233 protein-coding genes (2 of these 233 cut by a window edge) are annotated in these 230,686 nt (G+C 40.4%); 170 read left to right on the forward strand and 63 right to left on the reverse strand.

The annotated features are described in order from the left end of the window. From MHH31_RS07995 to MHH31_RS08155, 33 genes are all read left to right on the forward strand, one after another. Positions 1-854, forward strand: partial view of a chemotaxis protein CheA gene (locus tag MHH31_RS07995; protein ID WP_024720362.1) — the final stretch only. It extends 1,174 nt beyond the left edge of the window; the window shows 854 of its 2,028 coding nt (coding positions 1,175-2,028); its start codon lies beyond the left edge, outside the window; its stop codon occupies positions 852-854. A gap of 24 nt (positions 855-878) precedes the next feature. Further along, the gene (locus tag MHH31_RS08000; RefSeq protein ID WP_045034266.1) at positions 879-1,340 is read left to right on the forward strand and encodes a chemotaxis protein CheW; all 462 of its coding nucleotides are present in this window, start codon (positions 879-881) and stop codon (positions 1,338-1,340) included. Positions 1,341-1,352: 12 nt separating this feature from the next. Then, a complete protein-coding gene (locus tag MHH31_RS08005) occupies positions 1,353-1,979 on the forward strand; it encodes a chemotaxis protein CheC (protein ID WP_007499567.1) in 627 nt (208 codons plus the stop codon). Beyond that, positions 1,979-2,479: a chemotaxis protein CheD gene (locus MHH31_RS08010; protein WP_007499566.1), complete on the forward strand. Its 501-nt coding sequence runs from the start codon at positions 1,979-1,981 to the stop codon at positions 2,477-2,479. Before MHH31_RS08005 ends, MHH31_RS08010 begins: the two co-directional genes overlap by 1 nt. A gap of 24 nt (positions 2,480-2,503) precedes the next feature. Continuing rightward, positions 2,504-3,271, forward strand: a complete 768-nt coding sequence (locus MHH31_RS08015) for a FliA/WhiG family RNA polymerase sigma factor (protein ID WP_007499565.1) — start codon at positions 2,504-2,506, stop codon at positions 3,269-3,271. Positions 3,272-3,292: 21 nt separating this feature from the next. Further along, a complete protein-coding gene (locus tag MHH31_RS08020) occupies positions 3,293-3,832 on the forward strand; it encodes a hypothetical protein (RefSeq protein WP_045034267.1) in 540 nt (179 codons plus the stop codon). Positions 3,833-3,987: 155 nt separating this feature from the next. Continuing rightward, entirely contained in the window at positions 3,988-4,722 is a 735-nt protein-coding gene (gene rpsB / locus MHH31_RS08025) for a 30S ribosomal protein S2 (RefSeq protein WP_007499561.1), read from the forward strand. Between the two features lie 91 nt (positions 4,723-4,813). Then, on the forward strand, positions 4,814-5,695 hold the full coding sequence (gene tsf, locus MHH31_RS08030; RefSeq protein WP_007499558.1) for a translation elongation factor Ts: 882 nt from the start codon (positions 4,814-4,816) through the stop codon (positions 5,693-5,695). Between the two features lie 134 nt (positions 5,696-5,829). Next, positions 5,830-6,552 (forward strand): UMP kinase, encoded by a 723-nt coding sequence (gene pyrH, locus MHH31_RS08035; protein ID WP_008344767.1) that lies wholly within the window; start codon positions 5,830-5,832, stop codon positions 6,550-6,552. Between the two features lies 1 nt (position 6,553). Beyond that, positions 6,554-7,111: a ribosome recycling factor gene (frr, locus tag MHH31_RS08040; protein ID WP_008344764.1), complete on the forward strand. Its 558-nt coding sequence runs from the start codon at positions 6,554-6,556 to the stop codon at positions 7,109-7,111. Positions 7,112-7,240: 129 nt separating this feature from the next. Continuing rightward, entirely contained in the window at positions 7,241-8,023 is a 783-nt protein-coding gene (locus tag MHH31_RS08045) for an isoprenyl transferase (RefSeq protein ID WP_110487244.1), read from the forward strand. Positions 8,024-8,035: 12 nt separating this feature from the next. Then, positions 8,036-8,830: a phosphatidate cytidylyltransferase gene (locus MHH31_RS08050; protein WP_007499550.1), complete on the forward strand. Its 795-nt coding sequence runs from the start codon at positions 8,036-8,038 to the stop codon at positions 8,828-8,830. Between the two features lie 39 nt (positions 8,831-8,869). Beyond that, entirely contained in the window at positions 8,870-10,021 is a 1,152-nt protein-coding gene (gene dxr / locus MHH31_RS08055; protein WP_017359078.1) for a 1-deoxy-D-xylulose-5-phosphate reductoisomerase, read from the forward strand. A gap of 6 nt (positions 10,022-10,027) precedes the next feature. Beyond that, on the forward strand, positions 10,028-11,293 hold the full coding sequence (rseP, locus tag MHH31_RS08060) for an RIP metalloprotease RseP (RefSeq protein ID WP_007499546.1): 1,266 nt from the start codon (positions 10,028-10,030) through the stop codon (positions 11,291-11,293). An 80-nt stretch (positions 11,294-11,373) separates the two neighbouring features. Further along, a complete protein-coding gene (locus MHH31_RS08065; RefSeq protein ID WP_024720366.1) occupies positions 11,374-13,071 on the forward strand; it encodes a proline--tRNA ligase in 1,698 nt (565 codons plus the stop codon). Between the two features lie 135 nt (positions 13,072-13,206). Then, positions 13,207-17,460, forward strand: coding sequence for a PolC-type DNA polymerase III (locus tag MHH31_RS08070; RefSeq protein ID WP_234784194.1), 4,254 nt, complete (start codon positions 13,207-13,209; stop codon positions 17,458-17,460). A 419-nt stretch (positions 17,461-17,879) separates the two neighbouring features. Beyond that, positions 17,880-19,730 (forward strand): glycoside hydrolase family 9 protein, encoded by a 1,851-nt coding sequence (locus tag MHH31_RS08075; protein ID WP_342495429.1) that lies wholly within the window; start codon positions 17,880-17,882, stop codon positions 19,728-19,730. A gap of 17 nt (positions 19,731-19,747) precedes the next feature. Further along, a complete protein-coding gene (locus MHH31_RS08080) occupies positions 19,748-21,856 on the forward strand; it encodes a glycoside hydrolase family 48 protein (protein ID WP_342495430.1) in 2,109 nt (702 codons plus the stop codon). Positions 21,857-21,935: 79 nt separating this feature from the next. Further along, complete coding sequence (locus tag MHH31_RS08085; protein WP_342495431.1) at positions 21,936-23,162, forward strand: endo-1,4-beta-xylanase; 1,227 nt, start codon at positions 21,936-21,938, stop codon at positions 23,160-23,162. A 23-nt stretch (positions 23,163-23,185) separates the two neighbouring features. Continuing rightward, a complete protein-coding gene (locus MHH31_RS08090; RefSeq protein ID WP_168948683.1) occupies positions 23,186-24,316 on the forward strand; it encodes a cellulase family glycosylhydrolase in 1,131 nt (376 codons plus the stop codon). A 241-nt stretch (positions 24,317-24,557) separates the two neighbouring features. Beyond that, positions 24,558-25,031, forward strand: coding sequence for a ribosome maturation factor RimP (gene rimP, locus MHH31_RS08095; RefSeq protein ID WP_008344744.1), 474 nt, complete (start codon positions 24,558-24,560; stop codon positions 25,029-25,031). Positions 25,032-25,063: 32 nt separating this feature from the next. Then, positions 25,064-26,179, forward strand: a complete 1,116-nt coding sequence (gene nusA / locus MHH31_RS08100) for a transcription termination factor NusA (RefSeq protein ID WP_007499530.1) — start codon at positions 25,064-25,066, stop codon at positions 26,177-26,179. Positions 26,180-26,194: 15 nt separating this feature from the next. Next, positions 26,195-26,479 carry a YlxR family protein gene (locus MHH31_RS08105; RefSeq protein WP_008344742.1) on the forward strand — a complete coding sequence of 95 codons (285 nt, stop codon included), beginning with the start codon at positions 26,195-26,197 and terminating at the stop codon, positions 26,477-26,479. Then, on the forward strand, positions 26,472-26,774 hold the full coding sequence (locus tag MHH31_RS08110; protein WP_007499528.1) for a YlxQ family RNA-binding protein: 303 nt from the start codon (positions 26,472-26,474) through the stop codon (positions 26,772-26,774). The genes MHH31_RS08105 and MHH31_RS08110 overlap by 8 nt, the downstream gene beginning before the upstream one ends. Positions 26,775-26,793: 19 nt before the next feature. Further along, positions 26,794-28,914, forward strand: coding sequence for a translation initiation factor IF-2 (gene infB, locus MHH31_RS08115; RefSeq protein WP_007499526.1), 2,121 nt, complete (start codon positions 26,794-26,796; stop codon positions 28,912-28,914). Next, positions 28,911-29,189: a DUF503 domain-containing protein gene (locus MHH31_RS08120; RefSeq protein ID WP_017359071.1), complete on the forward strand. Its 279-nt coding sequence runs from the start codon at positions 28,911-28,913 to the stop codon at positions 29,187-29,189. Before infB ends, MHH31_RS08120 begins: the two co-directional genes overlap by 4 nt. A 17-nt stretch (positions 29,190-29,206) precedes the next feature. Continuing rightward, positions 29,207-29,557 carry a 30S ribosome-binding factor RbfA gene (gene rbfA / locus MHH31_RS08125; RefSeq protein WP_007499525.1) on the forward strand — a complete coding sequence of 117 codons (351 nt, stop codon included), beginning with the start codon at positions 29,207-29,209 and terminating at the stop codon, positions 29,555-29,557. A 68-nt stretch (positions 29,558-29,625) separates the two neighbouring features. Next, on the forward strand, positions 29,626-30,555 hold the full coding sequence (gene truB, locus MHH31_RS08130) for a tRNA pseudouridine(55) synthase TruB (protein WP_342495432.1): 930 nt from the start codon (positions 29,626-29,628) through the stop codon (positions 30,553-30,555). A gap of 18 nt (positions 30,556-30,573) precedes the next feature. Further along, positions 30,574-31,524 (forward strand): bifunctional riboflavin kinase/FAD synthetase, encoded by a 951-nt coding sequence (ribF, locus tag MHH31_RS08135; RefSeq protein ID WP_017359069.1) that lies wholly within the window; start codon positions 30,574-30,576, stop codon positions 31,522-31,524. A gap of 155 nt (positions 31,525-31,679) precedes the next feature. After that, positions 31,680-31,949, forward strand: coding sequence for a 30S ribosomal protein S15 (gene rpsO / locus MHH31_RS08140; RefSeq protein WP_008354438.1), 270 nt, complete (start codon positions 31,680-31,682; stop codon positions 31,947-31,949). A 183-nt stretch (positions 31,950-32,132) separates the two neighbouring features. Further along, complete coding sequence (pnp, locus tag MHH31_RS08145) at positions 32,133-34,250, forward strand: polyribonucleotide nucleotidyltransferase (RefSeq protein WP_007499522.1); 2,118 nt, start codon at positions 32,133-32,135, stop codon at positions 34,248-34,250. Between the two features lie 185 nt (positions 34,251-34,435). After that, positions 34,436-35,329, forward strand: a complete 894-nt coding sequence (locus tag MHH31_RS08150) for a polysaccharide deacetylase family protein (protein ID WP_223255630.1) — start codon at positions 34,436-34,438, stop codon at positions 35,327-35,329. 33 nt (positions 35,330-35,362) lie between these two features. Next, positions 35,363-36,595, forward strand: coding sequence for a pitrilysin family protein (locus MHH31_RS08155; protein ID WP_041090488.1), 1,233 nt, complete (start codon positions 35,363-35,365; stop codon positions 36,593-36,595). 52 nt (positions 36,596-36,647) lie between these two features. Here the strand turns inward: MHH31_RS08155 and MHH31_RS08160 are convergent, their stop codons facing one another. After that, complete coding sequence (locus MHH31_RS08160; protein WP_052463354.1) at positions 36,648-36,911, reverse strand: acyl carrier protein; 264 nt, start codon at positions 36,909-36,911, stop codon at positions 36,648-36,650. A gap of 170 nt (positions 36,912-37,081) precedes the next feature. Between MHH31_RS08160 and MHH31_RS08165 the strand changes: the two genes are divergently transcribed. From MHH31_RS08165 to MHH31_RS08175, 3 genes are all read left to right on the forward strand, one after another. Next, positions 37,082-38,002: an aminoglycoside phosphotransferase family protein gene (locus MHH31_RS08165; protein ID WP_342495433.1), complete on the forward strand. Its 921-nt coding sequence runs from the start codon at positions 37,082-37,084 to the stop codon at positions 38,000-38,002. Positions 38,003-38,175: 173 nt separating this feature from the next. Further along, complete coding sequence (locus MHH31_RS08170) at positions 38,176-39,945, forward strand: ABC transporter ATP-binding protein (protein WP_342495434.1); 1,770 nt, start codon at positions 38,176-38,178, stop codon at positions 39,943-39,945. Next, positions 39,942-41,657 carry an ABC transporter ATP-binding protein gene (locus MHH31_RS08175; protein WP_342495435.1) on the forward strand — a complete coding sequence of 572 codons (1,716 nt, stop codon included), beginning with the start codon at positions 39,942-39,944 and terminating at the stop codon, positions 41,655-41,657. The genes MHH31_RS08170 and MHH31_RS08175 overlap by 4 nt, the downstream gene beginning before the upstream one ends. Here MHH31_RS08175 and MHH31_RS08180 read toward each other — a convergent pair. Further along, positions 41,644-41,904 carry a phosphopantetheine-binding protein gene (locus MHH31_RS08180; protein WP_041507289.1) on the reverse strand — a complete coding sequence of 87 codons (261 nt, stop codon included), beginning with the start codon at positions 41,902-41,904 and terminating at the stop codon, positions 41,644-41,646. The two genes, MHH31_RS08175 and MHH31_RS08180, sit on opposite strands and share 14 nt — an antisense overlap. A 101-nt stretch (positions 41,905-42,005) precedes the next feature. Here MHH31_RS08180 and MHH31_RS08185 point away from each other — a divergent pair, with 101 nt between their 5' ends. Genes MHH31_RS08185 through MHH31_RS08200 form a run of 4 tightly spaced genes read left to right on the forward strand, consistent with a single transcriptional unit; the run spans position 42,006 to position 45,961 of the window. Then, positions 42,006-43,019, forward strand: coding sequence for a hypothetical protein (locus MHH31_RS08185; RefSeq protein WP_342495436.1), 1,014 nt, complete (start codon positions 42,006-42,008; stop codon positions 43,017-43,019). A 19-nt stretch (positions 43,020-43,038) separates the two neighbouring features. Then, complete coding sequence (locus MHH31_RS08190) at positions 43,039-43,617, forward strand: CYTH domain-containing protein (RefSeq protein WP_096881410.1); 579 nt, start codon at positions 43,039-43,041, stop codon at positions 43,615-43,617. A 5-nt stretch (positions 43,618-43,622) separates the two neighbouring features. Further along, positions 43,623-44,768, forward strand: a complete 1,146-nt coding sequence (locus MHH31_RS08195) for a nucleotidyltransferase family protein (protein ID WP_259254251.1) — start codon at positions 43,623-43,625, stop codon at positions 44,766-44,768. Between the two features lie 23 nt (positions 44,769-44,791). Next, a complete protein-coding gene (locus tag MHH31_RS08200; RefSeq protein WP_178930148.1) occupies positions 44,792-45,961 on the forward strand; it encodes a hypothetical protein in 1,170 nt (389 codons plus the stop codon). Here the strand turns inward: MHH31_RS08200 and MHH31_RS08205 are convergent. Beyond that, positions 45,958-47,040: a serine hydrolase domain-containing protein gene (locus MHH31_RS08205; protein WP_161565246.1), complete on the reverse strand. Its 1,083-nt coding sequence runs from the start codon at positions 47,038-47,040 to the stop codon at positions 45,958-45,960. The genes MHH31_RS08200 and MHH31_RS08205 overlap by 4 nt on opposite strands. Before the next feature lie 109 nt (positions 47,041-47,149). Between MHH31_RS08205 and MHH31_RS08210 the strand changes: the two genes are divergently transcribed. The 54 genes from MHH31_RS08210 to MHH31_RS08475 all read left to right on the forward strand — a co-directional run bounded on the left by MHH31_RS08210 (position 47,150) and on the right by MHH31_RS08475 (position 111,627). Next, positions 47,150-48,379 (forward strand): methionine adenosyltransferase, encoded by a 1,230-nt coding sequence (locus MHH31_RS08210; protein WP_045034279.1) that lies wholly within the window; start codon positions 47,150-47,152, stop codon positions 48,377-48,379. Positions 48,380-48,384: 5 nt separating this feature from the next. Then, the gene (locus MHH31_RS08215; protein ID WP_335350595.1) at positions 48,385-49,419 is read left to right on the forward strand and encodes a hypothetical protein; all 1,035 of its coding nucleotides are present in this window, start codon (positions 48,385-48,387) and stop codon (positions 49,417-49,419) included. 14 nt (positions 49,420-49,433) lie between these two features. Next, positions 49,434-49,985 (forward strand): AAA family ATPase, encoded by a 552-nt coding sequence (locus MHH31_RS08220; RefSeq protein WP_337902783.1) that lies wholly within the window; start codon positions 49,434-49,436, stop codon positions 49,983-49,985. A 4-nt stretch (positions 49,986-49,989) separates the two neighbouring features. After that, the gene (locus tag MHH31_RS08225) at positions 49,990-50,979 is read left to right on the forward strand and encodes a phosphotransferase (protein ID WP_212360354.1); all 990 of its coding nucleotides are present in this window, start codon (positions 49,990-49,992) and stop codon (positions 50,977-50,979) included. Then, the gene (locus MHH31_RS08230) at positions 50,976-51,704 is read left to right on the forward strand and encodes an SDR family NAD(P)-dependent oxidoreductase (protein ID WP_274660281.1); all 729 of its coding nucleotides are present in this window, start codon (positions 50,976-50,978) and stop codon (positions 51,702-51,704) included. Before MHH31_RS08225 ends, MHH31_RS08230 begins: the two co-directional genes overlap by 4 nt. Positions 51,705-51,718: 14 nt before the next feature. Continuing rightward, complete coding sequence (locus tag MHH31_RS08235; RefSeq protein ID WP_058337328.1) at positions 51,719-52,492, forward strand: SDR family oxidoreductase; 774 nt, start codon at positions 51,719-51,721, stop codon at positions 52,490-52,492. 16 nt (positions 52,493-52,508) lie between these two features. Then, the gene (locus MHH31_RS08240) at positions 52,509-53,315 is read left to right on the forward strand and encodes a histidinol-phosphatase (protein WP_041090464.1); all 807 of its coding nucleotides are present in this window, start codon (positions 52,509-52,511) and stop codon (positions 53,313-53,315) included. Positions 53,316-53,339: 24 nt separating this feature from the next. After that, positions 53,340-54,422: a myo-inositol-1-phosphate synthase gene (locus MHH31_RS08245; protein WP_342495437.1), complete on the forward strand. Its 1,083-nt coding sequence runs from the start codon at positions 53,340-53,342 to the stop codon at positions 54,420-54,422. A gap of 3 nt (positions 54,423-54,425) precedes the next feature. Further along, entirely contained in the window at positions 54,426-55,277 is an 852-nt protein-coding gene (locus MHH31_RS08250) for an HAD hydrolase family protein (RefSeq protein WP_342495438.1), read from the forward strand. Then, positions 55,278-56,414, forward strand: coding sequence for an aminoacyl--tRNA ligase-related protein (locus MHH31_RS08255; RefSeq protein ID WP_342495439.1), 1,137 nt, complete (start codon positions 55,278-55,280; stop codon positions 56,412-56,414). Continuing rightward, positions 56,401-57,531, forward strand: a complete 1,131-nt coding sequence (locus tag MHH31_RS08260; RefSeq protein ID WP_342495440.1) for a nucleotidyltransferase family protein — start codon at positions 56,401-56,403, stop codon at positions 57,529-57,531. The genes MHH31_RS08255 and MHH31_RS08260 overlap by 14 nt, the downstream gene beginning before the upstream one ends. Before the next feature lie 4 nt (positions 57,532-57,535). Beyond that, positions 57,536-58,792, forward strand: a complete 1,257-nt coding sequence (locus MHH31_RS08265; RefSeq protein WP_342495441.1) for an ATP-grasp domain-containing protein — start codon at positions 57,536-57,538, stop codon at positions 58,790-58,792. After that, positions 58,779-60,089 (forward strand): type III PLP-dependent enzyme, encoded by a 1,311-nt coding sequence (locus MHH31_RS08270; protein WP_282833631.1) that lies wholly within the window; start codon positions 58,779-58,781, stop codon positions 60,087-60,089. The genes MHH31_RS08265 and MHH31_RS08270 overlap by 14 nt, the downstream gene beginning before the upstream one ends. Next, positions 60,055-61,248, forward strand: coding sequence for an acyl-CoA dehydrogenase family protein (locus MHH31_RS08275; protein ID WP_282833632.1), 1,194 nt, complete (start codon positions 60,055-60,057; stop codon positions 61,246-61,248). The genes MHH31_RS08270 and MHH31_RS08275 overlap by 35 nt, the downstream gene beginning before the upstream one ends. Positions 61,249-61,273: 25 nt before the next feature. Further along, positions 61,274-62,269 (forward strand): hypothetical protein, encoded by a 996-nt coding sequence (locus tag MHH31_RS08280; RefSeq protein ID WP_342495442.1) that lies wholly within the window; start codon positions 61,274-61,276, stop codon positions 62,267-62,269. Then, positions 62,238-62,792 carry a hypothetical protein gene (locus MHH31_RS08285; RefSeq protein WP_041507274.1) on the forward strand — a complete coding sequence of 185 codons (555 nt, stop codon included), beginning with the start codon at positions 62,238-62,240 and terminating at the stop codon, positions 62,790-62,792. The genes MHH31_RS08280 and MHH31_RS08285 overlap by 32 nt, the downstream gene beginning before the upstream one ends. 12 nt (positions 62,793-62,804) lie before the next feature. Beyond that, positions 62,805-64,772: an asparagine synthase (glutamine-hydrolyzing) gene (asnB, locus tag MHH31_RS08290; RefSeq protein ID WP_342495443.1), complete on the forward strand. Its 1,968-nt coding sequence runs from the start codon at positions 62,805-62,807 to the stop codon at positions 64,770-64,772. A gap of 61 nt (positions 64,773-64,833) precedes the next feature. Then, positions 64,834-65,106 (forward strand): YlmC/YmxH family sporulation protein, encoded by a 273-nt coding sequence (locus MHH31_RS08295; RefSeq protein ID WP_342495444.1) that lies wholly within the window; start codon positions 64,834-64,836, stop codon positions 65,104-65,106. Between the two features lie 123 nt (positions 65,107-65,229). After that, on the forward strand, positions 65,230-66,132 hold the full coding sequence (gene dpaA, locus MHH31_RS08300) for a dipicolinic acid synthetase subunit A (RefSeq protein ID WP_017359065.1): 903 nt from the start codon (positions 65,230-65,232) through the stop codon (positions 66,130-66,132). Next, entirely contained in the window at positions 66,129-66,722 is a 594-nt protein-coding gene (gene dpaB, locus MHH31_RS08305) for a dipicolinate synthase subunit B (protein ID WP_017367267.1), read from the forward strand. Before dpaA ends, dpaB begins: the two co-directional genes overlap by 4 nt. Before the next feature lie 139 nt (positions 66,723-66,861). Next, positions 66,862-67,881: an aspartate-semialdehyde dehydrogenase gene (gene asd / locus MHH31_RS08310; protein WP_017359063.1), complete on the forward strand. Its 1,020-nt coding sequence runs from the start codon at positions 66,862-66,864 to the stop codon at positions 67,879-67,881. Between the two features lie 92 nt (positions 67,882-67,973). Continuing rightward, positions 67,974-69,188, forward strand: coding sequence for an aspartate kinase (gene dapG / locus MHH31_RS08315; RefSeq protein ID WP_025207348.1), 1,215 nt, complete (start codon positions 67,974-67,976; stop codon positions 69,186-69,188). Between the two features lie 30 nt (positions 69,189-69,218). Further along, positions 69,219-70,085: a 4-hydroxy-tetrahydrodipicolinate synthase gene (gene dapA, locus MHH31_RS08320; RefSeq protein ID WP_008344717.1), complete on the forward strand. Its 867-nt coding sequence runs from the start codon at positions 69,219-69,221 to the stop codon at positions 70,083-70,085. A 171-nt stretch (positions 70,086-70,256) separates the two neighbouring features. After that, the gene (gene rnjB, locus MHH31_RS08325; protein ID WP_008344715.1) at positions 70,257-71,924 is read left to right on the forward strand and encodes a ribonuclease J2; all 1,668 of its coding nucleotides are present in this window, start codon (positions 70,257-70,259) and stop codon (positions 71,922-71,924) included. Between the two features lie 121 nt (positions 71,925-72,045). Next, positions 72,046-72,774 (forward strand): ClpP family protease, encoded by a 729-nt coding sequence (locus tag MHH31_RS08330; RefSeq protein ID WP_008344713.1) that lies wholly within the window; start codon positions 72,046-72,048, stop codon positions 72,772-72,774. Further along, positions 72,771-73,007: a YlzJ-like family protein gene (locus MHH31_RS08335; RefSeq protein ID WP_008344712.1), complete on the forward strand. Its 237-nt coding sequence runs from the start codon at positions 72,771-72,773 to the stop codon at positions 73,005-73,007. Before MHH31_RS08330 ends, MHH31_RS08335 begins: the two co-directional genes overlap by 4 nt. Positions 73,008-73,117: 110 nt before the next feature. After that, positions 73,118-75,493 carry a DNA translocase FtsK gene (locus MHH31_RS08340; RefSeq protein WP_342495445.1) on the forward strand — a complete coding sequence of 792 codons (2,376 nt, stop codon included), beginning with the start codon at positions 73,118-73,120 and terminating at the stop codon, positions 75,491-75,493. A 164-nt stretch (positions 75,494-75,657) separates the two neighbouring features. Further along, positions 75,658-76,383, forward strand: coding sequence for a GntR family transcriptional regulator (locus MHH31_RS08345; protein ID WP_008344706.1), 726 nt, complete (start codon positions 75,658-75,660; stop codon positions 76,381-76,383). Positions 76,384-76,483: 100 nt separating this feature from the next. Continuing rightward, on the forward strand, positions 76,484-77,716 hold the full coding sequence (locus MHH31_RS08350) for an MFS transporter (RefSeq protein ID WP_193804284.1): 1,233 nt from the start codon (positions 76,484-76,486) through the stop codon (positions 77,714-77,716). 319 nt (positions 77,717-78,035) lie between these two features. Further along, positions 78,036-81,152, forward strand: a complete 3,117-nt coding sequence (locus MHH31_RS08355; protein WP_342495446.1) for an MMPL family transporter — start codon at positions 78,036-78,038, stop codon at positions 81,150-81,152. Positions 81,153-81,297: 145 nt separating this feature from the next. After that, on the forward strand, positions 81,298-82,578 hold the full coding sequence (locus MHH31_RS08360) for a pitrilysin family protein (protein WP_056704743.1): 1,281 nt from the start codon (positions 81,298-81,300) through the stop codon (positions 82,576-82,578). After that, the gene (locus MHH31_RS08365; RefSeq protein ID WP_041507268.1) at positions 82,575-83,867 is read left to right on the forward strand and encodes a pitrilysin family protein; all 1,293 of its coding nucleotides are present in this window, start codon (positions 82,575-82,577) and stop codon (positions 83,865-83,867) included. Before MHH31_RS08360 ends, MHH31_RS08365 begins: the two co-directional genes overlap by 4 nt. A 151-nt stretch (positions 83,868-84,018) precedes the next feature. Continuing rightward, complete coding sequence (locus MHH31_RS08370; RefSeq protein ID WP_024720380.1) at positions 84,019-84,495, forward strand: MarR family transcriptional regulator; 477 nt, start codon at positions 84,019-84,021, stop codon at positions 84,493-84,495. After that, positions 84,473-87,592, forward strand: a complete 3,120-nt coding sequence (locus tag MHH31_RS08375) for an MMPL family transporter (protein ID WP_342495447.1) — start codon at positions 84,473-84,475, stop codon at positions 87,590-87,592. Before MHH31_RS08370 ends, MHH31_RS08375 begins: the two co-directional genes overlap by 23 nt. Positions 87,593-87,621: 29 nt before the next feature. After that, positions 87,622-88,350: an SDR family oxidoreductase gene (locus MHH31_RS08380; protein WP_024720382.1), complete on the forward strand. Its 729-nt coding sequence runs from the start codon at positions 87,622-87,624 to the stop codon at positions 88,348-88,350. 72 nt (positions 88,351-88,422) lie between these two features. After that, positions 88,423-88,680 (forward strand): DUF3243 domain-containing protein, encoded by a 258-nt coding sequence (locus MHH31_RS08385; RefSeq protein WP_003211590.1) that lies wholly within the window; start codon positions 88,423-88,425, stop codon positions 88,678-88,680. Positions 88,681-88,811: 131 nt separating this feature from the next. Further along, the gene (locus MHH31_RS08390; protein WP_039166619.1) at positions 88,812-89,603 is read left to right on the forward strand and encodes a DUF3388 domain-containing protein; all 792 of its coding nucleotides are present in this window, start codon (positions 88,812-88,814) and stop codon (positions 89,601-89,603) included. A gap of 23 nt (positions 89,604-89,626) precedes the next feature. Continuing rightward, the gene (locus MHH31_RS08395) at positions 89,627-90,538 is read left to right on the forward strand and encodes a helix-turn-helix domain-containing protein (RefSeq protein WP_342495448.1); all 912 of its coding nucleotides are present in this window, start codon (positions 89,627-89,629) and stop codon (positions 90,536-90,538) included. A gap of 75 nt (positions 90,539-90,613) precedes the next feature. Continuing rightward, complete coding sequence (pgsA, locus tag MHH31_RS08400) at positions 90,614-91,195, forward strand: CDP-diacylglycerol--glycerol-3-phosphate 3-phosphatidyltransferase (RefSeq protein WP_008344688.1); 582 nt, start codon at positions 90,614-90,616, stop codon at positions 91,193-91,195. Between the two features lie 16 nt (positions 91,196-91,211). After that, positions 91,212-92,462, forward strand: a complete 1,251-nt coding sequence (locus MHH31_RS08405) for a competence/damage-inducible protein A (protein ID WP_039166613.1) — start codon at positions 91,212-91,214, stop codon at positions 92,460-92,462. Between the two features lie 177 nt (positions 92,463-92,639). Then, positions 92,640-93,683: a recombinase RecA gene (gene recA, locus MHH31_RS08410; RefSeq protein WP_007499478.1), complete on the forward strand. Its 1,044-nt coding sequence runs from the start codon at positions 92,640-92,642 to the stop codon at positions 93,681-93,683. 300 nt (positions 93,684-93,983) lie between these two features. Beyond that, complete coding sequence (gene rny, locus MHH31_RS08415; protein ID WP_003211958.1) at positions 93,984-95,546, forward strand: ribonuclease Y; 1,563 nt, start codon at positions 93,984-93,986, stop codon at positions 95,544-95,546. An 89-nt stretch (positions 95,547-95,635) separates the two neighbouring features. Beyond that, positions 95,636-96,430 (forward strand): TIGR00282 family metallophosphoesterase, encoded by a 795-nt coding sequence (locus tag MHH31_RS08420; RefSeq protein ID WP_019744184.1) that lies wholly within the window; start codon positions 95,636-95,638, stop codon positions 96,428-96,430. A gap of 202 nt (positions 96,431-96,632) precedes the next feature. Continuing rightward, complete coding sequence (gene spoVS / locus MHH31_RS08425; RefSeq protein WP_003211281.1) at positions 96,633-96,893, forward strand: stage V sporulation protein SpoVS; 261 nt, start codon at positions 96,633-96,635, stop codon at positions 96,891-96,893. Between the two features lie 203 nt (positions 96,894-97,096). Further along, positions 97,097-100,141 carry an efflux RND transporter permease subunit gene (locus MHH31_RS08430; RefSeq protein ID WP_342495449.1) on the forward strand — a complete coding sequence of 1,015 codons (3,045 nt, stop codon included), beginning with the start codon at positions 97,097-97,099 and terminating at the stop codon, positions 100,139-100,141. 177 nt (positions 100,142-100,318) lie between these two features. Beyond that, positions 100,319-101,383 (forward strand): L-threonine 3-dehydrogenase, encoded by a 1,065-nt coding sequence (gene tdh, locus MHH31_RS08435; RefSeq protein ID WP_058337312.1) that lies wholly within the window; start codon positions 100,319-100,321, stop codon positions 101,381-101,383. Beyond that, complete coding sequence (locus tag MHH31_RS08440; RefSeq protein ID WP_007499472.1) at positions 101,380-102,561, forward strand: glycine C-acetyltransferase; 1,182 nt, start codon at positions 101,380-101,382, stop codon at positions 102,559-102,561. Before tdh ends, MHH31_RS08440 begins: the two co-directional genes overlap by 4 nt. 112 nt (positions 102,562-102,673) lie before the next feature. Then, complete coding sequence (locus MHH31_RS08445; protein ID WP_342495450.1) at positions 102,674-103,780, forward strand: DUF3578 domain-containing protein; 1,107 nt, start codon at positions 102,674-102,676, stop codon at positions 103,778-103,780. Positions 103,781-103,870: 90 nt separating this feature from the next. Next, complete coding sequence (miaB, locus tag MHH31_RS08450) at positions 103,871-105,397, forward strand: tRNA (N6-isopentenyl adenosine(37)-C2)-methylthiotransferase MiaB (RefSeq protein WP_007499471.1); 1,527 nt, start codon at positions 103,871-103,873, stop codon at positions 105,395-105,397. A 1-nt stretch (position 105,398) separates the two neighbouring features. Further along, positions 105,399-105,833, forward strand: a complete 435-nt coding sequence (locus MHH31_RS08455) for a RicAFT regulatory complex protein RicA family protein (protein ID WP_008344661.1) — start codon at positions 105,399-105,401, stop codon at positions 105,831-105,833. A gap of 248 nt (positions 105,834-106,081) precedes the next feature. Further along, complete coding sequence (cotE, locus tag MHH31_RS08460) at positions 106,082-106,627, forward strand: outer spore coat protein CotE (protein ID WP_007499466.1); 546 nt, start codon at positions 106,082-106,084, stop codon at positions 106,625-106,627. 124 nt (positions 106,628-106,751) lie between these two features. After that, a complete protein-coding gene (gene mutS, locus MHH31_RS08465; RefSeq protein ID WP_259254304.1) occupies positions 106,752-109,328 on the forward strand; it encodes a DNA mismatch repair protein MutS in 2,577 nt (858 codons plus the stop codon). Positions 109,329-109,350: 22 nt separating this feature from the next. Beyond that, positions 109,351-111,252, forward strand: a complete 1,902-nt coding sequence (mutL, locus tag MHH31_RS08470; RefSeq protein ID WP_342495451.1) for a DNA mismatch repair endonuclease MutL — start codon at positions 109,351-109,353, stop codon at positions 111,250-111,252. Positions 111,253-111,453: 201 nt separating this feature from the next. Beyond that, positions 111,454-111,627 (forward strand): hypothetical protein, encoded by a 174-nt coding sequence (locus tag MHH31_RS08475; RefSeq protein WP_155720697.1) that lies wholly within the window; start codon positions 111,454-111,456, stop codon positions 111,625-111,627. 145 nt (positions 111,628-111,772) lie between these two features. Here the strand turns inward: MHH31_RS08475 and bslA are convergent, their stop codons facing one another. Both bslA and MHH31_RS08485 read right to left on the reverse strand, forming a co-directional pair. Further along, a complete protein-coding gene (bslA, locus tag MHH31_RS08480) occupies positions 111,773-112,309 on the reverse strand; it encodes a biofilm surface layer hydrophobin BslA (RefSeq protein ID WP_024720390.1) in 537 nt (178 codons plus the stop codon). A gap of 125 nt (positions 112,310-112,434) precedes the next feature. After that, on the reverse strand, positions 112,435-112,836 hold the full coding sequence (locus tag MHH31_RS08485; RefSeq protein WP_178896752.1) for a hypothetical protein: 402 nt from the start codon (positions 112,834-112,836) through the stop codon (positions 112,435-112,437). A 590-nt stretch (positions 112,837-113,426) separates the two neighbouring features. Here MHH31_RS08485 and MHH31_RS08490 point away from each other — a divergent pair. The 3 genes from MHH31_RS08490 (at position 113,427) to MHH31_RS08500 (ending at position 116,278) form a co-directional block, all read left to right on the forward strand. Continuing rightward, positions 113,427-113,900, forward strand: coding sequence for a CarD family transcriptional regulator (locus MHH31_RS08490; protein WP_007499456.1), 474 nt, complete (start codon positions 113,427-113,429; stop codon positions 113,898-113,900). Positions 113,901-114,214: 314 nt separating this feature from the next. After that, positions 114,215-114,964: a poly-gamma-glutamate hydrolase family protein gene (locus tag MHH31_RS08495; RefSeq protein WP_008344021.1), complete on the forward strand. Its 750-nt coding sequence runs from the start codon at positions 114,215-114,217 to the stop codon at positions 114,962-114,964. A 165-nt stretch (positions 114,965-115,129) separates the two neighbouring features. Then, positions 115,130-116,278 carry a Rap family tetratricopeptide repeat protein gene (locus MHH31_RS08500; RefSeq protein WP_056704766.1) on the forward strand — a complete coding sequence of 383 codons (1,149 nt, stop codon included), beginning with the start codon at positions 115,130-115,132 and terminating at the stop codon, positions 116,276-116,278. Positions 116,279-116,367: 89 nt separating this feature from the next. Here the strand turns inward: MHH31_RS08500 and MHH31_RS08505 are convergent, their stop codons facing one another. Next, entirely contained in the window at positions 116,368-117,693 is a 1,326-nt protein-coding gene (locus MHH31_RS08505) for a S8 family peptidase (RefSeq protein ID WP_342495452.1), read from the reverse strand. A 584-nt stretch (positions 117,694-118,277) separates the two neighbouring features. Between MHH31_RS08505 and MHH31_RS08510 the strand changes: the two genes are divergently transcribed. Further along, the gene (locus tag MHH31_RS08510; RefSeq protein ID WP_039166578.1) at positions 118,278-119,012 is read left to right on the forward strand and encodes a poly-gamma-glutamate hydrolase family protein; all 735 of its coding nucleotides are present in this window, start codon (positions 118,278-118,280) and stop codon (positions 119,010-119,012) included. Positions 119,013-119,089: 77 nt separating this feature from the next. After that, positions 119,090-119,539 carry an OsmC family protein gene (locus MHH31_RS08515; RefSeq protein WP_017367284.1) on the forward strand — a complete coding sequence of 150 codons (450 nt, stop codon included), beginning with the start codon at positions 119,090-119,092 and terminating at the stop codon, positions 119,537-119,539. Between the two features lie 45 nt (positions 119,540-119,584). Here MHH31_RS08515 and MHH31_RS08520 read toward each other — a convergent pair whose 3' ends face one another. The 4 genes from MHH31_RS08520 to MHH31_RS08535 all read right to left on the reverse strand — a co-directional run bounded on the left by MHH31_RS08520 (position 119,585) and on the right by MHH31_RS08535 (position 121,208). Then, entirely contained in the window at positions 119,585-119,953 is a 369-nt protein-coding gene (locus MHH31_RS08520) for a multidrug efflux SMR transporter (RefSeq protein ID WP_024720399.1), read from the reverse strand. A gap of 15 nt (positions 119,954-119,968) precedes the next feature. Further along, a complete protein-coding gene (locus MHH31_RS08525) occupies positions 119,969-120,286 on the reverse strand; it encodes a multidrug efflux SMR transporter (RefSeq protein ID WP_268363049.1) in 318 nt (105 codons plus the stop codon). A gap of 2 nt (positions 120,287-120,288) precedes the next feature. Then, positions 120,289-120,831 carry a TetR/AcrR family transcriptional regulator gene (locus tag MHH31_RS08530; RefSeq protein ID WP_041507251.1) on the reverse strand — a complete coding sequence of 181 codons (543 nt, stop codon included), beginning with the start codon at positions 120,829-120,831 and terminating at the stop codon, positions 120,289-120,291. A gap of 113 nt (positions 120,832-120,944) precedes the next feature. Beyond that, positions 120,945-121,208 carry a hypothetical protein gene (locus MHH31_RS08535; protein ID WP_017359036.1) on the reverse strand — a complete coding sequence of 88 codons (264 nt, stop codon included), beginning with the start codon at positions 121,206-121,208 and terminating at the stop codon, positions 120,945-120,947. Between the two features lie 104 nt (positions 121,209-121,312). Between MHH31_RS08535 and MHH31_RS08540 the strand changes: the two genes are divergently transcribed. The 9 genes from MHH31_RS08540 to MHH31_RS08580 all read left to right on the forward strand — a co-directional run bounded on the left by MHH31_RS08540 (position 121,313) and on the right by MHH31_RS08580 (position 128,185). Continuing rightward, positions 121,313-121,714 (forward strand): YmaF family protein, encoded by a 402-nt coding sequence (locus MHH31_RS08540; RefSeq protein ID WP_007499437.1) that lies wholly within the window; start codon positions 121,313-121,315, stop codon positions 121,712-121,714. Between the two features lie 68 nt (positions 121,715-121,782). After that, entirely contained in the window at positions 121,783-122,733 is a 951-nt protein-coding gene (gene miaA / locus MHH31_RS08545; protein ID WP_342495453.1) for a tRNA (adenosine(37)-N6)-dimethylallyltransferase MiaA, read from the forward strand. Positions 122,734-122,758: 25 nt separating this feature from the next. Then, positions 122,759-122,980 carry an RNA chaperone Hfq gene (gene hfq, locus MHH31_RS08550; protein WP_003211269.1) on the forward strand — a complete coding sequence of 74 codons (222 nt, stop codon included), beginning with the start codon at positions 122,759-122,761 and terminating at the stop codon, positions 122,978-122,980. A gap of 161 nt (positions 122,981-123,141) precedes the next feature. Next, a complete protein-coding gene (locus MHH31_RS08555; RefSeq protein WP_035391989.1) occupies positions 123,142-123,474 on the forward strand; it encodes a YmzC family protein in 333 nt (110 codons plus the stop codon). 79 nt (positions 123,475-123,553) lie between these two features. Further along, a complete protein-coding gene (locus tag MHH31_RS08560) occupies positions 123,554-123,766 on the forward strand; it encodes a hypothetical protein (RefSeq protein ID WP_045035119.1) in 213 nt (70 codons plus the stop codon). Positions 123,767-124,031: 265 nt separating this feature from the next. After that, positions 124,032-124,424, forward strand: coding sequence for a class Ib ribonucleoside-diphosphate reductase assembly flavoprotein NrdI (nrdI, locus tag MHH31_RS08565; RefSeq protein ID WP_017359034.1), 393 nt, complete (start codon positions 124,032-124,034; stop codon positions 124,422-124,424). Next, positions 124,384-126,486, forward strand: coding sequence for a class 1b ribonucleoside-diphosphate reductase subunit alpha (gene nrdE / locus MHH31_RS08570; protein ID WP_017359033.1), 2,103 nt, complete (start codon positions 124,384-124,386; stop codon positions 126,484-126,486). The genes nrdI and nrdE overlap by 41 nt, the downstream gene beginning before the upstream one ends. 17 nt (positions 126,487-126,503) lie before the next feature. After that, positions 126,504-127,484, forward strand: coding sequence for a class 1b ribonucleoside-diphosphate reductase subunit beta (nrdF, locus tag MHH31_RS08575; RefSeq protein WP_024720404.1), 981 nt, complete (start codon positions 126,504-126,506; stop codon positions 127,482-127,484). Between the two features lie 83 nt (positions 127,485-127,567). Then, the gene (locus tag MHH31_RS08580; RefSeq protein WP_007499431.1) at positions 127,568-128,185 is read left to right on the forward strand and encodes a hypothetical protein; all 618 of its coding nucleotides are present in this window, start codon (positions 127,568-127,570) and stop codon (positions 128,183-128,185) included. A gap of 55 nt (positions 128,186-128,240) precedes the next feature. Here MHH31_RS08580 and MHH31_RS08585 read toward each other — a convergent pair whose 3' ends face one another. Next, a complete protein-coding gene (locus MHH31_RS08585; protein WP_138278542.1) occupies positions 128,241-128,999 on the reverse strand; it encodes an N-acetylmuramoyl-L-alanine amidase in 759 nt (252 codons plus the stop codon). A gap of 320 nt (positions 129,000-129,319) precedes the next feature. Here MHH31_RS08585 and spoVK point away from each other — a divergent pair, with 320 nt between their 5' ends. The 5 genes from spoVK to glnA all read left to right on the forward strand — a co-directional run bounded on the left by spoVK (position 129,320) and on the right by glnA (position 134,858). Continuing rightward, complete coding sequence (gene spoVK, locus MHH31_RS08590; RefSeq protein ID WP_008344008.1) at positions 129,320-130,279, forward strand: stage V sporulation protein K; 960 nt, start codon at positions 129,320-129,322, stop codon at positions 130,277-130,279. A 120-nt stretch (positions 130,280-130,399) separates the two neighbouring features. Then, positions 130,400-131,662: a GTPase HflX gene (gene hflX / locus MHH31_RS08595; RefSeq protein ID WP_193804292.1), complete on the forward strand. Its 1,263-nt coding sequence runs from the start codon at positions 130,400-130,402 to the stop codon at positions 131,660-131,662. A gap of 18 nt (positions 131,663-131,680) precedes the next feature. Beyond that, on the forward strand, positions 131,681-132,961 hold the full coding sequence (locus tag MHH31_RS08600) for an aminotransferase class I/II-fold pyridoxal phosphate-dependent enzyme (RefSeq protein ID WP_342495454.1): 1,281 nt from the start codon (positions 131,681-131,683) through the stop codon (positions 132,959-132,961). Between the two features lie 91 nt (positions 132,962-133,052). Further along, on the forward strand, positions 133,053-133,463 hold the full coding sequence (locus MHH31_RS08605; protein ID WP_007499423.1) for a MerR family transcriptional regulator: 411 nt from the start codon (positions 133,053-133,055) through the stop codon (positions 133,461-133,463). A 60-nt stretch (positions 133,464-133,523) separates the two neighbouring features. Then, positions 133,524-134,858, forward strand: coding sequence for a type I glutamate--ammonia ligase (gene glnA, locus MHH31_RS08610; protein ID WP_007499421.1), 1,335 nt, complete (start codon positions 133,524-133,526; stop codon positions 134,856-134,858). A 102-nt stretch (positions 134,859-134,960) separates the two neighbouring features. On the opposite strand, the gene MHH31_RS08615 is transcribed toward glnA, so the two are convergent. Together MHH31_RS08615 and MHH31_RS08620 are read right to left on the reverse strand one after the other, a co-directional pair. Then, positions 134,961-135,221 carry a YesK family protein gene (locus MHH31_RS08615; RefSeq protein WP_217967133.1) on the reverse strand — a complete coding sequence of 87 codons (261 nt, stop codon included), beginning with the start codon at positions 135,219-135,221 and terminating at the stop codon, positions 134,961-134,963. Between the two features lie 34 nt (positions 135,222-135,255). Further along, positions 135,256-135,675 (reverse strand): hypothetical protein, encoded by a 420-nt coding sequence (locus tag MHH31_RS08620; RefSeq protein WP_024720408.1) that lies wholly within the window; start codon positions 135,673-135,675, stop codon positions 135,256-135,258. Between the two features lie 190 nt (positions 135,676-135,865). Between MHH31_RS08620 and MHH31_RS08625 the strand changes: the two genes are divergently transcribed. The 5 genes from MHH31_RS08625 (at position 135,866) to MHH31_RS08645 (ending at position 140,863) form a co-directional block, all read left to right on the forward strand. Further along, positions 135,866-136,711, forward strand: coding sequence for an SMI1/KNR4 family protein (locus MHH31_RS08625; protein WP_342495455.1), 846 nt, complete (start codon positions 135,866-135,868; stop codon positions 136,709-136,711). Positions 136,712-137,109: 398 nt separating this feature from the next. Continuing rightward, positions 137,110-138,219, forward strand: coding sequence for a RapH N-terminal domain-containing protein (locus tag MHH31_RS08630; protein WP_039166523.1), 1,110 nt, complete (start codon positions 137,110-137,112; stop codon positions 138,217-138,219). Then, a complete protein-coding gene (locus tag MHH31_RS08635) occupies positions 138,220-138,354 on the forward strand; it encodes a hypothetical protein (RefSeq protein WP_259254329.1) in 135 nt (44 codons plus the stop codon). An 89-nt stretch (positions 138,355-138,443) separates the two neighbouring features. Beyond that, positions 138,444-140,369, forward strand: coding sequence for a T7SS effector LXG polymorphic toxin (locus MHH31_RS08640; RefSeq protein WP_144665462.1), 1,926 nt, complete (start codon positions 138,444-138,446; stop codon positions 140,367-140,369). A 5-nt stretch (positions 140,370-140,374) separates the two neighbouring features. After that, the gene (locus MHH31_RS08645) at positions 140,375-140,863 is read left to right on the forward strand and encodes an immunity protein YezG family protein (protein WP_144665464.1); all 489 of its coding nucleotides are present in this window, start codon (positions 140,375-140,377) and stop codon (positions 140,861-140,863) included. A gap of 69 nt (positions 140,864-140,932) precedes the next feature. On the opposite strand, the gene MHH31_RS08650 is transcribed toward MHH31_RS08645, so the two are convergent. Next, positions 140,933-141,394 (reverse strand): macro domain-containing protein, encoded by a 462-nt coding sequence (locus MHH31_RS08650; protein ID WP_058337300.1) that lies wholly within the window; start codon positions 141,392-141,394, stop codon positions 140,933-140,935. 186 nt (positions 141,395-141,580) lie between these two features. On the opposite strand from MHH31_RS08650, the gene MHH31_RS08655 reads away from it, so the two are divergent. Together MHH31_RS08655 and MHH31_RS08660 are read left to right on the forward strand one after the other, a co-directional pair. Then, positions 141,581-142,123 carry a GNAT family N-acetyltransferase gene (locus tag MHH31_RS08655; protein WP_058337299.1) on the forward strand — a complete coding sequence of 181 codons (543 nt, stop codon included), beginning with the start codon at positions 141,581-141,583 and terminating at the stop codon, positions 142,121-142,123. Between the two features lie 140 nt (positions 142,124-142,263). Beyond that, positions 142,264-142,845, forward strand: a complete 582-nt coding sequence (locus MHH31_RS08660) for an undecaprenyl-diphosphatase (RefSeq protein WP_058337298.1) — start codon at positions 142,264-142,266, stop codon at positions 142,843-142,845. 58 nt (positions 142,846-142,903) lie between these two features. Here the strand turns inward: MHH31_RS08660 and MHH31_RS08665 are convergent, their stop codons facing one another. After that, positions 142,904-143,275 (reverse strand): iron chaperone, encoded by a 372-nt coding sequence (locus MHH31_RS08665; protein WP_017357912.1) that lies wholly within the window; start codon positions 143,273-143,275, stop codon positions 142,904-142,906. A gap of 384 nt (positions 143,276-143,659) precedes the next feature. Here MHH31_RS08665 and MHH31_RS08670 point away from each other — a divergent pair, with 384 nt between their 5' ends. The 5 genes from MHH31_RS08670 (at position 143,660) to MHH31_RS08690 (ending at position 147,819) form a co-directional block, all read left to right on the forward strand. Further along, a complete protein-coding gene (locus MHH31_RS08670) occupies positions 143,660-144,313 on the forward strand; it encodes a CotZ-related putative spore coat protein (RefSeq protein WP_024720419.1) in 654 nt (217 codons plus the stop codon). Positions 144,314-144,387: 74 nt separating this feature from the next. Next, positions 144,388-144,732 carry an S-Ena type endospore appendage gene (locus tag MHH31_RS08675; protein WP_342495456.1) on the forward strand — a complete coding sequence of 115 codons (345 nt, stop codon included), beginning with the start codon at positions 144,388-144,390 and terminating at the stop codon, positions 144,730-144,732. Positions 144,733-144,776: 44 nt separating this feature from the next. Then, positions 144,777-145,778, forward strand: coding sequence for a collagen-like protein (locus MHH31_RS08680; RefSeq protein ID WP_342495457.1), 1,002 nt, complete (start codon positions 144,777-144,779; stop codon positions 145,776-145,778). 244 nt (positions 145,779-146,022) lie between these two features. Then, positions 146,023-147,135 carry a tetratricopeptide repeat protein gene (locus tag MHH31_RS08685; protein WP_056703282.1) on the forward strand — a complete coding sequence of 371 codons (1,113 nt, stop codon included), beginning with the start codon at positions 146,023-146,025 and terminating at the stop codon, positions 147,133-147,135. 462 nt (positions 147,136-147,597) lie between these two features. Beyond that, a complete protein-coding gene (locus MHH31_RS08690; protein WP_024719106.1) occupies positions 147,598-147,819 on the forward strand; it encodes a hypothetical protein in 222 nt (73 codons plus the stop codon). A 39-nt stretch (positions 147,820-147,858) separates the two neighbouring features. On the opposite strand, the gene MHH31_RS08695 is transcribed toward MHH31_RS08690, so the two are convergent. Both MHH31_RS08695 and MHH31_RS08700 read right to left on the reverse strand, forming a co-directional pair. Continuing rightward, positions 147,859-148,554, reverse strand: a complete 696-nt coding sequence (locus MHH31_RS08695; RefSeq protein WP_008343947.1) for a YoaK family protein — start codon at positions 148,552-148,554, stop codon at positions 147,859-147,861. 34 nt (positions 148,555-148,588) lie between these two features. After that, positions 148,589-150,454 carry a DNA ligase D gene (locus tag MHH31_RS08700; protein ID WP_058337590.1) on the reverse strand — a complete coding sequence of 622 codons (1,866 nt, stop codon included), beginning with the start codon at positions 150,452-150,454 and terminating at the stop codon, positions 148,589-148,591. A gap of 115 nt (positions 150,455-150,569) precedes the next feature. Here MHH31_RS08700 and MHH31_RS08705 point away from each other — a divergent pair, with 115 nt between their 5' ends. Beyond that, a complete protein-coding gene (locus MHH31_RS08705) occupies positions 150,570-151,418 on the forward strand; it encodes a Ku protein (protein WP_007499384.1) in 849 nt (282 codons plus the stop codon). A gap of 28 nt (positions 151,419-151,446) precedes the next feature. On the opposite strand, the gene MHH31_RS08710 is transcribed toward MHH31_RS08705, so the two are convergent. Then, positions 151,447-151,890, reverse strand: a complete 444-nt coding sequence (locus MHH31_RS08710; RefSeq protein WP_007499382.1) for a DUF2188 domain-containing protein — start codon at positions 151,888-151,890, stop codon at positions 151,447-151,449. 159 nt (positions 151,891-152,049) lie between these two features. On the opposite strand from MHH31_RS08710, the gene MHH31_RS08715 reads away from it, so the two are divergent. From MHH31_RS08715 to MHH31_RS08745, 7 genes are all read left to right on the forward strand, one after another. Next, positions 152,050-152,523 (forward strand): VOC family protein, encoded by a 474-nt coding sequence (locus MHH31_RS08715; protein ID WP_051404169.1) that lies wholly within the window; start codon positions 152,050-152,052, stop codon positions 152,521-152,523. A gap of 48 nt (positions 152,524-152,571) precedes the next feature. Then, positions 152,572-152,985 (forward strand): Rrf2 family transcriptional regulator, encoded by a 414-nt coding sequence (locus MHH31_RS08720; protein ID WP_041507230.1) that lies wholly within the window; start codon positions 152,572-152,574, stop codon positions 152,983-152,985. Between the two features lie 134 nt (positions 152,986-153,119). After that, complete coding sequence (locus tag MHH31_RS08725) at positions 153,120-153,971, forward strand: SDR family oxidoreductase (RefSeq protein WP_058337589.1); 852 nt, start codon at positions 153,120-153,122, stop codon at positions 153,969-153,971. A gap of 188 nt (positions 153,972-154,159) precedes the next feature. After that, positions 154,160-154,876, forward strand: coding sequence for a (Fe-S)-binding protein (locus tag MHH31_RS08730; protein WP_041092692.1), 717 nt, complete (start codon positions 154,160-154,162; stop codon positions 154,874-154,876). 21 nt (positions 154,877-154,897) lie between these two features. After that, positions 154,898-156,322 carry a LutB/LldF family L-lactate oxidation iron-sulfur protein gene (locus MHH31_RS08735; protein WP_058337588.1) on the forward strand — a complete coding sequence of 475 codons (1,425 nt, stop codon included), beginning with the start codon at positions 154,898-154,900 and terminating at the stop codon, positions 156,320-156,322. After that, the gene (locus MHH31_RS08740) at positions 156,319-157,041 is read left to right on the forward strand and encodes a lactate utilization protein C (protein WP_058337587.1); all 723 of its coding nucleotides are present in this window, start codon (positions 156,319-156,321) and stop codon (positions 157,039-157,041) included. Before MHH31_RS08735 ends, MHH31_RS08740 begins: the two co-directional genes overlap by 4 nt. Positions 157,042-157,173: 132 nt before the next feature. After that, complete coding sequence (locus tag MHH31_RS08745) at positions 157,174-158,082, forward strand: DMT family transporter (RefSeq protein ID WP_039167701.1); 909 nt, start codon at positions 157,174-157,176, stop codon at positions 158,080-158,082. An 11-nt stretch (positions 158,083-158,093) separates the two neighbouring features. Here the strand turns inward: MHH31_RS08745 and MHH31_RS08750 are convergent, their stop codons facing one another. Beyond that, positions 158,094-158,285 (reverse strand): hypothetical protein, encoded by a 192-nt coding sequence (locus MHH31_RS08750; RefSeq protein WP_024719097.1) that lies wholly within the window; start codon positions 158,283-158,285, stop codon positions 158,094-158,096. Between the two features lie 107 nt (positions 158,286-158,392). Here MHH31_RS08750 and MHH31_RS08755 point away from each other — a divergent pair, with 107 nt between their 5' ends. The 8 genes from MHH31_RS08755 to MHH31_RS08790 all read left to right on the forward strand — a co-directional run bounded on the left by MHH31_RS08755 (position 158,393) and on the right by MHH31_RS08790 (position 170,196). Continuing rightward, a complete protein-coding gene (locus tag MHH31_RS08755; protein ID WP_058337586.1) occupies positions 158,393-160,609 on the forward strand; it encodes an RNA ligase in 2,217 nt (738 codons plus the stop codon). Positions 160,610-160,673: 64 nt separating this feature from the next. Beyond that, the gene (locus MHH31_RS08760) at positions 160,674-161,384 is read left to right on the forward strand and encodes a DUF421 domain-containing protein (protein ID WP_058337585.1); all 711 of its coding nucleotides are present in this window, start codon (positions 160,674-160,676) and stop codon (positions 161,382-161,384) included. Between the two features lie 228 nt (positions 161,385-161,612). After that, on the forward strand, positions 161,613-162,194 hold the full coding sequence (locus MHH31_RS08765; RefSeq protein ID WP_058213736.1) for a TetR/AcrR family transcriptional regulator: 582 nt from the start codon (positions 161,613-161,615) through the stop codon (positions 162,192-162,194). Positions 162,195-162,215: 21 nt separating this feature from the next. Beyond that, complete coding sequence (locus MHH31_RS08770; RefSeq protein WP_058337584.1) at positions 162,216-165,359, forward strand: bifunctional cytochrome P450/NADPH--P450 reductase; 3,144 nt, start codon at positions 162,216-162,218, stop codon at positions 165,357-165,359. Positions 165,360-165,546: 187 nt separating this feature from the next. After that, entirely contained in the window at positions 165,547-166,455 is a 909-nt protein-coding gene (locus tag MHH31_RS08775; RefSeq protein ID WP_058337583.1) for a trypsin-like serine protease, read from the forward strand. Positions 166,456-166,601: 146 nt separating this feature from the next. Further along, complete coding sequence (locus MHH31_RS08780) at positions 166,602-168,596, forward strand: glycosyltransferase family 39 protein (RefSeq protein WP_058337582.1); 1,995 nt, start codon at positions 166,602-166,604, stop codon at positions 168,594-168,596. A 227-nt stretch (positions 168,597-168,823) separates the two neighbouring features. After that, positions 168,824-169,204, forward strand: a complete 381-nt coding sequence (locus MHH31_RS08785) for a NucA/NucB deoxyribonuclease domain-containing protein (RefSeq protein WP_224559893.1) — start codon at positions 168,824-168,826, stop codon at positions 169,202-169,204. A gap of 143 nt (positions 169,205-169,347) precedes the next feature. Further along, entirely contained in the window at positions 169,348-170,196 is an 849-nt protein-coding gene (locus MHH31_RS08790) for an STAS domain-containing protein (protein ID WP_017359585.1), read from the forward strand. Between the two features lie 32 nt (positions 170,197-170,228). Here MHH31_RS08790 and MHH31_RS08795 read toward each other — a convergent pair whose 3' ends face one another. Further along, on the reverse strand, positions 170,229-170,771 hold the full coding sequence (locus MHH31_RS08795) for an IseA DL-endopeptidase inhibitor family protein (protein WP_017359584.1): 543 nt from the start codon (positions 170,769-170,771) through the stop codon (positions 170,229-170,231). A gap of 296 nt (positions 170,772-171,067) precedes the next feature. Here MHH31_RS08795 and MHH31_RS08800 point away from each other — a divergent pair, with 296 nt between their 5' ends. Further along, on the forward strand, positions 171,068-171,505 hold the full coding sequence (locus MHH31_RS08800; protein WP_057079489.1) for a hypothetical protein: 438 nt from the start codon (positions 171,068-171,070) through the stop codon (positions 171,503-171,505). 47 nt (positions 171,506-171,552) lie between these two features. Here the strand turns inward: MHH31_RS08800 and lexA are convergent, their stop codons facing one another. Beyond that, positions 171,553-172,173 (reverse strand): transcriptional repressor LexA, encoded by a 621-nt coding sequence (lexA, locus tag MHH31_RS08805; RefSeq protein ID WP_007499350.1) that lies wholly within the window; start codon positions 172,171-172,173, stop codon positions 171,553-171,555. Between the two features lie 159 nt (positions 172,174-172,332). Here lexA and yneA point away from each other — a divergent pair, with 159 nt between their 5' ends. The 6 genes from yneA to MHH31_RS08835 all read left to right on the forward strand — a co-directional run bounded on the left by yneA (position 172,333) and on the right by MHH31_RS08835 (position 176,748). Continuing rightward, on the forward strand, positions 172,333-172,644 hold the full coding sequence (gene yneA, locus MHH31_RS08810; protein ID WP_007499348.1) for a cell division suppressor protein YneA: 312 nt from the start codon (positions 172,333-172,335) through the stop codon (positions 172,642-172,644). A 17-nt stretch (positions 172,645-172,661) separates the two neighbouring features. Next, positions 172,662-173,309, forward strand: coding sequence for a recombinase family protein (locus MHH31_RS08815; RefSeq protein ID WP_017359583.1), 648 nt, complete (start codon positions 172,662-172,664; stop codon positions 173,307-173,309). A 69-nt stretch (positions 173,310-173,378) separates the two neighbouring features. Continuing rightward, on the forward strand, positions 173,379-173,609 hold the full coding sequence (locus tag MHH31_RS08820) for a DUF896 domain-containing protein (RefSeq protein ID WP_008343816.1): 231 nt from the start codon (positions 173,379-173,381) through the stop codon (positions 173,607-173,609). A gap of 188 nt (positions 173,610-173,797) precedes the next feature. Beyond that, entirely contained in the window at positions 173,798-175,801 is a 2,004-nt protein-coding gene (tkt, locus tag MHH31_RS08825; RefSeq protein ID WP_058337581.1) for a transketolase, read from the forward strand. Positions 175,802-175,998: 197 nt separating this feature from the next. Next, the gene (gene sirA / locus MHH31_RS08830) at positions 175,999-176,445 is read left to right on the forward strand and encodes a sporulation inhibitor of replication protein SirA (RefSeq protein WP_041507216.1); all 447 of its coding nucleotides are present in this window, start codon (positions 175,999-176,001) and stop codon (positions 176,443-176,445) included. Between the two features lie 84 nt (positions 176,446-176,529). Then, a complete protein-coding gene (locus tag MHH31_RS08835; protein ID WP_003212379.1) occupies positions 176,530-176,748 on the forward strand; it encodes a YneF family protein in 219 nt (72 codons plus the stop codon). A 268-nt stretch (positions 176,749-177,016) separates the two neighbouring features. Here MHH31_RS08835 and MHH31_RS08840 read toward each other — a convergent pair whose 3' ends face one another. Then, positions 177,017-177,184 carry an aspartyl-phosphate phosphatase Spo0E family protein gene (locus MHH31_RS08840; RefSeq protein WP_008343814.1) on the reverse strand — a complete coding sequence of 56 codons (168 nt, stop codon included), beginning with the start codon at positions 177,182-177,184 and terminating at the stop codon, positions 177,017-177,019. Between the two features lie 214 nt (positions 177,185-177,398). On the opposite strand from MHH31_RS08840, the gene MHH31_RS08845 reads away from it, so the two are divergent. Both MHH31_RS08845 and MHH31_RS08850 read left to right on the forward strand, forming a co-directional pair. Then, entirely contained in the window at positions 177,399-178,106 is a 708-nt protein-coding gene (locus MHH31_RS08845; RefSeq protein ID WP_008343813.1) for a cytochrome c biogenesis protein CcdA, read from the forward strand. 94 nt (positions 178,107-178,200) lie between these two features. After that, positions 178,201-178,683: a cytochrome c biogenesis protein CcdC gene (locus tag MHH31_RS08850; protein ID WP_039167726.1), complete on the forward strand. Its 483-nt coding sequence runs from the start codon at positions 178,201-178,203 to the stop codon at positions 178,681-178,683. 21 nt (positions 178,684-178,704) lie between these two features. On the opposite strand, the gene MHH31_RS08855 is transcribed toward MHH31_RS08850, so the two are convergent. The 4 genes from MHH31_RS08855 to sspO form a co-directional block, all read right to left on the reverse strand. Further along, the gene (locus MHH31_RS08855; RefSeq protein ID WP_007499335.1) at positions 178,705-179,133 is read right to left on the reverse strand and encodes a DUF2621 domain-containing protein; all 429 of its coding nucleotides are present in this window, start codon (positions 179,131-179,133) and stop codon (positions 178,705-178,707) included. 257 nt (positions 179,134-179,390) lie between these two features. Beyond that, positions 179,391-179,780, reverse strand: coding sequence for an Hsp20/alpha crystallin family protein (locus tag MHH31_RS08860; RefSeq protein ID WP_058337580.1), 390 nt, complete (start codon positions 179,778-179,780; stop codon positions 179,391-179,393). Between the two features lie 96 nt (positions 179,781-179,876). Continuing rightward, the gene (locus tag MHH31_RS08865) at positions 179,877-180,023 is read right to left on the reverse strand and encodes a small acid-soluble spore protein P (protein ID WP_058337579.1); all 147 of its coding nucleotides are present in this window, start codon (positions 180,021-180,023) and stop codon (positions 179,877-179,879) included. Between the two features lie 17 nt (positions 180,024-180,040). Further along, the gene (gene sspO / locus MHH31_RS08870; protein ID WP_017359581.1) at positions 180,041-180,187 is read right to left on the reverse strand and encodes a small acid-soluble spore protein O; all 147 of its coding nucleotides are present in this window, start codon (positions 180,185-180,187) and stop codon (positions 180,041-180,043) included. Between the two features lie 220 nt (positions 180,188-180,407). Between sspO and acnA the strand changes: the two genes are divergently transcribed. From acnA to MHH31_RS08905, 7 genes are all read left to right on the forward strand, one after another. Next, positions 180,408-183,137: an aconitate hydratase AcnA gene (acnA, locus tag MHH31_RS08875; RefSeq protein WP_058337578.1), complete on the forward strand. Its 2,730-nt coding sequence runs from the start codon at positions 180,408-180,410 to the stop codon at positions 183,135-183,137. Between the two features lie 66 nt (positions 183,138-183,203). Then, positions 183,204-183,707 carry a TlpA disulfide reductase family protein gene (locus MHH31_RS08880; RefSeq protein WP_008343807.1) on the forward strand — a complete coding sequence of 168 codons (504 nt, stop codon included), beginning with the start codon at positions 183,204-183,206 and terminating at the stop codon, positions 183,705-183,707. Between the two features lie 76 nt (positions 183,708-183,783). Then, on the forward strand, positions 183,784-183,909 hold the full coding sequence (locus MHH31_RS08885) for an FbpB family small basic protein (RefSeq protein WP_003211002.1): 126 nt from the start codon (positions 183,784-183,786) through the stop codon (positions 183,907-183,909). Between the two features lie 51 nt (positions 183,910-183,960). Continuing rightward, entirely contained in the window at positions 183,961-184,104 is a 144-nt protein-coding gene (locus MHH31_RS08890; RefSeq protein ID WP_008357830.1) for an acid-soluble spore protein N, read from the forward strand. A gap of 15 nt (positions 184,105-184,119) precedes the next feature. Next, entirely contained in the window at positions 184,120-184,362 is a 243-nt protein-coding gene (gene tlp / locus MHH31_RS08895; protein ID WP_017359579.1) for a small acid-soluble spore protein Tlp, read from the forward strand. A 103-nt stretch (positions 184,363-184,465) separates the two neighbouring features. Continuing rightward, positions 184,466-184,888 carry a thioesterase family protein gene (locus MHH31_RS08900; RefSeq protein WP_058337577.1) on the forward strand — a complete coding sequence of 141 codons (423 nt, stop codon included), beginning with the start codon at positions 184,466-184,468 and terminating at the stop codon, positions 184,886-184,888. A 3-nt stretch (positions 184,889-184,891) separates the two neighbouring features. Continuing rightward, on the forward strand, positions 184,892-185,200 hold the full coding sequence (locus MHH31_RS08905) for a hypothetical protein (protein ID WP_007499327.1): 309 nt from the start codon (positions 184,892-184,894) through the stop codon (positions 185,198-185,200). A gap of 41 nt (positions 185,201-185,241) precedes the next feature. Here MHH31_RS08905 and MHH31_RS08910 read toward each other — a convergent pair whose 3' ends face one another. Beyond that, the gene (locus MHH31_RS08910) at positions 185,242-185,529 is read right to left on the reverse strand and encodes a HesB/YadR/YfhF family protein (protein WP_008343795.1); all 288 of its coding nucleotides are present in this window, start codon (positions 185,527-185,529) and stop codon (positions 185,242-185,244) included. A 96-nt stretch (positions 185,530-185,625) separates the two neighbouring features. Next, complete coding sequence (gene plsY, locus MHH31_RS08915; protein ID WP_008343794.1) at positions 185,626-186,207, reverse strand: glycerol-3-phosphate 1-O-acyltransferase PlsY; 582 nt, start codon at positions 186,205-186,207, stop codon at positions 185,626-185,628. 154 nt (positions 186,208-186,361) lie between these two features. On the opposite strand from plsY, the gene MHH31_RS08920 reads away from it, so the two are divergent. The 3 genes from MHH31_RS08920 (at position 186,362) to parC (ending at position 191,602) form a co-directional block, all read left to right on the forward strand. After that, on the forward strand, positions 186,362-186,775 hold the full coding sequence (locus MHH31_RS08920) for a CoA-binding protein (RefSeq protein ID WP_007499324.1): 414 nt from the start codon (positions 186,362-186,364) through the stop codon (positions 186,773-186,775). A gap of 415 nt (positions 186,776-187,190) precedes the next feature. Next, on the forward strand, positions 187,191-189,158 hold the full coding sequence (gene parE, locus MHH31_RS08925; RefSeq protein WP_007499323.1) for a DNA topoisomerase IV subunit B: 1,968 nt from the start codon (positions 187,191-187,193) through the stop codon (positions 189,156-189,158). A gap of 2 nt (positions 189,159-189,160) precedes the next feature. Continuing rightward, positions 189,161-191,602, forward strand: a complete 2,442-nt coding sequence (parC, locus tag MHH31_RS08930) for a DNA topoisomerase IV subunit A (RefSeq protein WP_025207403.1) — start codon at positions 189,161-189,163, stop codon at positions 191,600-191,602. Positions 191,603-191,655: 53 nt separating this feature from the next. Here parC and MHH31_RS08935 read toward each other — a convergent pair whose 3' ends face one another. The 3 genes from MHH31_RS08935 to MHH31_RS08945 all read right to left on the reverse strand — a co-directional run bounded on the left by MHH31_RS08935 (position 191,656) and on the right by MHH31_RS08945 (position 193,526). Then, a complete protein-coding gene (locus MHH31_RS08935) occupies positions 191,656-191,781 on the reverse strand; it encodes a hypothetical protein (protein ID WP_008343787.1) in 126 nt (41 codons plus the stop codon). Positions 191,782-191,810: 29 nt separating this feature from the next. Beyond that, positions 191,811-192,158 (reverse strand): hypothetical protein, encoded by a 348-nt coding sequence (locus MHH31_RS08940; protein ID WP_058337576.1) that lies wholly within the window; start codon positions 192,156-192,158, stop codon positions 191,811-191,813. Positions 192,159-192,353: 195 nt separating this feature from the next. Continuing rightward, positions 192,354-193,526, reverse strand: a complete 1,173-nt coding sequence (locus MHH31_RS08945; protein WP_058337575.1) for an MFS transporter — start codon at positions 193,524-193,526, stop codon at positions 192,354-192,356. A gap of 77 nt (positions 193,527-193,603) precedes the next feature. On the opposite strand from MHH31_RS08945, the gene MHH31_RS08950 reads away from it, so the two are divergent. Together MHH31_RS08950 and MHH31_RS08955 are read left to right on the forward strand one after the other, a co-directional pair. Beyond that, positions 193,604-194,767 carry an isocitrate/isopropylmalate dehydrogenase family protein gene (locus MHH31_RS08950; RefSeq protein ID WP_058337574.1) on the forward strand — a complete coding sequence of 388 codons (1,164 nt, stop codon included), beginning with the start codon at positions 193,604-193,606 and terminating at the stop codon, positions 194,765-194,767. Positions 194,768-194,769: 2 nt separating this feature from the next. Continuing rightward, entirely contained in the window at positions 194,770-195,324 is a 555-nt protein-coding gene (locus tag MHH31_RS08955) for a sugar O-acetyltransferase (protein WP_058337573.1), read from the forward strand. Positions 195,325-195,527: 203 nt separating this feature from the next. Here the strand turns inward: MHH31_RS08955 and arsC are convergent, their stop codons facing one another. From arsC to MHH31_RS08990, 7 genes are all read right to left on the reverse strand, one after another. Further along, positions 195,528-195,947, reverse strand: a complete 420-nt coding sequence (gene arsC, locus MHH31_RS08960; RefSeq protein ID WP_058337572.1) for an arsenate reductase (thioredoxin) — start codon at positions 195,945-195,947, stop codon at positions 195,528-195,530. Between the two features lie 14 nt (positions 195,948-195,961). Then, positions 195,962-197,260 (reverse strand): arsenical efflux pump membrane protein ArsB, encoded by a 1,299-nt coding sequence (locus MHH31_RS08965; RefSeq protein WP_058337571.1) that lies wholly within the window; start codon positions 197,258-197,260, stop codon positions 195,962-195,964. 12 nt (positions 197,261-197,272) lie between these two features. Beyond that, positions 197,273-197,608, reverse strand: a complete 336-nt coding sequence (locus MHH31_RS08970; protein WP_058337591.1) for a metalloregulator ArsR/SmtB family transcription factor — start codon at positions 197,606-197,608, stop codon at positions 197,273-197,275. A gap of 706 nt (positions 197,609-198,314) precedes the next feature. Beyond that, entirely contained in the window at positions 198,315-198,767 is a 453-nt protein-coding gene (locus MHH31_RS08975) for a glyoxalase/bleomycin resistance/extradiol dioxygenase family protein (protein ID WP_058337569.1), read from the reverse strand. A gap of 201 nt (positions 198,768-198,968) precedes the next feature. After that, positions 198,969-199,682: a DsbA family oxidoreductase gene (locus tag MHH31_RS08980; RefSeq protein WP_058337568.1), complete on the reverse strand. Its 714-nt coding sequence runs from the start codon at positions 199,680-199,682 to the stop codon at positions 198,969-198,971. Between the two features lie 125 nt (positions 199,683-199,807). Next, positions 199,808-200,428: an NAD(P)H-dependent oxidoreductase gene (locus MHH31_RS08985; RefSeq protein WP_058337567.1), complete on the reverse strand. Its 621-nt coding sequence runs from the start codon at positions 200,426-200,428 to the stop codon at positions 199,808-199,810. A 127-nt stretch (positions 200,429-200,555) separates the two neighbouring features. Then, positions 200,556-201,200, reverse strand: coding sequence for an NAD(P)H-binding protein (locus MHH31_RS08990; protein WP_058337566.1), 645 nt, complete (start codon positions 201,198-201,200; stop codon positions 200,556-200,558). 226 nt (positions 201,201-201,426) lie between these two features. Here MHH31_RS08990 and MHH31_RS08995 point away from each other — a divergent pair, with 226 nt between their 5' ends. Further along, positions 201,427-202,014, forward strand: coding sequence for a TetR/AcrR family transcriptional regulator (locus tag MHH31_RS08995; RefSeq protein WP_243173138.1), 588 nt, complete (start codon positions 201,427-201,429; stop codon positions 202,012-202,014). A gap of 379 nt (positions 202,015-202,393) precedes the next feature. On the opposite strand, the gene MHH31_RS09000 is transcribed toward MHH31_RS08995, so the two are convergent. Further along, entirely contained in the window at positions 202,394-202,975 is a 582-nt protein-coding gene (locus MHH31_RS09000) for an NAD(P)H-dependent oxidoreductase (RefSeq protein ID WP_058337226.1), read from the reverse strand. Positions 202,976-203,098: 123 nt separating this feature from the next. Here MHH31_RS09000 and MHH31_RS09005 point away from each other — a divergent pair, with 123 nt between their 5' ends. Continuing rightward, complete coding sequence (locus MHH31_RS09005) at positions 203,099-203,443, forward strand: helix-turn-helix domain-containing protein (protein WP_017359567.1); 345 nt, start codon at positions 203,099-203,101, stop codon at positions 203,441-203,443. Between the two features lie 226 nt (positions 203,444-203,669). Here the strand turns inward: MHH31_RS09005 and MHH31_RS09010 are convergent, their stop codons facing one another. The 5 genes from MHH31_RS09010 to MHH31_RS09030 all read right to left on the reverse strand — a co-directional run bounded on the left by MHH31_RS09010 (position 203,670) and on the right by MHH31_RS09030 (position 207,937). Next, positions 203,670-204,773, reverse strand: coding sequence for a threonine synthase (locus tag MHH31_RS09010; RefSeq protein ID WP_058337225.1), 1,104 nt, complete (start codon positions 204,771-204,773; stop codon positions 203,670-203,672). 72 nt (positions 204,774-204,845) lie between these two features. Continuing rightward, positions 204,846-205,220: a RidA family protein gene (locus MHH31_RS09015; protein ID WP_019744141.1), complete on the reverse strand. Its 375-nt coding sequence runs from the start codon at positions 205,218-205,220 to the stop codon at positions 204,846-204,848. Between the two features lie 11 nt (positions 205,221-205,231). Continuing rightward, positions 205,232-205,882, reverse strand: coding sequence for a PAS domain-containing protein (locus MHH31_RS09020; protein ID WP_017359563.1), 651 nt, complete (start codon positions 205,880-205,882; stop codon positions 205,232-205,234). 162 nt (positions 205,883-206,044) lie between these two features. Beyond that, a complete protein-coding gene (locus MHH31_RS09025) occupies positions 206,045-206,725 on the reverse strand; it encodes a TetR/AcrR family transcriptional regulator (RefSeq protein ID WP_058337224.1) in 681 nt (226 codons plus the stop codon). A 42-nt stretch (positions 206,726-206,767) separates the two neighbouring features. Further along, the gene (locus MHH31_RS09030) at positions 206,768-207,937 is read right to left on the reverse strand and encodes an NAD(P)/FAD-dependent oxidoreductase (RefSeq protein ID WP_058337223.1); all 1,170 of its coding nucleotides are present in this window, start codon (positions 207,935-207,937) and stop codon (positions 206,768-206,770) included. Positions 207,938-208,195: 258 nt separating this feature from the next. Between MHH31_RS09030 and MHH31_RS09035 the strand changes: the two genes are divergently transcribed. After that, positions 208,196-208,384: a hypothetical protein gene (locus tag MHH31_RS09035; RefSeq protein WP_057079479.1), complete on the forward strand. Its 189-nt coding sequence runs from the start codon at positions 208,196-208,198 to the stop codon at positions 208,382-208,384. Between the two features lie 72 nt (positions 208,385-208,456). On the opposite strand, the gene MHH31_RS09040 is transcribed toward MHH31_RS09035, so the two are convergent. From MHH31_RS09040 to MHH31_RS09050, 3 genes are all read right to left on the reverse strand, one after another. Continuing rightward, complete coding sequence (locus tag MHH31_RS09040; RefSeq protein ID WP_058337222.1) at positions 208,457-208,804, reverse strand: DoxX family protein; 348 nt, start codon at positions 208,802-208,804, stop codon at positions 208,457-208,459. A gap of 156 nt (positions 208,805-208,960) precedes the next feature. Beyond that, the gene (locus tag MHH31_RS09045; RefSeq protein ID WP_058337221.1) at positions 208,961-209,386 is read right to left on the reverse strand and encodes a MarR family winged helix-turn-helix transcriptional regulator; all 426 of its coding nucleotides are present in this window, start codon (positions 209,384-209,386) and stop codon (positions 208,961-208,963) included. A 72-nt stretch (positions 209,387-209,458) separates the two neighbouring features. Next, positions 209,459-210,028 carry a TetR/AcrR family transcriptional regulator gene (locus MHH31_RS09050; protein ID WP_058337220.1) on the reverse strand — a complete coding sequence of 190 codons (570 nt, stop codon included), beginning with the start codon at positions 210,026-210,028 and terminating at the stop codon, positions 209,459-209,461. A 181-nt stretch (positions 210,029-210,209) separates the two neighbouring features. On the opposite strand from MHH31_RS09050, the gene MHH31_RS09055 reads away from it, so the two are divergent. Continuing rightward, entirely contained in the window at positions 210,210-211,133 is a 924-nt protein-coding gene (locus tag MHH31_RS09055) for a DsbA family protein (protein ID WP_058337219.1), read from the forward strand. A gap of 11 nt (positions 211,134-211,144) precedes the next feature. Next, positions 211,145-211,456, forward strand: a complete 312-nt coding sequence (locus MHH31_RS09060) for a monooxygenase (protein WP_058337218.1) — start codon at positions 211,145-211,147, stop codon at positions 211,454-211,456. A gap of 115 nt (positions 211,457-211,571) precedes the next feature. Here MHH31_RS09060 and MHH31_RS09065 read toward each other — a convergent pair whose 3' ends face one another. Further along, entirely contained in the window at positions 211,572-212,717 is a 1,146-nt protein-coding gene (locus tag MHH31_RS09065; protein ID WP_058337217.1) for a choline esterase, read from the reverse strand. A 165-nt stretch (positions 212,718-212,882) separates the two neighbouring features. Here MHH31_RS09065 and MHH31_RS09070 point away from each other — a divergent pair, with 165 nt between their 5' ends. Further along, complete coding sequence (locus tag MHH31_RS09070; RefSeq protein WP_281215200.1) at positions 212,883-213,050, forward strand: hypothetical protein; 168 nt, start codon at positions 212,883-212,885, stop codon at positions 213,048-213,050. 134 nt (positions 213,051-213,184) lie between these two features. After that, the gene (locus tag MHH31_RS09075) at positions 213,185-213,649 is read left to right on the forward strand and encodes a pentapeptide repeat-containing protein (protein WP_253718751.1); all 465 of its coding nucleotides are present in this window, start codon (positions 213,185-213,187) and stop codon (positions 213,647-213,649) included. A 43-nt stretch (positions 213,650-213,692) separates the two neighbouring features. Here the strand turns inward: MHH31_RS09075 and MHH31_RS09080 are convergent, their stop codons facing one another. The 3 genes from MHH31_RS09080 to MHH31_RS09090 all read right to left on the reverse strand — a co-directional run bounded on the left by MHH31_RS09080 (position 213,693) and on the right by MHH31_RS09090 (position 215,693). Continuing rightward, positions 213,693-214,115: a cytidine deaminase gene (locus tag MHH31_RS09080; RefSeq protein WP_058337214.1), complete on the reverse strand. Its 423-nt coding sequence runs from the start codon at positions 214,113-214,115 to the stop codon at positions 213,693-213,695. Between the two features lie 224 nt (positions 214,116-214,339). Further along, positions 214,340-215,266: an alpha/beta hydrolase gene (locus MHH31_RS09085; protein WP_058337213.1), complete on the reverse strand. Its 927-nt coding sequence runs from the start codon at positions 215,264-215,266 to the stop codon at positions 214,340-214,342. Between the two features lie 25 nt (positions 215,267-215,291). Continuing rightward, positions 215,292-215,693: a MerR family transcriptional regulator gene (locus tag MHH31_RS09090; RefSeq protein WP_017367349.1), complete on the reverse strand. Its 402-nt coding sequence runs from the start codon at positions 215,691-215,693 to the stop codon at positions 215,292-215,294. A 384-nt stretch (positions 215,694-216,077) separates the two neighbouring features. On the opposite strand from MHH31_RS09090, the gene MHH31_RS09095 reads away from it, so the two are divergent. Then, the gene (locus tag MHH31_RS09095) at positions 216,078-216,386 is read left to right on the forward strand and encodes a DUF4870 domain-containing protein (RefSeq protein WP_007499277.1); all 309 of its coding nucleotides are present in this window, start codon (positions 216,078-216,080) and stop codon (positions 216,384-216,386) included. Between the two features lie 54 nt (positions 216,387-216,440). Here MHH31_RS09095 and MHH31_RS09100 read toward each other — a convergent pair whose 3' ends face one another. The 12 genes from MHH31_RS09100 to MHH31_RS09155 form a co-directional block, all read right to left on the reverse strand. Next, positions 216,441-217,844, reverse strand: a complete 1,404-nt coding sequence (locus tag MHH31_RS09100) for a HAMP domain-containing sensor histidine kinase (RefSeq protein WP_058337212.1) — start codon at positions 217,842-217,844, stop codon at positions 216,441-216,443. A 2-nt stretch (positions 217,845-217,846) separates the two neighbouring features. After that, positions 217,847-218,554, reverse strand: a complete 708-nt coding sequence (locus MHH31_RS09105; RefSeq protein ID WP_058337211.1) for a response regulator transcription factor — start codon at positions 218,552-218,554, stop codon at positions 217,847-217,849. A 131-nt stretch (positions 218,555-218,685) separates the two neighbouring features. Next, positions 218,686-219,954 (reverse strand): glycoside hydrolase family 30 beta sandwich domain-containing protein, encoded by a 1,269-nt coding sequence (locus MHH31_RS09110; RefSeq protein ID WP_082627046.1) that lies wholly within the window; start codon positions 219,952-219,954, stop codon positions 218,686-218,688. Between the two features lie 41 nt (positions 219,955-219,995). Continuing rightward, positions 219,996-221,540, reverse strand: a complete 1,545-nt coding sequence (locus MHH31_RS09115; RefSeq protein WP_342495458.1) for a glycoside hydrolase family 43 protein — start codon at positions 221,538-221,540, stop codon at positions 219,996-219,998. Positions 221,541-221,763: 223 nt separating this feature from the next. Continuing rightward, entirely contained in the window at positions 221,764-223,224 is a 1,461-nt protein-coding gene (locus MHH31_RS09120) for a CoA-acylating methylmalonate-semialdehyde dehydrogenase (RefSeq protein WP_165378884.1), read from the reverse strand. 373 nt (positions 223,225-223,597) lie between these two features. Continuing rightward, positions 223,598-224,929, reverse strand: coding sequence for an alpha-glucosidase/alpha-galactosidase (locus tag MHH31_RS09125; RefSeq protein WP_282747275.1), 1,332 nt, complete (start codon positions 224,927-224,929; stop codon positions 223,598-223,600). Positions 224,930-224,960: 31 nt separating this feature from the next. Then, positions 224,961-225,791, reverse strand: coding sequence for a carbohydrate ABC transporter permease (locus MHH31_RS09130; RefSeq protein WP_007499267.1), 831 nt, complete (start codon positions 225,789-225,791; stop codon positions 224,961-224,963). Then, positions 225,791-226,723, reverse strand: coding sequence for a sugar ABC transporter permease (locus MHH31_RS09135; protein ID WP_191219243.1), 933 nt, complete (start codon positions 226,721-226,723; stop codon positions 225,791-225,793). Before MHH31_RS09135 ends, MHH31_RS09130 begins: the two co-directional genes overlap by 1 nt. Positions 226,724-226,753: 30 nt before the next feature. Further along, positions 226,754-228,010 (reverse strand): ABC transporter substrate-binding protein, encoded by a 1,257-nt coding sequence (locus MHH31_RS09140; RefSeq protein WP_342495459.1) that lies wholly within the window; start codon positions 228,008-228,010, stop codon positions 226,754-226,756. 217 nt (positions 228,011-228,227) lie between these two features. Next, the gene (locus tag MHH31_RS09145) at positions 228,228-229,268 is read right to left on the reverse strand and encodes a LacI family DNA-binding transcriptional regulator (protein ID WP_342495460.1); all 1,041 of its coding nucleotides are present in this window, start codon (positions 229,266-229,268) and stop codon (positions 228,228-228,230) included. A gap of 183 nt (positions 229,269-229,451) precedes the next feature. Next, on the reverse strand, positions 229,452-230,144 hold the full coding sequence (gene alsE, locus MHH31_RS09150) for a D-allulose 6-phosphate 3-epimerase (protein ID WP_008343724.1): 693 nt from the start codon (positions 230,142-230,144) through the stop codon (positions 229,452-229,454). Positions 230,145-230,161: 17 nt separating this feature from the next. After that, a protein-coding gene (locus MHH31_RS09155; protein WP_135227035.1) for a PTS ascorbate transporter subunit IIC crosses the window boundary here: on the reverse strand, positions 230,162-230,686 show its final stretch. 738 nt of this gene lie beyond the right edge of the window; 525 of the gene's 1,263 nt are visible here — the last part of the coding sequence; the start codon falls outside the window, past its right edge; it ends in the stop codon at positions 230,162-230,164.

A 230,686-nucleotide genomic window follows, 5' to 3' on the forward strand; every position in this document is an offset into this window, starting at 1 on the left:
AGCTTGATCGAACAGTGATCGATGAAATTGGCGATCCGCTCTTACACTTACTTAGAAACAGTCTCGATCACGGGATTGAATCACCAGAAGAACGTGTGAAAAAAGGCAAGCCAGAAAAAGGAACTGTTCTTTTAAAAGCATATCATAGCGGAAACCATGTCTTCATTGAAGTAGAAGATGATGGCGGCGGGATTAACCGTAAAAAGGTCCTTGAAAAAGCATTAGAGCGCGGAGTTATTACAGAAAGAGAAGCGGAAACGCTTGAAGATCACCAAATTGATTCATTGATCTTTGCAGCAGGGTTCTCTACAGCGGATACGATTTCTGATATCTCGGGCCGAGGTGTAGGTCTTGACGTTGTGAAAAACAAGCTGGAATCATTAGGTGGTTCTGTGAGTATTAACTCAACAGAAGGTCAAGGCTCACTGTTCTCAATTCAGCTTCCACTTACATTATCGATCATTTCCGTACTTCTTGTGAAACTAGAGGAAGAAACATTTGCTATTCCGATTTCTTCTATTATAGAAACGGCTGTCATTAAGAAGAGTGACATCCTTCAAACGCATGATCGTGAAGTCATTGATTTCCGTGGATTTATCGTACCGGTTGTGTACTTGAAGAAACAGTTCAACGTACCAAATGCGAATGATTTAGAAGAAGAACTGCACATTATTGTTGTCCGTAAAGGAGACAAGCTAACAGCATTTGTGGTCGATTCGTTTATCGGTCAGCAAGAGGTTGTATTGAAATCACTTGGAGATTACCTACCAAACGTATTTGCGATATCAGGCGCAACAATCTTAGGTGACGGTCAGGTTGCACTCATCGTTGACTGTAATGCACTGATTAAGTAAAAAACAATAGAGGAGCGGTCTGAAATGAGTACAGATATCAAAACTGGCGAAAAGATGATTGTGTTTATCGTAAACAAAAAAGAATACGCCATTTCAGTATCAGAAGTAAAGTCCATTGAAAAATGGCAGCAGCCGACAAGAGTTCCTGGCGTTGCCCCTTATATATGCGGTGTCATTAATCTACGTGGTGTCGTGACACCTGTCATTGACCTTAGAGTGAGACTTGGATCAACTGACAACGAGATTACAGACGAAACAAGAATGATTATTGTACAAGTTGGTGACATTGAAGTCGGCTGGATTGTTGATGAAGCAAATGATGTCATTACTGTTCATCAGGAAGAGGTAGAAACTTCTACTGATTCAGCTGAAAAAGAAGGACTGTCATGGGTGACAGGAATTATTAAGCATGATCAGCGTCTATTCAATATCATTCATGCTGGTGCGGTCCTCGACAAGAGCGTGCAAGATGCACCTGTTCATTAAGGGGGATGTGAAATGAGCATTTTCAATGAAATTAAAGATGAACAGCTAGATATTTTAAGTGAGGTTGGGAATATCGGAGCAGGCCATGCAGCGTCTGCTCTTGCCAGCCTATTGAACCGCAAAATTGATATGGCTGTTCCTTTTGTCAAAGTTCTCTCGTTTGAAGATTTAATGGATTTCTTTGGTGGAGCAGACCTTCCAGTTGCCAGTATCTTTTTGCGAATGGAGGGTGATCTTACCGGTTCAATCTTTTTCATTATGCCGTTTGAACAAGCGGAACAATTTGTAAGAGAGCTTGTTCAGGACCCAGCATTTGATATTGATACGATTCATGAACACATGCTAGGAACATCAGCGCTTCATGAGCTAGGAAATATTTTAGCGGGCTCTTATTTATCAGCACTTGCCGATTTAACAAAACTGCAGCTTCACCCAAGTGTTCCAGATGTCACGCTCGACATGTTCGGGGCTGTCATTAGTGAAGGATTAATGCAGTTTAGCCCGCTCGGCGATCAGGCGATTGTGATTGATACATCGATTTTTGATGATCAAAATCAGCAAGAGCTGAAAGGAAATATGTTTCTATTACCAGACTTTGAATCGTTTGAAAAACTGTTCAAAGCATTAGGTAACCTATAATGAACGTGCAGATTCCGGCAGTTGTAAAGGTTGGTATAGCGGATGTTCAGCTTGTGAAAACACCGGACCGTATTCGGACATCCGGTCTCGGTTCTTGCGTAGGACTTGTCCTTTTTGACCAAGAAAAAAAACTGGCAGGACTTGTCCATGTCATGCTTCCAGACTCCTCTCTTTCAAAAGGAGCGGTAGAGAACCTGGCTAAGTATGCAGATACAGGTGTTAAGCATACAATTGATCTGCTCTTAAAAGAAGGAGCGCGTAAACATGCGCTAAAAGCGAAGCTTGCTGGCGGCGCAGAAATGTTTAAATTTAAGTCAACCAATGATCTGATGAGAATTGGACCTAGAAATGTATCAGCTGTGAAAGAACATCTGTCTCTTCATCATATCCCGATCATTAGTGAGGACACGGGCGGAAACAATGGACGCACGATTGAATTCGATCCGCTTACAACAGAACTTGAGATCCGCACTGTGAAACAAGGCATTATGAAGATATAACTAAGGAAGTATAGGGGGAGAAAGATGCAATCCTTAAATTACGAAGATCAGGCGCTATGGGCTAGATGGAAAGAGTGGAAGGACCCAGCTGCTGGAGATGATCTTATGCGCCGCTATATGCCGCTCGTCACATATCATGTTGGAAGAATTTCCATCGGTCTCCCGAAGTCAGTGCACAAAGAAGACTTGATCAGTCTAGGGATGCTCGGTTTATATGATGCCCTTGAAAAATTTGACCCCGGAAGAGATCTGAAGTTTGATACATATGCATCCTTCAGAATTCGCGGGGCCATCATCGACGGTCTTCGTAAAGAGGACTGGCTGCCTCGTACATCAAGAGAAAAAACAAAAAAAGTAGAAGCGGCAATTGAAAAGCTTGAACAGCGATATTTACGAAATGTGACACCAACAGAGGTTGCTGAAGAACTCGGCATGAGTGAACAAGATGTGGTCACAACGATGAATGAAGGGTTCTTTGCGAATTTGCTCTCGATTGATGAGAAGCTGCATGATCAAGAAGACGGAGAAAACGTTCAAGTCATGATTCGCGACGAAAAGACTGTGACACCTGAAGAAAAAATGCTGAAAGATGAATTAATTGAACAGCTTGCCGAAAAAATGACAGAGCTTTCGGAAAAAGAAAAGCTTGTGATTAGTCTTTTCTATAAAGAGGAATTGACATTAACGGAAATTGGTCAAGTGCTTAATTTATCGACCTCCCGCATTTCGCAAATTCATTCAAAGGCATTGTTCAAGCTTAAGCATCTGCTTGATAAAGCCATTCAATCTTAAAGAGTTAGTGAGTGAAAAAATATGCTATGGCTGATTAGCTTTATGCTTCATGCTGCACTTATTTATTTTGTGATCATTTTATACACGAGAATGAATTCGCTGAAGGCAACAGAACAAAAGCAGCGAGAGCTTTTAGAAGAAACGGAAAATACCCTGGCTGCATTTTTGATGGAAGTCAAAGAAGAGAATGAAAAACTATCAAAAGCTGCAGCCACTTCCCCTGATTTTTCTGCTGAAGAGCTGAAATCGGATCTTCAGACACCAAAGCAGCCACAACCACCAATTGAATCCCAGCAATCGGTAGAAAGTGAAGATCCAGTTCCAGAGCACCTGTCGGCTCTCCTTAGCGAAGTTGAGGTGCAGGAAGAGAAGGTAAACGAACCCGTTTCAAGTCTCGAAACAGAAGCTTCTGCGCCTTCTGAAAGTGAAAGAGAAGAAACATTCGAGGATCAAGTAAAGGCCTTATATGATCAAGGGCTATCATTAGAAGAAATAGCGAAAGAATTAAAAACGGGCAAGACAGAAATCGAGCTTTTATTAAAATTTAGCGGAAAGCTGTAAAGGATTCTTGATTGTCAGTCCATCATGTGTTATATTATTTCTTGGTGTTAAATACACACGCTTAATGATTCGTATGAAGGTGCTGCCGTGGCGCAGTTTTATGTGAACATGACTTAAGCGGAGGAAAAAAAACCATTATATTAGGAGGCAACAACATGTCAGTTATTTCTATGAAACAATTGCTAGAAGCTGGTGTTCACTTCGGTCACCAAACACGCCGTTGGAACCCAAAAATGAAGCGTTACATCTTTACAGAGCGTAACGGTATCTACATCATCGATCTTCAAAAAACGGTGAAAAAAGTAGAGGAAGCTTACAACTTCACGAAAAACCTTGCTGCTGACGGAGGAAAAATCCTTTTCGTTGGTACGAAAAAGCAAGCACAAGATTCAGTGAAAGAAGAAGCAATCCGTTCTGGTATGTTCTATGTAAACCAACGCTGGCTTGGTGGAACGTTAACAAACTTTGAAACAATCCAAAAACGTATCAAACGTTTAAAAGATATCGAAAAAATGCAAGAAAACGGTACGTTCGAAGTTCTTCCTAAGAAAGAAGTCGTTCAACTGAAAAAAGAATTAGAACGTCTTGAAAAATTCCTAGGCGGAATCAAAGACATGAAGGGTCTTCCAGATGCACTTTTCATTATCGACCCTCGTAAAGAGCGTATTGCAGTTGCAGAAGCTCGTAAATTGAATATCCCAATTATCGGTATCGTTGACACAAACTGTGATCCAGACGAAATTGATGTTGTGATCCCTGCAAACGATGATGCAATCCGTGCTGTAAAACTTCTAACTGCTAAAATGGCAGATGCGATTCTTGAGTCTAAACAAGGCGAAGAAGAAGCTGTTGTAGAAGAAACGACAGAAACTGAAACAACAACTGCGTAACCTATTCAAAAGGTGATAAGAGGGAACTGCCTTTTATCACCTTTTTTTCACCTAGTAATCCGTGTTTTAACATAGAAGGAGGAAATGTAAAATGGCAATTACTGCTCAATTAGTAAAAGAACTGCGTCAAAAAACTGGTGCAGGTATGATGGACTGTAAAAAAGCGTTAACAGAAACTGATGGTGACATCGATAAAGCAATCGATCTTCTAAGAGAAAAAGGGATCGCAAAAGCTGCGAAAAAAGCAGACCGTATTGCGGCAGAAGGATTAACTCTTATTAAAACTGACGGCAATACTGGCGTTATCCTAGAAGTGAACTCTGAGACTGATTTCGTTGCGAAAAACGAAGGATTCCAAAATCTTCTTAACGAACTTGCTGATCATTTACTTGCTGCGAAACCTGCAACAATTGAAGAAGCACATGCTTCTAAAATGGAAAATGGTTCAACAGTTGAAGAACATATTACTTCTGCAATTGCGAAAATCGGAGAAAAAATTACGCTGCGCCGTTTCTCAGTCATCACAAAAGAAGATAACGCTGCATTCGGTTCTTACTTACACATGGGCGGACGCATCGGTGTATTAGCGGTTCTTAACGGAACAACTGATGAAGAGCTTGCGAGAGACATCGCAATGCACGTTGCTGCTGTAAACCCTAAATACATTTCTCGTGACCAAGTGTCTGAAGAAGAAGCAAACCGTGAGCGTGAAGTATTAACACAACAAGCGCTTCAAGAAGGAAAGCCTGAAAATATCGTTGCTAAAATGGTAGAAGGCCGACTAAACAAATTCTTCGAAGAAATTTGCTTACTTGACCAAGCATTCGTTAAAAACCCAGATGAAAAAGTGAAACAAGTTGTAGGTGCGAAAAACGCAACTGTTCAAACTTATGTTCGCTATGAAGTGGGCGAAGGTATCGAAAAACGTCAAGACAACTTTGCTGAAGAAGTCATGAGCCAAGTGAAAAAATAATGTTTGAAAAGCTCTCTGGGGCTTTTTTAGGGAGCACAAGCACTGTGTTCCCTATTTTTTAGAGGATATTGATTTACAAAAGACGGTTTCTTACGCATAATAAGAGACGGTATAGTTTACACTTGGAGGTTATCATGAGCAAACCGAAATATAATCGCATTGTACTGAAGCTAAGTGGAGAAGCACTAGCTGGTGATGCTGGAAATGGAATTAACCCAACTGTCATTCAATCAATTGCAAAGCAAGTAAAAGAAATTGCAGAACTTGATGTTGAAGTTGCAGTCGTTGTAGGCGGAGGAAACCTTTGGCGTGGTAAGACAGGCAGTGACTTAGGAATGGACCGGGCAACAGCAGACTATATGGGAATGCTTGCAACAGTGATGAATTCATTGGCATTACAAGACAGCCTAGAAACGCTTGGCATTCAGTCTAGAGTACAAACCTCTATCGAAATGAGACAGGTTGCAGAGCCATACATAAGAAGAAAAGCGATCCGTCACCTTGAGAAGAAACGTGTCGTGATTTTTGCTGCAGGTACTGGTAACCCTTATTTCTCTACTGATACAACAGCAGCACTTCGTGCAGCTGAAATTGAAGCAGATGTCATTTTAATGGCGAAAAACAATGTAGATGGTGTCTACAGTGCTGATCCTCGTACAGATGCGGATGCAGTAAAATATGATAAGCTTTCATATCTTGATGTACTAAAAGAAGGGCTTGCTGTAATGGATTCTACTGCGTCCTCATTATGTATGGACAATGACATTCCATTAATCGTCTTCTCTATTATGGAAGAAGGAAATATTAAACGTGCCGTCAATGGCGAATCAATCGGAACGATCGTGAGGGGGAAATAACGTGTCAAAAGAAGTGTTGAACCAAACAAAAGAAAAAATGGAAAAAGCCGTTCAAGCATACGGACGTGAACTAGCAACTGTCCGTGCGGGCAGAGCTAATGCTTCCCTTTTAGACAAAGTAACAGTGGATTACTATGGTGCGCAAACACCACTAAACCAAATTGCGTCAATTACAGTGCCAGAAGCACGTATGCTGATTATCACACCTTACGATAAAACAGCGATCGGTGATATCGAAAAGGCGATCCAAAAGTCTGATCTTGGTATCACACCAACAAGTGACGGAAACGTGATCCGTATTGCGATCCCAGCACTAACAGAAGAAAGACGTAAAGAACTTGTAAAAGTTGTGAGAAAATACTCAGAAGAAGCAAAAGTAGCTGTTCGTAACGTTCGTCGTGATGCAAACGATGAATTGAAAAAGCTAGAGAAAAATGGGGAGATCACTGAAGATGAATTAAGATCATCTACAGAGGATGTTCAAAAATTGACAGATGAATATGTCGCTAAAATTGATGAAGTGACAAAAGATAAAGAAAAAGAAATCATGGAAGTTTAAGAAAAAACTATGTACAATAGATAATAGTGAAAAGACCCTCTTCATGTTTACAGGGGGTTTTTTTGTTAATACTGTTGAGGACTATATTATTAGCGGGAACGCAACCTTTTTGGGTGATGGAGGAATCTCATGCTCAATATACTCAAAAATTGGAAGAATCAGCAAACAGCAGCTTCCAACTTAGAAAGCCTGACAAAAGAAGACATATTAAATGGAGAAATTCCTGAACATATCGCCATTATCATGGATGGGAATGGAAGATGGGCAAAGAAACGTGCACTTCCACGGGTAGCAGGACATCATGAAGGAATGAAAGTTGTCAAGCGCATGACCAAGCTTGCAAATGAGCTGAATGTCAAAGTGCTGACTTTGTATGCTTTCTCTACAGAAAATTGGAAACGTCCAAAACTAGAAGTAGACTTTTTAATGAAGCTTCCTGAAGAGTTTCTAAACATCTATCTGCCTGAACTCATCGAGGAAAATGTCCGTGTACGTTTAACAGGTGATCCAGACGGCCTCCCGCAGCATACGAAAAAAGCGGTAGAGAACGCAGTAAAGAGTACGGCGAATAATGACGGACTCATTTTAAATTTTGCGCTCAATTATGGAGGACGGACAGAAATTATTTCTGCATGCAGACAAATTTCTGAAAAAGTCAAAGAAGGCAAGCTTCGAGCAGAAGACATCACAGAAGAGATGTTTTCAGCTTATTTAATGACAGAATCTCTTCAAGATCCGGATTTGCTTATTCGCACGAGTGGAGAAATTAGATTAAGCAACTTTATGCTTTGGCAAATTGCGTACAGTGAGTTTGTCTTTACGGATGTGCTTTGGCCTGACTTTTCTGATGAGCATCTCATAGACGCTATCGGAGAGTACCAGCGCCGCGGCCGGAGGTTCGGTGGAATTTAGAGGGTGGTGCAGATGAAACAAAGAATTTTGACGGGTGTTCTGGCAGCTGCAGTGTTTTTACTTGCAGTGATTTATGGACAAATGCCATTTACCCTGCTGATTTATTTAATGGGAAGTGTCGCTCTCTTTGAGCTTCTTAGAATGAAAAAGATTTCGATTTTCAGCTTTCCTGGCATTGTCAGCTTAATATTGCTTTGGCTTTTAATGGGCGGAGAAAATAGCTTCTTCCCGAACGTAGACGCATCAAAAATGCAGATTGCTTTATTTGCAGTCTTAATCCTTTTAACTTATACAGTTCTGAGCAAAAACTCTTTCACATTCGATGAGGTTGCTTTTGTTATATTAGCCACATTATATATTGGCGTTAGTTTCTATTATTTTATTCAAATTAGAGGCTTGTATGGCATGAGTGCGATCTTCTTCGCAGCGGTGATTATTTGGTCCACTGACTCAGGTGCCTATTTTATTGGGAAATCTATGGGGAAACGAAAGCTTTGGCCAGAGATCAGCCCAAACAAAACAGTAGAAGGATTTATCGGCGGAATCGTCACAGCGGTCGTGCTGTCACTTGTGTTCCAGGCGGTTACAGGATTTTTGCCATCATATCTGCTTGTTATGTTTATTACTCTTTTGCTCAGTATTTTTGGACAGCTTGGCGACCTTGTGGAATCTGCTTTAAAGCGTCATTACCATGTGAAGGATTCAGGGACAATCCTCCCAGGTCATGGCGGAATTTTGGACAGGTTTGACAGCTTTTTATTCGTTCTGCCGTTTTTATATTTATTGCTGGCCACGTTTGCTAGCTAACCTCATAGAAACTAATTGAACGAGAGAAGGAGTGGCAATTTGAAATATATTTCACTATTAGGCGCAACAGGATCAATTGGAGAACAAACATTAGATGTGATCAGGCAGCATCCAGACAAATTCAAGTTGAAAGCGATGACGTTTGGCAGAAATATAGACAAGGCCATCCCTATCATTGAACAATTTCAGCCTGAATTTGTTGGATGTGTAGACGAAGCGACCTATCGCACGTTAAAAGGTCATTCATTTCAATACGATGTCAAAATGGCTGCGGGTGATGAAGCAAACATCGAAGCAGCGACCTATGATGCAGTGGATGTTGTGGTCAATGCACTGGTAGGAAGTGTCGGACTTGTACCGACATTAAAAGCCATTGAACAAAAAAAGACGATCGCACTTGCAAATAAGGAAACACTTGTGACAGCTGGTCATATAGTAAAAGAGTACGCCAAAAAGTATGACGTGCCTTTACTTCCTGTCGATAGTGAACACTCCGCTATTTTTCAATCCCTGCAAGGTGAACAAGCTAAAAACATTGAACGCTTAATCGTCACAGCTTCAGGCGGCAGTTTCCGAGATAAAAAACGCACGGAGCTTGAAGGTGTAACGGTAGAAGAAGCGCTGAATCATCCGAACTGGTCCATGGGCGCAAAAATCACGATCGATTCAGCGACCATGATGAATAAGGGGCTTGAGGTGATTGAGGCGCATTGGCTGTTTGATATCCCATACGATCAAATTGATGTGCTGTTACATAAAGAGAGCATCATCCATTCCATGGTGGAATTCCATGACAAAAGTGTCATGGCTCAGTTAGGTACACCTGACATGAGGGTTCCGATTCAATACGCGCTCACTTATCCTGATAGAGCGCCATTAAAAGAAGCGAAATCATTAAACCTTTGGGAGATTGGACAATTAAATTTCCAAAAAGCGGATTTTGACAGGTATCGCTGCTTACATTTTGCTTATGAATCAGGTAAAATAGGAGGGACAATGCCTACTGTGCTTAATGCAGCCAATGAAATAGCTGTTGATGCATTTTTAAAAGGCAAAGTAACGTTCCTGCAAATTGAAGAATTGATTGAAAAGGCACTGAACAGACATCATGTGATTTCAACGCCTAGTTTGCAAGATATCCATGAAGTGGACAAAGATACACGAGACTTTGTTCAATCAATCCTCGCATAAGGTGGTATGTTCGTGAATACAGTGATTGCGTTTATTATTATTTTTGGAACGCTCGTTTTTTTCCACGAGCTTGGCCATTTAATTATGGCGCAGCGCGCAGGCATTTTATGCCGCGAGTTCGCAATTGGTTTTGGACCGAAGATTTTCTCCTTTAAACGAAAAGAAACCGTCTATACCATCAGACTTCTGCCAATCGGCGGATTTGTTAAAATGGCTGGAGAAGACCCTGAAGTCATTGAAATTAAACCGGGTCATACAGTGGGGCTCTTATTCAATGAGCAAAATGAAGTAGAAAAAATCATTTTAAATGATAAAGAAAAATATCCTGATGCACTTGTCATTGAAGTTGAACAAATTGATTTAGATCATGCGATGAGAATTTCAGGATATGAGGCTGGAAATGAAGACATTCTGACTGGCTACAATGTAAGCCAAACAAGCTTCTATATTGCAGATGGTGAAGAAATTCAAATTGCGCCATACAACCGTCAGTTTGGTTCAAAAACAGTATGGCAGCGTATTAAAGCCATTGCAGCTGGACCGATTATGAACTTTATCCTGGCATATGTGATTCTAGTGGCTTTAGGATTTATTCAAGGTGTAACCGTGGATGATCCTGTACTTGGTAAGCTGACAAAAGACGGCCGGGCAGCGCAAGCCGGGCTTATGCAGGGAGATCATATCGTTTCAATTAACGGGGATAAAATGAATTCTTGGACAGACGTTGTTCAAACGGTTCAAAAGAACCCAGATAAAAAAATGAATGTCGTCATTGACCGAGATGGCAAAGAAAGCACCATTCAAGTTGTACCGGAAGCTGTGAAGGCCGAAGGAAAAACCATTGGCCGTTTTGGCTCTTACCCGCCAACAGAAAATGGCTTTCTCAAAGTCATCTCATCCTCAGGAACGACAGTGATATCAACAGCAGGTCTCATCTTAACGAACTTGCAAAAGATTGTCACAGGACAATTTTCATTAGATATGCTTGCAGGTCCTGTTGGAATATATGATATGACAGGAGAAGTAGCGAAACAAGGTGTGTTAACATTAATGCAGTTTGCTGCGTTTCTTAGTATCAACTTAGGGATCGTGAATTTATTACCGATTCCTGCATTAGACGGAGGAAGATTACTTTTCCTATTCGTTGAAGCCATTCGCGGCAAACCAATTAATCGTGAGAAAGAGGCACTTGTTGTCTTCATTGGTGTTGCGTTCCTCATGCTATTAATGCTAGTAGTGACATGGAATGACATCCAGCGATTATTTTTATAAAAACCAATGTCTCTTGTTTCTCATTCTGGGAAACAAGAGTTTTTGTGAGAAGTCCTATTTCTTAAATGAGGTGTAACGACATGAGACAATCCTTGACTTTCATTCCAACTCTTCGAGAGGTGCCGGCAGATGCTGAGGCAAAAAGTCATCAGCTATTAGTAAGAGCTGGATTTATTAGACAAAACACGAGCGGTATTTATCATTACCTGCCGTTAGCACATAAAGTGATTCAGCACATTCAAGCCATTGTTCGCAAGGAAATGGAAAAGGCGGGAGCAGCTGAGCTGTTAATGCCAGTGCTGCAGCAAGCAGAAATGTGGCAAGAGTCAGGAAGATGGTATACATACGGTCCAGAACTCATGCGTATGAAAGATCGTCACGGCCGCGAGTTTGCACTTGGCCCAACACACGAAGAAGTGATCACATCACTCGTACGCAGTGAAGTCAAATCGTATAAAAAGCTTCCTTTGACACTTTATCAAATCCAATCTAAATTCCGTGATGAACAAAGACCTCGCTTTGGGTTATTGCGCGGACGTGAATTTATTATGAAGGACGCCTATTCATTCCACTCTTCACCAGAGAGCCTTGATGACACATACAACAAAATGTTTACAGCTTACTCGAATGTCTTTTCAAAAGTAGGTCTTAACTTTAGACCCGTCATTGCCGATTCTGGGGCAATGGGAGGAAAAGATACACATGAGTTTATGGCACTGTCAGAAGTAGGAGAAGATACAATCGCATACTCTGACACATCTTCCTACGCTGCGAACATTGAAATGGCTGAGGCTGTGTATCACGGAGAAGAAGCAAACCCTGCGGACTTCAAAGAACTCGAGAAAGTACACACGCCTCAGGTGAAGACGATACAAGATGTTGCGTCATTCTTAGAAGTGGCTCCTTCTACATGTATCAAATCTGTCTTGTTTAAAGCGGACGATGCGTATGTACTTGTCCTGACAAGAGGCGATCATGAAGTAAATGATGTGAAAGTGAAAAACTTAGTTGGAGCACAGCTTGTAGAGCTTGCTTCACGTGAGGAAGTACTAGACGTGATCGGAACAGAACCAGGATTTGTTGGACCAGTGAAGCTTGAAGCGGAAGTAACGATTTATGCAGACCACGCTGTCAAAGGAATGACAAATGCAGTTGCAGGTGCAAATGAATCGGATTATCACTATGTCAATGTTAATCCTGCTCGTGATCTGTCAGTGAAGGAATACACAGATCTTCGCTTGATTCAAGAAGGAGACGTTTCTCCAGATGGTGAAGGCACAATCCAGTTCGCAAAAGGAATTGAAGTAGGACAAGTCTTTAAGCTAGGCACACGTTATTCAGAGGCAATGGATGCAACATACCTCGATGAAAATGGACGTGCGCAGCCAATGATCATGGGCTGCTATGGCATCGGAATTTCTAGAACCCTTTCTGCGATTGTTGAACAACATCATGATGACAAGGGGATTATTTGGCCAGAAACAGTTGCGCCATATGATCTTCATCTACTTGCCTTAAATATGAAAAACGATGCACAAAAGGAACTGGCTGAAACGCTGTATGAGCGTTTACAGGAAGAGGGCTATGAAGTCCTTTTCGATGACCGCCAAGAGCGTGCAGGCGTCAAATTTGCCGACAGTGACTTAATTGGACTGCCAATTCGCATTAGCTGCGGGAAACGTTCAGAAGAAGGTATTGTCGAAGTGAAATTTAGAAAATCAGGTGAATCACACGAAGTATCTGTTGATGAACTGATTTCATTTATACGCCAAGCATAAAAAACGAACAAAAAAATGAAGGTACCTCCTGCAAAAAAGAGGTACCTTTCTGATTTGCAAAAGGAGGGTCCTGTCTTGGATGAACAATTACCGATTACCCGGCGGCAATTTCATATATTACTCAATCAGATTCAAATGACAGATGATGACCTCAGCCGTTACTTTGAAGAAGGCGAGATCGTCAAATTGACGGTGCATAAGGCGGCAAAAACGTGGCATTTCCTTTTTAAATTTAAGGCACTTTTGCCTTACAAAGTATATGCAATGTTTTTAAGCAGGCTGACAAATGCATTTTCTCATATCGCACAAGTCACTTGTACGATTGAAGTCAATGATCCGCACATATCTGAAGAGCTCGTTCAATCGTATTGGTCACATTGTGTGGAAGAGCTTCAAGGAATTTCTCCCCCAATCATCAGCTTGCTTCAACAGCAAAAACCAGCGCTGTCTGGACATAAGATCATCATCAAAACAAAAAGCGAAACTGAGGCTTTGGCCATCAAAAAGAAATATAGCCCAATGCTTCAGGCTGCATTTAAACAAGTCGGTTTTCCAGAACTTCAATTTGATACAGAAATTTTTGTATCAGATCAAGAGATTCAGAAGTTCAGAGAACAAAAACTTGCTGAAGATCAAGAAAGAGCCATGCAAGCCCTTGTTGAGATGGAGAAGAAGGAAAGTGAGGATCAAGAGGAAGCCCCTTCTGGCCCTCTGATGATTGGCTATCAAATCAAAGACAATGAAGAAATACGTACGCTTGATAGTATTATGGACGAAGAAAGACGAATCACCGTCCAAGGATACGTGTTTGATGCAGAAACGCGCGAACTAAAAAGCGGTAGAACCCTTTGTATCTTTAAAATTACCGATTATACGAATAGTATTTTGATCAAAATGTTTGCGAGAGAAAAAGAAGATGCTCAGCTCATGAAATCCTTGAAAAAAGGGATGTGGGTCAAAGCAAGAGGAAGCATTCAAAACGATACGTTTGTGAGAGATCTTGTCATGATCGCAAATGACGTCAATGAAATGAAACCTCAGCTGAAAGAAGATACTGCACCAGAGGGAGAAAAGCGTGTTGAGCTTCATTTGCATTCGCCAATGAGCCAGATGGATGCTGTCACTGGCATCGGTAGACTTGTTGAACAAGCAAAAAAATGGGGGCATGAGGCCATTGCCCTGACAGATCACGCCGTTGTACAATCCTTTCCAGATGCGTATGCAGCAAGTAAAAAGCATGGCATCAAAATGATGTACGGGGTGGAAATCAATTTAGTCGATGACGGGGTACCGATTGCGTATAATCCAGAGCACCGCTTGTTAGAAGATGCGACGTTTGTCGTATTTGATGTTGAGACAACGGGACTCTCTGCTGTGTATGATACGATCATTGAGCTTGCAGCTGTGAAAATCAAAGGCGGGGAAATCATTGACCGCTTTGAGGCATTTGCAAACCCTCATCATCCGTTATCAGCAACAACCATTGAACTAACCGGTATCACGGACGACATGGTGAGAGATGCACCAGATGTGGTCGATGTTGTTCGAGATTTCAAAGAGTGGATTGGACAAGATATCCTTGTTGCTCACAATGCGAGCTTTGATATGGGCTTTTTAAATGCAGCATATAAGCGACTGTTAAAAACAGATAAAGCGTCAAACCCTGTCATTGATACATTAGAACTCGGCCGATTCCTTTATCCTGAATTTAAAAATCACCGGCTGAACACCCTGTGTAAAAAGTTTGATATTGAACTCACGCAGCATCACCGGGCGATTTATGATGCAGAAGCAACTGGTTACCTCATGCTGAAGATGCTAAAAGATGCGGCTGAAAAAGAGATTGCTTACCACGATCAATTAAATGAAAACATGGGGCAGTCCAATGCGTATCAGCGCTCACGTCCTTACCATGCAACAGTGATTGCACAAAATGAGACGGGTCTAAAGAATTTATTTAAGCTTGTTTCACTTTCTCATATTCATTATTTCTACCGCGTGCCGCGTATCCCTCGCTCACAGCTTGAGAAATATCGAGAAGGTTTAATTGTTGGGTCTGCTTGTGATAAGGGTGAAGTGTTTGAAGGGATGATGCAGAAGTCACCTGATGAGGTAGAAGACATTGCCGCATTTTACGACTATTTAGAAGTTCATCCGCCAGAAGTGTATCAGCATTTACTCCAGCTGGAGCTTGTTCGGGATGAACGTGCATTAAAAGAGATCATCACAAACATTGTGAAACTTGGTGAAAAACTGAATAAACCAGTCGTGGCGACTGGAAATGTGCACTACCTGCATCCAGAAGACAAAATTTATCGCAAAATATTAATTTCATCACAAGGCGGGGCGAATCCGCTTAATCGTCATGAACTGCCAAAAGTTCATTTTAGAACAACTGATGAAATGCTAGAAGCATTCTCTTTCCTTGGAGACGAGAAGGCGAAAGAGATTGTCGTGACGAATACGCAAAAAGTATCTGAGATGGTCGAAAGTATTAAACCAATCAAAGACGATCTTTATACACCAAAAATCGAAGGTGCAGATGAAGAAATTCGGGAAATGAGCTATAACATGGCTCGTAGCATCTACGGTGACGATTTACCGAAAATTGTAGAAGACCGGATTGAGAAAGAATTAAAGAGTATTATTGGTCACGGTTTCGCTGTTATTTATTTAATTTCTCATAAGCTTGTTAAGAAATCACTTGATGATGGATATCTAGTTGGTTCAAGGGGATCAGTTGGTTCATCTCTCGTTGCGACATTAACAGAGATTACAGAAGTAAACCCGCTTGCACCGCACTATGTATGTCCAAGTTGCAAGCACTCTGAGTTCTTTAATGACGGATCGGTTGGCTCAGGATTTGACCTTCCTGATAAAGACTGTCCTGAATGCGGGACGCCGTATAAAAAAGACGGACACGATATTCCGTTTGAAACGTTCTTAGGTTTTAAAGGAGATAAAGTGCCCGATATCGACTTGAACTTCTCAGGAGAATATCAGCCGATTGCCCATAACTATACGAAAGAGCTGTTTGGTGAAGAGTATGTATACCGCGCAGGTACAATCGGTACCGTTGCAGAAAAAACGGCATATGGTTATGTGAAAGGCTACGCAGGAGATCATAACCTTCATATGAGAGGTGCTGAAATTGACCGGCTCGTACAGGGCTGTACGGGCGTCAAACGGACAACGGGCCAACATCCAGGCGGTATTATCGTCGTGCCGGATTATATGGACATTTACGATTTCTCACCAATTCAATATCCAGCAGATGCGACAGGTTCTGATTGGAAAACGACGCATTTTGATTTCCATTCAATCCATGATAACTTACTGAAACTAGATATTCTTGGACACGATGATCCAACGGTCATTCGGATGCTTCAGGACTTGAGCGGAATTGACCCAAAAACGATTCCGACAGATGATCCTGAGGTCATGAAAATCTTCCAAGGAACGGAACCTCTCGGTGTCACAGAAGAACAAATTGGATGTAAAACGGGAACACTTGGGATCCCAGAGTTTGGCACAAGGTTTGTTCGTCAGATGCTTGAAGATACAAAACCGACCACCTTCTCGGAGCTTGTTCAGATCTCTGGTCTATCTCACGGTACAGATGTATGGCTCGGCAACGCCCAAGAGCTGATTCATAATAAAACGTGTGAACTAAGCGAAGTGATTGGCTGTCGTGATGATATTATGGTCTATCTGATTTATCAAGGTTTAGAGCCGTCACTTGCCTTTAAAATCATGGAATCTGTTCGTAAAGGGAAGGGACTTCCTCCTGAATGGGAAGAAGAAATGAAGAATAATAACGTACCGAACTGGTACATTGATTCTTGTAAAAAGATTAAATACATGTTCCCTAAAGCCCACGCGGCTGCTTATGTATTAATGGCCGTTCGGATTGCTTATTTCAAGGTGCACCATGCACTTCTGTACTATGCGGCTTATTTTACCGTTCGTGCTGATGATTTTGATATCGAAACGATGACAAAAGGATCGAATGCGATTCGAGCGGTCATGGACGATATTAACTCAAAAGGTCTTGATGCATCACCGAAAGAGAAGAACCTATTAACTGTACTAGAGCTTGCACTTGAAATGTGTGAAAGAGGCTATCACTTTAAAAAAGTAGACCTATACCGGTCAAGTGCCACTGAGTTTATCATTGATGGAGACGGGCTAATCCCGCCATTCAACTCCATCCCTGGACTCGGAACAAACGTTGCGTTAAATATTGTACGCGCACGCCAAGATGGTGAATTCCTTTCAAAAGAAGATTTACAAAAACGAGGAAAAGTGTCTAAGACCATCCTTGAGTATTTGGATCGTCAAGGTTGCTTAGAAGCACTTCCTGATCAAAACCAGCTTTCTTTGTTCTAATGTGAAAAATGAGGAGCGCCCTTAAAGGGCGTTCTTTTTGTATATACAATAATATTATTATGTTAACTAAATATTTTAACTGGAATTATTTTCTTGTTGTTTCATATATCTTGATTTAACGTCGTGTTTTGAGAGAAGAGATTGTATGTCATTCTTTCTACCCAAATAGAGCAAAAAAGAGAATTTAGCCGTCTGAAATGTTCTCATACGACATATGATCATTTTGGGTACAGTCACATGAAGAATCAGGAGAAAACCCTCGGTGAGCGTCAAGCTGATGGCTGTTTACTATGCACATTTTTGAAACACGCTTGATTCTTTTCAACACTGTACAAAACACGAACGGAATAACAAGGAGGTGGTCATTTCTTGTTCAATGTTTCACGTTTAAGAAAAATGAAGGGGTGAGAAGTAGGTACATGTCAGATTACAACTATGTAGAGGTGCTTCAAAAATCCATTTTGTTTTACGAAGCCCAGCGTTCCGGAAAGCTTCCTGAAAGCAATCGTCTTAACTGGCGAGGGGATTCTGGACTAGAGGATGGGAAAGATGTTGGTCATGATTTAACAGGCGGCTGGTACGATGCTGGTGATCATGTGAAGTTCGGACTTCCGATGGCTTACTCGGCAGCCGTGCTTGCATGGACAGTCTATGAGTACCGAGAAGCTTACGAAGAGGCAGAGCTGCTTGATGATATGTTAGATCAAATCAAGTGGGCAACCGATTATTTTTTGAAAGCCCATACAGGTCCAAATGAATTTTGGGCACAAGTAGGCGATGGGAACGCAGATCATGGCTGGTGGGGTCCAGCAGAAGTGATGCCGATGAACCGGCCAGCATTTAAAATTGATGAACATTGTCCAGGAACAGAAGTGGCCGCCCAAACCGCAGCCGCTTTAGCAGCAGGTTCAATTATTTTTAAAGAAACTGATGCGCCTTATGCAGCAAAGCTTCTCACCCATGCAAAACAGCTTTATGCATTTGCTGACCAATATCGCGGTGAGTATACAGATTGTGTCACCAATGCGCAGCCATTTTATAACTCTTGGAGTGGCTATATTGATGAGCTCATTTGGGGTGGAATATGGCTCTACTTGGCGACAAATGACCAGACCTATTTAAACAAAGCACTAAAAGCAGTAGAAGAATGGCCGAAGGATTGGGACTATACGTTTACGATGTCGTGGGACAATACCTTTTTTGCTTCGCAAATTTTACTTGCGAGAATCACAAAGGAGAAAAGGTTTATCGAATCGACGGAGCGTAATCTCGATTACTGGTCGACGGGTTTTGTTCAAAATGGAAAAGTAGAAAGAATCACTTATACGCCTGGCGGACTAGCGTGGTTAGATCAATGGGGTTCACTTCGTTATACAGCAAATGCTGCATTTTTAGCGTTTGTGTACGCAGATTGGGTCTCTGATCAAGAAAAAAAGAATCGATACCAAATGTTTGCGATCAGGCAAACACACTATATGTTAGGGGATAATCCGCAAAATAGAAGCTATGTCGTTGGGTTTGGCAAAAATCCGCCGATGCATCCACACCATCGAACTGCACATGGCTCATGGTCTAATCAGCTGACAACTCCTTCTTCTCATCGGCACACGCTTTATGGAGCGCTTGTTGGGGGGCCTAATGCACAGGATCAGTATACCGATGACATCTCTGACTATGTATCAAACGAGGTAGCAACAGACTATAATGCCGCCTTTACTGGAAATGTAGCCAAAATGGTGCAGCTGTTTGGTCAAGGGCAGTCAAAGCTGCCGAATTTTCCGCCTAAAGAAAAAGTGGAAGATGAGTTTTTTGTAGAGGCAGCTGTCATGAGTAACGATACAACATCTACTCAGATCAAAGCCATTTTATACAATCGATCAGGCTGGCCGGCCAGAAGTAGTCAATCACTTTCTTTTAGATATTATGTCAATCTGAGCGAGATATTTGCGAAGGGATTCACTGATAAAGATATTCAAGTGACAGCTGTCTACAATGAAGGCGCTTCCTTATCTCCGTTAACGGTGTATGACGCATCATCCCATATCTATTTTACAGAAATCGATTTTACTGGCGTAGCTATTTTTCCAGGAGGCGAATCGCTTCATAAGAAGGAAATACAGTTCCGGTTATCTGCGCCAAATGGTGCGAATATATGGGATGCCTCAAATGATTATTCCTTTCAAGGATTAACATCCAATATGCAAAAAACAGCGAGAATTCCTGTTTTTGATCAAGGTGATTTAGTATTTGGTACGCTTCCGAATAAATAAATATAAAGGGTGAGGACATGACAAATAAAGAACGGTTTTTAACACTTTATCATCAAATGAAAAACGAGACGAATGGATATTTTTCAAAAGAAGGCATTCCGTATCATTCCGTTGAGACACTCATTTGTGAGGCACCTGATTACGGGCATATGACAACTTCAGAAGCTTACAGCTATTGGTTATGGCTTGAAGCATTGTATGGTCACTACACAGGCGATTGGAGCAAACTAGAAGCGGCTTGGGATAATATGGAGAAGTTTATCATTCCAGTAAACGAAGATGGACATGACGAACAGCCGCATATGAGTTCTTACAATCCATCCAGCCCAGCCACATACGCTTCAGAAAAGCCATATCCAGATCAATATCCGAGCCAGTTGACGGGTGCTCGCCCTGCTGGTCAAGATCCAATTGATCAAGAACTGAGGTCAACTTACGGAACGAATGAAACGTATTTAATGCACTGGCTTCTTGATGTAGACAACTGGTATGAATATGGGAATTTGCTCAACCCATCACATACAGCCACATATGTAAACACATTTCAGCGGGGTCCGCAAGAATCCGTATGGGAGGCCATCCCTCATCCATCACAAGATGATAAAACGGCCGGAAAGCCCAATGAAGGTTTCATGAGCTTGTTCACAAAAGAAAATCAAGCGCCCGCCGCCCAGTGGCGCTATACAAATGCGACGGATGCTGATGCGCGTGCAATACAGGCGATGTATTGGGCAAAGGAACTTGGCTATAATGGGTCAGTCTATCTTGATAAAGCGAAAAAGATGGGTGATTTTCTTCGTTACGGAATGTACGATAAATATTTTCAAACAATTGGAAGCGGCAAGCAAGGTAATCCGTATCCTGGAAATGGAAAAAGTGCATGTCATCACTTAATGGCGTGGTACACCTCTTGGGGCGGGGGACTTGGAGAATATGCGAATTGGTCATGGCGTATCGGTGCGAGCCATTGTCATCAAGGGTATCAAAACCCAGTCGCTGCCTACGCTTTATCCTCAGATAAGGGAGGCTTAAAGCCATCGTCACCGACTGCTGCAAGTGATTGGGAAAAGACGTTAAAGAGACAGCTTGAATTTTACGTCTGGCTTCAATCAAAAGAGGGAGCGATTGCAGGAGGTGCTACCAACAGCTGGAATGGAGACTATAGCGCTTATCCAGCAGGAAGAAGTACATTTTATGATATGGCTTATGAAGATGCGCCTGTTTACCATGATCCTCCGTCCAATAATTGGTTTGGAATGCAAGCATGGCCGATTGAGCGTGTAGCAGAGCTTTATTATATCTTTGCAAAAGATGGCGACAAAACATCTGAAAATTTCCAAATGGCCAAATCTGTCATCACAAAATGGGTCAACTATTCACTAGATTATATTTTTATTGGCACTCGTCCTGTGTCGGATCAAGATGGGTATTTTTTAGATGGTCAGGGTCAAAGGATTCTAGGGGGGACAAATGTTGCTGTTGCTACGACGAGTGCACCTGGAGAGTTTTGGATTCCTGGGAATATAGAATGGAGCGGCCAGCCTGACACTTGGAGTGGATTCCAATCTGCAACAGGTAATCCAAATTTAACGGCAGTTACAAAAGATCCTACTCAAGATACTGGTGTACTGGGCAGTCTAATCAAAGCACTCACATTCTTTGCTGCTGCAACACAGAAAGAGACAGGAAACTACACAGCACTTGGCATAAGAGCAAAAGAGACAGCGGCACAGCTCCTTGAGGTCGCTTGGAATTACAATGATGGTGTAGGGATTGTGACAGAGGAAGACAGAGAAGACTACCACCGTTTCTTTAAAAAAGAAGTGTACTTCCCAAATGGCTGGAATGGAACATTTGGTCAAGGAAATCAGATCCCTGGTTCCAGCACCATTCCTTCTGACCCGCAGCGAGGAGGTAACGGAGTGTATACGAGCTTTGCAGATCTTCGTCCGAAAATCAAGCAAGACCCAGCTTGGTCAGCCCTGGAGAGTAAATATCAAGCATCTTTTAATGAAGCGACAGGCAAATGGGAAAACGGAGCGCCAAGTTTTACCTATCACCGTTTCTGGTCGCAAGTTGATATGGCTACGGCTTATGCAGAATACCATCGTCTCATAAACGAATAGAACTTAGTGCAGCTGCCGGCTTTTTTAGTCGGCGGTCTTCTCATGAGATAAATGAAGTGAAAGCAAAGGTGATGTCATCATGGTTAATAAGAAAGAATTTATGAATCATTCATCGAATGGCGGATCACAGGAACAAGAAAATCAAAGCTGGAGAAAAGAAGCAAATAATCGAATCTTACAACATAGACAAAGAGAGCTTGTCATAAACGTCATCAATAAGGAACAAAAGCCAGTTGCCGGAATAGAGGTGGAAATAAAACAAATCAGACATGAATTTGCATTTGGTTCAGCAATGAATGACCAAGTACTATTCAATCAATCGTATGCTGATTTTTTTGTTCAACATTTTAATTGGGCTGTGTTTGAAAATGAGGCAAAATGGTATGCAAATGAGCCTGAAAGAGGGAAAATAACATACGAAAAAGCAGATGCCATGCTGAATTTTGCCAATAGACACCAAATTCCAGTGAGGGGGCACGCCTTATTTTGGGAGGTAGAGGATGCCAATCCAAACTGGCTGAAATCATTACCGAATCATGAAGTATATGAAGCCATGAAAAGGCGGCTTGAGCATGCAGGCAATCATTTCAAAGGGAAATTCCGTCATTGGGATGTAAACAACGAAATGATGCATGGTTCATTTTTTAAAGACCGGTTTGGGAAACAGATTTGGAAATGGATGTATGAAGAAACGAAAAAAATTGATCCTCAAGCCTTGCTGTTTGTCAATGATTATAATGTAATCTCATACGGCGAACATCACGCATATAAAGCACATATCAATGAACTTCGTCAGTTGGGGGCACCAGTTGAGGCCATTGGAGTTCAAGGTCACTTTGAAGATCGAGTGGATCCAGTCGTTGTAAAACAAAGACTAGATGTGCTTGCTGAGCTTGGTCTACCGATATGGGTGACAGAGTATGACTCTGTTCATCCGGATGCCAATAGACGAGCGGATAACTTAGAAGCTTTATATCGGGTTGCCTTTAGTCATCCAGCCGTAAAAGGTGTGCTGATGTGGGGATTTTGGGCGGGTGCTCATTGGAGAGGTGAGCACGCAGCCATCGTGAATCATGATTGGTCGTTAAATGAAGCAGGCAGGCGTTATGAAAAGCTTCTACAGGAGTGGACGACACAAAGAGTGGAAAAAACAGATGCGAATGGCCAAGTGACATGTCCAGCGTTTCACGGGACGTATGAGGTTCGAATTGGTGAAGAAAGTAAAATGTTGCAGCAGCAGACGATTGAACTTGATTCAACTAAACAAACACCGCTTCAACTAGATATCATCGTACCAGTAGAATAAGAGATTGTGAGGAGGAGAATGGAATGAAAAAATGGGTTCAACGGGTGGCTTGTTTTATGCTGCTGATCACTTTATGGGCGGGTTGGTTCACTCTGACTGTAAAGGCCTCCTCCTATGTGCAAACATCTGGTACACATTTTGTATTGAACAACCACCCATTTTACTTTGCTGGCACAAATAATTATTATTTCCATTACAAATCAAAAAAGATGGTAGATGCTGTTTTTGACGATATGAAGGCAATGGATTTAAAAGTTATTCGTATTTGGGGATTTCACGATGGTACCCCTCAAGAAAACTCAGTCTTACAATCTCGTCCAGGTGTTTATGAAGAATCCGGTTTTCAAAAACTAGACTATGCGATTTATAAAGCAGGGCAGGAAGGAATCAAGCTGGTCATCCCGCTCGTGAACAATTGGGATGACTTTGGCGGGATGAATCAATATGTGAAGTGGTTTCAGGCAGGATCACATGATCACTTTTATACAGATTCTCGGATTAAAACAGCTTACAAAAACTATGTGCGCTATGTATTAGAGAGAACCAATACGTACTCAGGTGTTCAATATAAAGATGATCCTGCTATTATGACATGGGAGCTCGCCAATGAGCCGCGCGCTCAGTCAGACCCTTCGGGAGATATACTAGTAAACTGGGCAGATGAAATGAGTGCATGGATCAAATCAATTGACTCGAATCACCTTGTTGCAGTAGGAGACGAAGGGTTCTTTCGCATGACAGGTCATGACGATTGGTTTTACAGTGGGGGAGAAGGTGTTGATTGGGATCGTTTGACTGCTCTCCCTCATATTGATTATGGAACCTATCATTTATACCCTGATCACTGGAATCAGTCTGCTGCATGGGGAGTGAAATGGATAAAAGATCATATCACCCGAGGAAACGCAATTGGAAAACCTGTTGTATTAGAAGAGTTTGGCTATCAAAATCAAGCAGCCCGTCCTGATGTATATGATAGCTGGCTGAAGACAATTGAACAGCTCGGAGGCGCAGGTAGCCAATTTTGGATTTTAACAAGCATTCAAGACGATGATTCCCTCTACCCGGATTATGACGGTTTTCGAGTTTTAAAGGAGAGCCGGGAGGCAGGAATCATTCGTGAACACGCCAAAAGAATGAATGAAAAGAACTGATGAAGAATGCCTGTTTATAAGGAACTTCATTTGCATAAAAAAATTGGATATGGTATAGTTTTTATGGAAATGCTAACGATTACCGAGACAAGAGTGGGGAAACCCGCTCTTTTGTATTGAACAGGCAATTTTTGTCTCGACATTATTCATCCGTTTTCTGCTCCCCCTGCTCACAATAAAGCAGGGTTTTTATGCAGAATGATTGATAAGAGCGTTTATCGAAAGCACAAGGAGGAAGAGAATGAGCAAAAAAGTAGTGGATATCGTAAGCGACATGGTGCAGCCAATTTTAGATGGCTTACAGCTTGAACTCGTTGATGTTGAATTTGTCAAAGAGGGTCAAAACTGGTTCCTTCGCGTATTTATTGACTCTGACAAAGGCGTCGATATCGAGGAGTGTGCCAAAGTGAGCGAAGCCTTGAGCGAAAAGCTTGATGAGGCAGATCCAATTAGCCAAAACTACTTTCTTGAAGTGTCCTCTCCTGGAGCGGAGCGCCCATTAAAGAAAAAAGCTGATTTTGAAAAAGCACTTGGAAAAAATGTTTTCATGAAAACATACGAACCAATTGATGGTGAAAAGGCATTTGAAGGTGAGCTTACAAGCTTTGATGGTGAGATTGCAACAGTGACAGTGAAGATCAAGACAAGAAAGAAAGAGATCAATATTCCATACGAAAAAATTGCTAACGCAAGATTAGCAGTTTCGTTCAATTAACCTTTTCATTGATATAAGGGGGAACCATAAAAATGAGTAGTGAGTTGTTAGATGCCCTGACTGTTCTTGAGAAAGAGAAGGGCATTAGTAAAGAAATTATTATTGAAGCGATAGAAGCTGCACTCATTTCTGCATACAAGCGTAATTTTAACCAAGCACAAAATGTGCGTGTTGATTTAAACCGTGAAACGGGAACGATTCGCGTATTCGCAAGAAAAGATGTTGTAGATGAAGTGTATGATTCTCGTCTTGAAATCTCTGTAGATGATGCAGCAAATATCAACCCGAATTACATGGTTGGTGACGTGGTTGAAATTGAAGTCACACCAAAAGATTTCGGACGCATTGCAGCTCAGACAGCGAAACAAGTCGTGACGCAGCGAGTGAGAGAAGCAGAGCGAGGTGTGATTTACACTGAGTTTATCGATCGTGAGGAAGACATCATGACGGGAATCGTTCAGCGAATTGACAGTAAATTCATTTACGTGTCACTTGGCAAAATCGAAGCCCTTCTTCCGGTCAATGAACAAATGCCAAATGAGGACTACAAACCACATGACCGCATTAAAGTGTTCATTACGAAAGTAGAAAAAACAACAAAAGGACCACAAATTTATGTATCAAGAACACACCCAGGTCTTTTAAAGCGTTTATTTGAAATCGAAGTCCCAGAAATTTATGATGGTACTGTAGAGCTTAAATCTGTCGCTAGAGAAGCAGGGGACCGTTCTAAAATATCTGTTCGTACAGATGATCCTGATGTTGATCCAGTTGGTTCTTGTGTAGGACCTAAAGGTCAGCGTGTACAAGCAATTGTCAATGAGCTGAAAGGCGAAAAAATTGACATTGTTCATTGGTCTAATGACCCTGTTGAATTTGTTGCCAATGCGTTAAGTCCATCAAAAGTTCTTGATGTCATTGTAAATGAAGAAGATAAGGCGACAACTGTCATTGTCCCTGATTATCAGCTGTCATTAGCCATTGGCAAAAGAGGTCAAAATGCGCGTCTTGCAGCGAAACTAACGAGCTGGAAGATTGACATTAAAAGCGAAACAGATGCAAGAGAACTCGGTATTTTCCCAAGAACTGAAGACTCTGAATCTCTTTTCTTAGAGGCTGAACCAGTAGCTGAGGAATCTGACGAATAAGAGGTGATATAAAAGGTGAAAAGCCGAAAAAAAATCCCGCTTAGAAAATGCGTCGTGACGGGAGAAATGAAACCAAAGAAAGAACTGATTCGCGTTGTTCGTTCAAAAGAAGGGGAAGTGTCTGTTGACGCAACCGGAAAAATGAACGGGCGCGGCGCTTACCTTTCTCTCGATAAAGAAACCATTCTTGCGGCGAAGAACAAACGTAGTTTACAGCAGCAATTTCAGACACAGATTGACGAACACATTTTTGAAGAATTACTAGAACTAGCTGAAAAGGTGAAAAAACCTAATGACTGAATCTGAATGGTATCCTTTGCTTGGTCTAGCAAATCGAGCTCGTAAAGTCGTGTCAGGAGAAGATCTGGTGATCAAAGAAATTAGACATGCGCGTGCTAAGCTGGTTCTTCTTGCAGCAGATGCCTCATCCAACACAGAGAAAAAGGTATCTGACAAATGCAAATTTTACAATGTTCCGGTTAGAAAAGTTGAAGACCGTTCCGTTCTCGGACGTTCTATAGGGAAGGAAGCTCGCGTAGTTGTCGCTGTCACTGACCAAGGCTTCGCTAAGAAGCTCATAAGCTTGCTCGATTAATTTATTTGGGGGTGAACGAATGGCTAAAGTGAGAGTATATGAATACGCAAAAGCCATAGATGTTTCAAGTAAAGATATTATAGCAGCGCTTAAGGATATGAACGTGGAAGTGAACAACCACATGGCGACGCTTGAAGACGACACTGTGAAAAAGCTAGACGCTATCTATAAAAAAGCCAAAGCAAAAGAGACAGCTAACGAGAAACCCGCAGAACAAAAAAAACAATCATCTAACAAAAACAATGATAGAAAGAAGAATGACGTGCAGAATAATCAATTTAATAAAAACAAAAAAAACAACAACCAAAACAAAAACAAAAATAAACGTGGCGGCAACAACAAGGCGCAGCATCAGCAAGCAAGACCTGTGAAGCCGAAAAAAGAGCTTCCTGAAAAAATTGAATTTACAAATTCAATGACAGTCGGCCAGCTTGCTGACGAGCTTGGCAAAGAAACTGCTGAAATCATCAAAAAACTGATGATGCTTGGTGTCATGGCTACGATCAACCAAGAGCTCGACAAAGATACAGTTGAATTAATTGCTTCTGAATATGGTGTTCCAGTAGAAGAAGTGATCATTTTAGAAGAAACTGAACTTGAAAAGTATGAAGTTGAAGATAAAGAAGAAGATATGCAAGTACGCCCTCCAGTAGTAACGATCATGGGACACGTTGACCACGGGAAAACAACGCTTCTTGACAGCATTCGTAAAACGAAAGTTGTTGAAGGCGAAGCGGGTGGAATTACGCAGCATATTGGTGCATACCAAATTGAAGAAAACGGCAAGAAAATCACGTTCCTTGATACACCAGGACACGCAGCTTTCACTACGATGCGAGCACGCGGTGCTGAAGTAACAGATACGACGATCTTGGTCGTTGCAGCAGATGACGGTGTCATGCCGCAAACGATTGAAGCGATCAACCACGCAAAAGCGGCAGAGGTGCCAATCATTGTGGCTGTCAATAAAATTGACAAACCAACAGCGAACCCTGACCGTGTGATGCAGGAGTTAACTGAGCATGGTCTTGTACCTGAGGCTTGGGGCGGCGAAACGATTTTCGTTCCACTATCTGCAAAAACAGGTGAAGGCATTGACGAATTGATCGAAATGATCCTTCTTGTCAGCGAAGTAGCAGAACTAAAAGCCAACCCAAATCGTGCGGCAAAAGGAACTGTGATCGAGGCTGAGCTTGATAAAGGAAGAGGTTCTGTTGCAACCCTTCTCGTTCAAACTGGTACACTTCAAGTAGGTGACCCAATCGTTGTCGGAAATACATTTGGCCGTGTACGTGCAATGGTCAATGACATTGGACGCCGCGTGAAAACAGCAGGACCATCTACACCTGTTGAAATCACTGGTTTAAATGATGTACCGCATGCAGGGGATCAGTTCCTCGTATTCAAAGATGAAAAAACAGCTCGTCAAGTTGGTGAGGCGCGTGCGTCTAAACAACTTGATGAACAGCGTTCAGACAAAGCGAAATTATCTCTCGATGACCTATTTGAGCAAATCAAACAAGGTGATGTGAAAGATATCAACTTAATCGTAAAAGCAGACGTACAAGGTTCTGCTGAAGCACTGACGGCAGCTCTTCAAAAAATTGAAGTAGAAGGCGTCAAAGTGAAAATCATCCATACGGGTGTTGGAGCGATTACAGAATCTGATATCATTTTAGCAAGTGCTTCTAATGCGATTGTGATCGGATTTAACGTACGTCCTGATGGCAATGCGAAGAGCACAGCTGAAACAGAAAACGTAGATATCCGCTTACACCGCATCATCTACAAAGTCATCGATGAAATTGAAGCTGCGATGAAAGGGATGCTTGACCCTGAATATGAAGAAAAAGTCATCGGTCAAGTTGAAGTTCGTCAAACGTTCAAAGTATCAAAAATCGGTACAATTGCTGGTGGCTATGTCACTGAAGGTACCATTACTAGAGACAGTGGTATCCGCTTAATTCGTGATGGCGTCGTCATCTTTGAAGGTGAAGTCGACGTATTAAAACGATTCAAAGACGATGTGAAAGAAGTTTCACAAGGCTATGAATGTGGTATTACCATTAAGAAATACAATGATATCCGTGAAGGTGATGTCATGGAATCATTCGTTATGCAAGAAATCGAAAGAAAATGATCGGTTATACCGAGTGTGAGTGTATGATCTATGATGCATCCTCACTGAAGGAAAAACGTGCGGTTCTGCAGCGTATCATGACAAGAACGCGCCATAAATTCAATGTGACCATTGCTGAAATGGACTATCAGGATACATGGCAGCGAACTTCGATCGGAATCGCCGTCATTTCCTCCTCCCGGGTTCAAGTGGAAAAGGAACTTCAGCGTGTGTTAAGCTTTATTGATTCTTTTCCGGAAATTGAACGAACGATCACGAAAACTGAGTGGTTTTAACTAGAGGTGATAAGATCATGAGTATGAGAGCAACCCGTGTGGGTGAGCAAATGAAAAAAGAATTAGGCGACATCCTTGGAAGAAAGCTAAAAGATCCAAGAATCGGCTTTTTGACTGTAACGGATGTTGAAGTATCCGGTGATTTGCAAATTGCCAAAGTCTACATTTCTGTTCTTGGCGACGAGAAGAAAAGAGAGGAAACCTTAAAAGGCCTTGCAAAGGCGAAAGGGTATATCCGCTCTGAAATTGGCAATCGAATCAGACTTCGCAAAACACCAGAGCTTCACTTTGAATTCGATGAGTCTGTAGATTACGGTAACCGAATTGAAAGCCTGATTGCTGAACTAAATACAAAAGATCACGAATAAGACGTTGAAATAAGGATAGGCGATGATCGTCTGTCCTTTTTCATCGTTTATGAAAGGAGAGAACGCAGGTGCAAAACGGTGTTCTTTTATTACATAAAGAAAGAGGCATGACCTCTCACGACTGTGTGTTTAAAGTGAGAAAGATTTTACACACAAAAAAAGTGGGACATACAGGGACACTCGATCCAGAGGTTTCAGGTGTTCTGCCTATTTGTATTGGACGAGCGACAAAAATTGTGGAGTACTTAACAGATAAATCGAAAACGTATGATGCGGAAATCACCATTGGATTTTCTACAACGACAGAAGACCAAACAGGTGAAGTAGTAGATGAAAAAAAGGTGCCGGTACCGATGTCAGAAGATGACATTGATGCTGTGTTGAAACAATTTGAAGGAACCATTGAACAGATCCCCCCCATGTTTTCTGCTGTCAAAATTGGCGGAAAAAAGCTCTATGAATATGCGAGGCAAGGCATTGAAATTGAACGTCCAAGCCGTGAAATTACCATTCATCGCATCGAGCGGACAACACCTGTCACATTTGAAAATGGAAAGGTATCCTTTAGATTCACCGTCCTGTGTTCAAAAGGCACATATGTGAGAACGTTAGCCGTCGATATCGGAAAAAAACTTGGGTTTCCAGCCCACATGTCTCACCTCATTCGCATAGGATCTGGTGACTTTACGTTAGATGAATGTATCACTCTTGATGAGTTGCGGGAGATCAGCGAGGAAGGAACGGTTGAGGAACATCTTGTGCCGATCGAGCGTGCGCTCAATCATTTGCCGAAATGGGAGATAAATGATACATTAGCAAGTAAAGTGGAAAACGGTGCAGTCCTACCTATGCCTGATGAATTTGCTCATTTTGCAGAGGAAGATCGTGTCGCTGTCTTTGCTCCTTCAGGCCGTTGTATGGCGATTTATATGAAGCACCCGACCAAACAGAACCTGATGAAGCCGGCGAAGATTTTATCACAGGACAAGCAATCTTAAAGAAAAGGTGACCATCTCGTGAAGACTATACATATTTCACACCCACATACATTGAATCAAAAGGATCAAGTCCCGTCTGTGATGGCTTTAGGGTATTTTGACGGTGTTCACCTCGGACACCAAAAAGTGATTGATGCAGCGAAAAACATTGCGGAAAAAGAGGGTTTAGCTCTAGCTGTCATGACTTTTCATCCGCATCCATCACATGTTCTGCAAAAAGCACGTGAACCAAAAGACTTAATCACACCGCTTGAGGATAAGATTGATTTTATCGAACAATTAGGTGCTGACTACTTATACATTGTGCAATTCAGCGAAAGCTTTGCAGCACTGTCTCCTCAAGAGTTTGTCGATCAATATTTGGACGAACTGAATGTGAAGCATGCAGTCGCTGGTTTCGATTTTACCTTCGGCCGGTTTGGTGCAGGCACAATGGAAACGTTTGACGAATACGGGAAAGGGCGGATTGCTGCGACCATTGTACCTAAGCTTTCCAACCAAGACCGGAAAGTCAGCTCGACCCTTATACGTTCCGCATTGAAAAATGGAGACGTTGAATATGTGAGTGAGCTTTTAGGGAAACCGTATCAGCTGCGAGGCATTGTGATTCATGGAGATAAAAGAGGACGCACGATTGGCTTCCCAACCGCCAATGTTGGTTTATCTGCTGAATACATCATCCCGCCAACAGGCGTATATGCAGTGAGAGCGGAAGTGAAAGGTAAGGTGTATGACGGTGTTTGTAACGTTGGCTACAAACCAACATTTTACGAAAAACGTCCTGATCAGCCTGCGATTGAAGTGAACCTTTTTGATTTTAACGAAGAAATTTATGGTGAACCGATTAAATTACAGTGGTACAAACGGATTCGCAGTGAACAAAAATTTAACGGTATCCAAGAATTAACGGCTCAAATTAGTCAAGATAAAGAAGAAGCGATTCAGTTTTTTCAAGATCATCTTCATTAAACAAAAAAATCGTAGAAAAACCGCTCTATCATTTGCAAAATCGGCATATTTTTAGTATGATAATTCCTGTAGCTTTAAAACCACTTACTTGGCAGGCCGACTTCACCGACGGTTGCGAGGTAGATGGGGCTAACATGATTTGGAGGTGAAACAGGATGGCTATTACTCAAGAGCGTAAAACTCAATTAATTAATGAGTTCAAAACACACGAATCTGATACTGGATCTCCAGAAGTTCAGATCGCTGTCCTAACAGAATCAATTAACAACTTGAACGAGCATTTACGTACTCATAAGAAAGATCACCACTCACGTCGCGGTCTTTTGAAAATGGTAGGTAGACGTCGTAATCTTCTTACGTATCTACGTAATAAAGACGTAACTCGTTACCGTGAGTTAATTAACAAACTAGGCTTACGTCGATAATCGTAAAAAGCGGGAGGATTCCCGCTTTTTTATCGTATAATCACTAATATTTTATGGTTAAAATGTTGAAAGAATGGCAAAAACCCTTCTACATACAGCTTTCACATTGATATGTGAAAATCATTTTGTTCATAATAAGAAATAACCTAAAAACTTTACGACAAGAGAGGAGTTTATCTCAGAATGGGACAAGAGAAACAAGTCTTCACCATAGACTGGGCTGGACGTCAACTGACAGTTGAAACTGGCCAGCTTGCAAAGCAAGCAAACGGAGCGGTTCTCGTACGCTACGGAGATACGGCTGTGCTTAGCTCAGCAACAGCTTCTAAAGAACCAAAACCACTTGATTTTTTCCCGCTCACTGTAAACTACGAAGAAAGATTATATGCAGTTGGTAAAATTCCTGGTGGTTTCATTAAAAGAGAAGGCCGCCCAAGTGAAAAAGCAATCCTTGCGAGCCGCTTAATTGACAGACCGATCCGTCCACTATTTGCAGATGGATTTAGAAATGAAGTACAAGTCATTAGTATTGTCATGAGTGTGGATCAAGATTGTTCATCTGAAATGGCTGCAATGTTTGGCTCATCTTTAGCTTTATGTGTGTCTGACATTCCATTTGAGGGACCAATCGCTGGCGTGACAGTAGGACGAGTAGATGGAAAACTCATCATCAACCCAAATGTTGAGCAGCTTGAACAAAGTGATATCAACCTTGTTGTAGCTGGAACAAAAGATGCAATCAACATGGTAGAGGCTGGTGCTGATGAAGTACCAGAAGAAACAATGCTTGAAGCCATCATGTACGGCCATCAAGAGATCAAACGCTTAATCGAATTCCAAGAAGAAATTGTGAAAGCTGTCGGTAAAGAAAAAATCGATATTCCTTTATATGAAGTTGATCAAGCATTAGCAGAGGAAGTAAAACAACTTGCTGAAGCGGATCTACTGAAAGCGATTCAAGTACATGAGAAGCATGCTCGTGAAGATGCCATCAGTGCTGTGAAAAAAGCTGTTGTTCAAAAATTTGAAGAAGAAGAGCGTGACGAAGCAACGATTAAACAAGCGAAGGATGTCTTAAATAAGCTTGTGAAAAACGAAGTTCGCCGCCTTATTACTGAAGAGAAAGTACGTCCAGATGGACGCGGCGTCGATCAAATCCGTCCACTTTCTTCAGAAGTAGGACTTCTTCCAAGAACGCACGGTTCAGGATTGTTTACAAGAGGCCAAACACAGGCACTCAGTATTTGTACATTAGGTGCACTTGGTGATGTACAGATTCTTGATGGTCTTGGTGTTGAAGAGTCTAAGCGATTCATGCACCATTATAACTTCCCGCAATTCAGTGTTGGTGAGACCGGCCCAATGCGTGGTCCAGGCCGTCGTGAGATTGGACATGGTGCGCTAGGCGAACGTGCATTAGAGCCAGTCATTCCATCTGAAAAAGATTTCCCTTATACGGTTCGCCTTGTGTCTGAGGTGTTAGAATCAAACGGTTCTACTTCACAAGCAAGTATTTGTGCGAGCACACTTGCGATGATGGATGCAGGTGTTCCAATTAAAGCACCAGTTGCAGGGATTGCAATGGGACTTGTTAAATCTGGTGAATACTACACAGTGCTGACAGACATTCAAGGAATGGAAGATGCACTTGGAGATATGGACTTTAAAGTAGCAGGTACATCTAAAGGTGTAACAGCGCTTCAAATGGACATCAAAATCGATGGTCTATCAAAAGACATTTTAGAAGAAGCACTTCAACAAGCGAAAAAAGGAAGAATGGAAATTTTAGATAGCATGCTGTCAACGATTCCAGCTTCTAGAGGAGAATTGTCACGTTATGCACCAAAAATCTTAACGATGACAATCAATCCAGATAAAATTCGCGATGTCATTGGACCAAGCGGTAAACAAATCAATAAAATCATTGAAGATACCGGTGTGAAAATTGATATTGAACAAGACGGTACAATCTTTATCTCTTCTACTGAAGAAGACATGAACCAAAAAGCGAAGAAAATCATTGAAGATCTTGTCAGAGAAGTTGAAGTTGGCCAACTTTACCTAGGTAAAGTAAAACGAATTGAAAAATTCGGTGCCTTCCTTGAAATCTTCAGCGGCAAAGATGGACTTGTTCATATTTCTGAGCTTGCACTTGAACGTGTTGGCAAAGTAGAAGATGTCGTGAAGATTGGTGACGAGCTACTCGTCAAAGTCACTGAGATCGATAAACAAGGCCGTGTAAACCTTTCTCGTAAAGCTGTTTTACGTGAAGAAAAGGAAAAAGAAGAAAAGCAGTCTTAATGAGAACAAATAAAATGTGTTAGAAGCCAGGTATCCGTGCCAGGCTTCTTTCTTTTCTTGCGCGTAACAATAGTTCTAGCTTGTTTCTCCCCATCATAATTTGTGGTAAAGGGGAGGGACAACCATTGAAAAAAACGATACCATTCTTTGTGTTTGTATTTTTACTGCTCGTGTCATATCAAACGATGAAGCAGCCGGCTGCTGTTACATATATGAATTCAATGAAAGAGCACGCCGAGGTAGCATCTGTTTCAAAAGATATTCTGTATCAAGAGATCGAATCGAAGTCTTCTGACTATGAAGAGAAGCCGCAAAATGCTAAGATTGATAAAGTGTGGAAAAAGATGCCTGGTTTAAATGGACAGACAGTCGATATCGATGCTTCTTACGAAAAAATGAAAAAACAGGGCTCTTTCGATGAAAAGCTGCTTGTTTTTAAAGAAACAAAACCATCTGTCCATTTACATGAACTTGGTGCTGAACCTATCTATAAGGGACATCCAGACAAAAAGATGAATGCATTCCTGATCAATGTAGCTTGGGGCGACGAGCATTTAACAAAGATGTTGAATACACTAGAAAAGCATCAAGTGAAGGCAACCTTTTTCTTAGAAGGCAAATGGGTGAAAAACAGTCCAGACCTTGCTAAAAAAATCGTGGCAGATGGTCATGAAATTGGAAATCATTCATACAATCACCCGGATATGCGCACACTGACAAGAGAACGAGCATTAGAGCAGATGATTAAAACAAATCGCCAAATTGAAGAATCCCTTGGGAAAAAACCGATATGGTTTGCGCCTCCAAGTGGCAGCTTTAAAGAAGAAACAGTAAAGCTTGCGAAACAAGAAGGAATGGAAACCATTATGTGGACAGTAGACACGATCGACTGGCAAAAACCATCACCAGCTGTATTACAAAAACGAGTGCTTGGGAAAATTCACAATGGGGCGATGATATTAATGCATCCAACAGACGCAACAGCGAGAAGTCTTGACGCACTTATCACTCAAATCAAAGAAAGAGGATATGAATTAGGAACGGTTTCTGACCTCCTAAGTGAAAAAAGACACCCGTGATGCGATCTGTTTGTTGAATAGGAGGAGCAAAACTTGGTCAAAACGTATACATGCCAAAACGGAGTAAGAATTGTACTTGAAAACAATCCCACTGTAAGGTCTGTCGCAATTGGCGTCTGGATTGGAACAGGTTCTAGACATGAGACACCAGAAGTAAATGGGATCTCACACTTTTTAGAGCATATGTTCTTTAAAGGAACAAAGACGAGATCTGCACGTGATATCGCAGAATCCTTTGACCGCATTGGTGGTCAAGTGAATGCCTTTACGTCAAAAGAATATACTTGCTATTATGCAAAGGTACTTGATTCACATGCTGGCTATGCCCTCGATGTGTTGAGTGACATGTTTTTCAACTCTGCTTTTGACGAAGAAGAGCTGAAGAAAGAAAAAAATGTGGTCTATGAAGAAATTAAAATGTATGAAGATACTCCTGATGACATCGTTCATGATTTGTTAAGCAAAGCTATTTACGGTGATCATTCATTAGGTTATCCGATTTTAGGGACAGAGGAAACACTCTCTACTTTTAACGGTGATTCCCTTCGAAAATATATGGACGAATTCTATACGCCGGATCGCGTCGTCATCTCTGTTGCAGGGAACGTCGATGACACCTTCATTCGTGAGGTCGAAACATTATTTGGCTCGTATGAAGGAAAGGGGAAAAAGCAGCCTGTCGAAGCCCCGCAATTCCACTATGACAAACTGACACGCAAAAAGGAAACAGAGCAGGCGCATCTTTGCATGGGCTTTAACGGACTTCCTGCTGGAGATCAGGGCATCTATGACTTAATCGTCTTAAATAATGTTCTAGGCGGTAGCATGAGCAGCCGGTTGTTCCAAGACGTAAGAGAAGATAAAGGACTTGCGTATTCTGTATTCAGCTATCATAGTTCATTTGCAGATAACGGAATGCTGACGATCTATGGTGGAACTGGAGCGAAACAGCTGAATCTGCTATCTGAAACCATCTTACAAACATTAGACGTCTTAAAACGTGAGGGAATTACGCAGAAAGAACTTGAAAACTCTAAGGAGCAAATGAAAGGCAACCTCATGCTTAGTCTTGAAAGCACAAACAGCAAGATGAGCCGAAATGGTAAAAATGAATTACTCCTTGGCAAACATCGTACGCTTGATGAAATTATTGATGAAATCAATCGCGTCTCATTAGACGGCGTGAACAATTTATCGAAAAGAATCTTTACAGAAGATTATGCCCTCTCGCTTATTAGTCCAACGGGTGATGTACCTTCTGCTTAATCAAAAAAAGGCATGTCTTTTAAAAGAGATGCCTTTTTTTCATGTCTAAAGATTAATCAGCTAACTTGTTTTGCAGCTGATGAACAATTTTATTGATTGTCGAAAAGTGCTCGGTCAATAGTTCCTCATCTGCAAATTGAATATCAAAAACCTCTTCTAATTCCAAAATGAGTGAAACTGCTTTAATTGAATCGAGACCGTGATTTGTTAACTCTTCATCTGCACCAATAGAAATCTTGCTATCATCGTCCAAAGAACGCAGGACCAAATCCTTTACTTGACTTGATAGTGAAAGGGCATCCGTCGTTTCATTCATCTGCAACGCTCCTCTTTACAAATTTTCTATTCTTTACATAAATTAACTATATTAGAATGGAAAAACATTGTAAAGCAGTTTCGATATAAATAGGAATTGTTGATCATTCTCTTCAAATGAAAAATTTGGTAGAGTGAGAAGAAAAGAGACTGGGAAGGATGGATCAATCCATGAATAAAACAGACCTTGTGCAGCACATTCCCTTATTAAAAAAAGCGATCTCCACAGACCAGATTGATAAAGGCTATTCTCGAGATGAAAAATGGATCGTGACGATGTCATCAGGTGAAAAGTATGTCCTTCGAATCACAGATCAAGACCAATATGACAAAATAAAGACGCAATTTGAGCTCCTTTCCCAATTAAGACGTCACGGTGTTCAGTGTGCTGATCCAGTGAAAATGGGTGTTCTAGATGAAACACAGCAAGTGTACTATATTTTATCGTTTGTAGAAGGTCAAGAAGCAAAAGAAATCATGAGTCAGTTAACAGAAGAACAGCAGTATGCGATCGGGGTAAGTGCAGGACGGGATTTACGAAACATGCATACATATCCAGCGCCATCACATATCGAACCTTGGGAAGAGCGTGTTGTGAAAAAGCATCATCGATATTTAACTGCTTATCGGGAAAGCGGTATCTCCATAGAAGGGGATGAAAAAGTTGCGCAGTTTATCGCACAGCACATCGATAAGGTGAAGGGAAGGCCTAACCAATTTCAGCACGATGACTTTCATTTAGGGAATATTATTATAAAGAATGATAAATATGCAGGCGTTATTGATTTTAATAATTTTGATTGGGGAGACCCCATTCATGATTTTTATAAAGTAGCTCTTTTCAGTAGAGAAACAAGTGAAGCCTTTGCGGCTGGTCAAATCAATGGGTATTTTGATGGTGAAATACCAGCTGATTTTTGGCAGCTTTACTCTGTATATGTCGCAATGAGCATCTTTTCATCGATTATGTGGGTCATTAAATTTGATCCAGGTCAAATGGATGAGATGATTGAAAGACTAGAAAATGTATTAAAAGATCATGATTATTTTCGTCAAATAGAACCTCATTGGTATACGCGTATCACTAGATAACAGTGAAATATAGGACGATTAGGCGGTGATGGAAGTCACTGCCTTTTCTGTTATAATGATACAAATTACACATTGTCATGAGTAGAAACATTTTATATAATCCAAACAAGGATCGAAAAAGTTGTAAAAAAATTCCGTTTTTTGTTGAAAAAGAGCAAAAGGCTGGTGATGGATTGAAACAAATCGACAAAGATTCAAAGCAGTTATGGCGTGTATATTTATGGACACTCTCATTTTTAAAGCCTTATACAGGTAAAGTGATTCTAGTCATTATGAGTGGATTCGTTATTACCTTGAGCGAACTCATTATACCTAAATTTATTCAATATTTTATTGAAACGATTTTGCCAGCAAAAGACTTTTCTAAAATGAATGGATTATTGTTAGGCCTGACTGGCTTGATAGCACTTGGTATTATACTGACAGCTGCACGAAATTTATGGCAAAGAAAATTAATCGAACAAGCCTCAAGAGATTCACAATTTGCTGCCTTCCAGCAAATCCGTCAACTCGGTTTCTCATACTACGAACAACATTCTGTTAGTGAAACACTCTCCTTTGTTAACACACAAACACGAGCTGTACAAGAAATTTACAGACGCTACTTCCCACAATTTATCAATCAGACACTATTTATCGCCATCTCACTATACTTTATGATACAAATTTCTATCTTACTCACTCTCATCATCATTCCAAGTTTTATTCTCTACTATATCTTTGGACCTTGGCTTGAAAAAAAGGCAACGATCTACGGAAGACAAAGTGCAGAAGGTTTTCGCACGTTGCAAACAAAATTATACGAAAGTCTTGCTTCAATGGAAGAGCTTAGAATTTTAGGTTATATGAATTGGGACATGGAGCGGATTCAAAAACTGCATGAACAGGTCCGCCAAGATCATGAAAAAAATGTTTTTTTCGCTTACTTACGAGGAAGCAACCGCAGGCTCACTTATTATATTGGTGCTCTAGCTACATTTGCTCTCGGCATCTACCTTGTAAATAATGGCCAGCTGACGACAGGCGGTTTTGTGGCATATATACTATATTATTTTTCAGCAATGCATATTCTTACTTCTATTGTCACACTTCTAACAGAACAACGAATCTTAACCTTTCAAATTGAACCTTTATATCATTTTATGAAAAAAACACCCGATATTAGAGAGCCTCGTCACCCAATACTACTTGATCAAGTCGAAGGCGATATCGTGTTTCATGACGTTGATTTTCATTATCCCAATCATCCTCCTTTATTAAAGGGGATGAATCTACATATTCGGCGTGGTGAAAAAGTGGCGCTTGTCGGTACGAGCGGTGGAGGGAAAACATCGCTACTTAAATTAATTGGACGCTTTTATGACCCCTCATCTGGGATGATTACACTTGATGGAGTTGATTTGCGCTGTTTATCTACTAGTCAAATAAGAGGTGCGATGGGGTTTGTTTTTCAAGAAACGTTTTTATTTAATATGAGTGTAAAGGACAATATTCGTTTTGGAGATACAAGTCTTTCAGATCAACAGATCATTGAAGCCGCTAAAAAAGCTGATTGCGACTCATTTATAAGAGAACTAGAAAACGGATACGACACCATACTTGGGGAAAGAGGATTAAAACTATCTGGTGGTCAAAAGCAAAAGATCGCCATTGCCCGGCTATTTGCTAAAAATCCAAGTGTTGTATTACTCGATGAAGCAACAGCATCTCTTGACAGTGTCAGCGAGCAAAAAGTCCAGCAGGCATTACATCAAACATTTAAGGAATCTACTGTTATTGCAGTCGCTCATCGTTTATCTACTGTAAGACATTTTGACAGAATTATTTTGATAGAAGACGGTCGTATGTTAGAAACTGGACATTTTAATGAATTGATGAGAAAAAAGGGACATTTTTATCAATTGGCGTCTGACCGCTCAGAAAAGGAGGCAGGTGTAACATGAGGAAAAATTGGCTGTTTCTTTTGATCACAAAGCAAAAATGGATGCTCATCCTCGCTCTTTTACTCGTTTTGATTGAAGCAGCAGCTAATTTAGCCATGATTGGGCTGCAAAAGTGGCTCATTGACGATGTCCTTTTGAATAGCGGCAATCAACATTTCCCCCATATCTTGATGCTGTTTGCCATCATTTTTCTTGTCTATGTTGTCATGTTTGTCGCCAGCCCATATGTGATGCACAAAAACTACCTTACCATCCACCATTCATTACAGAAAATGATGTTAGATCAGCTTCAGCAAGTATCGATGAGATCATATAAAATTCATCCAGTTAGTTATTATCTACACAAGCTTAACCAAGATGTAAAGGCAGTCGCTGTCACAGCTGCTTTACATATACCGAAGATTGTACAAACCATTTTTATGGCCGTTGTTTTATCGATCATTTTACTATATGTGAGTCCTGTATTATTTTTCTTGCTTCTTTTTGCAAGTACGTGTTATTTCATTGTCGGTAAAAAAATGGCGAAAACGGCAACAAACATCGCAAAAGAAGTGCAAGAGAGAAAGTCGGATCTATTCGTGCATGTCGAAGAAGGAATTTCTTCTACAAGAGAAGTGGTTGCATTTGATCGACGTAAATGGGAAATCGGTTTGTATGAAAAGCTATTTAACAACATGATGGATCGTGTCATAAAAGAAGGTAAGTTTCAAAATAAGCTTCTATTTTTAACAGAACCATTGAAATGGTTTGGAATACTATCTGTGCTTGTGTTTGGCACATATCAAGTAGCAGCAGGAAACATGTCAATCGGCTTGTTTGTCGTCATTTACCAATATGCTTCTCAATTAATGAAAAGTTATCAGGAGTTATTCCAGTATGTATTTGAATTTTTCCAGCAGCGTGCATCTGTTCATCGAATTGCAGAAGTACTGCAAATAGAAAACGAAGAAAAAGGAACGAAACGAATACATTCTGTGGAAGATGTGGTGTTTGAAGATGTTTGTTTTTCTTATGAACAAACATCTAAAGGGGCTTTAAACGACTTGAATCTTCATATTCAAAAAGGAAAAAAAGTGGCCATTGTTGGAGCGAGTGGCAGCGGGAAATCGACTATCTCAAAGCTGGCACTGGGACTTTATCAACCGGATAGCGGAAACGTTTTAGTAAATGGCGTTGAACGATCAGAGATAGAGCCATCTCACTTCTTAAAACGAGTAGCCGTTGTCCCGCAAGAACCCTATTTCTTCCCAGACACCATACGCCTCAATCTCATCATGGGGTTAACTGATATTACTGAAGAACAACTTGAACAGGTTTGTGAGATTGCACAAATTCTTCCCTTCATTAAAGGACTTGAAAAAGGATTTGATACAGTCATTGGAGAGAGGGGAATCTCCTTGTCAGGGGGACAACGACAGCGTTTAGCTATCGCTAGAGCGCTTTTAAAACAGGCTGATTTTCTGATATTGGATGAGGCGACATCGGCCCTTGACCGGCAGACAGAAAGGCAGGTTCAAAAAGGGATAGACGATACAAAAGGAGGAAGCACATTGCTTGTGATTGCACACAGATTATCGACCATACAAAATGCAGATATGATCTATGTACTTGAAGACGGTGCCGTTCAAAGCTGCGGTACTCATGAGGAGCTGATGGAAGCCTCCTCGCACTACCGCTCTTTATTTATGGCGCAGGTCATCACAGCGTCTTAGTCAGTTTGGTTTTGACCAAAGTAAAAAGTCGATCTAAGGTGCGGAAGTGGTCAGGGTGTAATTCTTCGTCTTCAAACGCAATGTGAAAGGTATCCTCTAATGAAATAACAAAAGAGACAATTTGGACAGAATTTAATCCTAAAGCTTTTAAACTATCATCAAGGCCTGGCTGCTCAGTGAGCGACAACTTATTCATCACAAGTTGGACAATTTTTTCTTCAACTTCTGTTCGTGTCAGTTCATTCATGTCGTGGCTCCTTTCTAAAAGATTAATATGTGTTATATTTTGGTGGATTAAGGAGAAAATTGCAATTGTTTTTATCAATCTATCATAAGGGGTGGCATTCATTGTCATATGTAAGCTATCAAAAAAATAATGTTCGTGTGGTATTAGGGGCAGATGAATCAGTTCAGAATTTAGTCATCAGTAAAGTACATCCCTATGTTGAGTGCAGCAAAATAACAGACAGACTTGAAGGAGACGTTTGGACGATTTTAACCAGCAAATATGCACAAGACATTCAAACAGAAGTGCCACTTGAAGAAGTCTTTTATCAAACCAAGATGGAACCTCGCTGCCGCTACCTGTATCACGGAGAGAAGAAAGTCGTTGTAATAGATGAACCAAAAGATGTCAGATGGACAGCACAACACGCACTGCGATTAATAAGAGTACTGCTTCGCCTTTTGTGTTATCAGGATGGACTTGTTTATTTGCATGGCGGCATGATGGAGATGAATCAAAAAGGGATTGCACTAGTAGGCGGATCAAGAGCGGGCAAAACATCCACCATTTTATCCTTGTTATCCTTAACCGATGCAACGTACATCACAAACGATGATATAGGGATTTCATATACGAACAACGAGTACAAAGGAACTGGTTGGCCGAGATCTATGAGTATTCGGAAAGATTCTTTTGAAGCCATTGAAAAGTTTGATACACCATATAGGCTTCAAACATCGAGTCACCCATTTAATGAAGATGATAAGAACTATCATTTCGTCTATCCGGAGGAATTAGAAAAATGGTTTTCACGTGAAGTCAAAACAATGGGGAAAATTGATGTCATGGTGTTTCCTGAGTTTTTACCTCATGGGCAAACGGGTGCCGCACTTTCGAAAATCAGTCCACATGAAGCAGCGGAACGTCTAAAGGAGCACGCAGTGATCAATCCTGGAAGACATAATGAATTTCTATTACCATATTTCACTTTACCGACACCCGAAGAGCTAGAACCATTTCTTAAACATCTAGCGGAAAAGATCCCTTGTTATTCATTAAAACAGGCATTTACTTCTTTAGAGAAAGGAACCTTTCTCATTCAAGAGCTTCTTGAACAATCCGATATGGTCGTGTAAGACGTTTTGGAGGTGAGTCATGGTTGAGCAGGAGTATAAATATTTGTTGTCACAAACAGATTTTCAACACATCTACAACATGTTAAGTCAAAATCATCAACCTACTTATTTAATGAACTTCAATTACTATTACGACACCTCAGATTTTTTATTAAAACGATATGGCTATACCGTACGGGTCCGTCAAACCAGCGGCAAACGAACACTTGAGATCAAATGTCCCAGTCAAACGTCTGGTTATAAAAGAGTAAGAGAAGAAAAGTCATTTCCTATTGAGGATCTACCGCAAAAACTAGATGTACAGAACATCGTAACGTCTTTACCTTTTACAATGACTGAACAGCCAGAGTTGTTAGGACTATTGGTTACTGAACGAACTACCTTTTATATCGAGACAGGCATCAAAGTGGATTTGGATCAAAGCAGCTATCTTGGCATCACAGATCATGAATTAGAAATTGAATATGACAGTGAAAAAGCATATGAGGCAGCTCAATGGTTTCATAGACTAACGGATGATTTGGACATACCAGTCAATCGAAAAGGGAAACGCTCTCGATTTATCACTAGATTTAAATCACTATACGGGAAGGAGTAATCCACATGCGGGCTGTTTTGGATCAATCCACTCTCTCAAATGAAGAGAGGCTACTATTACTTGGCTCACGTATTCAATTAAATGAAAAAGAAGAAGAGTTGATGAGAGATGTATTAAAAGACGGCATCGATGTACCTCAATTGATTGGACTTGCATCAAGACATAAGGTACTTCAACTGATGACGCCTCATTTGATTCGCCTTGATGATGAAAAAAAAATCACGACAACCTACAAATTTTTACTTCATTATCATTATATCGGGAATCGCCAAAAAAATATGGAGAGATTCAAGGAATTAAAGCGTCTTTTACAAACATTTCGAAAAGCAAAGCTGAAAGCAGTCCCTCTTAAAGGAGCCATTTTAACGCCTCTTGTTTACAAAGATTATGGACTCCGAATGATGTCAGACATTGATTTCTTAATTCATCCAGATGATCGAAAAAGAGCTTCTTCATTGCTCAAGGAGGAAGGGTTTATCATCGGGAAATATGACTGGGCAACCGATCAAGAAATACCGATTTCCCGAGAAGAAGAAATGATGTGGAGAATGAATGCCGGAAATCTTTATTCGCATATTAAACGGAGCGGAGAAGACTTTTTAAAGGTTCACCGTGTTGATTTCTCATACGATGTTGAGCTGAAAAAAAACTACGACGCGACAAATGCCTTGCTAGATGCTGCTAATGAAAAGTCATTTTTGCAAACGGATACTTATATGCTTGAACCTTTAGATTTTCTCATTCATCTTGCTTTCCATTTATACAAGGAAGCAACAAATGTACAGTATGTCTATTTACATGCAGATCTCAATTTGATTAAGTTTTGCGATGTAAGGGAGTACGTCAAGTTTGCTGAAGAGCAAAACCAACTTGATTGGCATGCTTTGCAAGCAAGAGCGAAGGAATTAGGGGCCGAGAAAGCACTTTTTTACACGTTTACGTTTGTAGATTTATTGTATCAAACGAACTATATCGATCAATTGCAGCAGTTAGACATGAGTGACCAATCGTTCTTAGAAGCCTATGGAGAAAATGATTTTGGTTCTTCGAAAATGTGGAAGAAATCTTTTGTTGAGCGTTTTTTCAGCTTGGATAATCGTGATGAGCTTGAAGAGGAGCCTGTCGTACAGCTGTTCCCTGAAAGGCAGTAGCAAAATGAAGAGGAGGATTCTATATGGAGATAAAAGCGCTTTTTGAAAAGCCAAAGAACGATTTTCCTTATGAAAAATCATTTGTGTTTGCAGGTATTCATTTTCACATTTTATCAACCGAATCGCTGGCAATTGAAGATATCGAACATTATATCCCGAAAGAACCAGACAGCCATGTGGGGGATATGCCTTCACAGATTGATATACGGTTCATCATTGATCCTGAGTTTGAACAGTCCGTTCGCAATGCGTGCTTTCAAAAGGGTGAAACGATTACAGCAAAAAGGAAGTTTACTTACAAACGATTGAAATTAGACGATCAAGTATTGTTTGCCTCGCATGAAGGTGACGAGCCGCACAGTGTGGCGGTCTTTAAAGGGCGTTATGCTGTGATTGGAAAAAACAATAATGAATCTGCGATACGCTGTCCACTGCGAATCGTTCGAGAAATTGCCCTTAGAACATTAGAAAACCAAGGTGGATGCTTTACGCATGCAGCGGCTGTCTCTTTTGAAGATGGCCAAAAAGGAGCGCTCATTATTGGCGATAAAGGTGCCGGGAAGTCAACCACTATGTGGCAGTTTTTGCATCATGGAGGAGCAGATTTCATCACAAACGATCGTTCCATTTCAGTGCTTGAAGATCAGGAACTTACTGTGTATGGATGGCCGATGTGCTTAGCACTTGGAGTAGGAACCGTCCAAGCCACAACAAATATACAGGAACTGAAAAACAAAAAATTCAGCCGGTCTCAAGATAAAAGAATATGGGATGAAACCATATCAACAGAGGAAGAGGCAAAAGAAAAATGGGCGAGCGGCTGTAAGTTTGAAATTACACCAAAAGAAGCTGCTGACATGACAGGAACAACGATTCGGAGCTCTACGAAAGTAAATATGGTGATTTTTCCTTCACTCAAAATAGGATCAGGTGAGATCAGGCTTGTACCAGTAAAAAAAGATGATCAGAGAGCAAAAGACATCATGGTCGCCAATATAAGAGAACCAGAAGATCCTGACTATTTAAAAGGCTGGCTCGGCCTTCGGCATGTGTCAGATACCTTTCTGGAACAAAAGGCATCTGAGCTGATCCATCATTTATTCAATATGCCATGTTTTTATTTAGAGGGTGATCCGAGGTATCTGCAGGACGCGATTCCAGATTTATTAAACAAAAAAGTGAGTTCCATTTAAAGAGACGATTGTCTAAACATTCGTTTGAGCCGGTCTTCACGCTTTTTCATCAGTTCGTGATCTGCTGGCAGCATGATTTGAAAGAGCATGTCGGCAATCGGCCGAGCGAGCCTTTCGTCAGAGTTTAAGAGAATGCAAACACCTAATTTACGCTTTGGAATGAAGCCAATATAGGAGGTGAAGCCTTTAATTTCTCCGCTATGTTCAGCTAAGGTGAATCCGTTAAAAGGTCTCAAAAACCATGAAAGACCAACACCTCTAGTGAAATCTTCTTCAACCATAACGGGGCTTTGCATTTCTTTTAGCGAATGCTGATGAAGCAGACGGTTTCCGTCGTATTGAGCTTGAATGAATCGAATCAAATCGTCTGCTGTAGAGAATAGTCCGCTTGAACCGTCCTCCCAAGATGGTGTTTCAGCACTTGGATAAGATATGCCGGAAAGACCAGAGGAAGAAAGGGTATACCCTTTGGCTGTCGATGCAGTTTCAATAAATCCAGTTTGCTGCAAATCGAGCGGTTCTAGTATGTGGGTATGCACTAATTCTCTAAATGGCTGTTGACTCACTTTTTCTAGTACTTTACTTAAGATTGAATAGCCAAGACTGGAATAATTGATGATAGACCAAGGCGGTGTAAAAATAGTCAGTATTTCCATGCACTGAGCTAATGTCATATCTCGCAGATGAGTTGCTTTATCGAGTGTTTTGGGCAGGCCTGAGATATGAGAGGCAATCATTCGAAAAGTGAGTGGAATTGGTTCAGATATGTGACTTTTTATGAAAGATAGTAAAGGTTCGTAAGTATGAATAGGCTCATCTAGTTGAATCAATCCTTCCTCTCGTATTTTCATCATGACCATTGCAGTAAAAGGCTTAGTCACAGAACCAATTCGAAAGGTTGTGTCTTTTGTAACAGGGGTGCCGCTTTCAATATCAGCTAGGCCCTCATGCCACGACCAAATGTGCTTATCTTCATGAGAAATACAAATAGAGCAGCCAGGAATTTGATGTTGATTCAATAACTTCTTAATATCAGTGGTTGTATCTTGCAAGCGTTGTAGGATCGATTCATTGATCAAAATAGACACCTCTTTCATACAGAATATATATATATTACCAAATGTTTCATGTTGTTTTAAGGTAAAGGATCAATATTTTTATATTTTAAAAGAGAGCGGGCGATTGATAATGAAAACAATTCAAAAAACCATTCTTGATATTTTAAAAGGTGATGGCCAAGATATCGAACAAATTCCATATGAGCTTGTAGAACGTAAAGGAGTAGGGCATCCAGATACGATGTGTGACGCCATCGCAGAAAGAGCTTCTCAATATTATTCTCAATATTGCATGGAGCATTTCGGCAGAGTAGCACACCACTGGTTTGACAAAGTGATGCTTCTTGGTGGAGATGCTGATGTAACGTACGGAAAAGGAACAATGGTCAAACCTTATCAAGTTGTGTTTGCTGGAAAAGGGGCATACGCATATGGTGATGAGCCGATTCCTCTTAAAAAGATTCTTTTCGATGCAGCCAAAGATGTGTTATCAGAGGTGACGACCGGATTTGATGCTGACGAACATCTCGTCATTGACTGCCGGATTGTTGATCATCAAGGGGCAGGGCGTAAAAATTCAAGATATCGTCCGATGGTTGAAACAGATATGATCGAGATCGGGGATCCAAAGCTTGTTTCAAATGACTGTAATTTACTGCATGCTCATGCCCCGTTAAGCCGTCTTGAGAAGCTCGTTCTCTATACAGAGCGTTATGTGAATGGACCAGAATTTAAAAAGGTGAACCCAGATACCGGCTGGGATGTGAAAATATTTGGAAGCAGACGTCATGAAGATTTCAAACTCATAGTAAACATGCCTTTTCTAGCAAAAGATATTCATAGTCTTGAGGAATATTTTGCCCGTAAAAAAGAGTGTCAGGATCAAATTGCTCGCTATATTCATGAAACGTTAGGACTTACGCCTGATCTTATGCTGAACGCAACAGATCGCAATGGTCGCCCGTACTTAACAGCACTTGGTTCTGTAGCAGATACAGGCGATGTAGGTGTTGTTGGAAGAGGAAATCGATTAAATGGATTGATCACCCCAATGCGGTCTATGAGTATTGAAGCGCCGGCTGGTAAAAACCCGCTTGATCATACAGGGAAATTGTATGGAGTGCTCGCACAACGATTGGCAGATCAAATTTTTGAGACCATTCAAAAGCCAACAGAAGTGCATATCTTTACTTCAAAAGAAGCACCGCTCCACAACCCTGATGAAATTGCCGTCCGTATTGAACAGTGGGATGGAAATGAAGTGGATAGAAAGAGAATTGAAGACATTGTCATGAATGCGGTCCATTCGATGGGCGATGTGACAAAAGATTTAATTTTTAAAGGCGTGACAATGTGGTAATAAGGATGAAAGAAAAAGTCATTGATGCCGTTCATGCATGTATTCATACAAAAGAACCCATGGCAGTGACCATTCATCCATATGAAATTGAAAAACACCAACAATTGAATCAACATCATCTTCTATTGATGCTAAAGCCTGAATTAACCAGTATCCATAAAGGTGTACAGCTTGATCGAATACTAGATGAACTTTTCCTACGCTTAGATAATCATGATATAGAAATAGGAGCCGTGCGCGTTATATCATCCTTATATTTGAAAGAAAAGAAAATAATAGAAAAACAATATGGGATGCTGAACAAAATCTCTAAAAACGGTCTGAGTGAATTGTCAGATACGGCAAAAAAGATGCTGTTCTTTAAATATCCAGAGTTTAAACAGAAGGAACATTTCATATATGGAGGCCATCAATTTTTACAAAAGTACGAAGAGCTTACGCCATATGGTTTAGAGCTTCTTACACGGAACATGAAGGTGGACAAGCTAGGTGCGGGCACATACGCCATAAAGGCCGAGGTGGATGGAGAACAGATGCTTCTGCTCAATTCATTCCACCCTTGTCAAATTGAGTGGTTCACTGCACCTGCAAAGTCTATTATCGTCATGGAATGTTTTTCAAAGAAGCCTATGAGGATGTTAAGAGAAGATTTTATCGGTGCAACGGACCCTAAAGAGGCAAAAGCAGGTTCTTTTAAACACATGCTGCTGTCGGAGCAAAAACAGTTTGGTTTAACGAACGTGTGTACTCGATTTAATGGCATTCACCTGTCACCAGGACCTGTAGAAGCAATGGCGGGAATGATTCACTATTTTCGTACACCTGAAACAAGGCTGACTCCCGCACATACACTTTTTGGCCAGTTGTTAAAGAAAAATGGCTTTTCGGAGGAATCACTAGATCTGTTATGTGAAGATGTGTCCATTCATTCAAGCGAAGTACCAGTATTTGAATTAACTGAAAACCTCAATTGGGATGAATCATTAGATCTGTTAACGAAAGTGAGAAACGACATTCAAAAGCATGAACGTGTTCTGTAACAGGGGGGAACCACTTGAATAATGAAGGAGCTAGCCAGCGAATATGGATTGTTGGTCCACCTGGATCTGGAAAAACGACCCTTGCCCATCACTTGAAACAGGAATTCATGTTACCTCACTATGAGCTCGATGCCCTATTTTGGCAAGCGAACTGGAAAAAAACAGATCGGAAGTTGTTTATCGATAACGTCCATGAAGTTGTTAAACAAAAGAAATGGGTGATTGATGGTCAATATTCATCTGTTCACCATATCTTGACTGAATATGCTGATACGATCATATGGCTTGATGTGAAGAGAAGGAAGACATTCCCCCGTCTCATGAAAAGGACGTTCAAGCGGCTCATGACAAGGGAAAAACTTTGGAATGGAAATAAGGAGCGAATAGGTAATGCGCTCCAATTTTTCTCATATGCCTTTCATGTGTATCCAGAGGTGCTCCATCAAAACGAGAAGCTTTTTCATAAATTAAAAAAAGAATCACGTGTGAAATGCCTGCGCATAGACAAGCAGGAAGCAGCAGATCTGGTACTTAGGAAAATCAAAAGCCTTGAGAAAAAGGGGTGAGGACATGATGAAATCTGATGATGCTGATAATGTCCTGAAATATTGGTTTTCGGAACAGCCAATCCGCTTAACACCTTTAAACGGAAGAAGCCCTAATGAAGGCTGGCTTGTAGAGGATGCTAAAAACCGCTTTGTCTTAAAAAAATGTGCGAGAAATCATGATGCAAAGTGGCTTCAATATTTAGAAGATTTAACAGATGCTTTGCTTGATCATGGTTTCCCGATTCAACCAATGATAGAGGCAGAGAACGGTCGTAAAACCATTTTATTCAAAGAACATTTTTGGCAGTTGCGGCCCTATTTTGAAGGAAGGCCATATGAAATGGGAAATCGTTCAGATGAACAAGAAGCCATTCGGGTATTAAGACAACTTCATTCATTAAAGAACTTACCGAAAGGGCCTGTGAACCCAAACTGTGAATTGAAAAACTGGATAACTTCACCGGACGAAACACTGGATAAGACGGCAAGTGTATTAAAGAAAGTCGTTTCTTCTAAAAAGGCTGCTTCTTTGCTTAAAGTGTATGAACAGGAGCTGATGAATGTACTCACGCTGCTAAATCCTAGTCTGTATGAGGCATTACCACATGCTGTCACACATGGTGATTTTCATTCTGGCAACCTGCTCATCCGTCATAAGAAGCTCGCCATGGTTCTTGATTTTGATACAGCAGGTTATAGACCACGAATTTATGATGCAGCCATATCTGCTTTTTTGTTAACGAGAATCAAGCGGGGAACATTTCAACTAGACATTGTGAAAACGATTCAATTTTTAAAGGCATATGCCAATGACTTATCTGAAAACGAGTGGCGTTCTATATCTGGTTTTATCAGACTTTTATATATTCCGACAGGTCGGTATTTAACACTTCTGCATACTTACACACCTCACTTATTGAACTGGTATATTGATTGGTCCTTGGAAGCACTAGAATCCGCATCAAGCCAGCTGAAAGAAGAGTGGTATCTCCAAAAGGAGATGAGGATATGAAGGTTGCTGTTGTCACTGGTGGAAATAGGGGCATTGGAAAAGAAGTGTGCAGACAACTTGCGCAAGATGACATGCTTGTCATTTTAACAGCACGGCAGATTGAAAATGCTGAATTAGCTGCTTCTGATATAAATGAGCAGGTTGTGCCCTACCAGCTGGATGTGACAAACGAAGAGTCGGTTGAACGTCTGTCGGCTTTTATAAAGGATTCGTACGGAAGAGTGGATGTGCTGATTAATAATGCGGGAGTCTTTCTTGACAACATAATGGATGACGCCTTTCCATCTTTTTTAGATCTTCCTGTATCGACACTTCAAGAAACGATGAATGTCAATGTGTATGGCGCAGCCAGAATGACCAAGGCGGTTTTCCCTTACATGAAAGAGGCTGGATATGGACGAATCGTCAATGTATCTAGCGGCATGGGAAGGCTCTCCGCCATCTCCGCTTCAAACGATGTTAGGCGTGACGGAAAAAGCGGTCCTTACTACAGGATGTCAAAAGCGGCTTTGCACGTTCTGACAAAAGTCACGGCTTTAGAGGGGGCGCCATTTTCTATTCTTGCGAATGCGGTTTGTCCTGGCTGGGTACAAACGGACATGGGGACATCAGAGGCTGTTAAAACTGTACAGGAAGGTGCATCAGGAATCGTATGGGCGGCACAGCTCCCCCGAGATGGACCAACAGGGGAGCTACTAAGAGACGGTAAAAGACTTCAGTGGTAAGAGGAGGCAGCTACATGCGAGGGATGAAAGAAAAGACAGTGATTGTGACAGGCGGGGCGCAGGGGATTGGATATGCGGTCGCAGAACGAGCAGCACAAGAAGGGGCGCAAGTCGTCATTGCTGATCACCATGTAGATTACGGATTAGCAGCAGAAAAAAGGCTCAAAGAAATTGGATATGATGTGTTGTTTATAGAAGCTGATATTGCTGATGAGGCAGCCATTGTCTCAATGGTAGAAAGAACAGTCGATCATTTTGGGAAAATTGACATGCTTGTGAATTGTGCAGCCGTTTTTATCATGCGTGGCCTTGAAGCTACTGTTGAAGAATGGCGGCGCATCATGGACTTAAATATTATGGGGCAAGCCCTATGTGTTAAACACACGTCACCTTATATGGAGAAAATAGGAAAAGGATCCATTGTAAATATTGCCTCCATTTCAGGTCATATTGCCCAGCCGAAATATTTAACATACAATGCGACAAAAGCAGCCGTCGTGAATATGACGCGATGCATGGCAATGGATTTGGCGGATGCAGGTATTCGTGTGAATGCAGTGAATCCCGGTACGGTGTGGAACAAAAATAACGAACGATTTCACTTGGAAGAACTTGGGTTGACAAGAGAGCAAGCAAATCAGCACCCTGATATTGGAGGGATGCACATGTTAAAACGAACAGCTGATCCAGAAGAGATCGCATCTGCTGTCATCTTTCTTCTCTCTGATGAAGCGAGTTTTATCACAGGAGAAAATTTAATGGTTGACGGCGGCTATACTGCCATGTAGAGGAGTAAACATTTTGATGAAATTTGATCTGCACACACATCATCAGCGCTGTGGTCATGCGGAGGGAAACATCAGAGAATATATCGATGAGGCTGTTAAACTAGGTCTAGAATGTATCGGAATATCGGATCACTCCCCGTTTTTTGGTGAAGAGGCTGATCATTTTAAACCATGGGTAGCGATGGCGAAGAGTGAATTTCAATCATATGTAGAGGAAGTCCTGCAATTGAAAAAGGAATATGAGGGGAAAATTCACGTGCTATTAGGTGTTGAATCTGACTATTTTCCAGAACACGAAGCCCTCTACCGAGACGTGTATCGACATTATCCATTTGATTATATCATTGGCTCGGTTCATGTCAGTAATGGATACGATCTATTCAACCGGAAACGCTGGGAACGAATCACAGAGCAACAAGCCATCATTGAAAAAGAGACGTATTACCAGTTGATTAAGATGTCTGCTGAGAGTCAAATGTTCGACGTTTTAGGGCATATTGACGCCTTAAAAGGTTTTTATCCAGAAATTGCTCATCTCAAAACAGAAGCTGTCGATGATGCACTAAAAGTCATTGCGGAGAGTGGTTCTGTGATTGAAGTGAATACCTCTGGCAAAACAAAAGACTGCGGAGGCTGGTATCCATCAATGGATCTATTAGAGCGAGCCAAATTTTATGGTGTGGATGTCACGTTTGGCTCAGATGCTCATCAGCCCGCCCGCGTGGCAGATGATTGGCTGAAAGTGAAACAAACGCTAAAGGAATTAGGTTACCAGGAATGGTGTATTTTTCAATCTCGTCAAAAGCGAAAATTGGCTCTATAAATTCATAAAAAAGGGGTTATGAAAATGACAAAAGTTCGTGTAGCAATTGCAGGAGTAGGATCATGTGCGTCAAGTATCGTTCAATTTGTTGAGTTGGCTAAGGAAAAGAAGGATACGCTCTCTGGTGTTATGCATGACGTCATTGGAGGCTATCAGTTATCTGATGTCGAATTTGTTGCCGCTTTTGAAGTAGATCAAAATAAAGTCGGAAAAGACTTATCAGAGGCCATTTTAACTAAACCAACAGCTGCAGTGAAACATATCGATGTTCCGTTTTTCCAAGTAACCGTCGAAGCAGGTCCTTTATGTGATGGACTTGAAGGAGATTTGTCCAACTGCATTCAACCACATGAACATTCACTGAACATGAAAACACATGATGTGACGCAAAGGTTAAAAGATGTTCAGGCAGATGTACTCGTCTGCTTCTTACCAACAGGTTCGTTTGAAGCAGTTCGTGTGTACGCAGAGGCGTGTGCACACGCTCAAACAGCCTTTATTAATGCGACACCTGAACCGGTGGCAAATGATCCTGAGTTTGTCAAAATGTTTGAAGAGTCGGAGACCCCGCTCCTTGGAGACGATTTAAGAAGTCACTTAGGTGCAACCACACTGCATACAGCCTTAATTGAACTATTAAAATCCCGCGGGATTGATATCACCAATACGTACCAACTAAATGTTGGAGGCAATACGGACTTTTTAAACCTAGCCAACCCTATGAGATCAACGAGTAAGCAAAAATCGAAGAGAAAAGCATTGTTCGCTTCAGGGATTGATGCCAGTGAAGTGGCAGCAGGTCCAAATGGTTATGTCAGCTACTTAGGGGATCATAAGGTCTGCTTCCTGCGATTAGAAGGGAATTCGGTTTTAGATTCTGACATTTCACTTGAAATTCGTTTACAAGTAGAAGATAGTCCGAATTCAGCTGGTGTCATTGCGAATGCGATGCGTGTTGCAAAAGCAGCTAAAGATATGAATCATAGCGGTGTCATACATGACGTCTGCCCATTCTTATTTAAGAGTCCACCAATTGGACAAGTTGATTCAGAATCATTGCGTTTGTTCAATGAATATGTGGCAAATGCTGAGCTGAAAAAGGTGTAACCAGTGGAAGCGGAACTCAATCTTCGCAAGATAAAATTTGCCGCTTTTGACTTGGATGGAACATTAATTGATGACAGAGGCGAGCTTATTGGTGATGTCCATGGCGCAGTGAACATGCTGCGCCAAAGAGGCATTATACCCATTATTGTGACAGGAAGAACCTATGATTCTTTCTTCTCACTGGATTTAGATCGATCTCTACTCGCCTTATTTCATCATGATGTTTTGTTGAATGATGGGAATGTCATTTGTCATCATGAAAAGAAAACATTTGAGGTGAAGCAGTATGTAGATGCAGCTTTATGCCAACAGATCATCACATCACTTGATGGAAAAGCTGAATTTGTCATGGAATCTCATGGAAAGCACGTGGCATCAAGTAAAAGCGCTAAGTTGAAATACTGCATGCTATACACCTTTCCACGAGAAAAAATAGAGGTTGGTCACAAGAAAGAATTCAACTTTGAGCGTGTCACAAAACTATTTATTTTACCAAAAGAAAAAGTGGATCTTGCTCAACAATTAAAAAATTGTCATTGCGACGTAGCAGATGCCCAGTTTTTAAATGCTCAAGTCATATCTCCAAAAGGGATTTGTAAGGCAGACATGCTTGAGCACTATTTATTCGATTGTTTTGGAGAAAGAGATTTAGATCGTGTGATTGCCTTTGGAAATGGTCATAATGACAGGCTGATGCTGAAGAAGGCCAAGTGGGGGCTAGCCGTTCAAGATAGTCATCCGTCGGCGATTGAGTTAAGTGATGTTCATTTACAGGAGCCTATTTCTGATTATCTATTTAAAGTTTTACAATCATTTGAAACGCCGCACGTTATCAATGAAAAGGGAGGTATTTAGTTGAGGACCCTTCAACTGCCTTTACCAGAAGCATTAGAAGATACAATGATATCGGATTTTATGGAAAGAGTTTCATTTCTATCTGCTCATATTGTGCACGTGGCTCTTAACGAAGAGGAATCTATGATTGAAGTAACCGTAGATAAAATGGGAGACAAAGAAGCAATATCAACTGCGTTTTCGAATCTATCGTCAAATATCGCACAGCTGCGGAGATTTCGTGAAAAAGAAATAAAATCAAATATTCATTTATCTAGTGAGCCTATTCATTCGAAACTAAGCGAGGAAGATCAGAAAAGAACCTTCTATGATGAGGTTGAATTGGAACTTTCAAACTACTTTGATCAATTATTTTTAAATATAGGGATTTCGCTTGGAGCGAAAATAAGGCGATACCCTTCGACGATCAGTAAAGATTTAATGGAAAAATGTAAGTATCATACGAATTTTCCGCAAAATATTTATTCTGTTTTTGAGATCCCTCATGATTATCAAATCATTGATGATATTCGAGAAAAGCATCATGGTTTTCAGCCTGAACACTTCCAGCAGGCAGGCCGTTTTTTACAGCCGTGTATTTGTTATCACTGCTATGAGGAATGGGAAGGGAAGACGTATACAGACAATCAAATGATGACAGCAACGGGGCAATGTTTTAGACATGAAATCTCTTGGAAAGTGGACCCTCTCAGGAAAATAGAATTTAGTATGCGCGAAATTGTCTTTATTGGTCATCAAGAATTTATCAATGAAACGAGAAAAACACTCCTTGAAAACACATGGGAATGCTTTCATCAACTTGGTCTAAGTGGAAAGGTCACGACCGCAAATGACCCTTTTTTCTTTTATGATGATATGGATAAAGCGAATTATCAATTAATGGCTAATAGCAAATATGAATTAGTCGCTGTGACAGAAAAGAAAGACGTTTCAATCGCTTCTTTTAATGACTGCGGAGAGATGCTTTGCGAAAGGTTCCATATTAGCGGAGAAGATGGTCTGCCGCTTTATTCAGGTTGTGCGGCATTTGGGATCGATCGTTGGGTTCAAGTGTTTTTACAAACATACGGTCGAAATCGAAAGGATTGGCCGAAAGACATGCGTCATTTAAAGGAGGAGCGCTATGCTGCAAAGTAATCTGACTCAAGAAGAACATACAGCTCTCATCTTATCCAATCCTTTTTTAAAAGCCAGTCAAATTGAAGAGATGCAGGAGCTTTTGTATAAGCAGCAAGACTGGAATGTCATTCTCGGAATGCTGCATGTTCACCGGACAGCAGGAATTGCGTGGAAGAATATTAAACGTTATGCCATTCATTTAAGAAAAGAGTTTAAAGCGACTTATTTTTTAAAGTCATTAGAGATTATGTATAAGGGTCAACTAGAAACGGCTCGAGACAATATCAAGTTCAATGATCAGTTATTTCAAGCACTTGATCAAAAAGGAATTGAATATGCCATTGTAAAAGGAAGTGTGATTGGCCAGTGGGCCTACGGTGATGTTGGGCTTCGCTTATTTGGGGACAACGATCTCTTTATCTCACAAGATCAGCTGCAAGAAACTGGACACGTATTAAACGAATTAGGCTATATTCAAGGTTCTTGGAACTATGAAACGGAGACAGTCACACCTGCCAAACGCAAAGACATCCTTTACCTCATCATGAACTCACATCAAACCTACACCTATATGAAACCTACACCAGATTGCCGCTTTATTGATTGTCATAAAATTGATGTTCAGTTTTCAGTTGACCTCATGACAGGGAACCGAACGGATTCAATCGTCAAAGAAATGCTGTCTAGACGAATTCAAACGTCTGTTGACGAGCACCTTGTATGGTCTTTAAAAGAAGAGGATATGCTTCTTTTCCTATGTATTCATTTTTATAAAGAAGCGATTTATTTAAATGAAGTGGAGTCAATGAAAGACTTACTGCTTTATAAACTGCTAGATATATATGGCATGTTTATGAAGGAAGACCTACTCGATGTGGATTTGTTTGTCCGCCAGACGAAAGCGTATGGCTTTGAAAAGATGGTCTATTTTGCTTTTCATTATGTGAATGAGGTCTTTCCTCAAACGATTCCTGAACTTGTCATGGATGCACTTCAGCCTGAATCGCTTACTTATTTATCCGAAGTGCTGGATGCAAATGATGTCGTTCATACTTGGAATCAACCAATTCGCAAACGATTCTTTCATATTAATCGATCTTTAGATATTAACAAGCATTCTGTGCATAAGGAGTAGTGTCATGAAAGATCCGGCATCGCTATTTGATTTTAAGGGAAGAAATGACGTGATTTGGTATGGGAATATGAATCAAGAACAAAGCTGGGATCAAACAAGAGCTTTACCAGTCATGACAGATCATGTTCAAAATGAACTGGTTCTTCAGCAAGAACAACAACTGCTTTTGATTGCATCTAAAGAGCATCATGTCATCTTGCATCATCAGCCTGATAAAGCTTTTTTAGCCTATTTGGAAAATCAAGGTGTCCAGCTTCCGCATATGACTCAACTAGACCATGCATTTACATTAAATGGACTTATTGTACCGTATCTTTTAGATGAATCCCTTGAAAAAGAAGCATTGATTGAAAAAAGAACGATATACGGCTCAAATGCTACGCTCGTAAAGCGGTTCAATCATAAGATTTCTACTAGAAGATGGGCAGAAGAACATCTGTTTAACGTCACGTGCGGCGCTATCTGTCATCATGCTGACGAATTAAAACAGACGTATGAAAAATTAAAGGCGAAGAATTTCTCGAAAATGGTTCTGAAAATCCCTTATGGATCATCTGGGAAGGGGCTGCGTATTTTAAAAAATGACCGAGAATTTATGCAGCTGCTGACCTTTATTGAAAGAAGGAATATCGAAACGGATTTGCTCTTAGAGGGATGGCATCCGATTAAACGCTCCTTAAATGCCCAATTGCTCATTCAAGAGGAGGGGTCACACTTACTCTCCATTACAGAGCAGAAAATTAATGAGGACGGCATTTACTTAGGGACGGATTTTGCGCCTGTGTATGAATTGGACAAAAAACGTGAATACGAAGCAAGCATGCATCGAATCATAGAGCTTCTTTATGATGAAGGGTATCGTGGTGTGGTTGGTGTCGATTCAATTATTGATGAAAATGAACAGCTCATACCGATCATTGAAATAAATGCCCGGTTCACACAGGTCACTTATTTACTCCCACTGATTTGTCGTTTTTTTTCAACCTACGAATATATCGAAAGCCGCTTTAAACGATTCTCATGCCGCGCTGACCTGCCATTTGAAGATGTCTTAACGGAGGTAACAGAAGCACTCAATCCGGGAGAAGATGGCGGGTTCTTTATTTATACTTTTGGTAAGACGAGATCTGATGATATGTGGCACTATCGATTGTTTATCTTGTTTTACCATATGAAGAAGGACAAGCAGATTGATATGCTCACAATGTTTGATGAGATGGAATTTTCATTAGAAAGGAGGAGGAGATGTGCTGGAAAATGACTTTACGCTCTTAGAGAAAGCGAATCGTTATGGGACGCCGATGTATGTATACGATGGAGATGCATTGAAAGAGCACTATGAGCACATTACATCATGGCTCCATCAAACAGCTGAGGTGTTCTTTTCATTTAAGGCCAATGGAAATTTCTCGATTGCATCATTGTTACGGTCTTTTGGGGCTGGTATAGAAGTGGCTTCTGAAGGAGAGCTTTTCATGGCGATAAAAGCAGGTTATTCACCGCAGCATATCATTTTTTCTGGACCGGGTAAGCAGAAGGAAGAGATTGATACCGCTGTTCAGCATGAGATCTATTGTATTATCGCCGAATCTAAGGAAGAACTCACCTACATCGCTGAGTCTGCAAAACGTCAAGACAAGCAGGCATCAGTAGGCATTCGGATCAATCCAGAATCAATTGAGTCACGAGCCAAAATAAAAATGGGCGGAGTTCCAAGTCCATTTGGAATAGATGAATCTAAACTGAATGATGTATTTGATCTGTTTCAGAAGTATGATCATTCGCTGCTATTTAAAGGTATCCATATGTATCTGGGAACTCAAGTTCTTGATGAAACATCGCTTTTATCATCGTTTGAATACACACTCAACACAGCTGTTCGAATCAAGAATGAATATGGTCGAACATGCCAGATGGTTGATTTAGGTGGCGGTTTTGGCATTCCGTATTTTCAGCATGAAACACCGCTTCATGCTGAAAGGCTATTTCAACACGTAGCGGATTTGATTAGATCATATGAAACTGAGCTTGAATTTCCGAGGTTTATTATAGAAATGGGGAGATTTCTTTTAGCAGAATGTGGTGTTTATTTAACAACCATACAATATGTAAAAGAATCAAAAGGGCAGCCGTTTTTAATAGCAGATGGCGGGATGCATCATCATCAAGCGATGACGTTTAGAGGCAGACTGCTCCGCAATAATTACCCTATGCGGCTCATTAAACATTCCAGCAACACCGCAGACGTAGTGAAACAATCAATTGTTGGTCCGCTTTGTACACCAGAAGACTTAATTGGCAGGCAGGTGGAGCTTCCTCAAGGGGAAGTAGGGGATCTTCTTTGTATTGAGAAATCTGGTGCATATGGACTGAGCTACAGCCCTACCTTATTTTTAGGTCATTCTTCTCCGCTTGAGCTACTGTTGTTTGAGGGGAACGATTATGTTGTGCGAGATAGAGGGACACCGGAAGATCTCTTATTGAAACAAAATAGATCACTCTTTAGACAAAGGAGGGGTGAAGATGAAACTGACAGAGCTTCGACAAGAAACGATTGATCGTCTCATTCACCAATTTTCAGAAAGAGCAGGGCAGCTGGATGCCGAATCTCGGTTCCCGCATCAGAATCTAGACGAGCTGATTGATTGTGGATTACATGTCGCCAATATGCCGAAACAAGACGGAGGTCTTGGATATGGATTTGAAGAAACGATCACCTTGTTGTCACACATATCTAAAGGGTGTGCGTCAACAGGCCTCATTATGGCGATGCATTACTATTCGCTCGGCGCATTTTCTGAAGTGCTGACAAGTGAGCAGCAGGCTTCGGTATTTGATGATATTCGGCATTCAGGAGAGTTCATCGCTTCTGTCAGCGACCCGAATGTGATTTTTATTTATCAGCGAAAGCAAATGGAGGGAATTCCAACCATCACCGCCGAAAAAACAGATGGCGGATATCTTGTGAGTGGAACTAAGTTTACTGTGACAGGTGCACCGCGCATTAAATATTTGCCAATCTATTGTGAGTATGCCCCGTCGTCATGCACATCTCAATATGGAATGACGGCGCTCTTAATGACATTACCGAGTGAAGGTGCTGAGGTGGAGGAATCGTGGAATTATTCGGGAATGAGAGCATCGATGAGTCATCACATTCATTTTGATCAAGTGTTTATACCCGATCATCAGCTCATCGGGCGGGAAGGCTACGCAATAGAAGATACTGAACATTTAATCTATTGGTTTCGTTTAGCTGTTACCGCTGTTTATTACGGGATTGCAAAGGCAGCATATGAACATGCACTCGGTATGGCATATAAAAGGAATGATCGAATTTCTAAGAAAAAATCAGCCTTTTTACCAGGTCAACAATTTCGTATTGCAGATATGAAAATGAAATTAGATGTTGCACATTCTCAGCTCATGGCCTGTGCCCAGCAAGCAGATCGAGAAAAGAAACAAACTCATTACTCGAGTGAGTTGTATACGAAGACGCTGATTACTAAACACTTTGTGACGCAGGCGGCAGAAGAAATCGTGGAGCTGGCTTCTCAGGTCGAGGGTTTTTCTTCATTACAGCAAGGATCTTTGCTCGAGCGCTTAAGCCGAGATGTGAAAGCGGCAAAATTTCATCCGCCTTCAGAAGATGTATTAAAAGAAGTGATTGCGAAAAAAGAGCTGGGCATTATCCCGTTAAAAAATCGCTGGGTATGATGGCGTAAAAAAGGAGGAGACATATGTGGCTACTGCAGCACCTATTTACCGAAACAATTATTTAAACTGTTCTCAATTAACGATTGCAGCCATGCTTCTTAGAAAAGGAATTCAAATCGACAGGATTTGGAGGCAAGCTGGTCTTGTTTATAGATCTCAAGACCAAGGATTTGTTTTGATCGGTTCCTTTAAACACTTTCGTGAAGATATTCTGCATCATAATGGCATTCATTTAGAAGAAATTTTTTACACCGAAGAGGAATTAGACTTCTATATGAATCGGGTATTTAAACAGCATCCAAAGAGAGGCACTGTGTCTGTTTCTTTAGATATATTTGAATTACCGTACTGTCCATTTTTTGAAAGAGAACACGGATATCATACATTGGAAGTACTTGAGGTGAATGATGATCATGTATTGATCAGTGACCATGCTTATTCTTATCATGGCACATTGAGTAAAGATCATTTGATGAAAGCCGCACGCTCTGTCTACGAACATACGCCTCGAACCGAAAATCGTTATAAATGGATCAAACAGGTTGATCTTGAGAAAGAACCGGATGTAATGAAAGTTTTAAAAGAGCATGTTGCCATATTAGAAGGTGCACCGCCACATTTTGAATTGCCTGGAGCTGTCACAGGTCTTGACGCAATTTCAGTCATTCAAAGAGATTATATTGATAGTATTAAAGGTGATGAAAATGGTAATTTATTAGACAATGTTTATTTTGAAGGACTAAAGGATGTCGCCAACTCCAGAAAACATATGGTGACATTTTTATCATCATATGAAAATGAGCATTTACAACCCCTTATTCAAGCATTTGAAGATGCTTATCAAAGCTGGACAGTGCTTGCTAATTTTACAGCTAGAGTCGGCCTCAGCAAAAATCCTCGCAGTATGATTGAAAGGACGTCGAATCGGTTTCAAAAAACATTAGAAGTGGAGACAAGCCTGCTCACGCAACTAAAAGAGGTGATTCAAAATGAAAACCTATCAACCCCTCACTCTTCATGATTATGTCAATAACAGAGGCATCACATATCAAAATGAATATGAAAAAGGCCAATTAACCATTGGTGGGGCTTCTTTGCCGGCTGAGTTGGTCATGAACGTGAAAGACTCTTTGGTCGAAGGCATTCCTTTTCAGTTCATTTATCAAGATCAAGGAGACAATATTGAATTAGAGGGTCAATCTATTCAACTTCAGGCAGTTGAAGCAGAAGCGCTCCATGTCGTTGGCTGTTCATCTAATGGTAATCTCTACGAAAAGATGACATTATTACGAGAGGGTACCGTTGTCTTGGAGTCTCGTCTTTCATTAACCGATGTGATTGAACGTGAACCTGCATTTGATGATCGATTGGCTTATGCATTTGATTATATTCATACGGTAGCCGGCATCAATCACCATTTGACATCAAACCTATGGATTGATTCGCTTTCCTTCTCGCAAAAAATCGTTTTTGATGAAATCCGCTTTCAAGATAATCCATTTATGCATATTTTCGCAATGACGATCCAGCAGTCAGATCATTGATGGAAGGGAGCCATGTCTATGTGCGGCATTGCAGGTTATTGTCATTTTAACAAAGCACCACTTGATCCACACATCTTACTGAAGATGAAAAACGCACTTAGTGTGCGTGGACCTGATGATAGTGGTGTATATCAAGACGACTCAGTTGGTTTGGTTCATACGCGGCTTTCCATTATCGATATTCAATCTGGGCCGCAGCCAATAACAAATGAAGATGAGTCTATTTGTGTGATTTTAAATGGCGAGATTTATAATTTCCAAGAATTAAGAGAGGACTTATGGAATAAAGGTCATACGTTTCGTACGCTGACAGATACAGAAGTACTTGTTCATGGCTATGAAGAATATGGGATTTCTTTTATTGAGCAATTAAATGGAATGTTTGCAGCTGCGATATGGGATCAAAAGAAGAAAGAATTCTTTTTATTTAGAGACCGGTCTGGGATTAAACCGCTTTATGTTTCAGAATGTGGAGGAGGGCTTATTTTCGGATCGGAAATGAAGGCTCTTCTTCAGCATCCAGATATACAAATTGCCATTCAGCCAGAGGCTGTCCTTAGTTATTTATCCTTCCGTTATGCGATTGGCGAGCAAACTTTCTTTCAAGGAATTCAAACATTACCCCCAGGTGTCATCTTGAAAATAGATGAAACAGGAATGACAAAAGAGGCCTATTGGCAATATCCTTTCCCATCTGATGGAATTGACAGGGGAGAACGTTATTATCAAAAGGGATTGTTTGAATTACTTCAAGATAGTGTGCAAAAACAAATGATGTCTGATGTACCTGTAGGAGCTTTTTTGAGTGGAGGAGTGGATTCGACTTCTATTGTTGCTTTGATGTCCAAATATGCGAACGAGAATATTCACTGTTTTTCGACCAGCTTTGAAGAGGAAGGTTTTTCTGAAGAAAGCTATGCCAAGCTCGCAGCAGAACAATACAACGTCAAGCTTCACTCGCATCGAATGAGTGAAGAAGAGTACTTTCAATTATTGCCAGAAGTTGTGAAGCGAAGAGATCATCCTCTTTCCATTCCTCATGAAGTCGCTTTTTACCATATGTCACGTGAAGCAAAAAAGCATGTAACGGTTGTTTTGTGTGGTGAAGGAGCGGACGAATTGTTTGCAGGGTATGGACGTGTGTTTAGGAGTCCGGCAGATTGGCGTAAAATTTTATGGCTTCAAAAAAACCGAAAGCTGTCATCGATCCTTTCAAAGGTATTATTTGAACCGTCCTTTCAGCAGCAGGTGCATCAATTTATCCATCTTGATGGGGAAATGGAACATTATAAAAAAAGATATGCTTGGTTTACGGATAACGAAAAAGAGCAGCTCTTAGGTCAGCAAGCTCATTCTATTGATTCTGCTGATTTGCACATGAATCAGTTGATCGCCCATTGCTTTAAAGAGATGGAAGGGGCGTCGTATGAAAACAAACTGCTCTATTTATTTCAACAAATTCATTTACCCAACTTGTTAGACCGGCTTGATATGATGACGATGTCACACGGACTAGAAGCACGTGTACCGTTTCTTGATCATCGCATCATCCAATTTGTCAACGATATGCCTTTCAAGTACAAACTTCCTTATAAAGGGCTACCTAGCAAAGTGCAAGCATTTTTCCAATCGAGCCTTAAAACAAGTGAGGTCCAAGATATTCCGAAATATATGTTGAAAAAGACAATGGAGCAAACGGTGGATAAGCGTATATTATATAGAAGAAAAATGGGTTTTCCGGTTCCGGTGTATCATTGGATGAATAAAAGAATGGAAGAAATCGAAGAGAAACTTCTTGATCAACAAAGCTTTGCAACACAATTATTTCAAAAAGAGCCGCTAGAACAATTTTTGCGACATCATTCGAATCAGAAGAACAAAAATGGAGCGGACCAAAAAGTGTGGATGCTTTACAACTTGGAATTATGGCATGATCACTATATCAAAGGGGCGCGTCTTCCGCTCCAAACTAGTCATTAAGAGGCCCGGTCTATTCACCATCCCTGCTGCATATATGATATGGAAGGGGAGTGATGCGATTTTGAGGCTGAGTGAGCTGTCAGGAAAAGAGATCGTCGATATTAAAAGAGCGGAGCGGCTTGGCGTGCTTGGACAAACCGACCTTGAAATAAATGAACAGGACGGTCAAATTACAGCACTCATCATACCTTCCGTCAAATGGTTTGGCTTTCGAAAACAAGGAAATGACATCCGCGTTCCGTGGAATCACATTCAAAAAATAGGATCAGATATGATCATTCTCGATGTGCCTGAAGAACTTCAGCCGCACGGAGAAAAAGAGGACCCATCATAAAAGGGTGCTCTTTTTCTTTTCTCTCCCCGATTTGTTCACAGGCTGAATCCTCTCCTCATATGCTGAAAGGGAGATTCGGAAAATATTACAGACTTTTTTAAATAAAGAAGGTGAACGGTCAGTATGTTGAGCGGTTTAACGGTTGCGGTGATCGGGGGAGATGCTAGGCAGCTTGAAATCATTCGCAAGCTGTCACAGCAGCATGCCAAAGTGTTTTTGGTCGGATTTGATCAGCTGGATCATGGATTTATTGGTGCTGAAAAGCTGAAAATGTCAGAGCTTCCATTTGAACAAGTGGATAGTATGATCCTTCCGGTATCAGGTGCTACAGACGAAGGGGTCGTTGCCACCGTTTTTTCAAATGAGAAGGTCGTGCTAGAAGCTAAATATTTAGAAAGAACCCCTGCACATTGTACCTTGTACTCAGGTATTTCTAATATGTACTTAGACAATATGGCAAAGCAGGTGAATCGGAAGCTTGTGAAGCTGTTTGAGCGAGATGATATTGCCATATATAACTCTATTCCAACAGTTGAAGGGATTATCATGATGGCCATTCAGCAAACGGATTATACGATTCATGGGTCACATGTCGCTGTTCTCGGACTTGGTCGAACAGGGCTCACCATTGCCCGCACATTTCGGGCGCTAGGTGCGGAAGTGAAAGTTGGTGCTGCGGATACAGCCCATTTAGCGCGAGCCTTTGAGATGGGACTTGATCCATTTTCAATGGACCGTTTAAAAGATGAAGTAACGGATGTCGACATCATTATCAATACGATTCCAAGCTTAGTATTAGATTCATCTGTCATTGTCAGCATGACACCAAAGACACTCATTTTGGATATCGCCTCCCGCCCAGGTGGAACAGACTTTGACTTTGCACAAAAGCATGGAGTGAAGGCGCTCCTTGCACCAGGACTTCCAGGGATTGTGGCACCAAAGACAGCCGGGCAGATCATTGCAAAAGTGCTATCTGGGCTCTTATGTGAACTTGCGGAGGAAAAAAGGGGGATGGAATCATGACTACACTAAAAGGGAAAAGAATCGGCTTTGGTTTAACAGGTTCTCACTGCACGTACGAAGCCGTTTTTCCGCAAATCGAATCACTCGTGAAAGAAGGGGCAGAAGTGCGTCCTGTCGTGTCATATACGGTGCAAAATACGAATACGAGATTCGGAGAAGGAGCGGACTGGATTGAGCGGATTGAGAAGCTGACAGGATTTCAAGCGATTGACTCAATCGTCAAAGCAGAGCCGCTTGGACCAAAACTTCCACTTGATTGTATGGTCATTGCGCCTTTAACAGGCAATTCAATGGCGAAATTTGCAAATGCACTAACAGACAGTCCAGTCTTAATGGCTGCTAAGGCGACCATTCGTAATCATCGCCCTGTCGTTTTAGGCATTTCCACCAATGATGCATTAGGTTTAAATGGTACAAATCTCATGAGACTCATGTCGACAAAGAACATTTTCTTTATTCCATTCGGCCAAGATGATCCATTCAAAAAACCGACTTCCATGGTAGCGCATATGGATCTACTGACGAAAACAGTAGAAGAGGCGCTCGAGCATAGACAAATTCAACCCATTTTAATTGGATCAAACGAATAATAGATTCACTAGAAAATCATGAAAGATTCAAAAAAGGTACTTCAAGCCTTGCTTTTCTATGGTAAAATAAAATGTAAAAAGTCATAGGATGGCCATCCGAAAGAAAAGAATCATGGATGGGTCGGAAGGAGTTTTACTGATGGGAAGAGGATTGCATGTAGCTGTAGTTGGAGCGACTGGAGCTGTCGGTCAACAAATGTTAAAAACACTAGCTGACAGAGATTTTGAAATGGATACACTTACTCTACTATCCTCAAAACGTTCTGCTGGAACAAAAGTGACATTCAGAGGTCAAGAGTATACCGTTCAAGAAGCAACACCTGAAAGCTTTGAAGGGGTCAATATTGCACTATTCAGTGCGGGAGGAAATGTTTCCAAAGCGCTAGCTCCTGAAGCGGTCAAACGAGGTGCAATTGTTGTCGATAATACAAGTGCTTTTCGTATGGACGAAAATACCCCTCTTGTCGTACCAGAGGTAAACGAAAAAGATTTGCATGACCATCAAGGGATCATTGCAAACCCTAACTGTTCAACGATTCAAATGGTGGCGGCGCTAGAACCGCTTCGTCAAGCGTATGGCATGAAAAAAGTCATTGTGTCTACTTACCAAGCAGTATCAGGTGCAGGACATGAAGCCATTGACGAACTGTACAGCCAGTCGCAAGCCATTTTAAATAAAGAAGATGTGAAACCAGAAGTCATGCCTTATCAAATTGCCTTTAATGCGATTCCGCAAATTGATAAATTCCAAGACAATGGCTATACATTTGAAGAAATGAAAATGATCAATGAAACGAAAAAAATCATGCACTTGCCAGAGCTAGAAGTAGCGGCAACATGTGTGAGACTACCAATTGAAACGGGTCATTCAGAATCGGTTTACGTTGAACTTGAATCAAATGACGCAACGGTTGATGACGTCAAGTCCATCCTAAAAGATGCACCAGGCATCACATTACAAGATGATCCGTCTCAGCAAATTTATCCAATGCCTGCAGATGCTGTTGGTAAAAACGACGTATTTGTCGGCCGCATTCGGAAGGATTTGGATCGTCCAAATGGCTTCCATATGTGGATTGTATCTGATAACCTGCTAAAAGGCGCTGCATGGAACTCCGTTCAAATTGCAGAAAGCTTACGAGCATTAAAATTAGTTTAACATTCAATGGATGATGAGGACGAATAGAAGAGAGTTAGGCATCTTTCGCCTACTCTCTTCTGTTACGTCAGAATGAACTTGGAGTGAAAACAGTGAAAATAATTGTCCAAAAATTTGGCGGTACATCTGTCAAAGATGATCAAGGGAGAAAAAGGGCACTTGCACATATCCTATCTGCAAAAGAGAAAGGCTATAAATCGGTCGTTGTCGTGTCTGCGATGGGACGAAAAGGCGATCCTTATGCGACAGATACGCTGCTTGGCCTGCTTTACGGCAGTGCGCAGCATATGACAAACCGAGAAAAAGATTTACTCGTGTCTTGCGGAGAAAATATTTCAGCTGTTGTTTTTTCAAGTATGCTGAATGAAAACGGGCTAAAGGCTGTAGCGATGACTGGATCACAGGCAGGCTTTGTGACAGATAAAGAACATACAAATGCGAAAATTATTGACATGAAGTGTGAACGTCTTGAGGCGGCACTTTCAGAGCATGATGTGGTTGTCGTTGCTGGATTCCAAGGCGCTGCAAAAAATGGAGACGTGACAACAATCGGACGAGGCGGCAGTGATACGTCAGCTGCTGCGTTAGGCGCTGCATTGCAGGCAGATTTCATCGATATTTTTACAGATGTAGAAGGGGTCATGACAGCAGATCCCCGTATCGTAGAAAATGCAAAACCATTGAGAGTCGTGACATACACAGAAATTTGTAACCTCGCATACCAAGGGGCAAAAGTCATTCACCCTAGAGCTGTTGAAATTGCCATGCAAGCAAAAGTACCAATGAGGGTCCGTTCAACATACTCTGATGATGAGGGCACACTCGTGACATCACACTACTCAGATAAAATGAGTCATGATGTGTACGACCGCCTGATTACGGGTATTGCACATGTCAATGATGTCACACAAATCAAAGTCCCAGCTAAAGAGGGACAGTACAGCGTACAAACAGAAGTCTTTAAAGCAATGGCAAATGCCCAAATCAGTGTCGATTTCTTCAACATTACACCGAGCGAAATCGTCTATACGGTGACAGGTGCAATGACTGAAAAAGCAACGGCGATCCTAAAAGATCTGGGCTATACGCCGATTGTCACGACAAACTGTGCAAAGGTATCAGCTGTTGGAGCAGGCATTATGGGTGTACCAGGTGTCACATCTAAAATTGTATCTGCACTATCTGAGCAAAATATTCCGATCTTACAGTCCGCTGACAGTCATACGACGATTTGGGTGTTAGTGAACGAAGAAAACATGAGAGCGGCTGTTAATGCCCTTCATGAAGTGTTTGAACTTTCAAGATAAATGTGATTGAATCATGATGAGGTGAAAAAAATGAATTTCGGAAATATCGCAACAGCTATGATTACACCTTTTGATAAAAAGGGCAACATTGATTTCCAAAAGCTATCAATTCTCATTGATTACTTGTTAAAAAACGGCAGTGACTCTTTAGTCGTTGCAGGGACAACAGGCGAATCGCCAACTTTATCGACTGAAGAAAAAGTCGCTCTTTTTCAGCAATCGGTGAAATTAGCAAATGGTCGTTGTAAAATCATTGCAGGAACAGGCAGTAATAACACAAATGCGTCTATTAAACTAACGAAAAAAGCAGAAGAAGCGGGCGTTGATGCAGTGATGCTTGTCGTACCTTACTACAACAAGCCATCACAGGAAGGCATGTATGCACACTTTAAAGCAATTGCCGAGTCTACATCTCTTCCTGTCATGCTTTACAATGTACCAGGAAGAACGGTTGCTTCATTAGCACCAGAAACAACGATTAAGCTTGCGCAAATACCGAACATTGTCGCAATCAAAGAAGCAAGCGGTGATCTAGATGCCATGACAAAAATCATTGCAGAGACACCAGAAGATTTTGACGTTTATTCTGGTGACGACAGCCTAACGCTTCCTGCGGTTGCGGTTGGTGCAAAAGGAGTCGTCTCTGTGGCTTCTCATATCGTAGGCCTTGATATGCAGCAAATGCTAAAAAGCTACGCCTCAGGACAAACAGCGAATGCGGCATTGATTCATCAAAAGCTGGTGCCGATCATGAACCAGCTGTTCTCAGCGCCAAATCCAACGCCTGTCAAAACAGCTCTTCAGCTGAAAGGATTAGATGTCGGATCTGTTCGACTCCCGCTTTTACCTTTATCAGAAGAAGAGAGACTGAATTTAAGCAGCGTATTAAACAGCTGATCAAAACAAAAAAATTCGTAAGCGGTCATTCTCAGATGTCCCTGAGTATGACCGTTTTTTATACATAAACACTTTCTTAAAATGTGACTTCATCTTGTTTTCTAAAATTAGATTCAGTTATAATAGCATTAAGCGATGATGGACGGGCTTGAGACTAGGAGGATAAGAATTTTGAAAAAGAAAAATACAGAGAACGTAAGAATTATTGCACTGGGAGGCGTTGGAGAAATCGGGAAAAACTTATATGTCATTGAGATTGATTCCGACATATATGTTGTAGATGCAGGACTCATGCATCCAGAAAACGAAATGCTAGGCATTGACGTGGTCATTCCTGATATCTCTTATTTAACAGAACGAGCTGATCGGGTGAAAGCAATTTTTCTTACCCACGGACATGATGAAGCAATCGGAGGCGTATTCCATTGCTTAAGCAAATTGTCTGTACCAGTTTATGGCACGAAGCTGACCCTTGCGTTACTTCGAGAAAAGTTAAAGCAATACGGCTTCAATCAAAAAGCTGATTTGCGCGAGGTTCATGCAAAGTCAGTCATTACATTTGAAACAACAAAGGTATCGTTCTTTAGAACGAATCACAGTATTCCTGATTCAGTCGGAATCAGCTTCAAAACATCTCTTGGTTCAATCGTATGCACAGGTGATTTTAAATTTGATCAAACCCCAGCGCTTAACCAAGCCTGTGACATCGGAGAGATTGCGAAAATTGGAAACAATGGCGTTTTAGCACTTCTTTCAGACAGTGCAAATGCTGAAAAACCAGGTTATACACCTTCTGAGGCGCTCGTCCAAGACGAAATCTCAAATGCGATGTACAATGCTGAAAACCGTGTGATTGTGGCTGTATCTTCATCAAATATTAACCGTGTACAGCAAATCATTAATGCCACAAACCAAAATGGCCGTAAGCTTGCAGTAGCAGGGAAAAATATGATGACAACTCTTCAGCTTGCGATCAAACTTGGTTATGTGACAGCAGACGAAGAATTATTTGTTCCAGTCCAAGAAGTGAAAAAAATGGCGAAAAACAGTGTGGTCATCCTCACAGCAGGAAGCCACGGTGAGCCTCTCGCTGCTTTAACAAAAATGGCGAAACAAAATCATAAACAGCTTCATATTGAAAAAGATGACACGGTTGTGATTGCGTCTACACCTCTTCCAGGACAAGAACTCACCTATTCAAAAACGGTGGATTTCCTTACAAGAAGCGGAGCACAAGTGATTTTTGCTCAAAAACGTGTGCATGTATCTGGACATGGCTGTCAAGAAGAGTTAAAGCTCATGCTGAACTTACTGAAGCCAAAGTATTTAATTCCAGTAAACGGCGAATATCGCATGCAAAAAGCACATTCTCGTATTGCTGAAGAAGTGGGCATGAAACGAAGCGACATTTTCTTAATTGATAAAGGAGATGTTGTGGAATTTAGAGGGCAAAACGTCAAAATCGGTGAAAAAGTACATCAAGGGAACATTTTGATCGATGGTCTTGGTGTTGGTGACATCGGGAATATTGTCTTACGTGATAGACGCCTATTGTCTCAAGATGGCATCTTGATTGTAGTCATTACACTCGATAAACAAAAGAAACAATTAATTTCTGGACCTGAGATCATCACAAGAGGATTTGTTTATGTAAGAGAATCCGAAGAGCTGATTGTGAAAGCAACAGAAATGGTCAAAGGGATTGTGAAAGAGCAAACGGAAAACTCAATTGTTGAATGGTCAACACTGAAACAATCCATGCGCGATGTACTAAATCAATTCCTATATGAAAAAACAAAACGTAAGCCAATGATCATTCCAATTATTATGGAAGTGTGATGAGAAAAGTCCAAAGAGCACAAGCTCTTTGGGCTTTTTTGATGTGACATGATGAATGCGGATGGAATGTGACGATCTTGTTCATAATAGAAGGAGAGTTTTTAGGAAAGGATGGAGACAAATGGACGAACAGAATGAACAGCAGCCTGAGCGAAAACCAGAAGAAAAAGATAGCATTATGAGCAAAATACAACAGCTTGGTGAAACAGCCGTCCCGCAGTTGTCACAAGATACAAACATACATTGCCTGACTATTATTGGACAAATTGAAGGGCACATGCAGCTGCCGCCACAAAATAAAACAACCAAATACGAACATGTCATTCCACAAATCGTAGCAGTTGAACAAAACCCAAAAATTGAAGGACTTCTGATCATTTTAAATACAGTGGGCGGCGATGTAGAAGCAGGACTAGCCATTGCGGAAATGCTCGCTTCTTTATCCAAACCGACTGTATCCATTGTGCTTGGCGGCGGCCACTCTATTGGGGTCCCAATCGCCGTATCGTGTGATTATTCATACATTGCTGAAACAGCAACGATGACCATTCACCCTGTACGCTTAACCGGTCTAGTCATCGGTGTTCCGCAAACCTTTGAATACTTAGATAAAATGCAGGAAAGAGTCATTAATTTTGTCACGAGTCACTCAAACATTACAGAAGAGAAATTTAAAGAGCTTATGTTCTCTAAAGGCAATCTAACAAGAGACATCGGGACAAATGTCGTTGGCCATGAGGCGGCTGAATACGGACTGATGCATGAAGTCGGCGGCGTTGGACAAGCGATTAAAAAGCTGAACGAGCTTATTGGAGAACGGGCTGCACAAAACGAGGGGCTGATCCAATGATTTTATATACACCTATGCCTTATGAAGCCATTTACGCTGAGGAACAAGGAGAACGCAAACTCCAGCAGGTAAACATTCAGGGCGTGCCAGTGATGGTTGAAATGAAAGAAGATGAAGCGGAAATCGTTCAAGTAATGAGTACGAATCCAATGGATTTTTTGAATCAGGAGCTTGCACCAGGTAAGCGATTGAAGTTACATTTAGGCACCAATCAAACCGACTCATATGAATGATTCTATGCTATAATAAAGGGAAAACTTACAACAAGATGCAGCCAAAACCAGGCTGCTTTCTTTCTGATCTTTTCGTAGGTTATATTTTCTTTTGTAGTAAGGTGATGAGTATGGCGAAAAAGAGAAAACGTAAAACAAGAAAAAAACAAAATAAACAGCTAAAACTGAAATATGAACTAAATGGGTTAGTCTGTATTGCCATAGCGATCATTGCCATTTTACAGCTAGGTGTAGTTGGACAAACCTTTGTACATCTATTCCGATTCTTTGCAGGTGAATGGTTTATTCTCTGCCTTATCGGATTATTTCTTTTTGGTGTGACGATCTTTTGGAAAAAACAAATTCCTGATTTACTGACAAGAAGAAAAGCAGGTTTATACTGCATCATTGCGAGCATCTTGCTTTTGTCCCATGTGAAGCTTTTTCAGCATCTTTCAGCTGCAGGCGTGATAGGCTCTCAAAGTGTAATCAGAAATACGTTTGAGCTATTTTTAATGGATATGAAAGGTGAGACAGGCTCGCCCGATTTAGGAGGCGGTATGATCGGTGCCGTATTATTTGCGGCCTCCTATTTCTTGTTTGCACAAGCAGGATCTCAAATCATGGCCATTGTGCTAATGCTGATCGGCATTGTTCTGATCACAAACCGGTCACTGCAAGAAATGGTCAAAAAAGTGACGCTGCCTGTATCACAATTTTTGGTGAAGCAGTGGAAAGCATTTATTGAAGATATGAAAGGCATAAGGCAGGCGAAAAAAAATGCACCTGCGCAGAGAACAAGTGAAAAGAAAAAACGTTCACGCTTGCAAGAAGAGGCCGAAGAAGATCATGATCATATCTTGATCGAGGAAGAAGAGCAAGCTTCTGACAATCGTCAGCCGATTATCTCAAGTTTTGCTGATCGAGATGACATGCTCACACCGCCGGTTCAAAAAGATCAGTCGGTCAATGAGCCAGATCCTCTTCAAGAAACTGTACAAGGCACTCCGTCTCATGATACAGGGGACGAACCGAAAGAAGCTCCGCCTATGACGTTTACGGAGCTTGAAAATAAGGATTATGAGCTGCCATCGCTTGATATTTTAGCTGAGCCGCAGCATTCAGGTCAGCAAACAGATAAGAAGAATATTTATGAAAATGCAAGAAAGCTTGAAAAGACCTTCCAAAGCTTTGGTGTAAAAGCAAAAGTGACACAAGTTCATTTAGGGCCGGCCGTCACAAAATATGAAGTATACCCTGATGTCGGCGTGAAGGTAAGTAAGATCGTCAACTTGAGTGATGATCTAGCCCTTGCATTAGCAGCAAAAGACATTCGAATTGAGGCGCCGATTCCTGGTAAATCAGCCATCGGAATTGAAGTGCCCAACGCAGAAATTGCGATGGTTTCTTTAAAAGAGGTTTTAGAATCGAAACAAAATGACCGCCCAAATGCCAAGCTACTCATCGGACTGGGCCGAAATATTTCTGGTGAAGCTGTGCTGGCTGAAATGAACAAAATGCCGCATTTACTTGTGGCTGGCTCAACAGGAAGCGGAAAAAGCGTATGTATCAATGGCATTATCACAAGTATTCTCATGAGAGCAAAACCTCATGAAGTAAAGATGATGATGATTGACCCGAAAATGGTTGAATTAAATGTTTATAACGGCATCCCGCATCTGTTGGCTCCAGTTGTAACCGATCCTAAGAAAGCCTCACAGGCACTTAAAAAAGTGGTTAGTGAAATGGAGCGCCGTTATGAATTGTTTTCTCATACGGGTACAAGAAATATTGAAGGGTACAATGATTACATTAAACGAATGAATCAATCAGAAGAGGCGAAGCAGCCAGAACTACCTTATATTGTCGTCATTGTAGACGAGCTTGCTGATTTAATGATGGTTGCTTCCTCTGATGTGGAAGATTCCATTACAAGGCTTTCTCAAATGGCACGTGCTGCAGGGATTCATTTAATTATCGCCACACAGAGACCTTCGGTTGATGTCATTACTGGTGTCATTAAAGCCAATATTCCATCCCGTATTGCATTTAGCGTATCGTCACAAACCGATTCAAGGACCATTCTTGATATGGGAGGCGCAGAAAAATTGTTGGGCAGAGGGGATATGTTGTTTTTACCGGTCGGTGCGAACAAACCAGTTCGTGTACAAGGCGCCTTTTTATCAGATGAAGAAGTGGAACATGTCGTTGATCATGTCATCACACAGCAAAAAGCACAATATCAAGAAGAAATGATCCCAAGTGAAGAAACGCAAGATCAGCTTGGGGCTGTGGACGACGACTTATATGATGAAGCAGTTGAACTGATCATTGGTATGCAGACGGCCTCTGTTTCGATGCTGCAAAGGAGGTTCCGCATCGGTTATACCCGTGCTGCACGTCTTATTGACGCAATGGAAGAGCGCGGGGTTGTCGGACCATATGAAGGAAGTAAACCGAGAGAAGTCCTCCTCTCAAAAGAACAACATGACGAGCTCTCTTCATAATTCGAAGAGAGCTTTCCTAACATAAAGTTAACGATATATTGATTATGTTAACTGGATGTCAGACTATTTATTTATTTGCAAAAACATGATATAGTTATGTTCATCTTATCTCGGAATAGAGATTTCTCATCTTATCATTTGCATTGATTAGACGGAGGGAAAACATGTCGACCAAAACAGACAATCGCCATTTATATTTGAAAGTGATTGACCGTATTAAAGAAGATATTCAAACAGGCGTATATGCCGAAAAGGAAAAGCTGCCTTCTGAATTTGAGCTCTCAAAGCTTTTAGGCGTGAGCAGAGCGACACTTCGTGAAGCCCTTCGTATATTAGAAGAAGAGAAATATTTAATAAGAAGGCATGGTGTGGGGACTTTCGTCAACTCAAGACCGCTTTTTTCTACTGGCATTGAACAGCTGACAAGTGTTACAAAAATGATTGAACAGGTCAATATGACACCAGGTACCATCTTTTTGTCCTCACAAGAAGGGGAGCCGACGGAGAATGATGTCATTCGTTTTCAGTGTGATGAATCCGAGAAGGTTTTTTCAATGGAACGCGTTCGAACAGCAGATGGACAGCCAGTCGTCTATTGTTTAGATAAAATTCCGGTCAAACATCTTCCCGCTTCTTTTACTCACGAGGAAGAGTCGCTTTTTGAGCTGTTTGGCAGAGAACCGCACAGCGGAATTAAATATGCAGTGGCAGACATCGAACCGATTGGTTATCACGATCAGGTTTCACCGATACTAGAATGTGACCCAGAAACAGCGTTACTCTTACTGAAACAAATGCACTATGATCAGGATGATCAGCCAGTCTTATACTCGCTCAATTATTTTCGAGCGGATAAATTCAGTTTCCATGTCATACGTAAACGATTTTAACAAAGCAGTCGCTTCCATAGGCGGTTGCTTTTTGTTTGTCTATACATAAAACCCGTGAAACATGCCACACTAATACGTAACAGTATATAGAATTGGGTGAATGATGTTGGGCGAGAAAACAGTCAGTAAAAAGAATATTATTGCATTATCATCAGTGCCTCTAATCATGACGCTTGGGAACTCGATGCTAATACCCGTATTACCAGAGATAGAAAAGAAACTCTCAATCACTTCCTTTCAAGTGTCACTCATTATTACGGTATACTCCGTTGTGGCGATTTTGTGTATTCCGATTGCCGGTTATTTATCTGACCGAATTGGGCGGAAAAAGGTGCTTTTGCCTTGTCTTTTAATCGCAGGACTTGGAGGAGCTGTGGCAGCTGTTGCCTCAACCATCATGAAAGAACCGTACATGTGGATTCTATTTGGCAGGGTCCTTCAAGGAGTTGGCTCAGCCGGGGCAGCACCTGTTGTTATGCCATTTATTGGCGATTTGTTTCACGATGATGAAGAGGTAAGTGCGGGACTTGGAGCAATTGAAACTTCTAATACAGCTGGAAAGGTACTCAGTCCTATTATTGGGGCACTTCTCGCTTCTTGGTTTTGGTTTGTGCCGTTTTGGTTCATTCCATTCTTTTCAATCATCAGCTTTGTGATGGTACTGTTTATGGTTGAATCCGCAAAGAAAGAGGAAGATCCGCCTACATTTAAAGAGTTTTTAAAATCAACAAAGACGATTTTTAAGCATGAAGGACGCTGGCTTTATGCCATTTTTGCTATTGGTGGTTTTATTATGTTTCTTCTTTTTGGCGTGCTCTTTTATTTATCAGATAACCTAGAGGCAGCGTATCAAATAACGGGTGTCAAAAAAGGCTTGCTGCTAAGTATCCCGCTCCTTTTCTTATCAATCAGCTCGTATATTGCGGGGAGAACAATCGGAAAAGAAAAGGGGAAAATGAGGATATTTCTCATCGTTGGTATGGCTCTTTTATCACTCTCGTATATATTTTTATGGTGGAATCACAGTTTTTACGTGTTGTTTGTCTGCTTAAGTATTGGCGGCGTAGGAATCGGCATTGTGCTTCCAGCACTTGATGCGTTGATAACAGAAGGTATTGAAAAAGAGCAGTGCGGAACCATTACGTCATTTTATAGCAGTATGCGTTTTATCGGTGTTGCTTTAGGACCTCCAATTTACGCATTTCTTATGGATAAAGGAGACGCTATCGTTTTTATTCTATCGACCATATGTAGTCTCATTTCATTATTTTTGGTCCTCTTTTTCATCCAGCCAGATGAAAAGGATGAAAGTGAACAATTGAAAACGGTTTAAACATAGAAAAAAGACGGTATTTTGCCATCTTTTTTCTTTTTTATAAATTGACATGTAAAATTTTGATAGTTAAACTAATGTATAGTAATATCTTTTAAATTATCCCAAATAGGAGGTGTTCAAAAACATTCATTTTCTGTCTTTGTTTTAAGGCAGAAATTGAGCTCGTGGCTGATGATGGATATGCGTTTCTTCAACACGAAAGGACAATTGAATAGGTCATCCTGCCATTAGCACGTTGAAGGAGACGAAGTCAGCACTTCAGACACGCTCAAAAACAGCAAATTGATTGATGAATTAGAAGGAGCTTGAAGCAGCTATGTTGCAAATAATTAAAGCAAGATGGATTGTATTAATGGTGTGGATAGTAACAGCTGTGATTCTGTTTATTACTGCGCCCAATTTAGAGGAATTAACAAGAGAAAAAGGGCAGTTAAAGGTTCCAGAGGGGACACCAACAGCTGAGGCACTTCACTTATTGGATAAGCTTTCAGATCATAATGGGAAAAAAGATACTGGTGTGATTGTATTCTCCGAACAACATTTGTTCCCTGCCAAAGAGCAGGAATTAAAAAAGGCTTTAGCTGCACTCATGACACATGCCCCAGAACTCCACATTGACGGAATTACTTCGTATTTTCATGTAGATCGTGACATTCAAAAACAACTTTTATCAAAGGATAAAAGTACACTTCTTGTTCCATTCAAATTCGACCACTACGAAACAAAAGCTGTGAAGGTTAAAGAACGAATTGAGGAAGTTTTAAAGCCCTACAACGTTTCATATGAAATGACAGGTCAAAAATTTGTGGACTCAGATGTCATTAAAAGCTCTCAACAAGGTCTGAAGAAAACTGAACTTATCACGATGATTTTTATTTTCTTTATTTTAATAATTGTATTCAGATCGATACTGGCACCTGTTGTTCCGCTCATTACGATTGGCATTTCTTATGCTGTCAGCCGGTGTATTGTGGCTTTTCTCGTAGAATATACACCATTTCCTCTGTCTAATTTCACTCAGATTTTTATGGTAGCTATTATGTTCGGTATAGGAACGGACTATTGTATATTACTTTTAAGCCGTTTTAAAGAGGAGATTGGTCAAGGGCGTGATGTCAAAGAATCGATTATCATCACGTATCAATGTGCAGGGAAAACAGTCTTTTTCAGCGGCTTAGCTGTGTTAGTCGGCTTCTCAAGTATTGGTTTCGCAAAATTCCAATTGTACCAATCAGCCGTCAGCGTTGCCGTAGGCGTTGGCATCCTGCTCATTGCACTTGTCACAATCGTTCCCTTTTTTATGTCGGTTTTCGGAAAATCCCTTTTTTGGCCGTCTAAAAGAGAAAACATTCGTCATCCACAAAGTAAGATTTGGGAATGGGCTGGGCGCTTTTCATTTAAAAGACCGCTCATCAGCTTAGGTGTAGTTGCACTCATCACTGTTCCTCCGATTCTGATGTATGACGGCACTCTTTCTTATAATAGTTTAAATGAGATTGGGACAAAGTATGAGTCAGTGTCTGCATTTAATACGATATCTGAGCAATTTGGCTTTGGTGAAGCGCTGCCGCTGAATGTGCTTGTCGAAAGTGACAATGAGCTCGATAATCAAGAAAAGATTGTCATGATTGAAAAACTGACCCGTAAGTTAAATGACATTGAGGAAGTGAAAGCGGTTCGTAGTGTCACTCGCCCAGTTGGAAACGGGTTAAGTCAGCTCTACGTTACCTCTCAAGCGAAAGAGCTGGGAGGAGAGCTTGGGAAAGGTCACGAGGGCATCGGGAAAATTACAGATGGCTTGACCGAAACAAACTTAGCACTTCTCAAACAAAAACCAAAAATTGAAGAATCCGCTAAAGGGATTGATCAATTGATTGATGGGACAAAAGCCATCAAAGGCGGTATCGGAGAAGTGAGAAAATCACTCATTACTTTAGAGGATGGTGTTAGGCGCAGTAAAGAGGGCGTAGGAACCATTCGCACTGAAATCAAACAAGCGAAAAAAGAATTAGAGCAAGAATACCGCAGAAGTGAAACCATGATTCAAGATCTTGAACGAGTCGTAAGCACACTGGAAGGTCACGCAACATCAAATGAGCAACTGATGACAACGATTAAGAAAGTGAAACAATCCTATGAAAACGTATCATTTGAAGGGCTTGAAAACCGGCTTCCAGAAATCAAAGACATGAATGAATATAAAGAAATCAAAAAAGTATTCAAAGACACAAAAGGAATGCTCGATCAAGCTGGAGAGCAAATGAGCGTCTATGAAGAGGAAGCATCTGCCTTTAAACAAAAGATCAAGAAAGCAGAACAAGTCATTCAAACGTTCTCAAGCAAGCAAAAAGAAATCAAACAACAAGTAAAGGCGCTGATGACAGGTCTAGATCAAATTTATGATGGTCTTGATGAAACGAATAAAGGACAAAAACAGCTCATCAAAGAAATGCCTAAAATTGAAGATGGCGCAGATCAGCTGACAGATGGCCAAAAAGCCGTGAAAAAAGGGTTTAACCAGCTATCATCTAAACTATCACTATTAACAGATGGATTAGATGAAAGTATTTCCGGACTTGAGCAAGTAAAAAGCGGCTTTACCGAGGCAGACAGCTACTTAAAACAGCTTCAGGAAGCACCAGATGAAGAAGTAACGGGCTGGTTTATACCAGAAGAAGTATTGAAACGCCATGAGTTTAAGAAAATATTTAATACGTATATGTCCCCAGATCGTAAATTAACAACCTTTGAAGTGATTTTAAATGTAAATCCATACAGCAATGAAGCAATGAAAGGTGTAGCAAAAATTGAAGAAACCCTTGATCAATATTTACCTGTAAGTGGTTTGAAAAATGCCAATTACGGTGTATCTGGTATCTCCAGTTTAAATGTTGACTTAAAAGAAACGTCAGACGGTGACTTTATCAGAACGGTTATTTTCATGTTAATTGGTATCTTTATTATTTTAGTTTTATTACTAAGGTCAATCGTCATGCCGATATACTTAACACTTTCACTCATATTAACGTATTTTACATCCATTGGCTTAACAGAATGGATTTTCAAAACATTCTTTGGCTACGATGGTGTCAGCTGGGCTGTTCCATTTTTCAGCTTTGTGATCCTTGTGACCCTTGGCATTGATTATTCGATCTTCCTGATGGATCGCTTTAATGAATGGAAGGGAGAGCATGTTCAAGCATCCATGATATCAGCGATGAGAAATATGGGGTCCGTCATTATTTCAGCAGTTGCTATTTTAGCGGGTACTTTTGCTGCGATGCTGCCATCGGGTGTATTATCATTAGTTGAAATTGCAACGGTCGTACTCATTGGACTTTTATTATATGCTTTTGTTGTTCTACCACTCTTTATCCCGGTCATGGTTCGCATCTTTGGAAAATGGAATTGGTGGCCGTTTAGAATGAAATAACAACCTGCGTCTCTGCTTTTAGCAGAGGCGTTTTTATTTCCTATCCTTTCCTCTGATTGATATAATGACTATTAAATGGCTGTTTCACGTATATATCAGCTATGTTCTAATACATAATAAATAGGATGAACAAAGGAGGTTTCTCATGACGTACTTACAAGAGAAGACATTTGATACACCTGGTCTTCATACTCATATTGTCAAAACAGAAAAATTTAAAACCGTGACGATCCTTTTTAAAATGCTTGCGCCTTTATCCAAAGATGACGTCACCATGCGTTCCCTTTTCCCGCATGTGCTTTTAAGAGGAACAGAAAAAATGCCGAAAACGGGAGAGCTTCGTGCTTATTTCGACGAGCTCTATGGGGCGACCGTTTCCGCAGACATGGCGAAAAAAGGTGAAAATCACATCATTACCTTCCGTCTAGAAATGGCGAATGAAAAATATTTAAAGGATCAAACCCCTTTACTAGAAAAAGGGATTGCCTTACTTTCTGAACTTTTATTCCACCCGTACGTGGAAAACGGAGTATTTCATGAATTGTACGTTGAGCAAGAAAAACGAACATTGAAACAGCGCATTCAAGCCGTTTATGATGACAAAATGCGCTATTCAAACTTAAGACTTGTACAGGAAATGTGTAAAGGTGAGCCATATGCACTGCACGTCAATGGTGAAATGGAAGACGTCGAAGCGATTACGGCAGAAGCGCTCTTTAAAGCATACGAACATGCACTTAAGTCCAACCAGCTGGATCTCTATGTTGTGGGAGACGTTGATGAACAAGATATCAATCGAATGGTCTCGCAATACTTTAAAACAAGTGAAAGAGAGCCAGTCAAACAAAATACCGAATCATCAAGATCACAAATAGAGCCAAAAGAAGTCATTGATGAAGAGGACGTAAAACAAGGAAAGCTGAACATTGGCTTTCGCACACATACAACGATAGCAGATGAAGATTATCCGGCGCTGCATTTATTTAATGGCATATTCGGCGGCTTCTCTCATTCAAAGCTATTTATCAATGTGCGGGAAAAAGCAAGTCTTGCGTACTATGCTGTCTCTAGACTTGAGAGCTTTAAAGGTTTGATGATGGTCATGTCAGGAATTGAAGTCGGCAACTATCAGCAGGCAGTAGACATCATCAAAGAACAATTTGATGCCATGCAAAAAGGCGATTTTTCTGATGAAGCAATTGAACAGACAAAGGCTGTCGTCAAAAATCAGCTGCTCGAAACCATTGATACGTCTTATGGAACAGCGGAATACTTATATCAGCATGCCGTCGTGCCAACAGGGGAGAGCCTCGATTCCTTTTTAGAAGCGTTAGACAGAGTGACAAAAGAGGACATCATCAAAGTGGGTCAAAAAATCGAATGGGATACGACCTATTTTCTTAAAGGAACGGAGGGTGCTTCATGACAGTGAAAACAATTCAATTCGATCAGCTGCAAGAAACGGTCTATCATGAAAAAATGGATAGCGGACTTGACGTCTATGTACTGCCAAAGCAAGGGTTTAACAAAACATATGCAACCTTCACAACAAAATACGGTTCTGTCGACAATGAATTTGTGCCGCTTGGCAAAGAAGACATGATCCGAGTGCCTGATGGAATTGCCCATTTCTTAGAGCACAAGCTGTTTGAAAAAGAAGATGGAGATGTGTTTCATACATTTAGTAAACAAGGAGCATCCGCAAATGCTTTTACGACATTTACGAGAACAGCTTACTTATTCTCAAGCACCTCAAATGTCGAACAAAACCTTGAGACACTCATTGATTTTGTGCAAGAACCTTATTTTACTGAAAAAACAGTCGAAAAAGAAAAGGGCATCATTGGTCAAGAGATTAACATGTATGATGACAATCCCGACTGGCGTTTATTCTTCGGTTTGATTGAAAATCTATATCAAGAGCATCCTGTGAGAATTGATATAGCTGGAACAGTAGAAAGCATCGCTCCGATTACAAAAGATCATTTGTATGAATGCTATGAAACGTTCTATCACCCAAGCAATATGCTTCTATTTGTTGTCGGTCCCGTTGATCCGAAGCAAATATTAGATCAAGTTCGAGCGAATCAGGCGAAAAAGCCATTTACAGACCAGCCAGAGATCAAACGAAAAGACATCAATGAGCCTGAAGGTGTGTACCGAAAAGAGTACGAACTTCCAATGAACGTACAAGGCTCAAAATGTATGTTTGGATTAAAAACAAAGAATCCTCATAAAAAAGGCAATGAACTGTTAAAACATGAGCTCGGAATGAATCTCATTTTAGAGACGCTGTTTGGTAAAAGCTCCTTACAATATGAACAGATGTATGAAAAAGGCTTGATTGATGAGACCTTCAGCTACGATTATACGGAAGAAGGCGGCTTTGGCTTCACATCAGTTGGCGGAGACACAAATGACCCTGATCAACTCGCAGATGAATTAAAAGAAACGCTTCTTCAAGCAAAAAGCCTGATCACAGAAGAAAAGATTGAACTTGCTCGCAAGAAAAAAATTGGCAGCTTTTTAAAAGCAATGAACTCCCCGGAGTACATCGCCAATCAATTCACTCGATACGCATTCTTAGAAATGAGCTTATTTGATGTCGTGCCAGTACTGGAGCAAATCCAATTAACAGATATTCAGCAAATCTTAGACGAAGAAATTGATGAAGAACGAATGTCAGTTTTTAAAGTCGTACCGAAAACAAAATAAAACGAAAAAAGACAAACTCAACATATAAGAGTTTGTCTTTTTTGTGTCCAGCTAAAGAAATCGCTTTATATGCGAAGATATTGATTGACAATTGTTTCGGTAATTAGTTAAACTCTTTAATAGTTAAACAATCAAACTAAAGGAGCAGCATATGGTACAAAATAAAATTGCCCAGCTCATCCAGAGATATGCGGACGTCTATCTCATGATGGAGAAAAAAGTATCGAGTATGATCACGGAAAAGCTCGATAAAGAACTGACACTTGATCAATATTACTCGCTTCGATACATCAATTTACACCCAGGATGTACATCAACAGACCTTGCCATCGAATGTAATGTCAACAAAAGTGCTGTGACATCCATGACCAATCGTCTTTTTAATAAAGATTATATTTACCGAGAGCATGATCAAGCTGATCGAAGAAACGTTCATCTTTATGTGACACCCGAAGGAAAAGAAGTGGTCAGCCGAATGGAAAAGCAGCTTCAGGATCTTGTTCGGTCATATTTAGAAAAATTTGATGAAAAAGAAATAGAATCATTTATTCAAACATATGAAAAGATTTATCAAATTATCATCGAAGAGGAGGCACAACATAGTAATGAGAGCAATCATAAAGGGTAGATGGCTGATCACGATCCTTTGGGTCGTACTAGCGGCTGTATTATTAATCACCGCTCCTAATATGGCGCAATTAACAAAAGAAAAAGGGCAGATTTCTGTTCCAGATGGTTATCCCTCTTCCTACGCCGATCAATTATTAAAGAACATGTCTGAAAATGGGGATACGGAAAAATCGATCGTCATTGTCTTTCAAGGAAAGGATATCGTCAAAGAAAGAGAAGCCTCTTTAAAGAAAGCGATGGAGATTTTAGAAAAGGATCAAGATCTCCATGTTGAAGACATCACTTCTTATTTTGATGCAAACAAAGATATCAAAAAACAGATGCTCTCTAAAGATCAAACAACACTTCTTGTTCCAGTTACATACGACTCGAACAAAATCAAAGCATCCGATTTTAAAGAAAGAGTCAATGAAAAGCTTAAGAGCCTGAACCTGAAATTTGAAATGACAGGGCAGCCGCTAATCGACGATGATGTCATCACAAGCTCACAAGAAGGTCTGAAAAAAACGGAATTCATTACAATTGGGTTTATTTTAATTGTTCTTGTGCTTGTCTTTAGATCCGCAGTGGCACCGTTCGTTCCTTTAGTGGCCGTGGCGCTTTCCTATTTGGTCAGCCAATCCATTGTGGCTTACCTAGTAAAGTATGTTGATTTTCCGCTCTCGACCTTTACCCAAATTTTTATGGTCGCCATCATGTTTGGGATTGGAACCGACTACTGCATCCTGTTGCTAAGCCGGTTTAAAGAAGAACTATCTCACGGAAAAGATAAGATTGAGGCGATTATTACAACATATAAGACGGCAGGTAAAACCGTTTTATTCAGCGGAATTGCTGTCCTCATTGGTTTTACGTGTATCGGTTTAGCCCAATTCCAACTGTATAAATCAGCTGTCGCCGTGGCGGTTGGTGTCGCCGTGTTAATTGTGGCACTGCTCACTGTCGTTCCATTCTTTATGGCGGTTTTAGGAAAAGTGTTATTTTGGCCGATCAAAGGCGATATTGCCCACCCGCAATCGAAAATGTGGGAAACAGCCGGTCGTTTTTCATTTAAGAAACCACTTCTCAGCTTGCTAATCGTTGCAATTATTACCCTTCCAGCGATTCTTATGTATAAAGGAACACTTTCATATAACAACCTAGACGAAATCGGCAATAAATACGAATCCGTCAATGCATTTAATACGATCTCTGACAAATTTGGACCAGGTGAAGCCCTTCCAGCAACAGTTGTCGTGAAATCATCTGATCTTTTAGACAATAACGAAGGTCTGATTGCTGTTGAAAAGCTCAGTCGTGCGATTGAACAAACAGATGGCGTGAGTAAAGTAAGAAGTGCGACACGCCCTGTTGGAAAAGGACTGAATGATCTGTACGTGAAATCTCAAGCCAAAGAGCTAAATAGCGGGCTTGATAAAAGTAACGAAGGGTTGAAAAAGATCCAAGATGCTCTTACAACCATGAGTAAATCCATCGAGGATCAAACACCACAAATTAAAGCATCTGGAAAAGGCATTAACAAATTGATTTCTGGAACCGAATCCGTAAAATCAGGTATTCAAAACGTCGAAAAAAAGATGAGAGATCTGCAAAACGGAATTGATCAAAACAAAAAAGGTGTTTCTGAAATTAAAGAAAGAATAAAGGGTGCGAAAAAAGAATTAACAGATCAAGTCGCACAAGTGAATCAGCAAGTGGCACTGTATAAAAGCATTTCCAAAGAATTAAAAGCAGCATTGGCACAAGTCGATACTTCATCCTCTGCCGCAGCGGATGTGAAAGCTTTGATCAGTCAAGCGAATAAACAGTTCAGTACACTTGAGCAGCAAATTCCGCAAGTGAAAGAAAACCAATCATATCAAGCCATCAAAGCTTCATATAAGGAACTTTCTACTACCTTGCAAGAAGGAGCCAAACAGGCTGACAGCTATGCAAAACAAGCAAAAGAAGCAAAAAAACAGCTTGAAGCAGCAGATGCTTTTATCGCAAAAGCTTCAGAGCAGCAAAAAGTGTTTACAAATCAAATTGATGAGCTGATTGCTGGCTTAGAAGCTATTGAGAACGGGCTAGATCAAACGTCTAAAGGCCAAGGACAGCTAGCTGATAGTATGCCTAAACTTGCAAATGGAGCCGGCGACATCATTAATGGTCAAAAACAAATGAAAGAAAAAATTGGCGGCTTTGGTGACGATCTGACCAAGCTGACAGATGGTCTAAACAAAAGTGTCGACGGACTTGAGAAAATTTCAAACGGCTTAATGGGTGCAGGAGACTACTTAGATGAACTGAAAAACGCACCAGATCAAGACATGGCCGGTTGGTTTATTCCAAAAGATGTTCTAAAAAATAAAGCTTTCAAGCAAGTGTTCGATTCCTATATGTCGGATGACCGCAAGATGACAAAGATTGACGTCATCTTAGAAGACAATCCATATGGAAACGACGCCATGAAAACGATTAAACAAGTAGAGGCTTCCGTCAAACGTGCACTTCCTGAAACAAACTTAAAAGATGTTTCATTTGGCGTATCTGGTGTATCAAGTATGAACGCTGATTTAAAACAGCTGTCAGACCAAGACTTCAATAAGACGGTTTTTTACATGATGATCGGTATTTTCTTAATACTAGTGATTCTCTTCCGTTCTCTCGTGATGCCGCTTTACTTAGTTGGATCGCTGATTTTAACGTACTTTACCGCCATTGGTGTAACAGAATTTATTTTCACCCATTTCTTCGGATATCCGGGCATCAACTGGGCTGTTCCATTCTTTGGCTTTGTCATCTTAATGGCGCTTGGAGTCGATTATTCGATTTTCTTAATGGAACGTTTCAATGAATACAAAACAAAAGACATTCAGTTTGCCATGACTGAATCAATGAAAAATATGGGATCTGTTATTATGTCTGCTGCCGTCATTTTGGCAGGAACATTTGCAGCGATGCTGCCATCAGGTGTATTGTCACTCCTACAGATTGCAACACTTGTTCTCACAGGGCTTTTATTGTATGCACTCGTTGTGCTACCATTGTTCGTACCTGTGATGGTCAAATTGTTCGGATCAGCGAATTGGTTCCCATTTAAACGAAAAGAATAAAGATTCCATAAAGAAAGTAGGAACAAAGTATGAGTCGTTGGGCACTGATCACTGGTGCCAGTGGCGGAATTGGGCAGGCGACAGCCAAAAAGCTTGCCCAAGAAGGCTGCCATCTGATGCTCCATTATCATCAAAATGAACAAGCGGCTAGTCGTCTTTCCGCTGATCTCAAAGAAACATATCAAGTAGAAACGCACGTCGTTCAAGCTGATTTAGCGAAAACAGGCGGAGCAGCAGAGCTTGTCAGCCGCCTGCCGCTTGATCCAGATATTCTTGTTTTAAATAGCGGAAAGAGTCATGTTGGTTTAGTGACAGATACTGAAAAAGAAGATCTAGCCAGCATGGTGCAGCTTCATGTGACAAGTCCATATGAGCTTACCCAATCTATTTTGCCTGCCATGATCCAAAAAAAGTCAGGTCATATTATTGCGGTTAGCTCAATATGGGGGGAAACGGGTGCCTCGTGTGAAGTACTGTACAGTATGGTCAAGGGTGCTCAAAATGCTTTCATTAAAGGGCTTGCCAAAGAGCTTGCCCCAAGTGGAATTAGAGCAAATGCAGTCTCACCAGGTGCGGTTCAGACTGATATGATGAAAAGCTTCACACAAGAAGACCTTGCGATGATGGAAGAGGAGATTCCACTCGGCCGTCTTGCCGCACCTGAAGAGATAGCCGATGTCATTTGGTTTCTCGCCTCAAAGCAGTCAAGTTATATGACAGGTCAAATTTTATCCGTGAATGGCGGCTGGTACTGTTAAAAACGTGTATAATTCGTCGCTCCATGACAAAAGCTATGGCTGTAATTCATCTTTTCGAATGGAGGAATCGACATGTCAGTACTTGAGAACTGGGACCATTGGAAAAACTTTTTAGGAGACCGTTTAAATCATGCGCAGGATAAAGGCTTAAAAGATGATACTATCAATAACCTTGCGTATGAAATTGGCGGATACCTGGCTAATGAAGTTGAAGCAAAGAATGAGCAAGAAAGAGTACTTGCTGACCTTTGGAGCGTCGCATCAGAAGATGAGCAGCGCGCAATTGCCAATATGATGGTCAAACTGGTTGAAAATAATAGCTCGCACTAAACAAAAAGAGGGGTCGTTTGTGCCTCTCTTTTTATTTTAACTGTTTCACAACATTGTGCTTTCTAAAAATGTGAAAATGCTTTATGATAAAGGAAGGTAAAAATTTGCCACAATGAAGGGGGTAATATCATTTGGCAAAGCTCGAATGGTATTTTGAATATGAGATACAGGTGAACCGTCCCGGACTTTTAGGAGACATTTCTTCTTTAATGGGGATGCTTTCAATTAATATTGTGACAATTAATGGTGTTGATGTATCAAGACGCGGCATGCTTCTTCGCTGTGACCACACAGAACAAATTAAGCGGCTTGAATCAATTTTAAATACAATGGAAACGATAAAAGTAACGAAACTAAGACAGCCAAAACTTCGTGACCGTTTAGCTGTTCGTCATGGAAGATACATTCAGCGTGATGCGGATGACAAAAAGACGTTCCGTTTTGAAAGGGACGAGCTTGGTCTACTTGTTGATTTTATGGCTGAATTATTTAAAAAAGAAGGACATAAATTGATTGGAATTCGCGGAATGCCGCGGGTTGGAAAAACAGAATCAATTGTTGCTTCAAGTGTATGTGCAAGTAAGAGATGGCTGTTTGTATCGTCGACTCTTTTGAAACAGACCATTCGCAGTCAGCTGATTGCAGATGAATACAGCCCGGATAACGTCTTTATTATTGATGGGATTGTGTCGACAAGAAGAGGTTCTGAGAAGCACTTGCAGCTTTTAAGAGAAATTATGAGACTGCCTGCTACAAAGGTTGTAGAGCATCCAGATATCTTTATTCAAAATTCAGAATATACAATGGATGATTTCGACTACATCATTGAATTGCGTAATAGTGCAGACGAAGAAATTACATACGAGCACGCTGAAGAACCACAAGTGTTTGATCATTCTGGTTTTTCTGGCTTCGATTTTTAATATGGTAATGGTAGGTGTTTGTTTTGACTGAATTGGGAAAACGGCTCGTTGAGGCCAGAGAGGAAAAAGGGATGTCGCTGGAGGATCTGATGGCGGCTACCAAAATCCAAAAGCGCTATTTGCTAGCAATAGAACAAGGAAACTATGATATCATTCCAGGTAAATTTTACGTCAGAGCGTTTATTAAACAATATGCCGAAGCCGTTGGACTGAATCCTGAACAATTGTTCGAAGAGTTTCGTAAAGATGTACCAAGCACGTATAACGATGAAGTGTCTGATAAATTATCAAATATTAAACCGCAAAGAGAGCTGCCAAAGCCTGCCTCAAAGGTACTGGAGCTGCTTCCGACGATTTTAATCATTGGAGGGATCCTTGTGGTGATCGCTATCATTTATGTGATCGTTCAAGCGGTTAATCATGATAGCGGACAGAAAAATAATCAGGCGGCTCCTCAGCAATCAGAATCAAAATACGAAGTGTCTGAGGATTCATCGCTTGCAAAGGATCAAAAGAAAAAGGATAAAGCTTCGTCAGATGATCAAGAAAAATCATCTGAAAAAGACGATTCCTCAAAGGATTCATCTAAAGACGATGAAGATGTTTCTTTGAAGGCGACGGATACAGAGGGTTCTACGACAACGTATGAAGTAGCAGGTGCAGAAGAGATGGAGCTAACCATTTCTGCCTCACAAGCTTCATGGCTTCGTGTGAGAGACGAATCTGGAAAAGTGCTGAAGATGGGTGAATTGAAAGATGGCGAATCGTTTAAAACAGACTTAACTGATCTTTCCCAAGTCGATATCCGCTTAGGAAATGCAACAGGAATCGATATCAAAGTCAATGACGAAACGCTGAAGTACGAATTAGACCCTAAAAACACCATGACACAAAACATTGTGATTGTGAATAAAGGAAAGGAAAAGTCATCTTAAGCAAGTAGATGACTTTTCTTTTGTTCCTACTATTATATATACATAAAAAAATGGATTATTGGAGGATTGAAATTCATGTTTAACTTACCGAATAAAATTACTCTTTCTAGGATCGCCTTGATTCCTGTGTTTATGTTGATTATGCTTGCTCCATTAGATTGGGGTGTCGCGCGCTTTGGTGACGTCAGCATCGAAGTCACTCACCTTGTTGGAGCGATTTTGTTTATTGTCGCTTCGACAACCGACTGGATTGATGGTTACTATGCACGTAAGCTCAATTTAGTCACAAACTTTGGTAAATTTTTAGATCCGCTTGCAGATAAATTGCTTGTTTCAGCGGCTTTAATTATACTTGTTCAATACAATCTCACACCGGCATGGATGGCAATTGTGATCATTAGCCGTGAATTTGCTGTAACAGGCCTAAGGCTTGTCTTAGCTGGAGGCGGTGAAGTGGTCGCAGCCAATATGCTTGGAAAAGTGAAGACGTGGGCGCAAATCATTGCGATTTCGGCACTTCTTTTGCATAACCTGCCGTTTGAACTTGTATCATTCCCTTTCGGTGATCTTGCCATGTGGGTAGCGGTGTTCTTCACTGTTGTCTCAGGATGGGATTACTTTGCGAAAAACTGGGAAGCCTTAAAGAATTCTAACTAAAAAGGACGTGTACGCTTTGAAGTCAGAGAGAAAAGCAGAAATTATTGCAGTCGGTTCCGAACTTTTGCTAGGGCAAATTACGAATACGAATGCACAATTCATCAGCAAACAACTAGCTGAAATTGGTGTGAATGTTTATTACCACACAGCAGTTGGTGACAATCCAGAGCGTTTAAAAAGGGCCATTCAAGTGGCACAGGAAAGATCGAATTTTATTATCTTCTCAGGTGGTCTTGGACCAACGAAAGACGATTTAACAAAAGAAACCATTGCGAGTACGCTCGGTAAAGAGCTTGTGCTAAATGAAGAAGCATTTGAGTCTATTCAAGAATACTTCCGTAAAACCGGACGTGATATGTCGCCGAACAACCGTAAACAGGCGCTCGTTCTAGAGGGATCTGATGTGCTCGTAAACCGTTTCGGAATGGCACCTGGTATGTTTATACAAGAGGGAGATACGTTTTACATTCTGCTCCCTGGACCGCCAAGTGAATTGCACCCGATGTTTGAAAACGAAGCGAAGCCGCTTATTTCTGAAAAACTCGGCCTAAAGGAAAAAATCGTGTCTGTTGTCTTGCGTTTCTTTGGCATCGGTGAATCTCAGCTGGAAACAGATCTTGAAGATTTAATTGATGCACAGACCAATCCAACGATTGCACCGCTTGCAGCTGACGGGGAAGTGACGCTAAGGCTGACAGCCAAGCATGAGGATGAAAAAGAAACAGAGCGTCTGTTAAAAGAAACAGAAGCACAAATTTTAGAACGGGTCGGCGAGTACTTCTACGGATATGGTGATACATCTCTTGCCTTTGAAGCTTCAAAGGCCTTGCATGAACACGGGAAAACAGTAGCAGCGGCTGAAAGTCTGACTGGTGGTATGTTTTCAGAGTGGCTGACAGACCTCGAAGGGGCATCATCCATTTTAAACGGCAGTGTGGTTTGTTACACAAATCAAGTCAAGCAGCAAGTGCTGGGCTGCCGTGAAGAAACATTGTCTTCTCATGGTGCTGTCAGCAAAGAGTGTGCGTTAGAGCTCGCCGAAGGCGTTAGAAAACTGACGGGAAGCGATATCGGTATTAGCTTTACAGGTGTGGCAGGTCCTGAACCACACGAAGGACAGCCGGTTGGAAAAGTATTTATCGGGCTATCGACAAAAGACCAGACAGACGTGTTTGAATGGATGTTTACTGGCAGTCGATCAGGCATTCGCAAGCGTGCTGTGAAATATGGTTTGCACCACCTTCTCAAATTATTAAAAGATAGTTAATTTTGTTTTTTATCAGGTTTACTCCTTTATAAAAGAGCGTTTTTTCTAATAGAAACAGCTCTTTTCTTAAATAATCTGCCAAGAAAAAATCGAATATGTGTTCGTTTTTTTCTTGGCAAATGACGTAAAACAAGGTATAGTATAGATAGTGGAATTGATAAAGGAGGAAACAATAGAATGAGTGATCGTCAAGCAGCCTTAGATATGGCTCTTAAACAAATAGAAAAACAGTTTGGTAAAGGCTCTATTATGAAACTAGGAGAGCAAACAGATACACGTATTTCAACAGTACCTAGTGGTTCGTTAGCACTTGATACTGCGCTTGGAATAGGTGGATACCCTCGCGGCCGTATTATTGAAGTATATGGTCCAGAGAGTTCTGGTAAAACGACAGTAGCACTTCATGCGATTGCTGAGGTTCAGCAGCAGGGAGGACAAGCTGCATTTATCGATGCGGAGCATGCGCTAGATCCAGTTTACGCTCAAAAATTAGGTGTCAACATTGATGAGTTATTGCTTTCTCAGCCGGATACAGGAGAACAAGCACTTGAAATTGCAGAAGCACTTGTTCGTAGTGGTGCAGTTGATATTGTTGTCATTGACTCAGTAGCTGCTCTTGTACCAAAAGCAGAGATCGAAGGAGACATGGGAGATTCACACGTTGGTCTTCAAGCACGTTTGATGTCTCAAGCACTTCGTAAACTATCTGGTGCTATCAACAAATCAAAAACAATTGCGATCTTTATTAACCAAATTCGTGAAAAAGTAGGGGTTATGTTTGGTAATCCTGAAACAACGCCTGGTGGACGTGCACTTAAGTTCTATTCATCTGTTCGTTTAGAAGTACGCCGTGCTGAACAGTTGAAACAAGGGAACGACATCATGGGGAACAAAACGAGAATTAAAGTTGTGAAAAACAAAGTGGCACCACCATTCCGTATTGCCGAAGTAGACATTATGTACGGTGAAGGTATCTCGAAAGAGGGAGAAATCATCGACCTTGGAAGCGAACTAGATATCGTACAAAAGAGCGGGGCTTGGTATTCTTATCAAGAGGAACGTCTTGGACAAGGACGTGAAAATGCGAAGCAATTCCTAAAAGAGAATAAGGACATTCTTCTTATGATTCAGGAGCAGATCAGGGAGCACTATGGTTTGGATACAAACGGAGTGAAATCAACTGACGAAGAAGGACAAGAAGAATTGGAATTGAATGACTAAAAAGACGCTGAAAAGCGTCTTTTTTTTACAATTACATAACAGCTAGCGGGTCAAAAGTTCTGTCTTTGCTTGAAATAACGACTTACGCCTTAGTCTGACTAGCTTGACAAGTATTTCCGACACAATTACAATGGGAATGTATCACTTGTTTTTCTTAACATGATTGATAACTAATTTAAACTTGACAAGGGCAGTGAGGATCTCATTCCCTGTGAAGGCCCTGTATGTTGAGACACAAAACAATGTACATGCCGACACTTTATTTGTAAAACCAAGTTCATAGCAAGAGGAGGTGAAAATATGTCGCCTACGATGTTTACGATCATCTCCATTTTGCTGAGCCTAATCTGTTTAGTTGTTGGCTACTTTGTTCGTAAAACCATTGCAGAAGCAAAAATATCCGGCGCAAGAAACATGGCCGAACAAATTGTTGAGGATGCAAAGCGTGATGCGGAAGCATTGAAGAAAGAAGCGCTCTTAGAAGCGAAAGATGAAATTCATTCGTTTCGTGTAGAGGCGGAGCAAGAAGTTCGTGAAAGACGTAATGAGCTTCAAAGACAAGAAAACCGTTTACTTCAAAAAGAGGAAAACCTTGATCGCAAGGACGAATCTTTAGATAAACGGGAGTCCCTGTTGGAGAAGAGAGATCATTCTCTGAATGAACGACAACAACATATTGAAGAGATGGAAAGCAAAGTGGATGATATGATTCGTTTGCAGAAAGCTGAGTTGGAGCGTATTTCTAGTCTAACTCGAGATGAAGCGAAACAAATCATTCTGGATCAAGTTGAAAATGAGCTTTCCCACGACATTGCAGTCATGACGAAAGAATCTGAAAACCGGGCGAAAGAAGAGGCTGATAAAAAAGCGAAAAACATTCTTTCACTTGCGTTACAGCGTTGTGCAGCTGATCATGTAGCTGAAACAACAGTATCTGTAGTCAATCTTCCAAATGATGAGATGAAAGGTCGTATTATCGGACGTGAGGGACGAAATATCCGTACGTTAGAAACGTTAACAGGTATTGACCTGATCATTGATGATACACCTGAAGCTGTCATCTTATCGGGCTTTGATCCGATAAGACGTGAAACAGCGAGGATAGCTCTGGACAAGCTAGTCCAGGATGGACGTATTCATCCTGCACGAATTGAAGAAATGGTGGAAAAATCACGCCGTGAAGTCGATGATTATATCCGCGAGATGGGTGAGCAAACGACATTTGAAGTCGGAGTTCACGGTTTGCATCCGGATCTCATCAAAATTCTCGGTCGCTTAAAATTCCGTACAAGTTATGGACAAAATGTCCTGAAGCATTCAATTGAGGTTGCACATCTTGCAGGTCTCATGGCTTCAGAGCTTGGAGAAGATGCAAAGCTTGCAAAACGAGCAGGTCTTCTGCATGACATTGGAAAAGCCATTGATCATGAAGTAGAAGGAAGCCACGTGGAAATTGGCGTTGAGCTTGCGACGAAATATAAAGAGCATCCTGTTGTCATCAACAGTATTGCATCTCACCATGGTGACCAAGAACCGACATCTATTATCGCTGTTCTTGTTGCGGCAGCCGATGCATTATCTGCAGCACGCCCTGGTGCAAGAAGTGAGACGCTTGAAAATTACATTCGGAGACTTGAGAAATTAGAAGACATCTCTGAATCTTATGAAGGTGTTGAAAAATCGTTTGCGATACAAGCTGGACGTGAAGTGCGTATTATGGTGAAGCCAGATTCAATTAATGATCTTGAAGCTCACCGTCTAGCAAGGGATATTCGTAAGCGGATTGAGGACGAGCTCGATTACCCTGGTCACATTAAAGTGACAGTTATTCGAGAAACTCGCGCAGTAGAGTATGCAAAATAGAGCGGTGCGCTTAGCGCCGCTTTATTTTTTTGTGTAAATATGCAACACTGATAAGAAGATCATTTTATAAGAGAAAGGGTTCAAAACGTATGAAAATATTATTTGTTGGAGATATCGTTGGTTCACCTGGCAGAGATACACTGAAAGAATACTTGCCAAAGCTAAAGAAAAAATATCAGCCACACTTTACGATTGTCAATGGAGAAAATGCGGCTCATGGGAAAGGTCTTACTGAAAAAATCTACCACGAGCTGCTTCAAGCTGGGGCTGATGTGCTTACGATGGGGAACCATACATGGGATAAAAGAGACATTTTCGATTTCATCGATGATGCACCCCATATTGTTCGTCCGGCAAACTTCCCGCAAGGTACACCAGGGAAAGGGCTTACTTTTATTAAAAAACAAGGTAAAGAACTAGCTGTCATCAACTTGCAAGGCCGCACATTTTTACCTCCGATTGACTGCCCATTTCAAAAAGTAGATGAGCTCATAGCAGAAGCTTCAAAACGTACACCGTTTATTTTTATTGATTTTCATGGTGAAGCCACAAGTGAAAAGCAAGCAATGGGTTGGTATACTGATGGCCGTGCATCGTGTGTCGTTGGAACGCATACACATGTTCAAACAGCAGATAACCGTGTCTTGCCAAAAGGAACTGCTTATATTTCGGATGTTGGCATGACTGGTCCTTATGACGGTATTTTAGGTGTTGATCGGGAAACGATTATTAAACGATTTAAAACGAGCCTCCCTGTCCGTTTTGAAATTGCAGAAGGCCGCACGACATTAAGTGCAGTGATCGTAGAAATTGACGAACCGTCGAAAAAAGCTGTCAAAATTGATCGAATTTTGATAAATGATGACCATATTTTCTTTGAATAAATATTCACATATTTATTTCAGAAAAATATTAATCAGAAAGAAGGAATATGCGCCCTCTATCGTGAATATAGTAAAAATGGTAGGTAGCCTGCTATTTTTGAAAAACATTTTGGGGATGGATTTTCAAAAAAATAGCAACATCTAACAAAGATTGTTCTAATGAACACTCACTTATCCATTGTAAATTTAAGGGGGAGCAAAAATGGAAATTTTAAAAGTTTCAGCAAAGTCAAATCCAAATTCAGTAGCAGGAGCATTAGCCGGCGTTTTACGTGAACGCGGTGCAGCGGAAATACAGGCTATCGGCGCTGGAGCACTGAATCAGGCGGTCAAGGCTGTCGCCATTGCAAGGGGATTTGTTGCGCCTAGCGGAGTGGATTTGATATGCATTCCAGCCTTTACTGACATTCTTATCGATGGAGAAGAAAGAACAGCAATCAAACTGATTGTTGAACCACGATAATTCTAATTTTATTATTTTCAACCTGCTTACATCATGTAAGCAGGTTGTTTTTGTTTACCGCTATACATTTCTCATATAACATATTTCTTTCACAAAATAGATAGAAAATGACATATTAGAGCTTGCATTTTTTCACCATGATGATAAATTAAGATTAAGTTGAAAATACTTCATCAAAAATAAATATTTAAGTAGGTGAAATAATGATTGAAGCTTTTTTAAAAAGGGGAAAGCTTGTTTTTATTTTATTTTTTATCGTTCTCATTGCTGGAGGTTATTTGTTTACACAGCTTCCTAAACGAGAACTGCCAGAGTTTCAAGCAAATATTGTAACCATTTCGACTGTTTTCCCTGGTGCTGATGCAAAACAGGTAGAAAGTGATGTCACCAATAAGCTCGAGTCGGCCATTTCTGATATCAATGGTGTAGAGAAGACAAGCTCTGTTTCTGCTATTGGTTTCTCAAATATTGTGCTTGAAATTGATGATCAAGCCGATTTTCAAAAGGTGGCAAGTCAAATCAAGAGTGAAACCACAAATGCCGCCTCTTCTTTTCCAGATGGTGTGATGGAGCCAGATGTAAAGGATGAGTTTGGCAACGTGCCAGTTGGTTCTTATATGATTGTAGCAAGTAACTCATCTGATTTAGCAAAAAGTCAGGAATCGCTGCGTGCATTAAAAGAAAAAGTGGAGGACATCAAAGGTGTTGATGGTGTCGTCATCAAAGGGTTCAATGACAAACAAGCAATATTGAACTTGGATTCAAGTAAACTGGAGGATAACGGGTTAAACGTGACCGATGTCACAAATGCCATCAATCAAGAATTTGACACATCCCCTCTAGGTGACGTCCAGGCAGATGGAGAAAAGGTCAAGCTGTCCATTGATGCCTATGATCGTTTAGATCAAATGAAAAAGATTGAGATTTTCTCAAAAACGAGCCGAGAGCCTGTTACAATCGGTGAGCTTGGTCGTTTAAAAGAAGTAGAAAAAGAGAAAAGTGATATCGTTTCATATAACGGAAAGCCAGCCTATTCATTTACAGTCAATATTAAGCCAGGACTGGATATTCCTAAAATGTATGACAAAGTCAGTGCGGTCATTGAAAAAGAGAAAGAGCTGCCAAATGGTGTGGATTGGATAGACTACTATTCACAAAAAAGTGAAGTAGATGCCATTTTTAACGATTTAATCAAAGAAGCGATCGTGGCCGTCATCGCCGTCATTGTCGTCACCACACTTGGTCTAACTATTGGTGGTGCGTTTATCGTTTCACTTGCGATTCCGCTATCCATAACGATCGGAACCATCCCGCTGCCGTTTTTACAAGTGGACCTTAATCAAATTTCAATTATTGGCTTTATCATTGCGCTAGGGATACTTGTAGATGACGCCATTGTCGTCAACGATAATATTTTGAGGCAGATGAAAAAATACGAAAGTCCGCTTAAAGGAACAATTGCAGGTGTAAAAGAAGTGGCTGGATCCATTTTGACGTCAACACTAGCTGTTGTCTTTGCCTTCTTGCCGCTTGTTTTCCTTTCTGGTGCGAACGGTTCATTTATTCGAGCGTTACCGTCTGTTCTAGTCACAACTGTACTTGCGTCAATGGTCATTTCATTGACACTTGTGCCAGTGTACCAATATACAGCAAACCGAAAAAGAAAGAACAAGAAGATTCAAAAAGAACCGGGCTTTTTAGGCAAACCATTAAAAAGGTTAGCCGATTTTTATGCAGATCGAGTACTGACAAACATCGTGAAGCGACCACTTCTCATTGGATTAAGTGGTTTGCTCGTTGCCACACTTGCCTTTTTGCTTATTTTCGCCACACCATTTGAGTTTTTCCCTGCGGCGAATAAGAAAGAGGTGGTTGTCACTGTGACACTGCCAAGTGAAACAACCTTAGATAAAACGAATGACACATTAGAGAAAATAGAACAAGAGATCAAACAGCAAAAAGGCATTGAAGAGACGGCCATTTTTGCAGGCGGCGGTGTGCCGAACTTGTTTAATGAAAGTATCTCAAACGCAAGTGATCATACGGGTCAGGTTGTTGTCAGAGTAGACAATGAACAGATGACAAGCAAAGCATTGATCGATCGTATGACAGAGCCATTGCGAAAGAAATTTAAAGATGCTGATATCTTTATGAAAACCATTGTTCAAGGACCGCCAACTGGGGCGCCTGTGACCGTAACCATTGCAGGAGAACAATTTTCAAAGCTCGTGGATGTGAAAGAGAAGCTCACAAAAGAAATGAAAGAAAGCGGAGCAAGTCTGATCACAGACGATGTCAATCAACCGGTGAAAACCATCTCATTTGAATTGAATCGTGACCGAATGGCAGAGGATGGGCTCACTGCTCAGTTTGTCAGCAGACAGCTTGGTCTTGTCACAGAAGGAATTCCATTAGGCACCTTTAAAAAAGGAACAGATGACATCGACCTCGTAGTGAAACAAGACATGAGCACACATCAAAACGGACTGAAGCTAAAAGACATCAAGGTGCCTGTGAGTGCAAATGAGGGAGGCATGCCTCAACTGGAGCCGCTTAGCCGATACGTAAAAGAAAAAGAAACAGAGCAATTTGAAAGTATTCCGCATGAAAACGGGATGCCGACGATCACGTTAAAGGCATATCCTGGTACATCAGATACGTTTAAAGACGATATGACAGAAGTTGTAAATGAAGTTGGGAAAAGCGATGCAGCGAAGAATTTGTCCATTTCTCAGGGCGGAGAAAATGAAGATCAAACCCAATTCTTTATTGAAATTAGTCTCTTATTTGGGGTAGTCCTGCTGCTCATTTATGTGACCATCGCTTTCCAGTTCAATTCACTCATGCTGCCGCTTTTAGTTCTTGGAACGGTTTACTTAGCGATATCCGGAGCCATTATTGGACTATTTGTCACTCAAACGCCATTTAGCTTTATGGCCACAATGGGGATTGTTTCATTGGCAGGTATTGTTGTCCGAAATGCGGTCGTTTTGTTTGAATTTATTGAACAGAGGCGCAAGCAAGGTCTCGATCAACAGGCAGCTGTGATTGAAGCGGGGAGGGCAAGGATTAGACCTATTTTGCTGACAGCATTTACAGCACTTGTCGCTCTTATGCCCGTTGCTTTAAGTAATGACCCACTCTTTAAGCCGCTAGCGATCTGTATCGTATCAGGTGTCTTTTTCTCAACGATTCTGACACTACTGATTGTGCCGGCTTTATATGTAGCTGTTTCAAAAAAACGCTGATAACTTAAAAGCAAATCTCCGAATAAAAGGAGATTTGCTTTTTTTTCTAGAAAAATATCTAAAAAAATATGTGGAGTGTTCATTTGTCTTCTCCTGAAAGACAGTGGTATTTACGTCTAAAATAAGACATGATAAGATCGGGTTGGGAGAAGTTTTTTAACAAAGGGGTTGTACGTCATGTGTGGAACGATGAAAGCGATTGTTAAAAAAGAAAGCGCTTACGGAGCGACGATGATGGAAATGCCGATTCCAGAAATAAGTGATCATGAAGTGCTCATCCAGGTAAAGGCTACATCGATATGTGGAACGGATGTGCATATTTATAATTGGGATGATTGGGCGAAGGGGAGAGTCCAAGCACCGTACATTTTTGGTCATGAATTCACAGGGGAAGTTGTCAAAACGGGGAACCAAGTCTCACGAGCAAAAGTAGGGGATTTTGTATCGGCTGAGACGCATATTGTCTGTAATCAGTGTTATATGTGTTTAACGGGTCAGCAGCATTTGTGCAGCGAAACGAAAATTTTAGGGGTAGACATTGATGGCTGTTTTGCTGAATATGTCAAAGTACCAGAACAAAATGTGTGGCATAATCCAGCTCAAATGCCAGTGGAACTTGCATCTATTCAAGAACCGCTTGGAAATGCTGTTCATACAGTTCTGCATACACCTGTTTCAGGAAAGTCAGTGGCGATTTTTGGCTGTGGTCCCATTGGTTTAATGGCGATTGCGGTTGCAAAAGCCTCCGGGGCTGTCCAAGTGTTCGCTGTTGATAAAAATGAATACAGACTGGATCTTGCCCGTAAAATGGGTGCAGATCATATCGTGGATATCGGAAAAGATGATCCTGTTGCCATGATTAAGCAGCTCACGCGGATGGAAGGGGCAGACGTGATGTGTGAGATGTCAGGACATCCCGTTGCGATTAATCAAGCACTCGAAGCTTGTGCAAATGGAGGGAAAGTGAATATACTAAGTTTGCCAGAGCGGCCGGTAACCATTGACATTACGAATCAAATTGTTTTTAGGGGATTAACCGTGCAAGGGATCACGGGGAGAAAAATGTTTGAGACGTGGCGTCAAGTATCCGAACTTTTAAGAACGAATACTATTGATGTACAGCCGGTTGTCACCCATACGCTGCCATTTGAAGATTTTGAAAAGGGATTTGAACTCATGAGAAATGGTACGTGCGGGAAGGTCGTACTGATCATGCCATCATATCAAAGGGGGACGAAATGATGAAAGAATTTACGTATTTACAAGATGAATTGGACACAATGAAGCAGCAAGGCACCCATCAAACACTGAAAGAAATCGATTCCAAACAATCTTCCACGGTGACATTAAATGAACAATCCGTCATACAACTCTCTTCAAATAACTACTTAGGTCTCACCTCACATCCAAGGCTGATGAAAGCGGCAAAAGAGGCGATTGATGAATTCGGTGCTGGAACAGGATCTGTACGAACCATTGCTGGAACGATGACAATGCATGAACGGCTTGAAAAAAAGCTCGCAGCTTTTAAAAAGACAGAGGCAGCCCTCGTATTCCAATCAGGCTTTACGACCAACCAAGGGGTCTTATCCAGTATTCTCACAAAAGATGATATTGTCATTTCAGATGAGCTGAACCATGCCTCAATCATCGATGGGATTCGCTTAACAAAGGCAGATAAAAAAGTATATGCTCATTCTAATATGGAAGAGCTTGAGAAAATTTTAAAGAAATCGATGAATTACCGCGTCCGTCTTATCGTGACAGATGGTGTGTTCTCAATGGATGGAGATATTGCACCGCTTCCTGAGATTGTAAGACTTGCAGAAGCATATGATGCCTTTGTGATGGTAGACGATGCCCATGCGTCTGGAGTACTTGGTGAAAATGGGCGCGGAACAGTGAATCATTTTCAACTTGACGGCAGAGTGCATATTCAGGTTGGCACACTTAGTAAGGCAGTTGGTGTGCTAGGCGGTTACGTCGCTGGTTCTGCCGTTTTAATCGACTATTTAAAGCATAAAGCAAGACCGTTTTTATTCAGCACCTCACATCCGCCGGCTGTCACAAGAGCCTGTGAAGAAGCCATTGAAGTGCTGTTAGACGAACCGGAGCGCATTGAAACACTTTGGGAGAACGCGGCCTATTTTAAAGAAAAAGTCATCGGTCTTGGATTTGAGGTGGCACCAACAGAAACGCCTATTATTCCGATGATGATTGGAGACGAGGCACTCACTTTCCGTTTTTCAAAAGCATTAATCGAGCGCGGCGTTTTCGCTCAAGGCATTGCTTTCCCAACTGTAGCGAAAGGAAAAGCGAGAATTAGAGCCATCATCACAGCAGAGCACACAAAAGAAGAGCTTGACCGTGCACTGACAATCATCGAAGAAGAAGCAAAAAAACTGAATATACTTGATTGAGAGAGCTGAGGCTCTCTTTTCTTTTGCGCTAATCTTTCCATATTTCATCAAATCTACCGTTTGTTATGTATAATGTATGTAAAAAGATCTATTGAGGTAAGTGGTGAGACAAATGTTATTTAATAAAGAAGATTTTTATGAACAATTTTTAGATTATAAAAAGAATACAAATACGGATAAAGATCACCCTTTTCACAACTTATTTAACAAAGAAATTCCAAACAATCTTCGTCAAGAATTACAAAAACTTGGTATGAGAAATTTGGATAGAATTGATATTAAGGCATCTACAGGACATGGGAAAGTTGCAGAGTCTATTTGGATCGCATTTCTAGACAAACTTTTAACTTTGAACCATAAAACAAACAGAACAACAACACAAAAAGGATTATATATAGTCATTTTATTTGCTAATAACGCAAAGGACTTTTATTTATCCATTGGATTAGGTACTGAAAATTTATCTCTGGAAAAGATTAAAGGTGAAGCGGATATATGGCGAGAGCGACTAAGACCTCAATTGAAGCATAGTCCTAATTTAAATGGGTTTGAAACAGGTGACTTTTACCTAGGAGAGTCTGATAGACCAATAAAGTATGCAGCAGGTTCATTGGTATTTAAAAGGTATAACATCGATACACTAAATCACCAAGAATTTTTAAAAGATATATACACTTTGAATGAATTTTTTTATGATTTTATTTTCGAAGTATACTCTAATCCGGATATTGTGATGGACACAAAAGATAAAAAAAGCAAAAAACGAAAAAGAATCATTCATAGAGATGTTTATAAACAATTAAGAGAAGAAAGAGCAAAGCAAAATGAAGAGACAGGTAGAATAGCAGAAAAATTTGTTTATCATAAGGAAATAGAGCAATTAAAAGCAGTGGGACGGGAACAATTAGCGGAAGCTGTCGATTGGGTAGCTGAAACAGAAGATGGTCATGGATTTGATATCAAATCTTATTACCCCGATGGAAAAGAGAAGTTTATAGAAGTAAAAGGATCTAAACTGACTCACCATGACTTTCCATTCTTCTTATCTGAACAAGAAAGAATCGTAGCAGAAGAAGAAAAAGAATCATATGTAATTATTTTAGTTGAGAGTGTCGGTACACAGCAGATGAAGATTGTCAAAGAAATACAAAATCCTTTAGGAAAAGACGATCTCCATCTGAAGCCTACTCAATATTCATGTAAAATTCGTGTGGATTGAAAAGTGTGGACACATATGAATTTATTTTCAATTCACGACAAAATAGTCTATACTGTAGGGTGGAGCTTGGTTTGAAAGGAGTACAAATTCATGAATGAAGAGCAGAGAAAAGCGAGCGGACAAGTAAGTTCATCGGACAAAAAATCCGAGAAGGACTACAGCCAATATTTTGAAGCTGTGTACATTCCGCCTTCCTTAAAAGATGCAAAAAAACGGGGTAAAGAAGAAGTCGAATACAATCAATTTCAAATTGACGAGCGGTTCCAAGGGTTAGGGAACGGCCGCAAGTTTTATATTCGCACATACGGCTGTCAAATGAATGAGCATGACACAGAAGTGATGGCTGGTATTTTTATGGCGCTTGGTTATGAACCAACAAATTCGACTGAAGATGCGAATGTCATCTTATTAAACACTTGTGCCATTCGTGAGAATGCAGAAAACAAAGTGTTTGGAGAGCTTGGTCATTTAAAAGCATTAAAGCGTGAAAAGCCAGATTTAATCTTAGGCGTCTGCGGATGCATGTCACAAGAAGAATCTGTCGTTAACCGTATTTTAAAGAAACATCCATTTGTTGACTTGATTTTCGGTACCCACAACATTCACCGCCTGCCAGAACTATTATCTGAATGCTACCTTTCAAAAGAAATGGTCATTGAGGTTTGGTCTAAAGAAGGCGATGTGATTGAAAATCTTCCGAGAGCCCGCCAAGGAAAAATTAAGGGCTGGGTGAATATTATGTACGGCTGTGATAAATTCTGTACATACTGTATCGTCCCTTACACGCGCGGTAAGGAAAGAAGCCGCCGTCCGGATGAAATTATTCAAGAGGTCAGACGCTTAGCAGCAGAAGGATATAAAGAAATTACCCTTCTTGGTCAAAACGTGAATGCGTATGGAAAAGATTTTGAGGACATGGAATATGGTCTTGGTCACCTAATGGATGAGCTGCGTAAAATCGATATTCCACGTATCCGTTTTACAACAAGCCACCCGCGTGACTTTGATGATCACTTAATTGAAGTGCTTGCCAAAGGCGGAAACCTTCTCGACCATATTCATTTGCCGGTTCAATCAGGAAGTTCTTCTGTGCTGAAACTCATGGCAAGAAAATACGACCGTGAACGTTACCTTGACCTAGTGCGCAAAATCAAAGAGGCAATGCCAAATGCTTCATTAACAACGGACATTATCGTTGGGTTCCCAAATGAAACAGATGAGCAGTTTGAAGAGACGCTTTCCCTCTATCGTGAGGTTGAGTTTGATGCGGCTTATACGTTCATTTACTCTCCAAGAGAAGGAACACCAGCAGCCAATATGAAAGACAACGTGCCAATGCGTGTAAAAAAAGAACGTCTGCAGCGCCTGAATGCACTCGTAAATGAAATTTCTGCGAAAAAAATGAAGGAATATGAAGGGCAGACTGTCGAAGTATTAGTTGAGGGTGAAAGTAAAAACAACCCTGAGATCCTAGCCGGATATACAAGTAAAAGCAAGCTTGTGAATTTTAAAGCACCAAAAGAAGCGATTGGCAACATCGTCAAAGTGAAAATCACACAAGCCAAAACTTGGTCTCTTGACGGAGAAATGGTTGGAGAAGCTATCGAGGTGAATTAAAATGACGCTTTATTCAAAGAAAGAGATTGTCGAGCGCGCAAGAGAGCTCGCGAAAATGATTTCTGAAACAGAAGAAGTTGATTTCTTCAAAAAAGCAGAAGCGCAAATCAATGAAAATACAAAAATTGCAGCGATCATTAATCAAATTAAGGCGCTTCAAAAGCAAGCTGTGAATTTAAAGCATTATGGCAAACATGAAGCCTTAAAACAAGTGGAAGAAAAAATTGATGCCCTGCAAGAAGAACTGGATGAGATCCCAGTGATTCAAGAATTCAAAGAATCACAAACAGAGGTTAATTCCCTGCTTCAACTTGTAGCGCACACGATTTCTAATCAAGTAACGGATGAAATCATTCTTTCAACCGGCGGTGACCTCTTATTAGGAGAAACCGGTTCAAAAGTGAAAAACTCATCCCCAAGTTGCTCCATTAAATGAGAAAACCCCGCAGATGCGGGGTTTTTTGTTTTCTGATGTAAGAATTGCATACCTTCTTTCTCCTTCAGCTTCCATCAACCTCAATCTCTCACTCTCCAATTTTTCCAATTTTCAAGGCAAGTTTATGGGCGACCATGCATACACTGAAACAGAAATGAATTTAATTGAACATGAGACTCAAAATCGTGACACACTAGACGAATGCCCAGCATAAGATAAAACGATCAAGAACAAGGAGGCATGCCGGAATGTCTGAATACAGAGAAATTATTACAAAAGCGGTGGTTGCAAAAGGGAGGAAATTTACCCAAAGCACACACACCATTTCTCCATCGCAAAAACCAACCAGCATCCTAGGCGGTTGGATCATTAATCATAAGTATGATGCTGAAAAGGTCGGTAAAACAGTTGAGATTGAAGGTACATTTGATATTAACGTGTGGTATTCTTACGCAGACAACACGAAAACCGAAGTGGTCACAGAACGTGTAAAATATGTAGATATCATCAAACTGAGATATAAAGATAAAAACTTCCTTGATGATGAGCACGAAGTGATTGCGAAAGTCTTACAGCAGCCCAATTGCTTAGAAGTCACCATTTCTCCAAATGGCAATAAAATTGTCGTTCAAGCAGAGCGTGAATTCATTGCTGAAGTAGTAGGGGAAACCAAAATTGTTGTAGAAGTCAATTCAAGCTGGAAAGAAAAAGATGATCACGAATGGGAAGAAGAAGTGGATGAGGAATTAGAAGATATTCATCCAGAATTCCTCGCGGGTGATCCAGAAGAGTAATTGATGACTAGGGCGCATATCCCCCTAGTTTTTTTGTGCCTTGATCTAGGGAAAAAAGGTGAATTTTTATGCTATAATGAAAGATGGTATGAATTCGAAAGTAATATAGTGAGGGATTAGAAATATGGCAAGTTATACGCCCATGATACAGCAATATTTAAAGATCAAGGCAGATTACCAAGATGCCTTTTTGTTTTTTCGCTTAGGCGATTTTTATGAAATGTTTTTTGATGATGCAAAAGAAGCAGCACAAGAATTAGAAATTACGTTAACAAGCAGGGATGGCGGCACGATTCCAATGTGTGGTGTTCCATATCATTCTGCGTCTGCATACATAGAACAACTGATAGAAAAAGGCTATAAAGTCGCCATTTGTGAGCAGGTGGAAGACCCTAAAACGGCAAAAGGTGTGGTCAAAAGAGAGGTCGTTCAACTGATTACACCAGGTACGGTCATGGATGGCAAAGGACTGAATGAAAACGAAAATAACTTTATCGCGTCTGTTTCCAGCTTTCAAAATGGCTACGGTCTTGCGCTTTCCGATTTATCAACAGGTGAAAACATGGCGGCTTTCATTGAACGGTTAGATGAAGTTGTGTCTGAAATTTATTCTGTCGGTGCAAAAGAGATTGTGGTATCAAAGAAGCTCGATGAAGAAACGGTGAAAACCCTGAAGGAACGCTGCCAAGCGACCATCTCATACGAAGATAGCGATGAATTAATAGATGAAGCTGAACGACTCGTTTCTCATCTTGACGAGCATCTGAAAATAGCATTTTTAACACTCTATGCATACTTAAGAAGAACGCAAAAAAGGAGTCTTGATCATCTTCAGCAAGTTCAAGTATTTGAGCTTGAACAAACGATGAAAATTGATCTTTACTCAAAAAGAAACCTTGAATTAACAGAAACCATCCGTTCAAAAAGCAAGAAGGGTTCTTTATTATGGCTCTTAGATGAAACAAAAACGGCAATGGGCGGAAGATTGCTGAAGCAATGGATTGATCGTCCGCTCATCCGCCTTTCACAAATCAAAGAACGCCAGGAAATGGTGCAAATTCTGATGGAACATTTCTTTGAACGAGAGGATCTGCGAGAACGTTTAAAGCAAGTGTATGATCTTGAACGTCTAGCGGGCCGTGTGGCATTTGGAAATGTGAATGCCCGTGATCTTATTCAATTGAAAGAATCTCTCAAACAAGTGCCGGCTATTAAAGAGCTCGTCCATTCTCTCCCAGAGGATATGGCGAAATCTAGAGCAAATGACATTGACCCATGCGGTGATTTACTTGATTTATTAGAAGATGCTCTTTATGAGAATCCGCCGATGACGTTAAAAGAAGGCAATTTGATTAAAGACGGCTACAATGCAAAATTAGATGAATATCGTGATGCGAGCCGAAACGGGAAAGATTGGATCGCTCGTCTTGAACAGCAAGAAAGAGAATATACAGGCATTCGATCGTTGAAAGTCGGCTTTAATAAAGTGTTTGGCTACTATATCGAAGTGACCCGTGCAAATACGCATTTATTAGAAGAAGGCCGTTACGAAAGAAAACAAACCCTTGCCAATGCAGAGCGGTATATTACACCTGAATTGAAAGAAAAAGAAGCCCTTATTCTTGAGGCGGAATCAAATATTAGTGAATTGGAATATGAACTATTTTCTGCGCTTCGGGAACAAGTAAAAGCCTATATTCCTAGATTACAGTTGCTCGCAAAACAAATGAGTGAGCTTGATGCGCTGCAATGCTTTGCGACTGTGAGTGAAAAGCGGCGTTATGTCCGCCCTGAATTTTCATCAGATGAAGTGGAAGTCATTGATGGTCGTCATCCTGTTGTTGAAAAAGTGATGGATCATCAAGAGTATGTGCCGAATGACTGCCAAATGGGCAAAGGGAGACAAACCTTGCTCATTACTGGTCCGAATATGTCAGGGAAAAGCACATATATGAGACAAATGGCATTGATCTCGATTCTTGCGCAAATTGGCTGTTTTGTGCCAGCATCAAAGGCAACCCTTCCGATTTTTGATCAAATCTTTACACGTATTGGGGCGGCAGATGATTTGATTTCTGGTCAAAGTACTTTTATGGTAGAGATGCTCGAAGCAAAAAATGCGATGGTACATGCGACAAAGAACAGCTTGATTTTATTTGATGAAATTGGACGCGGGACAAGCACTTATGATGGAATGGCTCTTGCACAGGCAATCATTGAATTTGTGCATGATCATATTGGTGCCAAAACCCTTTTCTCCACTCATTATCATGAACTGACGGTACTGGAATCCCAATTAAGCGAACTGAAAAATGTCCACGTACGAGCAGAAGAACATGAAGGGACAGTTGTTTTCTTACATCAAATCAAAGAAGGAGCAGCGGATAAAAGCTACGGCATCCATGTAGCGCAGCTTGCTGAACTGCCTGATGCGATCATTGATCGAGCCCAGACCATCTTAACAGAGCTTGAGAGCGGATCACATGAAGTGATTCCGCGCGTCTCTAAAGCCCCGAAAAAAGAAATGGCTGAGGAAAAACAGCAGCTTTCTTTCTTTGAAGTGGAAGAAAAACCGCAAACAAAACCTGTGCTGAAAAACAAAGATCAAGCAGTGATCGAAGAATTGAAGTCATTTAATTTAATGGATATGACACCGCTTGAAGCGATGACAAAGCTATATGAATTGCAAAAGAAATTATAATGTAAGGTGAGGTGAGCAAGAAATGGCAAAGATTATTCAGTTATCCGATGACCTATCAAATAAAATTGCAGCTGGTGAAGTGGTCGAACGCCCGGCTTCGGTCGTGAAGGAGCTCGTGGAAAATGCGATCGATGCTAGCAGTACTGTCATTGAAATCGATGTAGAAGAAGCAGGACTTTCTTCTATTAGAATTATTGATAATGGGGTGGGAATCGATGCTGAAGATTGTAAGCTCGCCTTTCAGCGTCATGCGACGAGTAAAATCAAAGATGAAAATGATCTGTTTCGTGTCAGGACGCTCGGTTTCAGGGGGGAGGCGTTGCCAAGTATTGCCTCCGTCTCTCACTTAGAAATGAAGACAAGTACCGGTGAAGGTGCTGGAACACACTTAGCTCTCCAAGGTGGGAAGATCATTTCGGAGAAAAAAACCTCTGGCCGTCGCGGCACGGAAATTGTGGTCACCAATTTATTTTATAATACGCCAGCTCGTCTAAAATACATGAAAACTGTTCATACGGAGCTTGGCAACATTTCTGATGTTGTGAACCGAATTGCACTTGCTCATCCAGAAGTGTCGATTCGTTTGCGACATCAAGGAAAAGTGCTGCTTCAAACAAATGGAAACGGAGATGTGCGGCATGTGCTTGCGGCCATTTATGGAACGGCAGTGGCCAAAAAAATGCTGCCACTACATGTACAATCACTTGATTTTGAAGTGAAAGGCTATATTTCCTTACCAGAAGTGACAAGGGCATCACGTAATTATATGTCTTCTGTTGTCAACGGTAGATATGTCAAGCATTTCCCGCTGGTGAAAGCCATTCATGAAGGATACCATACACTGCTCCCGATCGGACGCCATCCGATTACATTTATTGAGATGAAGATGGACCCAATTTTAGTCGATGTGAACGTACATCCTTCTAAACTTGAAGTAAGACTAAGTAAAGAGCAAGAACTTCATGAGTTGATCAAACAAGGGATTAAGGACGTCTTTCAAAAGCAGCAGCTTATTCCAAGTGCTTCAGTGCCAAAAAAAGTACCAATGACAGCAGTGAAAAATGAGCAGCAGTCTTTATCTTTTGATTCTAAACAAACAATGAAAAGCCGAATGGAAACACCTGTTTCCTATGAGCCGGACTCGCTCGAATCGGCTGTATACGAGACCAGTCAGAACGACACATACGGGGTGCGTGAACCGGAAAGTACGGAAGCAACTTTACCAGCATCGTCTGAAGAAACGTTTGACCATGTATATGTAGAGGAATCTGCAGCTTCGCATGAACAACATGACGAAGTGATACTGGAAGAGAGTGAAGCCCAGCATCAGGCTGAAAGTGAACGTGTCCCTGTGATGTATCCGATTGGACAAATGCACGGAACGTATATTTTGGCTCAAAATGAACGCGGTCTTTATATCATCGATCAGCACGCTGCCCAAGAGCGAATCAAGTATGAGTACTTTCGTGAAAAGGTAGGAGACATTGAACAGGAAGTGCAAGAAATGCTTGTTCCATTAACCTTTCACTACTCAAAAAACGATCTGTTGATTATTGAAGAGCATATCGATATTTTAGCAAAAGTAGGGGTCTTCTTAGAGCCATTCGGATCAGGCAGCTATATCGTTCGATCGCATCCGCAGTGGTTTCCTAAAGGAGAAGAGGCTGAACTCATCGAAGAAATCATTCAGCAAGTACTTGATGAAAAGCGTGTGGATATCAAGAAACTGAGAGAAGAAGCGGCGATCATGATGAGCTGTAAAGGCTCGATTAAAGCAAATCGTCATTTGCGTCACGATGAAATCAAAGCCTTATTAGATGAACTCCGGCAAACACAAGACCCATTTACATGTCCGCATGGCCGGCCGATTATAATTCATCATTCCACATATGAAATGGAAAAAATGTTTAAACGGGTGATGTAGCTAGGTTTGAGATGGTGGGTGAATCGGTTTGCCCACCAATTAATTTTTCAATCCGATAGTCTATTTCGTGTTGTTGTGATGTGAAGATAAACATCCGCTGTCATGTTGTAAGGATAACCCCTTTCCTCAAATGGATAGGGGTTTTTGTTATTTGGTTATACGATTAGGTGAAGCGTGATATGATTGTAAAAAGGAGGGAATATGATGACATTCAAAAAAGCGTTCAATATAGGTTACTTTGTTTTGCTTTTATCTTTTGTTGTCGTATATTTTTTGCTTCCAGTCGATCAACTATTTACCGCAATTATGATCCTAACCTTACTATTTGGCGTATATCAATTTGTGATTTTTAAAAAACTAAAAGAGCAAAAATAACAATAAAAAACGCCATATATGGGTTTGCCAACTAAATGATGACAGACCATATTGAGATATGGTGTAACAATTATATAAAATGCAGTAAGCACAGCGGCAAGAGATATGATAAATGAGAAAAAGCGCTCTAAGAGCGCTTTTTTGTTTAGCATCCGCAAGGATTTGGCGGTGTGACGACAACTGGTCGTTTATTAATATCAATCGTATCCTCTGCATAAAATGTGGAACCGATGCTGATCGCACGATTTTCTGCGCGGAACGTATATGTACCTGCAGCAGGAAGTACTTTATGAGAAAGTTGTAATGTATATTGGGAACTTCCGAATAAATCGAAACGAGCTGGAATGCGAACAGTTTTTCCATTGTTCAAAATGTAACTGTCTTTTAAAGCTTTTCCATTGATAATATCCTTTGTTGTGGCTTGAAAACCTGCTGGTAAAGTAAATTCAACTGCACCAATACTTAGAACAGAATTTGGACGGTAAGTCAGGTCAATGTCAGAAAAAGACCATTCTTGTTTACTTGCTCCTGTGATTTTTGCATAAAGGGCAGCTGGCCTTGCATTCGTTGAAGCTTTGCTTTCCTCTGTTTTAGCCCCTTCAGCTGATGCGGCTAGCGGTACTGAGAGTGCCATGACCAATGTAAGCATCCCCATCATAATCATTGTCCATGTTTTCTTCATTTCTTCCTTCCCCCTTGGTTGATTATAGGTAAATAATAGATGATCACATCCATTATTTACCTATAAGGTTACCATATTCCTATATGTCATTAAATGGTATTTTATACCCTTATTTTGCTTGTTTTTTAGTAATAGCGGGGTAGGAATGCATTTGGTTGGTTCATTCCGTAAGCATTTGCTGACATATGATGATTTGCAGGCATCATCATCTGCATATCATGATAGCCATATGGCTGGTAGGGAGCCATACCATAACCGCCGTAGTGACCGAAGTGATGGTGATCGTTCATTTGTACGTTTGAATAGGGTTCATACTGCTTCGTAAAAGGGGAATAGGCTGAATGATGATGCGGATGGTGTCCGCTATAAGCATCTTTTTTACCGGTATGATAATGATTTGGCATATTCATGGGGTCATGCATGTTTGGTGCGATCATATGCTCATGATTGGCTGTATACACATTTTCAAACGTGTGATAGGGATTTCCTTGATGGTAATGGTTGGTTTGGTTATTCATATTATTCATTTTGTATCTCATCCTTTTTTTCAGGTTGCCATATCTTATGAGCTGCACCTGTTTCATGAGCCTATCCATATGAAAGAAAAGAACGACATGCAACAAAAAAACCGGCTTTTCAGCCGGGAAAACAAAAAGCAGGTGCAGCGTCAAACACTAAAATGAGAAGCTATGTCTTTTTCTGCGACGCTTCTTACATCTGCTGCAGACACTTTTAGGAAAATAATGGGGATCGTAGCTTCTTGACGTATCCCAAAAATCGCTCTCAAACCAATCATCTTTTTTATGATAAAACTTCTTTTTTTCACACGGATCAATATGGTGATGATCGTCATGCTTTTTATAGCATTTTGAGTGGGAATGTTTGCTCTTGCATTTGCACATTGTCATCCCTCCTAAATGTGACTCAATGCTAGTATATGCAAGAAAGGTGTACGAGGACTGGATGGTGGCGCTCCTTTTGTAAAAAAAGGCTAATTCTTTAAAAACTCAAATAAAAAGAATTGACTAGTGCTAAATTAACATGATAAAATATAAATTTTTATCCTCTGCTGAAATGTGTTATAATGATATTGTGAATACTTTCGGAGGTGGCGGATTTGTTTCAAATAGGTGATAAAATTGTTTATCCAATGCATGGAGCCGGTGTGATTGAAGGAATGGAAGAAAAAGAGATTTTAGGTAAGACGCAGGAATATTTTCTGATTCAAATGCCGAATATGCAGATGATGGTCCCAAAAGGCAGAATCAATCAACTAGGTATACGTCCGGTAGCTGATCAAGCTACGCTGAAAGTTGTGATGAACAATTTTGCAGAAGAAACAAACGACGACACGCTTACTTGGAAGCAAAGATATGATGAAAATCTGAAAAAGCTAAAAACAGGTTCGATTGAAGATGGCGCAGACGTTGTCAAAGATCTGATGAGACGTAATCAGAAAAAAGCCTTAAATTCTAGTGAAAAGAAGATGCTTGAAGATGCACGGGGCATGTTAGTGAGCGAAATTTCACTGGCACAAGGCATGTCGCAAGATGAAGTGCTGACAGCATTAGAGAATGAATTAAGAGTTTAATGCTGGATATACAGAGACTGGCTGTAAACAGAAGGAGATATTCCTTTTGTTTACAGCTTTTTTATTTGAAAAAAGATGGAAATTCCCAATTTTGTAGGTGTTTTTGACTAAAACAAAAATGAGGTCATAGGATTTAGTTTTTACTTGCACATGAACCGTTTTAAAGAAGCCGAAAATACCTAGGGCAACATAAAAAAACAGGTAAGTTCTCCTGATTCATGAAAAGGAGCCGGACATTCTTTGAATTCTTTTAGCGATTGATAGTAAAATAATGCGATAAGATGACATCGAAGAGAACGAAAAGGAGCGATGAAATGAAAAGACTACTCATAAGTGGATTCATCTTTCTCATCCTGTGTGCTCTTTTAATGGTGAAATGCAGCCATTCTATCCAAGAAAATAAAGAGCAAAAACAACATCATGAAGAAGTAGAAAAGTATAAGAAAGAGCGAAAAAAAGGGGATCAATATGAAAGTTTTAAACAGCTTATACGGCATGAAAGAGACGGCTATGAGATAGAGTTTCATGAAAAAGGGGGAAGTGACTTACTTGTCTTTTCTCCTCACGGCGGCGAAATTGAACCAGGAACAAGTGAAATTGTAGAAGCATTTGAAAAGAAGTACTCTACGTATTTATTTGAAGGGACAAAACAAGACAACAATCGTGACTTGCATATCACTAGTACAAAATTCGATGAACCGATTTTGGTTCAAATGATTAAAACATATCCCTTTTCTATATCTATCCACGGCTATAAAAGTGATAGAAGACATACACTTGTGGGCGGGACAAACGAAAAAATGCAAGAAGCGGTTGTGCGAGAACTAAAAGACCGGGGCTTCTCCGCAGAGCTCGTGCAAAAAGGCGAGCGCCTCTCCGGAACGGATCCAAACAACATTAATAATCAAAATGCCAGTGGCGAAAGTGTCCAGTTAGAAATTAGTACGGCGCAGAGAAAAGCCTTTTTTGACAACTTTGATACGAGAAAAGGAAAGAAAAAAGCATTTAGTCGCTATGTCAGTGGTTTAAAAGAAGTGCTTAGAGAATTCGACCCTTCTTCGTAGAAAAAAGGTTTTGATGGGCAAAAGTACTCTCTTTAAACTTGGTAAAAAAGATAGAAATGTGCAAAATCAACATAAAATATGAAATAAATGACAATTTGCCTTAAAATCATAAATTATGTAAAATAATAGTTATCAGTTTGATATGATAGAATGGGGCTGAAGTGGATGGCACACAAAATACCATCTTCCGAAGTAGGTGTAAAAATCAATCAATGGTACACACATATTTGCAAATTTGAAGTTGATCAGGCAAACGATATGAAGCGCCTTGTTGAAGAAGACATTCATGAGATGGAAGAAGATCAAGATTTATTACTCTATTATTCTCTCATGGATTTTCGCCATCAAATGATGCTTCAGCACTTAACGCCAGTCCATGCAGGGAATGAATCGCTTCAAGCGGTTTCTTTTCCAAAAGAAATTGAAGAGGCAGAAGATGAGATGACGGGTTTATTGGGCTATTACTTTCATTTTTTCCATGGAATGTATGCATTTACCCAGCACCGGTATATCGAAGCCATTTCCTATTATAAGCATGCGGAACATCAGCTGATCTTAGTGACAGATGAGATCGAAAAAGCGGAATTTTATTATAAAATTGCTGAAGTATACTATCATATGAAACAAACCTATTTTTCTATGCATTATGCGAAAAAAGCGAGAGACATCTATAAGAAACATCAGCTTTATGGAAAAAGAAGCATTCAATGCGATTTTGTGATGGCAGGTAATTGGATTGATGTAAATCAGCATCAAAAAGCGCTCCCGTATTTAGAAAAAGCTTTAAAAGTGTGTGAAGCAATGGAAAGAAAAGAATGCACATCTTATTTTAAGGCGATGGCCCTCAATAACTTAGGAACTTGTCATTATAGTATGGGAACCTATCATACAGCCACTGTCTTCTTTGAACAAGCCATTTCACTTTATCAAAAAGATCAAGCTGCAACGATGATCAAATCATTGTTTTCACTGGCTCTTACTTGTTTTAAACTCGAAGATATGGAGCGAGCGAGTGAGGCTATAAAGGAAGGCATGAATCAGGCCTCTATATTGGGAGATGAAATTTATCAATTGAAATTCCAATTTTTACAGGCACTCTATATAGAAACAGACAGCTCTGAACAATTGAGATCAGCCCTTTTGGGACTACGAAACAAAAAAATGTTTGCTGATTTAGAGGAATTGGCACTTGATGCGGCTAATTATTATAAGGAACGCGACATGTACAAGGAATCTTCCACTTTTTTTGAAATTGTGATCGAAGCGCGTACGCACATTCAAAAAGGAGATGAGATGTATGAGAACGAAGCATAACATGTCAGCTGCTCAAGTAGAAGAAAGACTTCACACATAAAAACAGACAAAACAACACCCTTTACGAAAAACGTAAAGGGCTTTTTTATTTATTCTTGGATTGCTTTTTCTGCGTCGATGGCACCTGCTCCGTAAATCATTGGGTCCTCTCCAGACCACTTGCTTGTATTTTCTTTTAATAAGGCTTTGACTTCATCAGGTGTTAAATCTGGTGAATGCTCTAATAATAGTGCGCAGATACCGGCACAAATGGGTGTCGCCATCGAAGTGCCAGATAACGTCGTATAATCATCATCGACTCTACTTGATTTATCTAGTTTATCTAGGAATGATCTTGGTGATCTAAGAGAGACGATATTGACTCCTGGTGCGAGGAGGTCGGGCTTTGTTTCACCGTAGACCGTTGGACCTCTGCTCGAAAATGGTGCCACGACATCGTCACTTGATTCTGGCGTATTTCGATCATCATAGGCTCCGACTGTAATGACTTTTTGACTCACGGCAGGGCTTGCGATCGTTTGACTGTTAGGACCGGAGTTCCCGGCAGCAACGCATACGACAATCCCTTGATCCCAAGCTGCATTAACAGCGCGCACCATCGGATCGTCTTGTTCGTCATCATAACGCTGTGCATCGCCGCCTAGTGACATACTGATGATGTGAATTGGGTCATCAGGATGGTCTTCGTTGAACTGTATGCACCACTCAACACCTTCTATAATAGTAGAAAGTGATCCAGCGCCTTGTTTATTTAACACTTTTATCCCAATGATATTGGCTTTTGGAGCGGGTCCTTTGTATAAGCCGTCTGAGGCAGCTCCGTCTCCAGCCACATCCCCAGCGCAATGCGTTCCATGTCCGTTATCATCATAAGGTTTCGTTTTTTGTTTGACTAAATCTACAAAGTCGCGAATTCTTCCATCTAAGTCCTCATGTGGGTATACGCCTGTGTCAACGACCGCAACCGTAATGCCTTCACCGGTTAAGGTCGTGCCATTTCGGACGACTTCATCCGCATGACTTGATTGTGTTGCCACATCCAGCAGTGCATGTACCTGTCTGTCTAAATATATTTTGCGAATATGCTCCCCATTTGCTAAGAGTTCCTCTAAAGCAGCAGGGGTAAGATCAGCTGCGCAGCAGTTAATATGTGAAAAATGTTTTTTGATGTTTGTTTTTCTGCTTTTTTTCATTAGCTGCTTTGTGCTTTGAATACCTGCTTCAACTGCATCTTCTTTAAATTCAATGATGACCCGAAGCTTCTTGCTCTTCTTTAACCTTCCTTCAAAAAAACGATGAAGAAAACAAGGCGTCCACTTAAAAGGCTTATAGAGGTGAAGGACGGTTTCTCTTAAAGGCTGATCCAATTTACTAGCATGTGTTCTGACCATTTGTACCATGGAAAATCCAAACATGTGATGCCCTCCATTCTAGCTATCCATTCTCGTACACTCTTACGTTATGAACATGACAGCATCTTTGTTCGGATTCTTGTCCCTTCTTTTGTTCATATTGGCGGCTGACTCATTCCCTTTAAAAAGAAAAGCGCTTACATTTTGTAAAATAATAGAAAAAGGTGGAAATCATATCAAAACTGCCGATGATAGGTGGGAGAGTTCTTCTTAGAGAACCAGTAAAACAGAGGATTCTGCAGAAAAAAGGGGGGTTCTAGACAGGGTCAATGCTCATACAAATGTGATTCATTCCAGATGAAAAAAATCAAATTCGCATAAAAAAAAGACGAATTAAAGAAAACAGACTGGGTAGGACTAGGTCATTTTAAACATAACTTCATTTGTTTGTCATACTATTCTAACTCTGTTTTCAATCAGGAGAGGCGTTTCTGTGTATATAAATGCAATTATCTTATTTTTGAGGAATCTCATGATCTAGAGTGTTATGATCAAATTTGAAGAGAAAATGTGGAAAAAATGAAAAGAAATGATGATTCAATATTAATCATAGAAACGGCTTAGAAATCTGTTAAAGGAGAACGGGAATGAAGAAGTTTTTTGCTTTGCTTCTCCTGCTTGTCATCGGATGGGGCGTCTATTATACCATGCAAGCACAGGAACATGATGAGCCAGTGTCATCAGGTGGAGAAGACGAAAGCGGTTCAAATGATATGTATCGCAATTTTAAAGAACTGGAAGAGAATGAATCAACAGATCATTATCAAATTACATCAAATCCAGTGCCCGGCAGCCGTCTTCTAGTGATGTCGCCTCATGGCGGGAGAATCGAAGGCGGCGTTAGTGAGATTGTCCATTTTTTTGATAACGATTTTTCTACGTACTTATTTGAAGGTTTGAGAGAAAATGCATCAGAACTTCATATTACAAGTACAAACTTCGATGAACCAATCGGAGTCGCACAGGCAAAAGCACATGATTATGTCTTAGCTGTTCATGGTTATAAAGGGGAGCCGGGAATTGATCACACCCTTGTTGGCGGAACAGACTATGATCGTGCAGAGAAAATTGTGAACTCATTAGAGCGGAATGGATTTTCTGCTGAACTGGCTGTCGCACACGCAACCCTGAGCGGAACAAGCAATCATAATATTAATAATCTTACAAAAACAGGGCAAAGTGTACAGCTAGAGATTAGTAGAAGTCAGCGTGAAGCTTTATTTGACAGTTTTGACTTTCGGCGGCGGTCCAGTACAAAAAACGAGACGTTCTACCGGTATGTCAGGGCGATTCGGACAGTGCTTGATGAGGAATATACATAAAAATGGTGCACATGTTAAGACAAGCAGCGTGAATTCTTGTTACACTATAAAAAGTGATAACAAAAGGAGAGACAGATATGGCGCGTCATCATTTTCATCTTCAGGCAAGCTGGCCTGGTCTGCGTAACGATGTGGGGACAATCGAATGTGAACAGTTAAAGACGGAGATTTCCATTCCAAAAGAAATGGATGGACCGGGTATTGGAACAAATCCAGATGAGATGCTCCTAGGTGCAGCGGCCACATGTTATATCATTACACTTGCAGCCATGATGGAGCGGAGTCAATTAGAGAAAGAGGATTTATCGATGAGCTCTGAGGCAGTTGTCGATGTGACAAACGGTGTGTTTACATATGAGAAAATCATTCACCGTCCTGTCATCATTCTCAAAGAGTCGGCTACAGCACAGGACATAGAACGAGCTCGTAAGCTTGCACATAAAGCTGAAAGCTCATGTATGATCTCTAGAGCTGTGCAAGGGAATGTCCATATTTCCTTAGAAGAAACCATCAAAGCTGGTTATTAAGTAAAAAAGTCATTTTCTCTTGATTAATGGAGAAAATGACTTTTTTTATGACGTCCATTCGGTTTGATCGAATGGTTCTTTCTTTTCTTCCTTTTGTTTTTTGGATTGATTTAAGACAATGACGCCGCATATGACAAGTGCAAGACCAATGAATCCTTTCATATGAATGGTTTCGTTAAATAGCACGAGGCCCACAAGAGCAGTAAGTGCTGTACCGACACCAGACCAAGTGGCATATGCAGATGACAGATCAATTGTTTTGAGTGCCAAACTGAGAAAGGTAAAGGCGCATCCAAATCCGATCATCACCCCCATACTCGGCAGCACCTGTGTAAAACCTTGCGAAAGCTTCAGCATCGTACTGCCAAAAACCTCTGTCAAAATGGCTCCTGTTAAATAAAGCATTCCTTTCATATCACTTCACATCCTTTAAGACATATTTAATAGTACGACCCCTGAAACAAGCATCGCCATTCCAATAAGTGCTTGACGGTTCAAGGTTTCTTTGAAAAAGAGCACGCCAAAAAAAGCCGTGAGGACGGTACCGACCCCAGACCAAGTGGCGTAAGACATGCTAAGTGGAATGATATTAAGGGTCAATGACAACATGTAAAAAGCAAGTGTGTAGCCAGCGACAACGACAGCGCTAGGTTTAAAGCGTGTGAAACCATTTGATAGTTTCAGCATCGCTGCCCCGATTGCTTCTGAAAAAATGGCGATAGTCAAAAAAAGATATCCGAGGATCATCATCATCCCTCCTCTAAAATGTGTAAAATCCGATGAAGTAAAAGGGTTTTTTCCTCTCGATTCAATGGTTCAAGCTGAAACATTTCTGAAAACCATATACCATCACAGGCAAGACGGATCAGCTGGCTAAGTGCAGGGTCATTGATTTCCTCGGTTGCTTTTTCTTTAAATTCCGCATAAAAATGACGCCAAGGATTTAATAATGCTTCATCAAATGACATGGTAGCCAGCATGCTTGTACATAGCTGTGTGGTGTTTTGTCTATCAAGGTCATTTAATGTGGCCAATATATAGGCACGTACATAAGGTGCCTTTTCGTTTTTGTATGTTTCCTGATACGTGTCAAGCTGCTGACGAAAAGAGGCAACAGCATGCTCATTCATTTGCTGGATCAGGTCTTCCTTGCTCGAAAAATGATACAGTAGCCCGGCTTTGGTCATATTTGCATGTTCTGCCACCTGCTGAAGGGTGAGCTGACTCAATCCTTCTTTTAGAATGGTGTGAGCTGCTGCCTCAAAAATTTGTTCTTTTTTCGTTTTAGACATAAAAAAAAACACCTACTTTACTGAACGGTCGGTAAAGTAAATGTTAACCTATAAAAAACAAATGTGTCAATCGATTCATTTTATAAGAGGATGTTTTCACTGAATCGTCATATTTAATAATAAGGGTATGGTCCATATGGCGGGTATGGCGGTGGATAAGGATAACCATAGCCATATCCTGGAGCAAGAAGCGACCCAGCTAAAAGCCCTCCAGCAAAACCACCTAAAAATGGCGGTCCAAAAAATCCAGGTCTCCCATAGCCAAACCCAGGGCGCCCAAACCCAAACCCAGGTCTTCCAAAACCAAATCCAGGGCGTCCAAATCCAAAAGGTCTTCTCATCTCATCTTGAACAAACGGTGCGTCAAAATAATTCATAAAAAAAGACTCCTTTCACATAAAATCACTGTAACTGACATCAGTGTATTCGAGTGGCCCACTTGTGTTTGGGTGAATGCCTAAAATAAGGAGGAATGTAAAAAATGGGCCTGTATCCGTCTGATTGGGCTAAATGTCCACCTCATGCACATGCTTATAAAGCGCGAACGGATGTAACAGAAGAACATTATCATTTAATAGAAGGTATTTCTCAGCCTGTGAATGGAAGCAGTACCGACAGACATACTCATTATTACCGGGGGATCACGTCATTTGAAAGAGGGCATTTTCATAGATATTATGGCGTCACTGGACCTGCTATCCCAAGAGTGGACGGGACGCACTACCATGAAATTGAGGAAGTCACGTTTTCTGCCTATACCGACTCTGTCCCGATTCCATATGGGGGAGTCGTTTACAGTCCAGATGAAGAAAGGCCAACGCATAAGCACCGTTTAAAAGGAAAGACATATGAAGTGGTCGGGAATGAACCACTTGGCTGGTGACGGGAGGATATAGGAGAGAAAGAGAAGTTATGCTATACTGTAGGCAGTTTGTAAAAGAGAGTGATGTTATGAAAAAACAACCAGTGATTGTATTAGTAGGTCCGACGGCTGTCGGAAAAACAAAGCTGAGCATTGATATAGCGAAAGCATTTAATGGAGAAATTATCAGCGGGGATTCCATGCAGATCTATAAAGGGATGGATATTGGCACAGCGAAAATCACCCCTGAAGAAATGAATGGCGTACCGCACCATTTAATCGATATTAAACAACCGGATGAATCGTTTTCTACAGCTGAATTTCAGCAGCTTGTCCGCTTAAAAATCAAAGAGATTGCTGCGAGAGGGAAAACGCCCATGATTGTTGGTGGAACTGGGCTATATATTCAGTCTGTTTTATATGATTACACGTTTACTGATGAGAAAAGTGATCCTGCTTTTAGAGAAGAGATGACGCTGTTTGAACAGCAACATGGACCGATCAAGCTGTATGAAAAGCTAAAAGAAGCCGATCCTATCGCTGCAAAAGCGATTCATCCGAATAACGTCCGCCGCGTGATCAGGGCGCTTGAAATCATCCATACAACAGGTCAGAAAATGTCTGATATGCAAAACGGGCATCAAGAAGTTCCTCTTTATGACACTGCCTTCATTGGGCTGAAAATGGACCGAGAGCTTTTGTACGAGCGCATTCATCAAAGAATTGATATGATGTTAGATGAAGGCTTAATTGAAGAAGTGAGCGCACTTTATCAATCTGGTTTGAAAGATTGTCAGTCTGTTCAAGCGATTGGTTATAAAGAGTTGTATGCCTATTTTCAAGGCGATTGCTCACTTGATGAAGCCATCCAGCAATTAAAACAAAATTCCCGCAGATATGCGAAGCGTCAGTTTACGTGGTTCCGTAATAAAATGGATGTCACCTGGTTTGATATGACACCACCTTGCCACTTTTCGGACAAAAAAGAGGAAATTTTCGCATATATAGCAGGAAAGCTTGGACTTAAAGCGAAACTGTAGTTATCAGAATCAAGGAGGACGAAACATGAAACCGATTAATATTCAGGACCAATTTTTGAATCAGATCCGCAAAGACAATACATTTGTCACAGTATTTTTACTGAATGGCTTTCAGCTTCGCGGTCAAGTAAAGGGATTTGACAATTTCACGGTGCTGCTTGAGACAGAAGGGAAGCAGCAACTTATTTATAAACATGCGATTTCAACATTTGCTCCTCAAAAAAATGTAAATCTTGAATTAGAATAAACACCCGTTTTCACCAATAGCCCCATGCAGCTGCGAATAAACCGGCCGAAACCCGCTACGTTTTTTGTCAGTGCAGAGGGGCTATTTTGTATGCCATGAAACTTTTCTGTCCAAGTTGCGTATAAATCCTTATTGGACATTTAAAAGGTGAGGGGATTTATATGGAAAATGCAGAGCTTGAATTGAGAAGGATTCGAGTGATCCTTCTTTTGATTGGAATCGTTGTCTTATTTGGATCATGCGCCATCTCGAACATCGAAACGAGACAAGAAAGTTGGCATAACCATTCTAGTGAGCATGATGGGAGCCATGTTGATGGTCTTTTACCATCATCTGTTGCGCTAAAAAATAATCACATTGCTGTTGTGAAAGATGATGAAGTACATGTATACCGGTTTGATGAAAAAGAAGGAGAGCTGACGCTCATTACGACAAAGTACATAGATGAATGGGATGAAGATGATGGTGATAGTGAAGACTTTGATGAAGAGTAAGCACGTAAATTTACAAATGAATGTGAAGTCGCTACACTATAAACATGCATTAGACATCTAGACAGAAAAGGATGAGTTCATGACACACAAAATTAAAATTAATCATTGGGAACAAACTTGTGAAGATGACTCCTGTTTCGAATATGGAACAAGCGTTTCTGTAAACGGGAAAGAGTTAGTAAGAGAAGCCTCGATCGTCTCTGCGCTTGAAGCGGTGCTCAAAGAATTAGGTGTTGCAGTGGAAATAACAGAAGTGTCAGAAGATTTACAGTGCGATGCCTACAAAAAATAAAACAAAAAGTCTAGTCTACTAAGCGATTTTTTTTCGTGTTATGATAGATTTCGGTTTCAGTTGAATAGGGAGTAGGGCAGTCTATTTTTAGAACCTGCTCTGCTCTATTTATTTGAACGTACGAGTTCGGCTATGAATGTTCGGCCGGGTTGGTTGATTTTTTTCGTTTCGAGTATCTATATATTGTGTTTTGAAAAAACATAGTATACTATATATAGTGAATAACGAAATGATCAACAATACTAAAAACTAGGTCGTGATGGAATTGATTCAAATCGTATTTGATTCAAAAACAGGAAATGTTCAACGCTTTTTGGACAAGACCCCTTTTACAGACAAACGAAAATTGACTGGAGAAGAGTTTTTGGATACGCCGTTTATTCTCGTCACCTTTACGACAGGATTTGGACAAGTCCCTGGTACCACTCAGTCATTTTTAGAGAAAAATGCGCACCTTTTACTAGGTGTAGCGGTGAGTGGGAACAAAGTGTGGGGAGATAACTTTGCCAAAAGCGCCGATACGATTTCTAAACAATATCAAGTTCCTATTTTGCACACCTTTGAACTAAGCGGAACAAAAAGGGATGTTGAATTGTTTACACAGGAGGTAGAAAGAATTGTCACAAAATCAGGTTCCAAAGTGGATACAATTAAATAACGAGATTATGATTCAAAAAGAAGGAAAGTTTCAGTTCGACAAGGACAAAGAAGCTGTACATAGTTATTTCGTAGATTATATTAATCAAAACACGGTCTTCTTTCATAATCTAGAAGAGAAGATTGATTACTTAATAGAAAACGACTACTATGAGGAAGAATTTTTAAGACAATACAGCATGTCAGATATTAAAGAAGTATTTGAAGCTGCATATGCCAAGAAATTTAGATTCCCATCATTTATGAGTGCGTTTAAGTTTTACAATGACTATGCACTGAAAACAAATGACAAAAAGAAAATCCTTGAACGCTATGAAGACCGCATTTCAGTTGTGGCTCTTTTCTTTGCGGGCGGAGACAAAAAGAAAGCACTCGAGTTTGTGGAACTGATGATCAACCAAGAGTATCAGCCAAGTACACCAACATTCTTAAACGCAGGCCGTAAAAGACGTGGTGAGCTGGTGAGCTGCTTCTTGCTTGAAGTGAATGACTCATTAAACGATATCTCAAGAGCCATTGATATTTCCATGCAGCTGTCTAAATTAGGCGGCGGCGTCAGCTTGAACCTTTCAAAGCTTCGTGCGAAAGGTGAAGCAATCAAAGATGTTGAAAATGCGACCAAAGGTGTCGTAGGCGTCATGAAACTTCTTGATAATGCATTCCGATATGCAGATCAAATGGGACAAAGACAAGGTTCAGGCAGTGCCTACCTGAATATTTTCCACAGAGATATTAATGATTTCTTAGATACGAAAAAAATCTCTGCGGATGAAGATGTTCGTGTAAAAACACTTTCGATCGGTGTCGTCATCCCAGATAAATTTATCGAGCTTGCTAGAGAAGATAAAACAGCTTACACATTCTATCCTCATACAGTTTATAAAGCTTATGGACAGCATCTTGATGAGATGGATATGGAAGAAATGTATGACGAGCTTGTAGAAAACCCGAAAGTCAAAAAAGAAAAAGTCAATCCGAGAAAACTTCTTGAAAAATTAGCTGTTCTGCGCTCAGAATCAGGCTATCCATATATCATGTTCCAAGATAATGTGAATAGAGAGCACGCTCTGAACCATATTTCACGCGTGAAATTCTCAAACCTTTGCTCAGAAGTACTTCAAGCTTCAGAAGTCTCTTCTTACACGGACTATGATCAAGATGATGAGATCGGACTTGATATTTCTTGTAACCTTGGTTCTTTAAATATCATGAACGTGATGAAAAACAAATCCATTGAAAAAACAGTCAAGCTTGCAACGGACTCACTCACACTTGTGTCTGAAACAACAGATATCCGCAATGCACCAGCTGTTAGAAAAGCGAACAAAGCGATGAAGTCAATTGGACTTGGTGCGATGAACCTTCACGGGTATTTAGCTCAAAACCAAATCGCTTATGAAAGTGAAGAAGCAAGAGATTTCGCTAATACGTTCTTTATGATGGTGAACTATTACTCCATTAAGCGTTCAAGTGAGCTTGCAAAAGAAAAAGGGGAAACATTCCACCGTTATGAGGGCTCTGGTTATGCAACAGGTGAGTACTTCAATAAATACGTAGAAAATGATTTCACTCCAAAAACAGAAAAAGCTGCTGCGCTATTTGAAGGGATGCACATTCCAACAAAAGAAGACTGGGCAGCACTCAAAGATTTTGTAGCGGAAAATGGCATGTATCATAGCTATCGATTATGTATTGCGCCAACAGGTTCTATTTCGTATGTTCAATCGGCAACAGCGTCTGTGATGCCAATTATGGAACGTATCGAAGAAAGAACATACGGAAACAGCAAAACGTATTATCCAATGCCAGGACTTTCAGCACAAAACTGGTTCTTCTATAAAGAAGCATACGATATGGACATGTTTAAAGTGGTCGATATGATCGCAACCATTCAGCAGCACGTCGATCAAGGAATCAGCTTTACATTATTCCTAAAAGATACGATGACAACGCGTGACTTAAACCGCATCGATCTTTATGCACACCATAAAGGCATTAAGACACTTTATTATGCAAGAACGAAGGATACAGGGCAGGAAGGCTGTCTTTCTTGTGTTGTTTGATTAAAGGAGAGTTTAACGTGACAAAAATTTATGATGCAGCCAACTGGTCAAAACACGAAGACGATTTTACACAAATGTTTTACAACCAAAACGTCAAGCAATTCTGGCTTCCAGAAGAGATTTCCTTAAACGGGGATCTCTTAACATGGAAATATTTAGGTGAAAAAGAGCAGGATACGTACATGAAGGTACTGGCTGGACTGACGTTACTTGATACAGAACAAGGAAATACAGGAATGCCGATAGTGGCTGAACATGTGGACGGTCATCAGCGTAAAGCCGTGTTAAACTTTATGGCCATGATGGAAAATGCAGTGCATGCAAAATCATACTCAAATATCTTCATGACACTTGCACCGACTGAAACGATTAGTGAAGTATTTGAATGGGTCAAGAAAAATAAATTCTTGCAAAAGAAAGCAGATATGATTGTAGGTCTGTACCGTTCCATTCAAAAGGATGACCCGATTTCATTATTTAAAGCAATGGTTGCTTCAGTGTATTTAGAAAGCTTCCTATTCTATAGCGGCTTTTACTACCCGCTATATTTCTATGGTCAAGGAAAGCTCATGCAAAGTGGTGAAATCATTAACTTGATTTTGCGCGATGAAGCGATTCACGGTGTGTATGTTGGATTATTAGCACAAGAAATTTACAACAAACAAACACCTGACGTGCAAAAAGAGCTTTATGATTTCTCTATCGATCTGCTTAATGAGCTTTATGAAAATGAACTTCATTACACTGAGGATATTTATGACCAAGTCAATTTATCGCATGATGTGAAAAAGTTCATTCGTTACAATGCCAATAAAGCGTTAATGAACCTTGGATTTGCCCCTTACTTTGAAGAAGAAGAGATCAACCCAATTGTATTGAACGGACTCAATACAAAAACAAAGTCACATGACTTCTTCTCAATGAAAGGGAACGGCTACAAAAAGGCAACAGTTGAGCCGTTAAAAGATGACGATTTCTTCTTTGGAGATGAATCATAAGAAAGCGCAAAAGTCAAAACGCATCACTCGTTTTGGCTTTTTGCCATTTCTAACAATGTGTTACATACTGGAGGTTACCGAACATGGGAAAAATGGACGAAATGATTTTAGTTGCACCGCGCGCACGCGTGTTCCAAAACGAAACACTTGCGTTTAATGGTGTGAATAGTGAAGAGAAAACAATCAGCACCATTATGAAAGAAATCGAAGAGCACTTCGAGCAGATGCGAAGAGGCGATGCAGAAGAAAATCCTGACTTCAAACAGCCGATACCTTATGTCGTGATTAAGCGTGAGGACGAAGTGTATGTATATGAAAGACTTCAAGGCGGGGGAGAGACGCGCTTACATCATAAGTTATCTCTTGGCTTTGGGGGGCATATGAATTTCATTGAAGGAAAAAAATTTGCTGAGATTCTAAAAGAAAATACCGATCGTGAACTGGACGAGGAACTTTCAATCCAAGAAGAAGACAAACTTGAGATGAAAACCCTTGGACTCATTAATGATGATGACAACAGTGTCGGCCGTGTGCACATCGGACTGTTATCAGCCCTTGAATTATCGCCGGGTGCTCATGTAGAAGTAAAAGAAACAGATCAAATCTCAGGCAAATGGATGAAAGTAACAGATTTGAAAAAGCCTGAGTACTTCGATCGCCTTGAAACATGGTCTCAATTTGTCGTGAACATTTTAGCATAATTGGATAGACAACAAACCGGCTCTAAAGATGACTTGAGCCGGTTTGTTTTTTAGATTATTGAAAAACGAATGCGTCGTGACCGGCCTGCTTTAATCGAGAGACGAGGTCATCTGCATTTTGCTTTGAACGGAAAGCGCCAGCTTGGACTCGGTACATGCCGCTATCCAGTACGACCAGCGCTTCAAATCCTTTGGATTTGAGTGTAGCTGCTAGTTCATCCGCATTGGCTTTGACCTTGAAAGCCCCGGCCTGCACTTTATATAGGTTACTTGCTTTTTTTTTCAATTGAAGGGCTTTTTCTAATCCAGTGGCATGAGCACGAGCGATCCCTTGAAGGAAAGTAGCGTTACGGAGCTTATTTGCATCAGCTACCGTATCAATGAAACCGTTTTCAGTTAAAATGGCAGACATAGAAGTTTCCCGCAGAACGTGGAAGTTCGCCGTTTTCTTGCCGCGGTCGGCAAAATCAACGGAGCGGACAATCTCATCATGAAGGGCATTGCGATACGTGGTGGTTGGTGCTGAAACGCCAGGGTACACATAACTTTCAAAACCTGTGCCTCCGCCAGCATTAATATGAATAGACACGAAATAGTCAGCTCCCCAGCTGTTTGCCGCATTCGTACGCTGGGATAACGTGACGGATTGGTCAATTGAACGACTTAAGCGGACGGAAACCCCATCATATTCACTAATCAACATATCTCTCAGAAAAAGCGCAATTTGCAGTGTGATATTTTTCTCCAAAAGTCCATTAGCAGCAGCTCCAGAATCTGTTCCTCCGTGGCCAGGATCAATAAAAATTTTCACCATCTATTCATCACCTCGTCTTTATTTTATGAGGAAATAGAAAAATTGCCTGTACAAAATGCGGAAATCATCGAGACTCTTTTCTGCACAATTTGTGATGAAAAAGCGCCATTTTTCTAAGAAAAAACAAATTGTTGGTTTGTCCGCCCGAAATGGATGAATACAATGGAAATAGCACATCATTTCCTGGGAAACCGCACAATCCCCTACAATAACCGGTATCTCGGGTCATTTTGACAGTAAACCGATGCTAGTGCGGGCGATTGTCACGATTACAGCTCCACCCGAATAGATTAAAGAGAGAAGAGCGAGAGGTGAATACGTTGGAGCGAGCTGTCACATATAAAAATAACGGCCAAATCAACATTATACTTAATGGACAGAAGCAAGTATTGGTTGATGCAGATTCAGAGGCAGAATACCTAGAGGCCTTGCAAAAAAATGAGGCCAAACACAGCATCTTACGAGAAATAGAACGAGAAATGAACAGCCTTGTCGGGATGGATGAAATGAAACGAAACATAAAAGAAATTTATGCTTGGATTTTTGTGAATCAAAAAAGACAAGAACAAGGATTAAAGGTAGGAAAACAAGCGCTTCATATGATGTTTAAAGGAAATCCTGGCACAGGGAAAACAACGGTTGCACGGCTTGTCGGGAAGCTTTTCTTTGAAATGAATGTTCTTTCAAAGGGGCACTTAATTGAAGCAGAACGAGGAGATCTGGTTGGAGAGTACATTGGACATACAGCTCAAAAAACAAGAGATTTGATTAAAAAATCACTAGGCGGCATTTTGTTCATCGATGAAGCCTATTCTCTTGCCCGCGGAGGAGAGAAGGATTTCGGGAAAGAAGCGATTGATACCCTTGTAAAACATATGGAGGATAAGCAGCATGAATTCATCCTCATCTTAGCTGGATACTCCAAGGAAATGGATCATTTTCTTTCTCTAAATCCTGGTCTGCAATCGAGATTTCCGATCAATATCAATTTCCCTGATTATACGGTCGATCAGCTGATGGATATTGCAAAACGAATGATGGCCGATCGGGAATATGTCTTTACCCAAGAGGCAGAATGGAAACTGCGAGACTATTTAATGCACATCAAGAGCACAACGAGTCCTGCCAAATTCAGCAACGGCCGTTTTGTGCGAAACACCATTGAAAAAGCGATTCGAACTCAGGCGATGAGGCTGCTTCTTGTGGATCATTATGATAAAAAAGACTTACTTACGATTAAAAGCCATGATCTGCAAATGAAAGAGGATACGCCTTCTTGAAATGGCGTATCCTTTTTGTAAAGAGACAAGAAATTAAACCTTCCGAATGGTGGTATACGTGCGATGTGTTTGGTATGATGGTACTACTGAAACTTAAGTACAGAAAGGAAACAACTGACGTTGAATGAACATGAAATGATCGAAAAAGCGATCCTTGTCGGCTGTCAACTGCCGCATATAACGGATGAACGCTTTCAATATTCTATGGAAGAATTAGCTTCCTTAACCAAAACAGCTGGCGGTGAAGCTGTCAGCATCATGACGCAAAAAAGAAATAGACAAGACAGCGCGACTTACATCGGGAAAGGGAAAGTGGAAGAGCTTGAAGTGCTTTGCGACGAGTTAGACTGTGACGTTATTATTTTTAACGACGAGCTTTCGCCTAGCCAGTTAAAAGCTTTGGCGACTGCCTTAGATGTGAAAATTATTGACCGTACGCAATTGATTCTAGACATCTTTGCCAAAAGAGCCCGTACAAGAGAGGGGAAGCTGCAAATAGAGCTTGCCCAGCTTCAGTATGCCTTGCCGAGACTGAGCGGACAAGGGATCAGCCTTTCAAGACAAGGCGGCGGAATTGGCGCAAGAGGTCCAGGTGAAACAAAACTTGAAACAGATAGACGTCATATTCGAAACCGCATACACGAAATTCACGGACAACTGTCTGCAGTCAAAGAACATCGCACGAGATACCGGGAACGACGGAAGAAAAATGGCGTATTCCAAATCGCTATTGTCGGGTACACAAATGCCGGGAAATCAACATTGTTTAACCAGTTAACAGAAGCGGATAGCCATGAAGAAGATTTGCTGTTTGCTACACTTGACCCAATGACGCGTAAAATGACACTTGAATCTGGCTACAGTGTACTGATTTCCGATACAGTTGGTTTTATTCAAGACCTTCCAACCACACTGATTGCAGCATTTCGTTCCACTCTTGAAGAAGTAAAAGAAGCAGACTATTTGCTTCATGTGATCGATTCTTCGAATGAGGATTATGAAGGGCATGAACGAACGGTTCATAAGCTTTTAGAAGAATTAGAAGCTGACCGTATTCCGATGCTCACTGTCTATAACAAAAAAGACCAAATTCGGCCGGATTTTATCCCTTCCTCAAAGCAGCGCCACATTTTAATCAGTGCTAGGCGCGAGGAAGATGTGAAGCGGTTAAAAACGGATATCATGGCTGAACTGAAAAAAGATTTTTTAAAGCCATATCATGTAAGGATTCCGGCATATGAAGGGAAACTCATATCTGCCTTAAAGTCAGAAACCTTGGTGGAATCACTGGAATTTCAAAAGGAAGCAGAGCTTTATGACATCACTGGATTTAGTGGTGAGGAGCAAACCATATTAGGACAAATCAAGAAGTATATGTTGTAGGAAAGGAATTAAATCACGATGTTTCACACTTTAAAACATGGCACCATTTTAGAAAAAATAGCAGCAGAAGCAGAACAAGACATTTCACAAATACATCAGCAAATTGATCGAAAGAGCGAACGAAATGAGTGGCGGGTTCTTGAAAGCTACCGGAAACATAAAGTCAGTGACTCTCATTTTAACCCGACAACTGGTTATGGTTACGATGATATGGGAAGAGACACGTTAGAAAAGATCTATGCGGATGTATTTGGAGGGGAAAGCGGTCTTGTACGCCCGCAGATCATTTCTGGAACACATGCCATTTCCATCGCCTTATTCGGTGTGCTAAGACCTGGTGATGAATTGATCTACATGACGGGGAAACCTTACGATACCCTAGAAGAGATTGTCGGGATTCGCGGCAAAGAAGGGACAGGCTCATTAAAAGATTTTCAGATCGATTACAAAGCCATTGATTTGCGTCAAGATGGATCTGTCGATTTCGACAAAGTCAAAGAATCTATTTCCAAAAAAACAAAAGTCATCGGGATTCAGCGTTCTAAAGGCTATGCGTCAAGACCATCTTTTACAATAGAAGAAATTGAACAAATGATTTCATTTGTGAAAGACATCAATGAGGACATCATTGTGTTTGTTGACAACTGTTATGGTGAATTTACTGAATTACAAGAGCCGTGTCATGTGGGCGCAGACCTTATGGCAGGTTCTCTCATTAAAAACCCAGGCGGCGGCCTTGCCAAAACTGGCGGCTACATCGTTGGAAAAGAAAAATGGGTAGAAGCTTGCTCTTATCGAATGACATCTCCAGGCATCGGCAGTGAAGCGGGTGCATCGCTGTATGCGCTCCAGGAAATGTATCAAGGATTTTTCTTAGCACCGCATGTTGTTGCACAAAGTTTAAAAGGCGCCGTGTTTACAGCGCGTTTTCTTGAAAAACTCGGGTTCCAAACAAACCCGGCGTGGAATGCGAAAAGAACCGACTTGATTCAATCTGTAGAATTTGGAGACCCTAAAAAAATGATTGCATTTTGTCAGGCCATTCAATATGCATCACCGATTAACAGTCATGTCACACCGCATGCGAGCTATATGCCGGGATACGAGGACGATGTTATTATGGCAGCGGGCACATTTGTCCAAGGAGCCAGCATTGAATTATCTGCCGATGGTCCGATCAGACCGCCGTACACAGCCTATGTTCAGGGTGGTCTCACGTATGCCCATGTGAAAAATGCCATTTGCAGTGCTGTAGATGCCTTATTAGAGCAAGGTTTTATTGAAGTGCCTGCTCGATAAAAAAATCCATGTTAATATTCCTAACATTTCGTTGACACATAATATAACATGACATATAATAAATTTAAGCAAAGAGGAGGAGACAGTTGAGATGAGTGATAACATTCGCCGCTCAATGCCTTTATTCCCAATTGGGATTGTCATGCAGCTAACAGAATTATCTGCAAGACAAATTCGCTATTATGAGGAAAATGGTTTAGTATTTCCAGCTAGAAGTGATGGGAATCGCCGATTATTTTCTTTCCATGATGTTGATAAATTACTAGAAATCAAAAACCTCATCGAACAAGGTGTAAACATGGCAGGAATCAAAAAACTTTTTGCCAAAGCTGAGGCAGAAAATCCATCGTCTGAAACAAAGACAGAGGAGAAAACCACAGCGAAGCACAACTTGACAGATGATGAACTCAGGAAGCTACTGAAGAAGGAACTCATTCAGGCTGGACGTTTCCAACAAGGAACGACCTTTAGGCAGGGGGATATGTCAAGGTTCTTCCGTTAACCAATTAGCAAAAGCATTGCTATACACATTTTACCTTTTGTAGGGGAGGAGTTTTACGAAATGGCAAAGTACACAAGAGAAGATATCGTAAAATTAGTAAATGAGGAAAACGTAAAGTACATCCGTCTGCAATTTACAGACATTCTCGGAACAATTAAAAATGTTGAGATTCCTGTGAGCCAGTTAGAAAAAGCTCTCGATAACAAATGTATGTTTGATGGTTCATCTATTGAAGGGTTTGTACGTATCGAAGAATCAGATATGTACCTATATCCAGATCTAAACACGTTTGTTATTTTCCCTTGGACAGCAGAAAAAGGTAAAGTTGCACGCTTTATTTGTGATATTTATAAGCCAGACGGAACACCATTTGATGGAGACCCTCGTAACAACTTAAAGCGTATCTTAAAGGAAATGGAAGAACTAGGATTTAGTGATTTCAACCTTGGACCTGAGCCAGAATTCTTCTTATTTAAATTAGACGAAAAAGGCGAGCCAACGCTCGAACTAAACGATAAAGGTGGATACTTTGACCTTGCACCAACAGATTTAGGTGAAAACTGCCGCCGTGACATCGTGCTTGAGCTTGAAGAAATGGGCTTTGAAATTGAAGCTTCTCACCACGAAGTAGCACCTGGTCAGCATGAAATTGATTTCAAATATGCAGGCGCCATCCGTTCTTGTGATGACATTCAAACGTTCAAGCTTGTTGTGAAAACAATCGCTAGAAAGCACGGTCTTCATGCGACATTCATGCCAAAACCATTGTTCGGTGTAAACGGATCTGGTATGCACTGTAACCTATCATTATTTAAAAATGGTAAAAACGCATTCTTTGATGAGAAAGCAGACTTACAATTAAGCGAGACGGCTAGACACTTTATCGCAGGTATTGTGAAGCACGCAACAAGCTTCACAGCGGTCACAAACCCGACGGTGAACTCTTACAAACGTCTTGTTCCTGGCTATGAAGCACCTTGCTACGTAGCATGGAGTGCACAAAACCGCAGCCCATTGATTCGTATTCCAGCATCACGTGGCATTAGCACACGTGTAGAAGTACGCAGTGTAGACCCATCTGCAAACCCATACCTTGCACTAAGCGTATTACTTGCAGCAGGTCTAGACGGAATCAAAAACAAACTAGACGCACCAGCGCCAATCGACAGAAACATCTATGTCATGGACAAAGAAGAGCGCCTTGAAAACGGCATCGCTGACTTACCTGCAACACTTGCAGAAGCACTTGAGCTGCTCAAGTCAAACGAAGTCATGATCAACGCACTAGGCGATCACTTATTCGAGCACTTCATCGAATCAAAAGAAATCGAATGGGATATGTTCCGCACCCAAGTACACCCATGGGAACGCGATCAGTATATGTCTCAGTATTAATAAAGAAAACCCCTTGGAGCCATTGGCTTCAGGGTGTTTTTATTTTAATTAGTATATTTTTATAATCGAAAGAGCCACTTCTTATGCAGAAGTGGCTCTATGTTATTTATGACTAAAATAACTCAAGGTACTATTAAAAATTAAGGTGATCACAGATGCAATCAGTAAAGATATACTGATTGCACCCAGTCCTAAACCTTCCCACTTTCCTACGAAAAAACTTATTAATAATAAGATAATACTGATGAGAATGAGAATCGATGGTATTCCATACTGTAAAGGTGCATTCTTTCTTTTAAAGATCAAAGAAACACCCAATATAACAATCGTAAGGATAACTGTTAGCAGCCAAAATGATGACATTTATTGACCTTCCTTCTTTTAAAAATATATGAAATTATTTTATTTCCTCATCCATTACTTTCTTATACTTTTCAAATTCAGCATCTTTCATTTCACCGTTCATTTGTAATAAAAAGTTTCCTTTTGAATAGGTGTGAGAGAAGAACATAGATCCAGCATTGCCTAACTCATCATAATAAGATTTCGCCTGCTGTAAATCAGTTTCATTTCCAAATTTAAAAATCCGTCCACCAGCATTTTCACCTAAGGAAGGAACGAGAATTCTTTTTCCTTCTTCTCTTATATTTCCAAACTCTTTTTGTTTAAGATCAGATGGTTTTTCTGCTTCAAGCCCAGCACTTTTAAAAGCTTCAATAATATTGGCTGTCGTGAGCTGTTTTTCATTTGATGCTGCGCTACTGCAAGCTGTTAGCATCATTAAACAAATAAAAATGAATATAGATAATTTCTTCATATTGGATCCTCCTGATTTTTAGGTGCAAAGGAAATTTTACATGAAGTACCTTCTTTTTACTATCGTTTCGACAAAAATAGACAGCGTGAATGACTAAGTAACAAATATTCTTCTTTTATTTTGATTAAATTGTCAAATATACTCATCAAGGTGGTATACTTATGTGCATATTTTACTAGGAGGCATCACCTTGAAATCATTTTGGGAAATAGACGAGGAAGGTTACTATACGTTAAAAAAGATCAACGAAGCAGAAATAGCTAAAGCTGAAAAGAAACTTGGAGTCATTTTACCAGATACATATAAAAAGCTTATATTAAAACAGAATGGTGGTTATACCGTTCATAATGCTTTTCCAACCACTTACTCTAATTCATGGGCTGAGGATCATATTCAATTTAATCACCTGATGGGTATCGCCGAAGGTGAAGGAATTATGGATAGTGCCTACTTAATAAAAGAGTGGGAGCTGCCAGAAGGGCTTGTTTTGATTAACGGCGATGGCCATACTTGGGTAGCGATGGATTATCGAAAGACGAAAGAGAATCCTGTAATTCATTATTTTGATGTTGAGATGGAAGAAGACTTTAAGTTAGCAGATTCCTTTGATGAATTCATTGAGGGGCTTTATACAGCTGAGTACAGTGTTGATGAGGAAGCAGCAGAGGGTGAATACGAAGAAGAAGAGGAGGAATATATAACTAAAGCAGAACTTGAAGCGATCTTAGAGAAAGAAGCAGCTAATCCAGCCGATATTCATCAAATTACTAAATATCCGTTACAAGATTTAGAAGAAGTAGAGTGGTTCTTTAAAAGAATAAAAAGTTACATTGAATCTGTTAAAGATGAAGACGTTCTTTTTGAAGTAGCTAGAAGCATTGAAACAATCCTTATATTAAGAGTATATACAATGCCAAGTAACGATATTATAAAAAAGACATTATTTGAAATTGTAGACATTTTTGAAAAAACTAAAATTCCTCAGATAACTGTAACAGCTGGAAATTTCGCTGTTAATATTGATTTTTTAGATTAAGGTAAAATTAGAGCATGTAGAGTATACTGTATAGGTTGAATTTTCAAAGAGTGAATGAGAACGGATGTTTAATTATCTGTTTTGATTTCATTATAATATAATTTAGATTGACCCCTTCGTGAACCTGGCTGAAACTCAGTCAGGTCTTTTTATATCAATTTCAAAACAATATTTTGTGAATTTCTTTTTAAAAAATGAAGGTGGTCAATAAAAGAAATAAGTATCAAGTCCTTTCTGGCTACTCTCTCTTTTAACCAACTCTTATAATTGCATACCATTCAATTATTATCATATTTGCGGGATACCGAAAATTTCTATTATGAGCAGATTCACTTTACATATGTTGTAAAATGCGTGTTAGAATTATACTAGGGATTTGTTTAGAAGGGGGTAAAGGAATGTCAGGATTAATTGCCTCTCAGGAGGTAGGGAACATGTTAAACACTTGGAATCTTGCGATACAAAAAGGGGATTTATCGGCAGCTATAGAAATGCAAGATGACATAGACAGGGCAATTGATTTAATGGAAGAAAATCAAGATATTCTTTTGTACTATCAACTTTTGAGCTTTAGGCTTAAGCTGAAACTTCAGAATATTAGCAGAAATTTAGATAAGCCATTCTTTCAGCGGAATGCTCCAGACGAAAAAGAAGAAAAAACAAATAAACTCATGTCATATTACTTCTACTTTTATAATGGGATCTATCATGACTACTTGCAAGATTATGATAAGGCATTAAGTTACTTCAGAATAGCTGAAAAAAAGTTGGCTTATGTTGATGATGAAATAGAAAAAGCTGAATTTCATTATAAAATCGCAGTTCTATTTTATGATTTGAAAATGACCTTTTTATCAAAATATCATGCACAAATTGCGTGTGACACATTTAATGCGCATGAAACATATATCAAAAGACAGATTAACTGTAGGATGCTACATGCGTTAAACTTAATTGATCAATTTGAATATGATAAAGCAAGAGCTCTTTTTAGTGAAGCTGAGAATATGATCGAAAGTATTAATGACAATCATTTAATCATTCATCTATATTACAATATGGGTTTTCTAGAAAGCAAAAAAGAAAATTTAGAAGAAGCATCAGCACTATTTAGGCGCACGTTGAGTTATAAAGAGATCGAAAATCAAGATTTATTGAAGATGAGATGTTTATATGAACTTTCTAGAATAGAAATCTCCAGTAAAAGTAATGACGCGATTGAATGGATTGATCTAGGCATTTCTTTATCAGAACAAGTCAACCATAACGTTTTTCAAATAAAATTTAAATTGTTAAAAGAACTATTGTATGAAAAAAATCAATCTCAATTGAACAATATAAACAATCTGTGTTTAGAGCTTGAAGAGAAAAGAGTATGGGTTGATTTAGAGGAAATTCTGGTTGATGTGGCGAAATATTTAGAGGGGAGAGGCTTGCTGAAACAGTCATTAAATTACTATAAAAGAGCCTTACTCGCAAGCCAGTATGTAGGAAAAGGAGTGAATTAATTGAAGAAGTCGGTTTTTATTACATTTTCACTAGCTGTGGTAGCTCTAGGTACACTTTTCTTTACAAACGGTTTGACTCAACCTCTACATGAAGATGTCCAAACAGTTGCATCAAGAGGTAGCTCTGGAGGTTAATTGGTTAAAAAACGATAAAGTGGATTAAAGTGTCAGGCTCCTTATGGTATTCTGGTAAAAGAATATTCCATAAAAGGAGTCTTTTTTATATGAAAATATTAGATGCTCCATCTTTACTTTCAGCTGTCGAACAGAGGTCAAAGGCCTATCATGAGCTTCAAGAAGAGATGAAACTTGTGAAAAAAGCATTAAAAGGTGTATCGGGATTAGGTGATGAGTTTACTGGAAAAGGTGCAGATAATATCAAAGCTTTTTATAATGATCTTGTACTATACACAGACACTTATCTTGATTTTATCGATATGCAAAAGGCTTTTTTAGATGGAGTGAAAGGAAAGCTGGATGATGAATCATTAGGCGGGAGTACATTTATTGATGAACACTTCCTAGATGCTCAATTGAAGCAAGGCATTCAGAACAATAAAGATATGGTCAAGGAACAAAAAGAAGCTCTATCAACGATTTTTGACGATATTAGTGATTTGATTGAATTACAGACATTTTCCAGCAAAAAAGTAGACGAGCATTTAGATGATGCGAACAAAAAAAGAAAAGATGCAATTGAGGCTATACATACATTAGATCATGTTCTAAAAACAGAATACGAAAAATCAGAAGCCATTGAGAAACATCTTGCTACTTTTTATACAAAAATGATGGCTGCTACAGGAAAAGGTAAGAACGCTCAGCCCATGTATTATGATGCAAAAGCATTTCACGAGACAGATGTGTACAAGAATCATGATAAAATTGATGCACAGGTGAAAGCTTACTTAAAAGTGAAAAAAGAAGAAAAAGAGAAACGAAGAATCAAAGAATTGAAGGAAAAGCTCAATGATCCTTCGTGTATATCAGTAGAGAAATACTTTGAGATTGTAGACGAAATTGGATATGAAAATCTTTCTTACGATCAAAAATTGTATTACAGTCAGCTTCTCCAGATCAAAGCGCAGGAAGAAGCATCGGAGGTATTCGTTGATAGTGTAAAAGGTGCTGCAGTGGGTCTATATGATGTAGCAAAAGATACAGTAGTTGGTATCTACGATCTTGTGACAGATCCTGGAGGTGCCGTTGAATCGGTCGTAACGGCTGTTTCTCATCCAATTGAAACGTCGAAAGCGATTGGAAAATCGATTTCAGACTCATTCCAAAAAGAAGTCATAAATGGTGACGCGTATTCGCGGTCACACTGGTTCGCCTATGCGACTGGTTCACTTGCAGAAATTGTCTTTGGTTCTAAAGGTGCAGGAGCCATCACAAAAACAGGCACAACAGCTGCCAAAACAACAGTGAAGAAAGGGCTTGAACAAGGGGCAAAATCATTAGATAGAGTCTCTATTCCGAATCTATTGCCATATTCACCAAAGTTTCAACTAGCAGGTGGAGGGAAACTCCCTTATAACGTGTTTGACGGAGAAAATCTCAAAAATAAACTCCTCTCCATGGCAAAGCGTCTAGACAACAACTCAGGATACGGAATCTCTAAGACAGGCAGAAGATTACCAGCACCCAAATCACCACCGACCGTTGTCAGTTACGGAGATCATTATGTGAGATGGAAACGTAAAAAAGTGCTAAAGCCTAATGTTGTCTATTCAACCAAACAAGGTTACACCTACACAACAGATCACTATGGCCGCATTGTCAAAGTCGAAGCAAGTGATTTAAAATATGGAGAGATGAAAAGAAACCAATATGCTCAATCCAATTCAGGAAAGCCGGATCGATTGCTGGATGATGATGGTGGTCATTTAATTGCGACTATTTTCAAAGGTTCTGGTGATATTGATAATCTGGTGCCGATGAATTCGCAGATTAATCGTAGTGGCGGGAAATGGTATGAGGTGGAACAGAAATGGAGAAAAGCATTAGCATCTGATCCCCCAAAGCGTGTAGAAGTTATAATTGAGCCGAAATATTTAAATGATTCAATTAGACCCTCTGAGTTTGGTGTGTTTTATAGCATAGAAGGAAAAGAAAAGTATCTAATTATTGAAAATAAAATCGGAGGGTGAATAATATGGAAAACATAACAATAGATTCTATCTATCAAAAAATAGCTGAACTTATTCATGATAACATTCCAGTTGAATGGGAAAAAATACGAATGTATACGGAAGTGGTCAAACACGAAGCAGAAATAACTTTTTACTTTAGAAAAAAGGGTGATAAGGAGTTTATTTACGGGCACAATATACCTAAATTATTTAATATCAGTAGATCAATATATATGGATTTTTTAGTTGAATTAACACGATTATTTAGACAGTTAAAAACATTTTATGAAAAAAATAATTATGGTTCATGGACTAATCTCACGCTTGAGATGGAGCATTCAGGTAAATTCTCGATTGAATATGGGTATGAAGATATTTTCTCATTAGGTATTGATGGTGATCAAAGAATAGCTGTTTGGGAATACGAAACGTTCGGATTTCTACCTGAAGATGAGGAAGATAAAGAAGCTGTGCTAGATTATTTGAAAAATAAAGAAGAAAATAGAAAATAGCAAATGACCCTCCAAATAAATGAAGGAGGGTTTTTGTAATATTAGTTTCATAAGAATTTCTCATTTTACTTATTTAAACCGATAAACCGTCACTTCACACTCACCAAGGACCTCTTCTATCATCTCTCGAACAACCGTCCAATCGCCACCTGCCAAGCCGCAGCCGATCCCATAAGGAATGGCGATAGAATGAAGGGGGTTCTCTTCATTTGGATTTGTCACTGTCTGTTTTAGATGTTCAAAGCAGCTGCGTAATGCGTCGTCATCTGTTTGTTTTGTTTTTCTTCCGTATCCAACTTGAGCGAATAAGTTGGCAATGGTTTTTCCGTCGTTTGTTGTGATGAGCTGGACGGAGCTTAATAAGTCATCTCCTTGTTCTGCACATAAACGTTTATAGTCTTTATACACATTTGGGTATTTGCTTTTGATTTGCTTTGCTAATCCTGCTCCCATGACACCCTTACAATTCACTTGGTGACAGATGATATCTTCTTCTGCGTCTAAGATATTGCCTTCTACCGTTTTGATCATTTCAAGTCATCCCTTTTCAATAAAATGCAAACTTATGTTCTATTATATCAGTTTTGATGACATTATTTCATTACAAAAAGCGCTTGGAGTTTGAAAAATGGATACGTCCATGCGATCAAATGATCAAAAACAGTCCATGACATCTAAAATAGTGAAAGATAAAGAAGAAATAGTAAGGAGACCCTTATGGATAAAATAGAAACAAAACGGTTAATTCTTAGACCATTTCGCGATGAAGATGCACCTGGAATGCTTGCATACTTATCTCATCCAAGAGTAAATTGTTTTCTGGATGATCAAATCTCTACATTAGAAGAAGCGGTCGCTAAGGTGCAAAAAAGAAAAGCAGATCACTCTTATATGGCGATTTGTTTAAAAGAAAGTCAGTTGATTATCGGTGAACTGTTTCATTTAAAAGATGAGCCTGACACGTATTCAATTGGCTGGAATTTTCATGCGTTATATGAAGGGAAGGGATATGCCCGTGAAAGTGCAGAAGCTCTCTTGTCATATCTATTTGTCAATCAAGGAGCAAGGCGCTTATATGCATATGTAGAAGATGACAATGATCGATCTCAAACATTATGTGAGCGTTTAGGCATGAGGAAAGAAGGCCTCTTTCTTGAGTTTGTTTCATTTACTACAAATGAGGATGGCACCCCTAAATATGAAAACACCTATCAATATGCTTTGCTGAAAAAAGAATGGGAGCAGTTTCATTCTAAATAGTGCTTTGTTTCTTTTTATCCGGATGACAACGAAGTGACAAAAATGTGAGATGATCCCTTTATTTTGTTCGCTCGATCGATGTCACGGTCTTCTTTTTTCATTTATCCTTTTCCTAAACGAAGCAAAAGGAATGAAATGAGATGCAGGAGTTTAATGAACGGGTATTTCGGTCGATTAATCAACTTAGTATGAATCACGATGTCTTAAATCCAGTTCTTATTGGATTGGCTGAATATTCAGTGATGTTCATTGCGATCATGTTTTTGATCATGTGGTTTCAAAATCGGAGCAGAAGAAACAGATGGATGATGATATCTGCTGGGTTGACCTTTATCTTGGCAGAGATGTTAGGGAAAGTCGCTGGGCTCTTTTATTCCAATCAGCAGCCCTTTGCAGAATTGAATCATGTTAATCTTTTAATCGAAAAGGAAGTGAACAACTCTTTTCCTAGTGATCACACCATTTTTATTTTTTCCATTTGTATGGTCTTTTGGCTTTTCCACAAGCGCCGTATTTATTGGCTTTTCATTGCCTGCGCTGTAGGATTTTCAAGGATTTGGGTAGGTGTTCATTATCCATTTGATGTGTTGGCTGGTGCTATGATCGCCTGTTTAACGGCGGTAACCGTTGTTTATTTGCCGCTATTCCAAAAGGGCGTTAGCCTGCTGCTGTCGTGCTATGAATGGGTGGAGCAGAAATGGGCAGGAGAGAGAACCAAATAGAATGTAAATCCCACGAAAAAACACCCCAATCTGTTATGACATCAGATCGGGGTGTTTATTACTTTCGCCAAAATGTAGTACAATCTGCTTTGTCTTCAATGTTAAATTCGATGATTTTTTTTAGCAGAGGATAGTCAATCGGTAAGCTTTCTTTCATCCGAAACATCTTTTTTCCATGGTCATAACCAGCTTGTACAATATCTGCTGAAAAGTGATCAATCCCTTTTCCTTCTGGTGCGACAGAAATGTGGTGTTTTGCGACGCTAAATCCAATAATAAATGTGCCATGATCTGTGAACATGGGCTGATTCCAAGCAATTCTTGGCTCTAATTGAGGGAATGTGTCTGAAATCCATTGTAAGATGTCTTGCATGCGCTGTTTCAGCTCTGGATGACCGATATTGCTTACATATTCTTCAAAAACCTGCATTGTTTTCATCCTCCATATTCATCAAGCCTCAGACGGGATTCGAACCCGCACTCCTTTCGTAAGCATAGGCTAGGGGCAACACGCTTCCCTACGGAATTTCACCGACAGGAGTTTCACCTGTCTCAGCTCATTTGCTTTTCGGTGCTTCTGAAACCCTTGCCTTGCGACCCGCTAGCTACAATTGTTTTACGGCGCTCTTCCCTTCTAGAGCTACTGAGGCACGGAAAGTTCTTGTTCATATTATATAGAGAAACTTGAAAAATGAAAAGCTATGCTCATCATCTAATCCAATCGCACAAAATAGTCAAAGGCACATATGATAAAAGACCATATAGTTATGTATACAGCATGGAATTGGGCTGATTGTAAGTGACAAACCTGTTGATGAGTAAACTAAAAGAGATAAACAATCAAACAAAATTAGAAGGCTTTACTCACAAACGTTCGATGAGTTCTCCCTTTTTGCTCACCATGGAAGATGGGGAACCTTTTTACTCATGGGTGTTTTTTGAAAGAAGTGTGTTTAAGACTTGCTATTTTTCTTTGAGCTCTATCAATGAAAAGCAGAATTGTGTGGTGTTGGAACTTCTTGTACCGTGCTGCAATAGATCAACATGCTGTCAAAAAGTTTTGTATCGATCCAGTTCGAAAATTCTTGTAGATCTTTCTTTTTTATGTGGAATCATTGAAGTAGAGCTTCCTGTATATGATGCGCTTATTTTAAAAAACATAGAATCTCACCACATCTTTCTTTGTTTTTCCACAACGCCCAGTTCGGTGGAAGTATGGCGGAATGGAACAAAATTTCTCAATACGGCAACTGTTGTGTTGCATCATCAAGATCATCAGGATGTACCAGTCGCAATTAGGATTCACACTGGTACATTTTGTTATGATCTTCTTGTCCAAAAAGGAGAAAGTCGTGCGATTACTGTGAAAGATGTGAAATTTATCTTGAAATCTCCATCAACTGAAAATGTGCAAGCACGATTAGACATGCAAATCAACATGGTGCAAAGAAGAAAAATAAAGCTTTGAAGCTGTGATAATCGCACAATCATCCAATATCAATGGATCATAGTCTATCAAGACTAGGTTGAAGGAGGGTTAAAATGGCTATTTTAGGCGGATGTAGTAATGAACAAGCGGGCTTTGTAAATGATGCAGTATGCTTCACACTTGATTTAGCAGCAGCAGCTGATGCAGTTGTCGTCTGGACAGATGGAACACCTTATGTCATAAACGGAACCATCATGGTGGAAAACAATGGGATTGTGGCTGTAGCACCTACTGTGGCTTTAGAGGTAAACGGTACAGCTGTTCCTGATTTCGCGGTACCTCCAGGAGAGAGTCGATCCATTACGCTCAGTGATCTGAACTCGATTGGGATTTTAGCTACTGGTGGAACCTCGACTGGAAGTATTGTCGTTTCGTTTTCTCTCAATTATCAGTATTAGTGTGTATGTCTTGAAGATTCCACAGTTTGAAAGTAGTGAGAGACATGTGCGCCCAACTTAATATGTGTGGAGGAATAACCGGCCCGACTGGAGCCACAGGTCCAACGGGAGTAACTGGCGCAACAGGGACAACTGGAGCCACGGGTTCAACAGGAGTAACCGGTGCAACTGGAGCCACGGGTTCAACAGGAGTAACTGGTCCAACTGGAGCCACGGGTTCAACAGGAGTAACTGGCCCAACTGGAGCCACAGGTCCAACCGGTGCAACGGGCACAACTGGAGTCACAGGTCCAACCGGTGCAACGGGAGTAACTGGCGCAACAGGGACAACTGGAGCCACGGGTTCAACAGGAGTAACCGGCGCAACCGGCTCGACGGGTCCAACGGGAGCCACAGGTTCAACAGGAGTAACCGGTGCAACTGGAGCCACGGGTTCAACAGGAGTAACCGGCGCAACCGGCTCGACGGGTCCAACTGGAGCCACAGGTTCAACAGGAGTAACTGGCCCAACGGGAGCCACAGGCACAACTGGTGCCACAGGTTCAACAGGAGTAACCGGTGCAACTGGAGCCACAGGTCCAACGGGAGTAACTGGCTCAACCGGAGCAACAGGTGACACAGGTCCAACCGGTACTAGTTTAACAACTAACTCGATGTACGCATCCAATACGTCGGGAAGTACGGTGCTGGTTGTTTTAGGCGGAACGGCAGTGACGCTGCCTAATAACCAAAGTTTAGATGGATTTACCGTAAGTGGTGGTAATACGGTGTTTACTGTACCTGTTTCAGGGCGGTATTTTATCACGTATCAAGTAAATACAAGCGCTGCACTTCTGGCAGGAACAAGGGTGATTAACAACGGAACACCCATAGCAGGGTCTATTTTAACACCTGCTTTATCTACATCTACCTACAATGTATCTCTCATTACAACACTTGCAGCAGGGAATCAAATTTCTCTTCAAATATTCGGTTTAGTCGCAACCGTAGTATTACTTGGCGGGGGATCTGTTGGAGCGGCATTAACCATTATCAGATTGGAATAAATCCAAAAAGCCCAATAAGGGCTTTTTTTCAATTCAACCGTGTCCTTTAATAGAAAAAAGACGGAATTTTTAGTGTATACATCATTGACTAGGAGAAAGAAACGCAATAACAAAGGAATCGGTTATTGAAGATTCAAGTGATTCATATTAAAATTATGTCAAATGGACGAATTAGCAATTGCTAATAGAAGTTCCATATTTAGTGAAATCATGTGGTGTAGCTGAAGGTGATTGGGGGTGTAGAATGAGCAAAGTTCCTGTGGCGGAATTGGCATCACTATTAAATGACTGGAACATGGAAATCAAAAAAGATCATGCAGATGAGGCAGAACGGCTATTTGCTAAAGCGAAACAGGCAGTAGAGGAAATTGATGATGCTGACATCCTCATGTATTATTCTCTTCTAGAGAAAAGGCATCATATTCTGATGTACAATTTAAGAGGGCAAAAGGGCAATGTTTCAACGAAAAGTATAGAAGGCCATTATGGGAAAAAAGATGATGATTTGTCTAATCGCCTTGCTTATTATTTTGATTTTTATGAGGGTGTGTATGAACAGCATCAGGGGAATTATGAGGTTGCATTACAGATGTATCAAAGTGCGGAAAAGCTCTTAGATAAAATTCCAAGTGAAATCGAACGCGCTGATTTTGATTTTAAGGTCGCGTGGCTTTACTATCGCCTGAGTCATATTATGCTTTCATTAAGTTATATTCGTAGGGCTCTACACGTCTATAAGCGTCACAAGCACTATGAAAGAAGAACTGCACTTTCATATTCTCTTATTGCAGCCAACCTTACAGAGATTGGCAGGTACGAAGAAGCGCTTGAGAATTATCGTTTAGCGGAAGAGGTGTTGACTAGCGAACAGGATGATTTTATGCTGGCTCAGCACCACCATAATGTGGCCATTTTATATTCATTTTGGAATAAACCGAAAGAATCTATACGACATCTTGAAAAAGCATTGTCTCATCAAGAGTATTATGATTCAGATTTCTTTTTCCATTCTACGTATCTGATCAGCCGGGAACTCTGTGTGATTGGTGAAAAGCAGCGTGCAAGCCAGTATATAGAGGCTGCATATGCCCGAATGAAAGAAGCTTCTCATGAAGTGTTTCAGCTCAAAATAGGCATCGTACATGATCTTTACTTAACGAATGTACCACAAAGATTTCAGCAAATTAATGAGAAATTAAGAAAGTTAGAAGAAAAGAATGAATATCATGAAGTGAAAGAGCTTTCTCACTTTGCTGCAAAGTATTGTGAAAAGCAAGCACTTTATGAGCAGTCTGTTTTTTACTTGAATAAAAGTTTAGAAGCGGATTTACATATGAAAAGAATGGGGTTGATATAAGATGAAAACAGGATTAAAAGTATTATTCGTTGTAGGGTTAGCGGTCGCTGCGGCTGTTTTAACTGAAAATGTAGCGGGTTCTTTCGAAGTAGCAGAAAAAATCATTGGTGGTTAATCACCCAATCATATCTCGCCCTTGTTGATGATGATCAGCAAGGGTTTTTTATATGGGTGAAAATAGGCTCTTCTTATTAAACGCTGCAAGAACGTTTAATAAGAAGAATTCGCAACAAAGGGGGTGTGCAAATTTGTTACCTGCTCCATTATTCTAAATAAACATTGGGCAGAGCAACAAGTTAAAAAGGTCACCTTTCTTTGCTTAATTTAATTTTTTGCAGGACTTTTCATTCAAATTTCATCAAATTGGTCTATTGTACATAGAAATTGTTACAAAAGAGGGAACACCGCTCCATTTGTCACGCATATGATGAGATGAGGTGTAAGTTGAAGGCAGGTGATTGTATGGATTCACGGGTGTATGGAGGCTTTCATGGCGGCGGTTTTAGCGGCGGAGCAGTGGGACCTCATATTGGCTTTGGCGGGTATTATGTGAGCCCTGGCGTGTTTTCGGGCTTAGGAGGTTACCCTGGATATGGGGGGTTCGGGACGTTTTCTGGATATTCTCCATATGGCTCCACATTCATTATGGGGCGTCCTCCTGGTTTTTATGTAAGAAGTTATTAATGTTTCATCACAGTGATTGAAATAGCCATCTAAGATTGGCTATTTCAATTGGTGAAAGTGCTTAAATGTAGCTGTGATCACAATAACCCCTAGGATGCAAATAGGCAGCCAAATGATGATAAACGGATCGTAAGCATCTGTATACGCAGCTAAAGCAGCTCCTAGGCAGTAAAAGACAATAGAACCGATTCGCAGCAAGCTCACATGTTGAATAGGGGCTTTTCTTTTTTCCCGATTTGATAAGCGTTGCGCCAAATCTTCAAATAAGTTAGCAAGTGTACTCGTTAAAACTGTTGTAGAAATGCCAGCGACATTTAATTTGCGTGCGGCCGCCGTTTGCATGCCCATCGCCATACTTAAAAGGATAATCAGCATAAAATAAGCACCTTGCGTATAAGGAAAAATGGTCATAAGAGCAAATAGAAGCAAGATGATGACTTCTATGATAAAGATGCGTGTAACGGCTTTTGGCCAAAATGTTTTTTCTTGTTTTCCACCTATGACAACAGCTAGTAAAACACCTAGAACAAATCCGCTAAGTGCCGTGATGGAATGAAGAGCGGTTAACTGCAATGAACTGCCTGCTGCAATGCCAAGCAGTACTATATTTCCCGTCATATTTGCTGTAAACACGTGCCCTAGGCTTAAATAGCCAATAACATCCACTATTCCTGCGGTAAGACATAAGAACATCAGGGCAATGTTTCGTATTGAGTGTGCGGTCAAAATGGTCATCCCTTTCTTTCTCTCTAATGAATAAGTGTAACGCTTAATGACCGCGTATGTCCATTTTATGAGCTGGTAACATGTCCTGCAGCTGATATAAAACTTGTCGAAAAGAATCATCATTCACATGGTGCCTCATTTGCCGGAATGGGTCGCCTTTTTCCTTTAGACGTTTCATAACAGCCGGCATCGTAAATAAAGAAGGGTGACATTCTTCACTATTTAATTCTTCCCATTCAATCGGTGTTGCAACAAGTCCGAGCTCGTTTCCTCTCGGGGAATACGGGGCGATGATTGTTTTTCCAGCATCATGTTGAAGGTAGTCTAAATATAAACGGTTGCCGCGGTTTTTCTTTAGACGCTCTAGCGTAAACAACTCGGGTGCTTGTTCACATAAAAATTGGCAGATGAACGCAGTGAATTGTCTAGTTTGTTCATATGTGAAGGCATTTTTCTTCAATGGGATATAAACTTGTAGCCCTTTCCCACCACTTGTTTTAATAAATGCAGTGAGAAAGAGTCCATCTAAAATGACCTTGATTCGTTTGGCTGCTTCTATTGCTAGGTGAAACTCTTTAACAGAAGGCGGATCTAAATCAAATACAATTTCTACAGGCCGATCTGTATCTCTCGTTTCAAAAGGAATATGAAATTCCATCGCCAGCTGGTTACCAAGCCAAAGCAACGTGTCAGGATCATTACAGATTGTGTAAGAAATATCGTGCGCTTGATCTGTCTCAACAAAATCAGGCGCATAATCGGGCGTAGCCTTTTGATAAAAAGATTCTCCACCAGTGCCATGAGGAAAGCGTATTAACGTAAGACGTCTTTCACGTAAAAAGGGTAATAAATAGGGAGCGGCTTGCCTCAAATAAAGTAAGTAATCTGCCTTTGTGATATGAAGGGCAGGTACAACCGGTTTCTCTGGGTGGGTGACGTCAATCAAAGCTGGGAGCGGATAAAGCTGTTTGAGCATGTGTTGAAAGGTACACGTTGCTGGATCTGCATCGAATAAAAACGAAGAAAACCGGGGCTCTCGTAAGGCTGATCCATCAAAAGAGATACAGGCAATCTTTGCGACAATGGATGGTGGGATTTCATAATGTGATGCTCCAGTCATTTGACCTTTGGTTAGAAATAAGGTGCGCAGGGTTTGTTCTTCTTCTTTAGAGAAACCATGCTTAAATTGGACAACCTCTATGAGATTCGTTTCTTGATAAAGACATCCTTGAAAATAGCCATTGTCTTTATCAAAACGAGTCACGATGACAGATACATACCGCCAATTTTTGATTTTGAGCCATTCTTTCGAGCGGGTATGCTCCTGCCATTTACTCATCTTCTTTTTAGCAACTAATCCTTCCGCTAAATAGGTCAGCATGATTTTTTTCATGTCATCAGGGCTGCTATCGGTTTGGATGATTTGAAGAAGAGAGGGGTGATTCAGCTGAACGGAGGGAGGAAGATTTGCAGCTTGGAACACCTCATGCAGCTCAGCTTTTCTCTCAATCAACGGTAAATCAACGAGGGATTTCCCTTTAAATTTCAATAGATCAAATGCAATCAAATGACATGGAAACCGCTTAGCCTGGCGTTGAATGGTTTCTGTGTTTTTCAGGCGGCCTCTTTGCTGAACCTTTGTAAAGTCGCTTTCTTGTTCACTCAGTAAAAAGACCAATTCTCCATCTAGGGTCAGCGGTAAAAAAGGTGCAAGCTGCTTTGTTAGTTGCTGGCACTGATCAATGACTTCAGGAAATTGTTCATTTAATCGCTTTCCGGCTCTGCTCTCTAAATGGATGGTGTCTTTTTCCAAAATAAGAATGGCCCTGAAGCCGTCATATTTTAATTCATACAGCCAGTCTGCTCCAACAGGAATATCATGTGCAGACGTTAAACGCATCGGTTTCATTGTGTTTTTCACTTCCTTACATCATGTGTTCTTAGAGTGGGATGAAATTTTCATAAACATACATAACTCAGATGAAAACATTGCATAGTAAGGAGAAAAGAACGGAGGCGTTACGATGCATACAGTATGGAAGGGTGGCATTAGCTTCGGACTGGTGAATATTCCAGTCAAGCTGTTTACCGCTACAGAAAACAAAGATATTAAATTAAGACAGCTTCATAAAGAATGCCATACGCCGATTAATTACAAAAAGGTTTGTGCTAACTGCGGCGAGGAGGTAGCGCCAGAGCAAATTGTAAAAGCGTACGAGTATGCCAAAAATAAATTCATTGAATTGGATGAGGAAGAACTCGAAAGGCTGAGAAAAGAAAATGAAGAAAAAGCCGTCGAAATCATTGATTTTGTGAAGATAGAAGAGATCGACCCCATCTATTATGAAAGAAGTTATTTTCTATCTCCAGATACCGGCGGAGCAAAGGCTTATTCATTATTAAGAAAAGCGTTACAAGAATCAGGGAAAATCGGTGTAGCCAAGATCATGATTCGCTCAAAGGAGCAATTAGCGATTGTTAGGTGCTACGAACATATTTTACTAATGGAAACCATTCATTTCCCTGACGAAATTAGGCAAGTATCAGATGTCCCGAATATCCCGCAAGAGGAAAATATCGTGAAGAAAGAGTTGGATACAGCACTCCTTTTAATTGAGCAGCTGACCACCACATTCGATCCAGCCGCTTATCGCGATGAATACAGAGAGCAGCTGATGAATGTAATTGGAGACAAAATCTCTGGAGAACATACCGTTCAACCAGCAACGACAGGTAAAAAAGAGGCTTCATCCAATGTCACCGATTTGATGGCCGCTTTGCAGGCTTCTATCGATCGATCAAAACCTGAAAAAACGAAAAAAGCAGCACCTAAGAAAAGAAAAGCACCCGCTAAAAAAGAAAAGAATGCATAAAGAAAAGACCGCTCGCCAAAGGGCGGTCTTATTTTGGCTTCACCACATCCTGAATCGTCCCGTCTGTTCGGTGGATGACAACTGCTGTTCCTTTTTTAGATGAAATCTCTTTCGCGCGGTCGATGGCTTCCTGTTTCGTTTCTTTTACCTCACTTGCACGCTTCGCTTTTTCAGTTTGAACCGCCCAGCCTTCATCATGTTTCACGACATGCTGCGCATGATCCATGAGCTCAGGTCGTGCAGAGCTGCTTTTCTTAGAAGGAGTCACAGAACCATGAGAGTGAAAGTCCTCCATTTCTTTTTCCGTCGCATTCTTTTTCCACTCTTTCGCTTGATTGATCGCAATTGGAATCGCTCTACCTTCTTCATAGCCTTCCTGCACCATTTTGTTGGCAATCTCAAGTGCTTTTTTTCGAATGACTTTGTCTAGTGATTGGAATGAAGCTGGATAATCTTCCATTGTCCAAGGCATATTGAACGCTCCTTTCTTTTATTTGAACACCTTCCCCCATATGCAATGGATCAAACATTTCACCATCTCAATCCAATGGCTTGGTTGAAATACATCGTTTTGCTGAGGAAGAATGTTTTCAATTCCTGCACAATAGAAGATAGTAAAGGAGTGATTGAAATGATGATGAAAGGCTTGTATGAAGCACATTTACCTGTGAGTGATTTGAAGGCATCCATTTCTTTTTTTGAAAAATTGGAATTAACGCTTGCTCATGAAAATGAACGAGTGGCCTTTTTATGGATTGAGAAAGGAAAGAGCTGGCTCGGCCTTTGGAAGGTTGATATGTCCACTGTTCCATATCACCCAGCGACGCGACATGTGGCCTTCCAAATAGAAACATCCAGCCTTGACCAGATCAAAGAATGGCTGATAGAAAAAGGGATCAGCATACATCCGATGTTTGGCTTTTCGGAAGAGCAACAGCCTTTAGTACTTGATAATCCACCACAATTTCATGCCGCCATTTATTTTCTTGATCCCGATGGAAATCTGCTTGAATGTATTGCACCGCTAGAAATTGATGCAGCAGAACATCATGAGATGATGACATTTGAAGATTGGGAAAGAAAGAAAAATCCGTTTATTGATTGACAAAACCGCTCATTGTAACTATATTGATTACAACGGTGGTGAAGGAATGTGAAACAAATTAGCAGCAGGTATACCATTGCTGTTCATATCTTATCTTTTATTGCGGGTGTTTCAAAAGAGTGCACAGGGGATTTTATTGCAGAAAGTGTCAATTCAAATCCAGTCATTATCAGAAAAATGATGGCTATGCTCAAAAAGGCGGATCTCATTGAGATTCGCCGAGGAGTTGGCGGTGCTTCCTTAAAAAGGCCGGCAGAGGACATTACTCTACTAGATGTGTACCGGGCTGTGGATGTAATCGAAGATGAAGAGTTGTTTAATTTTCATCAACCAGTCATTGCGTGTCGAATTGGTCAAGCCATGGATACGAGACTGCGGAAAGAACTCAAAGAAGCACAGTCTGCACTTGAGCATCGCCTAAAACAAGTGACAATTAAGCAATTATTAATCGAGGCGGAGTAGAAAAAGCTCATACATAGAGCTTTTTTTACCCCTTCGTTGTAACCATTTTGATTATAACGAATGCTCTGATGTAAGAAACAAGCTGTTTCATTCAGGAACATCACCGTTGAACGAAAAATGAGGAGGTCAAATCAATGACATTATTAGTGACAGGTGCAACAGGACAACTTGGATCGCTCGTCGTGAAACATTTGCTCGCAAAAGTACCAGCTGAACAATTGGCGGTCAGTGTTCGAGATCCGCAAAAAGCAGTACATTTGAAGGAAGCTGGGGTGGATGTGCGCAAAGGAGACTTCACACAGCCGGATACACTTCAATCAGCGTTTCAAGGGATTGACCGTCTTTTGATCATTTCGTCTGGGGATGGAGAACGAGTGAAGCAGCATCTAAATGCCATCGAAGCAGCGAAAGCAGCGAATGTGTCATTTATTGCTTATACAAGTGTTGTCAATGCAAGAGAAAGTCAGCTTAACCTAGCACATGACCATGCAAAAACAGAAGAAGCGATTTTGGCCTCTGGCATCCCCCATGTTTTTTTAAGAAACAATTGGTATGTGGAAAATGAAAAAGATACGATTCTGGCATCAGTCAACGGAGCGCCGTTTATCAGCCCAATTGGTGAAGGTAAAGTCGGCTGGGCAACAAGAAATGACTATGCAGAAGCAGCAGCAAATGCGTTAACACTGCCGGCACATGATCAGGAAATCTATGAATTGTCAGGACCGCTTCGCACACACCCTGAACTTGCACAAATGGTCAGCAAGGTGAGCGGCAAAGAGATCAAAGTAGAGCACATGGATATAGATACATTTGGAGAATTTTTAGCGTCAAATGGTGTACCGAAAGAAGCTGTTCCATTTGTCAAAGCGATGCAAAGCGGAATTCGCGATGGGGCATTAGCAGTCGAAAGCCATGATTTCGAAAAACTATTAGGCCGTTCTTTAACACCTCTTGAAGACGGAATACGTGAAATGATTTCAAAATAAACATGTCAAAACGCCCTGTAAAAAGGGCGTTTTTTCATGTACCTTCACAAGCATGATGTCCAAATTTTAGACAAATCCGTTCGTTGAAATTTCAGAAATTTGGGATTAAAATGAAATGAAGGTCCATTATTTAGTCATCAGATGACCAGACATAAATCAAGGTGCAGCAAAAGAAAGGAAGTTCGCCGATGAGAGTCAGTTTATTTGTCACCTGTATCATTGACACGATGCAGCCACATGTAGGAAAGGCGACTGTTGAGGTATTAGAGCGGCTTGGTGTTGAAGTGGAATTCCCTGAAGCACAAGTGTGCTGCGGGCAGCCCGCCTTTAACAGCGGCTATACAAAAGAAACAATCAAAGCGGCCAAAAATATGATGAAAGCCTTTGAATCAGCTGAATATGTCGTCACACCATCAGGTTCTTGTAAGGCCATGTTTTTAGAATATCCGCACCTTTTTAAAGAAGACCGAGCGTGGTTTGCCCGTGCTCAGGCACTTGCTGCGAAAACATATGAATTAACGGAATTTATTGTTGATATATTACATGTAACAGATGTAGGAGCGAGTTTGAAAGGAAAAGCCACCTATCATACCTCCTGCCATATGACGAGACTGCTTAGAATTAAGGAAGCGCCTTTCACACTGTTGTCAAATGTCAAAGATTTGGTGATGGAACCATTGCCTCGCGCTGAAAATTGCTGCGGATTTGGAGGAACTTTTTCAATCAAAATGACACCCATTTCTGAGCAGATGGTCGATGAAAAAGTACAAAGCATAGAGGAGGCAGGCGCTGAATATATCATAGGTGCTGACTGTGGATGTCTACTGAATATCGGAGGAAGGCTGAATCGTCTTCATAAGCCAGTTAAAGTGATGCATATCGCAGAAGTGTTGAATAGCCGCTGAAGCTAAGAGGGGGAACGGCACATGAGTATGAAAATTGGAGAGAAGGCTTTTAAAGAGCGGATCGGCGAAGGATTAGAAGACGCTGTGATGAGAGGAGCTGTTTCCTCAGCACAGGAGCGTCTGTATAAAAGGCGGATGACCGCAAGTGAAGAGCTTGGAAACTGGGAAAAGTGGCGGGAACTTGGAGAGGACATCAGGCAGCATACACTTGCCCATCTTGATGACTACTTATATCAATTAAGTGAGAGCGTGAGTAGACGTGGAGGTCATGTGTTTTTTGCAAAAACAAAGGAAGAGGCATCGGCGTACATCCAAGATGTAGCACAAAAAAAAGCAGCAAAAAAAATCGTGAAATCAAAATCAATGGTCACAGAAGAAATTGAAATGAATGAAGCGCTAGAAGAGATTGGCTGCGAGGTAGTTGAAAGCGATCTTGGAGAATATATTCTTCAAGTTGATGACCATGAACCACCTTCACATATCGTGGCACCAGCCCTTCATATGACGAAAGAACAAATACGGGAAGTTTTTCACGAAAAGCTTGGATATGATATGTCAGAGACTCCTGAAGAAATGACCAAATTTGTAAGAGCTTTGTTACGAGAAAAATTTCTTGAAGCAGATATTGGTGTGACGGGCTGTAACTTTGCTGTGGCTGACACAGGATCGATTTGTCTTGTGACGAATGAAGGGAATGCGGATCTTGTCACGTCCATTCCAAAGACACATATCGCAGTCATGGGGATGGAGCGGCTTGTACCAACGATGGAGGAGCTCGATGTCCTTGTCGGTCTATTGTGCAGAAGCGCAGTCGGTCAAAAGTTAACAAGCTATATCTCTGTCGTGGGACCAAAAGGAGAAGGAGAGGTCGATGGACCAGAAGAGTTTCATTTGGTCATTGTGGATAACGGACGGTCAAATATATTAGGGACGGAATTTCAGCCAGTTTTGCAATGTATTCGGTGTGCAGCCTGTATCAATGTGTGCCCCGTTTACCGGCATGTTGGCGGTCATTCGTACGGATCAATTTACCCGGGTCCGATTGGCGCTGTTCTTTCGCCGTTACTTGGAGGATATGACGACTACCAAGAGCTTCCTTTCGCCTCAAGTTTATGCGCAGCCTGTACAGATGCTTGTCCAGTGAAAATTCCACTTCACGAATTATTAATCAAACATCGACAAGTCATCGTTGAAAAAGAGGGGAGAGCGCCTAAAGCGGAAATGCTGGCAATGAAAATGTTCGGAATGGGCGCATCCACTCCTAGAATGTATCGATTTGGAACAAAAGCAGCCCCTGTGCTCTTGAAACGTATGGCTTCAAACGGACAGATTTCAAAAGGTGCGGGTCCTTTAAAGAATTGGACAGAAATTCGTGACCTCCCAGCGCCAAGCAAAGAAAGGTTTCGGGATTGGTTTAAAAAGAAACAAAAGGAGGAGCGGCAATGAAAGGAACCATTTCTCATCGAGATCCATTTTTAGCACATATCCAGCAACAATTAGGCAAAAGCTCCTCCAAGCCTGCATCTATTCGGCGTCCGGCTTGGAAGAATCGAGTCAATTGGGAAACAAATGAAGGTCTGTCGAAAGAAGAATTGGTAGAGCAATTGAAGATGCAATGTCAGCAAATTCATACGAGAGTGGTAGAAACAACGCCAAAAGAAGCACCCTCAACGTTACGATTATTGATGAAAGAGTATGGAGAAGGTCCTGTGATGACTTCGAGCGATAGACGTTTTGCACAATATGAATGTCATCCTATGTTGCAAGCCTTGCGGAAAGAAGGAATCTCAGTCACTAGCTGGAATGCAGATACATCAAGAGAAGAAAATATAAGGCAGGCAGAACAAGCGAAATATGCAGTGGTATTCAGTGATTACACACTTGCAGAATCCGGAACGGTTGTTCTTTCCTCCCATCAAGGTCAAGGGAGAGCACTTCATTTTTTACCGATGATGTATATCGTATGTATTGAAAAAAGCACAATTGTCCCGCGGATGATTCATGCTGTTTCAGCTCTTCATCGCCTAGTAGAAGAAGGAGAGCAGACGAAAGGTGCCATTCATTTTATATCAGGTCCAAGTAATTCTGCCGATATTGAAATGAATTTAGTGGTTGGTGTTCATGGGCCGGTGCGGGCTGTTTATGTATTAATAGATGATGAATGAGGCTTTCGTGAAGAAAGCCTTTTTTATGTAAACATTCTTAAAATTCATCTTGCCTCTAGGCGAATAGTCATAGTAAGATGACGTCATACAAGATGAGAAGCTCATCTACTGCTGATGTAAAGGAAGCTGCTAATGGAAATGAAGACAAATGCTCCAAAGAAGTCGATTGCGGTGCCGCTTGTGATCTCAATCATTGCGATTTCGTTTTCGGCCATTATTGTGAAGTGGTCAAGTGCGCCTGCTGCTATTTTAAGTATGTATCGAATGATATTTGCGGCGGTTTTGATGCTTCCGTTTATTCTGCCGCGTCAAAAAGAGTTTGTCTCGTTAAAGCGGAGAGACTGGTTTTTCTTATGTATGTCAGGTTTCTTTTTAGGGCTCCATTTTGTTTTGTGGTTCGGCTCATTGAAGCTCACCACAGTGGCGAGCTCTACAATCATCATTGCACTTCAGCCGATGGTGTCATTATTAGGCGGATTTCTCATTTTTCGTGAAAGAACAACGAAGTCAGCCATTTTCACAATGTGTGCGGCGATTGTTGGTGCGCTCATGATCGGATGGGGGGATGTCGGCCATAGTCAAGACGCCATTATAGGAGACATTTTATCCTTTTTCAGTGTAATCGCTGTTGTTTGTTATTTATTAATCGGTCAACAAGCTGTGAGAAAGATATCTCATTGGATTTATAGTTTTTGTGTATTTGGTTTTGCCGGCCTTTTTTTAATTTTATTTAACCTTATACAGCAAACGCCTTTTGTAGGCTATTCGGGTAAAGAATGGGGGATTTTCTTACTGCTCGCCATTATCCCTACCATGTCCCATGTCATTAACAACTGGCTGTTAACCTATGTGAATGCGACAACTATTTCAATGAGTATTCTAGGCGAACCTGTTGGGGCAACGATACTCGCTGTTTTACTGCTTGGAGAGAAAGTCACGCTGCTACAAATGTTCGGTGGTCTACTTGTCCTTTTAGGTGTCTTTTTCTTTTTGATGCAGCAGCGACAAGGAATCGTGATGAAAACAAAAAAATCCGGTTAACTCCCGGATTTTTACTTTTTTAAATGATTTTTTTCAATTACTTTATTTAATCTAGCCTCGACTTTCTTCAATTCCACTTGTTTTCTTCTTATCATTCGAATCGCGATGACAACGATGGTCACGATCAATGCAATGAATAGAAGAGAAAATACTTGGAATACGATATCCCCAATGTTGAATGCAGTATTCGCTTCATTAGGCATGTGTAACCCTCCTTATATCTATATATTACCATAATCAATAAAAGATTGAGATTTATCCATAATTTATCTATAATAGGTAAAATATCACTCATTAAAGGAGAACCATTATGAGAACTTTAGTCCTTTTACGAGGTCTCCCAGGTGCAGGTAAATCAACTTGGATCAAAGAACAAGGCTTAGAACCATATACATTATCAGCGGATCAAATCCGTCTGTTAACCCAGCCTCCGCAGTTATCAGTCAATGGGAAACCGGAAATTTCAAGCAAACATGATCATAAAGTCTGGTCTTTATTATTTGAACTCCTCACAGCCCGAATGGAACGAGGAGACTTTACTGTCATTGATGCAACACATGTCACAAGTAAGTCCATTTCGCAGTATAAATCATTAGCTACTTCATACCGCTATAGAGTGTATGTCGTCGATTTTACGCAAGTGCCTCTTGAAACATCCCTGCTGCAAAATCGCGGTCGAGAGCCGCACAAAGTAGTGAAGGAATCTGTGTTATATCAAATGAATGAACGGTTAAAGACAGAGAAGGTGCCTTCATGGGTAACCGTTTTGACGCCTGAGGAATATCCAGCCATTATGACTTATCAGCCCAGATCTTTTGATCAGTATGAGGCCATTCACGTATTCGGTGATATTCACGGCTGTTACACAGCTCTAAATACTTATTTGCAAGGAGACTTGAAAGAAAACGAGCTTTATATCTTTGCAGGTGATTTGCTTGATAGAGGAATAGAAAACAAGGAAGTTTTAGAATGGATGCTGGCACATAGAGAATGCCGCAATGTGATCGTCATTGAAGGAAATCATGATCAGCATCTTTACAAATATGCACATGAAGAAAAAGTGAGAAGTAATATGTTTAACCGTCATACTGCGCCTGAAATTGCGGAAGCAGGTTTTGACCTAAAAGAATTAAGGAAGTTTGTCAGAACATTTCATCAGCTCACCTATTTTACGTATCATGGTCAGACATTTCTTGTCACCCATGGTGGGCTTGCTCATTTGCCAGAAGAGCTTCTGCATGTCTCATCGCAGCAGCTTATTCACGGAGTAGGTGAATATTCAGATGACATTGACCACTTATTTGTCCAAAACACTTCTGGATTAGATATCATTCAAATTCATGGTCATCGCAATTTATATAGACTGCCTATCCAAGCGGCGGAAAGATCTTATAATCTCGAAGGTCAGGTTGAATTTGGCGGACAGCTGCGTGTGTTAAAAATCACAGCAGGCGGGATTGAGACACATGAAATTGACAATCCTGTCTACAGAGCTTCTGAAAACAAGCAACCGGTCTTTGTTCAGCCCAATTTGACGCTGGATGATTTTTTAGCCCATTTAGATCAGCATGAATATGTACAGGAATTAAAGCTGCCACACGATATTTCATCTTTTAATTTCACCAAAAAAGCATTTAGTGAAAGACAATGGGATGAAATAAATGTCAAAGCAAGAGGGTTGTTTATCAATATGACTTCAAAACAGATTGTGTCTAGAAGTTATAATAAGTTCTTTAATATTGATGAACGTCCTGAAACCAGAATGCAGCATCTAGTGAATCATCTTCAATTTCCTGTGACGGTCTATGATAAAGCAAATGGATACTTAGGTACGGTTGGGTTTAACGACATAAAAGATGAACTGGTGTTTACGTCCAAATCGTATACGTCACATGTGAAGCAAAATCAGCATGCTGCTTGGGTCGAAGAGCTATTTTATGCGACCTTTGACGATGTGCAGGTCGATTACATCAAATCATATGTACGCGACAACCATGTATCCCTTGTATTTGAAGTCATTTTGTCAGAGAAAGACCCGCATATTATCACATATGATCATGATCAACTCATTTTACTTGATATCGTGAAGCGTCAGCTGAGCTATGAAAAAGAACCATTTGCTGAAGTGAAAAGGCTCAGTGAACAGCTTGGCATGCGGTGCAAACAGCAAGTGGCAGTGTTTCATGATTGGACCTCTTTCTATAAATGGTATCAATCTGTATCACATGATGACACAATCAAAGAAGAAGGCTATGTCATTGAGGATAACAGCGGCTTTATGACCAAGTTAAAGCTTCCTTATTATCAATTTTGGAAGCAAATGCGATCCATTAAACAGCGTGTTGCAGATAAGCGCTCCACCCAAAAATATATGCAGGCTTTGCAAACAGCAGAGCAAGCAAGATTTTATACATGGCTGCTCGAGCAAGATCCAGTAAACGTGAGAAACTGCTCAATCATTGAGCTGCGTTCACAATTTGAGCAAACGGAAGCGGGCCATTTGAATAATGACGGAATAAATGCATAGTCTAACAAAGAGTCTTTTCTAAAGAAAAGGCTTTTTTTCATGAAATCGAAAGGTGGAAGCTGAAATGCCAGATCATATTGAAGTCATTCTTCGAACCATATTTGCTTTTGCTATTTTATTCGGCGGTGCCCGTCTTCTTGGAAAGCAAACCATTGCGCAAATGAATATTTTTGATTTCATTGCAGCGATCAGTCTAGGTTCAATTGCGGCGAACCTGGCTTTTAATACTACGCTTCCGCTTCATCACACAACCATATCTTTTGTGTCACTTGTGATCATCATTTATGTCATTTCTTTGCTTGCTTTAAGAAGCCGGAAGATGAGAGGATTTATGGCCGGTAAACCAACGCTTGTGATTCAAAATGGCAAAATCCTTGAAGAGAATATGAAAGGAATGAGGTATACACTTGATTATTTAAATCAACAGCTCAGAGAAAAGAATGTGTTTGACATTAGTGAAGTTGAATTTGCAATGATTGAAACAGATGGGCATATGTCAGTGAAAAAATACCCTTCATTTGATTATGTCACGCGAAAAGATCTTAACCTGTGGGTGCAGGCAGAGCGTTACATGCCCATTGAAGTCATTATGGACGGAAAGCTCATTTTGAAAAACCTTCATGAAAACCAATTAACGGAGCAGTGGATCTATGAAGAACTTCAAAAAAGGCAACTGTCTTTAAAAGACATTGTTTATGCGGTTCGTTCAAGTAATGGCAGTTTATATATTGATACATATGACGATCACATCCATTCTCCAATTGACCAAGAATGAATATGTAGTACGGACGACACCCGCGCGTCACAGAACTGCCAATATTTATAAGTCGTTTGGATGTCATCTATCTAGGTATCATTTCTCAATTATTATTATTTTCAGAAAATGTAGTGACGGAGAAAAATAAGTATGTTTAAGTATAAATAGAAGAATTTAAAATATCAATATAATATACATCAAGCGGAATGAACATTCATTCCTATTAAAACGAAAGGAGAGGATGAAATGCCCGCAGCAACTACTGATAAACAGGAGCAGATTATGAAGGCTTCTCTGGACTTATTTATTGAACGGGGTTTTGACGGTACAACGATGCCGATGATTTCGAAAAGAGCCAATGTTGGAGCAGGAACCATTTATCGTTATTTTGATAGTAAAGAGGCTCTTGTAAACATTTTATACCAGCGAAGCCTGATTGCATTTATCGACAAGGTGAATACAAACAGTCCAGACCCTAAAGCAAGTATCAGGGCTTATTTCAAACATGTCTTTTACTGCTTAGTGCTCTTTACAAAAGAGAATCCAAGTGGTCTGTACTTCTTAGAAATTGACAAACGCTCACACTATTTAGATGAGACAAGTAAAGAGAAGATGCAGCAGCTATTAAATGAGCTATTTCATATTTTTGAAGAAGGCAAAAAGGATGGAATTCATCCAAATCTTTCAGGGAGAACGATTTTATCCATTGTATTTGGAGCGTTCGTTCAGCTTCATAAACAGATTCTAGCAGAGGAAATTGAGCCAACCATTGAATTTTTAGAAGATATTGAGCAATGCTTATGGCGTGCCATTAGCGTTGCATCATAAAGAAATAAAGGGAGTGGGCACATGCAACAAACATCAATCATTCCAAAACCAAAAACATACGGACCTTTAAAAAATATTCCTCATATCAAAAAAGGAGAGCTTTCTCAAACCTTTTGGCGGCTGGCAGATGAATTAGGGCCGATCTTTCAGTTTGAATTTTCAAAAGCAACAAGTATTTTTGTTTCCAGCCATGAACTTGCCAAAGAAGTATTTGATGAGAGGCGTTTTGATAAATTCATTGGAAGCAGTCTCAATAAAGTGAGAACATTTTCAGGGGATGGGTTATTCACAAGTTGGACAGAAGAGCCGAATTGGAGAAAGGCTCATCACATCTTGATGCCGGCGTTTAGCCAGCAGGCCATGAAGGGCTATCATGAGATGATGCTCGATATTGCCACACAGCTTGTACAAAAATGGCAAAGAACGGGTCGTGATGAAGAAATTGAAGTAGCAGAGGATATGACAAAGCTCACTTTAGATACGATCGGGCTATGCGGTTTTGATTTTCGATTTAACAGCTTTTACAAAGAAAATCAACATCCATTTATTGAAAGCATGCTGAATGGCTTAAATGAAGCGATGGATCAAGCAAGCAGATTGCCGGTCGCAGATAAATTAATGATCAAAAGAAGAAAAGAATTTGAACAAGATGTTGAATTTATGAAGCAATTAGTAGATGACATTATTCAAGAACGAAAAAAACAAGATAAAACGGGCAATGATTTACTTTCTCTCATGCTACATGCAAAGGATCCTGAAACAGGTGAACGCCTGTCGGATGAAAATATCCGTTATCAAATCATTACCTTCTTAATAGCAGGTCATGAAACAACAAGTGGGTTGTTGTCATTTGCGATTTATTTTTTACTAAAAAATCCAGACAAATTAAAAAAAGCCGTACAAGAAGCAGACGACGTGCTACAAGGCGGACTGCCGACATTTAAGCAGGTTCAAAAACTAAGTTATACGCGTATGGTCTTAAACGAAGCACTTCGCCTCTGGCCGACGGCGCCTACGTTCTCTCTTTATGCGAAAGAGGATACAGTCATTGGAGGGAAATATCCGATCAAAAAAAACCAAAGTGTCAGTGTGCTGCTTCCTAAAATACATCGGGATCAAGCGGTTTGGGGGGAGGATGCAGAAGAATTCAAGCCTGAACGTTTTATGCATCCTGAAAAAATTCCACAGCATGCCTATAAACCGTTCGGAAATGGCCAGCGTGCGTGTATTGGGATGCAATTTGCCCTTCATGAAGCCACGATGGTTCTGGCGATGGTTCTGCACAACCTTGAACTGATTGACCATACGTCGTATGAACTGGATTTAAAAGAATCTCTGACGATTAAGCCGAATGATTTTAAAATCAAAGTGCGGCCAAGAAAGCAGCAATTCTTTATGGCGCCTCCGAAAGAAGAACCAACAAAAAGCACGGCATCTGCTGAAGTGAAAATAGCGAGTCATGGAACACCGCTATTGGTCTTGTACGGATCAAATCTGGGCACAGCAAAGCAGATGGCAAACGAATTTGCTGAAGACGGAAAAGCAAAAGGGTTTGACGTGACAACGGCACCGCTTGATGATTATACTCGAAAGTTACCAGAGTCAGGCGCAGTTTTAATTGTAACGGCTTCATACAACGGTCATCCGCCTGATCATGCGAAACATTTTGTGGATTGGGTAACGCAGGATGAGGAGCAGGATCTATCAAATGTGACATTTGCAGTCTTTGGGTGCGGGGATCGAAATTGGGCGAGCACGTATCAGCGTATTCCTCGTCTAATTGATGAAGCACTTGAAAGAAAAGGGGCGAAGCGTGTAACGGATATTGGTGAAGGCGATGCGGGCGGTGATATGGATGAAGATAAAGAAACATTCCAAAAGACAGTCTTCAATGAGCTTGCAAAAGAATTTAATTTAACCTTGCAGGAGAAACGCCAAGAAAAGCCAAACCTATCCATTGTATATACGAATGAGCTAGTGGAACGTCCTGTAGCTAAAACATACGGTGCCTTTTCAGCTGTTGTATTGAAAAATCAAGAATTACAATCTGAAAAAAGTACCCGCCAAACAAGGCATATCGAACTTCAATTACCTGAAGGCAAGCACTATAAAGAAGGAGATCATATCGGAATCGTGCCAAAAAATAGTGCAACACTCGTTCAGCGAGTGACCGATCGTTTTAAGCTGGATCCAGAGCAGCACATGATACTCTCTTCGGAAAAAGAAGCAAGTCATTTACCATTAAATCAGCCAATTCAAGTCGGAGAATTGCTGGCGTCACATGTAGAGCTGCAAGAGCCTGTGACACGTACTCAGCTAAGAGAACTTGCAAAATATACGGTGTGCCCACCTCATCGTATTGAACTTGAACAAATGGCGGGAGACATTTATCAAGAAGCTGTATTAAAGAAGCGTGTGACCATGCTTGATTTACTAGAACAGTACGAAGCATGTGAACTGCCATTTGATCATTTTTTAGCCCTTTTACCAGGATTGAAGCCTCGTTATTACTCGATCTCCAGTTCGCCAAAGGTGGATGAAAAGAGGCTTAGTATCACAGTAGCTGTTGTGAAAGGAAAATCATGGAGCGGACGCGGTGAATACGCAGGCGTCGCATCAAACTATTTATGCGGACTGCAAGAAGGAGATGAAGTGGCCTGCTTCCTTCATGAAGCTCAAGCAGGATTCGAATTGCCGCCTTCTCCTGAAATACCAATGATCATGATTGGACCAGGAACAGGTATCGCCCCGTTTAGAGGGTTCATTCAGGCAAGGGAAGCATGGCAAAATGAAGGGAAGTCGTTAGGTGAAGCCCATCTTTATTTTGGCTGCCGCCACCCGCATGAAGATGATCTGTATTATGACGAAATGCAGCTTGCACAAGAAAAAGGAGTCGTCACTATCCACCGTGCTTACTCTCGCTACGAGGAGCAAAAAGTGTATGTCCAGCACTTCATTAAAAATGATGGAGCCAAGCTCATTGAATTACTCGACAAAGGCGCCTACCTGTATATTTGCGGGGATGGAAAGGTCATGGCACCAGATGTCGAGGCAACACTTATTGAACTGTATCAGACTGAGAAACAGTGTGCGAAAGAAACAGCTGAACAATGGCTGACATCTCTAGCCAATGACAACAGATATGTAAAAGATGTATGGAGCTGATCATGTTGAACCGCCAAAATGGCGGTTTTTCTTTTTTCATAGAGAGATCGCTAGAATAAATATTTGGAAGATACGAAACACCTAATTTACAAATGAAATATTTTGTAAAAAATAAGAATATTCTCTCATTTACTCCAATATGAAACAATCGTATCATTTTTGATATAGGACATAAAGGAGGAATATGATGAAAAAGGTGAAAAAATTAATCCCTTCTCTACTCGTTTTTGGTGCTTTAAGTGTGCCTAGTTTTGCCCATGCAGCATCTGATTCAGTACTTACGTCTGATTATGACATGGTGACTTCTGACGGAAAGGTGATTTCTTCAGCTGACTTCCACAACGATACGAAAACCCCCTCATCCTTTGACAAAGTGGATGATCTCTCTTCTACTATTGGCGAAAAAGTAAAACTACTCACAAAATATTTAAAAGACTTTCAAACAAAAGTAGTCATTGGAGACGATGGTAGAACAAAAGTGACGAATACAAGAGTAGCACCCTATAATTCTATTGCTTATATTACATTTGGCGGTTCTAGCTGCACTGGAACACTCATTGCTCCAAACAAAATATTAACAAACGGACACTGCGTCTACAATACAGTCACAAGAAGCTATAGTGCAAAAGGGTCTGTCTACCCAGGCATGAATGACAGCACGGCTGTGAACGGCTCAGCAAACATGACCGAATTCTATGTACCAAGCGGATATATCAACACGGGGGCGAGTCAATATGATTTTGCCGTCATTAAAACAGATACGAACATTGGAAATACGGTCGGCTACCGCTCTATTCGTCAAGTGACAAATCTAACAGGTACAACGATTAAAATTTCTGGATATCCAGGTGATAAAATGAGATCGACTGGCAAAGTGTCACAATGGGAAATGTCAGGTCCAGTCACGAGAGAAGATACGAATCTCGCATACTATACGATCGATACATTTAGCGGAAACTCTGGCTCTGCGATGCTAGATCAGAACCAACAAATCGTCGGGGTCCATAATGCGGGTTATTCAAACGGAACGATCAACGGCGGACCAAAAGCGACGGCTGCCTTTGTTGAATTTATCAACTATGCGAAGGCGCAATAAAAAATAGAACAATCAGCTTGTTTCCTTTACAGGGGACAGGCTTTTTTGATCGTCAAATGCAGAAAAGTTTCTTTTTTTGTTCATCACTATTTCATATTTAAAAGCTATGCTGAATGAAATAAATGAAAAAGAAAGAAGAGATATGAGTGAAAAATAAAAAAATAGATATGATATTGTTGTTGATTTTATTGATTGCAGCTTTTCTCTACACTTATCAAATTTGGCAGAATGACAGTGCCAATCAATATTATTTAGCTGCAGTCAAAAGTATGTCCAAAAGCTTCCATCACTTTTTTTATGCCTCATTTGATGCAGCTGGATTCGTATCAATTGATAAACCACCCGTCGTTTTATGGATTCAAACCATCAGTGCATTTATTTTTGGCTTTCATACATGGAGTGTGATATTGCCGCAGGCACTTGCTGGAGTGGGGTCTGTTCTTCTTCTTTATCTCATGATAAAACCGGCTTTCGGTCAAGGTGCTGGAAGGGTGTCAGCGGCCGTTATGGCTCTCACGCCAATTGCCGCAGCTGTGAGCAGAACAAACAATATCGACAGTATGCTTGTCTTCACATTACTTGCGGGTACGTATTTCTTAATGCGTGCTGTAAAAAGCGGAAAGATGCGCTGGCTTCTTATGGCCTTCGCTTTGGTAGCGGTAGGATTTAATATGAAGATGCTGCAAGCGTTTATGGTCGTTCCAGCATTTATTTTCTACTATTTCATTGCTGCTCGCGTACCGTTTAAAAAGAAAATTTTCTCTCTTTTATGCTCGATCGTCGTATTAGCCTGCTTATCTCTATCGTGGGCAGTTGCTGTAGATATGACAGCTGAAAGTGAGCGCCCTTATGTGGGAAGCAGCCAAACAAATTCAGTGTTAGAACTTGCCTTTGGTTATAACGGCACGGAACGGCTGCTTGGTCAGACGACAGGGAAATCCTTTGGTGACATGAATCAGCAAGCAGGTATGGTGATGCCAGACAATTCTGGATTAGGGAATTCGTCAGAGGATCAGTCAAACAGAAATCAGCCGCCTCCATCCCAAAATCAAATGATGCCACCTCAACATGGTCCAGGTGGTGGTTCTCCGCCTGGAAGTGCAGTAGGTCAACAAAGTATGAATATGTATGGCACTGGGAATCCCGGTATATTTCGTTTGTTTCAATCTGCATTGTCAGGTCAAATCGGCTGGATGCTGCCGTTTGCTTTGTTTGGGCTTTTAGGGATGATCATCAGCTGGTGGAAGGAGAGAAAAGCTCAATTAAATGAATGGAAACAAACGATGTTTTGGACAGCATGGCTGATTCCTGCTGCCGGATTCTTTAGTATTGCGGGTTTCTTTCACCATTACTATCTCATTATGCTTGCCCCGCCTATTGCAGCACTATGCGGCATAGGAGCTAAGAAGATGGGAGAGTTATTTAAGGCTAACAAAGGAGTATCTGCGTATTTGCTTCCAGCAGCAATCGCTGTTACTGCCATCTTCCAAGGGTATATTTTGAGTAACTATACGACTCAAATCAGTAGTATTTGGATGTATGCCATTGCGATTGCGGGAACAAGTATCGCTATCCTATTGCTGATGTACAGAGAAAAACAATTGATCATGAAACGACTGCTCATCACTGCTTTGACAACGCTGTTACTGTTTCCAGGTTTTTGGTCCGCCACCCCAATCATATATGGTGGAAATGCTGTTCTTCCAGAGGCAGGTGTACAGCTGGCTAGTTCACGAGGTGGGAACATGTTTACATCTAGTGTCGATCAAGGCTTACTCACTTATTTAAAGGCTCATCAAACAGGTGAAACGTATTTATTTGCAACGCTTACGACTGTTACCGCAGCGCCATATATCATTGATGAAGATGAGAATGTCATGGCTTTAGGTGGTTTTAATGGGACAGATCCTATTTTGACTGTCAACAAATTAAAAGCACTTATTCAACAAGGAAAGGTGAAATACTTTTTATTACCAGACAATCAGTCATCAGCTAACAGCAAATTGGTTAGCTGGATTAAATCACATGGTACAGTCATCTCATCTGAAGAATATAAACGATCCATATCAGCTGAAGAGGGGATGCCATCCGAGATGTCTTCACAAAACGAAACATTATATAGGGTAGATGAAATATCTTAAGTAGAACAAGGCGAATGATGAAGAGATCATTCGTTTTTTCTTATGGATCAGTATCCAGGAAGATTCAGCTCATGTTTTTCACATGTCATCACTCAGCCACTCATACATTAAAAATGACTCATTCCCTTCAAGTCAACATCATTTCATCAAAAGTATGAGGAGGTCACGAGCTTTTGAAGATGAGAAAAGGCTGGATCGCTGCTGTCGTTCTTTGTTTTGTCATTTGGATGGGTGCGTTATTAGGTGGTTTTGGAGAGGATCGTTCCGCAAAAGGAGCAGATCGTTATGATCATGTGATTCAATTTCCTAAGGAACGGTATCCTGAAACAGGCAGTCATATTCAAGAAGCTATTCGAAAAGGGCACTCAGACGTGTGTACCATTGACCGAAATGGGGCAGATGCCCGCAGGCAAGAATCATTAAAAGGAATTCCCACAAAACCTGGTTTTGACCGGGATGAATGGCCGATGGCGGTGTGTCTTGAAGGAGGAAAGGGGGCGAGCGTTCAATATGTCAGTCCATCAGATAATAGAGGCGCTGGTTCATGGGTCGGGCATCAAATCAGCGGGTATCCTGACGGGAAACGAATTTTATTTATTGTTAAATAAACATAGACAAGAGGCTTCTTGAGAGGGGCTTTTTTTGTTCAACAGGAGCGTATTCGAGCTAGCAGGTACAAAAGATTCAGTGGTACAATCAATCCATCAGGTACAAAGACTGACAAGTAGAAAATGTGAAGGGACATATGCTTATGGAAAAGAACCGTGCATTATACGATTTTTTCATGCAACATGCAGAGAAACTGACTGAAACATGGTATGAATCAATTGAGGATGATGATCCAGAATCCATTTATCGTTCAACAGATTCTAGCATCATAGCAGAGCTTAAACGGCAAAATCAAGATTATTATCAGCATTTTATCCGCGCACTTATTGAAGACAAGACGTATTTACATACGAAATTTAAAAAATGGTCTGAAGACTTAGCAAGTGATCCGAAGCACTTGAACACGCCATTAGATTACGTCGTGAGAGAATATATGTCCAATCAAAGAGTGGTTCTTCATTACTTAAAAGAGTTTATAAAACAGCATCAAGGTGATATTGACATTGATCGAATATTTTATTGGTATGATTTGATATCTGAGGCATTTAACATTTCAATTCATGTCTTTATTCAGCAATATGTGAAAAATACCACCAAAAAACTCGTTGCACAAAGAGACATGATTTATGAGCTGAGTTCTCCAGTCATTGTGTTAAAAAGTCATGTTGCCTTATTGCCTTTAGTTGGAGATATTGACACTGCGCGAGCAAAGATTATCTTAGAAAATACATTAAAACAGTGTTCGCAAAAAGGTGTTCAACATTTATGTATTGATTTATCAGGTGTCGTCATCATTGATACGATGGTAGCACATCAAATCTTTGATCTTGTCACGTCACTTCGGTTAATTGGGGTTGATACGACCATTTCAGGGATTAGACCAGAAATTGCTCAAACGGCTGTACAGCTTGGACTTCCTTTTAATGAATTTCAAACGGCTTCATCACTTGCTCACGCTTTAGATCGTATGACTGAATTTTCATCCATATAAAAACCAGGCCTAGTAAACGGCCTGGTTTTTATTTAGATCACAGCGTCAATTTTTGTTACTTTCCACTCGTTTTGTACTTTCTCGAAAGTGACAGTACGTTTTACTTTGCGTCCATCAAGTGTTGGAACTGTGAATTCGTATGTGCGGATTGTACTTTTCTTAGAGACGAGTTTAGGTGTTGCCTTATCCCAATTAAGCATATTGTCTCCGTCACCAACTGGCACAGCCATTTTTCCTTTATGAACGATGAACTGATAGTCTTTTAAACCGTGAGTAATGGCATCTTTTGTGAAAACTTGAGATAGATAGCTGTTTAGTTTTTTCTTTGTATCAAATGTTTTAGACAGGTAGTTGTAAGTCATATCTTTATAAGTAAATGATTTTAATTTGTAATCTGAATGCTCTTTAATGTTGTAGCCTGACATCGCACTCCAAAAGTGTTCTCTTGCATCAAGGGCAATATGTAACGCTTCTTTATTTGTCAAAGCGGCTGATTTTTTGGAAGCGGCCAGTGTTGTTGTTTGTAATGAGATCATAAGCATAATAGCGGTTAATAAAACAAATAATTTTTTCAAGGCGATTGCCTCCTTTTCTCAATGAAAACTTCTTATGTTACAAATGTTACAATAGTTACAGAGATATTACAAGTATTAAATCTAAATGTTTTTTATTTCTTTTCTTTCTATCTATATAACGTTTGAGGGAGACAAAAAGTTTTCATTTTTTTATTTTTTTCTTCCTCATTAGTATTTAACCGTTCTAAAGAAGAATAAAACGTCTTTTGGAAAGATTTCTATTTGTCTCCTCAACACTCTTTTTTTATGTATGACATATACTGTCGTGATGAATGTCTAAGAAAGTGGTGTTTAGTATGTATAATCCATATGAAGGTACGTGGAATGGGTACTTGTACGATCGGCAGGTACAAAGCATGCCGGCGTTTCCTATTTCTCAAGTTGGAGGATTTCCCGGTTTGCCATTCGGAGGGACTGGGCAAGGTGCAGGAGGACAATCGGTCCCGCCAGCCCCGCCGCAGCATATCATCTCGCAATATCAACAAGCAGTCTCTCAGCCTCAAAGTATGCAGCCGCTCATTGCGGGGCAGAGTGTAGGCGGAAGCCAGCAAACGGTTCAATTTGCAGCTGGATGTAATAGAAGGTGGACCATTGTGTTCCTTAGAAACGGTCAAGTATTTCTCATGTATGTTCTTTCCTCGCAGCCTTTTGGCCGTACAACGGGTTTCATATGGCCGAACTTTACATTTGGCTCGTTCCCAAGCTCCAGTATTCTTGCATATTCTTGTTCATAAAAGAAAAAGCCGGCTCTCATCAGCAATTGATGAAATACCGGCTTTTTTTAATGAATATTTCTAAATACGCCAATCACTTTACCTAGTATACTCACATTCTGTAAAATAATCGGTTCCATTGATGGATTCTCGGGCTGTAATCTAAAGTGTGTATCTTCCTTATAAAAACGTTTCACTGTTGCTTCATCTTCTTCTGTCATAGCCACCACAATATCTCCATTGTTGGCAGTGCTTTGCTGACGCACAATGACGTAGTCTTTGTCCAAAATACCTGCATCAATCATACTTTCTCCCATAATTTCAAGCATAAATACTTGTTCATCTGGCGCTGCAAAAGTTTCTGGAAGTGGGAAATATTCTTCTACATTCTCAACAGCCGTGATAGGCAAGCCTGCTGTGACTTTTCCGATGACTGGAACATTCATTACAGCGCTTTTTGGAATATTCATTTCCTCTTCATCTAGTACTTCGATCGCTCTAGGTTTCGTTGGGTCTCTTCTAATTAAACCTTTCGTTTCTAGTCTAGCTAAATGTCCATGGACAGTTGAGCTGGATGCTAGACCGACAGCTTCGCCAATTTCACGAACGGATGGGGGATAACCCTTGCTTTTTACTTCTTCTTTTATGAATTTCAGGATATCGAGTTGTCTTTTTGATAGCTTCGTCATCTTTTGCACCTCAAAACGTCAATTTTAAAGAAATTATAGCATGTTTTTCCTAACAGTACAAACATAGGTTCGAAAAAAACGTTTGACAGAAACGTTTGTTCGTATTTATAATGAGTGTCAGAAAGAACGAACACACATTCTATTAGGAGAGATGACATTATGAGGTTAAAGGAATCTATTATTTTTATTGGGCTATTCTCATTCATCGTTGGCATATTTCTCTCACTTATTGCAGTCACTAGCCATAATGATCCAAATCAATATGTTAAAATAGAGGTTCAATCAGGTGATACTCTTTGGGGATTAGCTGATCAAGTAAACGACAGTAAATCAATCGATAAAAATGCTTTTATTGACTGGGTAACTGAACACAATGATCTCGCTTCAACTGACATCCAGCCGGGAGATATCCTTGTGATTCCAGTTAAAAAAGAGCATCCAGTCGTATATCAACTTGCAACAGTACAGTAGAAAGGTCGATTGAAGACATGAATGCAATCATTTATGCGAGAGTAAGTACTGCCAAAGAAGAGCAAGAAACCTCGCTTAAAAGACAAGAAGAAGAACTGCTTGCTTTAGCTGCAGCGCACAAGATGAATGTAGTCAAAGTGATTAAAGAAAAAGCGAGTGGATACGATCTTGATCGTGACGGTGTTTTTGACATGCTGGCTGCGCTGAAAGAGGAAGAAATCGATGCTGTTCTCATTCAAGATGAGACACGCCTTGGAAGAGGGCAGGCGAAAATCGCTCTTCTTCATTGTCTGTTTAAAGAAAAAGTCAAGGTGTACAGCGTATTTCATAGAGGAGAGCTTGAGCTTTCAGAAGCAGACGAGATGGTCATTGAAATTGTAGGCGTTGTAGAAGAGTATCAGCGTAAAATTCATAATTTGAAAATTAAGCGTGGGATGAAAAAAGCTGTTGAGCGAGGGTATCAACCCGAACTAAATTTAAAACACCAAGAACAGGCGCCTGGCCGCGAACGTATTGAAGTACCGATTTCTGAAATTGTTCGATTAAGAAAAAACAACATGACATTCGCTGAAATTGCAGTGACATTGCAGGCACTTGGTTTTGACATTTCAAAAGCAACCGTCCATAGAAGGTACCAAGAATATGAAAAAGGGCTTGCGACTTAAAGCGTGATTTGTTGTAAAAATGACTGATATTTAGTAGTATGTAGAGAAAATGTTTTAAAGGAGTTTGTCATGATTTCTAAAGAACAGCTTGCAAGAATCAATGAGCTTTCAAAAAAGTCGAAAGAAGCCGGTTTGTCGGACGCTGAGAAAACAGAACAGAAGCAATTAAGAGAGGAATATTTAAAGGCTTTTCGTTCTTCTATGAAAAATACACTCAAAACCGTGAAAATCGTCGATCCAGAAGGAAACGATGTCACACCAGAAAAATTAAAAAGAGAAAGAGACCAGAATCTTCATTAAAGGTCATCATTTCTTTATTTTTGAAAAGATGGGAGGAATATTCTCATCTTTTTTCATATTTGCATAAGTTTTTAGGCGATCGATAAACTAAATGTGACAAAATCCTTCTTTTTCGGCGTGAAATAGTTGTGAAAAAAGGACAGTAGATTTATGATAATGGTGTACACAAGATACGGAAGGGGATTTATATGGAAACGATTGAATTGAAATCTATTGCAACAATACGTACTCTCTCCATAGACGCAATTGAAAAAGCGAATTCCGGTCACCCTGGAATGCCGATGGGCGCTGCACCAATGGCATACGCTTTATGGACGAATCACTTAAACGTAAGTCCGCAAAATCCAAATTGGTTTAACAGAGACCGTTTTGTGTTATCTGCGGGACATGGCTCTATGCTTTTATATAGCATGCTTCATTTAAGCGGATACAATCTGAGCATCGAAGATTTAAAACAATTCCGCCAATGGGGAAGCAAAACACCTGGACATCCTGAGTTTGGACATACAGAGGGCGTAGATGCGACAACAGGTCCTTTAGGACAAGGGATTGCGATGGCTGTAGGAATGGCACTTGCAGAAAGACAACTTGCAGAAACGTATAACAAAGATAACTTTAATGTTGTGGATCACTATACATACAGCATTTGCGGAGATGGAGACTTAATGGAGGGCATTTCCTCTGAAGCTGCTTCACTTGCTGGTCATTTAGGCTTAGGCCGTTTAATTGTTCTTTATGATTCAAATGACATTTCTTTAGATGGCGACCTCGATCGTTCTTTCTCTGAAAATGTGAAGAATCGTTTTGAAGCGATGAATTGGGAAGTTCTTTATGTAAAAGACGGCAATAACATTGAAGAAGTGACGGCTGCCATTGAAAAAGCCAAACAAAGTACAGACAAACCTACACTTATTGAAGTGAAGACGACGATCGGTTTCGGATCTCCAAACCGCGCGGGAACGTCTGGGGTGCACGGTGCACCGCTTGGCAGTGAGGAAGCGAAGCTAACGAAGGAAGCTTATTCTTGGACGTTTGAAGAAGATTTCCATGTACCTTCTGAAGTGTACGATCATTTCAAAACAGCTGTTAAAGACGCTGGACAGAAAAAAGAAGCAGCGTGGAATGAACTGTTTGAGCAATATGAAAAAGAATATCCAGAACTAGCAGCTCAGCTGAAGCTTGCGATTGAAGGAAAACTTCCTGAGAATTGGGATCAAGAGGTTCCTGTTTATGAAGCAGGTTCAAGCCTTGCCTCTCGTGCTTCTTCTGGAGAAGTATTAAATGGCATTGCAAAACAAGTACCATTCTTTATTGGCGGGTCTGCTGACCTTGCTGGATCAAATAAAACAACAATCAAAGATACAACTGACTTTGGCAGAGAGAATTACGCTGGCAGAAACATTTGGTTTGGTGTGAGAGAATTCGCAATGGGTGCAGCATTAAACGGTATGGCACTTCACGGCGGACTTCGTGTATTCGGCGGAACATTCTTTGTTTTCTCAGACTATTTAAGACCTGCCATTCGTCTTGCTGCATTGATGGGACTTCCTGTCACTTATGTATTTACGCATGACAGCATTGCGGTTGGGGAAGATGGACCAACGCATGAGCCAGTTGAACAGCTCGCTTCATTACGTGCGATGCCTAACCTTTCTGTGATTCGTCCAGCTGATGGAAACGAAACAGCTGCAGCATGGAAAATTGCTGTATCTTCAACGAATAAACCGACAGCGCTTGTTCTTACTCGTCAAAACCTTCCAACGATTGATCAATCACCAGAGAAGGCGTATGAAGGCGTAGAAAAAGGTGGATATGTCGTCGTTGAAGCAGCTGATGCACAGCCAGAAGCTCTTCTACTTGCTTCAGGATCTGAAGTAGGTTTAGCCATTGAAGCGCAAAAAGCACTTGAAAAAGAAGGCATTCGCGTTTCTGTCGTGAGCTTACCTGCATGGGATCGCTTTGATGAGCAGTCAGACGAATACAAAGAGTCCGTTCTTCCTAAAGCAGTGAGAGCACGTGTTGCAATCGAAATGGGTGCTTCACTTGGCTGGGAACGTTACACTGGCCTTGATGGCGATGTGATTGCGATTGATAAATTTGGCGCTTCTGCACCAGGCGAAACCATTATTGAAAAATACGGTTTCACTGTCAGCAACGTGGTGAGCCGCGTAAAAGCAAAGCTGAATAAATAATCAGTCTCCAAGCATCATGCTTTTTTGCAGTCGGTTTGCAGAGCTTTTCACTATGCTCTGCAAACTTTTTTCTTTTTCTTGTTTTTTTGACAAAACTAGTTTCTTCTTGCTTCATATATAGACAATTCTTTCTTTCACATTTTTGTATAATACAAGCAATAAGCGAGATTGACGAAATGTGAAAGGAAGGGATAGACATGGAACGCCATTATTATATTTATTGGATTGAGGATGAGTTTGCTCATCATTATTTTGGTAGAGAATCTATTTTGTTTCATTTGTTTGAATCGTTACACTGGACGAACCGCAGTGATGATGAATTAGTCATGCTTGTTAAGCAAGTGGATTATGTAACGAAACGAATCCCTGCTTTTCATATGCACCAGCGTTTAATGAACAATTTAACCAACATTCACTATACACAAATAGGCTCAATATACAGTGCATCGCTGCCAGATGGAAAAGGCACAGCCGCATTCATTATAAAAGACCGTTACATTCAAATGTCTGCCACAGGCAGTTATGAGGCAGAAGCGGTGTTTTTTGAAGTACTCAGAAAAATTAGTCCTTGTTTCCTGGCTATGGACTTTGGATCAAAGAAGCATGGGTGGCTCAATCCGGTAAAAGTGATGAATTTTGTTTAAAAAAATAAAATTGAACGTGAAATGTTGTATAATAGCCTTTTGTTTAGTACACTTTATACGAGACAACATGAAGGAGGAAGAATTATGGATTTATGGGTTGTCATCCTTGTAGGCGTTGTTGCACTGCTTGCAGGAGTTGCACTCGGATTCTTTATTGCTCGTAAGTATATGATGAGCTACTTGAAAAAGAATCCACCAATTAATGAACAAATGCTTCGAATGATGATGATGCAAATGGGCATGAAACCGTCCCAAAAGAAAATCAATCAAATGATGAAAGCCATGAACAACCAAGCGAAATAATACGTACGTTATTATGATCATAGATGGAACATGGTCCCTAAAGATTGGACAAGCGATGTCCTTTCTTTATTGAAGTCACCTTCATCAGACGCATAAAACCACTGTACTTGCATGAATAAAGCAGGGAAAGTGGTTTTTATTTTGCCGTGAACCGTCCGTTAAAGACAAAACAAAAAACCCCTGTGAGCAGAGGTTTTCGTTTCTTTTATTGTCACACATATCAACTTTTCTAAAATCGTGCGGCATTTGTTTCTATCTTGAGATATCATTAGTTGGCTGAGTTTGAGTGTAAGTGTCGTTGATATTGTAAGAGGAGATGATCTAGCTGCTGGCTATGTTCGATGGTCACTGTTGATGTCATCCCATTATGCAAGACAACTTTCATCAACTCTTCTCTTTTTTCTTCAATTTGAGTTAATAATGATGTTTTTACCAAAGTCATGTTCCTTTCATGCAAATCTTGATAAAAAGAATCGGTTCTATTATATCCATTTTAAGGTTTATTTTCAAATTTAAAGGGTTTGGTATCTTGATGTCAAATTAAATTATATAAGGTTTTAAGAGATTAGACCATCTTTATTGAGATGATGTAAAAAAAATGAAATGAATTTGTCATCTCTTATTGTATATTGTAAGAAGGGGGTGTTCTTTTGTCAGATTTGAATTACTTTTTAGCGTTTGGAGCAGGGTTTCTTTCTTTTATCTCACCGTGCTGTCTGCCACTTTATCCAGCCTTTTTATCCTATATTACGGGCGTTAGTATAGATGAAGTGAAATCTGAGAAGGTGATGCTGAGAAGGAGAAGTCTTCTTCATACATTATTCTTTTTAATTGGGTTCTCTCTCATTTTTATTGCCATTGGATTTGGGACATCGTTTGTTGGGAAGTTTTTCATTGAATATCAAGATGCGATTCGTCAAATTGGTGCCATTCTCATTATTTTCTTTGGCTTTATGATTCTTGGTGTATTTCAGCCTTCTTTTTTAATGGGAGAAAAGAGGTTGCAGTTTAAAAATCGTCCAGCCGGTTTTTTTGGATCGATTCTCATTGGAATGGGTTTTGCTGCTGGTTGGACACCATGTACCGGCCCGATTTTATCAGCTGTCATCACACTTGCCAGCAACAAGCCAGAGTCCGCTGTGACCTACATGATTGCGTATGTATTAGGTTTTGCTATCCCATTTTTTGTTCTTTCCTTTTTCATCACAAAAATGGCTTGGATCAGAAAGCGCCAGCAGCTCATTATGAAAACTGGCGGGATTATTATGATCGTGGTAGGAATCTTGCTGTTCTTTGATCTTCTGACGTGGATCATTATTATGTTCTCATCATTATTTGGAGGATTTACTGGTTTTTGAAATCGTTTTCTACAGTCGCGGCGAATGGTTTTTTTTCGTCAATTGGAGTATATTATACATAGGCTGACCTTAAAGAATAAAGGAATGATTTGATATGATGATCATAATTTCTTCTATAGTGGCGGTATGTATGGCGGTAGCCGTCATGTTTATTCGCATTAAATCATCTGCAAAACCTGCAACCGCGAAAAAAATTATTTTACCTCCTATCTTTATGAGCACTGGTGCACTGATGTTTTTTGTGCCAATGTTTCAAGTAACTGGAGCTGAATTTTTAGAGGCGATTACTGTAGGGATGTTTTTTTCTATCTTTTTAATTAAAACATCGAAATTTGAAATTAGAGGCAATGAAATCTATTTGAAGCGTTCAAAAGCATTTGTGTTTATTCTCATTGGGCTTCTTGTCCTTCGTATCGGAATGAAGACGATTTTAAGCTCTTCCATTGATTATGGTGCGCTTAGCGGGATGTTTTGGATTCTAGCCTTTGGCATGATTGTCCCTTGGCGGGTTGCGATGTATTTGTCGTTTAGAAAGATGTCTAAACAATTAGATGTGCAGCAGGCCCAAATAAATTAAACCTCCTTTTTAAAAAGGAGGTTATTTTAATAAAGATTCATATGGTGAATGGTCGATCTTTTTTTCTTGAAGGCGCTTTAGTAGAAATTTATGATCCCGCTTCGGTGTAGCGATAATATAGCCGCGAATGATTAAGTCTAAATTAATGCTGGCCGCTTGTTCTTTAAGTGCCAGCTCGCCAATTTTACCGGCGATTTTTTCTTTGGCGACATCTCTAAACAGCTCTGGAACCGGTAATACTAGCTCATTTAATAGCTGTTTGTCTTCATCGCGCCATAGGTGCAGGCTCTTTTGAATATATTCATCCTGCCAATCAAGCTCTGATTTCCCGTCTTCTTTCGGCAATCGTTTTAAAAACTTGCGAAACATAAAAAAGCCACCGATTGCTAGTAATCCAATCATCACTGTACCCCAAAATAAAATGAACCACAAAAACCAGCCGCTTAACATGTTCTCACTCCCTATATCCCTTCTCTCTACTCTATTTTACATGAAGGGAAGGTAGAAGAAAATAACAAAAATGTATGTGTTTTTTTCTATAAACGCTTTTTTGATCAAGAGGCGCCCATTTACTAGAATGACCCAAACCATTTAGTAGAAAAGGAATACATTATTGTATAGCGACTCTACTATTTGGCCATGGTGGTTCGCACAAGGTATTGACTTGAAACGAACGGAAGAGAGCCCGCCTGTATACAGGCAGGCTCTTAATGTTTGAAGTGTGGCATTTGAAAGGAAAATGCTCCGTCTTGACGATGGGCATCCTTTTTGATTTTGATTGATATGATTCTGTTTTCGTAACCTGTATCAATGTCTTTGTCATTCAAATAAAAAGGGAGCATGACACTTTTTTCAATCGGCTGTTCTCTTTCATCAATCAAATAAGCGAGGATGAGCTCACATCCGGAAAAGGTCAGTTTTAAATCAGTGATCGATAGGGTGGAGAGGTCGATCTCAATAATATAATCACGGCTCGTTTCATAAAGATCTATTGGGAGCTGTTCGTCATACCATGCAAAAGGATCGTCCATTAATACATTCAGCCAATCATCTATTTCAAGAAAATCAGAGGAATTCACTTGCTTTTCATTCTCCATAAACACTCCTCCATCACATCTCATAATAAATCATATGATAAAAGCTGAAATGTGTGAAAGACCTAAAACATCCCGTTTGGTCACGGGCTTAAGAGTTTACATATCATGATGTGAATTGTGCTTTTGTCTTGTATGGTTGCGGTTTTTCACTTTTTTACTGCCTGATAGTGGCTCAGGCTGCCCGCCTTGATGCTCTTTAGGAGAGTTTTGACGTATGTCTTTCCCAGTGTTTTTGTCCGTCATCATTTCTCACTCCTTTCTTATTGGTTTTTTTTACGCTTTTTATTGTTTTGCTTTTGTTCTTCTGTTAAAACGAGCTGATCATTTTCTATATAGCCTGCACCATTTCCTTGGCTTTTGGCTGCGTTCATGCCGTCAATGACATGATTTGCTTTTCTTTTTGTCATGTTCTATCACCTCAGCATTAGTATGAACCCGTGCTGCTCAGTTTATGAAGAGTAATCATTTCCTTGTGATAAGCTAAACTTATTGAATTTAATAAAAGCATTGTTATTTACTTATGTATGAATTTGTTTTAAGATGAAATTGTGAGAAAATTGTGGTGAAATACGACGATTTTTCTGAGAATTGAAATTGATCTTGATCATCAAAAGGGGGATTTTGGACATGTCGAAACAGCAGCAAGTCGCTAAACAAGACGCTTTTCAATCTAGAAAAACGTTTTCGACAAATGGGAAAACGTATCACTATTATTCGTTAGAAGCACTAGAGAAACAAGGAATCGGAAATGTTTCTAAGCTGCCTTATTCCATTAAGGTACTTTTAGAATCAGTGCTTCGCCAAGTAGACGGTAGAGTGATCAAAAAGGAACACGTTGAAAACTTGGCAAAATGGGGAACTGCCGAGGTAAAAGAAATTGATGTTCCATTTAAACCTTCTCGTGTTATTTTACAAGACTTCACGGGTGTGCCAGCTGTCGTTGACCTTGCTTCTTTAAGAAAAGCAATGGCAGATGTGGGCGGAGACCCAGATAAAATCAACCCTGAAATTCCAGTTGACCTGGTCATTGACCACTCTGTACAAGTCGATAAAGCTGGAACTGAAGATGCATTAAACATTAACATGGATTTAGAATTCGAACGTAACGCAGAGCGTTATAACTTCCTTAGCTGGGCAAAGAAAGCGTTTAACAATTATCAAGCTGTTCCGCCTGCAACAGGGATCGTTCACCAAGTGAACTTAGAGTATCTTGCAAGTGTTGTTCATGCAATCGAAGAAGATGGCGAGATCATCACTTACCCAGATACATTAGTTGGTACTGACTCACATACAACAATGATTAACGGTATCGGTGTACTTGGATGGGGCGTTGGCGGTATCGAAGCAGAAGCTGGTATGCTTGGTCAGCCTTCATACTTCCCAGTACCAGAAGTTATTGGTGCTAAATTAGTTGGAGAGCTTCCAAACGGAACAACTGCAACTGACCTTGCCTTAAAAGTGACACAAGTTCTTCGTGAAAAAGGCGTAGTGAACAAGTTCGTCGAGTTCTTCGGACCTGGTGTTGCACAATTGCCGTTAGCAGATCGTGCAACGATTGCAAACATGGCGCCAGAATACGGTGCTACTTGCGGATTCTTCCCAGTAGATGAAGAAGCGCTAGCTTACCTTCGCCTTACTGGACGTGATGAAGAGCAAATTAATATCGTTGAAGAATATTCTCGCGCAAATGGCTTATTCTATACGCCAGATGCAGAAGAGCCAATTTTTACAGATGTTGTGGAAATTGATCTTTCTCAAATTGAATCAAACTTATCTGGTCCAAAGCGTCCACAAGATTTGATTCCACTTTCTAAAATGAAAGAAACGTTCCATCAGCACATTGAAAGCCCAGCTGGTAACCAAGGGTTTGGCTTAGAAAAATCAGAGCTAGACAAACAAATCGAATTTGATCTAGCAAATGGTGAAAAAGCTGTGATGAAGACAGGTGCGATTGCGATTGCAGCGATTACGAGCTGTACGAATACATCGAACCCATACGTCTTAATCGGAGCAGGTCTTGTTGCGAAGAAAGCAAGTGAGCTTGGCATGAAGGTGCCAAACTACGTGAAAACGTCACTAGCGCCAGGTTCTAAGGTTGTAACAGGATACCTCGTGAACTCAGGACTTCTTCCATACTTAAGAGACCTCGGATTTAACATCGTTGGGTATGGCTGTACAACTTGTATCGGAAACTCAGGACCGCTTGAAAAAGAAATTGAAGATGCTGTCTCTGAAAATGATCTGCTGATCACTTCTGTTTTATCAGGTAACCGTAACTTCGAAGGTCGTATCCACCCGCTTGTAAAAGGAAACTACCTTGCATCTCCACCATTAGTTGTGGCGTATGCACTTGCTGGTACGGTGAATATTGATTTAACAAAAGATCCGATCGGTGTCGATAAAAATGGCGAGAACGTTTATTTCAATGACATTTGGCCATCAATGGATGAAATCAACAGCGTCGTGAAAAGCACTGTCACACCTGAGCTATTCCGTTCAGAGTATGAAACTGTTTTTGACAACAATGACCGCTGGAATGAAATTAAAACGACGGACGATGCATTGTATAAATGGGATGAAAATTCCACATACATTGATAACCCGCCATTCTTCGAAAACTTATCAGTTGAACCTGGTAAAGTTGAACCACTTAAAGGATTGCGCGTAGTGGCGAAGTTCGGTGATTCTGTCACAACAGACCATATTTCTCCTGCTGGAGCGATTGGTAAAGACACACCTGCAGGTAAATACTTGCAAGAAAGAGGCGTATCGCCTAGAGACTTTAACTCATACGGATCTCGCCGTGGTAACCACCATGTTATGATGAGAGGTACTTTTGCAAACATCCGTATTAAGAACCAAATCGCACCAGGAACAGAAGGCGGGTATACAACGTACTGGCCAACTGGTGAAGTGACATCCATTTATGATGCATGCATGCGTTATAAAGAAGATGGAACTGGTCTTGCGATCTTAGCAGGTAAAGATTACGGAATGGGTTCTTCTCGTGACTGGGCTGCAAAAGGAACAAATCTTCTTGGAATTAAATTCGTTCTAGCGGAAAGCTTTGAGCGTATCCACAGAAGTAACCTTGTCTTCATGGGTGTACTTCCTTTACAGTTTAAAGATGGAGAAAGTGCAGAAACTTATGGACTAACAGGAACAGAAACATTCGAAGTAGATGTTGATGAAACAGTTCGTCCGCGTGATCTTGTCACTGTAAAAGCAATTGATACAGATGGCAACGAGAAAACATTTGAAGTAATTGTTCGCTTTGACAGTGAAGTCGAAATTGACTACTACCGTCATGGTGGTATCCTTCAAATGGTATTGCGTGAAAAATTGGCAAGCAACTAATAAAGCAAAGAAGAGAAGGCGATTAGACAGCTTTCTCTTCTTTTTTAACATAGTGGAGGATCAATCATGTGGAAAAAAGGAATGGCAAGCGCTGTTTTACTTGTGTTGATTGGTTTACTTGCATGGAATGTATTCGGACCAAAAGAACCTGCCATCGGTCTTGAAACAGGGGACAAAGCCCCTGATTTTGAGCTCAAAACCCTTGATGGCAAAACGGCATCGTTATCTGATTATCGAGGGAAAAAAGTACTCCTCAATTTTTGGGCGACATGGTGTAAGCCTTGCCGAACAGAAATGCCAGATCTAGATGCAATTAGAAGTGAAAATGACCAAGTTGAGGTACTAGCGGTGAATTTGACGAACACTGAAAAGAGTGTGGATCACGTCGCCTCATTTATTGATGAACTTAAGGTCAGTTTTCCTGTTTTATTAGATCAAAAAGGTATTCAAGCGAGATATCAGGTACTTTCCTATCCGACGACATACATACTAGATGAAAAAGGGCGTATCCTGTCTGTAAAGCATCAAATGCTCACAAAAAAAGAAATTGAAAAAGAGCTGGATCTATAATGATTCAGCTCTTTTTTGCTTATATTCTAAATGTTTTGGCGAAAATGGTATGAACAGAGTGGAGGTGGTGATAGACATGAGAAGAAGAAAGCGCCGTACATTTGAAGAACTTGTGCTTGAAAATAAAAAAGAATTATTAAGCAATGAGGAATTTTTAAACCAGCTTGAAGAAAAGTTGGAAGAGCGATTTAGACAGAAATAAGTTATGATTTGTCCTTTTTCGTTCATCCTAAAGAAGAGGGAGGGATGAATGATGGGTAGAGAGCATGATAAACAAGCGCAGTTTACACCAGACCATTTAGGGACAAAACCTGTAGCATACAAACGAAATAAAGGCAAAAAGATGCATAATAAATCGAATGAACAGCCTGATGTGATACAGACGAAGGGCGAATAATAGGAGGGAAGCATGATGAATGACAAGTCATATCAATCCAATCCAGATGATCGTTCTGACAATGTTGAGAAGCTGCAGGATATGATCGAAAACACACTTGAAAATATTGATGAATCTGAAGCAGCAATGGGTCTTTCAACAGAGGAAGAAAAGCAGATGATCAAGCAAAAAAATGAAAACCGTAGAACAAGTATTGACGCAATGCGTTCTGAAATAAAGGACGAGGAAGCAGCAAGAAAGAGCGGTTACACTGAATAAACCAGGGATTCCTGGTTTATTTTATTGCCTCTTTTTAGAAGAACCATTTGGAATATGGTAAAATGTCAGAGACGTTAGGTTTTGATAGGAGAGCGATGAAAACGTGTATGTATCTAGAAAAGAAATAGAAGTCCGTTATGCAGAAACAGATCAAATGGGCATTGTGTATCATGCCAACTATTTAATTTGGATGGAAGTCGGCAGAACAGCGTTAATTAAAGAATTAGGCTTTTCCTATGCCCAGTTAGAGGCAGAAGGTGTCCTTGCACCTGTTGTCGATCTTCAGGTTCAATATAAGAAACCACTACTGTACGGTGAAACGGCTACAGTTCACACATGGATTGAAGAATATAACGGCGTGAAAACAGTGTATGGCTATGAAATACAAAAACCTGATGGACAAACGGCTATTACAGGGACCACCTCACATATTTGTGTGGACAAAGAAACCTTTAGACCGATTCAATTTAGAAAAGCTTTCCCTGCATGGCACAGCGTATACGAACAGTCCAAGAAGCAGGTTTGATTCATGGCATTTGGAATTAAAAGAAGAGATTTGAATGCTTGGAAATCAGCTGTTCGGCAAGGGAATGTGGCCTTTTTGACACACTATTGGCTTGATGACCGTTTTCCGCATGCGAATACTGTCACAAAGGCAGCCTGTCAGGATATAGAACAATTAATCGCTTGGGGACAAAAGCATGGATTAAAGAAAGAATGGATTCATGTTCGCGAAGGTTTTCCTCATTTTGATCTCATCGGTGATTCGCAAAAACGAATTTTACAAAAAGAGCGGTCGTTAGGAAACATTCAGGAGTATGGACTTTATATTGAGTGATAAACAAAAAAGATACCCGAGGGATGAGGTATCTTTTTTGTTTATTCATAATGAAATTCTGGTTCTTTCACGGACTCGTTATAATCAATATGCAGATCATGGTTGTCAAAATACCAAATATCACTTTCTTCCACGAAGAAAGTAATGCCTTCTACTTCAGCGGTTGCGCCGGCATTTTGAGGTTCATCTTTTGCGACGCCGAGAGAAAAGCCTTTTTGTACATTACTGCACCCGCCATATCTGACAAAAAAGCGAACATGATCACCTTTTTCTAAATCCAGTTCATTCTTGTACCAATTGAGTGCATCATCTTTTATCGTTAATTTCAATGTGATCGCCCCTTTTTGAAGTCATGCTGTTTTTAAATGCAGGATGCAAAAACAGCTTTTCTTTACTTTTACCACATATTTAAATTGATGAAACGGCTAAAGCCATTTGATTTTCGGTTCAGTTTTGTTGAGAATTCGTTTGAGGTTGGCGATGTGTCTGAAGATCACAAAGCCAGCAAGAACAGCAACAACAATAATTAAAAATAGATCTTGGGTGAATATGCTGTAAATGAATGTGTAGATCCCAGTCAGCATAGATGATAATGAAACATATTTACTAATGTATAAAAATAAGAAAAAAGCAGCGATCATCGTGATAAATAAGAACGGGGCATAAAATAACAGCACGCCGCCTGATGTAGCGACCGCTTTTCCCCCTTTAAATTTTGCAAAGACAGGAAAGCTGTGACCGATAACAGCAGCAACTCCTGCTAATAAGGGATGAATGTCCAGTTGCATGAAAAACGGTAAAGCCGAAGCAAGAGTCCCCTTTAAAATATCAGCTGTGATAACGATGGACCCTGCTTTCACACCTAGTGTACGGAATGCATTCGTCGCACCTAGGTTCCCGCTGCCATGTTCACGGATATCGATTCCCTTTGCAGCTTTCCCGACAATGAGACCTGATGGAATACTGCCGAGAAGATAAGCCAAAATAAACATCAAAGCAATTAACATCTGCATAACTCCTTTATATTCTCCCTCTTGTCTTACATTTTAACATGATCTTATGAAAAACATGGCGATCTTTTTTTGAAAAAAACGATGGCCGATGAATTCAGCTTTGTTTTTAACAAGAAATTCGCTAAAATAGAAGAAAAGGAGTGTCTGGATGAATCATCCTTCAAAACAAGAAATTGGGCGTATATTAAAAAGCAGTAAGCGAATTGCAGTTGTAGGTTTGTCAGATCAGCCGCACCGAACGTCCTATATGGTTTCAAAAGCCATGCAAGATGCCGGTTATGACATCATTCCTGTCAATCCAACGATTGATGAAGCACTTGGGGTAAAAGCGGTCGCCTCTTTAAAAGACATAAAAGAGCCTGTTGATATCGTCAATGTCTTTAGACGTTCTGAGTTTTTGCCTGAGGTGGCGAAAGAATTTCTTGAAATAGACGCACCTGTTTTTTGGGCGCAGCAAGGCGTATATCATGAAGAGGCAAAAAGGCTGATTGAGGAAAATGGCAAGGTCGCCATCATGGACTTATGTATCAAAGTGGCTCATGCGATGACAAAAACTCATTAAATCGTCAAAAATCCTTGTTTTTTCAAGGATTTTTGCTTTTTTGTTGCAGAAATATATTTGCGATTCTAGAAGAAAGCGATAAAATAAGGCGACAGGGACCTATCGGTGACCTTGCATATCGAGAAAAAGAGCGATAAGATAAATGTAGAACATTTGTTCTGTTTTGCTAAAACCATCATATGATTGCATTTGGCTTATGAAACAGTCTTGTTTATAATGGACTTCTAGTTCTGATTGCAGAATGTAGAACATTCTCATAACCGTGCAAAAGAGCATGTATCGCTGAATCACACATGCATGGTGATGATGCAGCTTATTAAAGTGGACAGTAATGAGCAGCATGATCATCATTAAAATCTAGAGAGATCATTGGTGATTAGCCGGTTATGTTTGTTAGTGAAAGGGGATTAAGCATTTGGTTAAAAAGCAGCAAGTAGATTATAACGATGATTCTATTCAGGTGCTAGAGGGGCTTGAAGCGGTCCGTAAACGCCCAGGGATGTATATTGGATCGACGGATTCACGCGGTCTTCATCACCTTGTCTATGAGATTGTAGACAACTCTGTCGATGAAGTGCTCGCTGGCCATGGAGATCATATCATTGTCAAAATACATAAAGATAACAGCATTTCCGTCCAAGATAAAGGTCGCGGAATGCCTACTGGTATGCATAAGCTTGGAAAACCGACACCAGAAATCATTTTAACGGTCCTGCACGCAGGCGGAAAGTTTGGTCAAGGCGGTTATAAAACAAGTGGTGGACTTCACGGGGTTGGGGCGTCCGTTGTGAACGCACTTTCAGAGTGGCTCACCGTGACGATAGAACGCGATGGATTTATTTATCACCAGCGCTTTGAACATGGCGGAAAGCCAGTCACATCACTTGAAAAAATCGGGAAAACGAAAAAGACCGGTACACTGATTCATTTTAAGCCAGATCCAACGATGTTCAGTGTCACCACCTATAATTTTGATACATTATCAGAGCGTTTAAGAGAATCAGCCTTTTTATTAAAAGGGCTAAAAATAGAGCTGATTGATGAGCGCCATGATGTGCAGGAAACCTTTTATTATGAGACAGGTATTGAAGCGTTCGTTGCTTATTTAAACGAGGAAAAGGATGTACTTAGTGAAGTCGTTTCGTTTGAAGGCGAACATCAGTCCATTGAAGTCGATTTTGCCTTTCAATTTAACGACGGATATTCAGAAAATATTTTGTCGTTCGTCAATAACGTAAGAACCAAAGATGGCGGTACGCATGAGTCTGGTGCAAAAACGGCCATGACGAGAGCCTTTAATGAATATGCACGCAAAGTGACCCTTTTAAAAGAAAAAGACAAAAATTTAGAAGGTACAGATATTCGTGAAGGCCTGTCAGCTGTTATTTCTGTCAGAATTCCTGAAGAACTTCTTCAATTTGAAGGACAAACAAAAGGAAAGCTTGGAACGAGTGAGGCAAGGTCAGCTGTTGATGCCGTGATTTCTGAAAAATTGGCTTATTTTCTTGAAGAAAACCGCGAAACGGCGACACTGCTTGTGAAAAAAGCGATTAAAGCGCAGCAGGCAAGAGAAGCGGCTAGAAAAGCAAGAGAAGAAGCAAGGAGCGGCAAGAAACGAAAAAAATCTGAAGCAACACTCAGCGGAAAATTAACACCTGCTCAATCTAGAAACCCGGCAAGAAATGAACTGTATCTAGTAGAGGGCGACTCTGCTGGTGGATCAGCCAAGCAAGGACGTGATCGGAAATTCCAAGCGGTGCTGCCGCTTCGAGGAAAGGTCATTAATACAGAGAAAGCAAAGCTTGCTGATATTTTCAAAAACGAAGAAATCAACACCATAATCCATGCCATTGGCGGCGGGGTTGGTGTCGATTTTAATGTAGAAGACATCAATTATGACAAAATTGTCATTATGACAGATGCTGATACAGATGGCGCGCATATTCAGGTTCTATTGCTTACATTCTTCTACCGCTATATGAAGCCGCTGATTGAGCATGGCAAAGTATTCATTGCCCTTCCACCTTTATATAAAGTTAGCAAAGGCTCAGGGAAGAAAGAAGTCATTGAATATGCTTGGTCTGATGAAGAAATGGATGATGTACTAAAGAAAGTTGGAAAAGGATATACGATTCAGCGCTATAAAGGTTTAGGTGAAATGAATGCCGACCAGCTATGGGAAACGACAATGAATCCAGAGTCGAGAACGCTTGTCAGGGTGAAGATCGATGATGCTGCACGGGTGGAGCGCCGCGTCACGACACTGATGGGTGACAAAGTAGAACCACGCCGTAAATGGATTGAAAAGAATGTCGCCTTTGGACTTGATGAGGAAAGCAACATTCTTGAAAATGAAAACTTGTCGCTAGCTGAGGAGGTTTAAACATGGCACAACAAGAACGATTTCATGATTTACCGTTAGAAGAAGTGATTGGGGACCGTTTTGGTCGCTATAGTAAATATATTATCCAAGATCGTGCACTTCCAGATGCACGTGATGGATTAAAGCCTGTACAACGAAGAATTTTATATGCAATGTATGCGGAAGGAAATACACAAGATAAAAACTTCCGTAAAGCTGCCAAAACAGTCGGTAACGTAATTGGTAACTATCATCCGCATGGTGATTCTTCTGTTTATGAAGCAATGGTGAGAATGAGCCAGGATTGGAAAGTGCGAAATGTGCTGATTGAGATGCATGGAAATAACGGGAGTATCGACGGAGATCCTCCTGCTGCCATGCGTTATACGGAAGCAAGGCTTTCTGCAATTGCATCAGAGCTTTTAAAAGACCTCGACAAGGAGACGGTCGAATTTGTCGCGAACTTTGATGATACAAGCAAAGAGCCTGTTGTCTTACCAGCGATGTTTCCCAACCTTCTTGTGAACGGGTCAACAGGGATTTCAGCCGGTTATGCGACTGATATTCCGCCGCACCACCTAGGAGAAGTGATTGATGGCGTGATTAAGCGAATTGAACAGCCGCATTGTACGGTTGAAGATTTAATGACAGTCATCAAAGGGCCAGATTTCCCAACAGGCGGGATCATCCAAGGTGTGGATGGTATTAAGAAGGCATATGAAACAGGAAAAGGAAAGATTATGATTCGCGGAAAAGCGGAGATTGAAACCATCCGCGGTGGACGCCAGCAAATCGTGATCACAGAAATTCCTTATGAAGTGAATAAGGCCAATCTTGTCAAAAAGATGGACGAGTTCCGCATTGAAAGAAAAGTAGAAGGAATCTCTGAAGTTCGGGATGAGACGGATCGTACCGGCCTTCGGATTGTTGTAGAGCTGAAAAAAGAAGCGGATGCGAATGGTGTCTTGAATTTCTTATATAAAAATTCTGATCTGCAAATCCCTTATAACTTTAATATGGTCGCGATACATAACAGAAGACCGACTTTAATGACGCTTACAACTGTACTAGACGCTTACATTGCTCATCAAAAAGAAGTGATGACGAACCGCTCAGCATACGAGCTTCGAAAAGCAAAAGAACGTCATCATATTGTAGATGGATTAATTAAAGCTCTTTCCATTTTAGATGAAGTCATTGCGACGATTCGTTCGTCTAATGATAAGCGTGATGCGAAAAACAATTTGATGGAGAAATATGATTTTACAGAAGCTCAATCAGAAGCGATTGTTTCTCTCCAGTTATATCGTTTAACAAATACAGATATCACTCAACTAAGAGACGAAGCAAGAGAGCTTGACGTGCGAATTGCAGAGCTTGAAGACATTTTAGCGAATGAGAAGAAGCTGTTTAAAGTCATTACGAATAACTTGAAGAAGTTGAAAAAGACGTATGCTGATGAAAGACGATCCGTCATTGAGGAAAAAATTGAAGAAATTAAGATTAACCTTGAAGTGATGATCGCATCAGAGGACGTGTACGTCACAGTCACAAAAGATGGATACATCAAACGGACAAGCCAGCGTTCCTATGCTGCATCAAACGGTAAGGACTTCGGTATGAAGGATACAGACCGACTGATTCACCAGTTTGAAATGAATACAACAGATGTTCTTCTGCTATTTACGAATAAAGGGAGCTACATTTACTGTCCAGTTCATCAGTTGCCAGATATACGCTGGAAAGACATGGGGCAGCACATTACGAATATTATTTCGATTGATCGCGATGAAACCATTCAAAAAGCGATCCCAATTAAAGAATTCGATGAATCATCGTATCTCTTGTTCTTCACAAAAGGCGGTATGGTGAAGAAAACAGAGCTTCTCCAATATAAAGCGCAGCGCTATTCAAAACCGCTTGTCGCCTTGAATTTAAAAGGTGATGATGAACTTGTAGATGTTCATGTCACAACAGGTCAGCAAGAATTGTTTATTGCAACGAAAAATGGCTATGGATTATGGTTTGATGAAGAAGAAGTGAGTGTGGTCGGTCCGAGAGCGGCTGGTGTGAAAGGCATCAATTTGAAGGACGGAGACGAGGTGGTCTCTGGACAAATCATTGATCCGAAGAACAATGTGCTTGTTCTCACGACACAAAGAGGTGCTGTGAAGCGGATGAACCTCTCTGAATTTGATAAGACATCAAGAGCAAAACGTGGAGTCATCATGCTAAGAGAATTAAAGAAAAACCCTCACAGAATTGTTGCTGTGATTGCTGCTTCACTGCACGATACACTTGAGATTGATACGGAAAAGGGTGCCACGATCCCGCTCGATATTTCCACACTAAGGGCAAATGATCGTTATAGCAATGGATCGTTTATTTTAGATGAGGAAGAGCAGGGAGAAGTAACTCAAGTTCTTTTATCACCTGCTGCATCTGACCAAGATGACAATAAATAAGCAAAATGAAAACCCCCTGCGTAAGGCAGGGGGTTTTTTATGATGAGGTCAATTTAACTCTCGTGATTGCCAAACATGCTTGTGATGGCATGCACTACTTCAATTCCTTGGTAAACGAAAAGAGAAAGTGAAGTGACAGAGAATAGACCTAGAATGAATACTCTTAAGAAAAATAACATCGTGTAAAACCTCCCAATTTTTGTTTGATTTAAATGGTTGGGTTAACACGAGCTACTCGGAAATTCGAAGACTGGTAGAACACTGCAAGTAAATGCTTCTTTTTCCGGTCAAATCGATCAGTATAAGTGATGCGTGCAAATCCAGCTGCCATACTGCCAATGACTAGCAGTGCTGTAAATGCCGCAAATACTGCGTTCACATGTTTTTGTTTCTTTTCATTGCCTGCTGTCTGAACGATTTTCATTTCATGTGATTCTTGATCAGCAACCACCTTTGCATGATGGTATACCTGAACGGAATGAGGCATTGAGAACAAATGAAAACTTGCAAGTGCTATGAATAAGACTGCTAATTTTAACAGCATATTTTTTTTCATTTTTCTCACCCCTTCCTGTTTATTTTCATGATCTTACCACGTTTTCAGTTATTTGAAAAGTCTTATTTTTTTACTTTCCCTCTTTAAAAAAGCGATAAACATCAAGACATCTATAGGACTGTTTCACTTCATGAAAGGTTTCAATTTTATTTATTAAATTTAAAAAAAGTACCGAGATCAAAGATCTGGCACTTTTCAAAAAGAATGTATTGATGTCGGTTTTGCAACAGCTTTTGTAAAGATTCCTGCAATACAAATGGCAAACAGAACAAAAATAAACGCATGAAGCAGACCGACTTGATTGGCGAGCAGTCCTAAAACAGGGGGCCCTGATAGAGAGGCTGTATACCCAGATAAAGTGACGATACTGACACGTTTGACAGCATAGCGGCTATCATCACCAGCTGCTGAAATGGTCAGCGGGAAGCCTAAGGACGCGCCAAGTCCCCATAAAAAGATAGATATCATACACACGACGAGTGAAATCTTTAAAATCACCAAGAATAGTCCGGCGGCAGCAGATAAGATCGCGATTCTTAGCAACAGCACCCTGCCAAAGCGATCAATGAAACGTCCGCTCAGTAATCTGCCACTAATCATCCCGCACAAAAATAATGCATAGATGACCGTACTCATTGAATGAGAAACCTGATAGCCATCAACCATTGCTAGTGGAATCCAATCATTTGCAGAACCTTCTACAAATGCGAGACATAAGGCAATCATCGCTAATGAGATCGTCCGTTTGTTCAGCCATGATGTTTGAGAAGCCTCAACTGATTCTGTCTGCGTCTCATCCGGATCTTTTCCTGTCCCGTGCGGAATAAACCGTGTACAAATCAGGATGCTGAGAAAGAAAAGGAGTGCAATGGTGAGAAGGTGAATGAGGACAGACACACCTAAATAAATAAAGAGAATTCCGGCACCTGCACCAATTAACGTTCCAATACTGAAAGAAGCATGCAAAATCGGCAGGATCGTTCTCTTGATCTGATACTCAATCTCCGTTCCTTCTAAGTTCATGGCTACATTGCACATGCCTGAGCCTGAACCAAAAAGAAAAAGACCAGCAGTGACAACCAGCGTAGAAGAGAGGGCCGCGCCGATTGCAAGGGTTGAGAATCCAATAAACATCAAAAAAGCGCTGACCACAATCGCCACTCGGCCGCCTTTTTTGCGAACGAATACATTGGAAAGAATCAGCCCGACAATGGAACCTACAGATAAGCCGAGTAAAATGAGTCCCATTGTGCCTGTATCTGCTTGCAATAAATCTCTCACTTCTGGTGTTCTTGAAAACCAAGTGGAGATGGAGATCCCAGACATCGTAAAAATAACAATAATCGCTTTATACCACTTTAATTTCATCTAATCCCTCATATCTATGTAGTCATACAGAACAAATCTACTCGATTATAAAGGAGACTTCTTGATTCGTAAATAACATGAGGGAGGATCATCATGAAGAAAATATTCCAACTTCATCATTCTTTGATAGAATAAAGACAAAAGGGGCGATACATATGTCATATCGAATAGGTGTTTTAAAGGGAGACGGGATTGGACCGGAAATTGTTAATTCTAGTATGCGTATTTTAAAGACAGCGTTATCACAGTTCAATGAACCATTTGTGGAATTTGTAGTGTGTCCTATCGGTGCTGAAGCCATTCATTCTCATCAAGATCCAGTGCCAGCTTCTACTATAGCCGCCTTGAAAAAATGCCATGGCTGGATATTAGGACCTCATGATTCAGCATCATATCCTGATCAATTGAAAGAAAGAAGAAATCCAAGTGGAGAACTGCGTCATACATTTGATTTATTTGCAAATATTCGTCCATCGCAATCGCTGCCAGGTGTGAAAAGCGTTGCCAGTGGCGTCGACCTTGTCATTTTTCGAGAAAATACAGAAGGCTTTTATCCAGACCGGAATATGTATCAGGGGACAGGAGAGTGGATGATTACACCAGACGTCGCCATATCTACAGGTGTGTTTACAAAAAAAGCAATTACCCGTATTGCCCACGCAGCTTTTCAACGTGCAGTGGAGAGGAGGGGGAAAGTCACCATTGTTCATAAAGCGAACGTGATCAAATTAGGATCTGGCTTGTTTTTACGAACATGTCAAGAGGTAGCGAAAGCATATCCACAAGTGGAGGTTGAGGATATTCATATTGATGCGATGGCTGCTCATTTAGTGAGACGTGCAGGTGATTTTGATGTGATTGTGACAGAAAATATGTTTGGCGACATTTTATCTGATCTTGCAGGGGAACTAGTCGGCAGTTTAGGAATGGCACCCTCATTAAATTGCAACGAAAATCAAGCGATGGCACAGGCGGCACATGGTTCAGCACCTGATATAGCTGGTCAAAATATCGCCAATCCAATGGGCATGATTCTTTCTACAGTAATGCTTTGTAACTGGCTACATGTGAAATATCAAGATGAAAGATTAAAACAGACAGCCAGTCTGATCGAACATACTCTTGATGAGGCCTTAAAAAAGAACTTGAAAACGAAGGATTTAGGAGGAAATGAGACGACGACAAAATTCACCGAGGCATTCATTCAAACGATGAATGAATTTTCAATAAAAGGGAGATGAACATGAAAACAGAAAAAGAAAAGATGATCAAGGAAGAATACTATCACCCAAATGATCACACATTGATGGCAGATCGAGCAAAAGCACGACAATTGACATTTGCCTATCAGCAAACAAATGAGCCATCACAGAGAAAGGCCATTTTAAAGGAGCTTTTAGGCGCTTGCGGAGATGATGTGGTATTTGAAGGCAGAATACAATGTGATTATGGATACAATATCGAGGTTGGTGAGCATTTTTTTGCGAATTTTGATGCAGTGTTATTAGATGTTTGCAAGATTACAATTGGAGATCATTGTTTGTTAGGTCCGAATGTACATATATACACAGCTGGACATCCGTTAAATCCAGAAGAACGTCAAACAGGTATTGAATTCGGCAAACCAGTCACAATTGGACATCATGTGTGGATTGGTGGCGGCGCCATTATCAATCCAGGTGTGACAATCGGAGATCATGCTGTCATTGCATCAGGATCCGTTGTGACAAAAGATGTTCCGTCAAATATGATTGTTGGCGGGAATCCTGCAAAAATTTTAAAACATTTAGAGGAATGAAAATCTGACGAATCAACCGTTGGATTTTCATTTTTTGTTTTATCTCAATAAGATAAGTATACTTAATAATGAGACAAAGAAAATTCAATTATTGTTTAACTTCCTAGAATATATATTATGTAAACTAGATATTAAAAAAAGAGAACCTTTGACTTGATCCTCTTTATTATTAGATTTTATATTCAATTGACTCAAACGCAGCACTATTTTCCAGTCTCAGCAAACTGTTTCAATCGATCTCCAATTTCATCTCGTACCTTTTGGAAAAATGCCCACTTCTCTTCTTCTGTTCCTTCTGCTTTTGCTGGATCATCAAAGCCCCAATGGACACGCTTGACATGTGGAGGAGTCATTGGGCATTTATCAGCTGCGTCACCGCATAGTGTGACGACTAAGTCAGCGTGATGCAATATCTTCTGATCAATCAGGTCAGACGTTTGATGAGAAATATCAATCCCTATTTCTTTCATTGCTTTTACAGCATTCGGATTTAATCCATGAGCTTCAATACCAGCGCTATAGATCTTCCACTCATCTCCAAGATGTTTTTTAGCCCAACCTTCAGCCATTTGACTGCGGCAAGAATTACCGGTACATAAAAAGTATATTGTTTTCTTTGACATGTTGATCGTCTCCTTTAATGTATAATCATTAGCCAGAAATACAACGCTAAAAGTGTGATGAATAGTGTTGGTACAGTTAAAATGACCCCTATTTTGAAATATGTCCCCCAGGAAATCTTCACCCCTTTTTGAGAAAGGACGTGGAGCCATAGTAGTGTTGCTAAGGAGCCAATGGGCGTAATTTTTGGTCCTAAATCAGAACCAATGACATTTGCGTATATTAACGCTTCTCTCATCATTCCTTGTGTATCGGTGCCGGAAATGGCTAATGCATCGATCATGACCGTCGGCATATTATTCATGACAGATGAAAGAATTGCTGCGATAAATCCCATACCAAGAGTCCCTGTCAATAAACCTTGATCTGCTACAGCTTGAATCACGCTTGAAAGAGCATCAGTAAGCCCTGCATTTCGCATGCCATAGACAACAACGTACATACCTATGGAAAAGAATACGATCGCCCAAGGAGCTTCTTTTAGAACGCTTTTTGTTTGAACAGCAGGGCTTTTTTGTGCAATGACCAAGAATAAAATGGCAATCACTCCAGCTATGACCGATACAGGTATAGATAAAAATTCGCTTGCAAAATAACCAATCAACAAAAAAGCTAATATATACCAAGATAATCTAAACATCTTTGGATCTTTTATTGCTTCCCTAGGTTGCTTTAACTCAGTCATATCATAGCGTTTTGGTATACTCTTTCTAAAGAAAAGGTACAGCACAGTGATACTCGCTAGCAATGAAAAAAGGTTTGGAACAACCATTCTGGATGCATATTCAATAAACGTAATGTTGAAATAGTCGGCTGTTACAATGTTCACCAAATTACTTACGACAAGTGGGAGCGACGTTGTATCTGCAATAAACCCACTCGCGATAATAAAAGGGAATACAATTTTTTCATTGAAGTGTAATGCTCTGACCATGGCTAAAACAATGGGTGTCAAAATAAGTGCAGCACCATCGTTTGCAAATAAAGCAGCGACGATTGCCCCAAGGATGGTCACATACACAAACATACGTAGCCCACTGCCTTTTGCAGCCTTTGCCATATGCAATGCTGCCCATTCAAAAAAGCCGATTCGATCAAGTATGAGTGAAATGACGATTATTGCGACAAAAGCCAATGTCGCATTCCAAACGATGCCTGTCACGGTGATCACATCGTCAACATTCACAACACCTACGATTAAAGCTAAAATAGCTCCTCCACAAGCGGACCACCCTATGGATAAATTTTTTGGCTGCCAAATAACCAATACCAAAGTGAACAAAAATATGATTAATGATAAAACGGCAAAACTCAAACCCATCCCTCCTTACGAACAAGACATGTTTGTTGCTTTATGTTGTATACTTTTTATAAGGTCGTCTTCTTTATCAATTTGATTTAAGATGATCCGAATCGTCTCAAATTCTGGACACAGTGTATTGATTGAATAATAACGCCACTGCCCTTTTCTGTTCTCCTGAACAAATCCAGCTTTTTTTAATTTTCGTAAATGCTGACTAATCGCTGGTTGACTCATTTCGAACATATCTACCAGTTCACACACACAATATTCCTTCTCCAAAAACAATTTCATCATGATCAGTCTTGTTTGATCACTGAGTGTTTTTAAACAATTCGACATATGTGTCACACCAATTGAAATATCTGTAGTCACAATGATTCCCCCTCTTTTCAACTCCTTCAATAGTATATAACTGAAAACTTATATAATCAATTGATTATATGAATTCAAACAAAGATTCATTCGTGTGAAAATGATTGATTTAAATACCCACTTCTCTTCTTCAAATGAAACCACATAGTTATTTAAATAGCCCAGTCCTCCTAATTGGCAAAAAGGTGTTGATAAAAACAAAAGACAGAGATCTTGTGCCTTTTATCATTCGAGTGAAATTATATAATCAAGAAGAAAAAACTTACGAGGCAAAGGCGGTTATACATGCCACTGGTACGTGGAAAAACCCTAACCTAATAAATGCTGAAGGGATTATGACAGAAAATGAACAATCGAATGGTATTCCTGATATTTTAAATCGCGATCTGACTCGGTATCAGAATTGCATTAGTTAGCATTGGGCTTCTGCTGTTAACACTTTGCTCGAGCTGCCAAAGCTAAAAGAGACATCAAAAAGCACAGAAATGATATGGATTTTAAGAAAGCAGGATATTAGTGAGGTATTAAGAGGAGAAAACAATGATCAATTGCCTGCAAGAGGTCAACTAGATGGGAAGGACCCTTCTTGGTGTCCTTTGATCAGAAGGAGAAAGAGGGTCCATTAATAAAGATACAGTTATTGTTTCAACTAATTAAAGGACCCTTGTTCTTGTCTTGGTACAAATTAGATAGGTCATAAAGGTTTTTGGGGTAATTCCATTATTTGAATCTCCATTCCCCATGAAGTTGTGATATAGAAAAATCCAAGAGGACTCAGCTCTCTAACTTTAACATCAGGCTGTTCTGCAAAGTATTTCAAAGCCTCTTCTATATCGGTGACTGTAATAGCTAGATGGGCTACACCGATATCACTGGGTTTTAGGTGAACATTCTGTTGATCTGGCGTCGACCATTGAACCAGTTCGATCTTTCTACCGCCATATTGCAAAAATGCCGCCCCTTCTACAACTGAATGTTCGTGAACCCCAAAGTATCTTTTTAAACTATCGTCCTCAAACTGCATCCGTCCTGGCCGGAACAAGACTTCAAAACCCAAAATATGAGTGAAGAATTCAACTGCTACTTCGATATCGGGTACTACAAATCCTGAATGCTCGATTGTGCCTTGGAAAATTGTATTTTTCATATCGCTAAACCCCTTTGATTTTTTGGAAGTAAATGATTCATAATAAAGTGGTATTTAAAGCAGCTATATCACACGAGCACCAATTAGGTTCAATACAAGTCAAGTGGTGTTGGCACTACTGCAAGATTTAGAACAACAATACCTGTGCCTTGAAATACTATAATATTCTTTTGTGATTTCTGAATCTTTTTTGAATATCCATTAAAATTTACATGTTCCATCTGAACAATCATCATCGAGCGACGACTCTAATTTATGCTCTTCAACCTTACGATTCGCGTACTCTTCTTTCCATACCTGTTGTAATGTTTCTAAAAACACTTCGCTAGGTTGTGCTCCTGAGATGACATATTTATCATTCACAACGTAAAAGGGAACGCCCTGAATCCCAATTTTTAATCCCTCGGCTCTATCAGCTGCGATATTCTCGCTATATTGATCATTTGATAAAACATCCATAGCTTCGTTGCCATCAAGCCCTATTTCACTTGTAAGTTGAGCAAGTGTTGCGTGATCACCGATATCTAGTGAATCCGTGAAATGAGCTTTCAAAATACGCTCCATAAACTCCCGAATCTTCCCTTTCTCTTTTGCATAATAAGAAAGACGAAGTGCATCATATGAATTCGTAGGAATCATTGTATCAAATTGATAATCTAACCCAATCTCTTTTGCTTTCTGTTTCAATTGATTGTTTCTTACTTTTGCTTTTTCATATGGAATACCATGCTTGGAAGATGCTACTTGATGGATATCCATTCCTGTATTTTTTTTCGCATATGGATCTAATTGAAAATGACGAAATAAGACTTCGACCTCTTCTTTATGTTCAAACTGTTCTAACCCTATTTCAAATTGACGTTTGCCAATATAACAAAACGGACAAACAAAATCAGACCAAATTTCTACTTTCATCATATGTTCCCCCTTTATAATTTTGATGAATGTATTTTGTCTATTCTTCCTTATTACGCTTTTGAACGTGCGAGGTGGGATGATGTTAATTAAAATCTTTTTAACTAATCCCACCAATGCTTTTTTTAAAACGTTCGTGCTACCTCTTTTGCTTTTTCAATTGTTGAAGTAACAATTTCTTCTTCTTTAGTTGGATCATAGTCAATACCTTCAACAAAAATCGTTGGTTCCACTTCAATTCCAACAAACTTCAGCGCACCTCTTACGTAAGAATCAGAATGTTCCATTCCAATTGCCTGTGAATAAAATCCTCCCATACCATGAATATGGATTGCTTTTTTCCCTTTCATCAATCCTTCTGGACCTTCTGATGTATATTTAAACGTTTTTCCAGCACTCATGATTGTATCAAAATAGGCTTTTAATAAAGGTTGGATTCCTAAATTCCACATTGAAGACTGAATGATGTATTTATCTGCTTCCATAAATTGTTTTGTGAATGCATTCACTGCTTCTATTTTTTGTGCTTCAACATCTGTTAGCACTTCCCCACTTCTTAACTTCTTTTGTCCAGTTAAAAAATCAGCATCGATTAATGGCACATTTGCATAATAGACATCTACTTCTATTATTTCATCTGTTGGATTTACTTCCTTATATTCATTGATAAATGCTCTAGCAACTTGCGTACTTCTTGATTGTTCCTCACTTTGAGGTGTTCCTTTAACAAATAATACTTTTGACATGATCATTTCCCCTTTATGATTTTGATTTTGAATACTTATAAAAAGAATTCACACGCAATATTTTGGTATGACTCTAAATGATTCCTATAATTTCTGCTGAATCAACAACCTCATACAAAAAGCTCATTTAATGATTATAAACAATGGGCATTTTTCCGATTAATTGGGGTTGCCTAGCAGCGTCATACATGAGTTTAGCGACATTTTCCCTAGATACGGACATTTTAGCTGGCTGATCGCCGAATGAATAACCGTAAGATTGCCCGTTGTATTTGATATTAGGATTAATGATTCGAACGACTGTCCAATCCAGGTTCGATTGATTAATCAGTTCTCCCATCTTCTTCATTTCGGCATAACCATTTGGCATTAGAAGTTTAGGCAATATTCTTGGCAACATCGTCGATAAGCTTTTCTTATCGTCTTCAGATTGCAAGGCTGGCGTCGCGAGTGTAATCAACCTTTTTTTGGTGAACTTCTTCATCGCTTTGACAATTCGGTTATGTCCGTCGGCGATCGGTGTACCTTTTTGTTTTCGAGACAAATCAATGCCGGGACCTAAGGTGCTTATCACGACATCAGCTTCTGAAACTGCCGTTTCAATAGATGAAGTGTTCGTTAGTTCACCCGTTACAATGCGTAAATTCGAATGCTTTTGCTTTATTTTCTCAGGGTTTCTAACATATACCGTAACCAAATCTCCGTTTTCTAATGCAAACTGTGTTAAAAGTTGACCGATTGCACCAGTTGCACCAAAAATAGTGATGTTCATGGTCGTCTATCTCCTTTTGTTATTCAGAATGATCACAATGATTTCCTTGATCAAAAATCTTTCGTAATAACATGTGTTATTTAAGCAACGCGCGTTGTATAATTGATGATAAGATGAAAAAGAATAATAAACAATAACCAAAATAGCCAATATGTAGTTTACGCAACACTTCTATATGTATTGTCGTTTTTAGACAAGATGATGAACCCTAAAAGGAGAAGAAAAAATGATTATGCCAAAAAAAGATCCGAGAATCCTTCGTACAAGACAGTTGATTGTAGACTCTTTTCTTTCGTTAGCTAGTGAAAAAGATTTCAACCATATAACGGTACGTGATATCACAGAAAAGGCTACTATTAACCGGGCTACATTTTATGCGCACTTTGACGATAAATTTGATTTGTTACATTCTACAATCACCAATACATTTACAGACAAATTGAAAAAAAGACTCAATGATCACGATGGATTCAATGAAAAAGTCATTGCAAATATTTTTCTAGCCATGTGTGATCACCATAAAGAGATAAGCGACCTATGTCCCAAAGGTTATCATTCTTTAGGAACTATTATCGAAAGTAAAATTAAAGAGGAGTTACAGAAACTAATAGCTGATCTTATGCTAAAAGGAACTAACAACATCATCGAATTAGAGGATAAACAAATGGTAACAACCCTATCTACTATGCTAAGTTGGGGGATATACGGAGCTGCATACACATGGAATAAGGATGGAAGACTTATTTCATCAGAAGAGCTAGTGACTAAGACCCTGCCTATCTTTAGAAATGGTATGAGTCAGTATTATTTTTAATGAAAATGATGTTAACAATCTGCTTGAGCCGGCAGTGCTAAAAGAAATATTAAAAAAACACAGAAATGGTATGGATTTAAATAATGGGGTATTTGGGGGAGTGCAAGAGGTCAATTAGGCAGGCTCGATTTGTTGTTGCTTAAATGACTGGTGATAAAGAGTCTGCTGAAACGTATAGCACTAAAGTTATAAAGCTTTACTTTAAATAGTGGGATTCTTATACGGCTATTGTTTATCAGATCATACAATGGATCTACATTTACCTTCTTGTACAAGTCAATCCTTTTGTTTGTCTATATCTCACCTCTTTCAAATTTCAAAACTTCTACGACCTTCTCAATAAATTAAATCGGTCGTAGAAGATTTGTTATACTGTAAATCAAATATTCTGGGATATTTCTTTTAAAAATTGCTTTCTCTTTTCATCTGTTGTTAAGTTCACTCTAGAAAAATGAATCCATTTCGTGGATTCGTTTTTTATCCCCAAATCAGCTAGCGTTCTGTCAATGAAAACGCTTTGAATAGCATTTCCAGCTTCAGATTCTATATACTCTTTATCTGTAGTTGATGTTGAGATCACGGTTGTTTTTTTAATATTTGTCAATAAACCTTGTAAAGTACCAGTGTTTTGATCTTCAATGAATGCGAAACCGCTTAACATCACTTTATCAATAAATCCTTTTAACATAGCAGGTAAGTCCCACCACCAGACAGGGAATATAAATACCAATTCTGTTGACTGTTTTAATTTTTCTTGATAATCCTTCACTAATGAATAAGGCGTTTCTCCTTTATGAAAATGCTTTAATTCTTCAGCTGTAAAAACAGGATTAAATCCATCTTTATATAAATCGATCACTTGAAACGGTTCTTTCTTTGTTTCTAATTTTTCTGTTATGGAAGTCAAAATGGCATGATTATAACTTCCATCCCAAGGATGTGCATAGACAATCGTTTTCATTATTCATTCACCCTTCTTCTGAGTTTTGCATCATTTTTTGATGTACATTCATTTTATTGTGTGCTATAACATACTACAAGTACGGTAATCAAAGTGCGATACTAACCCAAAGGAGAGTATAAAATGAATGAGGAGTCCTTCCAGACGAAAGCTGAGCTAAAAGATACTGGTTTTGGGTATACTTTGTCATTAATTGGTGGGAAATATAAAATGCCAGTTCTGTATGCTTTATATTCAAACGATGGTCCTGTTCGCTATAATCAGCTGAAACGTAAGCTCGGAACGATTTCTTTTAAAACATTAACCAATACACTAAAAGAGCTTGAAGCGGATCACTTAATTCATCGTAAAGAATATCCCCAAGTGCCTCCAAAAGTAGAATATAGTTTATCTGAAAAGGGTTTATCACTGATGCCTGTATTAGATGAGATATGTTATTGGGGAGAGGAACAAATGAAAAATAATTAGGTAGAGTGGAAAGAAAGCTACTACAGTTTAAACATGCTTTCTAAAGTAGCTTTCTTCTCATCTTATATCAATCTGATTGGCTCATTTTGTTGATGCGCTAACTCCATTCCTTCTGCCAGATAGAGAGCGTTCTTTTTATCTATATCATCATCAGGCCAATTGTGGATCAGTTGACGTAATCTAACTGCAACGGTCTTACAAACATCTTTCTACCAGAGTCCTAAGGTTATTTTGATTTAATCCCTGCCCCACAAAGAGGTATGATAATGGTTTCTTCTGATTCCTTTTGATATTTCATGTAGCCAGCAAAATTGATGGCAGATGTCACTTCGACATAAAATCCTTTCTGACTCAGTTTAGAGCGTGCATGTATAATTTCTTCTTCTTCAATATCAATAAACGTACCATTCGTCTTGTATACAGCTTCTAAAATTTGTTTGGAGCGAGCCGGGGCAGCAATAGCGATCCCTTCTGCTACGGTCCCTTTATTTGTGACAGGTGATGCTGATTCTTCTTCATTTTGATAGGCTTTCACAAGGGGTGCGCAGTTTTTCGCTTGTACAGCAACAATTTTCGGTATGTTATGAATGAGACCATTTTCAAATAACTCTTTAAAGCCATAATACGCACCGAGCAGCAGAGTGCCGTTTCCAACCGGAATGATTAAAGCATCCGGTGCTCCTTTTAGTTGCTCAAAGATTTCATAGGCGTATGTTTTTGTACCTTCGAAAAAATAAGGGTTATAGACATGGCTTGCATAAAAAACGTTTTCCTCGTCTACTGCCTTTTGGGCCGCAGCTGCAATGTCCTCTCGTGTACCATGAATTTCTTTAATCGTTGCTCCGTGGGCTTTTATTTGAGCGACTTTTTTAGGTGATGTTTGATCACTTAGATAGATGTCACAGGCAATACCACAACGCGCAGCATACGCAGCAATTGCCGTTCCTGCATTCCCGCTGCTATCAGCAATGACTTTTGTTACCCCTAATTCCTTAGCTTTTGTCATTAACACAGCTGCTCCACGGTCTTTAAATGATAGTGTAGGCATCATATAATCAACTTTTACATAAGTGTTTGGCTCATTAGGATCTAGAACGATTAAAGGAGATTGGCCCTCGCCCATTGTCACAGTTTCCCACGTCTTAGAACCTTTTGGAAATGGCATGGTTTCAACATAACGCCATAATGAATTTGGATAGTGATCCCAAGCTGTGACGTCTATTTTCGGGGTATCTTTCACTAGATTGAATACTCCACCACAATCACATTTCCATAGAGTTGGTGTCATCTCATATTTTTCCCCGCAATGGTTACAAATTAATTGATTCATTCTTCATCTGCCCCTTTGAATATTTTTTTATACAAAATATAATTTTTTATATAGGGTGGTCAAAAAAATATTCTAAATATATGCAATGGCATCCATTTCAATTTTGAATCCAAAATGTAATGCATTCGTTGGCACAACCGTACGAGCTGGTTTATGTTCACCGAAAAATTCGGTATAAACCGTATCTACTTTGTCCCATAATTCAATATCTGAAATGTATAATGTCATGCGCAAAATCTTTTCTTTTTTACTTCCTGCAGCTTCTACAATCATCTCCACATTCTTAAGCGCTTGTAATGTTTCTTCTTCAATGGGGCCGAACTCTTTTTCTGTCGTTTCGGGATTGATAGCAAATTGTCCCGAAACATAGACCGTGTTTTGATGAATGGTTGCGAATGCATAGTGTCCGTTTGATTTTAGATTTCCTACCTCGAGTACGCTTTCCATTTTGACACTCCTTACCTCGATTTATTTTTGATTTCATCCAAATAGCTATAGACGGTTACTTTGGAAATGCCTAACATAGATGCGACCTTCTCAACAGATCCTTTCATTAAGAAAATGCCCTTTTCATCCATGAATTTGATTAGTTCAATTTTTTCATGACGTTTCATGACTGGATGAACACTGTTTTGAATGATTTGTTGGATCAATTGATCTACTATTTCTTCCACATTTTCAAGATCATCATTTGATGTTGTTTCTTTTTCTTGAGCTTCCACTTGTGTAGAAAGAAATGTGTCCATAAATTGCTGCATTTGATTTAGTGCTTCAACATCAAAATTGATACAGAAAGCACCGATTACTTTTTGCTTTGAATCACGTATTAATGAAGTCGAAGAACGAATCGTACGCTTATCTTCTGTTACAAATGTATAACCAGCCAAATAATCTTCTTTAAAATCTTCTGATTGTAATACAGTCTTGACTAGATGATCAAATGATTGGCCGATTTCTCTTCCTGTCACATGGTTATTTACTGTAAACATGACAGATGCTTGAGGGTTCGTTAAATCATGAATCACCACTTCACAATTTGGTCCAAACATTTTTGCAGTAGATTTTGCTAAAGGAATATAACTCTCTAATAACTTTTTAATATGTTCCATGCCTAAGCACCTCATTTTTTTATTCCACTAGATTATATAATTTTTTATATACAAAAACAATATATAGATTTATTTATATGTTGTAATGCTCACAAGATCACAAATATGAAAATCACCACATAAAAAAAGCAGCCATTGACTGCTTTTTGCTTATGCTCCTTTCTAATTGTCTTCCTGCTGGATTCCATACAAAATGACGTCAATTCCCCATCGGAACCGTTCCATTGATACGGTATCACCTGCAAACATTTCTTCTTTTACACGATGAATGAAAGGAAACTGCGTTTTGTCTGCTTGAAGAAATGCTTTTTTTGTGTCTGAAATCTGTGAAGAGCCTTGTTTCTTCCAAGAGACCTTTTCGTAAGCTACGGAAGATACATATAACAGCAATAGGTCTACTCCCCATGCTGCGGATGTAGATTTGATCCCGCCTTCATGCAATGCAGCGAGAAGATGTTCGGTCAACTGAAGAAAGTTCGTTCCTTGTGGAATGGTGGAAAGAGAAATTTCAGCGAGACCAGGTTTTTCGAACAGCAGTAGGAAATAAGTATGCAATATGTCGAATAACTGTTCTTTCCATGTGCCATCCTCTGACTCTGGATAAACCATTTGTCCGAGACCATAATCCAATACGTAAGCACTGAGTTCTTGAAAATTGTTCACGTAGACATACAAGGATGCAGGTCCCGTATCCAATGCTTTAGCCACCTTACGCATACTCATGCCCTCTATTCCTTGCTCCTTAAGAAGCTCATAGGCCGTTTTCACAATAAGCTCACGGCTTAAGGGTTCTTTAGCCGGCCGAGACCGGCGACTTATAATACGACGATTTGAATTGTTCATACTCTCTTTATAACATGTCAAAGTAAAATAGTAAATTGAGCATCAATCATCATCCTTTTGAAAAGAATTCATCATATCTGCAAGCTTGACCGCAGCGTCTTTTGAAAAACACAGTTTTAAACTATTCTCCGATTCATGAGCTTTTTCCGATGAATATTCGTACATCATGTCTTCGTATTCTTCAATCGCCTTTTCAATATGATGAGGATGTCGGACAATAGCAAGTGCTAGCTCCCTTGCATCAAACATCGCCATGTTCACACCCTCGCCTGCGAATGGCGACATGACGTGAGCTGCATCACCGATAAGCGTTACTCCTTTATGACGATTCCATTTAAAACTGGTAGGAAGCGTATAAATCCGTCTTGGAATGATGGCATCTTCTGCATAACGAATATAGTTTTTCAGCTGATCATCCCAATCACTAAATAACGCTAATAATTGTTCTTTTGCTTCTTTCGCTTGATGAAACGGTATACCACAAGTCTCGATCCAGTTGCGTTCTACCATAAGGCTTGCATACACTTTGATTCGGCCATCTCCGTTTAACTGCCCAATCAGTCCTTTGTGGTCTGCCAAAGCAAACATCTTACCTCGTTTATTAAATTCAGCTAAATCAGGATGGTTCTCCTCTACGCTTAAGACATTCAGTTCTAGCATCGTGAGCCCAGAGTATTCAATCTCAATATCTGTTAACAGAGGACGCACACGAGAAAAAGCACCATCAGCCCCAATCAAAAGGTCAACTGTTTCGACAACTCCGTTTTCAAAATGAAGCTCTGTCATACCACTTTCTAATGAAACGCATCTTTCTAGTTTATACCCATATTTGATGGTTTCAGCATCAATTTGTTCTAACAGTAGTTCACATAACACACCACGATCAATTTCCGGGCGAGTACCTTTTTGATCTGATTCCGTTTCTTCATCTAAATAAATTCTTCCTGATTTATCAAGTAATCGGAAATCTTCCCCTTCATAGCGGGCCTTCTTTTGAAATTTCTCATAAACTCCTGCTTCTTTTAAAGCTTTTTGACCTGTTTCTTCGTGAATATCCAGTGAGCCGCCTCGTTCAAGGCTCTTGTCATGCATCTCTCGTTCATAAATGGTTGTTTGTATACCGTAATTTTGCAAAATTAAGGCAAGTGTTAGTCCCCCAGGTCCTCCTCCAATGATAGCGATTTGCTTTTGATCCTTAGATAATGATGTCATCTTCTGCATCTCCTCATCCCTTTGTGGAAATCGTTTTAAATTACATCTCATTTATATCATAACGAACATCGTTCGTAAAGAACAGTGTTCGTTTAAAAATCGTTTGTTTTACGATTGTGTTTTCATGAAAAGAATCCAATCGCCCAACATCATATGATACACTCCATTTAGGACGGTTAAAGGTTGTCGAATCATAACAACGATACTTAGGATCAGTAGATCTCCATTGTTCTCATTCTAAGTGTAAGAGGTGTTCCTATGAATAAATTATTGGCCATGTTGATATTAGGATTGAGCTTTAGTGGTGCCGCGCTCATTCTTTCAGTCCCTTTGTTATTCAAACCGAAAACAGAACAATTTGAGCTGGTGTTTGCTGCTGGATCATTGGGCGCTTTCGCAGTATTTGCTGTCTCATGCCTAGTGCTTCGAAAGCAATTCAATCGCTAAAAAACCTAAACAAAATCCACCGTCATGAACAGTGGAGATTTGTTTAGGTTTTTGTGATTTTTTAATATGAATTTAAAGAATGTGGTATAAGCTGACACCGATACTGAGAGCGAATAAAACAAGTGCAGGGATTGCTTTTTTAAAGGGATCTTTGGCCAATACGATCAGAGTAAATGCAGCTGCCAGCATCGTACCTCCTAACAATAAGCCTGATAATAACGCTAATGTTGGGATCCATATGCCAGCTAGCATTCCAGCAGCTCCTATTAACTCAAGAGCCCCCGTTAAAACATTGAAAAATGCGGGTAAACCAAATCGTTTAAACTCTTCTGCCATTTTTCCTGATATGATTTTCGTTCCTGTGAGGAAAAAGAAAACAGCCAATACAATTTGTAGAATAAGAATGAAAATAGTGATCACATCTTTCTAAGTTATTTGACCAGAAAGGGTCGCTTAATGGACACCGGTTTCTGGGGCCATCTTGATAAAATCTCACTTCCACATTGAATGGATGAAATTTATATGTCATAGCATATATCGTGCAAAAATAGAGGTTGTTTCTACCTTACAGATTTATCAAGATGGATAGTCTGAATAGAATAATTTGTTTAAAAGTAATTTTAATTGTTCAATCTCTTCATCGCTTAATTGATTTGTCACAGTTCGATGTGCATCCATGACGACAGGAAGAATCGCCTTTTTGATCTCGTCCCCTTTTTCTGTTAAAAACAGGTGATGCGAGCGCCGGTCTTGTTCATTATAGATTTTTTTGACAAGCCCTTTTCGTTCCATTGACTGGATCATTCTTACGACAGTGGTTTGATTTTTATCAATGCCTTCTGCCAATTCTTTTTGAGTTGAGCCTTTTTCACGGCTAAGAATACTAATAATACTCCACTGCTCTGGTGTAACACCGTATGGCTTTAACCTATTCGTAAAATAATTCGTCATTTTCACATCAGTGCGATGAACGAGATAACCTATTAAATCATGTAACTTCATGTAAACACCCTCTAATCATTTTATATGCTATAGCATTTATATTAGTGGAGCGGTTAAACATTGTCAAATTGTCTACATGTTATGCTTAAAATCAATTCCTGACATGATATACGGCAATGTTGATTTGATAAATTCTTCTGAAGATATGTGCGAACTATTTTTTCTCCACTCAACAGAAGCTCCGTGAATTCCCCAGCTTAAAAAAACAGCCGTGACCTTCAACACTTGCTTTTCGACATTTGTATATTGATTCGCTAACAACTGATAAAAAATAATTTCAAGCTGTTCTCGAACAATTGGAGCAAGTTCAGTTTCATATTCTACTTGGCAGCGGTTATGCAGAGATTGTTGGAAACTGGCTAGCGCTTTAAAAATATTCATCATTGTATCTTCATCTAGTTTACTATTGTTAAAATTGATACTTTCTAAATTAATCGACAATACTTCTGAGAGTGTTTTATCTAATAAATCGTATTTATCCTCAAAATGATAATAAAACGTGGCTCGGTTAATCATGGCTTCTGCTGTCACATCTTTCACCGTAATATCCTTAAATTCCTTTTTCGATGAAAGCTTCATGAAAGACTCCATGATTAATTTGCGCGTTCTTAATACACGCGGATCTGTCTTTGGCTGCGTCATCTTCTTCCCCCCTTCTTTTTAAACACATGCTTGAATCTGTCGGATAAACAACAAATTGAAGAAATTATTGGTGTTGATCTCACTCATTCTGTCTTAAGATTCAATTGTAAAGCAAATGATGACTTGATTCAAACAACTGATCAGGACACATTTTTTCCTGAAAAATTAAGGAGGAAACAACTTGAAAAATAATGACATGTTTTGTGATTTAGAAACTGGTGTATGCGGTGTAGGTGAAGAAGATATTCAGGTCATTGACTTTCACCAACCTAAAAAAAACATTACGCTCTACTATGTAACAGATCCAATTTGTTCTCATTGCTGGGCAATTGAACCTGTCCTGCGCCGATTTAAAGAGCAATACGGACATTATTTTCATTTCCAGACTGTGTTAGGTGGACTGCTAGAGAAATGGCATGACGGTCCAATTGATCCTGCGAACGGAATTTATAAGCCTGCTGATGTTGCGGGTCACTGGAGAGAAGTCGGAGAACATTCTCGCATGCCAATTGATGGGTCCTTAATGATTGACAATCCTGTTCAATCCTCCTACCCGTCCTCTCGTGTGTTCAAAGTGATTCAAAAACATCACGGTGATGAACAAGCCTATACGTTTTTACGCCGTGCAAGAGAAGCACTATTTGCATTCAATCAAAATATATCTGATATTACGGTTTTAATTGATATCGTCAACAACCTTGGACTGAACGGAGATGAGATTTTACATGAAGCGGAGCTCCATAGCGGACAAGACTTATTAAATCAAGATTTTGCTCTTGTTCGAGACCTCGGTGCAAGAGGTTTTCCGACCATCATCTTCGTCAATGAAGAAAATAAAGGAGTTAAAATCACGGGTGGTCGACCATTAGACGTCTATGTGGATGGATTAAAGCAAGCTTTAAACACAGAAGAGCTTCAACCGAAAAAGCTACCAGCGGTTTCTGCCTTACTCGAAAAAGAAAAATGTCTATTCTCTAAAGAGATTGAAGTGATGTACGATATTGATCAATCGGGTGTGCAGACTTTTATGGAGAAAGAACTTTCACAAGTACCGTTTCATATGAAAGAAGCTCTAGGAGAACAGTATTTCACAACTTCAACATAAGGAGAATGGCGATGGCTTACGTATTACAAGTGGATTTTAAGATGAATGGCCCTTTCGGAGATGAATTGGCAAAAGAGTTTTCTGATTTAGCGAGAAGTATTAATGAAGAGGATGGGTTCATATGGAAGATATGGACGGAGAATCCTGAAAAAAATGAGGCTGGCGGAATTTATTTATTTGAAACAAAAGAAGAAGCTCAAACATATCTCGATATGCATGCTAAAAGAATCACTAGCTTTGGCATAACAGACATCAATGCGAAAATCTTTGACATAAATTCTGAGCTGACTCATATCACAAAAGGTCCATTAAAAACGCATTAAGATTAACACACGAAAAAAGAGCGGTTGTTGACTGCTCTTTTTTCTTATGAATGAAGTAAGATATTCAACTTTAAACCGATTCATTAAAAGGTTATGATCAGCAGTTTCCCCTAGCTCACTTGTTGCTTGTTTTTTTAATTAAGTCTACACCATCATATGATAGGGTTTCTACATGTGTAGCCTTTTGCAGGATGTAATGATCAAAAAACGTCTTCGTATAGTCCGTCACAAGATGATGCATCTCTAATGCATCTCTTGTGCCTCTAAGTTCCTCATCTACACCGGTAAACACGATGTCACAGTAATCTAAATGTGCAGCACCATCAACAGTGAAATAATAAGTTTCCATACTATTGTTGTCACCAATGATCGCATTCATATTATAATTCGGTTCAGAAAACAGGAGCAAAAAGGGTTTATTGAGGTCGCTGTCGAGAAGGCCAAATGCACCACTATCTAAGCCAGCCCCGCAGACAAACCGGTCGTCATCCCGGCAAACCATAACCGCTGTAGGTCCGCCATAAGAATGTCCAGCGATACCCATGCCAGTGTCGAGTAGCAGTCTGTCATGAAAAATGGACTTCCATTCTCCAGAGTTTAGTTTGTGAAGATGATCGGCTACGTACCTTACATCTTCTGCCTGTCGTTCACTATATCTTGTTAACTCGTTAATGATTGGCAAGGAAAGGATGTTACGGCACATCTCAATAGCCGTTTCATCGTCAGGGCGCATATTCATCTTACCTGCCAGTGTTATCATCTCTGGATCTTCAGAAAACGCCTTAATGACTTCCGAAAAACCCTTTGATACATTCAACAGCTTCCCATCTTTCCGTTTGTACATGGTGCTATCCTGATGGCCGATACTGACGACAACATACCCTTGGCTTGCCATATCTGTACAGATGGCTGTGCCCCATTCAGGTGAACCACCCCCGCCACAAACATAGAATACCACTGGATAGCGCTCTTCCTTCCGAGAAAGAGCCAGATCGTCATAACAATGCGTTTTGATATCGATAGAGAAGAACTTTATTTCCTTCAAATACTCAGTGACAAGCGGCTGGTCATGAAGCATTTCGTAGACTTCAGGAAACATGTATGTGGATGGAGTCTTTCCTTCACTGCTATCAGATGGATAGTACATAAATGCGGTCAGTTCTCTTTTGGATTGATCTGATGCCGTATACTCAAAATCCATCTGGATTCGGCCGACTATGTAGCTACCGATTGGTTCTGGAAATGTGTCATACCTTTTCATTCTTTTATGCCCCTTTCATCATGAAAATGAATATCGGTTCTTTGCTGGCTGAGTATCGTATTGTGATATAATCTTGAGTCAAAGACAAGCGCTAAGAGAAAATGAACTTGCTGAATGGACATCATGATGGTGAAAAATTTCTGAAGAAATGATAGGGTGATAGCGATGAGAAGACTTGAGTCTGGTATATCAGTAGACAACGAAACATTTTCTGATGTTGCCAGGTATGAAAACGAAACAATTAGCAGAACGACAATCATCAACTCAAATATTCGTTCTCCTATTTTTGGAGCTGTCACTTGGATCATCTTGTATTTGATACGTGTGATCTGACGAATGCGAGATTTTTTGCCGGTAGTACGATTGATCATTGTACTTTTAGTCATTCAGACTTGCGCTCTGTGGGCATTGGCAAAAACGAAGCTGTCTTCACCAATTGCGAATTTTCTTCCTGCGATATGAGGGGAATGACATTGGAGAATGCTACGTTTATCGATTGTACTTTCTCTAATTGTAGATTCAATGACCGTGTTTTACAGGCAGCGAACATCGTCAATTGTACCTTTGCTGGTAAGCTAATAGATATAACGTTTGAGGGAAATGGCAAACAAAAGCTGATCGCCAATTTTGAAAACTGCACCCTTGATGGTGTTCGTTTTATAGGCTGTGACCTAGCGGCATGTATTCCGCCAGCATCCAAAAACCATTTATATGTTGAACATGTATCTGCACGAGTGAAAAAGGCCTTAGAGAAGATAGATGATGATCCTACTCTGTCTGACCATGATCGGAAAATAATAGTGCGGAGTCTGCGGAAGCTTGAACAAATGGAACAGTATATTTTTAACACGAAATATATGGAGAACATACATGGGGCCGCTTTTGTTGAACGCTTTTTCAGTCATCTTGGATGTAGCAAGGATCACATGTAGCGTTTGCTACATCTCTTTTCCTATTTTATCTTTATGTGGTACATCAGTTTCGAGTATATTTGAGCGGAATGAGTTCTTCGATTTTCACCTTGACCAGCTCCCCATCCATATCAAGAATGACAAAACATGTTGGCCCAAAGTCTGAAATGAGCTCTCGGCAGATGCCGCAAGGGCTGACTACCCTAATTCTTCTATCTTCTTCATCTGAATAAGGGTGTCTCACTGCAACAATTGTATCAAAATCTTTGTATCCATTCGATAAAGCGCTACCAATCGCAATGGCTTCTGCACAAACAGTTACCCGTCCGATATAGGCTTCTATATGGACAGCTGATATGATTTCTCCTGTTTTCATGCGGATCGCTGCCCCTACATGATGCTTGTCATCTTCATAAAGACTGATAATCTTCTTTTTTGCTTCGTCTATTAATTCGATATCTTCTTGTGATAGATCAAACGTTCTCATTGCGTTCCCCTTTCGCCTCACTGCTCGTATGTATTATACCAAACATGAGGTGATGAACTGAACTTCACTCTCCTTTGCAAACCAGCCAAAAGACCGTTTAATCTGTAGTGAATTGCCATTCTGAATGTATTTCATATTCAATTGAAAAAGGCTGCTTTCAAGTAAGCAGCCTTTTCGCCTATTTACACCAGAACATTTACCCTTTCTAGGTGTGAACTGAATCGCTAACGATTGATCACTTGAATGATTTTCTTCAGAGCATCTGCCGCTTCTGGAATTGGCATGACAACAAACACATGCAGCATTTCAGGATAAACAAAGGTTTTGATGTCCATTCCTTGTTCTGATAGTTTTTCATCGAGCTTTATGGCATCTGGATATAACATATCATGTGTTCCGATAAAATGAGTGATCTTCCCGATCCCTTTAAAGTCACCGTAAATGGGACTAATCAATGGGTCTGTGAGACTTTGATCAGCTGCCCACATTTTTGTGATGACTTCCATTCCTTGATGACCTAGAATCGGATCCTTTTTTGCGTATTCAAATATGAGAGGGTTGCTCATGCTCATATCCACACACGCAGATAGTAACACGATATCTTTCGGCTGCGGCAGATCCTCTTTCTTTAAAAGGTGCGCAAGACCAAGTGAGATGTTTCCGCCAGCTGAATCTCCCATGATCGTCAATTGATTGGCACTTCCGGCAGTTTTCAGAAGGTCTTTATATAGGTTAAGCATTTTCGGATACGTATCCTGGTTGCTATAATGAGGAACTTTTGGGTAAATAGGAGCAACTACTTTCGCACCTAGTGATTGCGCCATTTTATCCATAAACCACCAATGGACATTCAAAGGCTGATTTGTCCACGCGCCACCATGTAGATAGAGAATGACTTTTTGATTTTGTGATGCTTGTTCATTCAATGTGAAAACTTGCATGCCTTCGAATGTCTGCTCTTGTACCTCACTGATTAACTTCACATCATCCCCAATGGCATAAGGCTGCGTATTTTCAATTCCTTTTTGCTCAAGAAATTTTTTTGTCTGTTCGATACTAGAAAAACTCTCTTTATTACTTTGCGAAGCGAATAATGTTTCAAATTGAATACTTTCTTTAGAACGTTCACCATGATACATTTCTACACTCATTTTTTCTCTCCTTCACTCAATAGGTTTATTGATCATCCTGCTTTGGAACACGAAATGATTCCAGGTAGACTTGTACTTTTTTTTCAGGGGTTTTTAATAAGTTAGATAAAAGGTCTTGAATGAGACGAAGGCTTTTAATTTTCTTTTCAATTTCTTCATGTTTAAGATGGACAATTTGTCTTAGGGTATCAAGGTCTATGTCTTGACTTAGCATGTCCATAATTTCAGCTATTTCCTTTAATGAATAACCGAGCGTTTTCGCATCTTTGATCAATTGAATTTTCACAACATAGTCGTCTGTATAGAATCTGTAACCGTTTGAACGTCGTCTTGGAGCAGGTAATATGTTGTGCTCTTCATAGTAACGAATTGCGGCAGGACTCACTCCTGTTTTTTTGGCAAGTTCTCCTCTAGTCATCAACTCCATCGTTACTCCTTTTTTATTATTTTGTTTTACTATATGTACATTATAAAGGTTGAACTATACTTCAAGGTCAAGGTGAAACATTTTTCGGCTAACTTTTGTTATCAAATGATTGTAGCGAAGAGATCCCTAGCTTAACCATCCGAATAGAACATCTTCAAATGGTTCGACTTTACTGATTGTAGATTCAGAGGGGGTGAAGTCAACTTTTTTTCTGAAAAAATAAATTGAAATATCGATCATCATTTTATGGTTTAACATATTTAAGGTTGCTGTAAGGTTCGGATTAATACGAGTTAAGGTTGAGGTTGTACAATGGGTTTGTAAGGAATTGAGGGATGAGTCAAATGGTCCCCTCTTCTAAATCAATCATAGAGGTGAAAAGCTTTGAGAGAAAATAAAATTTTGTCTTCATTATGTTACTTCAGTATCTTTTTTGCACCGTTTCTATTTCCGATTATCGTTTATTTCTTAGGAAAAGACGAAGTGAAATACCATGCGAAAAAATCACTATGGACACATATTATTCCTTATTTGATTTTCGGTCTTGGTATTGCCGGTTCAGGTTTACTTGGCATGAACGATATCAGTCATGCTGGTCCGTTCTTAATTGCAACATATGCTGTGACATTCCTTGTGGCGATCTACTTCTTCATTTGGAACATTGTGAAAGGCATAAAAGTGTTTTCAGAATAAGAGTTAGAAAAAACGGTTCTGTGATTGAGCAGAACCGTTTTTTTGTATGTCCGTTTAAGCGGGTAATTGGATATCAATCGTTGTTCCTTCTCCTATCATACTTTGTATTGTAATATCTCCCCCATGTTTTTGGATGATATCTTTTGCAATCGCCATTCCAAGGCCTGAGCCTGCATGTGTCCCTCCAGTATTCGTCCCTCTATAGTAGCGATCAAACACTTTTTCTAGCTCTGCCTCTTCAATTCCTTTGCCGTTGTCTTGAATGGTGATGTGGGTATGTTCTTTTTGTTCAAGCTGTACAATGATTTTCACATCAGCATCATTGTGAACAAGGGCATTTAAAATGAGATTGGTGACCGCTCTTCGTATGAGGATCGTATCAATATTCAGCATGAGCTTGTCTACATTCGTTTGTAGCTCAATGGTCTGATCTGCATATCTCGAATCGTTGAGGATATCAATTAACGTTTCACGCAGCAATGGCACAATGTTCACAAGCTCTTTATGCAACATCACGTCGTTATTTTTCAGCCTTGTTGTTAAATTGAGATCCTCCATCACATCTTTGATGTACAATGATTTATTCTCAATGATGTCAGCGTAATGTCTGATATCTTGTTCTGAAAGAGGATAATTTGGATCTTTCATGATTTCTGCATAGCCTTGAATAGAGGATAATGGTGTTTTAATATCATGAGAAATATGACTGATCCACTCTTCTCGCATTTGCTCTAATTTGTCTTTTTCTTTTTGGCTTGAAGCGAGCTGCTCTGATAAGTGATTGACATTATAGAACACATCTTTATATATCCCCTTCGTTGGCAACTTCGTCGTATAATCTCCGTTTGCGAGCCTCTGGATGCCATGAATGGCACGGCCGAGCGGTTTGATGAGTTGCCGGCTGAATAAGTATCCAATGAATAAGGCAATGATGGCATCAATCGATAATAAAATCATCGTCCCGATATTGAATTGCGATATTAATTCTTTCGTATCAAAAGAAAATAAATATTTTCCGATGGAAGGGTCCTTAAATCCGATGAAATAGCTGTATTCCTTACCCTTTCCATTTTTTCCTCCAGCATAGATCGTCGACATCAATTGCTTATCTTTATATTTATGTAAGTTAACGACTTCTATAGGTGTGTATTTGCTCTTTAAGCCTTTAGGTGCTAGTGCATGATAGACGTCTTGTCCATTTTCGTCTAATATTTGAATCCACGCATTTTGTTGTTTTAAAGCTTGCTGTCCTTCTTTACTCACAGTGATATCTTGATCAGACAAGGTGATGTATTGTTCAAATGTTCTTGTAAAGGTTTCCGGCGTATTTTCTTCGTTTTGCTGACTGCTTGCTTGTAGTACAAGCCATATCATGAATCCAAATAAGTTAATAAAGACCGTGATAATGGTCACGATAATGACAGAGACCATGTATCTGCCTGTTAATCGCCATTTCATCTTTACGCATCCTTTACAACAAATTTATAGCCAAGCCCTTTGACCGTCACGAGAAATTCTGGTGTAGATGGGGAATGTTCTATTTTTTCCCGAAGTCTTCGTATATGAACCATTACCGTATTATCAGAACCGAAGAAATCCTCTCCCCAAACCGTTTGATAAAGCGTTTCTTTACTGATTACGCGATTCGGATGCTGCAAGAAATAAGTCATCAACATAAGTTCTTTCGGAGTGAGTTCAATTGCCGCTCCGTTTTTCGTCAGTTCGGCTTGCTGCTCGTTTAACTCAAATGGGCCTTTTTTGATCACGGGCTCCGCTTGAGAAGGCTGTAAGTATGATGACCGTCTTAGCTGGGCTTTTACCCGGTAGGCGACTTCTTTTGGACTGAACGGTTTTGTAATGTAATCATCGCCGCCAATGGCAAGTCCTACAATTTTGTCTGATTCCTCTCCTTTTGCTGATAAAAAGATAATCGGAACATGCGAGACATCTCTGATTTGTTTGCAAATATCGTAGCCTTCTCCGTCTGGCAGCATAATATCCAGTATGACGAGATCGGGTTGTTCTTGATGAAATAGCGTGAGCCCATCACGGGCAGTTGAAGCTGTTAACACCTGATCAATGCCCTCTCTTGTTAATACGGTATCGATTAATTCCAATATTTCTTTTTCGTCATCTATAATCAATACTTTGCTTTGAACCTTTGGCATGATAATCACTCTCCTGAAGTCATTGTTATTATTATACCCAAAGTGTTGACGTCGTGAAAAATCAACTTTCTATTTACACAGAAAAAAGCCAATTTTCTTTTTTGATGAGAAAATTGGCTTTTCGTGTTTCTCTAGCGTTTGACCACAAATGTTGTCACACTTTGAGCCGGAAGATGAGCCCAAAATTGATTGCCCGAAATCGTGATATCTGTACCAGGCTGAAGGTTGCTGCTGCCGCTCGTCACCCATCTAGACGCCTGAGAAACGGAGCCATTTTGCACGACGAAGTGTTGATTGACCCCTGCATTGTTTTTGTTAATCGCGACAATGACGACCTGATTGTTTCCTTTATAGGCTGAGACGAAAACATTCGGTTCAGGGCTTTTCGTTGCATCAATTCTGACGTACCCTGGACGCACAAACTTGGAGAAATGCGCCATGTTGTATCCACGTTTGCTAATCATTCCATCTTCCTTCATAGGACCGTATGATCTCCTAATGTACCACCACACATACGCCTGAAAGTCCCCTTCCACCATTGAATGGTGAATATGCTCTGATACCCCTAATGCCTCAGGCCAGCGGTCCGCTGAATTGTTATCACTATTCGGGTAGTAGACCTCTGTCATCCATAGCTCTTTTCCCCCTCCTTTTTGTTTGAAAAGAGGATACGGAAGCTGACTGATTTGGGTCCCGTATAGATGAGCGCCGAGAATGTCCATATTTCTAAGCGCCTGCGGATCGTTTAAGATAGGATCTGAGATATTCTTAAGGTATTGAAAGGATTCTGGTGCAATCACACGTGCATTAATGGAGCCGGCATTTTCTCTCATGAAACGCAGGATTTCCTGAGGCGTCCACCATGTCCATTCGTGTGCATAATCGGGCTCGTTTTGAACAGAAATCGCATAAAGATTGACTCCGTTGTTCTTCATGTAAGTGACAAAATCATTCAGATGCTGAGCATATGCTGCGTATTGATTGTATTTAAGCCGTTTGGCAGGTGATCCATTCCGGTTGAATGTTTCAACCATACTGCTTGGAGGATTCCAAGGGGAAGCAATGACTAGAGCACCATGCTCGATCGCTCGTTTGGCCGTCGCGACTTCTCTGCTCCAATTGTTTCTGTTTTCGTCTACATATATTCTAAGAATGGAAAACCCTAACTGATTTTGTCCATTGCCAAAGGCGGTTTCCCTTTGTGGCGCTGTCAAATCACCAATCCAAGCTGGGTGGTTCATTCCGCCAAAACCACGAATCACTTGTCTTTCTGCGTTGAGGTTAATGTTTGCGTCACTGGCTGCTGATACCTCAGCTACTCCGGGTCCAATGAACATGACAGACAGCATGGTGAAACACACCAATAAAGCAAGCATTGGTTTTTTTATACATGACATCAAATTCCCCACTCCTCTATCAAACATTTAAGCACCTTTATTCTCTACCTTTGAGTAAACTGCCAAGAATCAAATTGGAATAGATTTCCCCCGCCTGTTCCGGTAAAGACAAAAAATACGTTGTGCACACCGGATGCGCCGTTAATCGCTGTTTCTATTTCCCGCCAGTTTTGTGTTCCACCGGTGGAAGGAACATCAAGTGTACCGACCAGTCTGCCGTTTGCGCTGCCAAGGCGTACTTCTATTTTCCCGCCTACTGTCGATGCGACATTGGCTTTAAATGTTCTAGCGCCATTTGAACCAAAGTCTACATTCCCTAAAGCCACCCAATCGCCGTTTTGAATGTTGGTGACATGCTGGTTATTCACTGGTCCTCCTGGTGCTGACGAGGCTTCTGTCAAAATGCGTCCATTCCAAGCGAATGTTTCAGCTTCAACGCGTTGATATGGATTCAGATTAGATAGCTGTTTCACTCCTTCATAATTGGCTGCTACTTCTCGAAGGGAGCCATCTGCATTATGCACAAGCTTATTAATATGTGGAGAGCGGTAACCCTTGCCGGCCCCGTATAAAGCAGAGCTAACGGTTTGCGTATGATACACCACATACCACTCATTTTTAAAATTGAACACCGCATGATGGTTGTTACCGCCGCCACCAAAAAAAGCACCCGGATTTTTTAGAAAGTGTCCTTTATATGTGAAGGGTCCCATCGGACTTGAGCTCGTCATATAGCCGATTTCACCAGGTGGTTTATCAGCAGGATGAGAGCCGCCAAAATTGATGCAATAGGAATAGTAATAGGTTCCGTTATACTTATGCATCCCCGAATCTTCAAACATAAAAGGAGCATCAATGGTGGATGCGCTACTGGCCACACTTGTCATATCAGCACCTAGCTTCAGGACTCTTGCTGTTTTAGGATTTGCCCATTGTCCCTGCGTTGGATTGGAACCGCCTGGAACGCCTCCGCCGGCATATAGATAGCCAGTACCGTCATCATCTACAAATACGGCCGGATCAAAAAGCCATACAACTCCGGACATGCCAGGTGTACTTGGCGTAACGAGCGCTTTTCCAATTGGATCAGTCCATGGGCCAATCGGGCTGTCTGCTGTAAGGACTCCAATCCCTCCGCCGCTGTTAGCGAAATAAAGGAAAAATTTATCCTTTCCATTGATCTTCTTTACCGCCGCTGATGGGGCCCATGATGCGCCTGCCCATTTGGCAATGCCTCTGCCGCCATTTGCCCCATTTGCCCCCGCTACTGGAATCGCTCCGTGATCGGTCCAGTTGACCATATCCGCCGAAGAGATGACGAATACTCTATTCAGATTCGCAAATGAATTGTCCTTAATCGTTCCGTTGCTTTGATATTCATAGTCATCACTCGACATATAAAGGTACACTCTTCCGTTATAGGTAAGCGCAAACGGGTCTGCTCCTAAGTGATGGTCAATGAGCGGGTTTGCATTTCCTACTTGCTTGGCAATAGGAGTGCTTGCCGCATTCGCTTCATATACCGGCAAACAACTCAGTACCAAAGTGAAAATCAATAAACAAACGCTGCACTTCATCCTCGTCCTCATCGTGTCATTTCCTCCTGTTTTCATCTTCCTGATATTGGGGTTTAGGCCCAATTTCAAATTATGTTGATGTTTCGTGATGAAGAATGAATACAAAGAATGATTTCTCCCTGTGAATCCCTGTAAAGAGTGCGATGAAAACCCTTACTTTTTAACTAGAAGACAACAAAAAAATGCAGTCTCCATTTTGGAGCTGCATTCTTCCTCATTGTTCAATAAATGTAGGCTACATATACCGAGCGGTCACCATTTTCTTTCTCGTGTAAAACTCTACTCCGTCTGTTCCATTGGCGTGCAAGTCTCCGTAGAAGGAGTCTTTCCAGCCGGAAAATGGGAAGAAAGCCATTGGAGCAGGAACACCAATGTTAATGCCTAACATGCCGGCTTCGATGTTTTCACGAAATTCTCTTATGCTTGAAGCGCTGTCTGTGTATAGGCAGGCACCGTTTGCGAATTTTGATTGATTGGACAGGTCGATTGCTTCTGCGAGTGATGAGACACGGACAATGGATAAGACTGGGGCAAAAATCTCGTCCTGCCAAATTTTCATTTGATTTGTGACATGATCAAAGATCGTTGGTCCGACAAAATACCCTTCTCCATTTGTTTCGTTATCTTGTCTGCCATCACGAATCAGGCTTGCGCCTTCTTCAATTCCTGATTGGATATATTGAAGAGTTCGTTCTTTATGCTCCTTCCGAATGACTGGTCCGAGAAAGACATCTTTATTTATTCCGTTTCCGATGACAAGCTGGTTGGATTCATCGACCAATTGTTGAATCAAGTCGTCCGCCACGTCTTCTTCCACTGCGACAACGGCTGCTGCCATGCAGCGTTCACCTGCTGATCCAAAAGCAGCGCCAATGATTTGTTTTGTTGCCGATTCTAAATCAGCATCTTTCAAGACGATGGAGTGATTTTTTGCACCGGCAAGTGCTTGTACACGTTTACCATGTGCTGTTCCTTTTTTATAGACGTATTCTGCGACTGGCTGAGAGCCGACAAACGAAATGGCTTTTACCTTTTCATGTTCAAGCAGACCGTTTACTACATCGTGAGCGCCATTGACAATGTTGAGCACACCTTTTGGAAGTCCCGCTTCTTCAAATAGTTCTGCTAACCGTGCAGCAAGGATTGGCGTCCGTTCTGAAGGCTTTAAAACAAATGTATTTCCACAGGCGATGGCAAGCGGGAACATCCAGCATGGGACCATCATCGGAAAGTTAAAAGGGGTAATGCCGCCGATGACGCCAATTGGGTAGCGGTACATGCCAGACTCTAGACCAGTCGCAATATCAGGTAGTTGTTTCCCCATCATTAAGGTTGGTGCACCAGCGGCAAATTCCACACATTCAATTCCTCGCTGCACCTCTCCTTTTGCTTCTGTTACACTTTTTCCGTTTTCCAACGTGACGAGTTCAGCTAACTCATCCCATTTCTCAACGAGTAACTGTTGGTATTTAAATAATATACGTGCGCGCCGGGGAACAGCTGTTTTAGACCAAGTGGTGAACGCTTCTTGTGCTGCTTGGACTGCATGTTCTACATCCGTTTTTGTAGAAAGCGGTACTTCTGCGATGACTTCGCCAGTAGCTGGATTATAAACAGCTTCCGTTTGGTTCGTTTCGGCGTCCACCCATTGTCCATCAATATAATTTTTCAACGTTTGTACATCTGTTTTGGTCATGTTCCCTCTCTCCTCTTTGTTTGGATTGTGATGCAATCGTGTGTTGATTTATCGTCATTGTCTCATCTAAGGGGTCTTCATCTGTATACACTCTTTGTCAAATGAAACCACAGTTTTGCTTTACGTTCTGATAATACATGTGAAGTCTCTACCTTTCAGCTTCTTTGGTTCCGCAGATCTGTCCCCCTTTTAGGTCGTTTTGTCTGTGTGTCATGTGGCATGATCATGTTAATTAATTGATGATATGTTTTTGGTTAACTGTTGGTTAACTTTAGAAAAATCATAATATTAAAAACGCTTTCAGTCAATGATCAGTTTGTTGATCTAAAAAAGCCTGATGCCAGGTGCATCAGGCTAAGACCGTTTATTTTAGTTATTTAGAAGAAATTGCGTATTGACTCGGCTCTGTATAAGCCGGGAGCATCTCTCCGTGTGCTTCGATTAATTCATTACATAGTTTGATGGTGTCATCAATTGATAATTCAGCACTTGTATGCGGGTCTAATAATGCCGCTTGGTAAATGTGTTCTTTTTTGCCGCTGATTGCAGCTTCAATCGTCATGAGCTGTGAGCTGATATTGGTCCGGTTGAGTCCAGCCAATTGTTCAGGTATCTCTCCGATATAACATGGCATGATACCGCTCCGGTCGGCGACACACGGTACTTCTACACAGGCTTTTTCAGGAAGATTGTGAATGAGTCCACCTGTGTTCAGTACATTTCCACCAAATTTAAAGGGAACGTTCGTTTCAATCGCTTCAATGATACGTGAACCATATTCTTTAGAGCGCGTATGCGTGATCTGCGTGTTTCCCACAAGGTCATGTTTCATCGTATTCCAATTGTTGATTTGTTCCTCGCAGCGTCTTGGGTATTCATCGAGCGGAATGTTAAACTGTCCAATCAGTTCTGGATAACGAGATTTGATAAAATACGGATGATATTCTGCATTGTGCTCTGAGGATTCGGTGACATAGTAACCGAATTTATCCATTAGTTCAAAACGAACCATATCTGGATGCCGCGTTTTTTGTTTTTCTTTTGCTCTTGCTTTGATTTCTGGATACAAGTCTTGACCGTCCCGTTTCACTTCTAATAACCATGCCATGTGGTTAATGCCGGCAATTTTTTCTTCAATGCCTTCATGGTCCATTTCAAGTGATTGAAATAAATCTTTCGTACACACCTGTACGCTATGGCAAAGACCAACCGTTTGAACCTGAGTATAACGCAGCATAGCGCCAGTCAGTGTGGCCATTGGATTCGTGTAATTTAACAATAAAGCGTGTGGACATACCTCTTCCATATCCTTTGCGAAGTCCAGCATCACAGGAATGGTTCGAAGTGAACGGAAAATGCCGCCGATGCCAACCGTATCTGCAATCGTTTGTCTTAATCCATATTTTTTTGGAATCTCAAAATCAATGACAGTGCTTGGCTGATAGCCTCCCACCTGGATGGCATTGATGACATATTTCGCATTCTTTAAGGCTTCTTTCCGGTTGTGATACGACTGAATGGTCACATGTGCACCGTAGTTCTCTTTTAAGTGACGCAGCATCGTTTCTGATTCTTTCAGCCGGTTGTGGTCGATATCATATAACGCAAATTCAAAGCCGGCAAGTGCGGGAACGAACAGACAATCTCCTAATATATTTTTAGCAAACACGGTACTTCCTGCACCGATAAATGTAATTTTAGACATAGACGACACTCCTTTTTACATCAAGGTTGGATTACCCTTTAACAGAGCCTTGAGACAGCCCCGCGATAAAGTATTTTTGCAAAAGTAAAAACATCGTGACCATTGGCAGCATCGCAATGAGAGCAGCGGCGCCAACGAGCTGGAGCTGGTGTTGATTTTGACCAAAGAAATTGGATAAGGCGACTGTAAGTGTATGCATCTCTTTATCTTGCAAGAAGAAGATGGCAAATTGATAGTCGTTCCAAATATACACACAGGCAATGATTAAAACAGAAGCGGTAATTGGCTTCAGTAGCGGAAAAACGACGGTGAAAAAGACTCTGAGTGTTCCCGCGCCATCAATACGAGCGGCTTCTTCAAGCTCCTTTGGAATCGTCGACCGGATAAAACCGGCATATAGAAAAATCGTCAGTGGCAAAAAAGCAGCGACATTGTTTAAAATAGCGATTTGATAAGTATTCATCATGCCAATTTGTACAACCATTTTGTATAGCGGGACAAGGGCGGTGAGCGGCGGTATCACCATAATGGCAATGAATAAGAGATACACCGCTTGATTCAGTTTTGTTCCTCTTCTTGCAAGCGGATAGGCGGCAAGTGATCCAAAGATGATGAGTAGGGCAGCCGAGCTGAACGTAATGATCACTGTATTCAAAAAGGACTGACCAAGCTGAGCATCTGTCCATGCCATCAGAAAGTTTTCAAAATGAAGCGTTGATGGGAACAACCATTTTGAGCTAAAATCTCCTATCCCCTTTAGAGAGGTCGTGACTAAAATATAAAATGGAATCAGGTGAAGCAATGTTATCAAAAGGGCGAGTAAGGAGTACCATCTTTTCTTTCGTTTATAGGCGTTATCCATCACACCTCGGTCTCCTTTCGTTTGAAATAAATGAGCGCTGCGACACTTACGACAAGGATGATGACAGCCATAAAGACACCTTGCGTCGCTGCATAGCCTGCATCCTGCCGTTTGAAATACAAATCGTACATAAAAGTCGACATCGATTGCGAGGAATCTCCGGGTCCTCCGCCAGTGAGCGCGACAATGACATCAAATAATTTAAGTCCACCGATCACATTGAGCACAACATTGATGGTGATAGATGGCATTAAAAGCGGTAATGTGATGCGCCAAAATTGCTGAAGACCTGAAGCGCCATCGAGTTGTGCTGCTTCATAATAATCTTTAGGAATGCTTTGGAGTCCTGCTAAATAAATGATCATGGCAATCCCGACGAATTGATACGTATTCACAAACACGATGATCCAAGTGTTTAGCTGCGGATTACCAAGTGCGTTCATTGGATCAAATCCAAAAAGGGTGACAACGTCGTTTAATGCGCCGCCTTGGTACGCAAAGACAAAATACCAGATATAGCCCATAGCAATCGGGCTGATCATGACGGGTAAATAGATCACCGTTCTTGTGATGGCTCTCATCTTTAAACTTTGATTTAATAAGAGTGCATATCCAAGTCCAATCATATTTTGTAAGATGGTGCTCCCGATGCCGTAAAGAAGGGTATTTTTCACAACAAGCCATGTAGTTGGATCTTGCAGTAGTCGTTTGTATTGATCCAGCCCAATCCACTCATACTGTTGTGAAAAACCGTTCCAATTTGTAAAAGAGAGCTGAATCCCGTTAAAAAAGGGATAAATGATAAAGGCACTGACAACGAGAACAGCAGGCAAGTACATCCACCAAAGTGAAGAATTTTGGCTATTTTTCATCTTCTGTTTTGGAAAAGAGGTAAATGTCGCCGCCTGTTTTTCTTTTGTGATGTCACTCATTGGCTTCACTCCTGTTTCAGCATGAGCCTGCTATTGTTTTTTCAGACGCTTATATTCCTCTTCCATTTTCTTCGATAGTTGTTCCGGTGTGATGGAGCCTGCTAATAATTCTTGGCCGGTCGTTGCCATGACAGCCCACATGCCGCTCGGTAAGTATTTCCGATCAAAATATGGTTCAATCTTAATATCTTCATATTGCTCGTAAAATGTAGAATAATAGTTTTTGGCTTTGACTTCTTTTAAAGCCGTTTCAGAGGAAGTGCCCTCTGCGATTTTTTTTGCGTTTTCAGGCTTTGCTAAAAAGTCAATGAATTGTTTTGCTTCTTTTAGATGCTTTGAGTCTTTCCATGCCGCAACAGTAAAGCGTTCTCCACCAATCCAGCTTTGCTCATCTCCTTCATGAATAGCTGGTACGGGCATGGTGCCTACTTTGATCGATTGATTGAGTTCAGTCGCCTCAGGTCCTAAAGATCCTCCCACAAAGGTGAAAGCGATTTTGTTTTGTGCCATCAGCTCAGGTGCTTGGGATAGTTTCGCCGTGAGCACATCTTTGTTTAAAAGCTCTTCATCTTTCAGCTCCTTCATAAACTGTGCAAGCGGTGTATAGTGAGACCAATCAAATGATCCATTTTCAAGGTCTTTTCCGTATTGATGTTTTTGATCGGTAATGAGTAAAGGCGTTGCCAGCTCATCAAAGACTTGGGCAATATTTGAATTGTCGCCTCCTGGAATCCAGAGTGGCACCACTTCCCCGTTACTTTTTTCTTTGACAGTCTGTAAAGCACTTTTCAGTTCATCCAGTGTTTTAGGAACTTTCATGCCATATTTTTTTAATAGATTGGCATTAAAACTAAGTCCGTCTTTTGCTTGATTCAGCGGATAGGCATAGACTTTGCCATCTTTGTCTTTTAAAATTTGATCGAGTGAAGGATCGAGTTGTTTTACCCAGTCCATTTCCTTTAGATCAGCCACATATTCGCTATATCGCAGCTTGGCCCAGCCGTGTGTATCAAATAGGTCTGACATATCGTTTGCGCCCATTTTGACGCGTATCATATCTTCATAGCTGTTGCCAGGGAAGTTGGCATCAATTCGGATGTTTTGATGTTCTTTTTCAAAATCACGGATCACTTCTTCAAATGCCTTTCTCTCCCCGCTGTTACTCATTGTGGAGAATAGGGTCAAGGTCACTTTCCCGTTTGCTTCAGACGCACCGTTATTGCCGCAAGCAGACAAGATCATCGACAAAACTAGAGCTACACACAGCATCAGAATTTTTTTACTCATCGTTTCCTCCTTTTGATCACTGAAAATTCAGACGATTATCGGTAGAATTCATGCAGTTGCGGAAACAAAAGAAGTCCATTATACTGGAATTCTATTCTTTTCAAAGAGATAAGAGAGCAATTGGGTAAACTGCGTTGTTTTCAGCATGATCTGGCCATCATGCTCAGCAGCTTCCTTCCTGCTTTTTTGTCTCTTTTTTGTTTACTGAAATGCTTATTCACCCCCTTTCATGGATTGGGCATGTGCTACCTCTTTGTATGAGCTTTGTTGGCACGACGACTTTTAGGGGAAGCTTTCTTCCTTCTATCCGCTCAAGCAAAAGCTTTAGACCTACTTCCCCCATTTGTTCTGTATATACTTTAACCGTTGTGAGCGGCGGGCTTGAAAAGGAAGCGGCTTCGATATCATTAAACCCCACGATTGAGACATCTTGAGGTACACGAAGACCGGCTTCATGTAGCGCACGCATAGCGCCTATTGCCATAGAATCACTTCCGATAAAAAAGGCTTCTGGAAGCTTTCCTTTTTGAATGGCTTTTTGCATAAGTGAGTAGCCTTCTTGCATCGAATATTCGCCTATGTGGATGTCATTCATATGAAGAGTTCCCGCTTCTTGCATTCTTTTGATAAACGTTGTTTGTCTTTCGTCCTCAATCACAGCATTTCCTTCGAAATAATGCTCCCTCTCTTTCCCGCCAATATAGCCTAGATGTGTATAGCCGAGAGATTGCAGATGACGAATGGCACGATCTGCCGCTCTGACAAAATCCACATGTACACAATCATACAAATCTTCATCCGCATAATGATTGATAAACACAATATGTTCCATTCGGTTTGTCATTTTTTCAACCGTATCAGGGCTGATTCGTCCGATGACGATCAAACCGTCAATATCCTTTAGTATCGCCCCTTTATCCATGTTTCTTAGGCGAAAAGTATGGAGAGTGGACAGACCTCGTTTGGCATATTCTTTTTCAATTCCTTTTCGAATCGATGAAAAAAAAGGATCATTTAATTCTTCGTCAATGGATTGGGCGACAACGACACCGATGACTGGGGATGCGGGTGGGCTTTTTACTTCTGCTTGATCGGCTTTTCTTGCTCTGACTGGGGTATAGTTTAATTTCTTGGCTATGTCGAGGATGTTTTGTCTTGTTGCGTGTGAAACGGCAAGCGTTTGGTCGCCATTTAACACACGGGATACAGTAGAGACAGATACTTTTGCATCATGAGCAATATCTTTGAGTGTAGTCATAGGCAAACTCCTCATCATTTTTGACTAAATGTTTACTAAAGATATTTGAAGAATAACACATAAATAAAGCGCTTTCAATTATAAATTTATGTTTTTATGAAGTTTTTGAGTATGTTTTGATAAGGAGATAGGTTGTTTAGTAAAATTGCGTAAAAAAGAGGATGGGCTTCATCCTCCTTTTTACTAAGGTGATTTCATTGTGGCTGTTTCTTTTGCGAACAATTGCTTCATTATTTCCCATGCTTTATCTAATTCTTCGTGAAGTCCAAATAAACCTGAGGTGCCGATGATGTAAATTTCATTTCCTGCCTCAGCAAGCAACCGGAACGTGCTTTCATTACAAGAGCCGTCTACCTCAATTGAAAATGAGTATCCCCCCTTCTCTTTGATTTCTTTCACCTCTTTCATTTTCGGAAGCATTTCTTTGATAAAAGGCTGACCCGCAAACCCTGGATCAATTGTCATGATCGTCACCCGGTCTATTAAATGAATAAAAGCATCTAATGCTGCAACTGGTGTGGCGGGATTGAGAACAAAGCCGACCTCACACTTTCTTTCGTGGATATGCCGAATGATTCGAAAAACGTCTTTTTGCACCACTTCTGGATGTAAACAAATCATCGTTGCGCCTGCATCAATACATGCATCTATTAAAAATTCCTGAGGCTGTTCGGCCATAAGGTGAACATCAATCGGAACGTCTGTCAGTTTCCGCAGCTGTTCAATGAAAAAGGGTGATAAGGTCATATTCTTTACGTAATGACCATCCATGACGTCGACATGATAACGGTCTGCCCTTGTGTTCAGAAGCTGAATTTGTTCACGGAAGTGCGTTAAATCCATACACATTAATGAAGGTGAGAAAATGGCTGTCATCCCCTAATGCCTCCTTTTTATAGATGAAATAAAAATTTGATCAATCCAATCAAGATTCCGATGATACCGAAGTCTGTATCTCCAAATGTTGTCCCTTCAAAGCCAAGAGTGCCTAACACAGGAAGTAAACAAGCTGGTAAAAATGAAAGGAGTATTCCATTCACAAAGGAACCGGCGACTGCACCTCTCACTCCTCCCGTTGCATTGCCATATACGCCCGCTGTCGCACCGCAGAAAAAGTGCGGCACAAGTCCAGGAACAATGACAGTTAAACCAAACAAAGGAAGAAGGAAAATAGACACGATGCCTCCTGCAAAACTGCATAAAAAACCGATGATCACCGCATTTGGAGCAAATGGAAAAACAGTTGGCGCATCAAGAGCCGGCTTTGCCCCTTTGACGAAACGATCGGCAATCCCTTTGAAAGCAGGCACAATTTCCCCGATTGCCATCCGTACACCTGCTAAAATAATGTACACCCCAGCAGCAAAGGTAATGGCCTGAATGAGAATGAAGATAGCAAAGTTCGTACCACCACTAAT

This window comes from Bacillus sp. FSL K6-1033 (assembly GCF_038630765.1).
Lineage (GTDB): Bacteria > Bacillota > Bacilli > Bacillales > Bacillaceae > Bacillus > Bacillus altitudinis.

What these genes read in the sequence shown, in the direction of transcription:
- MHH31_RS08245 (WP_342495437.1), top strand. Translation starts at nt 53,340, where the DNA reads ATGACAAAAGTTCGTGTAGCAATTGCAGGAGTAGGATCATGTGCGTCA.
- dapA (WP_008344717.1), top strand. Translation starts at nt 69,219, where the DNA reads ATGAATTTCGGAAATATCGCAACAGCTATGATTACACCTTTTGATAAA.
- MHH31_RS08375 (WP_342495447.1), top strand. Translation starts at nt 84,473, where the DNA reads ATGAGAGCAATCATAAAGGGTAGATGGCTGATCACGATCCTTTGGGTC.
- MHH31_RS08695 (WP_008343947.1), bottom strand. Translation starts at nt 148,554, where the DNA reads ATGACCATTTTGACCGCACACTCAATACGAAACATTGCCCTGATGTTC.
- MHH31_RS08580 (WP_007499431.1), top strand. Translation starts at nt 127,568, where the DNA reads ATGGGAAAAATGGACGAAATGATTTTAGTTGCACCGCGCGCACGCGTG.
- MHH31_RS09015 (WP_019744141.1), bottom strand. Translation starts at nt 205,220, where the DNA reads ATGGAAAGCGTACTCGAGGTAGGAAATCTAAAATCAAACGGACACTAT.
- dpaB (WP_017367267.1), top strand. Translation starts at nt 66,129, where the DNA reads ATGACTACACTAAAAGGGAAAAGAATCGGCTTTGGTTTAACAGGTTCT.
- MHH31_RS08585 (WP_138278542.1), bottom strand. Translation starts at nt 128,999, where the DNA reads ATGGTGAAAATTTTTATTGATCCTGGCCACGGAGGAACAGATTCTGGA.
- alsE (WP_008343724.1), bottom strand. Translation starts at nt 230,144, where the DNA reads ATGACAGCCATTTTCTCACCTTCATTAATGTGTATGGATTTAACGCAC.
- MHH31_RS08725 (WP_058337589.1), top strand. Translation starts at nt 153,120, where the DNA reads ATGACATTATTAGTGACAGGTGCAACAGGACAACTTGGATCGCTCGTC.
- MHH31_RS09065 (WP_058337217.1), bottom strand. Translation starts at nt 212,717, where the DNA reads ATGAAAAGGTATGACACATTTCCAGAACCAATCGGTAGCTACATAGTC.
- acnA (WP_058337578.1), top strand. Translation starts at nt 180,408, where the DNA reads ATGTCGAAACAGCAGCAAGTCGCTAAACAAGACGCTTTTCAATCTAGA.
- parC (WP_025207403.1), top strand. Translation starts at nt 189,161, where the DNA reads ATGGCACAACAAGAACGATTTCATGATTTACCGTTAGAAGAAGTGATT.
- MHH31_RS08980 (WP_058337568.1), bottom strand. Translation starts at nt 199,682, where the DNA reads ATGAAAGTAGAAATTTGGTCTGATTTTGTTTGTCCGTTTTGTTATATT.
- MHH31_RS08150 (WP_223255630.1), top strand. Translation starts at nt 34,436, where the DNA reads ATGAAGCAGCCGGCTGCTGTTACATATATGAATTCAATGAAAGAGCAC.
- MHH31_RS08835 (WP_003212379.1), top strand. Translation starts at nt 176,530, where the DNA reads ATGGATTTATGGGTTGTCATCCTTGTAGGCGTTGTTGCACTGCTTGCA.
- MHH31_RS08275 (WP_282833632.1), top strand. Translation starts at nt 60,055, where the DNA reads ATGAAACTGACAGAGCTTCGACAAGAAACGATTGATCGTCTCATTCAC.
- MHH31_RS08215 (WP_335350595.1), top strand. Translation starts at nt 48,385, where the DNA reads ATGAAAGAAAAAGTCATTGATGCCGTTCATGCATGTATTCATACAAAA.
- MHH31_RS08070 (WP_234784194.1), top strand. Translation starts at nt 13,207, where the DNA reads ATGACAGATGATGACCTCAGCCGTTACTTTGAAGAAGGCGAGATCGTC.
- MHH31_RS09000 (WP_058337226.1), bottom strand. Translation starts at nt 202,975, where the DNA reads ATGAAAACGATTGTCTATGCACATCCTTGGGATGGAAGTTATAATCAT.
- mutS (WP_259254304.1), top strand. Translation starts at nt 106,752, where the DNA reads ATGGCAAGTTATACGCCCATGATACAGCAATATTTAAAGATCAAGGCA.
- MHH31_RS08510 (WP_039166578.1), top strand. Translation starts at nt 118,278, where the DNA reads ATGAAGAAGTTTTTTGCTTTGCTTCTCCTGCTTGTCATCGGATGGGGC.
- MHH31_RS09035 (WP_057079479.1), top strand. Translation starts at nt 208,196, where the DNA reads ATGAATAAATTATTGGCCATGTTGATATTAGGATTGAGCTTTAGTGGT.
- MHH31_RS08505 (WP_342495452.1), bottom strand. Translation starts at nt 117,693, where the DNA reads ATGTTTGGATTTTCCATGGTACAAATGGTCAGAACACATGCTAGTAAA.
- MHH31_RS08675 (WP_342495456.1), top strand. Translation starts at nt 144,388, where the DNA reads ATGGCTATTTTAGGCGGATGTAGTAATGAACAAGCGGGCTTTGTAAAT.
- MHH31_RS08985 (WP_058337567.1), bottom strand. Translation starts at nt 200,428, where the DNA reads ATGTCAAAAGTATTATTTGTTAAAGGAACACCTCAAAGTGAGGAACAA.
- lexA (WP_007499350.1), bottom strand. Translation starts at nt 172,173, where the DNA reads ATGACGAAGCTATCAAAAAGACAACTCGATATCCTGAAATTCATAAAA.
- MHH31_RS08760 (WP_058337585.1), top strand. Translation starts at nt 160,674, where the DNA reads ATGCCAGATCATATTGAAGTCATTCTTCGAACCATATTTGCTTTTGCT.
- MHH31_RS08020 (WP_045034267.1), top strand. Translation starts at nt 3,293, where the DNA reads ATGCTATGGCTGATTAGCTTTATGCTTCATGCTGCACTTATTTATTTT.
- MHH31_RS08670 (WP_024720419.1), top strand. Translation starts at nt 143,660, where the DNA reads ATGAGTAAACTAAAAGAGATAAACAATCAAACAAAATTAGAAGGCTTT.
- MHH31_RS08230 (WP_274660281.1), top strand. Translation starts at nt 50,976, where the DNA reads ATGAAGGTTGCTGTTGTCACTGGTGGAAATAGGGGCATTGGAAAAGAA.
- MHH31_RS08530 (WP_041507251.1), bottom strand. Translation starts at nt 120,831, where the DNA reads ATGTCTAAAACGAAAAAAGAACAAATTTTTGAGGCAGCAGCTCACACC.
- MHH31_RS08350 (WP_193804284.1), top strand. Translation starts at nt 76,484, where the DNA reads ATGATGTTGGGCGAGAAAACAGTCAGTAAAAAGAATATTATTGCATTA.
- MHH31_RS08880 (WP_008343807.1), top strand. Translation starts at nt 183,204, where the DNA reads ATGTGGAAAAAAGGAATGGCAAGCGCTGTTTTACTTGTGTTGATTGGT.
- MHH31_RS08240 (WP_041090464.1), top strand. Translation starts at nt 52,509, where the DNA reads ATGAAATTTGATCTGCACACACATCATCAGCGCTGTGGTCATGCGGAG.
- MHH31_RS08865 (WP_058337579.1), bottom strand. Translation starts at nt 180,023, where the DNA reads ATGACGGACAAAAACACTGGGAAAGACATACGTCAAAACTCTCCTAAA.
- MHH31_RS08525 (WP_268363049.1), bottom strand. Translation starts at nt 120,286, where the DNA reads ATGATCCTCGGATATCTTTTTTTGACTATCGCCATTTTTTCAGAAGCA.
- MHH31_RS08045 (WP_110487244.1), top strand. Translation starts at nt 7,241, where the DNA reads ATGCTCAATATACTCAAAAATTGGAAGAATCAGCAAACAGCAGCTTCC.
- MHH31_RS08995 (WP_243173138.1), top strand. Translation starts at nt 201,427, where the DNA reads ATGATTATGCCAAAAAAAGATCCGAGAATCCTTCGTACAAGACAGTTG.
- MHH31_RS08495 (WP_008344021.1), top strand. Translation starts at nt 114,215, where the DNA reads ATGAAAAGACTACTCATAAGTGGATTCATCTTTCTCATCCTGTGTGCT.
- MHH31_RS08080 (WP_342495430.1), top strand. Translation starts at nt 19,748, where the DNA reads ATGACAAATAAAGAACGGTTTTTAACACTTTATCATCAAATGAAAAAC.
- MHH31_RS08420 (WP_019744184.1), top strand. Translation starts at nt 95,636, where the DNA reads ATGAAAATATTATTTGTTGGAGATATCGTTGGTTCACCTGGCAGAGAT.
- MHH31_RS09085 (WP_058337213.1), bottom strand. Translation starts at nt 215,266, where the DNA reads ATGAGTGTAGAAATGTATCATGGTGAACGTTCTAAAGAAAGTATTCAA.
- rbfA (WP_007499525.1), top strand. Translation starts at nt 29,207, where the DNA reads ATGAGTATGAGAGCAACCCGTGTGGGTGAGCAAATGAAAAAAGAATTA.
- hfq (WP_003211269.1), top strand. Translation starts at nt 122,759, where the DNA reads ATGAAACCGATTAATATTCAGGACCAATTTTTGAATCAGATCCGCAAA.
- spoVS (WP_003211281.1), top strand. Translation starts at nt 96,633, where the DNA reads ATGGAAATTTTAAAAGTTTCAGCAAAGTCAAATCCAAATTCAGTAGCA.
- MHH31_RS09130 (WP_007499267.1), bottom strand. Translation starts at nt 225,791, where the DNA reads ATGGATAACGCCTATAAACGAAAGAAAAGATGGTACTCCTTACTCGCC.
- MHH31_RS08815 (WP_017359583.1), top strand. Translation starts at nt 172,662, where the DNA reads ATGAATGCAATCATTTATGCGAGAGTAAGTACTGCCAAAGAAGAGCAA.
- MHH31_RS08690 (WP_024719106.1), top strand. Translation starts at nt 147,598, where the DNA reads ATGGATTCACGGGTGTATGGAGGCTTTCATGGCGGCGGTTTTAGCGGC.
- plsY (WP_008343794.1), bottom strand. Translation starts at nt 186,207, where the DNA reads ATGTTAATTGCTTTGATGTTTATTTTGGCTTATCTTCTCGGCAGTATT.
- bslA (WP_024720390.1), bottom strand. Translation starts at nt 112,309, where the DNA reads ATGAAGAAAACATGGACAATGATTATGATGGGGATGCTTACATTGGTC.
- recA (WP_007499478.1), top strand. Translation starts at nt 92,640, where the DNA reads ATGAGTGATCGTCAAGCAGCCTTAGATATGGCTCTTAAACAAATAGAA.
- MHH31_RS08260 (WP_342495440.1), top strand. Translation starts at nt 56,401, where the DNA reads ATGCTGCAAAGTAATCTGACTCAAGAAGAACATACAGCTCTCATCTTA.
- MHH31_RS08765 (WP_058213736.1), top strand. Translation starts at nt 161,613, where the DNA reads ATGCCCGCAGCAACTACTGATAAACAGGAGCAGATTATGAAGGCTTCT.
- MHH31_RS08735 (WP_058337588.1), top strand. Translation starts at nt 154,898, where the DNA reads ATGAGTATGAAAATTGGAGAGAAGGCTTTTAAAGAGCGGATCGGCGAA.
- MHH31_RS08715 (WP_051404169.1), top strand. Translation starts at nt 152,050, where the DNA reads ATGATGATGAAAGGCTTGTATGAAGCACATTTACCTGTGAGTGATTTG.
- rseP (WP_007499546.1), top strand. Translation starts at nt 10,028, where the DNA reads ATGTTCGTGAATACAGTGATTGCGTTTATTATTATTTTTGGAACGCTC.
- MHH31_RS08440 (WP_007499472.1), top strand. Translation starts at nt 101,380, where the DNA reads ATGATGAAAGAATTTACGTATTTACAAGATGAATTGGACACAATGAAG.
- MHH31_RS08195 (WP_259254251.1), top strand. Translation starts at nt 43,623, where the DNA reads ATGCGGGCTGTTTTGGATCAATCCACTCTCTCAAATGAAGAGAGGCTA.
- asnB (WP_342495443.1), top strand. Translation starts at nt 62,805, where the DNA reads ATGTCTATGTGCGGCATTGCAGGTTATTGTCATTTTAACAAAGCACCA.
- MHH31_RS08775 (WP_058337583.1), top strand. Translation starts at nt 165,547, where the DNA reads ATGAAAAAGGTGAAAAAATTAATCCCTTCTCTACTCGTTTTTGGTGCT.
- MHH31_RS08890 (WP_008357830.1), top strand. Translation starts at nt 183,961, where the DNA reads ATGGGTAGAGAGCATGATAAACAAGCGCAGTTTACACCAGACCATTTA.
- MHH31_RS08110 (WP_007499528.1), top strand. Translation starts at nt 26,472, where the DNA reads ATGACTGAATCTGAATGGTATCCTTTGCTTGGTCTAGCAAATCGAGCT.
- cotE (WP_007499466.1), top strand. Translation starts at nt 106,082, where the DNA reads ATGTCTGAATACAGAGAAATTATTACAAAAGCGGTGGTTGCAAAAGGG.
- MHH31_RS08285 (WP_041507274.1), top strand. Translation starts at nt 62,238, where the DNA reads ATGAAAACCTATCAACCCCTCACTCTTCATGATTATGTCAATAACAGA.
- MHH31_RS08065 (WP_024720366.1), top strand. Translation starts at nt 11,374, where the DNA reads ATGAGACAATCCTTGACTTTCATTCCAACTCTTCGAGAGGTGCCGGCA.
- mutL (WP_342495451.1), top strand. Translation starts at nt 109,351, where the DNA reads ATGGCAAAGATTATTCAGTTATCCGATGACCTATCAAATAAAATTGCA.
- MHH31_RS08355 (WP_342495446.1), top strand. Translation starts at nt 78,036, where the DNA reads ATGTTGCAAATAATTAAAGCAAGATGGATTGTATTAATGGTGTGGATA.
- MHH31_RS08665 (WP_017357912.1), bottom strand. Translation starts at nt 143,275, where the DNA reads ATGCAGGTTTTTGAAGAATATGTAAGCAATATCGGTCATCCAGAGCTG.
- infB (WP_007499526.1), top strand. Translation starts at nt 26,794, where the DNA reads ATGGCTAAAGTGAGAGTATATGAATACGCAAAAGCCATAGATGTTTCA.
- MHH31_RS08730 (WP_041092692.1), top strand. Translation starts at nt 154,160, where the DNA reads ATGAGAGTCAGTTTATTTGTCACCTGTATCATTGACACGATGCAGCCA.
- asd (WP_017359063.1), top strand. Translation starts at nt 66,862, where the DNA reads ATGGGAAGAGGATTGCATGTAGCTGTAGTTGGAGCGACTGGAGCTGTC.
- MHH31_RS08975 (WP_058337569.1), bottom strand. Translation starts at nt 198,767, where the DNA reads ATGAAAAATACAATTTTCCAAGGCACAATCGAGCATTCAGGATTTGTA.
- MHH31_RS09045 (WP_058337221.1), bottom strand. Translation starts at nt 209,386, where the DNA reads ATGAAGTTACATGATTTAATAGGTTATCTCGTTCATCGCACTGATGTG.
- pyrH (WP_008344767.1), top strand. Translation starts at nt 5,830, where the DNA reads ATGAGCAAACCGAAATATAATCGCATTGTACTGAAGCTAAGTGGAGAA.
- MHH31_RS08010 (WP_007499566.1), top strand. Translation starts at nt 1,979, where the DNA reads ATGAACGTGCAGATTCCGGCAGTTGTAAAGGTTGGTATAGCGGATGTT.
- MHH31_RS09060 (WP_058337218.1), top strand. Translation starts at nt 211,145, where the DNA reads ATGGCTTACGTATTACAAGTGGATTTTAAGATGAATGGCCCTTTCGGA.
- MHH31_RS08190 (WP_096881410.1), top strand. Translation starts at nt 43,039, where the DNA reads ATGGTTGAGCAGGAGTATAAATATTTGTTGTCACAAACAGATTTTCAA.
- MHH31_RS09120 (WP_165378884.1), bottom strand. Translation starts at nt 223,224, where the DNA reads ATGACCAAAACAGATGTACAAACGTTGAAAAATTATATTGATGGACAA.
- MHH31_RS08160 (WP_052463354.1), bottom strand. Translation starts at nt 36,911, where the DNA reads ATGAATGAAACGACGGATGCCCTTTCACTATCAAGTCAAGTAAAGGAT.
- MHH31_RS08605 (WP_007499423.1), top strand. Translation starts at nt 133,053, where the DNA reads ATGAGTGATAACATTCGCCGCTCAATGCCTTTATTCCCAATTGGGATT.
- MHH31_RS08655 (WP_058337299.1), top strand. Translation starts at nt 141,581, where the DNA reads ATGGATAAAATAGAAACAAAACGGTTAATTCTTAGACCATTTCGCGAT.
- MHH31_RS09005 (WP_017359567.1), top strand. Translation starts at nt 203,099, where the DNA reads ATGAATGAGGAGTCCTTCCAGACGAAAGCTGAGCTAAAAGATACTGGT.
- MHH31_RS08650 (WP_058337300.1), bottom strand. Translation starts at nt 141,394, where the DNA reads ATGATCAAAACGGTAGAAGGCAATATCTTAGACGCAGAAGAAGATATC.
- MHH31_RS08165 (WP_342495433.1), top strand. Translation starts at nt 37,082, where the DNA reads ATGAATAAAACAGACCTTGTGCAGCACATTCCCTTATTAAAAAAAGCG.
- MHH31_RS08705 (WP_007499384.1), top strand. Translation starts at nt 150,570, where the DNA reads ATGCATACAGTATGGAAGGGTGGCATTAGCTTCGGACTGGTGAATATT.
- MHH31_RS08540 (WP_007499437.1), top strand. Translation starts at nt 121,313, where the DNA reads ATGGGCCTGTATCCGTCTGATTGGGCTAAATGTCCACCTCATGCACAT.
- MHH31_RS09030 (WP_058337223.1), bottom strand. Translation starts at nt 207,937, where the DNA reads ATGACATCATTATCTAAGGATCAAAAGCAAATCGCTATCATTGGAGGA.
- MHH31_RS08600 (WP_342495454.1), top strand. Translation starts at nt 131,681, where the DNA reads ATGTTTCACACTTTAAAACATGGCACCATTTTAGAAAAAATAGCAGCA.
- tlp (WP_017359579.1), top strand. Translation starts at nt 184,120, where the DNA reads ATGAATGACAAGTCATATCAATCCAATCCAGATGATCGTTCTGACAAT.
- MHH31_RS08935 (WP_008343787.1), bottom strand. Translation starts at nt 191,781, where the DNA reads ATGTTATTTTTCTTAAGAGTATTCATTCTAGGTCTATTCTCTGTCACT.
- MHH31_RS08820 (WP_008343816.1), top strand. Translation starts at nt 173,379, where the DNA reads ATGATTTCTAAAGAACAGCTTGCAAGAATCAATGAGCTTTCAAAAAAG.
- MHH31_RS08535 (WP_017359036.1), bottom strand. Translation starts at nt 121,208, where the DNA reads ATGAATTATTTTGACGCACCGTTTGTTCAAGATGAGATGAGAAGACCT.
- MHH31_RS08075 (WP_342495429.1), top strand. Translation starts at nt 17,880, where the DNA reads ATGTCAGATTACAACTATGTAGAGGTGCTTCAAAAATCCATTTTGTTT.
- MHH31_RS08200 (WP_178930148.1), top strand. Translation starts at nt 44,792, where the DNA reads ATGGAGATAAAAGCGCTTTTTGAAAAGCCAAAGAACGATTTTCCTTAT.
- MHH31_RS08500 (WP_056704766.1), top strand. Translation starts at nt 115,130, where the DNA reads ATGGCACACAAAATACCATCTTCCGAAGTAGGTGTAAAAATCAATCAA.
- MHH31_RS08860 (WP_058337580.1), bottom strand. Translation starts at nt 179,780, where the DNA reads ATGGAGAATGAAAAGCAAGTGAATTCCTCTGATTTTCTTGAAATAGAT.
- MHH31_RS09105 (WP_058337211.1), bottom strand. Translation starts at nt 218,554, where the DNA reads ATGCCAAAGGTTCAAAGCAAAGTATTGATTATAGATGACGAAAAAGAA.
- MHH31_RS09070 (WP_281215200.1), top strand. Translation starts at nt 212,883, where the DNA reads ATGAGAAGACTTGAGTCTGGTATATCAGTAGACAACGAAACATTTTCT.
- pnp (WP_007499522.1), top strand. Translation starts at nt 32,133, where the DNA reads ATGGGACAAGAGAAACAAGTCTTCACCATAGACTGGGCTGGACGTCAA.
- MHH31_RS09090 (WP_017367349.1), bottom strand. Translation starts at nt 215,693, where the DNA reads ATGGAGTTGATGACTAGAGGAGAACTTGCCAAAAAAACAGGAGTGAGT.
- MHH31_RS08000 (WP_045034266.1), top strand. Translation starts at nt 879, where the DNA reads ATGAGTACAGATATCAAAACTGGCGAAAAGATGATTGTGTTTATCGTA.
- sirA (WP_041507216.1), top strand. Translation starts at nt 175,999, where the DNA reads ATGGAACGCCATTATTATATTTATTGGATTGAGGATGAGTTTGCTCAT.
- MHH31_RS08475 (WP_155720697.1), top strand. Translation starts at nt 111,454, where the DNA reads ATGATGACATTCAAAAAAGCGTTCAATATAGGTTACTTTGTTTTGCTT.
- MHH31_RS09145 (WP_342495460.1), bottom strand. Translation starts at nt 229,268, where the DNA reads ATGACTACACTCAAAGATATTGCTCATGATGCAAAAGTATCTGTCTCT.
- MHH31_RS09135 (WP_191219243.1), bottom strand. Translation starts at nt 226,723, where the DNA reads ATGAGTGACATCACAAAAGAAAAACAGGCGGCGACATTTACCTCTTTT.
- MHH31_RS08005 (WP_007499567.1), top strand. Translation starts at nt 1,353, where the DNA reads ATGAGCATTTTCAATGAAATTAAAGATGAACAGCTAGATATTTTAAGT.
- MHH31_RS08660 (WP_058337298.1), top strand. Translation starts at nt 142,264, where the DNA reads ATGCAGGAGTTTAATGAACGGGTATTTCGGTCGATTAATCAACTTAGT.
- MHH31_RS08885 (WP_003211002.1), top strand. Translation starts at nt 183,784, where the DNA reads ATGAGAAGAAGAAAGCGCCGTACATTTGAAGAACTTGTGCTTGAAAAT.
- MHH31_RS08175 (WP_342495435.1), top strand. Translation starts at nt 39,942, where the DNA reads ATGAGGAAAAATTGGCTGTTTCTTTTGATCACAAAGCAAAAATGGATG.
- MHH31_RS08015 (WP_007499565.1), top strand. Translation starts at nt 2,504, where the DNA reads ATGCAATCCTTAAATTACGAAGATCAGGCGCTATGGGCTAGATGGAAA.
- MHH31_RS08380 (WP_024720382.1), top strand. Translation starts at nt 87,622, where the DNA reads ATGAGTCGTTGGGCACTGATCACTGGTGCCAGTGGCGGAATTGGGCAG.
- miaB (WP_007499471.1), top strand. Translation starts at nt 103,871, where the DNA reads ATGAATGAAGAGCAGAGAAAAGCGAGCGGACAAGTAAGTTCATCGGAC.
- dpaA (WP_017359065.1), top strand. Translation starts at nt 65,230, where the DNA reads ATGTTGAGCGGTTTAACGGTTGCGGTGATCGGGGGAGATGCTAGGCAG.
- MHH31_RS08700 (WP_058337590.1), bottom strand. Translation starts at nt 150,454, where the DNA reads ATGAAACCGATGCGTTTAACGTCTGCACATGATATTCCTGTTGGAGCA.
- MHH31_RS08120 (WP_017359071.1), top strand. Translation starts at nt 28,911, where the DNA reads ATGATCGGTTATACCGAGTGTGAGTGTATGATCTATGATGCATCCTCA.
- MHH31_RS08630 (WP_039166523.1), top strand. Translation starts at nt 137,110, where the DNA reads ATGTCAGGATTAATTGCCTCTCAGGAGGTAGGGAACATGTTAAACACT.
- MHH31_RS08335 (WP_008344712.1), top strand. Translation starts at nt 72,771, where the DNA reads ATGATTTTATATACACCTATGCCTTATGAAGCCATTTACGCTGAGGAA.
- MHH31_RS08920 (WP_007499324.1), top strand. Translation starts at nt 186,362, where the DNA reads ATGAATCATCCTTCAAAACAAGAAATTGGGCGTATATTAAAAAGCAGT.
- MHH31_RS08790 (WP_017359585.1), top strand. Translation starts at nt 169,348, where the DNA reads ATGGAAAAGAACCGTGCATTATACGATTTTTTCATGCAACATGCAGAG.
- MHH31_RS08445 (WP_342495450.1), top strand. Translation starts at nt 102,674, where the DNA reads ATGTTATTTAATAAAGAAGATTTTTATGAACAATTTTTAGATTATAAA.
- MHH31_RS08615 (WP_217967133.1), bottom strand. Translation starts at nt 135,221, where the DNA reads ATGTCATCATTTTGGCTGCTAACAGTTATCCTTACGATTGTTATATTG.
- rny (WP_003211958.1), top strand. Translation starts at nt 93,984, where the DNA reads ATGTCGCCTACGATGTTTACGATCATCTCCATTTTGCTGAGCCTAATC.
- MHH31_RS08640 (WP_144665462.1), top strand. Translation starts at nt 138,444, where the DNA reads ATGAAAATATTAGATGCTCCATCTTTACTTTCAGCTGTCGAACAGAGG.
- MHH31_RS09100 (WP_058337212.1), bottom strand. Translation starts at nt 217,844, where the DNA reads ATGAAATGGCGATTAACAGGCAGATACATGGTCTCTGTCATTATCGTG.
- MHH31_RS08430 (WP_342495449.1), top strand. Translation starts at nt 97,097, where the DNA reads ATGATTGAAGCTTTTTTAAAAAGGGGAAAGCTTGTTTTTATTTTATTT.
- MHH31_RS08940 (WP_058337576.1), bottom strand. Translation starts at nt 192,158, where the DNA reads ATGAAAAAAAATATGCTGTTAAAATTAGCAGTCTTATTCATAGCACTT.
- MHH31_RS09010 (WP_058337225.1), bottom strand. Translation starts at nt 204,773, where the DNA reads ATGAATCAATTAATTTGTAACCATTGCGGGGAAAAATATGAGATGACA.
- MHH31_RS08800 (WP_057079489.1), top strand. Translation starts at nt 171,068, where the DNA reads ATGTATAATCCATATGAAGGTACGTGGAATGGGTACTTGTACGATCGG.
- MHH31_RS08555 (WP_035391989.1), top strand. Translation starts at nt 123,142, where the DNA reads ATGGAAAATGCAGAGCTTGAATTGAGAAGGATTCGAGTGATCCTTCTT.
- tsf (WP_007499558.1), top strand. Translation starts at nt 4,814, where the DNA reads ATGGCAATTACTGCTCAATTAGTAAAAGAACTGCGTCAAAAAACTGGT.
- MHH31_RS08520 (WP_024720399.1), bottom strand. Translation starts at nt 119,953, where the DNA reads ATGAAAGGAATGCTTTATTTAACAGGAGCCATTTTGACAGAGGTTTTT.
- MHH31_RS08645 (WP_144665464.1), top strand. Translation starts at nt 140,375, where the DNA reads ATGGAAAACATAACAATAGATTCTATCTATCAAAAAATAGCTGAACTT.
- MHH31_RS08770 (WP_058337584.1), top strand. Translation starts at nt 162,216, where the DNA reads ATGCAACAAACATCAATCATTCCAAAACCAAAAACATACGGACCTTTA.
- MHH31_RS09080 (WP_058337214.1), bottom strand. Translation starts at nt 214,115, where the DNA reads ATGAGAACGTTTGATCTATCACAAGAAGATATCGAATTAATAGACGAA.
- sspO (WP_017359581.1), bottom strand. Translation starts at nt 180,187, where the DNA reads ATGACAAAAAGAAAAGCAAATCATGTCATTGACGGCATGAACGCAGCC.
- tdh (WP_058337312.1), top strand. Translation starts at nt 100,319, where the DNA reads ATGTGTGGAACGATGAAAGCGATTGTTAAAAAAGAAAGCGCTTACGGA.
- MHH31_RS08330 (WP_008344713.1), top strand. Translation starts at nt 72,046, where the DNA reads ATGGACGAACAGAATGAACAGCAGCCTGAGCGAAAACCAGAAGAAAAA.
- tkt (WP_058337581.1), top strand. Translation starts at nt 173,798, where the DNA reads ATGGAAACGATTGAATTGAAATCTATTGCAACAATACGTACTCTCTCC.
- MHH31_RS08050 (WP_007499550.1), top strand. Translation starts at nt 8,036, where the DNA reads ATGAAACAAAGAATTTTGACGGGTGTTCTGGCAGCTGCAGTGTTTTTA.
- MHH31_RS08365 (WP_041507268.1), top strand. Translation starts at nt 82,575, where the DNA reads ATGACAGTGAAAACAATTCAATTCGATCAGCTGCAAGAAACGGTCTAT.
- nusA (WP_007499530.1), top strand. Translation starts at nt 25,064, where the DNA reads ATGAGTAGTGAGTTGTTAGATGCCCTGACTGTTCTTGAGAAAGAGAAG.
- MHH31_RS08850 (WP_039167726.1), top strand. Translation starts at nt 178,201, where the DNA reads ATGATGATCATAATTTCTTCTATAGTGGCGGTATGTATGGCGGTAGCC.
- MHH31_RS08455 (WP_008344661.1), top strand. Translation starts at nt 105,399, where the DNA reads ATGACGCTTTATTCAAAGAAAGAGATTGTCGAGCGCGCAAGAGAGCTC.
- MHH31_RS09025 (WP_058337224.1), bottom strand. Translation starts at nt 206,725, where the DNA reads ATGAACAATTCAAATCGTCGTATTATAAGTCGCCGGTCTCGGCCGGCT.
- MHH31_RS08235 (WP_058337328.1), top strand. Translation starts at nt 51,719, where the DNA reads ATGCGAGGGATGAAAGAAAAGACAGTGATTGTGACAGGCGGGGCGCAG.
- MHH31_RS08950 (WP_058337574.1), top strand. Translation starts at nt 193,604, where the DNA reads ATGAGGGAGGATCATCATGAAGAAAATATTCCAACTTCATCATTCTTT.
- MHH31_RS08990 (WP_058337566.1), bottom strand. Translation starts at nt 201,200, where the DNA reads ATGAACATCACTATTTTTGGTGCAACTGGTGCAATCGGTCAACTTTTA.
- MHH31_RS08620 (WP_024720408.1), bottom strand. Translation starts at nt 135,675, where the DNA reads ATGAAGAAATTATCTATATTCATTTTTATTTGTTTAATGATGCTAACA.
- MHH31_RS08085 (WP_342495431.1), top strand. Translation starts at nt 21,936, where the DNA reads ATGGTTAATAAGAAAGAATTTATGAATCATTCATCGAATGGCGGATCA.
- MHH31_RS08265 (WP_342495441.1), top strand. Translation starts at nt 57,536, where the DNA reads ATGAAAGATCCGGCATCGCTATTTGATTTTAAGGGAAGAAATGACGTG.
- MHH31_RS08745 (WP_039167701.1), top strand. Translation starts at nt 157,174, where the DNA reads ATGGAAATGAAGACAAATGCTCCAAAGAAGTCGATTGCGGTGCCGCTT.
- pgsA (WP_008344688.1), top strand. Translation starts at nt 90,614, where the DNA reads ATGTTTAACTTACCGAATAAAATTACTCTTTCTAGGATCGCCTTGATT.
- MHH31_RS08945 (WP_058337575.1), bottom strand. Translation starts at nt 193,526, where the DNA reads ATGAAATTAAAGTGGTATAAAGCGATTATTGTTATTTTTACGATGTCT.
- MHH31_RS09050 (WP_058337220.1), bottom strand. Translation starts at nt 210,028, where the DNA reads ATGACGCAGCCAAAGACAGATCCGCGTGTATTAAGAACGCGCAAATTA.
- rpsO (WP_008354438.1), top strand. Translation starts at nt 31,680, where the DNA reads ATGGCTATTACTCAAGAGCGTAAAACTCAATTAATTAATGAGTTCAAA.
- MHH31_RS08180 (WP_041507289.1), bottom strand. Translation starts at nt 41,904, where the DNA reads ATGAATGAACTGACACGAACAGAAGTTGAAGAAAAAATTGTCCAACTT.
- yneA (WP_007499348.1), top strand. Translation starts at nt 172,333, where the DNA reads ATGAGGTTAAAGGAATCTATTATTTTTATTGGGCTATTCTCATTCATC.
- MHH31_RS08785 (WP_224559893.1), top strand. Translation starts at nt 168,824, where the DNA reads ATGGGTGCGTTATTAGGTGGTTTTGGAGAGGATCGTTCCGCAAAAGGA.
- arsC (WP_058337572.1), bottom strand. Translation starts at nt 195,947, where the DNA reads ATGTCAAAGAAAACAATATACTTTTTATGTACCGGTAATTCTTGCCGC.
- MHH31_RS08855 (WP_007499335.1), bottom strand. Translation starts at nt 179,133, where the DNA reads ATGTTAAGCGGCTGGTTTTTGTGGTTCATTTTATTTTGGGGTACAGTG.
- MHH31_RS08225 (WP_212360354.1), top strand. Translation starts at nt 49,990, where the DNA reads ATGATGAAATCTGATGATGCTGATAATGTCCTGAAATATTGGTTTTCG.
- MHH31_RS08740 (WP_058337587.1), top strand. Translation starts at nt 156,319, where the DNA reads ATGAAAGGAACCATTTCTCATCGAGATCCATTTTTAGCACATATCCAG.
- MHH31_RS08370 (WP_024720380.1), top strand. Translation starts at nt 84,019, where the DNA reads ATGGTACAAAATAAAATTGCCCAGCTCATCCAGAGATATGCGGACGTC.
- MHH31_RS08710 (WP_007499382.1), bottom strand. Translation starts at nt 151,890, where the DNA reads ATGCCTTGGACAATGGAAGATTATCCAGCTTCATTCCAATCACTAGAC.
- rpsB (WP_007499561.1), top strand. Translation starts at nt 3,988, where the DNA reads ATGTCAGTTATTTCTATGAAACAATTGCTAGAAGCTGGTGTTCACTTC.
- rimP (WP_008344744.1), top strand. Translation starts at nt 24,558, where the DNA reads ATGAGCAAAAAAGTAGTGGATATCGTAAGCGACATGGTGCAGCCAATT.
- MHH31_RS08360 (WP_056704743.1), top strand. Translation starts at nt 81,298, where the DNA reads ATGACGTACTTACAAGAGAAGACATTTGATACACCTGGTCTTCATACT.
- MHH31_RS08485 (WP_178896752.1), bottom strand. Translation starts at nt 112,836, where the DNA reads ATGAATAATATGAATAACCAAACCAACCATTACCATCAAGGAAATCCC.
- MHH31_RS08750 (WP_024719097.1), bottom strand. Translation starts at nt 158,285, where the DNA reads ATGCCTAATGAAGCGAATACTGCATTCAACATTGGGGATATCGTATTC.
- MHH31_RS08210 (WP_045034279.1), top strand. Translation starts at nt 47,150, where the DNA reads ATGAAAACAATTCAAAAAACCATTCTTGATATTTTAAAAGGTGATGGC.
- MHH31_RS08515 (WP_017367284.1), top strand. Translation starts at nt 119,090, where the DNA reads ATGGCGCGTCATCATTTTCATCTTCAGGCAAGCTGGCCTGGTCTGCGT.
- MHH31_RS09115 (WP_342495458.1), bottom strand. Translation starts at nt 221,540, where the DNA reads ATGAGGACGAGGATGAAGTGCAGCGTTTGTTTATTGATTTTCACTTTG.
- MHH31_RS08560 (WP_045035119.1), top strand. Translation starts at nt 123,554, where the DNA reads ATGACACACAAAATTAAAATTAATCATTGGGAACAAACTTGTGAAGAT.
- MHH31_RS09140 (WP_342495459.1), bottom strand. Translation starts at nt 228,010, where the DNA reads ATGAGTAAAAAAATTCTGATGCTGTGTGTAGCTCTAGTTTTGTCGATG.
- MHH31_RS08680 (WP_342495457.1), top strand. Translation starts at nt 144,777, where the DNA reads ATGTGCGCCCAACTTAATATGTGTGGAGGAATAACCGGCCCGACTGGA.
- MHH31_RS08340 (WP_342495445.1), top strand. Translation starts at nt 73,118, where the DNA reads ATGGCGAAAAAGAGAAAACGTAAAACAAGAAAAAAACAAAATAAACAG.
- MHH31_RS09020 (WP_017359563.1), bottom strand. Translation starts at nt 205,882, where the DNA reads ATGGAACATATTAAAAAGTTATTAGAGAGTTATATTCCTTTAGCAAAA.
- miaA (WP_342495453.1), top strand. Translation starts at nt 121,783, where the DNA reads ATGAAAAAACAACCAGTGATTGTATTAGTAGGTCCGACGGCTGTCGGA.
- MHH31_RS08755 (WP_058337586.1), top strand. Translation starts at nt 158,393, where the DNA reads ATGAGAACTTTAGTCCTTTTACGAGGTCTCCCAGGTGCAGGTAAATCA.
- glnA (WP_007499421.1), top strand. Translation starts at nt 133,524, where the DNA reads ATGGCAAAGTACACAAGAGAAGATATCGTAAAATTAGTAAATGAGGAA.
- MHH31_RS09125 (WP_282747275.1), bottom strand. Translation starts at nt 224,929, where the DNA reads ATGTCTAAAATTACATTTATCGGTGCAGGAAGTACCGTGTTTGCTAAA.
- MHH31_RS08345 (WP_008344706.1), top strand. Translation starts at nt 75,658, where the DNA reads ATGTCGACCAAAACAGACAATCGCCATTTATATTTGAAAGTGATTGAC.
- MHH31_RS08905 (WP_007499327.1), top strand. Translation starts at nt 184,892, where the DNA reads ATGGCATTTGGAATTAAAAGAAGAGATTTGAATGCTTGGAAATCAGCT.
- MHH31_RS09075 (WP_253718751.1), top strand. Translation starts at nt 213,185, where the DNA reads ATGACATTGGAGAATGCTACGTTTATCGATTGTACTTTCTCTAATTGT.
- MHH31_RS08685 (WP_056703282.1), top strand. Translation starts at nt 146,023, where the DNA reads ATGAGCAAAGTTCCTGTGGCGGAATTGGCATCACTATTAAATGACTGG.
- MHH31_RS08955 (WP_058337573.1), top strand. Translation starts at nt 194,770, where the DNA reads ATGAAAACAGAAAAAGAAAAGATGATCAAGGAAGAATACTATCACCCA.
- MHH31_RS08385 (WP_003211590.1), top strand. Translation starts at nt 88,423, where the DNA reads ATGTCAGTACTTGAGAACTGGGACCATTGGAAAAACTTTTTAGGAGAC.
- MHH31_RS08090 (WP_168948683.1), top strand. Translation starts at nt 23,186, where the DNA reads ATGAAAAAATGGGTTCAACGGGTGGCTTGTTTTATGCTGCTGATCACT.